Origin of the sequence: Pelagibius marinus, from assembly GCF_014925385.1 — a bacterium.
GTDB lineage: Bacteria > Pseudomonadota > Alphaproteobacteria > Kiloniellales > Kiloniellaceae > Pelagibius > Pelagibius marinus.
On the sequence record NZ_JACSDK010000008.1, the window covers coordinates 113286 to 308693 of the forward strand.

Genomic DNA, 195408 nt, shown 5'->3' on the forward strand with positions numbered 1-195408 from the left:
GCGGACAGCGAGGACGGCGAGCGCAAGCGCGGCCGCCGCCGCCGTTCGCGCCGGCGCAAGGACGAGGACGAGGAGGCCGAGTCTCAGGAGGCGCGCGAGAGCGCGGCCGAAGAGGACGAGGCCGCCGAGGACCGCGAGATCGAGGCCGGCGAGGAGCAGGACGGCGAGCGTCCGCGCAAGCGCAAGCGCCGCGGCAAGCGGGGCGGCCGTCGCCGCTCGCGCCGCCGCGACGACGAGGCCGAGAGCGAGACGCAGGAAGCCGCTGAGGCGGCCGACGCCGAGGCCGACGAGGACGACGAGGCCGTGACCGAGGAAGCAGCCGAAGGCGAGGCCGAGGAAAGTCCCAAGCCGCGCAGCCGGCGCCGGCGCAGCACCCGCAAGGCCGAGGCCGAAGAGTCCGAGGCTCCCGAAGCGGAAGCGGCGGAGGACGGCGAGGCCGTGGCATCCGAGGTGGCCGACGAGGCCGAAGAGGAAGCCAAGCCGAAGTCGCGGCGCCGCGGCACCCGCGGCGGCCGGGGAACGCGGGGCGGCCGCGGCCGTGGCCGCGCAGCCAAGGCGGCGGAAGAAGACGCCGGGGAAGAGTCCGAAGCAGCGGCCGAGGAAAGCGTCGAGGCGGCCGGCGACGAAATCGCTGCCGCCGAGCCGCAGCCCGAGCCGGCGGCCGAGGAAAGCCTGCCCGAGGAAACGGTGGCGGAGGAAGCTGCCGCTGAGGAGCCCGCCGCCGAGGAAGTCGAAGCCGAGGAAGCGGCTGAGGAGCCCGCGCTGGCGGCGGCCAACGTGTCACGGCCGGATATCAGCGCCACCGATCCCAAGGTGGTGATCGAACCGGCGACGCCCGCGAGCTCCGCCACGGCCGAGCAGAGCGGGGGCGACCAGGAGGTCGAGACCCTGGAGCCGCCGCGCAGTGAAAGCGACGACGACGATCAGCCCAAGCGCCGCGGCTGGTGGAACCGCTTCGTGTAAGCCCGCCGCCACAGCCTGAGGCCGAGAAGGAAACGGCCCCTTCCACATCGGAAGGGGCCGTTTTTCGTGAGGCGGAAAAATCGACCTCCTCTAAGGGGCCTCAGGGGTCTCCGCAGGCGCGGCCCGCACCTCCTCCAGCAGCCAGTCACGAAAAGCCGCGACTTTGGGCGCCCCGGCGCCGTCACACGCGCTCAGCAAATAGTAGGAGAACGTGAGCGGCGTGCTGAGACTGGGATCGAAGGGACGCACGAGACGTCCGGCGGCAAGGTCGTCGGCCACCAGCCGGTCGCCGATCAAAGCCACGCCATGGCCGTCGAGCGCGGTCTGCACCGCCATGCTTTCCATGCTGAAGTGCGGTCCGCGGGTTGGGTCGATGTCGTGCAATCCGGCCGCCAGCAGCCACATACGCCAGCTCGCCTCGGCGTCCTTCCAGTCGACGTGCAGCAGGGTGTGGTGGCGCAGGTCGTCGGGCCGGCGCAAGGGATGCGCGCCGCGCAACAGCGCCGGGCTGCAGACCGGTGTGTTGACCTGCCCGAACAGCCGGTCGACCCGCACCCCTTCATAGCCGCCGGGGCCGTAGCGCAATGCCACGTCGGCATCGCCGCGGACCACGTCGACCCGCCGGTCGGTACCGTCGATGCGGATCTCGATCTCCGGGTGCCGGCTGCGAAAACGCTCCAGCCGGGGAACCAGCCACATGGCGCCGAACGAAGGGCTGACACTGATGGTCAGCACCGCGCTCTCGCTGTGGGCATGCATCTGCTCGACCCCTTGGGCCAGCTTGTCGAAGCCCTGGCTGAGCATCGGCAGCGCCGCCTGGCCGGCATCGGTCAGACGCAGCGCCCGGGGCAGGCGACGGAACAGGGGCACCTGAAGCAGCTCCTCAAGCGCCTTCACCTGATGGCTCACCGCCGCCGGCGTGACGTTCAACTCGGCCGCCGCCCTGGTGAAGCTGAGGTGCCGGGCGGCCGATTCGAAAGCCTTGAGGGCATTCAGTGGCGGGAGCGGGCGAGCCATGATCTTCACCTGAGTTTTTCTAAAAGACGGGCCGAGATCTTCTCGAGTGCGCAAGGTCTCTACTATGCGTAGTTTCGCAACAAATCAAGCCACTGCCACCGCGGCGTGGCCGTCTCTATTGATCAAGTAAATCTAGTCCATGGGCGAGACGGCCAGCAGTCGGGCCAGATCCCGAGAGAGGACTTCATGACCCCCGATTGCGAACCTCCCGCTCCCGGTCTGGCCCGAAACATCCGGTCCGACTACGTAACCGGCCACATCCTTCTCATGATCTCCGTGGTGACCTACAGCACCGCAGGCTTGTTCACGAAGGGGGTCGAAGCCGGCGCCTGGGAGGTCATCTTCTGGCGCGGCTTCTTTGCCGGTGCCTTTACGACGGTCTGGACAGTCCACAGAGGGATGTTCCGGCGGAACTTCTTCGCCATGGGTGCCAGCGGAGGGGCGGTTGGGGTGATCGGCGCCTTGGGGACCGCGGCCTTCATCCCGGCGTTCAAGCTCACGACCATCGCCAATGTCTCGCTCATCTATGCGGTCTCTCCCCTCATCGCAGCGCTGCTCGCGTGGCTGGCCATGGGAGAGAGAGTATCGGCGCGGACGATGGCGGGCTGCGTCGGCGCACTCTTGGGTGTCGCGGTCATCGTGTCGGGCTCGCTCGGCCAAATCAGCCTCAACGGCGATCTGCTGGCCCTCTGCATGACCACCGCCATGGCCGCGATCATGGTCATCTATCGGAAGTACCCGGAGACGCCGGGACCAGGACCCGCGGTGCTGCAATCCGTCTTGTTGCTGCCTTTTGCCGCGCTCCTGGGTAGTCCCTTCGATATTGCCCGCTCGGAGGCCCTTCTCCTTGCCGCTTTCGGGCTGATGTTCGCCATTGCCTCTGTCACCCTGGCGGAAGGCGCCAAACCGATTCCCTCCGGCCAGACCGCGCTTTTGAGTTCCTTGGAAACCCCGCTGGCGCCGATTATCGCCTTCTTTCTGTTCAGCGAGATTCCGGACAGCGCCACGTTCATTGGCGGTGCAGTCGTGATTCTGGCGGTGCTTTTCTCGATTAGAAACGAGACTTGAGCGCTAAAGCGCAGGCTTCCCTCTCCGGCGACAGCCTATGGCGTCAGCCCTTGATCCAGCCCTTGAGGCGATCGGCCGCCTCGGCCATGACCGCTTCGCGCCCGGCGAAGGAGAAGGCTCCGAAGCGGCGGCCGGGGAAAGCGTCGAGGCGGCCGTGGTCGAGGAAGCGGCTGAAGAGCCCGCGCCGAAGGGGCCGGAACTGCGGTTCCCTAGTGGGGCTGTATCAGGGTCCGAAGGTATTGTCTTGTCTGGTCATCCCAGCTGCTGGGGTCTTCCCCGTGAGCGACCACCGCGTGAAGTTCCATGAGCTTCCAAACCTCGTCCTCCGTCGCCGCAACGACTTTGCCGGGACAGGTCTCCATGCCTTCACAGTCCTTGCAGGCGTAAGAATAGGCTGTCGTCATTGTTGCCTCCTTGGAAGGCCCCGATGCGGCTCAGAACTCGTGAAAGGTCGGCAGTCCGTCTGCGAGTTTGATCCAGGGTTGCTGATGGGACACATAGACGTGTGCCTCGGGAGAAGCGATTGACGGATCATCCAGCGTCGCGGCGGCAAACCACGCCTCGCCCTGCCAGTTTTGGCCCTCGACCTCGCCTTCGGCAGCGTAGGTCAGGGTCGTTCCGCAATCGCCACAGAAGCCTCTTTTGATACCGGGCGTCTTCTCGCAGAACCTGATTTCTCCCTTCGTGACGGAGAAATCCTCAGCCGGAACCTTCGCCCAGGTGGCGAAGGCGCCGCCGAGCGCCAACTGGCACGAGCGGCAGTGGCAATGCCCGGACCAAGCCGGCGGCCCCGCGATTTCATAGCGCACCGCACCGCAGTAGCAGCCGCCTCCATGCTTTTCGGCTTTCTCGCCCATTCCGCTGGCCTTTCAGTTTTATCATAGTTTTCGTAACGTGATACCATCGAGCCTCGCGCAGGAACTCCCGCTGAAACGCTTCGATTGTTGACCCAAACTCGCATACGTGCGACTCAATAAAGTTCCTATTGTGTAAGAAAAACTTACAAATGGACTGGCTTAAGCTCCCTCCGCTCAACGGCCTCCGCGCGTTTTCGGTTCTCGCGGAAACGGGCAGCTACACCCTGGCGGCCGAGCGCCTCAACGTAACGCACGCCGCGGTCAGCCAGCAGGTCAAGGCCCTCGAGAGCCGCCTGGGCACGGCCCTCGTCGTCCGGACGGGCCGCCGCATTCAATTGACCGATGAGGGGGCGGCTCTCGCACGGGACCTCGAAAACGGCTTCGGAACCATCGCGCGAGGGATCGAGCGCCTGTCGGAAGTTGCGGCGGAACGTCCCGTTCAGGTGACCATGTCACCGGCTTTCGCCGTGGAATGGCTGATGCCGAGGATCATGGAATTTCAATACGAGAACCCCGGCATCACCTTGATGCTCAATCCGACGCCCGAACTGATGGAACTGAAACCGGGCGGCATCGATGTGGCGATCCGCTATCGGGACCGTCGCCGCCCGCAGCCGGATGTCAGGTCCGTCTTGGTTTCGGATATGATCGTCGTCGGAACGCCTTCGCTCGTCGGCAGCCGTGACTTGCGCGATCCCGCGGCCCTGGCCGAGCTGCCATGGTTGCAGGAACTGGGCACCAATGAAGTCGGTGAGTGGTTCACCTATCATGGCATCGTGCCCGAGCGGCCGCTGACCGTGAATCACATGCCAGGAAACCTTATCATGGATGCTGTTCGCCGGGGGGACGGCATCACCTACACGGCGCGCGCATTCTTCAAAGAAGATCTTGAAGCAGGAAAGGTCGTGGAACTGTTTTCGGAACCGGCCTTCGGCATTTACTACGTCGAAACACCCCCTGGGCCGATACGGCCCACCGTCGGATTGTTTCTGGACTGGCTGATGTCCAAAGCGGAGACCGTTCTGGCTTGAGCCCAGGGGGGCAAGCCTTCAGTTGCTGGCTCATGGGCGACCGCCGGGCGCGAGGCCCAGCTTCATCTGAAATGTCGTTGAGCACGGAGCGAAGGGCGATCGCCTGAGGTGGCCTTCTTATTCAGGCGGCGGGCTTCAGCCCTTGATCCAGTCCTTGAGGCGATGCGCCGCTTCGGCCATGACCGCTTCGCGCCCGGCGAAGGAGAAGCGCACGAAGCGGCGGCCGCGGTCGGGATCGAAATCGATGCCCGGGGTCGCCGCCACGCCGATCTCCGCCAGCATGCGCTTGCAGAAGTCCTCGCTGTCGTTGGTCAGGCTCGAGACATCGGCATAGATGTAGAAAGCGCCGTCGGCGGGCGCCAGGCGGTCGAGCCCGGCCTTGGGCAGTTCCTCCAACAGCAGCGTGCGGTTGCGCGCATAGGCGGCGACGTAGCCGTTTAGCTGCGCCTCGCAGTCGAAGGCCGCCTCCCCGGCGATCTGCGACAGGCAGGGCGCCGAGATAAAGAGGTTCTGGCCCAGGCATTCCGCCGGCCGCAGCAGGTCTTCCGGCAGCACCATCCAGCCGAGCCGCCAGCCGGTCATGGAGAAGTACTTGGAGAAGGAGTTGATGACGATGGCCTCGTCGGTCAGCTCCAGCGCGCTGACGCCCGGCTGATCGAAGCAGATGCCGTGGTAGATCTCGTCGGAGACCAGGCGGATGCCCTGCGCGCGGCAGTAGTCGACCAGGGCCTGCATCTCGGCGCGCCCGACCATGGTGCCCGCCGGGTTGGAGGGCGAGGCGACGATCAGGCCGTCGGGCGGGGACGGCAGGCGCTCCAGCAGTTCCGGCGTCGGCTGGAAGCGGTGCTCGGCCTCGGTCGGCAGCAGGACGGGCTCGACGCCCAGGGCGGTCAGGATGTTGCGGTAGGCCGGATAGCCCGGCGCCGCCAGGGCGACGCGGTCGCCGGCGTCGAAGGCGGCGAGGAAGGCCACCTGGAAGCCCGCCGAGGAACCCGTCGTCACCATGATGCGCTCGGGGTCGACCTCACAGCCGTACCAGTCCTTGTAGTGCCGGGCGATCCGGCGGCGCAGGCCGGGCAGTCCCATGGCGTCGGTATAGCCGATCAGGTGCCCGTCCAGCGCCGCGCGGGCGGCGGCCAGCACGCCGTCGGGCGCCGGGGTGCCCGGCTGGCCGACCTCCAGGTGCAGGACATCGCCGCCGGCGGCCTCACGCGCGTTGGCCGCGCGCATCACGTCCATGACGATGAAGGGCGGCACGCGCCCGCGTCCGGCGACCTTCAGGACCATGAGGCTTTCCCGTCTTTTCCTTCCCGCGGCGACCCGGGCTCTACTGGACCCGCACGGCCAGGCCGTGGCCGCGCCGGTCGCTGGCCGCCTGGCAGCTGTCGGTTTCGTTGCGCAGGCCGCCCGGGCACAGCAGGGCGTTGGCCAGGCCGACGCCCGGCTCGACCTGCAGGCTGTGGCCACGCTGACTCAGGGCGTTGACGATCCCGGCGTCCAGGCTCGGCTCGTAGTAGGTGACGTCCGGCGCCCCGACGTTGACGACCCGCGGCGCCGCTACGGCCGCTTCCAGGTCGTCGCGGTCGTTCAGGCTCTCCAGCATGACCCGCGTCAGGGCAGCCGGCGCCGCCAGGCCGCCGCTCGCCGTGCCGGCGAAGTAGAGCGTGCCGTTGAAGGGATTGGAGATGATCGCTGCGGCAAGGTTGTCGGCGCCCAGGGTGGGATCCTTGGGCAGCAGGATGCCGGTGCCCGGGATCATGCGGCCGGCGCCGAAGAGTCCGTTCATGGTGAAGCTGCAGGCCACGGCGGAGCTCCACTGGTCGGCCACCACGAAACCGGCGGTGAAGGGATTGGAAACCGCCGGCAGGGCGTTGGCGGCGCTTGCCTGGGCGGGCGTGTGCTGGCGCGAGGTGTAGCCGGCCATGAGCCGCTCCACGGCGTCCTCCCCGACCAGGCCGCTGCCGTCGGTGCCGCTGCCCAGCCAGCCGCTGCGGGCGGCGAAGGCGCGCTGCCCGGCCTCGGCCAGCAGGTGGACGCGGTCGGCCGGCGAGGCGCTGCCGTAGCTCTCCACCTCGGTCAGCATGGCCACCATCTGGGCGGTCAGCAGACCGGCGCCCCCCCCGGGCGGGGGGGAATAAGGCGCCCGGTCGGCGATGGGGAACCCCCCGGGCGGGGGGGCCCGGGGCAGCGTGTCGCGCAGCTGCTGAACGGTCAGCGGCACGCCGATCCCGTTGGCCGCCTCCACCAGGCGGGTGGCGAAGGCGCCGCTGTAGAGATAGCCCGCCCCCTGGCGGCGCAGGCCGGAGATCACCCCGGCCAGCTCCGAGGGCATGATCTCGTCGCCTTCGCGGGCCAGGGAACCCGAGCGGTTCGAATAGACTCCGCGCAGGTCCGGATTGGCCGAGACGAAGTCGGCGGCCGCGGCGATGTCGCTGGCGAAGGCCCGGCTGACGCCATAGCCGACGCGGCCCAGGCGCTCGGCCGGGCCCAGCAGCAGCGGCCAGCGCTGGGCGCCGTGACGGGCGTGCATCACCGCCATGGCACGCGCGCCGGCGAGCTGCGGGCGCCCGCCGGCGGCAGGGTCCGGCAGGAACTGGAAGACCTGCACGCTCGGCTCGCCTTCCTGGTAGCCGAGGCCGCTGTTGTGGGCGATGCAGACGCCGCCCCCGGCCAGGCCGACGCGCGACGGCAGGGTCACGGTCATGGCAAAATACATGGCCACGGCGGCGTCGGCGGCGGTGCCGCCGTTGCCGATCACGTCGCGCCCGATGGTCACCGCGCGCGGCTCATCGCCCGCGACCAGGCCGGCAAAACCCTCGACCGGCGCCAGAATGCCCGGTTCCCGGGCCCCTTCGCAGGCGCTCAAGACGGTCATGGTTATGCCCAGAAGACCTGCTATCTTGAAGCCTGCCGGGGATACCCTGCGTTGAAAAGCGCGTATCGCGTGTTTAGGTATGGAGATGAAAGGCGAGATAAGACCCTTGCGCAAACCGCCCATTCCTTTGTTCTGCGTTTTGTTACTCTTGCTCGGCCCTCTGCTGCCGCAGCGGGCGGCGGCCGATCAGCTGCAGCTGATTCGTGATGCGGAGATCGAAAATACCATCCGCGTCTATGCCACGCCACTGTTCCAGGCAGCCGGACTGAGCCCCCAGGGCATCAGGCTCTACCTTGTAGACGACCGCGCACTCAATGCTTTTGTTGCCGGCGGCCTCAATCTCTTCATCAATACCGGCCTCCTGATAGAGACCAAGGACCCCGGCGAGGTGATCGGCGTGATCGCCCACGAAACCGGCCACATTGCCGGCGGCCATCTGGCCCGCAGCGGTGCCGCCCTGGAGCAGACCCAGGCCGCCCTGATCGCCACCTACCTGCTGAGCCTGGGGGCGGCCCTGGCCACCGGCGAGAGCGGGCTGGGCGCGGCGGTGCTGAGCGGCGGGCAGGACATTGCCCTGCGGGGCCTGCTGCAATACACGCGGACCCAGGAAAACTCAGCCGACCAGGCGGCGGTCACCCTGCTGCGGGCGACCCAGCAGTCGCCGCGCGGGCTGATGGAGTTCATGGAGAAGCTGAGCGGCCAGGAAGTGCTGCTGACCAGCAACCAGGACCCCTATCTGCGCACCCACCCCCTGACCCAGGACCGTATCGATTTCCTGCACCGGGCGCTGAGCGAATCGCCCTACGCCAACAAGGCGCCGGACCCGGAGCTGGTGCGGATGCACAACCGGATGCGCGCCAAGCTGATCGGCTTCCTCAACCCCCTGAACCAGGTGCTGCGCAGCTACCCGACCAGCGACGCCAGCCTGCCGGCGCGCTATGCCCGGGCCATCGCCTACTACCGGGTGCCCGATATCGACAAGGCGCTGGCCGAAATCAACGCCCTGCTGCTGGAAAAGCCGAACGACCCCTATTTCCGAGAGCTGAAAGGGCAGATGCTGCTGGAGCACGGCCGAGTCGCCGAGGCGGTGCCCGAGTACCAGACCGCCGTCCAGGGCCTGCCAGGCTCGGCGCAGATCCGCCAGGCCCTGGCCAAGGCCCAGATCGCCCTCGATACCCGGGAAATGGACCAGGCGGCGCTGGAGAACCTGGGCATCACCCTGGCCGAGGAGCCCAACAACGCCGCCGCCTGGCGCCTGGCCGCCATTGCGCACGGCCGCCTGGGCGATCAGGCCATGACCGCCCTGGCGCTGGCGGAGGCGGCCCTGGCGCGGGGCAAATACGCCGAAGCGCGCGACCGCGCCGAGCACGCCGCAGGCGCCTTGCCGGAAAACACGGCCCCCTGGATTCGCGCCCATGACGTGAAGAACGAGGCGGAGCGCCGGCTGAAAAAGGACAACTGAGGGGCGCGCCGCCGCCGCCGGAACGCCCGGCAGTGACACGGCTGTGATTTGCCCCCGGGCGGCAATTTCCGCTATCACTCCCTGTCGCAGGACGCGCCTCCGGACGGCAGCGGCCGCCCGACCAGCAAGGACATCGAAATGGCTAGGAAGAACCCATTGAAAATAAAGCATTTCCTCTTCGGCTGTGCAGCGCTGCTGCTGGCCGCGGGAACGGCACTGGCGCCACGGCCGGGCCAGGCCCAGGAGACCCCGCCGGTGCTGGACGCCCAGCAGAAGGAGGCCATCGAGGCCCTGGTGCGCGAATACCTGCTGGAACACCCGGAAGTCCTCGTCGAGTCCCTGCAGAGCTTTGAGCGGCGCCAGCGGGAGGCCGAGGCCCGGCGCCAGCGCGAAGCGCTGATCGCCGAGGCCGAGACCCTGATCAACGACCCCGACGCGCCGGTCATCGGCAACCCGGAGGGCGACATCACCCTGGTCGAGTTCTTCGACTACCGCTGCCCCTACTGCAAGCGCATGACCGGCATCATGGCGGAGCTGATGGAAACGGATCCGAATCTGCGCGTGGTCATGAAGGAATTCCCCATTCTCAGCCAGGAATCCGTCATGGCGGCTAAGGCCGCCCTGGCCGCCGAGCGCCAGGGCAAGTACGAAGCCTTCCACTTCGCCCTGATGGAAGGCGGCGGCGGCTTTACCGAGGACGAGATCATGGCCGTCGCCGGCTCGGTGGGCCTGGACGAGGCCCAGCTGCGCGCCGACATGGAAGACCCCGCGATCGAGGTCGCACTGCGGCGCAACAACGCGACGGCCGAGAAGATCGGCATCACCGGCACGCCGGCCTTCATCGTTGGCGACACCCTGATGCCCGGCGCGTTGAGCCTGGAGCAGCTGCGCGCCGTCATCGCCGAGGCCCGCGCCAAGCAAAGCTGAGGCCCGCGGCACGCCGGCCGGTTCAAACAGCTGCGTTGCCACATCCGGCCCGGCTATGCTAACGCTTGTCGGTCTTGATCAAGGGGAACGCGCAAGTGGCCAAAGCGCCGAAGATTCTTATCCTCAACGGCCCCAATCTGAACATGCTCGGCAAACGCCAACCCGATGTCTACGGCAGGGAGACCCTATCCGACGTCGAGCAAAGCTGCCGCAGCCGTGGGCAGAGCATGGGCCTGGATGTCGATTGCCGCCAATCGAACAGCGAAGGGCAGCTGATCGACTGGATTCATGAGGCGCGCGACAGCCACGACGGGATCATCATCAATCCCGGCGCCTATACGCACACTTCGATCGCGATCATGGACGCCCTGCTGGCGGCCGAGTTGCCGCTGATCGAGGTTCATCTTTCCAATATTCACCGGCGCGAGACCTTTCGGCACCAGTCCTATGTGGCGAAGGTGGCGGACGCCGTGCTTGCCGGCCTGGGTTCGCAGGGATACCTCTTCGCCCTCGACGCCCTGGCGCGGCGCCTGAACGCACAGCAAGAGACGTGATGGCCAAGTTCGAAGTCAACGAGGAGCTGGTCCGCAAGCTGGCGGATCTGCTTCAGGAAACCGGGCTCAATGAGATTGAGTACGAGGTCAACAACCACCGCATCCGGGTCGCCAAGAACGCCGGCGTGACCACTGTGGCCGCCCCGGCTGCCGCAGCGGCGCCCGCGCCCTGCTCACCGGCCGTCCCCGCCGCCCCCGCGGGCGGACCGGAGGCCATCCCCGCCGGCGCGATCACGGCGCCTATGGTCGGCACCGTCTATGTCGCCAGCGAGCCGGGCACACCGCCCTTCGTGAAGGTCGGCGATTCGGTTACCGAGGGCCAGACGCTGCTGATCATCGAGGCCATGAAGGTGATGAACCCGCTGGCCTCGCCGCGTGCCGGCACGATCAAGCAGATCATGATCAGCGACGGCCAGCCCGTGGAGTACGGCGAGCCGCTGCTGGTGATCGAATAGGTCCATTACCCCGCGATGTTCGACAAGATCCTCATCGCCAATCGCGGCGAGATCGCTTTGCGGATCCACCGCGCTTGCCGCGAGATGGGCATCCAGACGGTGGCCGTGCACTCGACGGCCGATGCCGATGCGATGCATGTGCGCCTGGCTGACGAATCGGTCTGCATCGGCCCCGCGCCCAGCAGGGACAGCTACCTCAACATCCCGGCCATTCTTTCCGCGGCCACCATCACCGGCGCCGACGCCATCCATCCCGGCGTCGGTTTCCTGTCGGAGAATGCCGACTTCGCCGCCATGGTCGAAGAGCACGGCATGGTCTTCATCGGCCCCTCGCCCGAGCACATCTCGATGATGGGCGACAAGGTGGTGGCCAAAAAAACCGCCGCCGACCTGGGAATTCCGGTGGTGCCGGGATCCGAGGGCGGCCTCACCTCCGCCGAGGCGGCCCGCCAGACGGCCGACGAGATCGGCTACCCGGTGCTGATCAAGGCGGCGGCCGGCGGCGGCGGGCGCGGCATGAAGGTGGCCCAGAACGCCGGCGAGGTGGAGGACGCCTACCGCCTCGCCCGCTCGGAGGCCAAGGTGGCCTTCGGCAACGACGAAGTCTACATGGAGCGTTACCTCGGCGAGCCGCGCCACATTGAGGTGCAGCTGCTGGCCGACGGCCAGGGCGGCGCGATCCATCTGGGCGAGCGCGACTGCTCCCTGCAGCGGCGGCACCAGAAGCTGCTGGAAGAAGCCCTTTCCCCGGCGCTCAACGCCGCCGAGCGCGAGGCCATCGGCGAGCGCGTCACCACGGCCATGAAGAAGCTGGGCTACCGCAGCGCCGGCACCGTCGAGTTTCTCTACGAGGACGGTGAGTTCTTCTTCATCGAGATGAACACCCGCCTGCAGGTGGAGCACCCGATCTCCGAGGCCATCACCGGCATCGACCTGGTGCGCGAGCAGATCCGCGTCGCCGCCGGCCTGCCGCTGGACCTGGAGCAGAAGGACATCAAATTCTCCGGCCACGCCATCGAGTGCCGGATCAACGCCGAGAACCCGGAAACCTTCATGCCCTCCCCCGGCCTCGTCACCGACTATCACGCGCCGGGCGGCCTGGGGGTGCGCGTCGATTCCGGGCTCTATGCCGGCTACCGCATCCCGCCGACCTACGACAGCCTGATCGCCAAGCTGATCGTCCACGGCCAGACACGCAACGAGTGCCTGATGCGCCTGCGCCGCGCACTGGAGGAGTTCGTCATCGTCGGCGTCGACACCTCGATTCCTCTGCACCAACGGTTGATCGGGGCACAGGACTTCATCAACGGCGACTACGACATCCACTGGCTGGAAAAATTTGTCGCCGGGAAGGCGTAGCGGAATCTAGCCGAAACGGGTTCTTAGCCTATATGATTCGGCGTCATGCAGTTGACGCCCGACCTCCTGCTCCGCGCCTATGCCATTGGGATCTTCCCCATGGCCGAGAGCCGTGTTGACCCGGAGCTGCATTGGATCGACCCGGACATGCGGGGCATCCTGCCGCTCGACGGCCTGCACGTGCCGCGCAAGCTGCGCGCCAAAATCCGCCGCGGCCTCTTTGAGGTGCGCTGCAACTCCGCCTTCGAGGACGTCATCCAGGGCTGCGCCGAGCCGGCGGAGAACCGCCCCGACACCTGGATCAACCCGGTGATCGAAAAGCTGTACAACGACCTCTTCGAGATGGGCTTCGCCCACTCCGTGGAATGCTGGCAGGACGGTGAGCTGGTGGGCGGCCTCTACGGCGTCTCCCTGGGGGCCGCTTTCTTCGGCGAGTCCATGTTCAGCCGCGCCACCGACGCCAGCAAGGTGGCCCTGGTGCAGCTCGTGCTGCGTCTGAAGAAGGGCGGCTTCCAGCTGCTGGACACCCAGTTCACGACGCCGCACCTCAGCCGCTTCGGCGCCGAGGAGATCCCGCGCGAGGACTACCGCCGGCTGCTCACCAAGGCGGTCTCGGCCCAGGCGGAATTCTATTCGGGGGCGGTTTCGGATTCGGAGCTGGAAGCCTTCTTGCAGTCGACCACCCAGACGTCATAGACCGGGTGCTCCACCGCCGAGATGGCGGGGCTGGAGGCGAACATCCAGCCGGTGAAGAGCTCCACCGCCGGCGAGTCCGGGCGGATGTCGACGATCTCCAGGAAAGCGGTGCTCTCCGGCGGCTCCTCCGGCGGCTTCTTGTCACAGGCGCGGGCGATGATCTGCAGGGAGCCGAAGCGCACTGGCTCGTTCAGCGGCGCCTCGAAGGTGGAGATCCGCGCGGTGATCTTGTCGAGGCCCTGCAGCACGGCGATATCGCCGGGGATGGCCTCAGCCGGCGCCGGCCCAATTATCGGCAGGACAGCGGTCAGAAAGGAAAGGGCCAGGGCCCGGGAGACAAACCTCAAGGGTAAAATCCTTAACTCTCTTTGGCCTTCTTGGCGCCCTTGCGGTCGCCGTAGGGGTTCTCCAGCGAGTCGACCAGGGCCAGCAGCACCTCGCGCAGCTGGGCTTCGTCGCAGCCCATCAGAATTCCGTCCTCCAGGGCGTCCTGGGCCATCTCGCGAATTTCCTCCAGATTCTCGTTCAGAATCTTGATCTTTTCGCGGCAGGAAAGCGGCGCGCCGTCGGGCTGCAGCCAGACCGGAATCTCGAACTTCTTGACGGTAGGTGCGGACACGCGAAGGACCTCAGCAGAAATTCACTGCCAAAGATTTAAGGGCTCCCCCTGGACGACGCAACCTTGGCGGTCCAGCGGCCTCCGGCACCGCGGAGGCCGGGGCGGGAATCCGGCCTATTGCGGGGTGTCGCCGTCCGAAGCGCCCTCGGCGGCCACGTCGGCGGCGCTGAAGATAAAGCGGCCCAGCAGATCAACCACGTTGATCGAGCCCTGGGCGTACTGGATCTGGCCGCCGTCGGCGATGAAGTCCTCGGCGCCGCCCGGCTCCAGGGCCACGTAGTTGCCGCCCAGCAGGCCATCGGGAATGATCCGCGCCGAGGTGTCGCTCGGCAGGCGGATGGCGTTGTTGACGCTGATCAGGACCTCGGCGAAGTAGGTGTCGGTATTCAGGCGCTGATCGACGACCGTGCCGATCTTCACCCCGGCCATGCGCACGTCGGTGCCGACGGTCAGACCGGAAGCGTCGTCGAAGGAGACCAGCACCTGATAGCCGTCGCCGGCATTGTCGCCGATGGAAGTGCTGCGGAAGGCGAAGACGACGAAGGCAACGGCCACCAGCAGGACGACCCCGCCCATCACCGTCTCGATCATGTTTCTGCGCATCAATCAGGTCCTAAGCAGGAAGATCAGAGCAAGACGCCGCGGGACTCAGTTGGGAGTCCAGGGTTCGTAGTCGCCGGTGGCGCGGTCGCGCTTGCCGCCCTTCAGGGTATGCCCCGGCGGACGATAGGCCTGGGCCGTGCCCGTCAGGTTCGGCTCGTGGTCCTTCTGCCAGGGCCGGCGCGCCACGCCGCCTTCCGGCGGGACCTCGCTGGTGGTGTGGTGCAGCCAGGCATGCCAGTCGGGGGGCACGCGGCTCGCCTCGACCTCGCCGTTATAGATCACCCAGCGCTGCTCCTTGCGCAGCGAATCCTTGTGCGTACGGCCCCCGCCCTTGGCGCGGTAGTAGCGGTTGCCCTGCTGGTCGCTGCCAACCAGTTCGCCGCGCAACCAAGTGAAGAGCCTTGTGCCGATGGTGGTCCCCATGCCCGAGACGTACCTCTTGACTGAAAAGAATACCTGAACGCCGACTCGCCGGACGGACCCCTTCGCCCCCGGCAGCGGCCAGACTATGGCACCCCAGGGGCGATCAGTCCAGCCTTCGGGAGGTCCGCAAAAAGGCTCCGCCAGGGCCCCGCCGGACGCCCATAACTATTTGAAAATTCTTACTTTTTAACAACCAAAGAACGCTCCGGCACGACGGCCGGCGCTACTTCCGGCACCACCGCCGGCAGACAAGCGGCGACCGCCAGCTTAATATCGCCCACGCCGACCCCGCCTTGGGGGAAGGGCCGCAGGAGGGGAAGACGGAGATGCAGTTCGAGAGCCTGACCCTGAAGGGCCTGCGGGCGCGCCCGGTGGTGCTGAAGCTGGAGCGCCCGATCGTCGCGCGGATCGCCACCATCACCGACTGGCCCCTCATCCTCATCGACCTCGAGACCGAAGAGGGCATCACCGGGCGCAGCTACCTGGAGCCCTACGCGGTCAAGGCGATGCGCTACCTCATCCCGGCCCTGGAGGACTTGGCCGGGCAGTTGAAGGGGCGGCCGCTCGCCCCTTTCGAGCTTTTCGACGCGGCGCGCAAGTCCCTGCATTTCGTGGGCTACGAGGGCCTTTCCATGATCGCCGTTTCCGGCCTCGACATGGCGGTCTGGGACGCCCTGGCCAAGGCCGCGGGCATGCCGCTCTGCGTCTTCCTGGGCGGCAGCGCCGGCCCGGTGCGCGCCTACAACAGCAACGGGCTGTGGCTGCAGGCCCCGGCATCGCTGGGCCCCGAAGCCGTCGAGCTCTGCGCCGAAGGCGGCTTCGACGCCTTGAAGCTGCGCCTCGGCCGCGACCGGCCGCGCGACGACATCGCCGCTATCGAGGCGGTACGGCGGGCCGTCGGTGAAGACGTGAAGCTGATGGTCGACTTCAACCAGGGCCTCGACCTTGCCGATGCGCTGGAGCGCTGTCACCAGATCGACGACCTGGGCCTGGCCTGGATCGAGGAGCCCATCGTCTACGACAATTTCGACGGCTTCGCCCAGCTCGCCGCCGAACTGCGCACGCCGCTGCAGATCGGCGAGAACTTCTACGGCCCGCGCGACCTGCACAAGGCGCTGCAGATGAAGGCCTGCGACCTGGTGATGCCGGACTTCATGCGCATCGGCGGCGTCACCGGCTGGCAGCGCGCGGCGGCCATAGCCGGGGCCGCGGGGATTCCCATGTCGACCCACCTCTATCCGGAAGTCGCCGCCCACGTGATGCGCGTCACCGAGACCGCGCATTGGCTGGAGTGGCAGGACTGGGCCGACCCCATCCTGCAGCGGCCCTTCGCTATCCGCGACGGCCTGTTTCATGTGCCCGGCGACGTGCCCGGTGTCGGACTGGAATGGAACGAGGAAGCCGTGGCCGCCCACGTGGTCGATCTGTGAGGGCGCTTCGAGAATGAACGACCTGCCGACACTGCTCAGCATCGCCGCCGTCTGGGGCATTGCCGCGGCCACGCCGGGGCCGAACTTCTTCGTCACCCTGCGCGGTGTCATGGCCCAGCCGCAAGGCAAATCGCGGGGCCACGGCTTCGCCGCCGTCGGCGGGATCGTAGCCACAGCGTGGATGACGCGCAACTACGAGCGCGCGGCGCACCTCATCGACCGTCTGGCCGGCGGCATCTTTCTGCTGTTCGGCGCCAAGCTGGCCCTCGACCGCTAGATCGAGCGGGCCTCCTTAAGGTAGTCGACCGCCGAGCGGTCGAGCACCGCTACCTGCGCCGCCATGTCGCTGGCGGCCTTGGCCATGAGCTCGGCCGACTCCTGGGTCTGGGAAGCCGCCGAGGTCACGCCTGTGATGTTCTCGGCGATCTCCGAAGCGCCGGCGGAGGCCTGGCCGATGGAGCTGGCGATCTCGCGGGTCGCCGCGCTTTGTTCTTCAGCCGCGACCGCGATGGCGTCGGCGATCTCGCTGACGTTCTCCACCATCTTGGTGACCTGCTCGTTGGCGGCGAAAGTGCGCCGGGTCGTCTCCTGAATGCCCTGCACCTGCTGGGCGATCTGCTCGGTCGCGGAAGCGGTCTGCTGAGAGAGTGCCTTGACTTCGCTGGCCACCACGGCAAAGCCCTTGCCTGCCTCGCCGGCCCGGGCCGCTTCGATGGTCGCGTTCAGCGCCAGCAGGTTTGTCTTCTCCGCAATATCACTGATCAGATTGAGAACCTCACCGATCTGTTCAGCCGTCTCGACCAGTTCCTGCATGCGCTCGCTGGCCGTCTGCGCGTTGCCCTGCGCCTCCTTCGTGATGCTCGCTTGGCGCTCGACCTGCTCTGTGATGTTCTGGATGGCCGCCGACAGCTGATCAGCCGCGCCGGCAACCGTCTGCACGTTTGACGATGCCTCGGTCGCCGCCGCCGCCATCGCCGAGGCACGGTGGTTCGAGTCGGCCGCGCAGCTGTTCAGGGTCTTCGATTGCTCACCCACCGAGGCGACGGTCTGTTCCACGGTTTCGATGGTAGAGGTGATCTCCCTCTCGAATCCGTCGGTCAAGGCGGTGAAGCGTTCCGTCTTCGCGGCCATCTCATCAATGGCCAGGTTGACGCGCTGCGCACTGGCGCGGAAATCCCCGGGCAGGCCACGCAGGATGATCTTACGGAAGTACTTGCCCGCGGCAACGTGCTGCATCGCGGCGCCCGCTTCGCGCACGAAGGCGTCGGTCACATCGACCAGGTGGTTGATGGCATGGCGCAGGTGTTCGGCCTCGGGGCCGCCCTTGCCGCGCGGCACCCGCAGGCTGAAGTCGCCACTGCGGGCGATCGTCTCGGACGCTTGCGCGATGCGCTTCAACGCGCCGCCAACGCGGTGCTGCACCAGGGCCGAAAGCGCCGAAACCAAGAGGGCCAGCGTCTCGACGGCGATCAGCGCGGCCGCGGTGCCGCCGGTAGCCAGTTGCCAGCCAATGACGCCGGCCAGCAGGGCGACAGCCGCAGCGGTCAGCAGGCGCGCGCTAGAGAGAGAAAACAAAGCGTTCATAGGTCGTCCCCTGTGCCTTCAGCGTCTGCTGGAGGAATTCGATCGCCGCGGCCATGCCGTCCTTGAAGCGGTCGCTGCCGCTCTCCAGTTCGCGCAGCTTGCGGTAGACCGGCTCGATCTTGGCAATCTGCTCCGGATCGGGTCGGCGCCGGTTCGAATGGTAGCCGGAGATCTTGCCTTCGGCGTCGAAGCTGGGCGTCACATGGGCGAAGACCCAGTAGTGGTCGCCGTTCTTCGCCTGGTTGATCACATAGGCGAAGATCTCCTCGCCGGCCTCGATCGTGTCCCACAGCAGCTTGAATACGCTGTGCGGCATGTCGGGGTGGCGGATGAGGTTGTGCGGCTGGCCGAGGATCTCTTCCTCGGTATAGCCGGCCACCCTCAGGAAGACATCGTTCGCATAGGTGATCCGCCCTTGCAGGTCGGTCTTGGAAACAATGATCTCTTCGGTGTCGAAATGGCGTTCACGGCCGGTGGGACTGACGCTGGGGCGTGACATCGCTTTCTACTCTTTGGTGTTTGCCCACACATTAAGTGTAAAAAGCTTACCGAATTGAAAACACCCGACACGCGGGGCACTCGTATTCCCTGCACTGAACCGGGCCGTTGCGCGTGATTCTATGTAATTGACGCCCCTGCGCCTACCGCCGGTGTCGCTGGACGTCAAACGTACATATCCAGGGTTGTCATTTAAGTAAGGCGGGCGCGTCAAAATGTCGCCCTCTCTGGAAATCCGGCGGGGAGGAGACACTGCCGCGGACAGCGGCGGACAGGCTCAGGCGCTGTGCAAGGTCACGGCGATGGGCGGCGCCGCCTTCAGGGTCTGGTAGACGACGCAGTAGCGTTCCGTGAGTTTCAGCAGGCTCGCCCGCTCCTCCTCCGAGAGGTCGCCGTCGATGTCGATGTCGAGGCGGATATCGCGAAAGCCCACTGGCGCTTCCTTGTCGACCCCGAGCGTGCCCCGGAAGTCCAGGTCGCCCTCGGCGCGGATGCGCGCGTCGCGTATCGTGAGGCCCAGCGCCGTGGCCACGGCGTTGAGGGTGACGCCGGCGCAGGCCACCAGGGCCTCCAGCAGCATGTCGCCCGAGCAGGCCTGCAAGCCTGAGCCGCCGGTCGCCGGGTGCAGCCCGGCCTCGACCAGCGCGCGGCCGGTCTCGACCGAGCAACTCAGCCCCTCGCCGATGGCGCCCTCCGCCTTCAGGGTCACTACCGCAGCCTCCGGATCCTCCCGGTAGCGCGCCTTGATCGGCGCCTGCATTTCCTTCAGTTGATCAGCATCCATAGCAATTGGCCTTGCAATTCATTCGGCAGTTTGTGGGGCAGCAGAACCGTCTCTCCCAAGTCAGCGGACTGCGGGAACAAAGGATAGTCGGTTTGGACTGCGCGTCGCCGCAAAAGCGACGAGGTCAAGCAATCGTTACCGCTGCGCGCGCTATTCGCCCGGCTGCGACAACCGCAGTTCGCGTTTCATCAGTTAGATGCCACCCCGCGCCCTGAAGAAGGGCGCCGCCAAGGCGGGAGTCCGCAAACACCGGTCACACATCGCAGCGCCTCCCCTTGATTATCGGCGCGCCGCGCGGCGCGGCGCCGCCTCGTTTGTCTGCGAATTATCGACCAGAAGCGGGGAAACACCCAAGGCACAGCGCAGCCGCCAGATGAGCCCGAACTTACTTTTCCCCTTTTATTGCCACCCATCGCCCCAAAGCGAAGGATTATCCTCTTCACCGCCTTGAGGATACGACGAGAGAAGAAGATGCCAGTGAGCACAGCGATCGAGGCCCAGGTGAAGACAGCGGGCGGGAAAGTCACGACCGCCCCGGCACAGAGATCGATTCTCGTACTTGGCCTCACGCAGCGGGTGGGCACGAACTACCTGGCGCGCCTGATCGCCTCGCATCCCGACTGCACCAAGCCGGCGACCATGCATGAGGACTTCCTGGTCAGCGGCCTGCCGCATCTGGAAAGCTATCTGCGCAGCGTCACGTCGGGGTGGAAGGAGAACTGGGGCACCCGCGAGAAGCTGCCCGAACTGCGCCGCCTGCTGGGCACGGCGCTGACCGGCTTCATCGACCACGACACGCAAGACATCACCAAACGGAGTGTCCTGAAGACCCCGAGCGTCGAGGGCCTGGAGTACGCCGCCGCCTTTCTGCAGGACTGCGACGTGGTGGTTCTCACCCGCTTCGGGCCGGACGTCGTGGAGTCCGCCATGAGGAGTTTCGGCTGGAGCTTCGAATCGGCCTGCACACGCTGGGGGCGCGCGGCGCGTTACGTCGCCGAACTCGCGGAGCGGCCACGCCGCGACTTCTTCCTCGTCAGCTACGAGAACCTGGTGCGCGATCCCGAGGCGGAGCTGCGCGAGATCTTCGAGTTCACCGGCCTCGATCCGACCGCTTTCGACTTCGCCGCGCTGAGCGACTTCCCGGTCTACGGCTCCTCTGTCGAACGCGGCGGCGCGGAGAAGGTGCACTGGAACCCGGTCGCCAAGACCAAGGACTTCAACCCGCTGGGCCGCAGCGCCCACTGGCCGGCCGATACCTTCCGGCGCTTCGACTGGCTGACCGGCGGGGTGTCTCGGCGCCTGGGGTACGAGCTGCCCTACAGCTACGAGGACCGGCCGCTTTCCCGCCTGGCGAACAGACTGCGCGATCAGAAAGCGCGGCTGCGCCAGTTCTCCGGGGCGCGGTAAACGGCCGCCCCGGAAGGCGGAGAAGCCGGCGACCACCCGAAAACCAGCCTGGACAGCTCCCGGCCCGCCCCCTATAGAAGCGGCCATGCAAGATTTCTGGCGGGATTCCGGCTATCACCTTCTGGAGCGGCGCGCCCCTGAACTGGGCACGGGCGGGCACCTGAAGGTGACCGACGACTTCCTGCGCGCCTACCTGAACCGCCCGGAGGTGCGCCCGGTCGAGGAGTCCAACGAGGCCGAACGCGCCCTGCACGCCAGCCTGCTGCGCAACCCGCGCGAGGCGGTGAGCGACGAGCGCCTGGCCGCCATGGCCGACCCCGACGCCATCGAGAACTACCAGGTGGTGCTGGGCTTCCGCGAGCGTCTCATGGCCGCCGACAGCCTGGAAGACGCCTACCTGAAGCTGTTCCTGGAACCGGATGGCGTTATGGTGCCGCCGCTGTTCATCGACCAGCTGGCCCACGTCATCGCCCGCGCCATGCTGGAGGGCGAGAGCGACCCCCTGAAGCTGCGCGCCGCCGAGCTGCTGTTCCGCGCCCAGCAGGTGACCATCAACGACGGCGTCCTCATGGCCGCCGACGCGGAGACGGTGGAGATGTACGCCACTTCCGGCGGCTTCGGCAGCCTGGGCCGCCTGGTGGCCGAGGCGCAGACACCGCTGCGCACGGTGGACTTGGACGTGCTGACCGAAGACAACGCCGAGATCTACTGGGCACGCGACAGCCGCTACGACACCGTCCTGAACCTGAACTTCGCCGGCGCCGGGCTGGACGCACTGTGCCGTGTGCTGGAGCGCTGGGTCCGGCACTTTTACGATATCGGCGTCTCCATCCAGCCGGTGCAGAAGATCAGCGACGAGCGCTGGGTCTGGCACATCGGCCTGGACGCCGAGGGGACGGCGATGCTGAACGACCTCTACAACGGCGTGGAAGTGGGCGAGGGCCGCCTGGCGCGCCTGCTCTCCCTCTTCCGCATGGAGTTCGAAGAGCCTTCCCTGCTGCTGCCCAGCGTCGCCGGGCGGCCGATCTACCTGGCCATGGCCATGACCGAACAGAACCAACTGCGCCTCAAGCCACAGAACCTGCTGGTCAACCTGCCGCTCGCCGAACGCGCCTAGAGACTTCTCTCAACCGAGATTGCGCAGCCGTGCGATGCGGTCCTCCATCGCCGGATGGGTGGAGAACAGCGCCCGCGCGCCACGGCCGAAACGCTTCACCGGGTTGGAGATGTAGAGGTGCTGGATGGCGCGGTTGGCGTTCTCATAGCGCACGTCGCTGCCGCCGATCTTTTCCAGGGCGCCGATGAGGCCCAGGGGGTTGCGCGTCAGCTTCACCGAGGTGGCGTCGGCCATGTACTCGCGCTGGCGCGAGATCGCCATCTGCACCAGGCGCGCGGCCAGCGGCGCCAGGATCGCGAAGACCAGCAGCACGACCAGGGCGACGGCCGCGGCGGCGCCCTGCTTGCCCCGCCGCCCGCCGCCGAAGCGCGCGAAACGGAAGCTGCGCAGCGCCGCGTCGCAGACCAGCACGATGAGGCCGACCAGCACGCCGACCGCCGTGGCGTAGAGAATGTCATTGTTGCCGATGTGGGCCATCTCGTGGCCGACCACGCCCTGCAGCTCGCTGCGGCTCAGCTTGTCCATCAGGCCACGGGTGACGGCGATGGCCGCCTTCTCCGGCTTCAGGCCGGTGGCGAAGGCGTTGAGCGCCGAGGTCTCGACGACAAAGACGCGCGGTTTGGGCAGCCCCCCCGCCAGCGCCATTTCCTCGACGATGTTGTGCAGCCGCGGCTCTTCTTCCGGCGTCACCTCGCGCGCCCCGGCCAGGCCCAGGACGATGCGGTCGCCACGGGTCAGGGCGACGATGATGGCCAGGGCGCTGGCCACCGCCATGATGCCGGCGCCGCGCAGGCCACCGCCGCTGACCGCCAGCGGATCGAGGTAGGGACGGCCGTCCGGCGGCGCCAGGAAGTAGGCCTCGAAGACCCAGCCGAGGACATAGCCCAGCGCCAGGCCGACCAGCACCAGGATCAGGCAGAGCCAGAAGGTGTTCCAGCCATTGCGCCGGATGGCGGCGTGGAAGTCGGTCCGTGCCAGTCCTGAAGCTGCGGGGCCGGAGGGCGCAGGGCCGGAAGGGGACGGGCCCCAGGGACCGGATGCCGCCATGACCCTAGCGCAGGTCGACCTTCACCGGCTCGCGCGCTTCCTCCGGCACCTCGAAGTAGACCGACTTGGTGAAGCCGAAGCGGCTGGCGATGAGGTTGGAGGGGAAGGTCTCGACCGCCGTGTTGAGGCCCATCGCCGAGTCGTTGTAGTGCTGGCGGGCGAAGGCGATCTTGTTCTCCGTCGTCGAAAGCTCTTCCTGCAGGCTGGCGACGTTCTGGTTCGAGCGCAGCTCCGGATAGTTCTCCGACAGGGCGAAGAGGCGCCCCAGGGCCTGGGTCAGCACGCCCTCCGCCGCGATGGTCGCCTCGCGGCTCTGCTCGCGCGCCGCCACCGCCTGGTTGCGCGCCTCGACCACCCTGGTCAGGGTTTCCTGCTCGTAGGACATGTAGTCCTTCACCACCTCCACCAGGTTGGGAATGAGGTCGCTGCGCCGGCGCAGCTGCACGTCGATCTGCGACCAGGCAGCCTCGACCTGGTTCTTCAGGGCCACCAGCTTGTTGTACAGCAGCACCCCGATCAGGCCCGCCAGGACCGGCAGGCCGATGATCACGATCAGGATTATGGTAACACCACTCATGCCTTTTCCCCTGGTATAGCGGATCCCCGGCGCAACTATAGCGACTGAGGCATCCCAAGCCCACGACTTCCAGAGGGAACCGCGGGACGTCAGGCCGGTGGGCCGGAAACGGTCGAGCTTTGTCCGCCCCCTGGGTATAGTAAGCGAAGGAAAGGGTGAGAGCCGACCGCTCCTCGGGTCGCGACCTTATCCTCAAGGCAACCCGGGCCGGCGGTCTCAGAGCTCCAGATGCGGCTTCAAAGCGCGCGACAGAATCCAACCTTCATGACCCGGCTTTTCGGGGGGGTCGGACGTAGGCTGCTGCTGGGTGTTCTGGCATTCAGCTCCGCGGTGACACTGATTCTCACCGCGCTGCAGCTCTACCTGGACTACCGGCGGGACGTGGGCACCATCGAGCACAGGCTGGACGAGATCGGCAGCAGCTATCTCGAGGCCATGGGGCAGAGCCTGTGGAACCTGGACAGAAACCAGCTTCACCTCCAGCTGTCCGGCATTCTCCGTCTGCCGGACATCAGCTCAGCCCGCGTCTATGAAACCACCGACAGCCCCAACCCCCTCACGATATCGCTTGGCGATGCGCAGACCGAGGCCCACATCGTACGGGAATATCCGATCGTCTATCAGGTCCGAGGCGCGGATCAGACCATCGGCCACCTGCGCGTCGAGGCCACGCTGACCGGCGTTTACCGTTCGCTTCTGGACCGGGCATTCATCATTCTCGTCAGCCAGGGCGCCAAAACCTTCCTGGTCTCTTTCTTTATCCTTCTGATCTTTCATCGCCTGGTGACCCGGCATCTGGTGGACATGTCCGATTTCCTGACCAACTTCTCCTTCCGGGAGCCCCAGAAAACCCTGACCCTTGAGCGCACGCCCCCAGAACCGCCTGACGAGATCGACCAGGTGGTCGCGGCTTTCAACAACTTGCTCGCCAAGCTGGAGAGTGCCTACAGCCAGCTTTCCGAGGCAAATGCCCGCCTGGAGCTGGACAACGCAGCACTGGGCCGCGCAGAGACCGCCCTGCGCGAGAGCGAGCAGCGGTTCCGCGACTACACCGAGACAGCTTCCGACTGGCTTTGGGAGACCGACGCCGACCACACCTTCACCTATATTTCGGACGAAATCCGCGCCTTTGGTGTGGACCGGGACAAACTGATCGGCGCGCACCGCTGGGACTTCGCGGCCGACCTGATGTCGGAACCCGAGAAGTGGCGCGATCTACGGGCCACCTTGGAGGAGCGAATACCTTTTCGCGGATTTGTCTACAGCCTTCGTCAGAAGGACGGCTCACTGCGCTACACCGAGACCAGCGGTAAACCGCTGTTCGATGATGACGGGCGGTTTCTCGGCTATAGAGGCACCTCCAGAGACGTTACCGCACGCAGTGTCGCCGAAGCGCGCGTGCGGGAGCTGTCACTTGCTGTGGAACAGAGCCCGGCGGGAATCGCGGTGGTCGATGGCAGCGGCAGCCTCATCTACAGCAATCGTGTGTTCCTGCAGATCATCGGCCTTGCCGAAATCGGTAAAGAGACGAACATCACCGCTGTCCTGCCGGGAGACGTCTGGCAGCGCCTCTCGGCGGCGGCGCAGCGCGGCAACATCGGACGAGAGGAAGTCTTCACCAAGCGGCTGTCGCAGGGGGCCTTCTGGGGGCTGGTTTCAGTCGCCGGACTGAAGCCTTTAGCCGGCGAGACCAAGCATCTGATCGTCGCGCTGCAGGACATCACCCGTGAAAAGGCCGAGCAGGAGGAGCGCGAAGCACTGCTGCAGCGCCTTCAGCAAACCGGGAAGATCGAGGCCATCGGCCGCTTGGCCGGAGGCATCGCCCACGACTTCAACAATCTGCTGGGCGCGATGATGGGATTCTCGCAGTTCCTGGTGGAAGACCTGCCGGAAGGCTCCCCATCGCACAGGTATGCCCAGCGCATCGCCGAGATCTGCGAGAAGGGCAAAGACCTCGTCGATCAACTGCTGGCCTTCGCCGGCGCCCGCGATACCGAGCGGCGGGTCCTCGACATCGTTGCCGTGCTTCAGCATTCCCGCAACCTCATCGAGACCTCGCTGCCCTCTTCCTGCAGCCTGGTAATCGAAACCGGCGACGAACCGCTGCCCGTGCTCAGCAATGAGGTGCAGCTTCACCAGGTGCTGCTCAATCTCTGCATCAACGCTCGCGACGCTTTCGGCGAGGAGCCCGGAACGGTCAGCATCGCACTGTCGCGAGTGAGCCCTGACCGCAGCACCTGCACCAAAGTGGAACGAAGGGGCGCAGGCAGGCTGGAAGAGGGCGAAGACTATGCGCTGATGGTCGTCTCCGATACCGGGGCCGGCATGGATGCCAAGACCCAGGCGCAGATCTTCGAGCCCTTCTACACAACGAAAGGGCTTGGCCGGGGAACCGGCCTGGGACTCGCGGTCGTGCACGGCATCGTCACGTCGTATGACGGCGCGATCTACGTGGAAAGCAAACTTGGTGTAGGCACGACATTTCAAATATATCTGCCGCTCGCCTCCGCCCCCCTGGCACCGGCAGTCGAGGTTGCCGCCCCGGATGAGAAGATGTATGGCAACGACCGGATCCTCGTCGTTGATGACGATCGGGATCTGGCCCAGGCATTGACCATCGGCCTGCATCGTTATGGCTACGAAGTGCTGAGCTTGACCAACCCCATTGAAGCCCTGCGGATCTTCAGCGAAGACCCCGGGCGTTGGGACCTCGTGGTCTCCGACCAGGTGATGCCTGGAATGACCGGGCTAAGACTGATCGCGAAACTGAAGGAACTGCGCCCGGACCTCAGAGCCATACTCTATACGGGGTTCGACGAGAAGATCACCGCAGGCACAGCTTCACTTCAGGGCATCGATGCCCTACTCCACAAGCCAGTGACCCCGCAGCAACTCGCCGCACAGGTTCGGCGGGTCCTGGACTCACCGTCGCAGTCCGACCGGTGACCGCTGTGGCGCGTAGCAACCCCGTCAACTATCGCAAGCTTATCGCGCGCCGCATCGGCGATGGCATGTTAGTTTTCGTAAATCTTGACGGCCGCTCTAGGGGTCAGGCATCGATCGATCGCAGCGACCAGAGCGTCGGAATCGACCGGCTTGCTCATGCCGGCAATAGCCCCAAGCACTTGCATGCAGCGAAGATAGCTTTGGTTGTATCCACTCAGGGCAATGACCGACACCTCGGGGCGGCATTCCTTGATCACCGAAATGAGCTGCACACCATCGATTTCCGGCATGAAGATGTCGGTAACCACCACCAGGACCGGATTGTCCCGGATGTAGTCCAAGGCCTCCTGCGATTGCCAGAACGCCCGGCAGGGGATGCCGCGGCGTGTGAGCAGCGTCGTCAGGAAGTCCAGGCTGTCGAGATCATCGTCGATGACGACCACGCTGGCGACGTCTTGGCTATTTATGATGTTCCCGTCCATGCGCTTATATTAGTTAAAGCGCTTTTAAAAACAAAGTTGCCATGCGCATAGGATGGCGTGTCAGAAGGTCATGTCCCAACTTTTCTCCCGCATACTTTCAGTACATATTCTTGGGTAGGTGGCTAATACCTGTGGTCCAGTGTCGTGTGTTGATTTCATCTTTCGCGAGCAGGCGATGCTGGTAGTCATTGCAGACGATCACCCTCTCTACCGCGAAGCGCTCAGTCTGCGCCTGAAGCAGCAGCTGCCCGAGGCTGAAGTCGTCGAAGTCGGCAAGCTTGATGATCTGCTGGCCCTCGCCGGGAGCGAGGGCACTCAGCTCGATCTGATTCTGCTGGACCTGTGCATGCCGGGCATGACCGGCGGAAAAACCGTAGAGCGGGTCGTCCAGGCCTTTCCCGAAGCCGCCATCGTGCTGATTTCCGGCGTCGCCGGGTTCCAGGACGTCAAATACGCGATCGATGCGGGCGCCCGGGGCTTCTTCCCGAAGACCATGTCGTCGCAGCATTTCGCACAGGGAATCGAGATGATCATGGCCGGCGGCACCTTCCTGCCCGCCGATACGCTGCGGCAGTGCGGTCCTGCGGGCGTCCCCGACGGCGAGGGACAGAGCGAGGCGGCAAAGCTGACCGCGGAGCTGACGCCGCGCCAGCAGCAGGTCCTTGCCCATCTGGCCTCGGGGGCGACCAATAAGGAGATCGGCCGGCATCTGGATATCGCGGAGGTGACCGTAAAGCTGCACGTCCGCCAGGTCCTGCGCAAGATCAATGCCCGCAACCGGGCGGAAGCGGTGTCGATCGCCACGCGCGCGGGCCTGATCTGAGCAAGGCGGCCGCTCGAAATCTCGCAGTCGGTTCTCGCCCCCTCCCTGTCGGAGTCCCCGCCGGAGAGGTCCCCGAAGTCCGACCGTCGGCGCGGCCCGGCGTCCCCGGAAATGCTTCCCACACCGGCAGAGGCGCGGAAAGGCGCGGCATACTGCGGCTGCCGGCACGCTGACCCCCAAGCCATGGCGCTTTAACCAGTTCTTAACTCAAAATGTGGTGACCTCAGGCATATGTTGTGCTTTAATGACATCGCGTCACAAGATGCAGCAAATCGCGAGGGTTTGCGGGGGATTCCGGGGGCAGCGGACAGGATCAAGCCAGGGTCCAAGAAGGACGATTTCAGGCTTCTGTCCCACCATCTGTGACGCGCTGCAGGTTTAACAGACAGTAGAGAGATTGGAGAATACCGCATGCGGGTTGCGCGTCGTTTTACGGAAGCTGGCACCGACGTCTACGACAAGATCGAATTTCGCCGGACGTCGAGCGAGATTCGCAATCCCGACGGCTCGCTCGTGTTCCGCGCCGAGGACATCGAGGTGCCCAATTCCTGGTCGCAGGTGGCCTGCGACATCCTGGCCCAGAAGTATTTCCGCAAGCGCGGCCTGCCGCTGAAGTCCAAGCGCGTGCCCGAGGACAACGTGCCGTCCTGGCTGTGGCGCAGCACGCCCGACCACGAGGCCATGTCCGACATCGCCGAGGACGAGCGCTTCATCGGCGAGTCCTCGGCCAAGCAGGTCTTCCACCGCATGGCCGGCACCTGGACCTACTGGGGCTGGAAGGGCGGCTACTTCGACGCCGAGGAGGACGCCCGCGCCTACTACGACGAGATGCGCTACATGCTGGCCCGGCAGATGGCCGCGCCGAACTCGCCGCAGTGGTTCAACACCGGCCTGCACTGGGCCTACGGCATCGACGGCCCCAGCCAGGGCCACCACTACGTCGACTTCTCCACCGGCGAACTGACCCGCGCCGCCAGCGCCTATGAGCACCCGCAGCCGCACGCCTGCTTCATCCAGTCGGTCGGCGACGACCTGGTGAACGAGAACGGCATCATGGACCTCTGGGTCCGCGAGGCGCGGCTCTTCAAGTACGGCTCCGGCACCGGCACCAACTTCTCCGCCCTGCGCGGCGAGGGCGAGTCGCTGTCCGGCGGCGGCCGCTCCTCCGGCCTCATGTCCTTCCTGAAGATCGGCGACCGCGCCGCCGGCGCCATCAAGTCCGGCGGCACCACCCGGCGTGCCGCCAAGATGGTCACCGTCGACCTCGACCATCCGGACATCGAGGACTACATCAACTGGAAGGTCCACGAGGAGCAGAAGGTCGCGGCCCTGGTCACCGGCTCCAAGACCTGCGACAAGCACCTCAACACCATCATGCGCGCCTGCCACGAGTTCAAGACCGTGGAAGACAGCGAGCAGACCGATGCCTTCGACCCGAAGAAGAACTTCGCGCTGAAGGCGGCCATGAAGGCGGCCCGCGCCGCCCTGGTGCCGGAGAACTACATCGCCCGCGTGGTGCAGTTCGCCAAGCAGGGCTACACCTCGATCGACTTCAAGACCTACGACACGGACTGGGATTCGGATGCCTACCTGACGGTCTCCGGGCAGAACTCCAACAACTCCGTGCGCGTGCCCAACAGCTTCATCGAGTCGGTGCTGAACGACGAGGACTGGAGCCTGATCCGGCGCACCGACGGCAAGCTCCACAAGAAGGTCAAGGCGCGCGAGCTGTGGGACCAGATCTCCTACGCCGCCTGGGCCTGTGCCGATCCGGGCATGCAGTACGACACCACCATCAACGAGTGGCACACCTGCCCAGCCTCCGGGCGCATCAACGGCTCCAACCCCTGCTCGGAGTACATGTTCCTCGACGACACGGCCTGTAACCTGGCCTCGTTGAACCTCATGGCCTTCCGCCGCGGCGACGATCCCTTCGACGTCGAGGCCTACGAGCATGCGGTGCGGCTGTGGACCCTGACCCTGGAAATCGCGGTGCTGATGGCGCAGTTCCCCTCGGCGGAGATCGCGCAACGCTCTTACGACTTCCGCACCCTGGGCCTGGGCTACGCCAACCTGGGCGGTCTGCTGATGGCCTCCGGCGTGCCCTACGACTCCGAGGAAGGCCGCACCCTGGCCGCGGCCCTGACCGCGATCATGACCGGCGTCTCCTACGCCACCTCTGCCGAGATGGCCGAGGAACTGGGCCCCTTCCCGCGCTACGCGGACAACGCGGAGCACATGCTGCGCGTCATCCGCAACCACCGCCACGCCGCCTACGGCCACCGCGCCAACTACGAGGAGCTGTCCATCGCGCCGGTGCCGCTGGAGCCGCGCGACTGCCCGGACAAGGCCCTGATCAAGGCGGCCAAGAACGCCTGGGACAAGGCCCTGAAGCTGGGTGAGAAGTACGGCTACCGCAACGCCCAGGCGACGGTCATCGCCCCCACCGGCACCATCGGCCTGGTGATGGACTGCGACACCACCGGCATCGAGCCCGACTTCGCCATCGTGAAGTTCAAGAAGCTGGCCGGCGGCGGCTACTTCAAGATCATCAACCGCACGGTGCCCGAGGCCCTGCGCACGCTCGGCTACGGCGAAGGCGAGATTGAGAACATCATCCGCCATGCGGTGGGCCACGGCACGCTGCTGGATGCGCCGGGCATCAACCACGACCGCCTGAAGGCCAAGGGCTTCACGGAGTCCGCCCTGCAGGCCCTGGAAGCGGGCCTGGCCAGCGCCTTCGACATCAAGTTCGCCTTCAACAAGTGGACGCTGGGCGAGGATTTCTGCATCAAGGCCCTGGGCTTCACCCATGCCCAGCTGGAAGACGTCTCCTTCGACATGCTGAGCGCCCTGGGCTTCACCAAGGAGGAAGTCGACGAGGCCAACAACTACTGCTGCGGCGCCATGACCCTGGAAGGGGCACCGGGCCTGAAGGACGAGCACCTGCCGGTCTTCGACTGCGCCAACCCTTGCGGCCGTCACGGCAAGCGGTACCTGTCTGTGGATAGCCACATCCGCATGATGGCCTCGGCCCAGCCCTTCATCTCCGGGGCGATCTCCAAGACCATCAACATGGCCAACGACGCCACGGTCGAGGACTGCAAGGATGCCTACATGCTGTCCTGGCGCCTGGGCCTCAAGGCCAACGCCCTCTACCGCGACGGCTCCAAGCTGTCGCAGCCGCTGACCTCCAGCGTCCTCGACGCCATCGATGACGAGGATGAAGAGCCCCTGGCCGAAAAGATCGCCGCGGCCAGCCAGCCGGAGCGCGCCCAGATCGTCGCCGAGCGCATCATCGAGCGGGTGGTGGAACGCAGCCGCGAGCGGGACCGCCTGCCGCAGCGGCGCAAGGGCTACACCCAGAAGGCCGTGGTCGGCGGTCACAAGGTCTATCTCCGTACCGGCGAGTACGAAGACGGCAAGGTCGGCGAGATCTTCATCGACATGCACAAGGAAGGCGCCGCCTTCCGCAGCCTGATGAACAACTTCGCCATCGCGATTTCCATCGGCCTGCAATACGGCGTGCCGCTGGAAGAGTACGTGGAGGCCTTCACCTTCACGCGTTTCGAACCCTCGGGCATGGTGGACGGCAACGACACCATCAAGATGGCCACCTCCGTGCTCGATTACATTTTCCGGGAGCTTGCGATCTCCTACCTCGGCCGCAACGACCTGGCCCATGTGGAACCGGCCGACATCATGCCGGACAGCCTGGGCACCGGCGACGGCCAGGGAGACCTGCCCGAGGATGCGGTGGAAACCGTCCGCCGCTACGCCTCAAAGGGCTTCGTGCGCAACCAGCTCCTGGTCGTGAACGGCGGCGCTGCCAACGGAACCACGGGAATGTCGGCCGGGGCGACCCGGACGACCACCGTGACCGCCAGCAGCGTCACCCAAGAGCTCGTCGGCTCCGCAGGCTCCGCCGAAGCCGTTGCCGTCGAGACCGCCGTCGTCCGCGAGGTCGACACGCGCCTGGAACGCGTCCGCGAAGCCCGCATGAAGGGTTACGAGGGCGACTCCTGTGCGGAGTGCGGTAACTTTACGCTGGTGCGCAATGGCACGTGCCTAAAGTGCGCAACCTGCGGCAGCACCAGCGGCTGCTCATGAAGAGTAGCAGGACAGTAACTCACGTAGAGCCTCCTACCTGTATGACTCACGTCTGAGTTCTCCCTGTGAACTTGAAGGGGTGCCCCGCGGCGGCGGCGCACCCCCTTCTTTTTTCTGACTCGGCCTCCGTCCTGCTCAGGCCAAAGGCCAGAAGAGCGGAATGATCAGCGTTGCCACCGACCAAAGGATGGCGTTTAGGGGCAGGCCGATCTTGATGAAATCGGCGAAACGGTAACCGCCCGCACTGTACACGAAGGTGTTGGTCTGGTAGCCGATCGGCGTGGCGAAAGAGGCACTGGCAGCGAACATGACCGCAACGACGAAAGGGCGTGGATCGACACCCAACTGCACGGCAAGGCCCGCGGCGATGGGGGTCAGCAGGATCGCTGCCGCATTGTTGCTCATGATTTCGGTCAGGATTGAGGTGATCAGGTAAACCGCCGAGAGAACCGCCAGCGGTCCCAACATGCCGGCAACGATCGCCAGGCTCTGCACGATGGTCAGGGCGGCGCCTGTCTTCTCCATGGCAAGGCCGATTGCCAACATGCCGAAGATCAGCATGAGAATGTTCCACCGTATGGAAACATAAGCCTCCTCGGCATCGAGACAGCGCAGGGCAACGACCCCTGTAGCGGCTATGAGCGCCAGGGCGGCGATGGGGAGAAACTCGAAGGCCGAGAGGCCCATGACCAGCAAGACTGCCAGAATTGCAATGGGGGCCTTGTCCCGCCTGAGCGGGCGGCCTGTGGGGTGGGTCAGGTTGATCAGTTCCTTGTAGTCGAAGAGCCGCTTCAAGCTGTCCGCCGACCCCTCCAGCAGCAACGTGTCGCCCATGCGCAGCCGCACGTTGTCGAAGTTGCCGCGCAAGCCCTCGCCACGCCGGTGGATGGCAAGAATGTAGGCGCCATAGAGACGCCGTAGATTGAGATCGGCGACTCGGCGGTCGAGAAAGCGCGACTGCGGCCCCACCACGCCTTCCATCACGACAGTCTCCTGCGCGCCAATCGGCTCGATGGCGTGCACTTCCTTGCGCCCGAAGGCGACATCGCCCGCCTCTCGAAGCCCCAGCATGTCCCCGACCTTGCTGCGGACGACCACGCGGTCGCCCGGTTGCAGCCGAGCCTCGGCCATGGCCAGTCCAAGAGACCGGTCGCGGCGGATCAGGTCGACGACGCGCAGGCCCCGCGCCTCCGTAAAACCGGCATCCTTCAAGCGCTTGCCAACTAGGGGGGAATCGAGCGGCACCAGGACATCGGCCATGAAATGCCGATCCTCGGAACGTGGCAGGACATCGGACAGAATCTCGCGATCGGGCAGCAGCCAGCGGCCGACCGACAGCAGATAAAGGATCCCGACAGCACCCATGATGAGACCGGCGGCTGTGATCTCGAACATCCAGAAAGGCGCCATTCCGTGCTCCTGGGCCACGCCGTCGACCAGGAGGTTGGTCGACGTCCCGATAAGCGTCGTGCTGCCGCCAAAGATGCTGGCGAAGGACAAGGGGATCAGGAGCTTGGAGGGTCTGATGCCCATCGCATGCGCCAGGCTGATGACGACCGGCGTCAAAATCACCACTACCGGCGTATTGTTGATGAAGGCAGAGAGGAGCATCACGCTGCCGAGAAGCACGGCCGTCGATAGCAGCGGTGCGCGCCCGCCAGCACGGTCCACGAGGCGGCCGAGGCCGTCGATCACGCCGGTCCGCTCCAGCGCTGCACTGAGAACAAACATCGCGGCAATGGTAAAGGGTGCCGGATTGCTGAACACACTCAGCACGTCGGCGGTAGAGAGAATTCCAGTGACCAGAAGAACGCCGACTGCACAAAGCGCAACGATATCAGGCGGCATTCGTTCGCGCACGAAGCCGAAGAAGACAACGGCCACAAGAACCAAGACAATTGCAATCTGCAAGGTCTGCCAATCGAGGAAAAGCATGGAAGCCGACCTCGCGCATCTCAAATTGCTTCGCCCATGGCTCGCCGCACAGGGTTCTGCGGTGCGTTCAACTGCAACGATCACCCGGCAGGTGGCAGGCATCCCTATTGTAGCACCCGGAGAGTAATTTGGCGTCAGGAGTGTTTTGTGGCGAGCGCAAATTCGGGCAGCCCCAGTTTAGAACGCAGCCTGACGATTCCCGCCCTCCTCGTTCCGCATCACCCGTTGCGGGGGCAGGGTGAAGGTGACTGTGGTGCCCTTGCCGACCTCGCTGACCAGCTTCAGCTTGCCGCCGTGCAGGTCGACCAGTTGCTTGACGATGGAAAGGCCCAGGCCGGTGCCTTCCTGCTGCAGGGTCTGGTCGCTGGCCACCTGTTCGAAAGGGTGCAGGACGCGCTCCAGGTCACCGGCGGGAATGCCGACGCCTGTGTCGGCGACGAAAATGTCGAGGGCTCCCTCCGCCGCCAGCTGGGCGCCGACGATGATACTGCCGCCGGCCGGCGTGTGCCGCACCGCGTTGGACAGCAGGTTGATGAGGATCTGACGCAGGGCCCGGCCGTCGGCCAGGATGACCCGTCCCTCCGCCCCGTTCTCGACGGAGAGGTCCAGGCCGCCGGAAGCGCAATTCTCGCGGAACATGGCGGCGCTCTCCTCCAGCGCATCGGCAACGGGGAACCAGGACTCGTTCAACTTCACCGCCCCGGCCTCGATGCGCGAAAGGTCCAGCAGATCGTTGATCAGCTCCAGCAGGTGGCGCGCCGAGCCGCGGATGTCCTGCAGGTATTCCTCATAGCGCGTTGAGCCGATCTTGCCGAAGGTCTCGGCCAGGATCACTTCGGAGAAGCCGAGGATGGCGTTCAAGGGGGTGCGCAGCTCATGGCTCATATTGGCCAGGAAGGCGGATTTGGAACGGTTGGCCTCCTCCGCGCGCAGCCGTGCTTCGTGCTCATCCCGCTTGGAGCGCTCCATGGCCTCGGCCATGACGTTGAAGGAGGTCTGCAGGTCGCGCACCTCCTCGGGCACCAGGGCGCCTTCGCTGACCGGCGTGCGCGCTTCGGCATTGCCGGCGGCCATGCGCCGGGCCGCATGGGAGACCGCGCGCAGCGGCCGCGTCATGTAGTAGGCCACCAGGACTCCGATGAGCAGGGCGATGACCACGCCGATGGCGACGACGATCATGGCCGAGCGGCTGACCTGCTCGGCCCGGTCACGCAGTTCGTCGATCGGCTGCACCACCATGACGCCCCAACCGATCCCTTTGATCACCGTGAAGGCGGCGACCATCTCGGTCTTCATCAGTGGTGCGTCGAAGATCGCGATGCCCGCCTCGCCCTGCATTATCTTCTGTACCGGTTCGGTGTTGGTCATGGCGCGGTGTTCGCGCTGCCATTGGTCGTTGGGATGCGCCAAGACCTGTCCCGTCTGATCGACGATGATGGCGTGCCCCTCGCGGCCGAATGAGATGCTCTCGGCGAGCCTGACGAAGAAATCGGTGTAGAGCGCCCCCACGACCAGCAGGTCACCCCTCATGGTCGCGATATAGATCGCCGGCGCCCCGTCGGAACCAGAAATCACCGGGCTCATGGCGACTTCGCCAGCTGAGACGAAGGACCGGTAGAACTCATAGTCTTCGGGGCTGAGCACTTCCGGGCAGCGGTTGTCGAAGCTGTCGATGCGCAAAGTGATCCTGCGGTCTGCCGAATCGAAAGCGCAGACATTGCGGAAGTTGAGGTCCTGCAGCAAAGACTCGGCGCCTTCCAGGTGGCCGTGCGCGGTCAGGTTTCCCGAGATGAGCCGGAAGGTGGCTTCCACGTCACGGTGGTACGTCTCAAGGGAAATGCCCAGAGTTTCCGCAATCAGCAGGTGTCGGTCGCGGACGTCTTCCAACTCGTTGGAAATCGACTGGGCGTGAGGCCAGGCCCAGAACAGCACGAGCGGAACCACGGTCACCAGACCGAATATGAGCAACAGAAGGTAACGTAGCTTCATGCCCGCTCCCCCCGGCCCGGGCCACTACCAGTCGTAGCCCCCGGCAGACGTGCAGGGCAGCAGTTGCCCGCGCAGCGCAGGCAACCCCCTTGACCTCTGGGCCGGCCCGATACCCTCACTCAGGGTTCCTCCGTAACGGACAGTATAGAACGGTTTTTCGGGAACTTCTTCCTTTCCTGATGCCTGAATGGCAATTTCCGCCCCTCTTCCCTCCTGGCGCCCATGCCGCAGTGCACAGGAAACTGGGGGCTGTGGCGCCCCGCGGGACGGGGCGGCCGCGGCAACCGGCGCAGAACGGCGAGAAGGCGTCCTCGGCGGGCTTGTGGCCTCTCAGAGGCCGGAGCTATGCTCCCGGCGCTTTCGCACCCAAACCGTATTTTTCAGATGGAGGATCCGCCCTATGGCTGGAGAAGTGGACGCCCGACTCGCCGAACTGGGTATCGATGTGCCGGAGGCCACCGCCCCGGTGGCCAACTATGTCGGCTGCGTACAGACCGGAAACCTGGTTTTCATCTCCGGACAGGTCCCTATCAAGGACGGCAAGTTCCAGTACCAGGGCAAGCTGGGCGAGAGCATGTCGGTGGAGGACGCCCAGGCGGCCGCCCGCCTCTGCGCCATCAACATCATCGCCCAGGCCAAGGCCGCCTGCGGCGGCGACCTGGACCGCGTGACGCGGGTGGTGAAGCTGACCGGCTTCGTCAATTCCACCGGCGACTTCACCGACCAGCCGAAAGTGGTTAACGGCGCCTCCGACCTGATGGTCGAAGTCTTCGGGGACAAGGGCCGCCATTCCCGCGCCGCCGTCTCCGCAGCCTCCCTGCCCGCCGGCGTCGCCGTCGAGGTCGAGGCCGTGGTGGAAATCAGCTAACAGCAACCGGCCGGCGGCCGCGCCCTCTTGACGGGGCAAGCGGCCGCCGGGCCAAATAGAGATCATGCCAGACACAACCAGCAAGCTGCCCGCCGAGGCAGCACAATTCCTCAGCCGCTATCCGGATACCGGCTCTCTCGACGCCATTCTTCCCGACCTTTCCGGAGTCGTCCGCGGCAAGCGCTATCCCATCGCCGAGCTTGGCCAGGTCATGCGCTCCGGCTTCGCCATTCCCGGTTCGGTCTTCCTGCTTGACACCATGGGCGAGAGCCACGACCCCGACGGCAAGGGCTTCTCCGACGGCGACCCGGACTACCAGGCAAAGGTCATTCCGGGCAGCCTGCTGCCGGTGCCCTGGGCGCAGCGCCCCCTGGCGCAGGTCATGGTCACGCTGGTCGACGACGACGGCGAGCCCTACTACTACGAGCCGCGCAACGTACTGCGCCGGACCGTCCAGCGCCTCGACGACCTTGGCCTGAAGCCGGTGGTCGCCTTCGAGCTGGAGTTCTACCTCATCGACCGCGAGCGCCTGCCCGGCGGCGAGCCGCAGCCGCCGATCTCCCCGGCCAGCGGACGCCGCGATGTCCACACCCAGGTCTACGGCATGAAGACCCTGGACGCCTACGACGCCATGCTGGACGATATCACCAAGGCCTGCGAGATCCAGGAGGTGCCGACCGGCGCCGTGACGGCGGAGTACGCCGCCGGCCAGTTCGAGATCAACCTGGAGCACGTCGACGACCCGCTGCAGGCCGCCGACGACTGCGTGCTGTTCAAGCGCATCGTCCAGGGCGTGGCGCAGAAGCACGGCTTCCAGGCCACCTTCATGGCCAAGCCCTACCTGGAACGCGCCGGCAACGGCATGCACATCCACGTCAGCCTGCTGGACAACGACGGGCGCAACGTCTTCGACGGCGGCGAGGCGGTCGCCAGCGACACCCTGCGCCACGCCATCGGCGGCGTGCTGCAGGTCATGCCGGAGTCCATGGCCTTCCTGGCGCCCAACATCAATTCCTACCGCCGCTACCTGCCGGACATCTTCGTGCCGACGCAGCGCTCCTGGGGTTTCGAGAACCGTTCGGTGGCGCTGCGTATTCCCGCCGGCGGCGGCGACGCGCGGCGCATCGAGCACCGCATGGCAGGGGCCGACGCCAACCCCTACCTGACGCTGGCGAGCCTGCTGGCCGGCATCCACAAGGGCATCGTCGAGAAGACCGACCCCGGCACGCCCTGGGAGGGCAATGCCGCCGAGGAGTACGACGAGACGCTGCCCTTCCGGCCGCGCCGCGCCCTTGAATTGCTGACGGACACCTGCGGCTTGGCCGACTACATGGGCGCCGATTATTTGCGTGCCTATGCCGCCTGCAAGGAAAAGGAGCTCGACAGCTTCGAATCGCAGATTTCTCCCCTGGAGTACGCCTGGTTCCTGCAGGCCGATTGAGGCGCCCCCCTTGTCTGGCGCGTGATCGGCGTCATCTCATAGACTAGACTTGAGACGACGATCGGGAACTGCGGAAAGGGCGTGATGCCGGACGGAAGCGACAGCCTGGCGGTCAAGGTGGTGAGCCGCATCGCCGAGGTGCCGGCGGCCGACTGGGACGCCTGCGCCGGCGACAATCCTTTTGTCGGCCACGCTTTCCTGGACGCCCTGGAGCAGAGCGGCTCGGCCACCGCCGACAGCGGCTGGCTGCCGCAGCACCTGGTGCTGGAAAACCCCTCAGGCGGCCTTTTGGGCTGCGTGCCGCTCTACCTCAAGAGCCATTCCTACGGCGAGTACGTCTTCGACTGGAACTGGGCCGACGCCTACGAGCGCGCCGGCGGGCGCTACTATCCGAAACTGCAGTGCTCCGTGCCCTTCACCCCGGCGACGGGTCCGCGCCTGCTGGTCAACCCCGACGCCGACCGTCGGGAGGTGACGACCGGCCTGGTCGCGGCCATGCTGGAGCTGGCGCGGCGCCACCAGGTTTCTTCCCTGCACATCACCTTTCCGCCCAAGGAACAGTTCGACACCCTGGGCGACTACGGCCTGCTGCAGCGCCTGGGCGTGCAGTACCACTGGCGCAACCGCGGCTACGAAACCTTCGACGACTTCCTGGGCGAGCTCGCCTCGCGCAAGCGCAAGGCCATCAGGAAGGAGCGCCGCAAGGTGGCGGAAAGCGGCATCCGCCTCCGGCCCCTCACCGGCGCCGAGATAGAGCCGCGCCACTGGGACGCCTTCTTCGAGTTCTACATGGCCACCGCCGACCGCAAGTGGGGCCAACCCTACCTGACCCGGGAGTTCTTCCACCTGCTAGGCGAGCGCCTGGCCGACAAGGTGGTGCTGGTCATGGCCGATCTCGACGGCGAGCTGGTGGCCGGCGCCCTGAACCTGAAGTCCGGCGATACCCTCTACGGGCGCAACTGGGGTTGCCTGGAGCGCTTCAGGTTCCTGCACTTCGAGGCCTGCTACTACCAGGCCATCGACTACGCCATCGCCCAGGGCCTGGAGTGGGTCGAGGCCGGCGCCCAGGGCGAGCACAAGATCCAGCGCGGCTACCTGCCCACCCCCACCTACAGCGCCCACTGGATCGCCGATCCAAACTTCAGCCACGCCGTCGAGGAGTTCCTGGCGCGCGAGCGCGAGGCGATCCGGCACGAGATCGACTACCTGGGGGAGCACAGCCCCTTCAAGGAAGGTTGCGCCGACTAGGGGGGCAGCATCCGCCTATTCGACAAGGGGCCTACTCGCCAAAGCCGCCGGAATGCAGCTATCATGACGCGACGCATCCGTCAGAATTGCAATTCCTGGCTGGGAGGGGACACATGCGCTGGAAAACCTTGGGTCTTGCCGCCACCGTCGCCGTTTGGGGTGCCCTGCCGCGCCCCGCCGAAGCGATTGACCTGGCGCTGGTCTTGCTGAACGACGTTTCCCAGAGCATGGACGAGGGCGAGTACGCCCTGGTGAAGGACGGCTACCGCAGCGCCTTTGCCGATCCCGACGTCATCGCCGCCCTGATGGGCAACACCGGCGGCGTCGCCGTGGCCTACGTCGAATTCTCCGGCAAGGACGAGGTGAAAAAGGTACTGGACTGGCAGGTGCTGACCGACGCCGCCTCGGCGCGGGCTTTCGGCCAGGCCATCGCCGCCGCGCCGCGCTCCAGTGCCGGCAACACGGCACTCTCCGCCGGCCTCTCCGCCGCGGCGCGGATGCTGCTGGAAAGCGACTTCGGCGCCGCCCGGCAGGTCATCGACATTGCCAGCGACCATCCCAGCGACGGCGGGCGCTGCGGGCCGATCCGCGACGCCGCCGTTGCCGCCGGCATCACCATCAATGCCCTGCCGATCATCGACGAGCAGGTCATCGGCACCATTGACGGCCGCCAGACCTACTCCACCGCCCGCTGGGGCAGCGAGAGCGTCGTCGATTTCTATCGTCGCACCGTGGTCGGCGGCCCCGGCAGCTTCGCGGTCGAGGCACGCACCTACGCCGTCTTCGGCGAAGCGCTGAAACGCAAGCTGCTGCTGGAGTTCATCGCCTCGCCCGGCAAAGACTTGCCCGGCCAGTCGGCTGCACTGCTGCGGGCCACAGCCGCCGGCGACGGCTGACCTCTACGTCAAGAATAGCGCTCCGGCCCCACCCACTGCGCCTCGTTGTAGCGGTCGCCGTGGGCCCAGCCGACGGGCAGGGTTGCCTCGATGCGGGCGACATCGGCATCCGACAGCTCCAGCGAGCCGCCGGCGGCCAGTTCCTCCAGGTGACCGACCGAGCGGGTGCCGGGGATCGCGATGACCGCCGGGCTGACATGCAGCAGCCAGGCGATGCTGAGCGCCGCGGCGCTGGTCCCCAGCTCCGCCGCCAGGGCGCGGAAAGCGTCGGTGATCTTCAGGTTGACCGAGAAGTTTGGCTCCTGGAAGCGCGGGTTGGCCTTCAGGAAGCCGGAGCCGGCCACGCTCTCGGCGGTCGGCGGGGTGTCGGTCAGCAGACCGCGGCCGACGGGCGAGAAGGCAACCAGGCTGGTGCCCAGGGCCTCGCAGGTCTGCACCAGTCCCAGCTCCGGCGAGCGGGTGGAGAGCGAGTACTCCGACTGCACGGCGGTTACCGGATGCACCATGGCGGCGCGGCGCAGCGAGGACGGCGCGATCTCGGAAAAGCCGATGCCGCGCGTCTTGCCCGCCTTGACGAGGCCGGCCAGGGTCTCCGCCACCTCCTCGATGGTGAAACTCGGATCGCGGCGGTGGACGTAGAAGAGGTCGACGCAGTCGACGCCCAGCTTCTTCAGGCTGGCGTCCAGCTCCGCCTCCAGGTGGGCGGCCGAGTTGTCGAAGCTGCGCCGGCCCTCCGCATCGCGCTTGATCGAGGCCTTGGTGGCGATGCGGAACATCCCCTCTTTCGCCTTGCCCTGCTTGGCCAGGAAGCTGCCGATGACCTTCTCCGACAGGCCCATGCCGTAGACGTTGGCCGTGTCGATATGATCGATGCCGTGGTCCAGCGCCGCAGCCAGGACCGCGTGGGAGGCTTCCTCCGTGGTCGGACCGTAGAAATCCGTGAACGACATGGCGCCGACCCCGACGGCCGAAACCTGGGGCCCGCCGGGACCGAGTATCCGCTTCTGCATAACCGCAACCGCCTCCCGAACTCTCGAAAAATGTTCGTTGCGGCAGTTTAGACGGCTGCGCCGCCGGCGCAATCGGGGCAGGCCGGCAAGTGGACTAACTTCAAGACCGCCCGGCGAGACTACGACCGAGACGGCGGTCAACCACGGGGAATCCCGCCACGCCATAGACAGCCTCGCCGCCGATATCTCACAATATGTCCGTTGTGCCCAACGCGGGGATGACCGGCAGTGGTTGTGCGTACTACAGCCAGACAATCGACGGAGAGGCAGCATGACGCGAATCCGATGGATCCTGAGATCGACCTTGGGGGCAACGACCTTGGGAGCCTTGATGGTCCTTATCGCCCTCCACGCTGTCGATGCCGCGGCCGCCGGGCCCCGGCCGCCGGCCGCTACCCAGCTCGCCCAGGCGCCGACACAGATGCAGACGGCCTATGTGCGCGGTGTCCAGAAGGAGCTGCTGGCCCACGGCTACCGTCCGGGACCGGTCGACGGCGTCGCCGGGCGACAGACCCGCGCGGCGGTGCGCGCCTACCAGAGGGACGCCGGACTGCCCGTCGACGGCGTCGCCGACAAGCGCCTGCTCGACCACCTGAAGTTCGCCCAGCCGAAGGTCTACGCCTTCGGCCAGCCGGTCACGGGCCACGTCCTGGACCTGCAGCGCGAATTGGCCAAGCGCAACTACTACCTGGGGCCCCACGACGGCCTGGCCGGGCCGCAGACCTACGACGCCCTCAACCGCTTCCAGGAAGACGCCGGCCTGCCCTACGACGAGCAGATCGACGGCATCCTGGTGCAGAAGGTCCGCGACGCCCCGGCGGAGGTCGAAGCCGACCTCGAAGCCAGTATCTACGACTGGGGGCCGCAGCAGACGATGAAGGTCATCCCGCCAGCCAGACCGGAGCCAAAAGCCGTGCCGGAGACAAAAGAAAAGCCCGGCGCGGAACCCGGGCCGGACTTTTCAGATACCTGATTTTCGTAGCACTCAGTCGGCCAGCGCGGCCTCGCTCTTGCGCTTGCCGCCGCCCTTCGGGCCCTTCTTGGCGCCGCCCTTGCCTTTGCCCTTGGGCGCCGCGCCCTCGGGATAGGTGAAGGTCGGCAGGCCGTCCTCGATGTCGACGCGCACCACGCCGCCCTTGGCCAGCTTGCCGAACAGCAGCTCCTCGGCCAGGGGCTTCTTGATGTTCTCCTGGATCACGCGGGCCAGCGGGCGGGCGCCGAACTGCTTGTCGTAGCCCTTCTGAGCCAGCCACTCACGCGCCGCATCGGAGAGCTCGATGGTGACCTGGCGGTCGGCGAGCTGCGCTTCGAGCTGCATGACGAACTTGTCGACCACGCGGGAGACCACCTCCGCCGAGAGGTGCGTGAAGGGAATGATCGCATCCAGGCGGTTGCGGAACTCCGGCGTGAAGAGCTTGTTGATCGCCTCGGTGTCGTCGCCGGTGCGCACGTCGCGGGCGAAGCCGATGGCGGGCTTGGCCATGTCGGCGGCGCCGGCGTTGGTGGTCATGATCAGGATGACGTTGCGGAAGTCGACCGACTTGCCGTTGTGGTCGGTCATCTTCCCGTAGTCCATGACCTGCAGGAGGATGTTGAAGAGGTCCGGATGGGCCTTTTCGATCTCGTCCAGCAGCAGCACGCAGTGCGGATGCTGGTCGACCGCGTCGGTCAAGAGGCCGCCCTGGTCGAAACCGACGTAGCCCGGCGGCGCGCCGATGAGGCGCGAGACCGAGTGCCGCTCCATGTATTCCGACATGTCGAAGCGGGTGAGCTCCACGCCCAGGGAGTGGGCGAGCTGGCGCGCCACCTCGGTCTTGCCGACGCCGGTGGGGCCGGAGAAGAGGTAGCTGCCGATCGGCTTTTCCGGCTCGCGCAGCCCGGCGCGGGCCAGCTTGATCGCCGCCGAGAGCGCGGTCACCGCCTGGTCCTGGCCGAAGACCATGGTCTTGAGGTCGCGCTCCAGGTTCTGCAGCGCCGCGCGGTCGTCCTTGGAGACGCTCTTCGGGGGGATGCGGGCCATCTTGGCCACCACCGCCTCGACGTCCTTCACGCCGACCGATTTCTTGCGCTTGGATTCCGGCAGCAGCATCTGCGAGGCGCCGACCTCGTCGATCACGTCGATCGCCTTGTCGGGCAGCTTGCGGTCGCCGATGTAACGCGCCGAAAGCTCCACCGCCGTGCGGATCGCCTCGTTGGTGAAGCGGACGTGGTGGTGATCCTCGTAGTAGGGTTTCAGGCCGCGCAGGATCTTCACCGTGTCCTCGATGGAGGGCTCGACGATGTCGATCTTCTGGAAGCGGCGCACCAGCGCGCGGTCCTTCTCGAAGTAGCTGCGGTATTCCTTGTAGGTGGTCGAGCCGATGCAGCGCAGCAGGCCGCTCTGCAGGGCCGGCTTCAGCAGGTTCGAGGCGTCCATGGCCCCGCCCGAGGTGGCGCCGGCGCCGATCACCGTGTGGATCTCGTCGATGAAGAGAATGGCGTTGTCCTGGGCCTCGATCTCCGAGACCACGGCCTTGAGGCGCTCCTCGAAGTCGCCGCGGTAGCGGGTGCCGGCCAGCAGCGCGCCCATGTCGAGGGCGAAGATGGTGGCGTCGTTCAGCACATCCGGGACGCTGCCGTCGACGATGCGCCTGGCCAGGCCCTCGGCGATGGCGGTCTTGCCGACGCCGGGATCACCGACATAGAGCGGATTGTTCTTGGTGCGCCGGCAGAGCACCTGGATGGTGCGGTCGATCTCGTCGGCGCGGCCGATCAGGGGATCGATGCGCCCGTCGCGCGCCTTGCGGTTCAGGTCGACGCAGTAGGCGTCCAGCGCCTCGCGCCCCTTGCGCACCACCTTCTCGGCATCGGCCTCCTCGTCGGCGCCCTCGACGGTGCGGCTTTCCTCGTGGCCCTTGGCCTTGGCGATGCCGTGGGAGATGTAGTTCACCGCGTCGAGGCGCGTCATCTCCTGCTCCTGCAGGTAATAGACGGCGTGGCTCTCGCGCTCGGAGAACATGGCGACCAGCACGTTGGCGCCGGTGACTTCCTCGCGCCCGGAGGACTGCACGTGGATGGCGGCGCGCTGCAACACCCGCTGGAAGCCGGCGGTCGGCTTGGCGTCGCCCAGTTGGGCGGTGATCAGGCTGGCCAGTTCGTTGTCGATGTAATCCAGGATGTCGGCGCGCAGGCGCTCCAGATCGACACTGCAGGCCCTGAGGACCGACATGGCGTCCGGGTCGTCGACCAGCGCCAGGAGCAGATGTTCAAGCGTTGCGTACTCGTGGCGGCGTTCGTTGGCACCCGCCAGGGCACGGTGAAGCGTCTGCTCTAAATTGGCCGATAGCATCCGGGCTCTATTCCTTCTCTAGGGTGCATTGAAGAGGGTGCTGATGCTGCCGGGCATAGTCAATGACCTGTGTGACCTTGGTCTCGGCAACCTCGTAGGTAAAGACCCCGCAGACGCCCACGCCGCGCTGATGGACATGCAGCATGATGCGGGTCGCTTCCTCGCGGTTCTTGCTGAAGAACTGCTCGAGCACATGAACGACGAACTCCATTGGAGTGTAATCATCGTTCAACATCAGAACTTTGTACATCGACGGTTTCTTCGTCTTCGGCTTCGTCTTGACGATGATGCCTGTCGATGTGCCGCCGTCGTTCTGCTTGTCGTCACTCATTGTGCTGCACTAGACCTGATACTTAACCTTTGAACACTGGACCCGGCCCGAACTTCCGGCTTTTGCGGGACCGGCCGGCGGGGCCCCTGCCCCTACAATCATATTGGATGATTTCGCGACGGTAAAAGACCCCGCAGAAACTGCCCGCAAAATTCATCCCTGCCGCAGCCCGCACTCCGCGTCCTACGCCCTTGCCGCTCTCCCTCCCAGGCGGCGGCGGCCTTCGCGCGCCGCTGCCGGAATCGGGCAGAGCCAACAATATCAATAGTATGCCATGACGAAGCGCCGCGCCGAAGGGGCCAGTTGCCCATAGGCATTGTCTCCTAGGGCGCCGGGTCGCAGTCCGGCCGCCGGGACCGCGGCGGCCATGCAAAAAGGGCCCGGCGCGATCGCGCCAGGCCCTTTGCGAGTTCTCGAAGCGGACGGGGACCGCCGCATGGCGGCCCCGTCGCAGCAGCCGGCTCAGGCGGCCAGCGGCTTCATCAGCTTTTCGACGTTCGCGTTCAAACGAGCCTGGATCGGCTCGATGGTCTCGTTCGCCAGGTTCATCGACAGCTCGGTCAGCTTGGCGCTCTCGGTCACGAGAGAATCGAAGCCGCTGCGCGAGAAGTCGGTCTGTAGGTCGATCAGCTCGCGGACCGTCCTGACCTCGAACAGCGCCTTGGCGTTGGCCATGCCGGTGTCGACGCTGAGCTGGGCGAAGCTCATCAGCTCCTTGCTCATGGCCTCGAAACCCTTGGCGAAGACGGTGCTGGACTGGACATAGGCGTCGATGTTGTCCTTGCCCAGGCTGGCGACCTCGTCATAGCCCTCGAACACGCTGCTGGAGGCCTTTTCCACCTGCTCCTGGACCAGGGCGACAGCCTGCTCGTAGCTCTTGCTGGCGGCCTGGGTACCGGCCTTCACCACAGCTTCCATGGTTTCCTTGCTGGCGGAAACGGCGGCCTCGACGGGCTCGAAAGTTTCCTGGAACGGCAGCGCCGGCGCCGCGGCGGCCTTGGTCGTCTTTGCCTTGGCAGCCGGGGTCTTGGCCGGCGCCTTGGCGGTCTTGGTCGTGGTCTTCTTGGTGGCCATCGGAGAAGTCTCCTGGTCTCGTCTGTCTAGTGAATGGGGGTCGGCAAAAACTCAGCTTCCGCATACCGGGGCGGCGCCGCATCCGCCGGCCGCCGGCGTCCCGCGGGCGGAAGCTCATCGCGCTACCTGCTCAAGCTACCTGCGCCATGCTGCACTGCAACATACCACTAAATGTATGAACCCTGGCGCCGAAGTCAAGGGATTTTTGTGCGCTGCAACATATTCGCAACTCGGCGGCAATGCCCCGTTTCTGAGGCTTTGGCGCGGCCGGGCCTCTCCCCCTTGCGGCAGCCGCAAAGCCCTCTTGCTGGCCTTCTGGGGCTCTGCCAGTATCGCTGCGGAGCTCGCCTCCAACCTGTCAGATTCGCGATGGAAACCGCATGACCTATTGCCTGGGTATCAAGATCAACGAAGGACTTGTCTGTCTGGCCGACGGACGCATCACCAGCGGCAATCAGGTTACCAACGCGCAGAAACTGACCATGCACGGCAGCGGCGACGCCCAGTTCGCGGTCATGACGTCGGGCCTGCGCTCCCTGCGCGACAAGACCCTGGCCTACCTCGAGCGCGACATGCGCAAGAACCATCCCACCGGCTTCAACGCCCTGCTCGACGCGGTGACCGCCTACTGCCGCTGCCTGCGCCAGGTGGCCAAGGAAGACCGCGAGCAGCTGGAGGACTCGGACCTCGCCTTCAACCTGCACACCCTGATGGCCGGGGCGTTGCCCGACGACGCCGAACCGAGCATTTTCATGGTCTATCCGGAGGGCAACTGGATCGAGGTCGATCACCGCACGCCCTACCTGTCGATCGGCGCCACCGCCTACGGCAAGCCGATCCTGGACCGGGCGCTGACCTACGACACGGCCATGACCACGGCCTTGAAGCTGGCCTACCTGTCGTTCGACTCCTCGCGCTTCTCCTCCGCCGATGTCGGCTTTCCCATCGACCTGGCCACCTTCAGCCGGACCGAGAAGCGCTGGCGCAAGGCGCACTACGACTACGACGACCTGCGCGAGCAGCGCATCTGGTGGAACGAGCACATCAAGAAGCTGGCCATCGACATGCCAGACGGCCCCTGGGCCAATGAACTGCGGCCGGGCGCCAACACTGCCCACCTGACCGTCGTCTCAGAAGACAAGAGCTGACGGCCCCGAAGCCGCAGGGGGCGCCTACGAGCCCTGCTGGCCGACCAGGCCGTTCTCGCCGACCTTCACGTTGAAAAAGCTGCCGGTCTCGTCCGAAGCGTGGCGGACCCGCGGCACATTGGCCTTGGCCGCGGCGGTGGAAGGCACGGCGACCGGCTGGCGCACCGCCACACCGGTCTCGTCGAGGGAAAAGAGCAACTCGTCGAAGCTCACCGCCTCGTAGCGCGGCGAGGGGAAACGCCAGGCATTGAAGAAAAACTGCCCGTCGCGGCACAGGCTGGAGATCCAGTAGGTCTCCTTGGAGAACAGCTGCAGCCCGCTGGGCGCCGGCCCGAAGGCGCTGCTGGCCTCCAGCGCCGCATCGAGCCGCTCGACCATGTCCAGGCTCAAGGGCGTCACGCTCTTGGTCCAGCGCGCCCAGCCCAGGGGATCGGAGAGGCGCAGCTGGCTGAAACGCAGGCCGCTGGGTCCCTGCACGCGGGTGATCAGCGACGCGCCCTGGGGGCCCTGGTCGATCACCTCGTAGCTGCGGATCTGCTCATTGTAGTCGGCGTTGTAGACCAGCCGGTAACGCCGCCCGCTGCCCTCGACGCAGTTCGCGCGGATGTCGTCGCCGTTCAGGTAGCTGAACCATGTCGCCTTGAGGGTCGCCGGATTGTCGATGTCGCCCTGATAGGCGCAGGCGGTCAGAAGTGCGCTGAATGACAGGACCACGACACCGGCGGCCGGACGAAAAGCACTGGAAATCACGTTTCTTGCTCTCTTTCGATCACTGAGGGGCGCTCCTGTCACGGCGCGGCGAACTTCCGTATCCCACGCCACCGGCGCCCGCAAATTCGGGGACGTGGCGGCGATTATGGTTAGCGGCAGGCTAACGAGCCGGGAGATGCCCCGGTAATGCCCTGAATTGAAGATATTTTAACTACATTGTAATCGCTGCCCCATTAGACTGGACAGAGAATCACGCAATGCCTTAGAATCGATGAGGTTTTCGGGGGATTGCCAAGATTATTTTAGTGAAATCCGGGTAACGTTTCACACTGCGCCGCCGACCGACCAATCGACTGCAAAGCGAGTTCCGATGTTCCGAAAGATCGCGCTGCTGTTCCTCACCCTCTTGACCGTGGCGGGATGGACAACACTGGCGCCCTCTGAGGCGGCGGCGCGTTACGCGTCGATCGTCGTGGATGCCGACACCGGGCAGGTGCTGCACGCGGTGAACGCGGACACGCGCAACTACCCGGCCTCGCTCACCAAGATGATGACCCTCTACATGGTCTTCCAGGCGCTGGAGAACGGCACCCTGAAGCTGGACCAGCGGCTGAAGGTGTCCAAGCGCGCCAGCGGCATGCCGCCTTCCAAGCTGGGGCTGAAGCGCGGCCAGACCATCACCGTCGAGGACGCCATCCTGGCGCTGACCACCAAGTCGGCCAACGACGTCGCCGTGGTGGTGGCCGAGGCGCTGGCCGGCAAGGAAACCACCTTCGCCAAGAAGATGACGGAGACGGCCCGGAAGATCGGCATGAGCCGCACCACCTTCCGCAACGCCTCCGGCCTGCCCAACCGCGGGCAGAAGAGCACCGCGCGCGACATGGTGCGCCTGGCCAAGGCGCTGATGGAAAACTACCCGCAGTACTACCACTACTTCTCGACGCGCAGCTTCACCTACAACGGCCGCACCTACCGCAACCACAACAAGCTGCTGAAGAACTACAAGGGCACCGACGGCATCAAGACCGGCTATACCCGCGCTTCCGGCTTCAACCTGGTCAGCTCGGTCGAGCGCAACGGGCGCCGGGTCATCGCCGTGGTCTTCGGCGGCAAGACCTCGCGCTCGCGCGACCGCCACATGGTCAAGCTGCTCGACCGCGGCTTCACCAAGATGGCTTCCATGGGCGTGAAGACGATCCCCGAGGTGCCGGGGCGCAACCCCTTCCAGAACCCGGCGCCGCCGGTCGTGGTCGCCGCGGCTAAGAAGCAGGACGAGAAGCCGGAGCTGACCCGCAAGCAGCCGGTCAAGCCGGTCGCCGCCAGTTCCCAGATCGCCACCACCGACGCCACCGACATGCCGGCCGAGGCAGGCGAGATGCTGACCAACGACTGGACGGTTCAGGTCGGCGCCTTCAGCCGCTTCCGCTCGGCCCACAGCAGCGCCAAGGCGGCCATGGCCGCCGCGCCGAAGGTGCTGCGCGGCGCCAAGGTCGCGATCGAGCGCATCGATTCGGCCTCCACCGGCACGCTCTACCGCTCACAGCTCACCGGGCTGTATGAACAGCAGGCCCGCAACGCCTGCCAGGAGCTGATGGCCGCGGAGATGAACTGCGTGGTCATTCAGCCGATGGCCCAGGGCTCCAACTAGGCCCCCGAAGCCGCCCTTTTCCCGTAAGTCCCTCCTAAAACGCCGGCCTCAGAACGCCGGCGGCTCCAGGCCGCTGGCCCGCAGCTCTTCGGCCAGGCCGTCGGTCAGCGCCTTGAGGCGGGCGGCGTCGGGCGCCTCGCAGCGCAGCGTCAGCGCGTCCTCGGTGTTGGAGGCGCGCAGCAGCCACCAGCCGCCGCCCTCGCGCACCCGCACGCCGTCGATGTCGACAACCTCTGCCCCCCGGGCGGCGACCCGCGCCTTGACCTCCGCCACCACCGCCTGCTTGCGGGCGTCCGGGCAGGGCACGCGCAGTTCCGGCGTGTTGACGAGCCGCGGCAAGGAATCACGGAAATCCGCCAGGGTCGCCTCCCCCGACTGCAGGATCGACAGCACCCGCACGGCGGCATAGAGCCCGTCGTCATAGCCGTAGAAGCCATCGGCAAAGACGAAGTGGGCAGCCATCTCGCCGGCGAAGGGCGCGCCGAGCTCCTTCATTTTGGCCTTGATGACTGAATGGCCGGTCTTCCACATCAACGGCTGGCCGCCCGCCGCGGCGATGGCCTCGAAGACCGCGTCACTGCACTTCACGTCGCCGACGATGGTGGCGCCGGGGTGGCGCTTCAGCACGTCGCGGGCCAGGAACAGCAGGATCTGGTCGCCCCAGACGATGCGGGCACGGGAGTCGATCAGGCCCAGGCGGTCGCCGTCGCCGTCGAAGGCGATGCCCAGGTCGCAGCCCTCGCGCAGCACCAGTTCCTGAAGCTGCTTCAGGTTCTCCGCCACCGTCGGGTCGGGATGGTGGTTGGGGAAGTCTCCGTCGATGGTCTCGTTCAGCAGGAAGTGCTCGCCCGGCAGGCGCGCCGTCACGGCGGCCATGGCCTCGCCCATGGCGCCGTTGCCCGCGTCCCAGGCCACCTTCAGCCGCCTGTCGCCGGCGACGTCCTCAAGGATGCGCGCCACATAGGCGTCGAAGACCGAGATCTCGCGGACCTCCCCGGCGCCGCTCTCGTAGTCGCCGGCCGCCGCCAGGCGCCCCAGTTCCTGGATGTCCGGGCCGAAGACCGAGGCCTTGTGCAGCACGAACTTGAAGCCGTTGAAGTCAGGCGGATTGTGGGAGCCCGTGATCATCACGCCCCCATCCAATGGAAAACCTTCGAATTCCAGGGCATAGGCGGCGAAGTAGAGCATGGGCGTCGGGCCGCGCCCGATCGCCAGGACCGCCAGCCCGCAGGCCGCCAGCCCGGCGGCCAGCGCCGCGGCCAGATCCGGCGAGGAGTGCCGCCCGTCATAACCGACCGCCAGCCTTTGCGCGCCGCGCCGCCGGGCGAGACTGCCGAAAGCGCGGCCCAGGGCATAGGCGTCGGCCGCGGTGATGGTCTCGCCGACGATGCCGCGCACGTCGTATTCGCGCAGCACCGTCGCATCGAAGCGGTGCGGCGCGGCGGGATCGACCGTCCGCGGATCGAACGGCGCGGTCTTCATCGCTAGGCGCCCGGGCGCTTGAGCGGCCGGCCGACGGAACTGTAGCGGAAACCGGCGGCCGTCATGTCGGCCGGGCTGTAGACGTTGCGCAGGTCCACCATCACGGGCGCCTTCATGGCTTCCTTGACGCGCTCCATGTCCAGGGCGCGGAACTCGTTCCACTCGGTCAGGATGGCGACCACGTCGGCGCCGGTCATGGCCTCGTAGGCGGAGCCGCACCACTGGACGCCGGCCAGCATCGGCTTGGCCTGTTCCATGCCTTCGGGATCGAAAGCCTGAACCTTGGCGCCCGCCGCGATCAGGGCCGGAACGATCTCCAGGCTCGGCGCGTCGCGCATGTCGTCGGTGTTGGGCTTGAAGGTCACGCCCAGGATAGCCACGGTCTTGCCCGCCACCGAGCCGTCGCAGGCCTCGACGATGCGGCTGGCCATGGCCTTCTTGCGCTTGTCGTTGATGTCGGCGACGGTTTCGACGATGCGCACCGGCGCGCCGGCCTTCTGCGCCGTGTGAACCAGCGCCAGGGTATCCTTGGGAAAGCAGGACCCGCCGTAGCCCGGGCCGGGGTGCAGGAACTTGCGGCCGATGCGCCCGTCCAGGCCGATGCCGCGGGCCACGTCATGCACGTCGGCGCCGACCTTCTCGCAGAGATCGGCGATCTCGTTGATGAAGGTGATCTTGGTGGCCAGGAAGGCGTTGCCCGCGTACTTGGTCAGTTCCGCCGTCTCCAAGGTGGTGAAGAGGATAGGCGTCTCGATGAGGTAGAGCACCCGGTAGAGTTCACGCATGACCTCCTGCGCGCGCTCGGTCTCGGCGCCGATGATCACCCGGTCTGGGCGCATGAAGTCGTTGATCGCCGCGCCCTCGCGCAGGAACTCCGGGTTGGAGACCACGTCGAAGTCGGCCTGCGGGTTGGACTCGCGGATGATGCGCTCGACCTCGCGGCCGGTGCCCACCGGGACCGTCGACTTGTTGACCACGACGGTATAGCCCTTCAGCGCCGCGGCCACCTCGCGCACCGCGTCGTAGACGTAAGAGAGGTCGGCCTCGCCGCCGGTGCGCCCGGTCGGCGTGCCCACGGCGATGAAGACCGCCTCGGCCTCGCCCACGGCCTTGGCAAGTTCGGTGGTGAAGCTCAGGCGGCCGGCTTTCCTGTTGTTGGCCACCAGCACGTCGAGCCCTGGCTCGAAGATGGGGATCTCGCCCTTTTCCAGGCGCGCGATCTTGTCGGCGTCCTTGTCGATGCAGACGACCTCGGTACCGAATTCCGAGAAGCAGGCACCCGAGACAAGCCCGACGTAGCCGGTGCCGACCATTGCAATGCGCATAAAGCGTTCTCCAGCAGAACCTCAGCGGTGCCCTTGCGGACCGCCGCCATCTATCTATCAGATCACGGCGCCGTAGCGCCGGATAATGTCGCGGGCCGCCTCGCCCAGGTCCTCGCGCTCCAGGGCGTAGGCAAGGTTGGCTTCCAGGAAGCCGGCCTTGCTGCCGCAGTCGAAGCGCCTGCCCTCGAAGCGCAGGCCGTGGAACGGCACGCTGCCGATGGTGCGCGCCATGGCGTCGGTCAGCTGAATCTCGCCGCCGGCGCCCTTGTCCTGGCGGTCCAGTTCGTCGAAGACCTCGGGCTGCAGGATATAGCGCCCGATGATGGAGAGCGTCGAGGGCGCCTCCGCCGGGTCCGGCTTCTCGACCAGGCCCTTGGCCTTGGCCAGGCGGCCGTCCTCTTCGACCACGTCCAGGATTCCGTAGCGGTTGGTCTGCTCGCGCGGCACATCCTCCACGGCGACCAGGTTGCCGCCGACTTTCTCGTAGGCCTCGACAAGCTGCGCCAGGCAACCTTGCGGGTGCAGGACGAGGTCGTCGGGAAGAATCACGGCGAAGGGCTCGCGCCCCACAAGGTTGCGCGCGCACCACACGGCGTGCCCCAGGCCCAGGGCCTCCGGCTGGCGGGTATAGCTGATCTTGCCGGCGGCGGGCGTCATGGCGGTGGCCAGCTCCATCTCCGCCGTTTTGCCCCGGGCCTCCAGGGTCTTCATCAGCTCGAAGTGATAGTCGAAGTGGTCCTCGAGGGCCGCCTTGCCGCGGCTGGTGACAAAGATGATCTCCTCGATGCCCGCCTGGCGCGCTTCCTCGACGCCGTACTGGATCAACGGCTTGTCGACAACGGGAAGCATCTCCTTGGGAATGGACTTGGTGGCCGGCAGAAAGCGCGTGCCAAGGCCGCCGACGGGCAGGACCGCCTTGCGAATGGAGCCTGTCATCAAACTCAGTACCTCATGGTAACGGAATCAGGGGCGTCGGAATGGCAGGGGCCCGGGTGTATTGCCACAGCGGACCCCCGGGGGACAAGTGACACAAAAGGCCCCGCCTTGCGGCAAAACCGCGGCGGAAAGTTTGCATTTCAACGACGCAGGAGGAGATCCTTGGCCTGATTCAGCTTCGCCGCCAGATAGTTGGAGCCCCCGTGATCGGGATGCAGCTTCTGCATCAGGCGGCGGTGCGCCTCGCGGATCGCCTCGGGATCCGCGCCCTCCTCCAGGTCCAGGATCTCCAGGGCTTCCGCCCGCGTCATCGTGCCGGCGCCCGCCGGTCCGCGACCGCCCGTCTCCTGGCCGCCGCCCTGCGCCCGCCCCTCGCCTGCGTCATGGCGTCCCCCCGCCGCCGCGGCGTCGCGCCAGTCCGGTTGTGTACGGTCGAGGTAGGCCTCCAGCACCGAGGCCGACTGCTCATCGGCGATCTGGTACTCCTGCAGCAGGTCCAGGAGTTCCGGCAGGGAAAGCTGCGACAGCAGCTGGCCGCTGTAGCGTCCGTCCAGCACCTCGCCGTCCATGTCGCCGCTGTCGTGGTCCAGGCGCATGCGCAGAAAGCGGGTACGCACCTCCGACGACTGGCCGGCGCTGGGCCCCTGCGCCGCCTTGAAGCGGTCGAAGAAGCGGCGCAGCCAGAAGGCGATCGGCACCAGCAGCAGGATGAGCCCGAAGCGACCGCTGAGCAGAAGCAGCAGCGCCGCCCCCACGATCACGCCCAGCCCGCCCCATTTCAGGACGCCGGCGACCTTGCGCGGTTCGGCTTCGACGAACCAGCGGCCGAGAAACAGGAGGGCCAGGAGTAGAGCGATGCCGAGAACGAAATACTGCATCGTCGCTTATTTGACCTGGTGGGTGAGTTGCGGTACCAGGCCACCGGTTTTCTTGCTGTAGTCGGCCAGCGCCGGACGCCCGCCGGCGGCGAAGACGGCGACGGCGGAGAGCAGCTCACGCAGCTGCCGGGCGCTGGCGGAATCGAAGTTGCAGAAGGCCCCGCCGCTGAGCCGCGCCACCTGCTGGAAGGCGTTGCGGGAGACCGGGTCGTCGCCCTCGTGGAACATGAAGCAGGGCACACCGAGCAGGCCGAGCTCGCCGGCGAGGTGACCCAGGTGGTCGATGTTCTCCTCCATGGCGTCGCCGACGAAGACCAGCGCCGAGACCTTCTTCTCCCGGGTCTCCTTGATCGCGCGCTTCAGCACCTTGCCGATCTGCGTGCGCCCGGCCAGGCAGAAGACGCCGGTCATGAAACGCAGCAGCTCCCTGGAGTTGGCCACCCAGCGGCTGGCCCGGCACTCGCCGAAGCCGCGGTAGTAGATGAGTTGGACCTCCAGGCCGCCCAGGGCCTCGGTCTCCTTGAACATCTCGGCCTGCAGGTGGGAGGCCCGGTCCCAGGTCGGCTCCCGGCTGGCGGTGGCGTCCATGGCGAAGATCAGCCGCCCGCGCGCGCCGCCCGCCGCACCTGGGGCGGGCGCGGCCGCCACCTTGCGCAGGAAGGCCTCGACCTCCGAGGACGAGGTGTCTTGGGGGAGCTTCGGGTCCTTGGCCATCCGCCCTTTGAGCGCTGTTGTTGATCCTGCCGTCTAACGTAGTGTTTCGCTTCGGCAAATCCAACGCAAGGGGGCGTGGCCACGCGCCGGAAAGTCCCGGAAGCCGGCGGTTCAGGCCGGTTTCACCCAAACGGCGGTGTCGTGGAACACCGCGCCCCCCGCCGGCGGTCCGGGATCGGCGCTGATCAGCAGGTTGATGCCCCGGCCCTCCTCGAAGGCGCTGTTGGGCCAGATGCTCTCCACCACCACCACGTCGGGCTGCAGGCCGTCGAAGAGCTCGGCATGGATCACCAGCGAGCCCCGCTGGTTTCCCAGGCGCACCCTGTCGCCCTCGGTGATGCCCAGGCGCGCCGCGGCTTCGGGATGGAGCAGCAGCGTCGGGCGCTGCTCGCGCTTCAGCGAGCCCGGCGTCTCGGTGAAGGTGGTGTTGAGGAAAGTGCGCGCCGGGGCCGCCACCAGGCGGAAGGGCCGCTCGTCGTCCTGCTGGTCATAGCCGGGATTGTGGCCCGGCAGTTCCGGCATGGCCGCGAAGTCCCTGCCGTAGGACGCCCAGCCGGGCCTGAAGTGGAAACGCTTGTCGGCATGGCCGAAGCCGTCCAGGAAGTGCATCTCCTCGAAGGAGCGGGCGCAGTCGTGCCAATGCGCCTGGTGGACGGTCTCGGCATCCGGCAGGCCAGAGGCTGTCAGGGTCTCGTCGATGATTTCCCAGGTGCTCTTCGTGAAGCCGGGATGTTCGGCGCCCAGGCGTTCGGCCAGGGCGCAGATGACCTCGTGGTTGCTGCGCGTGCCCGGCAGCGGGTCGATCACCGCCTTGGTCACCTGCAAGTAGGTGTGGCCGCTGGCGACATAGATGTCGTCGTGCTCCAGGAAGGTGGTGGCCGGCAGTACGATGTCGGCCATGGCCGCGGTCTCGGTCATGAACTGCTCGTGCACGCAGGTGAAGAGATCCGGCCGGGCGAAGCCTTCGGCAACCTTGGCGCTTTCCGGGCAGACCACCATGGGGTTGGTGTTCTGGATGAACAGCGCCGTCACCGGCGGCCCCTCGCCCAGATCGCGCTTGTCGCCGGTCAGGATCGGCCCCATGCGCGACTGGTCGAGCAGGCGTGTCGACTTGTCACAGACGTCGAGGCCCTGGATCAGCGTTTCGTCCAGGCCGTAGATGTCCGACTGGCCCTGCATGGCGCCACCGCCGGGGTGCCGCCAGGCGCCGGTCACCGTCGGCAGGCAGGCCACGGCGTGCACCGAGGAAGCACCGTTGCGCGCGCGGGAAAAGCCGTAGCCGACGCGGATGTAGCTGCGCTGGGTGCTGCCGTAGAGCCGCGCGAAGGCAAGGATATCCTCTTCCTCGAGGCCGGTGATTTCCGCGGCCCAGGCCGGCGTGCAGTCCGCGAAGTGCGCTTCCAGCTCGCTATCCCAGTCGCTGTATTTCTCCATGTAGGCGCGGTCGGCGTAACCCTCGGCCAGCAACACGCAGATCACCGCGGCGGCCAGCGCCCCGTCGGTGCCGGGCTTCAGGGCCAGGTGCAGATCGGCCTGGGCCGCGGTGCCGGTGCGGTAGGGATCGACCACCACGAGCCTGGCGCCGCGGGCTTTGCGCGCCTTGGCGACGTGGGTCATCACGTTGACCTGGGTCGAGACCGGGTTGCCGCCCCAGACGACCACAAGGTCCGACTCCGCGATCTCCCGCGCGTCGGGGCCCATACGGACGCCGCAGGCGGCCTTCCAGCCGGTCGCCACCAGCTTGGTGCAGATGGTGGAGTACTGGCGCGAGTAGCGCTTGGCGTGGCGCAGGCGCTCGATGCCGTCGCGCTGCACCAGCCCCATGGTTCCGGCGTAGAAGTAGGGCCAGACGGTCTCGCTGCCGTGGCGCTGCTCGGCCTGAAGCAGCGCCTCGGCCACCGCGTCCAGGGCCTGGTCCCAGGAGATCTCCTCGAAGGCCTCACGGCCCAGGCCGCGCTCCCCGACCCGGCGCAGCGGCGCGGTCAGGCGGCCCGGGTGGTGCACGCGCTCCGCATAGCGCGCAACCTTGGCGCAGACCACCCCGTCGGTGTAGTCGTTGCCGCGCGCGCCGCGCACCTTGCCGATCCGGGTTTCGGAAAGCTTTTCCACTTCCAGCGCGCAGACACTGGGACAGTCGTGCGGACAGGTGGAATGGACGAAAACCGGCTGGGCGGCATGATCGAGAGGCATCGGGAAGAGGGTCCGTCAAGCAGGGAGCGGCTGCCCGATCCTACCGCCGCGCCCCGGCCGCTTCAATGCGCCTGCGTCAATCCACCGGATCGGCGGCGCAGTCCCCTCCTGAAAAAAAGGACAGATCGACGATCCGGTAGACCCCGGTATCCAGCACCACCGCGGCGGGCGGCAGGCTCGCCAGCAGGAAGTCGCCGTGCCGGCGGCTGTTCCAAAGACGCGCGATGCGAACGTCGAAGGGCGCGAAATACTCGGGCCGCCCGCCCGCCTCGGCGAAGTAGGTCGGCTCGACGACCAGGAAGTCGACGCCCCAGCGGCAGTGCAGGGCCCGCAACGGCGCCGGCTGCGTCGCCAGGTAAGCGTCGATCAGGGCGTTCATCCTGGCGCGCATTGTCAGGGTATAATCGTCGTAGACAGGGTAGTGCACCTTGCGGACCACGAAAGCCGGTCGTTTCGCCAGATAGGGGATGAGCTCCAGTTCGGCGACCGGCGTGGGCCAGTAGGCAAAGACGCTGTCGGCCGGCCGGGCGGCGGCGAAGGCCATGACCTGCTGGCCCGGCGTGCCCAGATGGTAGCGGTGCCCGGCCTTTTGGGCATTGAAGCTGTCGAAGGGCAGCACCAGCAGCGCCAGTCCGGCGAGAACGGCGGCCTCCGGCCGGCGCAGGACCCGCTCCAGGCGCCCGCAGAGGCACTGCAGGCCGACCACCGTCAGCAGCGGCAGGAAGGTGAACAGCGGATAGAGGACGAAGCGGTAGCTGTGGAAAGGCCGCAGCAGGTAGACCGCCAGTCCCAGCGCCACGCTACAGAGAAAAAAGCCGACGAGGGCGCGACGCGCCTGGCTTCCCCTGGGCAGCGCCAGCAGCCCGTAAGCTGCGACGCCGCCGCACAGCAGCATCACCGCCAGCGCGACCATCACCTCGGCGCCGCGGAACTGCCCCACGGCCTTGCCTGCGACGTAGGTCAGCGGATTGAAGACGCCGTAGAAGTGGCGACCTTCGGGCCCGTTCTCGGGATAGGTCTCCACCTGCTGCATCGGCGCCAGTGGCGCGCCGAAGTCCGCCGAGCCGCCCCCCAGGGCGCCGAAGACCAGCCAGAGCGACAGGGCGCCGGTCGCGGCAAGCAGCAGCAGGCTCACCAGCTTTTCCCGCTTGCCCCGGCTCAGGAAGCCGCGCACGACGAAGACCTGCCACGCCAGCAGCAGGCCCGCCAGCGGGGTCAGCGCCGGGTACAGCAGGCCGGAGAGCAGCGTCACTGCCACCAGGCCCGGCAAAGAGCCGTAGAGCATCGCCACCACCGCCCAAATGAGCAGCGGAAAGCCGAAAGCGTGCGGCACCGCCGAGGTGACCTGGTAGAGGTAGAGTGGCTGCGCGGCAACGAGGCCGACGACGCCCAGGGCGGTGATGCCGTTGCCGAGACGGCGCGCGGCCAGGCCCATGCCCAGCAGGAGCGTCAGCCAGCAGACCACGGAGAAGGCGCGGTGCAGGACCACGAGGTCGCCGCCCGCCCAGAGCCAGAGCCGCGTCACGCCCTCGTAGAGGTAGGGCTGGGGAAAGGCGGCCAGGAAGGACGCCTGGTAGTCGCCGGCGAAGAGCGCCGGATCGCTCCAGGGGTGGAAGCGGAAGAGCGCCCGCATTTCCTCGTGAAAATTGTCGGGATCGACGGCGAACCACAGCTGCGCGGCAACGATGGCGCAGACGTAGGTCGCGAAGGCGATCATGATGGGCCAGCCTCGGCTGACCGCGGCCGGCGCGAAGAGGCGCTCCGAGCTCATGCGCCGGGCTCCGAGGCTCCCTGCGGGGTTTCTTCCGGATCGTCCAGCAGATAGATCTCGAAGCCGCCGGCCGTCTCCAGCAGGCTGTAGCGCTCGTAGAGATCCGCCATCAGACGGCGCACCGGCGGCGTGTTGTAGATGTCATCGGGCCGGTAGAAGACGAGCCGCGGCGGATCCTTCTCCAGCGCGACCTCGACCGCGCGCAGATCGGCCCCGCTCTGCAGGCCGCGCGCCGCATTGAAGAAGCGCAGCGGGTTGCGCCGCTGGGCCAGGAAGTAGAGCTCCGGGCTGGCCGGCAGCGCCAGGATCGGATCCCCGGGCGCGCTGTGCTTGTCGATGAGGGACAGCAGCAGGCTGTAGAGCGCCGTTTCCTCCGCCGCGACGATCAGGTCGGCGCGCGGCAGGCCGGTCGGCGCCACCACGGTCTTGGTCTGGCCGGCGACGATGCCGTCCCAGCCGCGGGTCAGCGGCTGGCCGGCCTGGTAGGTCAGGCCGATCACGGCCAGTGTCAGGCAAAAGGCCGCCGGCACCAGGCTGCGGCGGCGCCCGGCCCGGGTGCTCAGATGCAACAGCGCCACCAGGCTCAGCGCCGCGCTGAAGAAGAGATAGAGCGGCTCCTGCGTATGCACCGAGACCAGGGCGAAGAAGCAGGCGACGATGGGCAGGGCCGCCAGTCCCGCAGCCTCGCCGCGCCACAGCGCGCGCAGCAGCAAGGCGCCGAGCGAAAGCGGCAGCAACGCCAGGGAGAACCAGAAGAAGCCGTTCAGCAGGGCCGCGCCGCCGCCCGCGCCCAGCATCTGCTCGACGCTGCGCAGTACCAGCGCTCCAAAGCCCGGCGTGGCGACCGGCCCGGAGAGCGCCACGGAGATAATGGAGGCCAGGGTGTCCCGCCACCAGTTCTCCAGCGTCCCTTCGACGAAGTGGTAGGCCAGCAGCGGGGCTGCGGCCAGCAGGCCGCCCAGGACCATGCGCCCCAGTTCCCGGCAGAAGCAGCGGTCGCCCAGCCGCGTGGTCATGAAGGTGAAGCCCAGCAGCAGCGCCGGGGCAGTGCCGAACAGCAGTGCCGCGACGATGTCGGTCATGGCGCGCAGGTAGAGCACCAGCCCCACCAGCATCAGCAGCGTCAGACCCCGCGCCAGCCGCGCCGGCGCATGGCCGGGGTGGCGCTGTTCCTGCAGCAACAGGAAGGTGAAGACGCCCATGGCGGCGAAGATGCCGCTGAGCGGCCGGAAGAGGAACAGCAGCACCAGCAGGAAGCCGGTCAGCTCCAGGGTGCCGCGCCGCTCGCCAGGCCGCGCCGAGAGCAGGGCGACGGTGAGGACGCAGAGGAACAGGGCGTACCACTGCGCCGTGGGATTGAGGAACTGCACTAAGGTAAGGCTGCCCATGGCCAGAGCGCCGGCGAAGGCAGGAAAGACGCCGCGTCCGGCCAGCAGCCAGAAGGCCAGGGCGCACTGGATCAGCGTCATTGCCGCCAGGGGATAGCGCAGGCTCAGCAGGTCGATGCCGAAGACCTTGAAGGCCAGGGCATTGGCGAAGCTCACGTAGCCCAGATGCAGGGCCTGCACCGTGCCGTTCAGCGATTCGCCGGCCAGCAGCCGCTCGGCGACGTGGGCGTAGCCGCCCTCGTCCGCCGCCGACCAGAAACGGTCGTGGAAGTGCAGCAGCACCGCGAAGGTGACCAGCATGACCACCGCGAAGACCACGCCCCTGGCCAGGCGCGCCACACCGGCGCCGCCCAGATGGGCGGTGGGGTGGACCAGGGCGGGGGCGGCGTCGACGCGGCTCATGGCGCCACCTGCGCCGGCGGCAGCCGGCGCCCTCCCTTGAGCCACAGCACGCAGCCCGGCAGCACCGCGACCAGCAGCGCCAGCCCGAAGAGCACGGAGATCGCCAGGGCAGGACCGGCGCCGATGCCGACGACACCGAGCATGATGACGCTGGCGCCCTCGCGCACGCCCCAACCGGCGAAGGACAGCGGAATGAAGGTGATGAGAATGATAGCGGGCACCACCGCCAGGGCCTCGCCCCAGGCGAGCTCCAAACCGAGGCCGCGCGCCAGGGCCAGCCCGGTCAGCACCGAGCAGACCTGGGCCGCGGTGGAGAGCAGCAGCAGAGTGAGCGACAGCGGCGGGCTCAGCAGCACCCGGCGGCCATCGGCCGCCAGCACGTCCGTCAGGCCGGTGAGGCGACCCAGGTGGGAGCCCAGCAGCGGCAGCGCTTCCAGGCGCCGGCGCAGGCCGACCGGCAGGCGGTCCAGCAGGCACAGCAGGGTGAGCCCGGCCAGCAGCCCCGGCAGGGCGGCGAGCAGCAGCCAGCGCAGGGCCGGCGGACCCAGGCTGTCGCCCAGCCAGACCACGCCGCCGGCGACCATCATGACCAGGGCCAGCAGGCCGGAGAGCCGCTCCAGCGTCACGCCCGAGAAGGCGTGCTTGAAGGGAACGCCCAGGCGCGTGACCTGCCAGATCCGCACGGCATCGCCGCCGACAGAGGTCGGCAGCACCTGGGTGAAGAAAGTGCCGATGAACATCAACTCGGTGGCGCGGGCCAGCGGCAGCGGCGTGCCCAGGGCCCGCAGGATCAGCCACCAGCGCAGCCCCGAGGCCAGGGTGACGCCCAGCATGCCCGCGACCGCCCCCAGCGCGGCCCAGAGCGGCAGGTCCAGCAGCAGCCCCGCGACCGACCGCAGGTCGACCGCGCGCGCCAGCAGGGCCAGCAGGCCCAGGGAGACCAGCAGCTTCACTGCCAGCGCCCCATAGCGCCCGAGCCGGGGGCCGCCCCCCTGGCGCGCAGCCACGGGGCTCCGGCCCGGCAGCGGCTGGTCAGCCGTTTCCGCCGTCGCAGGCATCTTGCACTCCCACATCAGCATCCTGGAGGCCATGATGCCTTTGAAGGAGTAAAGAAAACCTCAGCCTAAACAAATTATGAAGAATTGCGGAGAAAGCCTCGGAGGTCGGAAACGCGAGGAAACACCTAGGTGAGAAGCTCCAAGCTGCACACGAGGTTATCCCGCGCCGGCCTTTCAAAGCGCGCCGCGAAGTGCTCGGAGAAATAGAGCCTGTCCCGCCGCAGGAAGCCTTCCAGCACCTTTCGGCGCCCGGCACGGTAGGCCTTCTCCTCAACGAAAGCGTATTCCCGGCGGATGGCAGCCTCATAGGCTGCGAAGATCGGGCCAGGCGCCGCCAGGATCGATAGGTCCATATCCAGGAAAAGTGCGGCATCCGCTCGCTGAGTCTCGCTCAAATCGGGCGGCAGCCGGTGCCCCGCCGTCGCTTCGATGAGCCGCCGGGCGAAATCCAGGCTGTCCGGCGGCAACGCCTCCGCACCCTCACGCATCAGCAGCGCTGCGCTCCGGACCTCGTTGTCGTCCTGGCGCGGGTCGTAGACCGCGTCGCGATAGTAGATCGCCGCCTCGACCGCCGCCGGATCGTGGAGGCGGCCGCGCGTTTCGTGGAAGAGCCCGAGCAGCGCCTCGATATGCACCCAGGTGTGATAGTGGCGCTGCGGTTCGGCATAACGCCGCCGCAGATCGCCCATCAGGCGTAACGGAAGAAAATCGCTCATGGCGGCCTTTCGGACTAGCGCGCCTTCATCGCGGCCCAATCCTCGGGTCTGAGGTTCTCCATGAGGGAGAACTGTCCAGCGCCCTTCAGCCATTCGCCGCCGTCGATGGTGACCACCTCGCCGTTGATGTAGGCGGAGCCCTCGGCCAGCAGGAAGGCGGCCAGGTCGGCCAGCTCGCGGTGCTCGCCGACGCGGCCCAGCGGGATCTTGTTCATCCAGGCCCGGTTCATCGCCTCGTTGGGCACCAGGCGCGCCCAGGCGCCCTCGGTCGGGAAGGGCCCCGGCGCGATGGCGTTGAGGCGGATGCCCCGCCCGCCCCACTCCACCGCCAGGGAGCGGGTCATGGCCAGCACCCCCGCCTTGGCCATGGCCGAGGGCACCACGAAGGGCGAGCCGGTCTCGGCATAGGTGGCGACGATGGAGAGCACGTTACCCGGGTGCCCCTCGGCCAGCCAGCGCTTGCCGCAGGCCAGGGTCACATAGGCGGTGCCGTGCATGACAATGGCCAGCACGGCGTCCAGGGCGCGCGGCGAGAGGCTCTCGGTGCGGGCCAGAAAGTTGCCGGCGGCGTTGTTCACCAGGGCGTCCAGCGAGCCCTCGTCCCAGATGCGGTTGACCATGGCCTCGACCTGGGCCGGGTCGCGCAGGTCGCAGGGGATGGCGCGGGTGCGGTTCGGGAAGGCCTCGTCGAACTCCTCGCGGGTTTCCTCCAGAACGCCCTGGCGGCGCCCGCAGATCACCAGGCGCGCGCCCAGTTCCAGCACCCGCCGGCCCATGGCCTTGCCCAGGCCGGTGCCGCCGCCGGTGATAAGGATGCACTTGTCTTGCAGAAGATCGCTCTGGAACATAGGAAGGGGCCTCACGAAACGTAGGTCGACCGCAGTTTAGTACCCTCCCCGGCGCCCTTTGGCTATGGTGCGCCTCAATTCCGGAGCCGGTGATACAAGTATGCTGACCAAAGCGGCAAGTTACGAGGAGTTGGCGGCCCGGTTCCGCTGGCGGATCCCCGAGCACTACAACATCGGCGTCGACGCCTGCGACAAGTGGGCCCAAGACAGCAACGGGGGTGGCGACCGCCTGGCGCTGATCCACCTGCACGACGACGGCCGGGAGACCCGCTACAGCTTCAAGGACCTGAAGCGCCTCTCCAACCGCTGCGCCAACGTGCTGGAAACCCAGGGCGTGGAGGAAGGCGACAGGGTCGCCATCCTGCTGGCCCAGGGTCCGGAGACCGCCATCGCGCATCTCGCGACCTACAAGCTGGGCGCCATCGCGGTGCCGCTCTTCGCCCTCTTCGGCGAGGAAGCGCTGCAGTACCGCCTCGCCAACTCCGGCGCCAAGGTGGTGATCACCGACCAGGCGGGCCTCGCCAAGCTGGAAGCCATCCGCAACGAACTGCCGGCCCTAGAGACCATCATCTCCATCGATGGCCCAGGGGAAGGGGGAGAGGCCCTCGACTGGCACCGCCTGCTGGAACGCGCCTCCGACGGCTTCCTGCCGGTCGACACCCTGGCCAACGATCCCGCCCTCATCATCTATACCTCCGGCACCACCGGGCCGCCCAAGGGCGCGCTGCACGCCCACCGTGTGCTGCTGGGCCACCTGCCCGGCGTGGAGCTGCCGCAGAACTTCCTGCCGCAGCCGGGCGATCTCTTCTGGACCCCGGCGGACTGGGCCTGGATCGGCGGCCTCCTGGACGTGCTGCTGCCGGCCTGGCACCACGGCGTGCCGGTGCTGGCCCACCGCTTCGCCAAGTTCGATCCCGAGAAGGCCTTCAAGCTGCTGGCCGACTTCGGCGTGCGCAATTCCTTCCTGCCGCCCACGGCGCTGAAGATCATGCGCAGCGTGGAAAACCCCGCCGGGCGCTGGAACATGAAGCTGCGCTCCATCGGCAGCGGCGGCGAGACCCTGGGCGCCGAGATGCTGGAATGGTCGAAGGAGGCCTTCGGCGTCACCGTGAACGAGTTCTACGGCCAGACCGAGTGCAACCTGGTGGTCTCCAACTGCGCCGAGATCATGCCGGTCAAACCCGGCTCCATGGGCCGCCCCGTCCCGGGCCACCGCGTCGCGATCATTGACGACGCCGGTAACGAGGTTCCCACGGGCGAGGCCGGCACCATCGCCGTGCAGCGCCCCGACCCGGTGATGTTCCTGGAGTACTGGCAGAACCCGGAGGCCACGGCGGCCAAGTTCCGCGGCGACTGGCTGATGACCGGCGACATGGGCGCCATGGACGAGGACGGCTACCTGCGCTTCGTCGGGCGTGACGACGATGTCATCACCTCCGGCGGCTACCGCATCGGCCCGGGCGAGATCGAAGATTGTCTTCTCAAGCATCCCGCCGTCGCCCTGGCGGCGGCTGTAGGCGTGCCCGACCCGGTGCGCACCGAGCGGGTGAAGGCCTTCATCGTGCTGAAGGAAGGACGCAGCGGCGACGATGCGCTGGTGCGCGAGATCCAGGACTTCGTGAAGACCCGCCTCGCCGCCCACGAGTATCCGCGCGAGGTCGCCTTCGTCGACAGCCTGCCGATGACCGCCACCGGCAAGATCATCCGCAAGGCGCTGCGGGAAGAGTCCGGGCGAGAAACCTCGTCCGGCTAACCAGGAGGGAGTAACTTGCAGCATGCCGGTTTCGCCACCTACGCCTGAACAGAAGCAAGAGCAGGCTTCGCCGCTGCCCACGGCCATGCAACAGGACTGGCATACCTTGGATCAGGCAGCCGCTCTTGCGGCGCTGCAAAGTGCGCCGGGCGGCCTGGCGGAGGACGAAGCCGGCCGGCGCCTGGAGGCCTTCGGTCCTAACCGCCTGCCGCAAAAGCGGCCGCGCGGCGCCGTCATGCGTTTCCTGGTGCATTTCCACAATCTGTTGATCTATGTCCTGATCGCGGCCGGCATGCTGGCGGCGGCAATCGGCCACGGTACCGACGCCCTGGTGATCTTCGCCGTCGTTCTGGTCAATGCCGTGATCGGTTTCGTCCAGGAAGGCCGCGCCGAGAGGGCGCTGGAGGCGATCCGCGCCATGATCGACCCGAATGCCTCGGTCCTGCGTGGCGGCCGCCGGGTGACGGTCCGCGCCGACAGCCTGGTGCCCGGGGACGTCGTGCTGCTGGAGGCGGGCGACCGGGTCCCCGCCGATCTGCGCCTTATCCGGGCGCGCAACCTGCGCATCGACGAAGCAATCCTCACCGGTGAGTCAGTGCCCGTCGACAAGTCGACCGCGGCGGTGGATGCCCAGGCCTCCCTGGGCGACCGCTTCTCCATGGCATTTTCCGGGACATTCGTCACCGCCGGCCAGGGCAGCGGCGTGGCCGTCGCCACCGGGGCAGCCACCGAACTGGGTCGCATCAGCCGCATGATCGGCGCGGTCGAGCGCCTGACGACACCGCTGGTGCGCCAGATGGACCACTTCGCCAAGCAGGTCACCTTCGCAGTGCTCTCGATCTCGGTGCTGGTCTTCGGCTATGCCACCCTCGTACAGGCCTACGCGTTGGACGAGGCCTTCATGGCCGTGGTCGGCCTCGCCGTCGCGGCGATCCCGGAGGGCCTGCCTGCGGTGATGACCATCACCTTGGCCGTCGGCGTGCAGCGCATGGCCAGCCGCAATGCGATCATCCGGCGCCTGCCGGCCGTGGAGACTCTCGGCTCGGTCTCGATCATCTGCTCCGACAAGACCGGCACGCTGACCCGCAACGAGATGACGGCCGGCAAAGTCGTCACCGCGCTGGCCACCTTCGACGTCGAGGGCGCGGGCTACCAGCCGGAAGGCGTCTTCCGTGTCGCCGGCGGGCTCATCGATCCGCCCGCCTATCCGGTGTTGGAGGAGCTGAGCCTGGCCGGGCTGCTGTGCAACGACGCCCAACTGCGCCAGCTCGACGGCACCTGGATCGTCGACGGCGATCCGATGGAGGGAGCCCTGGTGTCGCTGGCGCTGAAGGCCAGGCACGATCCCGGCAGTGCCCGCGCGCGATTTTCGCGGCTGGACGAAATCCCCTTCGACTCCCGCCACCGCTACATGGCGACCCTGCACGCGCGGCAGGGCCGTCCGCCGGTGGCCTACGTCAAGGGCGCGCCGGAGCGCCTGGTGGACATGTGCACCGAAGAAGCCACGCCCGACGGCGACCGGCCGCTCGATGCGGCGCGCTGGCACCGCGAGATCGAGACCCTGGCGGCGGCCGGCCAGCGGGTCATCGCTCTGGCCCGGCACAGCCTTCCCGCGGGCAGCGAAACGATCGCCCCCGGCGACGTCGAAAGCGGCCTCTGTCTGCTCGGACTTGTCGGTCTGATCGATCCGCCGCGCCCGGAAGCCATTGCCGCTGTGGCGGAATGCCGGGCGGCGGGAATCCGGGTGAAGATGATCACCGGCGACCACGCCGCCACTGCCCGGACCATCGCCCTGCAGCTGGGTCTGGACGACGACCCCAAGGCGGTGACCGGCCACGATCTGGACAACGCCGACGGCGACGATTTCCACGCCCACGCCCGCGACGCCACGGTCTTCGCCCGCACCAGTCCGGAGCACAAGCTGCGTCTGGTCGAATCGCTTCAGGCCGACGGCTCGATCATCGCGATGACCGGCGACGGGGTGAATGACGCACCGGCGCTCAAGCGCGCAGACGTCGGCGTCGCCATGGGCGGCAAGGGCACTGAGGCGGCCAAGGAAGCCAGCGAAATGGTTCTGGCCGACGACAACTTCGCCTCCATCGTGGCGGCGGTGCGTGAGGGGCGCACCGTTTACGACAACCTCACGAAGGTGATCGCCTGGACGCTGCCGACCAACGGCGGCGAGGCCTTCACCATCGTCCTGGCGATCCTCCTCGGCCTCGCCCTGCCGGTAACTCCGGTGCAGATCCTCTGGATCAACATGATCACCGCCGTCGCCCTCGGACTCACGCTGGCCTTTGAGCCGACTGAGGCCAATGCCATGCGCCGTCCGGCGCGGCCGGCCGGCCAGCGCCTGCTGTCGGGACGGCTGCTGTGGCGTATCGCCTTCGTCTCGGCGCTTATGGTCGCCGGCACCTTCGGCGTCTACTTATGGGCGACCGGGCGCGGCCTGTCGCCGGAGACGGCACGGACCATGGTCGTGAATGCCCTCGTGGTCATGGAGATCTTTTATCTCTTCAGCGTGCGCTACGTGCACGGCACCTCGCTGACCTGGCGGGGCCTGCTCGGCACGCGTGCCGTGCTGATCGGCGTCGCTACGGTGGTGGTCGCTCAGGTCGCCTTCACCTACCTGCCGCCGATGCAGGCGCTGTTCGGCAGTGAGGCGCTGTCCCTCGACCAGTGCCTGCCGATCTTCGCCGTGGGCGTGGCGCTCTTGCTGATCGTCGAACTGGAAAAGCGCGTGGCGGCCTGGCTCCGGCCCGGACGCAGCGCCTAGCGGTTCGGCCGCGTGGTGAAGGAAGGCCGCCAGGGCGATGACGCGCTGGTGCGCGAGATTCAGGACTACGTGAAGACACGCCTTACCGCCCACGAATACCCGCGCGAGGTCGCCTTCGTCGACAGCCTGCCGATGACCGCCACCGGCAAGATCATCCGCAGGGCCCTGCGGGAGCAAAATGCCGGCGCAACCGCGAAGGCATGATGAAGCGCGGGGTAGCTTGCCAAGCCGTGGCTGCCCCTTCTATAAAGGCCGAGCGCCCGCAGCAGCGGGCAGTTTGGCAATAAGGGCAATCGACAGGTCATGGACCACGCGGAAAAGACCTTCCTGTTTCTAGCCTCCCCTCCTCCCCCTCCGGGCAATTGAACTTTCCGGCAGGGCAGGTTTCACCTGCCGCCGGGATCGTTTGCCGAGGGAGAAGTTTCGGGAGTGCCCACCGCACAGGCTTCCTGTCGCGTGTTGCCTACGCGCCTGACGTAATGCGGCCACGCCCCCCTTTCCCTCATCACCAGTAATACGCAACCGCGCAAGACCGTCTGTGTCGGCATGGCGCCGTTGCAGGGCCGTGTTCGGCCCGCTGCATGGGGTATCTGGCCATGTCCAGTCTCAAGCTTCTTTTCGTTATCGGCGTTGCCGCTTCCCTGCTAATGGTCGGCGTCGGCATGATCGTACCGCTGCTGCCGCAGCGCGTGATGCTTCTCTCCGGATCTCTGCAAAGCGCGGGCTTCATCGCGTCATCCTTCGCCATCTCCTATGTTCTGATTCAGCTTCCCCTCGGAAGGTTCGCCGATCGTTTGGGCGTGAAGCCTTTCCTGTTGCTGGGCTACGGCCTCTGCGCCCTTTCCGGCGTTCTGTTCTTCTACGCCGCTTCACCGAAGGCACTCTACCTCGGCCGCTTCATCCAGGGCTTGGGGGAAGCACCCATCTGGGCCTTGGGACCGGCCCTGCTGTCGCTCGCCTATCCGCAGGCGAAAGGCCGGGTCATCGGCCTCTACAACGCGGCGATCCACACCGGGCTGGCGGCCGGCCCTCTGCTTGGAATCCTGTTGTTCCCAAGGGGCGAAGGACAGCTGCCCTTTCTCGTCTTCGCTGCCTTGTGCGGCCTGGGCGGCGTCACGGTGCTGCTGCTGCCGCGCCGCCCCACACCAAAGGAGCAGATCGTCGGCAAGCCCGCGAGCCTGGGAGAAACCCTCGCCCTGCTAAGGCTGCGCGGCCCGCTGACCGCGCTGTCCGGCATCTTTCTCTACGGCGCCGGCTACGGCATCTTCATCAGCGTGCTACCGGCCTCGCTGGTTCACGCAAAAGGCTTCAGCGCCTCTTCGACAGCCGTCGTTTTCGCCCTGTTCTACGGGGCGATAAGCCTCTCGCAGATCGTCGCCGGACCACTGTCGGACAGGCAAGGGCGGCATCCCTACATGGTGGCCGGCTTGGTTCTGGCGGCAGCCGGCTTCGCCAGCTTCACTCCGCTACCCCAGCCCTGGACCTTCGGCGCCCTGACACTGGCCAGCCTGGGCCTCGGCATCTTCTGCGTCGCCTCCATGGCCTACCTGAACGACTGCGTACCCGCGGCACTGAAAGGCACGATCTCCGGCAGTTACTACCTGTCGTGGGGGCTGGGGTATTTTGTCGGCCCTGTCGCTGTCGGGTACTTGGCGGAAGCGAGCGGCGCCCTGGCCGCCTACGCCCTGCTAGCCGGCGCCTTCGCGCTGCAGGCCCTCGCCTTGCACCGTAGCCGGGAGGCCCCGGCAAAGCCCGGCTAGCGGGCGTGCCTAGCGGTTCGGGCGCGTGGTGAGGATGGCCTGGGCGTCGGCGCGCGGCGACTTGGAGGTGATCAGCACCACCTCGTAGAGGATGCGCCCCGAGCTGGAACGGTAGGTTTCCTCGCGCTGGTCGATGCTGCGGATGTACTCGCGGCGGTCACCGATCTTGTCGAGCGGCAGGCCCTTGCGGCGCACGTATTCAGAAAACACCAGCGAGACCTGGTCGGCGCTGGCCTGCTGCGCGATCACGCTGCAGGTGTCGTCGGCGAAGAGCACCAGGGCGAAGAGGCCGGCGTCGTTCTCCGCCGACCAGACCTCGCCGCGCTTGCCCTCAAGGAAGGCCTGCGCCTGCTGCTGCGGAAACTGCCGCAGCTGCGGCGTGGCCTTGATCCAGTCGCGCAGGTCGCGCGTGTCCTCAACATGTTTCAGGCAGGATTGCACGAAGAGCCCCACCACCTCGCGCGCCTGGTCCGCCGCCCGGACTGGTTGGGCCGTCAGGGCCAGCAGCAGGCCCAGCATTGTTCCCGCTCTCGCGATCGTGATCCGCATGATTGGCTGCCGTCTTCTCCAAGGTTTTGCAAGGCCGCGACCCTAGCAGGTCGGGCCGGCAGGGGCGACCCCCCTCGCCCACCCTTGCCCGCCCTCGCCCCTGGGGGCTGGACCGGCGCCGCGTTGCGCGCTAGTCACTGAACAAAGGAAGCCCGGAACGCTTCCGGCAATCAATCTCGGAGGATCCGCAGGCCGCCATGAGCAAAGTGATCGACTACTACCTGACCCTGATTTCGCCCTGGACCTACCTGGGCAGCCAGCGACTCGCCGAGATCGCCGCGCGCCACGGCGCCGAGGTCCGCGTGACGCCGGTGAACTTCGGCGAAGTCTTCCCGCGCACCGGCGGCCTGCCGCTGGCCAAGCGCGCGCCCGAACGCCAGGCCTACCGCATGATGGAGCTGAAGCGCTGGCGCAAGCACCTGGACATCCCGATCAATCTGGAGCCCAAGTTCTTCCCGGCCAACGACCGCCTGGCCGCCTGCATGGTCCTGGCCGCCGCGGAGACCGGCGGCAAGCCGCTGGAGCTGGCCCAGGCCTTCGGCAAAGCCGTCTGGGAGCAGGAGCGCGACATCGCCGACGAAGACACCTGCAAGGCCATCGCCCAGGAGACCGGCCACGACGCCGAGGCCCTGCTGGCCAAGGCCCAGGAAGAAGCCACGCAGAAACGCTACGACAAGCAGACCGAGGACGCCATCGCCCGCGGCGTCTTCGGCGCGCCGAGCTATGTCTACAAGGACGAGATCTTCTGGGGCCAGGACCGCCTGGACTTCCTCGACCGGGCGCTCAGCGAGGGCTGACGGCTTAACGGCAAGCAGCTTCACGTTGACAGAGTGTCACCCCCACCCTAGCCCTCCCCCATCGAAGGGGGAGGGAATGTTTTTATGAGCTGTGCTCCGCTGCCTTCCCCTCCCCCCTTGTGGGGGAGGGCTAGGGTGGGGGGTAAATCGCAGACCCTTTGGCGGCAAAAAGAAAAAGGGGCCCCGGAGGGCCCCTTTTTGCGAGCTTCCGACCCCCGCGGCCTTTAGGCCACGAGATTGAGGCTTTCCGCCTCCTCCTGAGCCGTTGCATCGTTTTCCAGCGAGGTGATCTTGAGCTGCGCGTCGAGCAGCAGCTTGGTGATCGACTCACCCTTGTCGTTCTTGTAGGTGCTGACCGCGTAGATGGTCAGGCGGGTCTGCAGGTCGACCGCGTCTTCGGCCAGCTGCCTGCGCACCTCGGCCAGGGTCTGCTCCAGCTCGCCGGCGGGGACTTCGGTCTCCTCGCCCTCAGCCGGCGCCGTTTCCTCGCCCTCGGCGGGCAGGGTTTCGACGGCGTCGCCGGCCTCGGCATCAGGCGTCTCGACCGGCTGCGCGGCGCCGTCCAGGATCTTCTGGGCCAGTTCCTGCGGGGTGGCGAGATCGTCGGGATCGATAACCAGCAGCGGCACCTGGCCCCCAGCACTTCCGGCACCTTCGACGCCGGTCGCCTGGATCTGCTGCTCGAAGCTGAGCTTGGCGACGGAGACGGAAACCTCGCCGGTGTCCCGGTTGACCTCGATCTCCAGCGACTGGGCGACCAGCGAGGTGGACTGGCTGACGTTGCCGCCGGAAATGGTGGTCACCTGGCTGAAAGCGGCGAAGGACAGCTCGGCGGTGAAGTTCACCCCGTCCTTCAGGGCGTCGAGCACCGGCTCGACGAAGGCCTTTGTGAAGTTCTCCACGGCGGCGCTGTCGAAGCCGAAGGCCTTCAGCGCCTTGCCGAGGTCATGGCGCAGGGCCTCCAGCGCCTTGCGCAGGAAGCCGCCGGCCTGGCCCAGCGCGGACTTGCCCTCGGTCTCGGCGACGGCGTCGCCGCTGCCCTCCGCGTCCTCGGCGGTGTTCTCCGCCGCCTGGGCCTCCGGCGACAGCCGCAGGCTGTCGCGGCCGTGATGGCCGCGGCCAACGTTCTGATGGTCCACGTGCTGGCGCTGGCCCTGCCCGCGCCCGGCCTGCTCGGCCGCCGCGGCGCCTTCGCCACGATTGAAGATCCCGGGGAAGAAGCCGGGAAGGTCTTGCAGTGAGGGAAGCATGGTGTCCTCCTCCTGAGGCGGCGCGCCGGGGCCCTTACCCGGGGCCGGACCGGAAGGGCTTTCCTGCCCTCCGCTGCGCTCGATGACGCCAAATGGGTGATCCAAATTATCTTGGATTTTATGCAATCGAAGGTGAAGGAATCCTTAGCCCGAGACGGGATTCCTGTGACCTGCCTGGGGCATTCCCGGCCGCCGGGATGCCAGGAATCCCACCCCTTCCGGCAGGTCCCGGCGATAGACAACCCCAGGCTGCCGGAGGACCGCCCGACTCTCGCAAGGCGCCCGAGACCCCGGAAAACCGCGATCACGGAAATTGATCGGCCTTCGCGGGGGCCCTAAGATAGCCGGCACCGCGGCCGCCTGAGCCGCGGACAAGGGGAAAATCCCACCGCCCCGGCAGCTTGGCCGGGGCCAGTTTTTTTGTGTACAGGGATCGGCGATCGGGGGACCAACGAGACCATGAGCCAGGAAGAGACGCGGGCCGGCGGCGCCAGCCCGGGCTTGGGCGCCCTCTATCTCGAGCGGCAGGGCCTGAAACGCTTCGCCGGAGCCAAGGGCGGCCCCGGAACGCCGCGCCGCCGGGCGGCGGCTCCAGGCGCATCACCGGATCGTTGAACCAGGCGGGACCCTGCCCGCCAATCCGATAATCGCTTTCGTCCATCTCGACCGCCCCGCCGAACCACTCTAACCTTGCGGCCCCTATGACCTTCCGGCCCTGGCGGCCCCGGCGACGGCCCGAAAGACAGGCGAGCGAACAGGAAGAAGACAGTGCGAAACCTTCTGAAAACCTACGTCACCGTCGTCGACGAATTTAACCGCGTCATCGGCCGGATCACCATGCTCATGATCTTCGCCATGATGGGCGTGCTGCTGTGGTCCTCCGTCAACAAGGCGCTGACCGGCATCCTCTTCGCCCCTTCGTGGTGGCCGAACGAGATGTCGGAGTTCCTGATGGTCGCCTACTTCCTGCTGGGCGGCGCCTATTCCATGCAGCTCGGCGACCACGTGCGCATGGACCTGCTGTACGGCACCTGGAAGGACAGCACCAAGGCCATGATGGACGTGGTCACCATCTGCTTCCTGATCTTCTACCTCGTCCTGCTGCTCTATGGCGGCATCTCCAGCACCCAGTACGCGCTGCAATACAACGAGGTCAGCCCCTCGCTGTGGCGCCCCAAGATGGCGCCCATCAAGATCATCATGTGCGTGGGCATCTTCCTCATGCTGCTGCAGGCCACCTCCACCCTGATCAAGGACATCGCCCGCATGAAGGGGGAGCATTGGGGCCGGCCCGAAACCCCGAGCAGCGACGCCGTGAACCTGAACGGCAACGGCGACGGTAACGGCAAGGGGGAGCAGCGCGCATGAGCTACGAACTCATTGCCATCCTGATGTTCGCGTCGATGATGCTGATGCTCTTGACGGGACAGCGGGTCTTCGGCGCCATCGGCTTCGTCGCCGTGGTCGCCGCCCTCGCCCTCTGGGGCACCGGCGGCTCGGAGCTGGCCTTCGCCTCCGCCATGAAGCTGATGAAGTGGTATCCGCTGCTGACGCTGCCGCTGTTCATCTACATGGGCTACATGCTCTCGGAGTCCGGCATCGCGAGCGACCTCTACCGCATGTTCCACGTCTGGTTCGGCGGTTTGAGAGGTGGCCTGGCGGTCGGCACCATCGGCCTGATGGTGGCGATCTCCGCCATGAACGGCCTCTCCGTCGCCGGCATGGCGATCGGCGCCTCCATCGCCCTGCCGGAACTGCTGCGCCGCGGCTACGACAAGATCATGGTGACCGGCGTGATCCAGGCCGGCTCGTCACTGGGCATCCTGGTGCCGCCCAGCGTGGTGCTGGTGCTCTACGGCATGATCGCGCGCCAGCCGGTGGGCCAGCTGTGGCTGGCGGGCGTCTTCCCCGGCCTGATGATGGCCGGCCTCTTCATCGTCTACATCGTCATCCGCTGCTGGTTCCAGCCGCAGCTCGGCCCGGTGCTGCCGAAGGAGGACCGCGACCTGCCCTGGCCCGAGAAGCTGGCGTTGCTGCGCTCCGGCCTGCTGCCGCTGTTCATCTTCTTCTCCATGACCGGCCTCTTCCTGCTGGGCTACACCAACCTGACCGAAAGCTCCGCGGTCGGCGCCCTGGCCGCCACCCTGGCCGCGATCTACAAGCGCCGGCTGACCGTGAAGGTGATGGAGGAGACCCTGCGCAAGACGCTGGGCATCACCTGCATGTTCATGTGGATCATCCTCGCCGCGCTCTGCTTCGGCGCCGTCTTCGACGGCCTGGGCGCGGTGAAGGCCATCGAGGGCTTCTTCATCGACCGCCTGGGCCTGACGCCCTGGGAGATCCTCATCATCATGCAGCTCTCCTACCTGCTGATGGGCACCTTCCTGGACGACACCGCCATGCTGGTCATCGTGGCGCCGCTCTACATCCCGCTGGTCAAGCTGCTGGGCTTCGACCTCATCTGGTACGGCGTGCTCTACACCATCACCTGCCAGATCGCCTACATGACGCCGCCCTTCGGCTACAACCTCTTCCTCATGCGCGCCATGGCGCCCAAGGAGGTGACGCTGACCGACATCTACCGCTCGATTATTCCCTTCGTAGCGGTGATGATCTTCGGGCTGATCATCATCATGGCCTTCCCGCAGATCGCCCTCTGGCTGCCGCATATCTACAGGCTGCAGGGGTAGGGGCCGCGGACGGATTGTTAAGCCTGCCCTGAAACCTTGCGTTGTCGCCCCTCCCCGGCTCGCCAGCAGGGCGATACCGGGGAGCGGGAGCCGCTTCCCAATGCCGCCGGCGCAACCCAGCTACCCGGGCCGGCGGCGCTGAGTCCCATTGACCGGCCCCCGGTTTTTTGCCTCACTGCGGCCTTCGTTTTTCCTTTCCCGGCCTCCGGTTCAGGCGGCCGATCACCTACCGAGGTCTACCGCCCATGCCGTCCGACACCGCTCTCGACAATCCCCAGAACCTGAAGGGCAACTGGAACTATCCGACCCAGATGATCTTCGGCCCCGGCCGCATCAAGAACCTGGGCCAGGCCTGCAAGACCCTCGGCATGACGCGGCCCCTGCTGGTCACCGACCCGGGTCTGGCCGGCCTGCCCATGGTGAAGGAGGCCATCGCCGCCAACGAGGCCGAGGGCCTGCCCACCGGCCTGTTCGACGCGGTGAAGCCCAACCCGGTGGGCCACAACGTCGAGGAAGGCGTGAAGGCCTACAAGGACGGCGGCCACGACGGCGTCATCGCCTTCGGCGGCGGCTCCGGCCTGGACTGCGCCAAGGCGGTCGCCCTGATGGTCGGCCAGAGCCGCCCGCTGTGGGACTTCGAGGACAAGGGCGACAACTGGAAGCGCGTCGACCCTGACGGCGTCGCCCCCATCGTCGCCGTGCCGACCACCGCCGGCACCGGCTCGGAGGTCGGCCGCGCCTCGGTCATCGTCGACGAGGCGAGCCACACCAAGAAGATCATCTTCCACCCGAAGATGCTGCCGAGCACCGTGATCTCAGATCCCGAACTGACCGTCGGCCTGCCGCCGAACATCACCGCGGCCACCGGCATGGACGCCCTGGCCCACTGCATCGAGGCCTACTGCGCGCCGGGCTACCACCCGATGGCCGAGGGCATCGCCGTGGAGGGCATCCGCCTGGTGAAGGAATGGCTGCCGGCGGCGGTGCACGACGGCAAGAACCTGGCCGCCCGCGCCCACATGCTGGCCGCCGCCTCCATGGGCGCCACCGCCTTCCAGAAGGGCCTGGGCGCCATCCACTCCCTGAGCCACCCGGTGGGCGCGCTCTACGACACCCATCACGGCCTGACCAACGCCGTCTTCATGCCTTACGTGCTGGCCTTCAACCGCCCGGCCATCGAGGACAAGATGGGCCGCCTGGCCGCCTTCCTGGGCCTCGAGAACGCCTCCTTCACCGGCTTCCAGGACTGGGTGCTGGCGCTGCGCGCGGAGCTGAAGATTCCGGAGAAGCTGGACGGCCTGGGCGTCGGCGACGAGCGCATCGACGAGATCGCCGAGGCCGCCGCCGAGGACCCCACGGCGCCGACCAACCCCGTTCCGGCGGGCGCGGCGGAGATGCGCCGGATGTTCGAGATGGCCCTGGAGGGGCGGCTCTGAGATCCCTTTCGGCACCGCCGATCCCGATTCCGCAGAGCACAAAAAATCTGACGCTTTTGCGCCGGTAATAATCTTACTTCAGACGACGAGAGGGCGCCTGTTCCGATATGGAGCAGGCGCTCTTCGTTTATTGATCCGTCTATTTTATCAAGAGTGTCAGCTTCTTATTGAATACTTAAGCATAAGCGCCAAGGCTTATAGGCAACGAAGAACTTGCTGCGACCGCAAAGCACCGGAACAAGCATCGGGGCAAGCATCGGGAACGGGGCACAACATGAAGAGGTTCTCATGTCTGTTTTCGAGCATTACGAGTTCGACGCCCATGAGCAGGTGGTCTTCTGCCACGACCCCGCCAGCGGCCTGAAAGCCATTATCGCCATTCACAACACCAACCGCGGCCCCGCGCTGGGCGGCTGCCGGATGTGGCCCTACGCCAGCGACGAGGACGCGCTGACCGACGCGCTGCGCCTGTCGCGCGGCATGACCTACAAGTCGGCCCTGGCCGGCCTCGACTACGGCGGCGGCAAGTCGGTCATCATCGGCGATCCCCGCGCCGACAAGTCGGAGGCCCTGTTCCGCGCCATGGGCCGCTTCGTCGACACGCTCGGCGGGCGCTACAGCGTCGCCGAGGACGTCGGCATCTCCGTGCCCGACGTGGAGATCATGGCCGAGGAAACCCGTCACGTCGCCGGCATTGCCGCCGGCGGCGTCGGCGACCCCTCGCCCGCCACCGCCTACGGCGTCTTTATGGGCATCAAGGCCGCGGCCAGGCATCGCCTGGGCGTCGACAGCCTGAGCGGCCTGCGCATCGCCGTGCAGGGCGTCGGCCACGTCGGCTACTATCTCTGCCGCCATCTGGCCGCCGAAGGCGCCGAGTTGCTGGTCGCCGACATCGCGCAGGACTCCCTGGACCGGGTGGTGCGGGAGTTCGGCGCCCAGGTGGTGGCGCCCGAGGCCATCGCCACGGCGGCGGTCGACATCTACGCGCCCTGCGCCCTGGGCGCGACCATCAACGACGAGACCCTGCCGCAACTGCAGGCCAAGATCGTCGCCGGCTCGGCCAACAACCAGCTGGCCGAGGCCCGCCACGGCGAGGCGCTGCGCCGGCGCGGCATCCTCTATGCCCCCGACTACGTGATCAACGCCGGCGGCGTCATCGTCATCAGCCACGAGGGTCCCGACTACAACGAGGCCAAGGCCTTCGCCCACGTGGCGCAGATCCACGACACCCTGCTGGAGATCTTCCGCCGTGCCGACGCCCAGAAGGTCGCGACCTCTGAGGCCGCCGACCGCCTGGCCGAGGAGCGCTTCCGCGGTGCCGCGGCAAAGGCGACCAAAGCGGCTTAAGACCGGCCGAAAGAACACCCCCTCACCTGACCCTTCTCTGGTTGCCAGAAGAGCATGCTATATGTTCGGTTCGCTTCGTGCCCTACATTCTCGCATGTAAAGAGCGGTGCAGCGGTCTAGGATCCGACTCGATTGGCTATCGGGGGGTAATATGAGAATGCGCCGCGCAAGCGCAAAAATCTTTGTCATTCTGGCACTGATGATACAGGTGGTAGTGGGAACTACTGCGGCAGTGCATGCGACTGCAGTCGTGTCTGACCCTGATCGTGTTGTCGAAGTTACAATCGCTGAGAACACCCGCGAGACGTTCCTGCGAGAAATCGAGATTTTCGCCGACGCGCTTGCCTTCTCCGTCAATTTCTCTCCAGCGCCATCGGACCCAGATCAGCCCTTTCCTCTCTTGTGGCGCAATGACTGCATTATTTACGTACAACCGATGCCGTACGATGGTGCTCACCGTTTGATGTATCGTGTTTCATTCTACTCGAGGGGCTTCGAACCCGTGTCGCAGAGGGCCCTGGATCAATTAGTCCAGGAACTTGGTAGCGCAGTCGGAAAGGTAGAAAGAGCAGTGTTTGATATCTCAAGATAGGCCTAAAGATCGGAATGCCGTCTTTAGGTTTCGCCATGAAACTGCGCGCGCCGGACTACCAGGACCTCACGTAAAGAAACCCGTCCTCGGTTTCCGATTCTTCATAGCCCATCACTTGAATGCGCTTGTCTTTGTCGGCGCGCCGGAGAAAACCGTCGAGGAGTTCGGCTTGACCGAACAAAGAGCCGGCTTCCACGAATAACGCCTCCGCGGAGCCTGCGACCTTGATAGCGGCGTCGTGCAGCAGGCTGAGAACGAGAAGAACCTCTCTGTCATCCTCACTGCGCGCGGCAATCAGCAGGGCCGCCAGTCCGGTTTTCAGAGGACCAGGGTCGTGCTTCCTAACCGCGAGCGAGGCCATCCTTTCCGCGAAGAGCTTCAGCCCGCGGGCATGATCGCCCGCTATGCCTTCGGCAACGAGGGCGCGGTCGGCGTCATCACAGGACGGGAGACGGGCAAGAGCTTCGCCGATCGCAGTGTCTAGGTCGGACGGGATGGATTGCCTGGAATAGGCCGAGCCCGCTGCCCGCTCCAGCAAAGCCGACAACGCGGCAAGCATACCTTCGGCAGACGTCAATGCCTTGTCCCCCTCCGAGGCCATGCGAACGAAACCAGGGCCGCCTTGCCCGGCACAGCCCGCACTATAGCAGGCTGAATCCTCTCCCCCGGCCCATCGGCGCCCCTTGTGTCACGCCTTCCGGGCCTGACGTCCCCGGGCGGAAGGGGCTTCCGGAAGTTTCTTGACATTCATTGAGGAATATTTCATTGAATATATCCTCAACTGAATGAGGCGCCCCATGGCCCGCCGGAAATACAGGATGGACAAGCGCGCCGGCGCCGCGGAAGAGACGCGGCGCCGCATCGTCGAAGCCTGTTTCGATCTGCACTGCCAAAAGGGCATCGCCGACACCACCATGACGGAAATCGCCGGGCAGGCGGGGGTCAGCGTCGGGACGGTTTATCACCACTTTCCGCGCTACGAGGACGCCATCACCGCCTGCGGCGCCCATGCCGCCGCCAAGGTGCCCCCGCCCGGCCCCGGCGTCTTCGACGGGCTCGATAGTCTGGAAGACCGGCTCAAGGCACTGGCCGCCGCCGTCTTCGGTTATTTCGGGCGGCTGAAGGTCTTCGACCTGATCCGCGCCGACCGCCACCGCTACGAGGTGGTGCAGGGCTTCGTCGATCAGGAGGCGGCCGGCCGCCTGGCCCTGGCGCGCGCTGCCCTCGCTCCCTTCGGCGCCGGCGACCGCGACATCCACCTGACCGCCGCCCTGCTCGACGTCTCCGTTCACGATGAACTGTGCCGCGCCGGCTTCACCACGGCCGAGGCCGCCCAAGACGTTGCCGCCACCCTATACGCCCGCTTGAAGGAAAGGCTTGCCGCCGCGCCGCGGCGCCGCCCCTGAGAGCCCATCAGAGGAACCACAGCGACATGGAAACCAGGATCGACGAAATCGCCGAGGGCATCTTTCGCCTCTCCACCTACGTGCCGGAGGTGGCGCCGCCCGCCGGCTTCACCTTCTGCCAGTTTCTGATCAAGGCTGAGCAGCCCTTCCTGTTCCACTGCGGGCCGCGGGGAATGTTCCCTGCCGTCAGCAAAGCGCTCGCTGGCATCATCCCCGTGGACAGTTTGCGCTGGATCAGCTTCGGCCATGTCGAGGCCGACGAGTGCGGGGCGATGAACGATTGGCTCGCCGCCGCGCCCCGGGCGCAGGTGGTGCACGGCATGACCGGCTGCATGGTCTCCCTCAACGATCTTGCCGACCGCGCGCCGCGCGCGCTCTCGAACGGCGAGGTTCTGGACCTGGGCGGCAAGCGCATGCGCTACATCGACACGCCGCATGTTCCGCACGGCTGGGACGCCGGCCTGTTCTACGAAGAGACGACGGGAACCCTGTTCTGCGGCGATCTCTTCACCCACGTCGGGGCCGGGCCCGCCGTTACCGAAGACGACATCCTGGAACCGGCAAGGGCGGCCGAGGAGATGTTCCACGCCACGAGCCTCACCGCCGTCACCGCACCGACGATCCGTGAGCTGGCGAAGCTGCAGCCGCGCACCCTCGCCCTGATGCACGGCGCCTCCTTCCGAGGCGACGGCCAGGCGATGCTGAACGGCCTGGCGGACTTTTATGCGGAGAAGCTGCGCGCCGCCTAGCGGGCGAAGCCTCGAAGGCCGATAACCCGAAGAGTTGCGGGGCGGTCCCGCGTACATCAGCGCCCGTCCCCTCTCTTCCCCGCCCCCTGCGAAGTCAGTTCCAACAGCTCCACGACGAATCCCCAAGGTGAATTGCCCGGGGCGACAATGCGCGCGCCGCGTGCTACCCTCAAACCACGAATATCCGGGCAAACATACAATTGTAGTGCTTCACCGCCCTCTGGGGCTGCGTCGGGGCACCTTGGAAAGGGTACGGCACGACATCGGGTCGGCCGCGCCTAGAACGAAGCAGGTAGCTCAGAACGCAAGGGGGATTGCGTTATGGGAAAGCACCACTCCGGGGGACACTTTCACTTCTTTCACTGGCCGAAATTTACGATCGACCTCAATGACGCGGGAATCCGCGCCTGGGAGAAGGCCTCCTGGCGCTTCTTCGAGCCGGGGGATCCCTATTTCGAGGCGGCCGCCGAGCTGATCTACGACCCGCCGGGCCACGACCTCGATCCCGCGGCCGCGGACTACATCTACTTCGCGCCCCCCTACCGGGCGGAAATCGACGGCTGGAGCGAGGACGGCGGCACGCCGGTCAACGGCTTCATCGTCGGCGGCCACGGCAAGGACACCATCAACGGCGGCGACGGCGAAGACACTCTGCTGGGCGGCAACGGACGCGACGAGTTGAACGGCGGCGAGGGCGACGACCTGCTCATCGGCGGCCTGGGCAAGGACAAGCTGCACGGCGGCGAAGGCAACGACACCCTGGACGGCGGCCTGGGCAAGGACCTGCTGGACGGCGGCGACGGCGAGGACACGGCGCTCTACCTCGGCAACTTCGAGGACTACAAGATCGACTGCGCGGGCGACGGCTTCGTCGTCTCCAAGGCCGGCCATCATCCGTTCCTGCACAACAGCGACTATCTGGTCGACGTCGAGAAGATCGAGTTCCAGGGTGACGGAACCACCGTCTGGCTGGTGGCCGAGGGGCAGTCCATCCAGGCCGCCGTCGATGCCGCCCAGGAAGGCGACACCATCTTCATCGGCTGCGGCATCTTCGCGGAGTCCGTGAGCGTCGACAAGGCGCTGCACTTCATCGGCGCCGGGCCCGGCGAAACCATCATCGCGCCGCCGGGCGGCTCGGGCTTCGACCTTGTCGGGGACCTGGGCAGCGGCGCCACGGTTTCCTTCGACGGTCTGAGCATCCTCGGTGCGGCGGACTACGGGATCGAGGTCAACGGCACGACCCTCGGCACCCTGGAAATTCACGACACGCACTTCGAGGGCAACGGACGCAACGGTCTCGGTATTGTCAACGGCCTCAACCTCGGCGCCGTGGTTGTCGCCGGGTCGAGTTTCACGGAGAACGGCTTCCCCCACGCCTCCAGCGGCGACGGCGACCTGCTGTTCTACCAGTTCAACGGCGACGCCACCTTGAGCGAGCTGACCATCGACGGCGGCAGCCGGCCGATCGACGGCGGCAGCCACGACGCCGGCCACGCCGCGGAGAACGCCATCCAGTTCCGCAGCGACAGCGGTTCCCTGGGCAACGTCACCATCGAGGACGTCCAGATCAGCGGCGCCTACGAGAAGGTCGGCATTGCCTTCTACAACTACGACGACGTCGACGGTCTTTACATGGAGGACGTCGACGTCACCGCCGACAGCGGCTGGAACCTGTCGCTCAACTTCGACGGCATCGCCGGCGATATCGACATCTCCGGCTTCCCGGGCCTGAGCTACAGCCAGGTGGCCGCACTGCAGGGCGACCTCGCCGAGGCCAACCTCTTCATCGGCGGTAACGGCAGCGACGCCCTGAACGGCAAGGACGGTGACGACGCCCTGCAGGGCAACGGCGGCAACGACACCCTGAACGGCGGCGACGGCAGCGACACCGGCATCTACTCCGGCACCCTCGCCGACTACGACGTCACCTTCGGCGTCGGCGTCATCACCGTGGACGGGCCCGACGGCATCGACCAGCTCATCGGCGTCGAGAAGCTGCAGTTCCTGGGCGACGGCGTCTGCGTGTGGCTGGTCGCCGCCGGCCAATCGATCCAGGACGCGGTCGACGCGGCGGCGCCGGGCGACACCGTGCTGGTCGGCCCCGGCACCTACAACGAGAACGTGACCATCGACAAGGCGATCACCCTGCTGTCGGCCGAGGGGCGCGGCAGCACCGTCATCCAGGGCAGCGAAGCCCCCGGCAGCCTGGGCACCGTCATGGTGACCGGCAACACCGACGGCGTCGAGATCGGCGCCGCCGATCATGGGTTCACCCTCATCGGCTACGACGTCGCCAATCCGGGCCTGGAGCATGCCGCACTCTACTTCCAGGGCCCCCATGCCAACGCCAGGATCGTCGGCAACGACATCCAGGCCGACGGCGAAGCGGGCATGCTGACGGAATACGGTTTCGCCATCAGCGGCTTCGAGATCATCGGCAACATCTTTTCCGGCCAGACCTTCGTCGGCACGGAGGTGGCCAACGCCGACTTCTCGCAGCAGTTCACCGTGCACAACGTGCCGCGGGCGCTGCTCTACATCAGCGGCAGCGGCAAGAGCGACATCACCTTCCAGGACAACGAGGTCACCGGCACCGCCGGCGCCGAGAAAGAAATCAGCGGCGATCCCTTCGGCAATATCCTGGTGACCATCGACGCGGAGAATTCCAGCATCACCGGAAACACCTTCTCCGGCTTCACCTACAACGCGGCCCTGCGGGTACGCGACACGGGCACCGATATCGAAAACAACACCTTCGACAATTCCGGCGGCGGCAACACCACCGGCGTCGTCATGACCGTGGACGACGGCAGCTATACGGGCAACGAGTTCATCGGCGGGGCCGATCCCGACATCTTTGTCGGCACCCCCGGCGACGACAGCCTGTCGGGCGGCGGCAACGACGATATCCTGGTCGGGATGGGCGGCGCCGACACCCTGGTCGGCGGCGCCGGCAACGACACCTTCGTCTACACCAGCACGGCCGATGCCGGCGACCTGATCGACGGCTTCGATGCCGCGGCCGCGGACTTGGTCGACCTGGATCTGCTGCTCGACGAACTGGGCATCGCCACGGCCGACCGCAGCGCGCGCGTCGACGTCGACCAGGTCGGCAGCGACGGAACGGTTGCCGTGGACACCACCGGCGACGCCTCCTTCGACCTGCTGGTCGTCACGCTGGAGGACGTCACCGGGACGCTCGACCTGGGCGACGTGAACTTGGGAAGCCTGTAGCGCCGTAGAGGGATAAGGGCGGCCCGGCGGCCGATCGCCCCTGTGCATACCCGGTTGCGCGGCGCCGGCGATCCGGGGAAACTGCCGGCATGACAGAGACAGCTCAGAGCTTCGGTCGGTTGAACGACCACGCCGAGTGGCGCTATCTGCTGCGGGAGTTTGAGCTGGCCTACCGGCACGGGCAGGCCGGTGGCAGCAGCAAGATCCGCGCGCATATGAAGGAAGTCCGGCTGCGCCTTGCCGCCGCCATCAAGAGCAACTCGTCCGTCCTCGAGTGCGTCGGGCAACGCCTGCCGGTCTGCGCTCACCTGCACCGGGCGCTCGACAACGGCATGGAAGGGGCCATGCGCAGCCTGGTGCGCACCATCGAGGTGGTCGCCGACCGGCTGGACTGGCGCTACGGCTACGACCGCCTGCCCAAGGGCCTGGAAAAGAAGTACGGTTTCGCCGAGTTCCTCGGGCCGCAGGGACCCGTCGTCTGTAACGACCTGACCCTCGGCGTCGTGCTTTTCGCGCCGCAATGTACCTATCCGGCGCACAAGCACGATGGCATCACGGAATCGTATATCTGCCTGAGTGGTGCGGCCTCGGAGAACGACAGCGGTGTCTACACGCCGCGATCGATGATCCTCAACCTGCCGGGGCATACACACCGGATCACAACCTCAGATCACGAGCCGGTCCTGCTCGCCTATGCCTGGGCCGGATCGGCCGACTCGCTCGCCCGGCCGGAGATGAACTTCAAGCGCAAATGACGTCCGGCCGCAAACGGCAAGCAGTTCTTGGCCAACCTCGCCAAGGTGGTTCATTTGTCGCTGATCTTCCTCTAGTCTTGACGGTCGACCAGGAGGGGAGGTCCGCTTCCCGCCGCTGCCTCTCTGTGCCGACGCACGACGGGGACCTGCGGCGGGGTTCTTCTTTTCACAATCCTGGCGACACAGGACAAGACCACTCTTACGTCAGAAAGGGAGACTCATGGCAAGGTGGATGAAATCTCTGGCAGCCGCGGCCGGCATCGCCGCGCTGGCCAGCTCGGTCGCCGTCTCGGGCGCCTCGGCCGACGCGATCAGCGACATCAAGGGGCGCGGCAAGCTGATCGTCGGCGTGAAGGCCGACTATGCGCCCTACGGCTTCCTCGACAGCAGCGGCAAGATCGTCGGCATCGAGCCGGAACTGGCTCAGGACGTGGCCGACGTGCTGGACGCCGACCTGGAGCTGGTGCCGGTGGTCTCCTCCAACCGCATGCAGTTTCTCGAGCAGGGCAAGATCGACCTGATGATCGCCACCATGACCGACCGCAACGACCGGCGCGAGGTGGTGCAGATCGTCGACCCGAACTACTATTCCTCGGGCACCAACATCCTCACCAAGGGCAACTTCGCCAAGTGGGAAGACCTGAAGGGCGCGCCGGTCTGCGGCATTCAGGGCGCTTTCTACAACCGCAAGACCTCCGAGGAATTCGGCGCCGAGATCGTCGCCTTCAAGGGCACGGCCGAAGCGCTGACGGCGCTGAAGCAGAACCGCTGCGTCGCCTTCGTCTACGACGACAGCTTCATCGTCTCGCGCCTGGGCGATCCCGACTGGGAAGGCTGGAAGATGCCGCTGCCGACCATCGACGACGCCCCCTGGGGCCTGGCCGTGAAGAAGGGCGAGGACGCCTTCGCCATGCTGATGTCCGGCATGATCGTGAAGTGGCACGTTTCCGGGCGCATCCTGGAGCTGGAGAGCAAGTACGGCCTGGAGCAGACCCCCTTCGCCAAGAAGATGCACCAGGCCTTCCTGGACTTTAACCCCTCGATCGAGCGGTAGTTTTTATTCCCTCTCCCCTGCGTGGGAGAGGGTTGCGGAGCGTTGGTGAGGTCCGCGAGACCGAACCTACGCGCAGCTGGGTGAGGGGGCCGTCGGCAGAGATATCCCCCTCACCCAGCTCCGGCTAGGCTCGGCAACAGCCTCGCCGAGCCTGCGCAACCCTCTCCCGCCGGGGGAGAGGGAAACACTTTTCGGGGGCGGCAAAGTGGAAGCGGTCTACGAATGGGCCCGCGTGCTCTATCAGGACACCGGGATCAACCTCACCTTCATCTACGATTCCTACGACCGGAACCGCCTGATCGACGGCTTCCTGATGACCGTCTGGCTGTCGGTCATCTGCCTGGGGCTGTCGGTGGCGATCGGCGTCGTCGGCGCCTGGGCGCAGGGCGCGCGCTCGGCGATCCTGCGGCGCTGCGTGGCCGGCTACATCGAGTTCTTCCGCAACACCCCGCCGCTGGTGCAGCTCTATTTCTTCTACTTCGCCCTCGGCTCGATCATGCCGACGACAACGAACCGCTTCGGCCTGCCGGAGCCGCTGCTCGACAACTTCGCCTGGGCGGTGATCTCTCTCTCGTTCTTCGCCGGCGCCTTCAACGTGGAGATCTTCCGCTCCGGCATCGAGGCGGTGCCGGAGTCGACCAAGGAGGCGGCGGAGGCGCTGGGCTACACCCGCCTGCAGACCTACCTGGAGATCGTGCTGCCGCTGGCCTTCCGGGTCTGCCTGCCGTCGCTGAACAACAACCTGGTCAACCTGGTGAAGACCACCACCCTGGCCTACGCCATCGCCGTGCCGGAAATGCTCTACCAGGCCAACCAGATCTGGTCGGACTCGGTGAACGTGCCGGAGATGATGACCTTCCTGCTCATCGCCTATGTCTTCCTGGTGGGCGTGCTGGTCTGGGGCATGCACCGCTGGGAGCGCTCCATGCGGCTGCCGGGTTTTGGGTCATGAGGGTTCGGGTCATGAAGCGCGCACCCGTATTCCATGGAGAAACCGACCTGCCGGTGCTGCTGCCCGCCGCCCGGCGCCTCGCCCGCCGCGCGGAGCGCGAACGCCTGGCGGGCGGCCCGCTGCCGCGCCTCAAGGCGCGTCACGGCCTCTGGCTGCTGGCCATCCTGCTGCTCTCCGCCGGCGTCGCGCAGGCCCAGGCGGACGCACAGGTGAAGGAGAGTGTCATCACCGCCATCTTCAAGTGGATGCCGGTGCTGCTGCAGGGCTTCATCTTCAACATCGCCATCTCCTTCCTGGCCATGGTCATCGGCACCGCGGTCGGCGCGGTGCTGGGCCTGATGCAGATCTCGCTGCTGCCGCCGGTGCGTTTCGGCTCCTGGTTCGTCACCCAGTTCTTCCGCAACGCGCCCTGGCTGGTGCTGCTTTTCTTCTGCATGTTCCTGCTGCCCTTCGAGTTCGACCTGGGCTTCGCCACCATCCCCTTCCCCGACTGGGTGAAGGCGACCATCGGGCTCGCCCTGCCGGTCATGGCCAACGTCTCGGAGATCGTGCGCGGCGCCGTGCAGTCGCTGCCCTCGGGCCAGTGGGAGGCGGCGGAGTCGCTGGCCTTCTCACGCCGCCAGACGCTGTGGGAGATCATCCTGCCGCAGTGCGTGAAGCGCATGCTGCCCCCCTGGATGAACCTCTACGCCATCCTCACCATGGCGACGGTGCTGGCCTCCATCGTCGGCGTCTCGGAGATGATGACCCAGACGGGCCGGGCGCTGGCCGCCGAGAACCGGCCGGAGCTGCTCATCCCCTTCTACAGCTTCGTCCTGATCTGCTTCTTCGCCTACTGCTACCCCATCGCCGTCTGGACCCGCCGCCTGGAGCGGCGCTACCAGGTGAAGCTGTGATGGGGCGTTTGCCACATGGTTCGAGACGCCCCTGCGGGGCTCCTCACCATGAGGTCAGAGTGTTGCCTCACCCTGAGGAGCGGTCTGCAGGGCCGCGTCTCGAAGGGTGCCTGCGTGATGAATTGAGAGAGCCGTCATGACCTCCCCCGACCCGACCTGGACCCCCGATCAGCCGATCATCCAATGCCGCGACGTGCACAAGTCCTTCGGCCAGCTGGAGGTGCTGAAGGGCATTTCCATGGACCTGATGAAGGGCGACGTGGTCTGCGTCATCGGGCCCTCGGGCTCCGGCAAGTCGACCTTCATCCGCTGCATCAACGCGCTGACGCCCATGGACAGCGGCTCCATCAAGGTCGAGGGCCAGGAGGTCAACGACCCCAGGCTCGACAAGCTGGCGCTGCGCCGCAAGGTCGGCATGGTGTTCCAGCAGTACAACCTCTTCCCGCACAAGACGGCGCTGGAAAACGTGATGATGGCGCCGATCAAGGTGCTGAAGGAGGACAAACGCCAGGTCGAGGAGCGCGCCCGCGCCCTCATCAGGAAGGTGCGCCTGGAGGGCAAGGAGGACTCATATCCCGGCGAGCTCTCCGGCGGCCAGCAGCAGCGCGTCGCCATCGCCCGGTCCCTCGCCATGCGCCCCGACGTCATGCTGTTCGACGAGGTGACCGCGGCCCTGGACCCGGAGACGGTGAAGGAGGTGCTGGTCACCATCCGCCAGCTTGCCGAGGAAGGCATGACCTGTATCCTGGTCACCCACGAAATGGGCTTCGCCCGCGAGGTCGCCGGCCACATCTACTTCACCGACCGCGGCGTTATCGTCGAGCACGGCCCGCCCGCGACCTTCTTCACCGAGGCAAAAGACCCGCGGACGAAGGAGTTTTTGAGTCAGATTTTGTGAGATTCTCCCCTTCGACAGCACGGAAACACGCACGCCAGCAGAGCATGCTTAGCTTGAGAGTCTCGACTTAAAATCAAACTCCTATGGGCAACGCACTCCCGCGCTTGCCCAAGGAGCCCATCCCTCTTCTGCCAAGCTAAGTTTGATCCGCTTCTTCGGAACTGCCGCCGCCATCAGATCGCCGCACCGTACCAAGGACATAGCCAGCGACCCCACTCAATAGGGCAACGGCTCCATCGGATAGTTTGCCAAGAATGGCCAAATAGGTGGTGGCAACGATGATGATCAGAATCGTCGAAAGCTTGAGGAGTTCTATCCTTTGGAGAACGTCGCGGAGAGTTCTGCCATACTCGTTAGGAATTCTAGAGAATACGTACATGAGAACTACAGATATACAGATGATTATAACGACGAACACTAATGTGACGCCCGCCGCCCAGAAGAATTCCTCATCTATATCCATTTGGCCCTCCCTTTGTAAATTAGTTATGGGCTTTCCTGGGAAACCTCGCCCTGCGTACTGATAGTTCTGTCGCGGAGGCCGCCTTCCGCTTATCCGTCGAAGGCGCTTTAACCCAACACCTATGCCTCAAACGGCGCTCGCTCCTGCATCCGCCAACGTCGCACCATTGCGTCTATGTAATCTTCGCCCGCTACGTCTTCCGTCCAAAGTTTAACAAAGGGAACATCTGCGCTTTGCGGTCGCCGCTCAACTGGTATGGCATTGAAGCGCAAACGAACGGGCACAACAGTTCCTTCACCAACGATCAAAGCTTCTTGAGTTCGGAGTGTAGGTAGAATCTCAACCAAGCTACTAACAGAGTCTGGCAATGCACGTTGGACGAATTTTTGATCCTGTTGGTTGCTCATGCGCAAAGCCACAAGCGTATTACATTGGGAAAGGATTGACTCTGCCAGTTCCGACGGCCTTTGCGACACCAAGCCAAGTCCAACGCCATATTTGCGTCCTTCTTTTGCAATTCGTGAAAGCGCCTGTTTGGTTGGCTGGAATGCCGCATCATCTCGTCGAGGGGCGTAGCGGTGTGCCTCCTCGCAAACGAAAAGTATTGGAACTTGAACAGGACGCGGCCCCCAAACCGCAAAGTCGAATACCATTCGACAAAGCACCGATACAACGACGTCCACTACGTCCGATGGCACTCCCGAGATATCAATTACCGAGAGCGGCTTTGACGCCACAGGGATTCGAAGATAGTTGCTTACAATGTTGGCGAGGCTATCCGATACGTCGTCATCCGGTCTGATCATGAACGAGAATCGGCTATCTGCCTGCAATGCTCTAATCTTGTTCTCGATCTTCAGGTACGGGTCTTGCTTTGCCGTTTGTGGGGGCTTGCTCTTCTCAACATGCTTAAGGAGGTCCCCTAGACGGTAGGGAACTGGCGTATCCACGGTGATACTATCTTTCGGTATGCCATCAGCACCGAACTGGCGACGCGCATCGAGAATAGCATCTCTGAGGATATTCGTTTGGCTCGTCGCAACAAATTCTGTTTTTCCGATAAAGAGTTCTATGCTCTCCTCGAAATTTAGGAGCCAATGAGGCAGGTTGAGGGAGGTCGGATCGATAACCTCCGCCTCATCTGGAAATGCCACACTATACTCGTTATGAGGATCGAGTAGAATGATATGCGCATTCGGCGCTGCGGCTAAAATAGACCGAAGGAGCACAACCACCGAACAGGACTTGCCCGATCCTGTGGTGCCCAAGACAGCGAAGTGTTTTCCGAGCATTTCGTCGGAGAGCAAATAGACGGGCAAGGACGATGCTTGAGAGAGAGAACCGACTCGTATGCTAGGCCTAGATGGCTGATGGTAAATTCTGGAAAGCTCATCCACACTTGCCACGTAAATACCCTGCCCAGGCAATGGATATGTAACTACTCCTCTTTGAAATTCAAAGTCGGCCTCCTTCAGCCCTGTTCGTAAAGCTTCCCCGAACAGTTCAACTTCAAGCCACTTCGCATCTGATGTGGTGCCGAGCGATTCGAAACCACCTTCCGTTGTTGGCGCTTCATGCATCCGTAGCGCTGTCACGACTCCAAATACAAGTTTGTCCCCGGCTTCAATTTTCACAATCGACCCCACCTGACCAACCGTATAACGGCGACTTCTATAGGTTCGATATAGATCTTCAACTGATGCCTCTAGCTCCCCGAGGACCCGTGCGCCAGACACCTCCACTACCCGTCCAATCTTGAGGATCTGCTCGCTCATCCATCCTCTCCCGCAATGAAATCCACAAGATTTTCGAAACGCCAAAGTGCAGCGGAAAGAATCTTTTCCGAGTCCTCAGAGTCAACAGCCTGTCCTATGAATGTGCCCTCTTCATTGTCACCAACAAAGGCGTTGAAGCGTGATTGACATTGCTCTGCCAGATGCTTGAGGCGAGCATCTTGCATATCCCTGTCTGCATCTGGACCAACAAATGCAATAACTGTGAGGTTGGTGTTGCGGGTGTTTACCGCATCCGTGATAGCCTCATTGATATGTTCATCGTTGAAGCTATAACCGAGGACAACTAGGCAGTTGTTTGCGCTTTGCATCCGCATTCGGTCGCGGAAACGACCCATTAGTGTCTCGTAGACACCAAATTGTGTTTGGAGATACTTCTGCTCCGACGGGTAAACAACGATCGGTTCATTTACCGAGTCGCGATGAAAGCTGCGCCTAACGTTTTGCGCATCATCGCGAGTCCAGTTAATTGAACCGTGAAGCTTGTAGATGCGGAACCCGACATCTCCGGATCGGGACTCGTCGAACGTCGCACTGTCGAACCATGCTCGATTTGTACCTCGAAAGCCGTCTATGTAGGGGATGCGGAGCTCGTCAAGATTCGCTTCCAACACCGTGTCATAGTTCAGGCTGAAAATATCGCGAGGCGTACTCTCTCGATGATTCCGAATGCGTCGAAGAAACCGGCGATGGTATGAATTTGGTTGCCAATCATCGACAATCTCGTTGACAATTTTCTCCTTAATTGCCGCCAACCACTTATCTATCTGATCGATAGATACACTGTGCACATCTCCATTGGTGATCGTACTTAGTATATTTCGGTAACGCTGAAGATACGTGATGAGGTCCTCAATCGTCGCTGGACGGCCATTCGTTTGCTTTAGATTGCTAAACTGTAATTGGAGTTCAGAGTCCGCTTCTTCCATCACCTGCGTTGTAAGTGCGCCGATCAGGGGCTTGTTTGCGCAGGCACTGCAACCAGCTCCAATTAGAAAGCATGTTTCAGCGCCAGTGAGCCACTGCAGCACTTGCTCCCGCACGTCCACTGACATTTCTAAACCTCGATAGTTGAGTTGCCATACGAATGATACTCCTATAAGTAGCTCAGATCGAGATTCATTTGCTGATAAGCACTTAACGCAGCAGGTTCACCAAGTTGAGCAGTTCCGTATGAGACTTCCAGCAAGAAACCACCCCATGATCACCGCCATCGTCCAGTTCAAGCTGCCGTCCGGGATCAAGCGCGAAGACGTCATCGCCGCCTTCAACACCAGCGTCGAGCAGTTGCGCGGCTACCCCGGGCTGATCCGCAAGTACTACCTCTATGACGAGGCGGCCGGCACGGCCGGCGGCGCCTATCTCTGGGAGAACCGGGCGGCGGCCGAGGCCCTCTACAGCGATGCCTGGCTTGAGATGATCGCCGAACGCTACGGCGGCAAACCCCAGATCACCTGGTTCGAGACGCCCGTGGTGCTGGACAACGCCAGCGGCGAGGTCCTCTCCGAGGCCGCCGAGTAGGCGAACTCCGCCGGTCCTTACCGCCTGCAACTTCGTCGCGAACTTGCGCGTTTCACGGGTGGGGCGGAGGCGTTTTCGCGCGTACCGTTCTTTCGCGAACTTCTTTGGGATGAGGACGCTCGGAAGAGTTGTCAAACAGGATACGTTCGCCTACTTGCAGCGCGTCCGCGGGCCGAATTCAAGCCAAGTTCACGCCGGATCCTGGCCAAGTTCACCGGGGCTTAACGCCTGACATGCCAGATTGCCGGATGCCGAGGGGCGTGATGCCGGACTGCGCGGAAGCGCACAGGCCGCGACACAGCCGCTTCCCGCATCATCTCGTCTCCTTGGCACAGCGAAGACGCCGAAAGCATGCCCACCAGGATCACCCCTTCCACAGCGCCGAACCCAGACGGCCAGGCAGCACAGAGCGAGACCACCCCCGCCGGGAGCGGTGAAGCGGCGCGCCCGACGCTGCGCGGCCTGCTGTGGCCACTGGGCGTGCTGACCGCCGGGCTGGTCGCCATCATTGTCGTGCTGCTGCTGTTCGCCGCGCGCGAGCAGAACGGGCTGGCGCTCCAATCCTCGCTGCACCTGGCCGAGAGCGCCCTGGGCGACCAGATCAACGAACTGAAGAGCACCGCGCGCGACTACGCCACCTGGGACGAGACGGTCGAGGAGGTGGTGCAGTCGCTCGACGAGACCTGGGCCGACGACAACATCGGCACCTGGGCCTACGAGGGCCTGCAGATGAGCGGCACCCTGGTGCTGGACGGCGGCGGCCGGGTCCTCTACGGCATGATCGGGGGCGAGCGCCTGGGCGAGGAGATCCTGACCCGCATCACCGAGGGCCTGCTGCCCCTGGCCGCAGCCGCACGCAAGGCCGACCCGGGCGAGCTGGGCGTCGCGCTGGCGGGCAATGTCCGCTTTGACGGCGGCCTCGCCATCGCCGCCGCCGCGCCCATCGTCTTCGAGGGCGGCAGCCCGGCGCACGACGCCGGCGGCGCGGCCAGCGTGCTGATCTTCTTCCGCCTCCTGGATCGGGACCTGCTGACGCGCCTGGAGGACGGCTTCCTGCTGCCCGGCCTGCACCTGGCCGAACAGGCGGCGGTGAGCGGCGCCAGCCTGGCGCTGCCCGGCTATGACGGGACCGTCCTGGGCCACCTCGCCTGGACGGCGGAGCAACCGGGCTTCGTCATGTTGCAGCCGCTGCTGCTGCCCGGCGCCCTGGCCGGCCTGCTCGGCCTGCTGTTGCTGTGGATCGTGGTGCGCCGCATCGCGCGCGCCCTGCAGGAACTGGAAGACAGCCACACGGCCCTGCACCAGCAGGCGGTGGAGCTCTCCGCGGCGCGCGACCGCGCCCTGCAGCAGACCCGCACCGAGACCGAGCTGCGCCGCAACGCCGTGGCGGCGAGCCGCGCCAAGTCGGACTTCCTGGCGCTGGTCAGCCACGAGCTGCGTACGCCACTGAACGCCATTCTCGGCTTCTCCGAGACCATCGCCACCCAGGCTTTCGGGCGCGACGCCGGCGAGCGCTACCGCGAGTACGCCGAGGACATCCACGAGAGCGGCAGCCACCTGCTGTCGATCATCAACGACATCCTGGACCTGACCAAAGTCGAGGCCGGGCGCTACGAGCTGCACGACGAAGACATCGATCTCGACGCGCTGCTGCGCCGCTGCCTCGCCCTGCTGCGCGAACGGGCGGGCACCAAGGGGCTGCTGCTCGCCTACCGGGGCAGCGGTATCGCCCTGCGCGCCGACGCGCGCGCGCTGAAGCAGATCGTCATCAACCTGCTGTCCAACGCCATCAAGTTCACCGGCAACGGTGGGCGCATCGAACTGCGGGCCGCGGCGGATGCCAGCGGCATCACCATCACCGTGGCCGACAACGGCATCGGCATGAATAAGGATCAGCTGACACGCGCGATGCAGGCCTTCGGCCAGGTCGACTCGGCGCTGACACGCGCGTCCGAGGGCACGGGACTGGGCCTCAACGTGACCAAGGCGCTGACCGAGCTGCACGGCGGCCGCCTGGAGATCCGCTCGGCCCCCGGCAAGGGCACCGCGGTCACCGTGCGGCTGCCGGCCACGCGCCTGCTGAGCGCCCCGCCGTCGGCCATTCCCGCTCAGTCGGCCTGACGCGGCGCCCCCGCGGGGCCCGGCTCTAACTCTTTTCCTCTTTCGCGGCGGCGAGGCCCAGCAGAAGCTTCGTCAGCAAACGGTTCAGGTCCTTCTGCTCGGCCCGGGTGAGGCAGGCGAGCACCTGGCGCTCGTTGTCCACGTGCAGCCCGACCAGCTTCTCGACCAGCGCCAGGCCTTTCTTGGTCAGGCCGACCAGCGTGCCACGGCGGTCCTCCGGGTTGGGGCGGCGCTCCACCAGGCCGGCCTTCTCCAGCCGGTCGAGCCGCGCGGTCATGCCGCCCGAGGACATCATCAGGCTTTCATAGAGCGCCGTCGGCGTCAGGCGGTAGGGCTTGCCGGCACGCCTCAGCGTGGCGATGACGTCGAACTCTCCCACCTGCAGGCCGTGGGCGGCAAAGAGCGGCGCCAGCCGGTCGCGGGAAATCAGCGTCGCCGCGCCGCCCAGGCGGCCGATCACCTCCATGGGCAGCAGGTCCAGGTCCGGCCGCTCCCGTTCCCACTGCGCCACGATCTTATCGACCCAGTCCATCTCTTCTCCTATTTATCTTGACATCAAGATACTTGATAACAAGATAGTTGCTGTCGAGCCAACATCAACCTGCCGTCCCGCCGCGCCGGGAGCAAGCCCCGCCTGCCCCTCGCCAAGCCGGGGAAGACCGGCGGCCCCCGTGGAGCCAAGTGGAGCCCTGTCATGACCCTTCTCGCCGCCGTCCTGCCAAAGAGAAATTTCCTGCCCCTGCTGCTGTTGGTCACCGTCGGCGCCATGCTGGGCGTCACCGCCGTCATTGCCAAGGCGGCGGCGCTGGCGGGCTGGCCGCCGGTCGCGCTGCTGGCCTGGGCGCTGCTGGGCGGCGGACTGCTGCAATTTGGCTTTTCCCTGGCGGCGGGCCGGCGGCCCGGAACCAGCGCGCCCTACCTGCGCTATTACCTCGGCTCCGGCCTGCTGCAGGCCCTGCCCAACGCCCTGGCCTTCGCCGCGGCCCAGCATGTCGGCGCCGGCATCGTGGCCCTCTGCTTCGCCTTCCCTTTGATCTTCACCTATGGCCTCGCGCTCTGCTTTCGCCTGGAGCGCCTGCAGGGCCAGCGTCTGGCCGGCGTGCTGCTGGGCCTCGCCGGCGGCCTGGTCATCGCGGCGGGCAGCGGCGGGACCGGGTTCAGCCCCTCGCCCTGGATGCCCTCTCCCTGGATGATGGCGGCCCTGGCCGCCCCGGTCATCATCGCCGTCGGCAACCTCTACCGCAGCCTCTATTGGCCGCCGGGAGCGACGGCGCTGGAGCTGTCGCCCGGCATGCTGCTGACGGCGGGGGGCAGCCTGCTGCTCGGCCTGCTGGCAACGGGCGCCCCCCTGGCGCCGGTGTCCTGGAACTTCGCCACCAGCGCCCTGCTTCTGGGACAGACGGCGATCTTCACCCTGCTCTTCGTGCTCTATTTCGTGCTGCAGAAGCTCGCCGGGCCGGTCTACCTGAGCCAGATCGGCTCGGTCGGCGCCCTGGTCGGCCTGGGTCTGGCCACCGCCCTGCTGGACGAGCCGCTGTCGCCCCGGACGGCCTTAGCGGGTCTGCTGGTCGCGGGAGGCATTCTCCTGGTCAACCGCCACGTCGGCAGGCGCGGAGGGTGACTGCGGAGGCTGCGGCCAGGCCAAGGTGGCGTCGACATGCCGGCGTGTGCAGGCGATCTTCGGATAGCGACCGTCACCCAACTGAGGTGCCAGGGCGCTGGATGCGAGGTAGGCCTGGGACTGCAGACCGCAGAGGCTATAGCCGGTTGCTTTCGGCGCGAGCAGAACATGCAGCGCTGTATCAGCCTGACAGTCTGCCGGCGCAACCGTGGTTGAACAGATGAATACAATCGCGGAGACCATATGCATTTCGCCCTCCCGCCCGTATATGGAAGGGGAAACCGGTAAGAAAGGCCCCGGCGTTGCACTGCGGTTCCTGCTGCACTTCGGCAGTCATGCGGCCCCAACCCCTTCGTGCAATATACGATTGCCTGGCGGCCGACGTGAGCCCGGCCGACGGCTGTTAGGACCCCAAGCGAAACCCTAGCAGCATAGATTCCTGCCGCACAGTGGGTTTCGGGCTTGCGCGAATTCGCTCCGGATGCGCTGCCTGAAGGTAGTATAGTTGCGGTCCAGCGGGGCGGGCGGCAGGCCGCCTTCCCGTGGCATCATGCCGCCTGCGAAGCGCTTGCCGGGCCGGGGGCTGTGCCTTTAGACTCCTGCCAATTCAATTGCTTGCGGCGACCTCAACCAGATAATCGAATCATGACCTTCGATCTTTCCTCGATCCTGGCCGAACGCCAGGGCGAGAAGTATGCCCTGAACGAGAAGTACCTGAACGCGCAGCTGGTGCGCGTGCTGAAGACGCTCGGCTACGACGTCAACTTCGCGCGCGGCCAGGGCCCGCACCTCTATGACGTGGCGGGGCGGCGCTACCTCGACCTCTTGAGCGGCTTCGGCGTCTTCGCCCTGGGGCGCAACCATCCCGCCGTGGCCGCCGCCCTGCGCCAGGTGCTGGAGGCGCAACTGCCGGGGCTGGTACAGCTCGACGTCTCGCTGCTTGCCGGCATCCTGGCGGAGAAGCTGCTGGCCCGCCTGCCGGGCATGGAACGCATCTTCTTCTGCAATTCCGGCGCCGAGGCGGTGGAGGCAGCCATCAAGTTCGCCCGCATGGCCACCGGCAGGCCGCGCATCCTCTATTGCGACCAGGCCTTTCACGGGCTGACCTACGGCGCTCTGTCGCTGAACGGCACCGAGGTTTTCCGCAAGGGCTTCGGCCCCCTGCTGCCGGAATGCGTAAAGATTCCATTCAACGACCTGACGGCGCTGGAAGCGGCGCTGAAGGCCGGTGCCAAGGAAAGTGAGGTCGCTGCCTTCATCGTCGAACCGATCCAGGGCAAGGGCGTCTACATGCCCGACGACAACTACCTGGCCGAGGCAGCGCGTCTTTGCCGCAAGTACGGCGCCCTCTTCGTGGCCGACGAGATCCAGACCGGCCTCGGCCGCACCGGGCGGTTCCTGGCTTGCGAGCATTATGGTGTGGAGCCCGACATGGTGCTGCTGGCCAAGGCGCTGTCCGGCGGCTTTGTGCCTGTCGGCGCCGTGGCGATGAAGCACTGGATCTTCGCCAAACTGTTCGACCGCATGGACCGCGCCCTGGTGCACGGCTCCACCTTCGGCAAGAACGACATGGCCATGGCCGCCGGCATCGCCACCCTGGAGGTGATGGAGGAGGAGAAGCTGGTCGAGAAGGCGGACAGCCGGGGCAGTGCGCTTATGGCCGACCTGCAGAAGCTGGTCGCCCAGCATGAGCTGCTGAAAGAGGTGCGCGGCAGGGGCATGATGATCGGCCTGGAATTCGGCGCACCGAAGAGCCTGAAGCTGAAGGCGGCCTGGCACCTGCTCGACAGCGCCAAGCGCGGCCTGTTCTGCCAGATGGTGCTGATCCCGCTCTTGCGCGACCACCAGATCCTCTGCCAGGTTTCCGGCGACGACAGCTACATCATCAAGCTGCTGCCGTCCCTGACCATCGATGAGGCCGACCGGCAGTGGATCGTCTCGGCCTTCGACCAGGTGATCGGCGACTGCCACCAGATCGGCGGCGCCGTCTGGGACCTCGGCCGCTCGCTGGCCAAGCACGGCCTCAAGGCCAAGGCCGGGTAGCACGCTTCCCGCCTTGCCCTTCGAGACGGGCTTTCAGCCCTCCCAAGGGTGAGGCTCTCCTCCAACCTCACGCCGAAGAGGACCGCAGGTCCGTCTCGAAGCATGAGCGCTCCCTACTCCGGCGTTTCGGAAATGCGGTGGACTACCCCTGCGGCGCGCATCTCCTCGACGCTGGGGAACCACAGCCCTTCGTGTGGCGTCACGAAGACCTGCTCGCGGAAGCCCGGCGCGATGCCCTGGGCCTCGTAGAAGGCCAGGTCCTTCCGCATCTCTTCTTCCTCGTCGACCAGATAGACCGGGTAGTCGGCGTCCATCCAATGCTGATGGAAGCCCAGCCGCCCCTCGGGGCCCAGCACGCGAACCTTGCCGGCGATAAAGGCGGTGGTGCAGGCCGAGCTGCACTGGCGGAAGACATAGGTATCGAGGCCGTGGCGCAGGATCAGCTTGGCGAAGCCGCGGCCTTCGTAGACGTGGCCGCCGGGACTGTCGAGAACGATGCCGCGGATATCCGTCTGCGCCTGCAGCAGCTCCGTCAGCTTCTTGGTCACGCCCAGCTCAAAGGTGCCGGTGAAGCGCAACAGCGTCGGATTCTCCGGATCCGGCCCCAGGTGGTAGCGAGCGGCACGGTCACGTTCCCAGGCCAGGTACTCCGGCTCGCCCTCCGGCTCCTGGAACAGCAGCAGGAAAGCGCCAACGGCGCTGGTGAGCGTCATGGCCACCGCCCCGGCGATACCTAGATAAGTGACCAGGGTCAGGCCGCTGGCGCCGAAGTTGCTCTGATAGGCGTCGCAGGCGCGCACCACGCCGACGATCTGCCAGACGAAGACCGCGACGTGAAAGACCAGGAAAAAGGCGACGGTGACGGTCGCCACCACCGCCGGATCCTCCAGGAACGGCGGCCGGGTGAAGCGGTCGAGCAGCAGGATCACCCCGCGCAACAGCACCAGGTTGATCCAGAAGGACCACGCCAGCGACTGCCGCCCCTGCCAGTGGGCGGCCAGATAGCCGGCGAGGAAACCGGGCTGCTTGGGCCTGGAAGTCACGGTTTTGCCTGCTTGGGCGGCCCCTGCCGGGGCGCTCCTTCGTGCATCGCTCTCTCCCTAGCTGATTTGTCCTCGAACAAGCTGAAGTGCGTCTAAGTTGCAGAAGATTCCAACACCTGCGGTAACAGTCGGGTTCAACATACTACCTCAGGTCGGATTGCCACCAGTTCGCCAAAGATTTGCCACGGCCGATATGCAAAATTAATTCATAGGGTGCTACAGCGGTGCCGCATGACAAAGCCCGGTTCTTTCATGTTGCCGCCGAACGCCGCCCCGAAGATCAAGGCGCTGTTCGACTATTGGCAGAAAATTCACCCCGAAGCCGGGCTTCCGGGGCGGCAGCATTTCGACCCCATGGATATTCCCCAGCTGCTGCCGAACATCTGGATGATCGATGTCAGGCAGGATCCCCTGTGCTTTCGCTTCCGCCTCGTCGGCACGGAGATCGTGAAATTCACCGGGCGCGACGCCACCGGCCTCTGCCTGAGCGAGGTCTACCCGCAGTACAAGTCGACGGAGGCCTACCGGATCCACTGCAACTGCGCGCAGGTGGGCGAGCCGGCCTACCGCAAGAGCGGCGTGCTCTCCAATCCCGGACGTAGTCATATCGAGGCCGAACGGATCTACCTGCCGCTGGCCAAGAACGGCGAACAGGTCGACATCCTGCTGGTCATGACCCTCTACACGGGCGAGCCGCTGCCGCGTCAGTAGCGCGCAATCCCTCAGTGGAAATCCCTGGACCTCTTAGTGGAAGTCTCGCGACTTGGGCATGGGGTTCACGTCGCGCGGATGACGGCGCCCCGGACCTGAAGAGGGGGCGGGGCGGTGGTCGCGGGTCGGGCGCTTCACCTCGTCGGCGCGCGCCTGAGCGCTTTCCAGCGCCGGGCCCGGCTTCAGATCGCCGAGACGCTCGGTCATGTCCTCCAGTTCCTCGGCCACCACGTGGATCACCAGCCCCTCGCGCTGCAGCTTGCCGCGCACGGCCAGCAGGCTGGCCTTCATGACAATGGCGCGGTGCCGTTCGAAGACGTCAGGCCAGACGATGACGTTGGCGACGCCGGTCTCGTCCTCCAGGGTGGCGAAGATCACGCCGTGGGCGCTGCCCGGACGCTGGCGCACCAACACCAGCCCGGCGACCCGGACCATAGCGCCGGGCTTCAGCTCCGACAGCCGCATGGCCTCGACGATGCCCGCGGCCGTCAGGCTGTCGCGCAGGAAGGCCAGGGGGTGCGCCTTCAGGGAAAGGCGCAGCGCCATGTAGTCGTCGACCACGTGCTCGCTGAGGGCCATCGGCGGCAGCGAGACTTCGGGCTCGGCGCCGCGGTCCTCGATACCGGCAGCCGCGAAGAGCGGCAGGGGCGCGCTCTTCTTGCGCTCGCCCGGCAGGCGCTTCACCGCCCAGAGCGCCTCGCGCCGCGCCAGACCCTGGGAACGGTAGGCGTCGGCCCGGGCCAGGGCCTCCAGCGCCAGAGGCTTCAGCCCGGCGCGGCGCCACAGCGACAGCGGGTCCGGATAGCCGCCCTCCTGCTCACTGGGCCGCGCGGCGACCAGGGCGCGGGCGTCCTCCTCGGCCAGGCCCTTCACCTGTCTGAGGCCGAGGCGCAACGCATAGCCCTGCCCGCCTGACGCGGGTTCCCCCGAGGCTGGTTCAAGCGTGCAGTCCCAGTCGCTGGCGTTCACGTCGGGGGCGCGGATCTCGACGCCATGCTCGCGGGCGTCGCGGATAAGCTGCGCCGGAGCGTAGAAGCCCATGGGCTGGCTGTTCAGCAGAGATGCGGCGAAGACCGCCGGGTAGTAATGCTTCATCCAGGCGGAGACGTAGACCAGAAGAGCGAAGCTGGCGGCGTGGCTCTCCGGAAAACCGTAGGTGCCGAAGCCCTCGATCTGCTTGAAGCAGCGCTCGGCGAAATCCTCGTCATAGCCGCGCGCGGCCATGCCCTGGACGAACTTGTCGCGAAAGGCGTGGATGTTGCCGAGGCGCTTGAAGGTCGCCATGGCGCGGCGCAGGCGGTCGGCCTCGGCCGGCGTGAAGCCGGCGGCGACGATGGCGATCTGCATGGCCTGCTCCTGGAACAGCGGCACGCCGAGGGTCTTCTGCAGCACCCGGCGCAGGTCCTCCGAGGGATAGTCCACCGGCTCCTTGCCGTCGCGCCGTCGCAGGTAGGGGTGCACCATGTCGCCCTGGATCGGCCCCGGGCGCACGATGGCCACCTCGATGACCAGGTCGTAGAACTTGCGCGGCTTCAGGCGCGGCAGCATGGACATCTGGGCGCGGCTTTCCACCTGGAAGACACCGATGGAATCGGCGCGGCTCAGCATTTCATAGACCGCCGGGTCTTCGGCCGGCACCGAGGCGAGCGCGAAGTCCTTGCCGTAGTGGTCACGCAGCAGCGCGAAGCCCTTGCGCAGGCAGGTCAGCATGCCGAGCGCCAGGATATCGACCTTCAGGATGCCCAGGGCGTCGAGGTCGTCCTTGTCCCACTCGATGACCGTGCGGTCCTCCATGGCCGCGTTCTCGATGGGCACCACCTCGCAGAGCGGGTTCCGGGTCATGACGAAGCCGCCGACGTGCTGGGAGAGGTGGCGCGGGAAGCCGATCAGCATATGGGTCAGCGCCAGGGCCTGGCCCAGGCGGCGGTCCCGCGGGTCAAGGCCCAGCTCGCGCACCGAGTTCTCCTCCACCCCCTCCTGGCTCCAGCCCCAGATGGCGCCGGCCAGGGCGGCGATGGTATCGGCGGAGAGCCCCATGACCTTGCCGACCTCGCGCATGGCGCCGCGCGAGCGGTAGCAGATGACGGTCGCGGTCAGCGCCGTGCGCTCGCGTCCGTACTTGCGATAGATGTACTGCATGACCTCTTCACGGCGCTCGTGCTCGAAGTCCACGTCGATGTCCGGCGGCTCGTTGCGCTCGGCGGAGACGAAGCGCTCGAACAGCAGGTCCATGCGCGCCGGATCGACCTCGGTGATGCCGAGACAGAAGCAGACCGCCGAGTTGGCGGCCGAGCCGCGGCCCTGGCAGAGGATACCCTGAGAGCGGGCGAAGCGCACCACGTCCTCGACGGTGAGGAAGTAGGGCGCGTAGTCGAGCTGGCCGATGAGCGCCAGCTCGTGGCGCACCGCCTGCCTGACGGTCTCCGGCACACCATCTGGATAGCGCCGCGCGGCGCCGCGCCAGGTGAGGTGTTCCAATTCCTCTTGCGGCGTGCGGCCCTCGCTCGTCAGCTCCTCCGGGTAATCGTGGCGCAGTTCCTCCAGGGAGAAGCGGCAGCGCCGTGCGATCTCACAGGTATTGGCCAGCGCCTGCGGGATGGCGCGAAAGAGATGCGCCATGTCCTCCGGCTTCTTCAGATAGCGCTCGGCGTTGGCCTGCAGGCGGTAGCCCGCCGTGTCGATGGTGCAGTGCTCGCGGATGCAGGTGACCACGTCCAGCAGCGGCTTGCGCTCGGCGCTATGCAGGCGCACGTCGTTGCAGGCCACGAGCCCGACACCGCTTTCCTCCGCCAGCCGCGCCAGGGCCGCCAGGCGCCGCTGGTCGTCGCCCCGGTAGAGCGCGCGGGCGCCGAGGAAGACCTCGCCGGGAAAAGCTTGGGACAGGCTGCGCAAGCCGGATGCGAACGCGCCGTCCGGCAAAATCACGAAGACCTGGCCGTCGCCGTGGTCGATCACCTCTTCCAGAGTGAAGTCGCACTCGCCCTTCGCCGCGCGGCGCTTGCCCAGGGTGAGAAGGCGGCAGAGCCGCGCGTAGGCGGCGCGGTCTTTGGGAAAGCAGAGAATGTCAGGGCCATCGGAAGGCACCAGGCGCGCGCCGACCAGCAGGGCAATGCCGACCTCCTTCGCCGCCACATGCGCGCGCACCACCCCGGCCAGCGAATTGCGGTCGGCGATGGCCACCGCCGGCAGCCCCAGCGCCGCCGCCCCCATCACCAGCTCCTCCGGATGCGACCCGGACCGCAGGAAGGAATAGTTGCTGGTGACTTCCAGCGGGACGTAGGTGGGGGTGGGAGTCATGGTGATGCCTTCTCCCCACATTCCTGTTCCCTCCCCCCTTGCTCGACTTCCCCCTCCCCCCTTGTGGGGGAGGGTTGGGGTGGGGGGTATGGCGCAGCCCGCCAAGGCCAATAGCGCAGAGTCACCCCCTCCCCATCCCTCCCCCATCGAGGGGGAGGGGGTTTAATTTCGTTGAACATCCGATGCCTCCCGACGTGCAGCAGCTGCCGCGCGGATAGCCTCCAGCAGGCCCTCCAGGTTTCCGAAGACCTCGTCGTTCCAGAACCTGAGAACACGAAAACCCCGATCCTCGAGCCACCGGGTCCGCATTGCATCCTCCGCTTCAGATTCCGCGTGCTGCCCGCCATCAAGCTCAACGACAACGCGCGCCTCATAGCAGGCAAAATCGACGATGAAGCGGCCCAACGGCACTTGGCGGCGAAAGCGCAAGCCGTCGAGCTGCCGCCGGCGCAGGGCCGACCAGAGGCGCTGTTCCGCCTCCGTCATATTGCCGCGTAGTTGTCGTGCGTTCTTCAGTGCCATGGATCGAATTCAGTTCTGAAGGAGCGGAGAGTCACCCCCTCCCCAACCCTCCCCCCATCAAGGGGGAGGGGGTTCTCAAGGGATCAGCGAATGACAGAGTCTTTTCCCTCTACACATCTCCTCCCGCTTTTGGTTTCCCCTCCCCCCTTGTGGGGGAGGGTTAGGGTGGGGGTATGGCGCCTAGCGCATCACCCCTCACCCGAACAGGCCGTGCAGGAACCAGCGGCCGTCGGCGCGGTAGAGCCAGTAGCGGCGGCCGTCTTCGTCCTCGACGCGGAAGTAGTCACGCGGCGGGGCGTCGCCCTCTTCCGGATCGCTCCGCCACCACTCGCCGAGCAGGCGCTCCGGGCCCTCGGCGCGCACCACCTGGTGCAGCACCCGGCGCCAGCGGAACTGCGCCGGCGGGTAGTCGGGCAGCAGGGAGACCGCCTCCACCGGCTCCGGGCGCGCCAGCAGGCGCAGCGGCCTGAGCTTCGGATGCGGCGTCTTCTGCCAGTCGTCGTTTGCTTTTCCCGAAGCGGCCTCCCCAGCGGCCGGTTGAAGCGCAAAGGCACGCTCCGGAAGATGGCTTTCGCGCAGGCGCGGGGCGCGCACGGCCTCCAGCCCCAGACGGCTGCCCAGGCGATCGACCAGTTCGGGCAGGCTCTGCGCGCCATCTGCGCCGCTCACCAATTTCTCCTCCACCCGGCGCAGCTCACCCTGTTGCGCGGCCAGCGGCGCGGTCAAGGTCGCGCCCAGGGTCATGACCTCGATACCGAAGCCGGGGTCGATCTGCGGCAGCTTCTCGGTGAAGAGGCGGCGCAGGTGCCTGGCGTCGCGGCTCGGCCGGCTGGCGCCGAGGGAGAGGCGCTGCAGGCTGCCGTCGCTGCGGTAAGCCGTCAGTTCCAGTTGTCTTGCGCCGCGCCCGGCCCGCGCCAGCTCGCGGCAGAGATGGTCGAGCAGCAGGCCCGTCGCACGGGCGATGTCCTCGGGGTCGCTCAAGGGCTCGGCGAAGATCTGGCGGGTGAGATGGGCTGCCGGCGGCTGGCGCGGCGACAGCGCCTCGCCCTCCGCGCCCACGGCCTGTCCCAGGCGGCGCACCGCCTGCGCGCCGAAGCGCGGCGTCATCACCGCCGGCGTGAGGTTGTAGAGGTCCTCGACGCGGCGCAAGCCCAGACGGTCCATCAGCTCCACCGTGGCGGGCGGCAGGCGCAGGGCCGCCAGCGGCAGGGGCGCGAGGGCGGCGCGCTGACGCCCGGGCAGCACCACGACGCAGGGGTGCCCGGCGGAGGTGGAAAAGCGCGCCATGGCCCAGGCGGCCCCGATGGTGTCGGCCAGCGCCGCGCGGGCGCTGTAGCCGAAGCCGGCGAGGCGCGCCTGCAGGTCCTCCAAGAGGGCGTGCTCACCACCGAAGAGGTGGCCGCAGCCGGAGACGTCGAGCAGCACCCCGGCGGCACCGCCCGGCCCCTTGCCTTCTCCTTCCTCCGTCGAATCGGGCGCGCTCCAGGGCGTGTAGCGCGCGCACCAGGCGGCGAGCGCGGCGAGGGCGCGGGCGTCGACCGCCGGGTCGTGGGGAACGGTGATAAGGCCGGGCAGCAGGGCGCGCGCCTCGGCCAGCGGCAGGCCGGGCTCGAGCCCCGCGGCCTCCGCTTCCGCGTTCACCGCGGCCAGGCTCAGACGCTGGCCGTCATCGCTTACCAAAGCGAGCGGCTGCCGTGCCTCAGCCCGTTCCGTCTCAGCCGGCTTGCCGGAGGGCGACGATCTCCGCGTCCCGCGCGGGCGAGCGTCCTGCCGGCTGCTCTGCCGGCTGTTCTGGGCCCTCGCCCGGAACCAGCGGTCGGTCGCGAAGCGCGGGAGCCAGAGCGAAACCACACGCCGCATCGTCCCACTCCACATGCCAGGACCCCGGCGCCGCCCCGCGGCAGCGCAGGAGGTCGAGCCGCCAGCGCGGGCGGCCGATGAATGTCGCGTCTTCTTCGTCCTGCGAGGCCGCGGCCGTCACGCGCCAGCGGCTGAGCGCGGCGCTGGCCGCGCGGCCCTGGCACAGCGGGCGGAAGCGGCGGTGCAGGGCGAAGGCGGTGACGCCGCCCGTCGCGGTCAGGCTCGACTCGGCGGCCAACTGCAGGCGCCGCCCGGCGAGGCGGTCGAGGCCTTCGACCTCCCCCACCACGGCGGCGAGGCGGCGGCAGCGCAGCCCCTCCTCCATCGCCCAGAGCACCTCGGCGTCGCTTTTCGCGCGCACCAGCAGGAAGCGCCCGGGGTCGAGCCCCTGGCCCACCAGCGCCGGCGGGTAGAGGTCGCCCTGGCGCGAGACCCAGAGGATCTGCCCAGACTTGGGGCAGGCCTTTTCCAGGCGCGCCAGGAGCGCCAGGCAGAAGCCGAGGGTGACGCCGTCGTCCCACTCCGCGCGTTCGCCCTCGATCTCGTGCAGCGCGCCGAGCGGCAGCCCGCCGCCGGGCAGCGCCGCGTCGAGGGCCGCAAGCCCCAGGGGCGCGACGGGGCGCCTGCGCCCGGCCAGCGCCCCCTGCTCGAGGCGCCTTACCTGATCGCGCAGGGCCGCAAGGCCAAGAACTTTCCTGTCCTGTTCTACAGAGACCGCAGCGGGGGACTCGGAAAAGCCCGCCGCGCCGCCGCGCGGCCCCGGCCGCCCGCTCCCGGCGGCCCCGGAAACCCGGCCTTTTCCTTGCTCTTGCGCGCGCAGAAGCAGCGACATCGCCTGCCCTTCAACCCAGGGATTACCATCGTGTATGTTCTCTTTTTGTTCTAATAAATCCTAGCCGAAGAGTCAAGGTTGGGGGTGGGCGCGCCGGACAGAGACCGGCCCCGGAAAGGGCCCCGCAGTCATTCTTCTTTAAGGCGAAAATCAATAGACTGAGCGAAGGCGTAGCGAGAGGCGGCCCGGGGCCCCTCAACACCGTGGAATCCTACCGAGGACACATCGTGACCGCTTCCGAACCTGATTGGACACCTTCAGGATCCGTCGCTACCGCCCGCTTTCTCGAGCAGATCGATGATCCGCGGCTGAGCGCGGTCTATCGCTATTGGGACGCTCTGCGCAGCGCGCGCTTTGCGCCGTCCTACGCCGAGGTCGATCCCATCGACATCCCGAAGCTGCTCCCCATCCTGCTCGTCACCCAGGTGGAGAAGACCGCCGGCGGCCGGCGCTACCGCTACCGGCTGTGCGGCGCGGAGGTGGAGGAGAACTTCGGCGGCCCCATGCGCGGGCGCTACATCGACACCCTGATGCAGGGCCGCTACCTCACCTACATCGAGGATCTCTACAGCCGCGTCGTCGACGGCAAGAGCCCGATCTATTCGGTCAGCGCCTACGCCGGACGCGCGCTGCAGACGAAACGCCTGATGCTGCCGCTGAGCAGCGACGCCGACAGCGTCGACGTCGTCCTCTCGGCGCAGGTCTTCTTCCAGCCGGTCGGCCTGCCGCAGACCATCCTGGCCGTGCAGGAAGACTTCGAGCCCCGGAGCTAGAGGCGGCGCCGGCGGCGCGGCTGAACGCGCCCCTGGCCTTCCCTCTCCCCCGCCCCTAAAATCGCCTGGCCGCGAACGATCTTTGCGGAACCGTCGACGAGGGGAAGCATTCATGTCCGAGATGCTGAATGACGGGCGCTGCCCCCTGCGGCCGGCGGCCCTGGGGTTTTCCGCGCCGCCGCAGGGCGCGGCGACAGCCCGCCGCAAGACCTCCTGAGGACCCCGCCCCCCGTGATCTCCCTTTGGATTCCCATCACCGTCTTCGCTGCCTTCATGCAGAACCTGCGCTCTGCCCTGCAGAAGCATCTGAAGGGGCGGCTGTCGACGGGCGGGGCGAGCTACGTGCGCTTCTTCTACGCCTGGCCCTTCGCGCTGCTCTATGCGGCGGGCGTGCAGCAGGTCGGCGGTTTCGAGCTGCCGCAGGTGAGCGGCCTCTTCCTGCTATACTGCCTCTTGGGCGGCGTCAGCCAGATCGCCTTCACCTTCCTGCTGGTCTACCTCTTCTCCTTCCGCAACTTCGCGGTCGGCACGACCTACTCCAAGACCGAGGTGATCCAGGTGGCCTTCCTGGGCCTCATCCTGCTGGGCGACACCATCAGCCTGGTCGGCGTCTTCGCCATCGCCGCCGGCATGGTGGGGATCGTCGCGCTGTCGGTGGCCCACCAGGACCTGACCTGGAGGACGCTGGCGACCAGCCTCTTCGAGCGCACGACGATGATCGGCCTGCTGTGCGGCGCCTGCCTGGGCGCCTCGGTGGTGTTCTTCCGCGGCGCCTCGCTCAGCCTGGATTATGAGGCACTGGGTGGGGGCGCGGTGGTGATGCGCGCCGCCTTCACCCTGGCGGTCGCGCTGACCATGCAGACGGTGATCATGGGCGCCTACCTGCTGCTGCGCGAGCCCGGCCAGATGAGCGCGATCTTCCGCCATTGGCGCCCCGCGCTGATGGTCGGCGTCTCCGGCTTCCTCGCCTCGGTCGGCTGGTTCACCGCCTTCACGCTGGAGAACGCCGCCTACGTGCGTGCCGTCGGCCAGATCGAGCTGGTCTTCACCTTCATCGCCTCGGTGGTCTTCTTCAAGGAGAAGACGTCGCGCCTGGAGCTTCTGGGCGTGGCCCTGATCCTGGCGGCGATCCTGCTGCTGATCCTCGGCGGTTAGGCGGCGGCTAAGCCCGCTGCGCCGTCTCCTGGGGCTGGACCTCGTAGGTGATGGGGCTCGCCAGTTCGCGGAAGTGGAACAGGCGGAACGCCCGCTCGCCGTTGTAATCCAGGATCCGCAGGTCGTCCTCCTGGTGCAGGTCGCGCTTGACGGCCCCGAAGTGCGCGCCGTAGCGCTCCTGCGCCAGCGGAATGGAAATCTCGTAGGCCAGGAACTTGTCGATCCCCTTGGTCCGGAGCTTCTCCAGCAGGTCATCGTCCGTGGCGGAGCCGTAGGACGTCAGGATGACCAGGGGACCGCTCCCCGTGAACAGCATGAAGCATTTCATCGCAGGGCCTCCCTCGGCTAGCTGAACCACTAATATGGGGCCGGATCTCCGTTGCGTCGAGCGCGACTCCCATCGCGAAGTCGCGGGTCACTCTTCAACCTCCGATGATGCGGCGCCCCCGGCCGGACCTTGAAGCCGCCGGAGAGCGGCGGCCTTTGTGGACTCTGATATACATCCCGCAGCGCCAGACCTAGAATTCAGGGATATCTTCCCCGGCCCGGACGCGGGACACGCAGGATGGGTGAACCAAGAACGCAGCGGCGCCTCGCGGCGGTCCTCGCCGCCGACATCGCCGGCTACTCGCGGCTCATGGCGGCCGACGAAGCCGGAACGCTCGCGGCCATGGGCACCGTCTGGGCCGAGCAGTTCAATCCCGCCGTCGCCGCCCACCACGGCCGGATCGTCAAGATGATGGGAGACGGCGCGCTGGTCGAATTCGCCAGCGCGGTCGAAGCGGTGACCTGCGCCCTTGCCGTTCAACAGGCCATGGCGTCTTTCAAGCAGTCGAACCCGGACCAGGCACCGCTGGAATTCCGCATCGGCGTGAACCTCGGTGACATCGTCATCGACGGCGACGACATTTTCGGCGACGGCGTCAACCTGGCGGCGCGCCTGGAGGGACAGGCACCGACCGGCGGCGTTCTGATTTCCGATTCGATTCATGCCCAGGTCAGGGGCAAGGTCGGCGTCAGCTTCGACGACGCCGGCACCTTGACCCTCAAGAACATCGAGACGCCGGTCCGGGCCTGGCGCTGGACCGGCAACGGCGGCCCCGCGAAGGCGCAACCGCCATCCGGCGCGCGCGACCTCCCCTCCATAGCGGTCCTGCCCTTCACCATCATGTCCGGCGATCCGGAGCAGGAGTACTTCGCCGACGGGCTGGTGGAGGACATCATCACGACGCTCTCCAAGCTGACCGGGCTGCGGGTGATCGCGCGCAACTCGACCTTCGTCTACAAGGGCCAGGCCGTCGACATTCGCGCGGTGGCCAACCAGCTTGGTGTGCAATACGTCCTCGAGGGCAGCGTGCGCCGGGCCGGCGACCGCATCCGCATTACGGCACAGCTGATCGACGCCGGCGGCGCGCATGTCTGGGCTGAGCGCTACGACCGGTCCATGGACGACATCTTCGCCGTCCAGGACGAGATCACCCTGGTCCTGGCGACCGAGATGCAGGTCAAGCTGACAGAGGGTGAACAGGCACGGCTGCGCTACACGACGACCGGCAACGTGGAAGCCTGGAGTTTCTGGGTGCAAGGTCTCCACCACTATCGCCAGTCGGTCACCAAAGAGAGTCTGGGAGCCGCGCTCTCTTGCTGGACCAAGGCGCTGGCGCTCGACCCCGCTTCGTCCTCTCTTAACGCGATGATCAGCCTGGTGCACTACGCCGATGCCCGCTTTGGTTGGTGGGAGGATCGGGAAACGGCGCATCAGAAGGCCATGAGCTATGCCGAGCGCGCACTGGACCTCGACCCCGAGAATCCGGACGCCAACGTGACGGCGGGCCTCGCCCTGCTGCAGGCCGGACGCCACGAAGAGGCTGCGGCGAAAGCACGGCGGGCGGCTCAATTCGCACCGGGCTCGGCCGACGCGGCCAGCTTCGGCTGCTTCATTCTCGCTTTTGCGGGCTTCCCCGATGAGGCGGTCACCCACGGCGAGCGCGCATTGAAGCTGAGCCCGAACTATCCCGCCTCCTATCGGGGGCACCTCGGCAACGCCTATCGGCTCGCCGGAAGAACCGAGGAAGCCATCGCCGCCTTCAAGGCCTACCACGCGAGAGTCCCGGGCTTCGGCCTGGTCGACCTCGTACTCGTCTATCAGCAGTCCGGCCGGCCGGAAGAGGCGGCGCGCACCGCCGAGCAACTCCTCGCCCTTCGCAAGGACTTCTCGATCTCCACCTGGGCAAGCACGCAGTACCGGGCGGACAAGCAGGGGCTTCAGGCCGACATCGAGGCCCTGGCCGCCGCGGGACTTCCCAGAGACTGACGACTCCCCTGGCCACCTCCCGGCCCGGATCGTAAGATCGCGCGGCAAAGCGCGGCCGGAAAGGAACCGCGCGAACGTCTCGGGGAGGAACCGCGTTTCATGTACGACGGCTTGCGCGACGAGCGGCGCTGGGTGCTGCCGGAAGCCTTGCGGTTCCAGGCCGCGGCTCGGGGGGACCAGCCCTTCCTGACCGCCGTCACCGACGGCACGACCCTCACCTACGGTGAGGCGGCGGCCGAGGCCGACAAGGTCGCGGGCTTCTTCGCCGGGCTGGGGGTGAAGCCGGGCGAGCCGGTGGCGGTGCTGCTGCCCAACGGCCTGGATTTCGTGCGAGTCTGGCTGGGGCTGATGCGCCTGGGCGCCGTGGTCGTCGCCCTCAACAACGAGCTGAAGGGCGCCTTCCTGGCGCACCAACTCGCCGACACCGGCTGCCGCGTCACGGTGCTGGACGCGGAGCGGCTGGCGCGCATCGCGGAGATCGCCGAACGCCTGCCGGCCTTGGAAACGCTGGTGGTCGCCGGAAAAGCACAAGACGCCCCCGCGCCCTTCCGCGGCGTGGCGCTGTCGGACTGGCGGGAGGCCCGGCCCTGGACGGGGCCGCTGCCCGCCGCCGCCGACACCGCCTGCATCATGTACACCTCCGGCACCACCGGCCCGGCCAAGGGGGTGCTCATGCCGCATGCCCACTGCTTTCTCTTCGGGCTGGGCACCATCGACAACTTCGCGCTGACGCCGGAGGACCGCTTCTACATCTGCCTGCCGCTGTTCCACGCCAACGGTCTCTTCATGCAGCTGGGCGCGACGCTCATCGCCGGGGCCGGCGCCGTCCTGCGCGAACGCTTCAGCGCCTCCTCCTGGATCGCCGACATCCGCCGCTTCGAGGCCACGGCATCCAACCTGCTGGGCGCGGTCACCGCCTTCATCCTGGCGCAGCCCCCGGCCGAGGACGACCGCGACCACCGGCTGCGCGTGGTCGGCGCCGCGCCCGACGCGCCGGCCCACGACAAGGCGCTGCGCGAACGCTTCGGCATCGCCGACGTGGTGCCGCTCTACGGCATGACCGAGGTGAACATCCCGCTCTACGGCGAGCTGGGCCGTCCGCGCCCGGGCACCTGCGGCAAGGTCTACGCGCGCTACTTCGACGTGGAAGTGCGCGACCCCGAGACCGACCAGGCGCTGCCGCCGGGCCGCGTCGGCGAGATCATGGTGCGCCCCAAGGCGGCCTTCGGCTTCACCACCGGCTACCACGGCATGCCCGACAAGACCGTCGAGGCCTGGCGGAACCTCTGGTTCCACACCGGCGACGCGGCGGTGATGGAGGACGACGGCTACATCGTCTTCGTCGACCGCATGAAGGACTGCATCCGCCGGCGCGGCGAGAACATCTCCTCCTTCGAGGTGGAAGCCGCTATCGAGCGCCTGGCGGGCGTGACGGAGGCCGCGGCCTACGCCGTGCCCGCCGACATCGAGGGCGGCGAGGACGAGATCATGCTGGCCGTGGTGCCGGCGCCCGGCGACGGGGTGACGGCGGCAGAGGTCGCCGCCCAGGCGGAGATGGAGCTGCCGCGCTACGCCCAGCCGCGCTTCATCGAGATCCTGCCGGAGCTGCCCAAGACGCCCACCGGCAAGGTGCAGAAGGCGAAGCTGCGCGACCGCGGCGTGGCGGAGACAACCTGGGATCGAGATCGGAGCTGAACGCGGTGCCCCGAATTCCACGCAAGGCCGATTGGCACAGGCAAAAAGCACCCAGTGCTGGCAGATGGAAACAAAGGATACGCAAAGGCGCTTCCGGCGAAATGCTGCTGAAACCACCGTGCCCTAGATAGTATGATGTGTCGTCGAAGAAGGACGTCTTTCGGCGCCATGGAGGCCGAAAAGTGACGGTGGGCGCTCGCCCCCGTAGATTTCAAGTGGATTGAAAGACCGGCGGCGCCGAACACAGCCGGACGAGGATCGATCGGTGGAACAAGCCGCGAGCAAAGACGACCTAACCCCGCGCGACGACCGCGAACCCGCCTACCGCTGGGTCATCGCCTTCACGGCGGCGGCCATGCTGGCCATCGTCATGGGCCAGCTGGTGAACGGCCTTTCGGTCTTCTTCATCCCTCTGGAGGAAGCCTTCGGCTGGGCGCGCGGTGCCATCGCCTTCATCAATACCGTCGGCCTGGTCGGGCTGGCCATCGGCGGCATCGTCATGGGCCGCATCGCCGACCGAGCGGATATCCGCAAGATCTGCCTCTTCAGCGTGGTCGTGACGAGTCTCTGCGTGGTGGCGGCATCCTGGGCCGAGGCGCTGTGGCAGTTCTACCTGCTGTTCTTCCTGGCCGGGGCCTTCGGCGGCGGTGCGCTCTTCGCGCCCCTGATCGCGCTGGTCGGCAACTGGTTCCGCAAGGGGGCGGGCCTGGCCATCGGCATCGCCGCAGCGGGCCAGGGAATGGGACAAGGTGGCGTCCCCTTCGGCACCGCCTTCCTGATTGACGAGTTGGGGTGGCGCGGCGCCTTCATGGCCCAGGGCCTCATCACGCTGGCCCTGCTGGTGCCGCTCGCCCTGCTGATGCGCGCGCCGCCGCAGCGCGGCGCCCAAGCCGCCGCCGGCCGGGAGGACAGCCCGCCCCTGCCTCTCAATGTGGTCGTGCCGGCGATGAGCCTCGCGGTCTTGATGTGCTGCACCTGCATGGCCGTGCCGCTGATGCATCTGGTGCCGTTGATCCAGGGCCAGGGGATCTCGGCGCCGGAAGCCGGCGGCGTGCTCTTCACCATGATGATCGCGGCCATCGTCGGCCGCGTCGCCTTCGGACAGCTGGCCGACATGATCGGCGCGATCCCCGCCTATATGACGGCCTCCCTGTGGCAGACGGTCCTGGTCTTCGTCTTCACGCGGATCACCGACCTGGACCTGCTCTACATCTTCGCGCCGATCTACGGCTTCGGCTACGCCGGCGTGATGACCGGTGTGCTGGTCACCACGCGCGCCCTGACGCCCGCCACGCGGCGGGCCGGGGCGACCGGTATCATCCTGGCGTTCGGCTGGCTGGGCCACGGCCTGGGCGGTTACCAGGGCGGGCTGTTCTACGACCTGACCGGCGGCTACGACGTGAGCTTCGCCAACGCCGCGCTGGCCGGGGTCTTCAACCTGGTCATCGTCGGCTCGCTGTTCCTCACCATCCGGCGCCGGCAGGCGGTCGCCGCCTGATCAGATAACCTTCAATCAGATGTCCTTCACCAGGCGCAGGGCGTCGTGGATGGCCGCGTGGGTGTTGCGCGCCGCGACGGCATCGCCGATACGGAACAGCTGGAATCCGCTTTGCGGGTTCTTTGCCACCGCCTGGGGTCGCCCCGCGACCAACGCCTCGTAGTCGACCTCACCCAGGTTGGAAGACCGCGGCTTCAGCTCGAAGTAGACATCGTCCAGCGGCCGGGTGCCGTGGTTCACGACCACCTGGTCGACACGGCGTTCGCGGGTGACGTCGCCATAGTCGCTGCCGATCTCGGCCACCAGTTCGTTGCCGTCCCGCCGTACCGCATCGAGTCGCCAGGTCACCGTGAAGGTCACCTCCCTCTTCTGAAGCTCGCGCATCGAAGGGGTCAGCGACATGGCCATGACCTCGGAAGCAAAAGTCCGGTCTCGGGTCATGACCTCGACTTTCGCTCCGGTGGCGGCGATCGCCTCCGCCGCCTGCAGCGCGGCGTAGTCGCCGGCATCGTCGTAAATCAGCACGTCCGTCCCAGGCGGCACGTCGCCCGAAAGGATATCCCAGGCCGAGACGACCAGGTCGTTGCCCGTCCGCAGGATTTCGGTATGGGGCAGCCCGCCGGTGGCGATGATGACCACCTCCGGCTGCTCGGCCAGCACCATCTCCGCATCGGCGAAGCTGTTGAAGCGGAAGGTCACCCCCAGGCGCGAGCACTCGGCGAAGCGCCAGTCGATGATCGAAATCATCTCGCGGCGGCGCTGCGTCTGCGCGGTGAGGCGGATCTGGCCGCCCGGATCGCTCGCGGCCTCGTGCACGATCACCTCGTGACCGCGCTCGCCCGCGACGCGCGCGGCCTCCATGCCCGCCGGCCCGGCCCCGACGACGACGATGCGACGCCGCGTCCCGGCTTTGGGGATACTGTGCGGCAACGACAGCTCGCGACCGGTGGCCGGATTGTGGATGCAATAGGCCGCACCACCCTGGTAGATGCGGTCGAGACAGTAGTTGGCGCCGACGCAGGGGCGGATGCGCTCTTCCTCGCCGGCAACAATCTTCGCGACGATATGGGGGTCGGTCATATGGGCCCGCGTCATCCCGACCATGTCGAGCTTGCCGCTGGAGATCGCAAAACGTGCCGTCGCGACATCGGGTATCTTGGCGGCGTGGAAGGTGGGGAACTGCGTGGCCGCGCGGATCTCTCCGGCGAATTCCAGGTGCGGCGCAGAGCGCATCCCCTGCACCGGGATCACGTCGGTCAGCCCTGCATCCGTATCGATGTGGCCCTTCACGACGTTCAGGAAATCGACCATGCCGCAGTCCTTCAGGCGGTGTGATATCTCCAGCCCGTCCTCCTTGGTCAGGCCGCCGGGCAGGTCCTCGTCGCCTGTGTAGCGGACGCCGACGATGAACGCCTCGCCGACCCGCTTTCGGATTGCGCTCAGCACTTCGAAGGTAAAGCGCAGGCGGTTGTCGAGACTGCCGCCGTAGGGCGCGTCGAGGCCATTCGTCAGCGGCGACCAGAACTGATCCACCAGATGCCCATAGGCCTCGATCTCGATACCGTCGAGACCTGCCACCTTCATCCGATCAGCGGCGGTGGCGTAGTCTTCGATGATGCGAGCGATGTCCCAGTCCTCGACCATCTTCGGGAACGCCTTGTGCGCAGGCTCGCGCTCGTGCCCGGCGGAGACCACCGGCAGCCAGTCGGCCTTATCCCAGCGGGTGCGGCGGCCGAGATGGGTGAGCTGGATCATGACCGCGCAGCCATGGTCGTGACATTCGTCCGTCAGCTCGCGCATCCAGCCCACGACCTCGTCCTTCCAGGCGAGGATATTGTTGAAGGCCGGCGGGCTGTCGCGCGCGACAGAGGCCGATCCGGCCGTCATCGTCAGGGCCACCCCCGCCTTGGCGCGCTCGGCATGGTAGGCGCGGTAACGCTTCTTCGGCATCCCGTCCTCGGGATAGGCCGGCTCGTGCGAGGTGATCATGATCCTGTTGCGCAGGGTCAAGTGCTTCAATCGGTAGGGCTGGAGAAGAGGATCGTTGGACATGGCTGATCTCGTTTCCCGAATTTTCCCTTCTACACCCCCGACCACCGCAAGGCCGCAGTCCTCTAGCCGCCCTGCCCCGACAGCGGGAACCTGCGCCGGAAGGCCGCCTCCCCTTTCGGCGAGAAGCGGACGATGCGGGTACCCTCGACGCGGCGGGCCCAGCCGAGATCCTCGAACCTGCCCAAGAGCGCGCGACCAAGACTGCCGGCGAGGTGGGAGCGGCGCTCGCTCCAGTCCAGGCACTCGCGGCACAGCGGGCTGCGCCGGGTGGCCAGGTCCGCCAGGTCGAGGTCGAAGCGCTGCATGAAGCTGCGACCCGCCTCGCTGAGGTCCAGGCCCGCCTCGCCCAGGGTCAGAAACCCGCGGGCGACGAGGCTGTCGTAGAGGCGAATCCCCAGATCGCCGGCCAGGTGGTTATAGCAGACCCGCGCCTTGCGCAGCTCCGGATCCCGGGGACCGGTGCGGCTGCGCAGGTGGCCGGCCCCGGCGGCGAGCCCCATCAGCGCCTCCAGCACCGCGGCGACTTCGCTGCCGGCGAGGGTGAAGTACTTGTGCCGCCCCTGCTTGCGCTGCCGCAGCAGGCCGCCCTGGTCCAGCTTGGCCAGGTGCGCGCTGGCGGTCTGCAGGGTGACGCCCGCCTCCGCCGCCAGCTCGCTGGCGGTCAGCGCCTTGCCGCTCATCAGCGCGGTCAGCATGTTGGCGCGGGCGGGATCGCCGATCAGCGCGGCGAGGCGCGCGATGTCGGGACCTTCTTTCATGAGTCGATGCCTCCCATAGTTCGATGCTAAACGAAGCATGAACGACCGACAAGACGCTAGGATCACGGCTGCAAACAATCCTGACAACCTGCTGCAAGCGTTCGAGGGCCATCCATGCTGACCTGCGTCATCCGCTACCACATCGACCCGACCAAGAAGGAACACTTCACCCACTACGCCCGGAACTGGGGACAGGCCATTCCGCGCTGCGGGGCCGGCCTTGTCGGCTATTTCGCCCCGCACGAGGGTTCCACCACCCTGGCCTACGGCATCTACAACGTTAAGAGCCTGGCCGACTACGAAGCCTACCGCGCGCGCCTGGCCGCCGACCCGCTGGGGCAGGAGAACTACGCCTTCGCGCAGAGGGAAAAGTTCCTGCTGCGCGAGGACCGCACCTTCGTGAAGCTGGTCTCGGCGCCCCACGGCGGCGGAGAGGGCGGATGATCGCCGTCATCTTCGAAGTGGAACCGGCCGAGGGCCGCAAACAGGATTACCTGGACCTGGCCGCCGAGTTGCGCCCGCTGCTGGAAGAGGTCGACGGCTTCATCTCGGTAGAGCGCTTCCAGAGCCTCAGCGATCCGGAGAAGGTTCTCTCCCTCTCCTTCTTCCGCGACGAGGCCGCAGTCCGGCAATGGCGCCGGCTCAGCGCCCACCGCAACGCCCAGGCGCAAGGCCGGTTGGGCGTCTTTGCGGACTACCGCCTGCGCGTCGCCGAGGTGATCCGTGACTACGGCCTGACAGAGCGGGCAGAGGCGCCCGCCGACAGCCGGCGGGCCCACGCCGAATAGGGCGCTGCGGCTTCAGCCCGGGAAATGCGCCCGGGTGCGGTTGGCGAAGGCGACCAGCGACAGCATGACCGGCACCTCGACCAGCACGCCGACCACCGTGGTCAGGGCGGCACCGGAGTTGAGCCCGAAGAGGCTGATGGCGACGGCGACCGCCAGCTCGAAGAAGTTCGAGGTGCCGATCAGGGCGCAGGGCGCGGCAACGTTGAAAGGCACGCGCCAGAGGTAGGCCGCACCGTAGGCGACAATGAAGATGCCGTAGGACTGCACCAGCAACGGCAGGGCGATGAGGGCGATGAGCAGCGGCCGCTCCAGGATCACATGGCCCTGGAAGCCGAAGAGCAGCACCACCGTGGCCAGCAGCGCCACCACCGAGAAAGGTTTCACCTTCCGGGTGAAAAGCGTCACCGCAGCCTCCCCGTTCCTGCCGTTCCGCGCCGCCCTCGAGAGATGGCGGCGGGTCAGGATGCCGGCGATGAGCGGGATGACCACGTAGAGCCCGACGGAGAGCAGTAGCGTCTGCCAGGGTACGTCGATGTCGGTGACGCCCAGCAGGAAGGCGACGATGGGCGCGAAGGCGAAGACCATGATGACGTCGTTCAGCGACACCTGCACCAGGGTGTAGGTGGCGTCGCCGCGGGTCAGCTGCGACCAGACGAAGACCATGGCCGTGCAGGGCGCCGCGCCGAGCAGGATGAGGCCGGCGATATACTGCTGCGCGTCGGCGGGGGCGATGAGATCGGCGAAGAAAACCTCGAAGAACAACAAGCCCAGCGCCACCATGGTGAAGGGCTTCACCAGCCAGTTGACGACGATGGTAATCACCAGGCCTTTGGGCCGCTCGCCGATGTGACGCAGGCTGGCGAAGTCCACGTTCACCATCATGGGGTAGACCATGCCCCAGATGAGGACGGCTACCACCAGGTTCACCGAGGCGTATTCCAGCCCGGCGAGAAAGCGGAACACAGCCGGCAGGGTGTTGCCCAGGCCGATGCCCGCGGTGATGCAGAGCGCGACCCAGAGCGAGAGCCATTTTTCGAAAAATCCGATGCCGCCGGCGGCCCTTTCAGCTACCGTAAGTGTTTCACTTTTCATAGAATCCCCGTCTTTCACAGCCCTCCGGCGACGCCAGGGGCGACGCCGCGCGACTATGCCGCAAATCGGCTCAAGGCAACAGTGGCCGGATGACGCAGGCGGCCCGCCGGGCGGCGCGCGCAACCCAGGCGCTAGGCAAGGCTTCCTCGTTTGTGCGATAACAACGCCTGCAAGGTTTTCCGGGGCGGTAGTGCAGGCCGTCCGGTGGGGCCGGTCTGCATCGTCTTGGGGAAACAGCGGCTTGGGGCGCTATGGTCAGCATTGAGCTTGTCGAGAGCGAAGCCCAACCGCCGGAGAGCGCGGTGGCGCTGCTCGCTGCATGGCAGCGGTTCAACGCTGACGGCAAAGGCCCGACGCGGGAGGACTTCACCCCTTTTGTCCTCAAGCCCTGGCTCGGCAACATCGACGTCTACGTGGTGGAGGACGGCGGCCCCGACCGCGCGATGAACTTTCGTATGCGCCTGAACGGCACGGAGGTCGTGGCCCTGACCGGCGAGGACTGGACCAGCAAGACCGCCCGCGACATCGACCGCAGCCTTGGCGTCAACCTGCATGAGGAGTTGCTGTCCGTCTATCGCTCGAAGCGGCCGCTGGCCCACCACATCCGCATCTTCCAGAAAGACTACGTCACCGCCTATCGCCTGCTGCTGCCGATCTTCTCGGAAGAGCGCGACGGGACGGTAGTGCAGATCTTCCTGGCGATCTTCGACGAAGGTTAGCGGCGCTCGACCGCCGCGCAAAAAATGGGGCGTACCGGTTACCCGGCACGCCCCCAAAAACCGGACCGCAGCCAGGAGAGCCTTTGGCTCCGGCCTCGGCCTCAAAAGGCGTTCAGGCCTCTTCCTCCTCGACTTCACCGGCCGGGCAGCAGCGGTACTCCTGCGACTTCTCCAGCAGGGCGATCTGCTTGGCCAGCAGGTCGTTCTCGAGCTTCTTGCGCTCCAGTTCCAGCTTAATCTCCTGCTCCCGCGCCGGCTCGCAGACGATGCACTCGTCCAGGCAGCCCTTCACCAGGATCGCCGGAGTCGGCAGGCAGGACTTGAGTTCGAAGGACAGCTCGGCGGCCAGCTTCGGGTTCACATTGCCGCCCACTTTGTCAATCAGGCCGGCAGCGACCAGGTCCTTGTCGACAGCCTGCAGCGCCCGCTGACGCGCGGCCTCGGGGATCGGCTGGGCGCTGGCGAAGCGCTGCGCCGCCAGCGTACGGCTGGCGAGCTGCACGCCCTGCAACTGCCCGCCAACGTCGCCGCCACCGGTCGAGACGGCGCCCGCACGGTCGGCAACGAAGCTGGCGCGGCTGACGGATTCCACCGCGACACGCCGGGTATCGGTAGCCAGCACCGCTTGCGGAATCACCGAGACCTCGCCCGTGAAGCGCGGCGGCTGCAGCGTCACCTTGCTGTCGCCGGCGGGATCGATGACGCGCCGGGTAATCGCCAGGATCTTGAAGCGAACAATCTGCGTCTTGTTGATCTGGTAGGCGAAGTACGTCACCGCGTGACAGCGGTTGGGATTTGAAACCGTTCGCGTCGCCGCCTCGAATGTGCTTTCCGACTCGCCTTCGGCATGCGTGCGGGTCTGCACCTCGCCCACTGTTACCGAACTGGAGGTGCGGGTCGCTTCCACCGAGCGTTCATGGGACCCCTCAGCGTGGCTTTTCAGCTCACGCAGGAAATCGAAGGTCGAGGAGGCGCTGTAGTTCCCGCTGAGCTCGGCCGAGGCGCCAGCGAAGACGGTCTCCAAGGCGCCCGACGTGCTCCCTTCGGTGTGGAAGGAACCCTTGCTGGAGCGGTCGGAGTCGATGTCGTCACGGATGGAGAGGTCCGACATGAAGCGGTCCATCGAGCTCATGTAGTAGGATTCTTCCGACGTCTGCTCGTGGCGATAGCTGACTTGCGACTCGCTGTCGAAGGTAAAGCGGTTCTTACGGCTGGATGTGAACAGCCGTACCGTCTCACCCGGCAGCAGCGTGGTCGAATAGACCAGGTCGCCCAAGGACAGCGGCCCCGGGCAACGCTCGAAGAGCACGCTGATTTTGATTTCGACGGGAATGTCGCCGATGCGATTGATCAGGCGATAGTCCCAAGTCAGGCGATTGCAGCAAGGCTCCTCCGTCAACTCCGGACAGCAGGGTACGGCACTGGCTTTCATCGCCTTCTCCTGATTGGCAGCCATGATAGATTCCTCCGTTCGGCCACAGGCCCCCGACCGGCCCGCGGCAAGGGCGGGCTGTTCCGGCCTCCTACGAGGCACGGCGGGGACAAGCGGTGTCTGGTTGCTCAAGCGGCAAACCCGAGCGGCCGGAGGCAAAGGGGCAGAGGTCTTCAGAAACAGCGGCGGACGAACAACTTTCAATTCCGAACCGAAGGTGCCGCGTCTCTGAACCGCCGTATCGGCGGCGACTTCAACCGGGCATCCGAAAGCGACGATGCGCTTCCCGTTCCTTGGCCACAAACCTTCCCAGGTTCGTCACGAACTGCCGGGCCTTCTCGCCACGGCAGAAGGATGGGGTATCACGCGCCGTGAAGCATCGCTGTGACATTGCGCACCGCTCTCCCTCTGCGCGCCGTCAGCGACTCCTCTGCGCCGCCGCCTACTTCTTTATGGACCGGCTAGTTCGCTATATGCGCGAGATAGTGAGCCAGGACCACAAGGTCCGCGTCACCGAGCGACGCCACCACCTCGACCATGGCGGCGCGATCACCGAGCCGCCGTTCGGCCTTGTAGTCGTGCAGGGTCCTCGGATGACGGTCGTCGCGCTAGTGGCGCAGCGACGGCACCTGCTTCCCGCTCAGCAGCTCGGCGCCTCAACCACCGAGCAGCGCCTTGCGGCGCTCCAGGCTCTCGGCCGGCCAGCAGGCCTCGCGGTCGTAGTATTCCGGAAAGGCGAGCGCGCCTTTGGGCAGCTCGAACCAGGGCTGCTTGGAAGCGGTAAAGATGTGGATGTCCGGCGGCAGGCGGTCGGGGTCGTCCAGGGTGCCGACCCGGACGAAGCGGACCTTGTCGCCGGCCCCGGCATAGTTGCTCCACAGCGCCACGTGGCAGGAGGGGCAGCGGGCGATCTTCTGGCCCTTGCCGCTTTCGCTGGGCGTCAGCACCACCTCCGGCGTACCCTGCAGCAGCTCTACCCGTTCGGCCTCGATCATGGCGTTCAGCACGAAGGCCGAGCCGGTCTCGCGCTGGCACCAGCGGCAGTGGCAGCAGTGCACGTACATCGGCCCGGTCATCAGGCGATAGCGCAGTTGCCCGCAGGCGCAGCCGCCTTCCAAGGGATAGCCCCCGGTCTCGCTCATTCCTCTTCCTCCCCGGTCAGCCTCGCTCCGCAAGCGAGCCACTCTACCGACTCAGCATGCCGCCGGCGGCGATGCGAGGCAACCACCGCCGGCAAGGCTGGAAGACGGCAGATCAGTTCGGCACCTGGACGGGAACCACCACCTGGCGGGTGTTGGCCCCCGAGGTCACCTGCAGCGCCTGGATGTAGGTGCCGTCGTCCCAGTTGCCGGAGACCGGGCGCAGGGCGAAGCGATAGACGCCGTCGGGAAACTCGGCGAAGCAGGCCGGGCAGACGCCGCTCTGCACGAAGACGAGGCTGATGCCCCCCGGGTTTTGCAGGGCGGTAAAGGAGAAGTCGCCCTCGGCCAGGCCCGTGATGGGCAGCCCATTGGCGGTGCGCGCATAGACGAAGACCACGACGATGGAATCGTTGCCGACCGCCGCCGCCCCGCTGGACCCGGTGCCGCCGCAGAGCACGTGTCCCGCGATGTCGCAGGCATCGACGTCGATCACCACGTCGAGGTTCTGGTTGGGCACGATGATCGTTTCGGCATTGGCGATGCTGGTGATCGCCAGGGCGGTGATGAAGAAGAGAAGGCTGTAGTAGATGATGCGAAGGCGTTGCATTGGGCTCTCCCGCATTGATTGCTCCCCGGACCGAGCCTGCCCGCGGCCGGCGCCGGACCCTATGCGGAATCCCACAAATCCAAGGTCTCCCCCCTTATTTGCCGGCCGGACAACCCTTTTGCGCCGCCGGTGGACGGCGCCGCCCGCCCTGCGATATGGTCCAGCGGTTGAACCGGCCGCTTCCGGCCCCAAAATATGGGGCCGGTTCCGCAGCTTCCGCGGAACCGTGTCTTGGAGTAGTTCTGCGATGTCGCCCGAATGGATCACCCGCTTTCCCGAGCTGGGCAAGCTGACGGCGGCCGAGCAGAAGCTGGTCGCCGAGCGGGCGCAGGTCGTCTCCCTGCCCGCCCGGACCACGGTCTTCGCGCCCGGCCTGCCGGCCGAGAACTTCCTGCTGGTGCTGGACGGCACAGTGCGGGTGCAGCAGGTCTCCTCCGGCGGCCGCGAGATCGTGCTGTACCGGGTGACCGGCGGCGAGAGCTGCATCATGACCACCGCCTGCCTGCTGTCGCAGGACACCTATAACGCCGAGGGCATCACCGAGACCCCGGTCCAGGCCGTCGCGGTGCCCAAGGCGGCTTTCGATGAACTGATGGCCCGCTCCGCCGAGTTCCGGCGCTTCGTCTTCTCCGACTACTCCAGCCGCATCACCGACCTGCTGCACGTGGTCGAGGAAGTCGCCTTCGAACGCATCGACAAGCGCCTGGCCCAGAAGCTGCTGGAGCGCGCCGACGAGAGCGGGCACCTGAACGCCACCCATCAGGACCTGGCGGTCGAGCTGGGCACGGCCCGGGAGGTCGTCAGCCGCCACCTGAAGGAATTCCAGCGCCGCGGCTGGCTGGAGCTGACCCGCGGCCAGATCGCCCTGGCGGACCGCGCCGGCCTGGAAAGCCTGGCCGGCGGCGCCTGAGCCGCCCCCCGGAAAGTCCCGGAAATCCGCCACTTTCCGGCGATTGATCTTCCTCAAGGCAATTTCACGCCCATTCGTGACTAAATCACATATCAGCGGTAGCGGGATCGTTAGTCTGCGGCGCAGAGCATCGCAATGCCGGCCCTCCCCAGCTTGAAGGAGACGACCCCCATGAACCGCAACGTTGGAACCCTTGACCGCATTCTGCGCGTCATCGTCGGCGTCATTCTGATCGCCCTGGTGTTCGTCGGCCCGAAGACCGCCTGGGGCTGGATCGGGGTGATCCCTCTTGTCACGGCCTTCATCGGCTTCTGCCCCGCCTACCGTCTGCTGGGCATCTGCACGAGCGCCAACAAGAGCAAGCAGGCCTAAGGGCCCACCGGGAAGACTTTGAGAGGAACGCCATGAACCCCGACGTGAAGACCTTCTTCGACGAAGCGACCTTTACCGCAACCCACGTGGTCTGGGACCCCGCGACCAAGGCTGCGGCCATCATCGACTCGGTCAAGGACTACGACCCCAAGTCGGGCCGCAGCCGGACGGATTCCGCCGACGCGGTTATTGATTTCGTAAAGGCCCAGGGCCTGACGGTGGAATGGATCCTGGAGACCCATGTCCACGCCGACCACCTGACCGCGGCGCCCTACCTGAAGCAAAAGCTGGGCGGGAAGATCGGCATCGGCGCGCGCATCAACACGGTGCAGGGCGTCTTCAAGAAGGTTTTCAACGCCGAGGACGACTTCGCCACCGACGGCCGGCAGTTCGACAAGCTCTTCGAAGACGGAGAGACCTTCAGCATCGGCAAGCTGGAAGCCAAGGTGATGCACACGCCGGGCCATACGCCAGCCTGCTCGACCTATATCGTCGGCGACGCCGCCTTCGTCGGCGACACCCTCTTCATGCCGGATTTCGGCACCGCGCGCTGCGACTTCCCGGGCGGCGACGCGCGCCAGCTCTTCAAGTCGATCCAGAAGATCCTGGCGCTGCCGCCCGAAACGCGCCTCTTCCTCTGCCATGACTACAAGGCGCCGGGCCGCGACGAATACGTCTGGCAGACCAGCGTGGCCGATGAAAAGGCGAAGAACATCCACGTCCACGAAGGCGTCACCGAGGACGACTTTGTGCAGATGCGCACCGAGCGCGACGAGACCCTGGACATGCCCGTGCTGATCCTGCCGTCGGTGCAGGTCAACATGCGCGCCGGTGACCTGCCGCCGGCCGAGGGCAACGGCGTGCGCTATCTGAAGATCCCCCTCGACGCCCTCTAGGGGCCGACGGCGGACCGCAAGAGCCGAAGAACACAACATCCAAAAGGGTAACTGCCCGAAGGGGCCTCAGGAGGACTCCATGGAACTAAAGAAAGTCGACAAGACCTTTGCCGTGTCACCGCAGATCACGCCGGCCGACGTGGCCGAGCTGGCCCGGCAGGGCTACAAGTCCATCATCTGCAACCGGCCGGACGGCGAAGGCAACGACCAGCCGCTGTTCCATGAAATCGAGGAGGCGGCGGTCAAGGCCGGGATGCAGGTGCACTACCAGCCGGTGGTGAGCGGCAAGGTGACGGACGAGGACGCGGAGACCTTCGCCGACACCTTCGAGGCCGCCCCCAAGCCGGTCTTCGCCTATTGCCGCAGCGGCACGCGTTCCATCACCCTGTGGTCGCTGAGCCGCGCCGGCAAAATGCCGCTGGCCGACATCCTGGTGGCCGCCAAGAACGCCGGCTACGACATGTCCGGCGTAGTGCGGCGCATCGCCAACCAGGGCAAGACACCGACGGATGCCATCGACGGCAAGTTCGAAATCGTCATCGTCGGCGCCGGTTCCGCCGGCATTGCCGTGGCCTCCTCGCTGCTGGCGCGCGCGCCCGACCTCAACATTGCCATCATCGACCCCGCCGACATCCACTACTACCAGCCCGGCTGGACCCTGGTGGGCGGCGGCGTCTTCCAGGCCGACGAGACGGTGCGCACCCTTTCCTCGGTGCTGCCCAAGGAAGTGCATTGGATCAAAGCCGCCGTCGCCGCCTTCGAGCCGGAACGCAACGTGGTGCTGCTGGAAGGTTGCCGCGCCATTCAGTACGACCGCTTGATCGTCTGCCCGGGTCTGAAGCTGGACTGGCACAAGGTTGACGGCCTGGTCGACACCCTGGGCAAGAACGGCGTCACTTCCAACTACCGCTTCGACCTGGCGCCCTATACCTGGGAGCTGGTGAAGAACCTCAAGGCCGGCACCGCCCTCTTCACCCAGCCGCCGATGCCGATCAAGTGCGCCGGCGCACCGCAGAAGGCCCTCTACCTCTCGGCCGACCACTGGTTCCGCACGGGCGTGCTCGACCACATCGACATCGCCTTCTACAACGCCGGCGGCGTGCTGTTCGGTGTCAAGGACTACGTCCCGGCGCTGATGGAGTACATCGAGAAGTACGAGGCCGAACTGAAGTTCAACCACAACCTCGTGGCAGTGGACGGCCCGGCCAAGATCGCCTGGTTCGACCAGACCGACGCCGACGGCAACGTGACGCGCGTCGAGCGGCGCTTCGACATGATGCACGTCTGCCCGCCGCAGTGCGCGCCGGACTTCATCCGCGTCAGCCCGCTGGCCGACCAGGCCGGCTGGGTCGACGTCGATCAGAACACCCTGCGCCACAAGACCTACGAGAATGTCTGGAGCCTGGGCGACGTGATGAACGCGCCCAACGCCAAGACCGCCGCCGCGGCGCGCAAGCAGGCGCCGGTGGTGGCCCAGAACGTACTGGCCGACATGGGCCGCAACGTCGCCATCGGCCACTACGACGGCTACGGCTCCTGCCCGCTGACGGTGGAGCGCGGCAAGATCGTGCTGGCCGAGTTCGGCTATGGCGGCAAGCTGCTGCCCAGTTTCCCGACCTGGCTGCTGAACGGCAAGCGCCCGAGCCGCCTGGCCTGGCTGCTGAAGGAGAAGATCCTGCCGCCGATCTACTGGAAGGCCATGCTGCGCGGCAAGGAATGGCTCGCCAAACCGGAAGCGGTGAAACCCGAGGTCGTCAATTGAAGCAAGCCGGCAACGGCCTGACAGGACCGTGGATATGATCGAACGCCTGTTGCCGGGCATCGCCTGGGTGCGGAACTACGACCGCACCGCCCTGCAGGGGGATGCCCTGGCGGCGCTGATCGTCACCATCATGCTGATCCCACAGAGTCTGGCCTATGCCCTGCTCGCTGGGTTGCCGCCGGAGGTGGGGCTCTACGCCTCCATGCTGCCGCTGGTCGGCTACGCCCTCTTCGGGACCTCCTCGGCGCTGGCCGTAGGGCCGGTCGCCGTGGTCTCGCTGATGACCGCCGCGGCGGTGGGCAACTACGCCGGCGTCGGCACGCCGGAATACCTGGGCGCGGCTATTGCGCTGGCCCTGCTCTCCGGCCTCTTCCTGGTGCTGATGGGCCTGCTGCGCCTCGGCTTTCTCGCCAGCTTCCTCAGCCACCCGGTGATCTCCGGCTTCATCACCGCCTCGGGCATCCTCATCGCCACCAGCCAGCTGAAGCACATCCTGGGCGTCGACGCCGGCGGCCACACCCTGGTGGAGCTGGTCCGTTCCCTGGCCGGGCAGATCGATGCGGTGAACGGCCCGACCCTGGCGATCGGGGCCGGCGCCACGGTCTTCCTGTTCTGGGTGCGCAAGTCGCTGAAGCCCCTGCTGATCAAGCTGGGCCTCGGCCCGCGGCTGGCCGACAGCCTGGCCAAGGCCGGGCCGGTGGCCGCCGTCATCGCCACCATCCTGCTGGTCGACTCCCTTTCCCTCGACCAGGCGGGCGTCAGGGTCGTGGGCGAGATCCCGCAGGGCCTGCCGCCCGTCACCCTGCCGCCTTTCGACCTGGCGCTGTGGCGCGACCTGCTGCCCTCGGCGGTTCTGATCTCGGTGATCGGCTTCGTCGAGTCGGTCTCGGTGGCGCAGACCCTGGCCGCCAAGCGGCGCGAGCGCATCAACGCCAACCGCGAGCTGGTCGGCCTCGGCGCCGCCAACCTGGCGGCCAGCATCAGCGGCGGCTTCCCGGTGACCGGCGGCTTCTCCCGCTCCGTGGTGAACTTCGACGCCGGCGCGCGCACGCCGATCGCCGGGGTCATGACGGCGGTCGGCATCGGCCTCACCGCCCTGCTGCTCACCCCCCTCTTCCAGCAACTGCCCAAGGCGACCCTGGCCGCGACCATCGTGGTCGCCGTGCTGTCGCTGGTCGACCTCGGCGCCCTGAAGCGCACCTGGGACTACTCCAAGGCCGATTTCGCGGCCATGGCGGCGACCATCCTGCTGGTGCTGGGCGTCGGCGTGGAAGCCGGCGTCGTCGCCGGGGTCCTGCTGTCGGTGGTGCTCTTCCTGGTGCGCTCCAGCCGGCCGCACATGGCGGTGGTCGGCCAGGTGCCGGGCACCCAGCATTTCCGCAACGTGAAGCGCCATCAGGTGACGACCAGCCCGGCGGTGCTCAGCGTGCGCGTCGACGAGAGCCTCTACTTCGCCAACTCCCGCTGGCTGGAAGACAAGCTCTATGACATGGCGGTAGCCGACCGGGCGCTGAAGCACGTGGTACTGATCTGCGCGGCGGTGAACGACGTCGACGCCAGCGCCCTGGAAAGCCTGGAGGCCCTGAATGAGCGGCTGAAGGACGCCGGGGTCAGCTTCCACCTCTCCGAGGTCAAGGGCCCGGTGATGGACAAGCTGAAGCGCTCCCACTTCCTCGACCTCATGACCGGCAAGGTCTTCCTCAGCCAGTACGACGCCCTGGCCGAGCTCGATCCCATCACCACGGCCGAGGCCCTGGGCGCCAGCCGCCCGCCCCGCTCCGCCGCGACGGTGTAAGCGCTCTCACTCGCCCTTGTAGAGCGGCTCCGGCTGGGCGAAGAAGCCGCCCAGGATGTGGTAGACCAGCATATAGTTCTTCTGCTGGAAGGACGCATGGGAGATGCCCGACATCACCGCGAAGGTCTTGTCCGGGTTGGGCAGCTTCTCGAAGAACCTGGTCAGGTCCTCGAAGCCCGCGATGCCATCGTACTGGCCGCGCATGATGATCGTCGGCACGGGGATCTTCTCCGGGTCGACCAGCGGCAGCTTCGAGCACATGTCGATGTAGGTGCCGTTGGGCATGGAGTCGTCCAGGGCGCAGATCGCCTTGGCGAAGGCGTCCACCACCTTGTCCTCGGCGCAGCCCGGGTGGTCGCGGTTGAAGATCGACTGCACGAAGGCGTAGTCCATCGGCCGTCGGTTCGTTCCCAGGAACTGCGGCAGCTTCTTGCGCCGGTCCTCCAGGGTGGGGCTGCCCTCTCCGGTCCACACGAAGGCATCGAGGGCCAGCCGCTTCACCCGCTCGGGGTGGCGCTGGGTGAAGAGCGCCGCGCGCAGGGCGCCGGAGGAAATGCCGTAGACCAGCAGCGGGCCTCCGCCGCGCGTCTTCTCGATGTAGTCCGTGGCCGCGGCCAGGTCGTCGGCGCCGTTGGAGATGTCGCAGGTGATGTCGCGCGTCTTGGTGGAGCGGCCGTAGCCCTCCATGTCGACACACCAGGTGTCGTAGCCCTGCACCGCGAAGTAGTTCATGGCGGAACTGAAGGGCCGCCCCTCCACCTGCAGGTCGAAAGTCGGCGTCGAGGCCATGGAGGAGCCGTGCACGAAGAGCACGGTGCCCTTCTTGCCCTGCGGCTTGCCGACGTACTTCTCCCAGAGGAAAAGATCGACGTCCTCCCCCTTCCTGGTCCAGTGTTCTTCGCCGACGACATCCTTTTCCGCGGCCAGTGCGTTCATTGCCAACCTTTCTTCCTGATTTGCCAGCCGGGTCTTATCGACCCGTCATTTCCAAGATGTCGAAACCGCAGTTGCGGTCGATGAGATAGATGAGCCCATGCTCGTCCACGTCGACGTCGTTGGACTGCGGGCTGGGTTCCTTGGCGCGCGGCTCCGGAATGAAGTGGGCCGTCTCCCGGGGCGCGAAGGGATCGGAGACATCGATCACGCGCAGGCCGCCGGCGAACCAGGTGGCGTAGACCAGCGGCTCGTCCAGCTTCTCGCGGAACTGGTGCGCGCCGAAGCGGCCCGGCGACCGTGCCCAGGGCGAGTCCAGCTCGCTGACGTCGAAGGCCGAGAGGGCCGTGATGTTGTCGAAGTCGGTGACGTCGAAGACCCAGAGGAAGGCGTGCAGGCGGCCGGCCACGTGGTCGTGCTCCTCGTCCACCGCCACGGCGATGCGCCGCCCGGCAACAGTCCCGGCCACCGGCAGGATGGTGTGGGTCGGTTCCGGAAAGGGCGGATGGTAGTCGTGGCTGGCCACGGTTCTCGGCCTGGTGATGTCGCTGACGTCGAGCACCCGGAAGCCGGCGTGCCAGACCGAGGCCCACATCTCGTCACCGACCCTCAGGGCATGGTGCAGGCGGTTCTTGTAACCCTGCCATGTCGGTTTCTCGCCCGCGGCGATATGCTGGCCCGGCATGTGCCAGCGCGACACCTCCTGCGGGTCGGCCGGGTCCTTGAGGTCGTAGATGACCAGGATGTTGCCCAGGTAGCCCTCCATCTCCGTGGAGATGTAGGCGTAGTCGGCGTCCATGTCGAAGCGGTGGGAGCCGAAGCCGAAGGTGCGCCGGTGCACCAGCTCGCGCGGCCTGGCCTTGTCGGAGATGTCCCAGACCTTGAAGCCGCCCTCGTCGTAGCCGCGCGCCCGTGCCGCGTCGAGCTCGGCCACTTGTGCGGGCTCTACGCCGAGCTGCGCGGCGACCTCCGCGTCTTCCGGCGGGCGCCCCAGCTCCGCGGTCAAAACCGCGCGCAGCTCCGGCAGGCGCTGGCCCTTGCGCAGAAAATGGCGCCGGTTCTGCTCCACGTTGGTAACCATGAGGTCGCCGGCCACGCGAACCTTGTGGGTGTGAGAGAAATTGTCGGCCAGCATGATCTGCGCGGTGACCCGTGGGTTCTTCGGGTCGCGCACGTCGACGATGCTGGTACCGAAGGGTGGCTTCATGTGGCCGATGTAGGCAAAGCCGTCCTGCACCACCACCTGGCCGCCGCCCGGCAGGTCCAGGTGGCCGACCCGTTTCAGGTTGCGGGCCAGCGCTTTCTTCGCGGCCGCCATGTCAGCCCTCGCCCTCCGCGAAGACGCTCTTGCGGCGGCGCTGCCGGTGCTTCATGAAGGCCGGCAGAATCAAGGAAGCGACCAGCGCCACCCAGAGGATGTTGCCCAGCGGCGAGGAAAACAGCGTCAGGAAATCGCCGTCGGATTTCTGCAGGGCCACCAGCATGTACTGCTCCAGCAGGGGGCCCAGGATGACGCCGATCAGGATGGCGGCCACGTGATAGCCGGTCTTGCGGGCGATGTAGCCGAGGATGCCGAAGGCGAAGGCCAGGTACATGTCGAACATGTACTCGCGCGGCACGAAGGAACCGATCAGCGTAAAGCCGATGATCAGGGGCGACATGAAGGTCGTCGATACCAGCGTCACCCGCGACATGTAGCGCGACAGCGGCAGGATGGTGAAGGCCATCAGCAGGTAGGTGGTGAACATGGCCATGAAGATGCCGTAGCCGAGCTCCGGCCGTTCCATAAAGAGGCGCGGGCCGGTGTTGACGCCCTGGTACTGCATGACCACCAGCATGATGGCCGCCGTGGCGCCGCCGGGAATGCCGAGCACCAGCAGCGGGATCAGCGTGCCGGCGGTGACGCCGTTGTTGGCGGACTCGGGCGCGATGAGTCCCTCGGGATGGCCGGTGCCGTAAAGCTCCGGCGTCTTGGAGAAGGCACGCGACTGCTGGTAGGCGACGAAAGCGGCGATGGCCGCGCCGGCGCCCGGCGTGACCCCGATAACGAGGCCGATGAGGCTGGTCCAGGCGACATGCCACCAGCGTTTCAGGGTAATGCGCACGCCCTCGAGGGTCTGGTGCCAGGTGCCGGTCTGCAGGCGGTCGCGGCTATGCTCGGAGAGGATCGACTCGCCCTCGATCACCATGAAGGCCTCGGAGATGGCGAAGAGGCCGACCAGCGCCGGAATCAGCGGCACCCCGTCGTAGAGCTCCAGGAAACCCATGGTGCCGCGCGGCGTGGCGTAGACGTGGTCGGCGCCGATCGAGCCGATCATCAGCCCGAAGAAGCCCGCGATCAGTCCCTTCAGCGTATCCTTGGAGGCGATGGTGGCGATCAGCGAGATGCCGAAGAGCATCACCACCACCATCTCCACCGAGTGCATGTAGAAGCCGACGCGCGCCAGCAACGGCATGGAGAGCAGCGCGATGACCGTAGTCAGCAGGCCGCCCAGGGTGGAGGAAGTGAAGGAGATGGAGAGCGCCATCTGGCCCTGCCCCTTCTTCACCATGGGATAGCCGTCCAGCGGCGTCGCCGCCGCGCCGGCTGTGCCGGGAATGTTCACCAGGATGGCCGGGATGCCCGCCCCCATGCGCGAGGCACAGTAGAGCGCGACCATGAAGACCAGACCGACCTCAACGTCCATCACCAGGGTGAAGGGGAGCAGGATGATGATGGTATTGGCGGCGCTGAAGCCGGGGATAGCGCCGACGATGAAGCCGAGGAAGATCGAGGGGATGATCACCCACCACAGCGAAAGACTGTGCAGGAAGAGGTCGGTGAAGAAGGCGAAGCTGGTTTCCATGCCTGCGCCCGCCCCCTCAGCTCAAGGCCTGGACGAGGTACTCGACCGGCCCCTTGGGAAAACGCTTCTGGAACAGGATCACGAAGACCACCAGGGCGACGGCGGCCATGATCGTGGCCGAGACCAGGCAGAGGATGGGGCGGCGGCCGCCGCCCAGCAGCAGCATGGAAGCGGCCATGAAGACAAAGGTGGTCAGCGTGAAGCCCAGCCACTGAATGACGATCAGATAGCCGAGGCTCAAGGCGATGAAGCCGAGCCGCTTGGGCAGGATGTGGTAGGGCTCGATCAGGTTCGACATGCCGAGGGAGGCCTCACCGCGCCACAGGGCGCGCGCCGCGACGGCGAAGAAGATCAGCACCAGCAGAATCAGCACGCTGCCGACCATGAAGGCATTCAACTGCGCCGACCAGGGTGAGTCGACGACGGTCGCGATGTAGTAGAGGGTGAATCCCAAAGCCAGTACGGGAATGATCAGCTCACCCCCGAGCTGGCGCTTCTCGTCGCTGTCCTGCGTCGACGCCATAGTGATACTGTCCCGTTACTCGCCCGCTGCCGGGCCGGACCGGCCGCGGCAGCCGGCAAAAGCAAAGAAGAAGAGAGCGCGAGGGCCGAAGGTCTGCGCCTCCGGCCCCCGCCGAACCGAAGTCCGGAACACGCTTTAGCTGCCGGTCAGGTACGACTTGTACTTGGCGCCCAGCTCCAGCATGGCCTGCTTGAACTTGGCGCATTCCTCGACGCCGCCGTAGTTCACGTACTCCCAGTGGCCCTTGGCCTTGAGCACGGAGGCCTTGTATTCGGGGTCGTCGAAAACCTTCCGGAAGGTCGACTGCAGCATCTCGAAGCGGTCGGGGTGCTTGTCGACCGCCGCCTTATGGATGCCGAAGGCGCGCGAGGAGAGCATCGGCGGCAGGTTGGTGCCGTAGACCTCATTCATGGTCGGTGCGTTGTCCAGCGCCTCGCCCAGCACGTTCTTGTCATTGAAGACCAGCAGGGTCTTCACCGCATCGCCGGCCGCGGCGACGGTGCCGGAGGTCAGCACGGAGAAGTCGACCTCTCCGGTGACGGCCCCGGCGACGGTCTTCTTGCCGCCAGAAAGCGGAATCAGCGTGACCTCGATACCGGTGTGCTCGGCCAGTGCCAGCATGCCGATGGAGGCCGGGTGCGCGAGACGGCTGGTGCCGACGTTCAGCTTGCGCTTCTTGCCCTCGGCGATGATGTCGTCGAGTGTCTGCAGCTTGCTCTCAGAACCGATGAAGAGGCAGCCCGGATCGGTATCGACGCGGCCCCAATAGATGTAGTCGTCGATGTTGAAGCTCGGCTCCTTGACCACCCAGTTCAGCACCTCCGGGCCCATGTTGCCGAAGATCAGGCTGTAGGCGTCGGGCTCGTACTTGCCCATGTAGACCTCGTAGCCGACGCGGCCCGAGGCGCCCGGGTAGAAGCCCGGCTCGAAGTTCGTATCGAGGTATTTTTTCCAGATCGCGGTGAAGGCGCGCAGATTGCGATCGGCGCCGCCGCCTTCGCGAGTCGGAACGATGACGTCGATGTTGCGCTCCGGATAGCCGGCCGCGAAGGCACGCGAAGCCAGGCTGCCGCTGCTACCCAGGACTGCGGCCGCCGCGCCGGCCTTCAGCAGGGAGCGCCGCGAAAGGCTTGAGATAAAAGAGTTCCGTTGTGAGTTGGACATTGTTGCTTGCCTCCTCCCAAGGCGTGTTTTGGCCGGTGCGTGCGGCCCTGTTTGGCGGTGATCCCGCCGTTATTGGTTAAAGCTTCGACGATCTTGAAAAATAAGTCAAATGTGGCGTTGCGGCGGCATTTTATGCACCAATTGGTCAACCAATATTTGCGAATTGGCTTTACCAATCGCCTGCCCGGGCAAGGCCGGCGGAGGGCCGCGCAGAGAGACTATGGAAGCTTGGAGGCGCGCGCGGGGATCAGAAAATCGCGAGCAGGGTCACGCCTTCGTAGAGCAACCGCAGCGCCAGGATCGACAGCAGCACCGCCAACACCCGGTGGAAGGTCTGGTCGTTCATCTTCACCAGCACGTGCTTTCCGATCACCGTGCCGAGGAAGCCGCTCAGCACCATGGCGATGACCAGCCCCGCATAGGGCCCGTAGTTGAAGCCGAGCAGGCCGAAGGCGAAGACCTTGATGGCGTGCTGGGCCACCATGCAGGTGGAGTGGGTGGCGACGTGCTCCAGCCGGCCGAGGCGCAGGGACTTCACCATGGCCGAGACGAAGCTGCCGGTGGCGCCGAAGAACATGGTGAGGAAGCTGGAGAAGACGCCGGTGACGATCACCTTGAAGCGTCCGGGCGTGGTGACCACCGGCCCCCAGACCGCATAGAGGATGAAGCAGGCCAGCCCGATGTTGAGGATAGCGGGCGGCAGCTGCACGGCGGTCAGCCCGCCGACGGCCGCGCCGATCAGGCTGCCGAGGCAGAAGGGCGCCAGGATCTTCCACTCGACGCCCCGGATCATGATCGCGGCGCGCCCGGCATTGGAGCCGATCTGCACCACGCCGTGAATGGGGATCAGCGCGTGGGCCGGCATGAGCACCGCCATAACGGCAATCAGCACGATGCCGCCGCCGATCCCCGCCGCCGCGGTGAGGAAAGAGGTCGCCGCGCTGAGCGCGATCAGGGCCGCCGACGCCGTCAGTCCGACGTCGGCGGGCACCAGCCATTCAATCATCGTCGCCCGGATCCAAAAGGAACACTCTCCGGCCCCTTATAGCAGCCGGCGGCGTTTTGCCCATAGGCTCCGGGCGGCAAGCGAGAAGGGGTTCAGGCGGCCGCGCGGATCGCCAGGCGCGTCTCCAGCAGGGCCAGGCAGGCTTTGGCCGCCTCTTCGCCTTTCACCTTGAAATGCTCGTGGAAGAAGCGCCGGTGCTCTTCGGACTCATGGAAGTTGTGCGGCGTCAGCACGGCGGAGAGCACGGGCACGTCGCTGTCCATCTGCACCTGCATCAGGGCGCCGACGACGGTGTCGGCGACGAAGTCGTGGCGGTAGATGCCGCCGTTCACCACGAAGGCGGCGGCGACGATAGCCGCGTAGCGGCCGCTGCGCGCCAGGTCGCGGGCCAGCAGCGGGATTTCGAAGGCGCCGGGCGCTTCGAAGACCTCGAGGCCGTAGGCCGCAGCGCCGTCTTCGGCGGCGGCGCGGGCCAGCTCCCGCTTCAGGCCGAGCTGGCACTGGTCGACGATGTCGCCGTGCCAGCGCGCCTTCACCAGCGCAATGCGCGGCGAGCGCAGGGTTTCATCTGAAATCCGGGGGTGGCTCTGATTCATGCTGTGCTCCTTCTTTTCGCACGAGAGACAAGAACCAGGGCGATGGAAACAGCGGTGCGCCCGCGCAAAGTCGCGCGGAGACACCGCTCTTCCGCTCTCTTCCATCCGGACTGTGACCGTCGGCTTCGGCTTCTCACCGAATCTGCTGACCCCTTCCCAAGGATCGACAGAGCCTTGGAAAAAGCGCTCGCGGGCTCGGACGCCGAAGCATCCATACCGCCGGTGGGGACTTCCACCCCGCCCTGAGAACGTGACCGCACCGGAGGTGCGGCCGGCGTCATCTAGGCCCAGCCCCCGGCAAAAGGCAATGCGGAAAAAGCAACGGATGCATTTCCCGCACCAGCGACTAGACTGCGCCGCCATGAGCCCGGAAAGCCCCACGCCCGAAGCGCCGGAGATCCTGCCGCCCGACGACGCCGCCTTTGCCCGCGCCGCCGCGCTGCTGCGCGCCGGCGAGCTGGTGGCCTTCCCGACGGAGACCGTCTACGGCCTGGGCGCCGACGCCACCTCCGACGCTGCCGTCGCCGGCATCTTCGCGGCCAAGGACCGCCCGCAGTTCAATCCCCTCATCGTCCACTTCACCAGCGCCGAGGCCGCCGAGGCCGAGGTGGTCTTCGACGACCGCGCCCGCGCGGTGGCCGCCGCCTTGTGGCCCGGCCCCCTGACCCTGGTGCTGCCGCGACGCCCGGAAAGCCGCCTCTCCCTGCTGTGCAGCGCCGGGCTCGACACCCAGGCGGTGCGGGTGCCGGCCCATCCCCTCGCCCAGCGTCTGCTGGCCGAGTGCGGCCTGCCGCTGGCCGCGCCCAGCGCCAACGCCTCCGGGCGTATCAGCCCCACCGAGGCGGCCCACGTCGCCGCCTCCCTGGGTGCGCGGGTGCCGCTCATCCTGGACGGCGGGCCCTGCGCCGTGGGCCTGGAGTCCACGGTGCTCGACCTATCGGGCCCGGAAGCGACCATCCTGCGCCCCGGCGCCGTGACGACGCAAGACCTGACCCCGATAGCCGGAGAGGTGCGTGAAACGCTGGACGCCGCGGAATCCCTGGAGTTAAAGGCGCCGGGCATGCTCACCAGCCACTACGCGCCGGGGCATCCGGTACGGCTCGACGCTACAGATGTTGTCGGGGACGAGGCCCTGCTGGCTTTCGGGCCGGAGGTGCCCGCGGGCGCAGTCGAGACCCTGAACCTCAGTCCTTCGGGCGACCTGACCGAGGCGGCGGCGCACCTCTTCGCCTACCTGCACCGCCTGGACAGCGCCGACGTCCGCGACATCGCCGTCATGCCCATCCCCGATTCCGGTCTGGGATCAGCCATCAACGACCGCCTGCGCCGGGCGGCGGCGCCGCGGAGCCAGGACCAGGACTGAGCACGCGGCGGACTCGCCACGACGCCCCGTGATCTCTAAATTCCCTCCCATGGATGCCCGCGCCCCCAAGCCCCCCGACCTGGATGCCCTGAAGCAGCGGCTCGTCGACGCGCTCGGCGCCAAGGCCGTGATCGACGACGCCGACGGCATGGCGCCCTTTCTGGAAGAGCAGCGCGGACGATACGAAGGCGCCGCGCCCTTCGTGGTGCGCCCGGCGACGACCGAGGAGGTCGCCACCACGGTGACCCTCTGCCGCGAAGCCGGCGTGCCTATCGTCCCCCAGGGCGGCAACACCGGCCTGGTCGCCGGCGGCATCCCCTTCGCCGAGGACGGCGCGGTGCTGCTGAGCCTCGGACGCATGAACCGTATCCGCAAGGTCGACGCCACCGACTATTCCATTACCGTCGAGGCCGGCTGCATCCTGAGCCAGGTGCAGGAAGCGGCGGCGGAGGCCAAGCGCCTCTTCCCCCTGAGTCTCGGCGCCGAGGGCTCCTGCCAGATCGGCGGCAACCTCTCCACCAACGCCGGCGGTGTACACGTGCTGCGCTACGGCAACGCCCGCGACCTGGTGCTGGGGCTGGAGGTGGTGCTGCCGGACGGACGCATCTGGGACGGTCTGCGCGCCCTGCGCAAGGACAACACCGGCTACGCGCTGAAGCACCTCTTCGTCGGCGCGGAAGGCACGCTGGGTATCATCACCGCCGCCTGCCTGAAGCTCTTCCCCCGCCCGGCGGAAACCGAGGTGGCCTTCGTCGCCGTGCACGATCCCGCCGCCGCGGTGGAGCTGCTGGGCCGCGCCCGCGCCGCCACCGGCGACCGGGTGAACGCCTTCGAGCTGATCCCGCGCATCGGCCTGGACTTCGCGCTGAAGCACGTCGAGGGCATCGAGGACCCGCTGACCGAAGCGAGCGAGTGGTACGTGCTGATCGAGCTGGCCTCGGGGCGCGCCGACGGCAGCCTGCGCGAAAGCCTGGAGGAATTCCTCGCCGCCGCCATCGAAGACGGCCTGGTCAGCGATGCGGCGCTGGCCGCCAACGAGCGCCAGGCCACGGCCTTCTGGGCCATCCGCGAGGGCATCGTCGAGGCGCAGAAGTTCGAAGGCGGCTCCATCAAGCACGACGTCTCCGTGGCGGTCTCCAAGACACCGGAGTTCATCGCCCGCGCGACGGCACTGGTGAAGGAGATGGTGCCCGGCGTCCGCCCGGTGCCCTTCGGCCACGTCGGCGACGGCAACATCCACTTCAACCTCTCGCAGCCCGAAGACGCCGAGCGCGAAGCCTACCTCGCCCGCTGGAAAGAGGTGAACGAGGCGGTGCACGAGCTGGTGGTGGAAATGGGCGGCTCGATCTCCGCCGAGCACGGCATCGGCTACCTGAAGCGGGAGGAGAACGCGCGCTTCAAGTCGGAGGTCGAAATGGACCTCATGCGCGCCGTCAAGCAGGCGCTCGACCCCGAGGGCCTGATGAATCCGGGCAAGGTAATCAAGCCTTAGCGGCCCGGCGCCGGCTTTGCCCCACTCCTTGCCGTCGTCGCCAGCACGATGCCGGTGACGATGGCGGCGATGCCGACGGCGTGGAAACCCTCCAGCCGCTCGCCCAGAAAGACGAAAGCGAGCAGCGCGGCGAAGACCGGGATGAGGTGCATGAAGAGGCCGCCCTTGTTGGGGCCCAGCACCTCGATGCCGCGGTTGAAGCAGAAGAAAGCCAGCAGCGAGGCAAAGAACACCACGTAAACGATGGTGAGCAGCGAGTCCTGCGTTAGCGGCATGGGCCGCACAAAGGCGTGTTCCCAGAGATAGACCGGCAGCAGCATGGCGATCGCCAGGGCCATGGTGGCCGCCAGCAGCGACTGCGGATGCAGCGTGGCGGGCCGGCGCTTCACCAGGACCGTGTACATCGACCAGAAGAAGACGGCGGCCAGCATGATGAAGTCGCCCTTGTTAACGGTCAGGCTGCGCAGATGCGCGAGGTCGCCGCGCAGGATCACCACCGTGACGCCGGCCAGGGAGACGGCGATGGCCAGCAGGATGCGCGGCGTGATCGGCTCGCGGTAGAGCGCCCAGGAGAGCAGCGGCACGAGCACCGGGCAGATGGCGACCAGCAGGGCCGCGTTGGTTGCCGTGGTGTAGTTCACCGAGAGATAGAGCGAGGTGTGGAAGGCCGCCATGCCGAAGAAGGCGAACGCCGCCAGATTCTTCCAATGGCGGCGGATCTCCGGCAGGTCGCGCCTGACCCTCGGCCAGGCGAAGGGCAGCAGAATGGCCAGCGCCAGCACCCAGCGCCAGAAGCTGAGGCCCACCGGCGGCACCTCGGCATGCACCGCGCGGCCGATGAAGATATTGCCGCCCCAGCAGGCCGAGGAGATCGTCAGCAGCAGGGCGGCGACCAGCGGCGAAGCGCCCCCGGCCGTTGGACGGTTCTGCGGTGAGGAAACCTGATCGGAAGACAAAGCGGCGGGTCAGTAGAGATCGGTTTTTTTGGCGTCGAGCTTCTTGCCGGCGAGCGCGCGCTCGGCCTTCTTCTGCTCGGCTTCGGTCTTCTTCCGCGCGCCCTTGGTGCGGCCGAACTTGGTGCGGTTCGCCGCGGCTTGCGCTTCTTTTTCGGCGCGGGCCCGGCGCTTCTTCGCCTGCCGCAGATTGATGATCTCGCTCATGGGGCGATGTTAGGGCAAGTCTTCCGACCTGTCAGCAGCCACGCTACTTGCGCTGAAGCATCGCCTGGCGCTGTTCCTGGCTCGGCATCTTGGGGAAGGACGGCAGGTCCGGGTCCACCGGATCCCACTTCGGCGCCCGGCTGGCGTAGACCGAGGCGCCCGGGGTTACGGCGTCGGGGTCGTCGAGGCTGGAGGCGCGCAGGAAAACGAGTTCTCCCCCGGCCGCATTCGTCGAATAGAGCGCCGAGCCGCAGGTCGGGCAGAAGTGCCGCCGCACCACATTGCCGCTGTCGGCCGGGTGGTCGTAGTGCCGCACCTCGCCGCTGAGGGAAAACGCCGCCGCCGGCACCACCACATGGGTGCAGTGGCCGGTGCCGCTCGATTTCCGGCAGTCGATGCAATAGCAGTGCGCCGCCACAAGGGGTTTGCTGGCGGCCTCGTAGCGCACCGCCCCACAGAGGCAGCCGCCGGCGAGAGAAACCTGCTGATCGCCGGCCATTTCCTTTACCCCTCCTGGCTGGTCATCGCCTGGCGTTCGGCCTCCGTCGGCATCTCGGCGAAGGACGGCAGCGACGGGTCCACCGGATCCCACCGCGGGGCGCGGCTTGCGTAGACCACAGCACTGGGCGTAACCGCATCCAGGTCATCCAGGCTGGAAGCGCGCACGAAGGAAAACCCGGGCATGCCGCTGTTGGTGGAGAAGACCGCGGAGCCGCAGGTCGGGCAGAACCGCCGGCTGACCATATTGCCGCTGTCCGCCGGCCGGTCATAGGCGCTCAGCGCGCCGGTCATGGCAAAGCTTTCTTCCGGCACCATGACATGAGTGCCATGGGCGGTGCCGCTGGTTCGCCGGCAATCCTCGCAATAGCAGTGGCCGGTCAGGATCGGTTCGGCCGTGATCTCGTAGTGCACGGCGCCGCAGAGGCAGCCCCCGGTCAGCGGTTTCGCAGGCGTTTCGGTCATATCGCGCTCCCCTTGTGCGTTGCCTCCGGGAGGCGCCGCCGTCCCGGAACAGAGGAAGGGTATAGGGTCATTGACTAGTGACTTGCAAGTGACAATTTACTAGCCAAAGATGACAGACTGCGGGATTGATGGAATACAAGAGGCTATGGCCCGGACCTCAAGACGCGAGTCGCGCTCGAACTGCCCGATCGCCGCGACACTCGACACGCTGGGCGACCGCTGGAGCCTGATCATCGTGCGCGACATGATGATCGGCAAGAAGCGCTTCGCGGAGTTCCTCGACTCGCCGGAAGCCATCACCACCTCGGTGCTGAGCGACCGCTTGGCGGGCCTGGAGGCCGCCGGCCTGGTGGAGCGCAAGCCCTACCAGAAGCGCCCGCCGCGCTACGAGTACCTGCTGACCGAGAAGGGACAGGCCCTGCTGCCGGTACTGCAGGAGATCTGCCGCTGGGCCAACAAGACGGTGCCCGGCACCTGGACGCCGCCCGACTCCTTCATGAAACGAAAGATCTGACGGCGGGCCTCACCGCGCCTACTGCGCCGCTGACTTGCGGCCGGCACGCGTCTTCTCGATCAACTTGTAGGCAACATAGTACTTGTAGATGTTGCGGACGTAGATGACCGGTTCACGGCTGACCGCCTTGCCGATGGCGATCTCTACATTGTTGAACCAGACATTCGGATCGAGGTCCATCTTCGCCGCCCGGCGCCGTGCCTTGTTCATGTTGCCTGGACCGGCATTGTACGCGGCGAAGGAGAAAAGCGTCTGGTCCAGGGGCGAGATCGCCGGGTCGTCGAAGTAGGTGTCACGCAGGAATCGCAGGTATCTCACGCCGGCATGCACGTTGTTGTCGGTCTTCGTGATGTCCGGGATATTGACGTTGGGGTCCTTCGCCGTCTGCGGCATGACCTGCATGATGCCGATGGCTCCTACCTTGCTGCGCTTGCTCTGGTCCAGCTTCGACTCCTGATACCCCTGTGCGGTGATCATCAGCCAATCGAAATCATACTGGGCCGCATACTTGCGAATGATGTCGAGCGTCTGCTCATATCGCCCCAGCGCGTCTTCCGCACGGACGTTCTCGATCCACTTGGGGTTCTTCACATAGCGCTTGATCAGAACGTTTCCGAGCATGGTGCCCTTGCGGATCGTCTGAATGAACTTGTTCGTCGCCGCAAGCAGCCCGGGATTTTCTTTGCGCACCGCCCAGCCGATCTCCCCGCCCTCGTTGAGCGCCAGGTTCTCATGCACCTTGATCTTGTCGAACACCTGCTGCCAGACGGCCGCCTTGTGACTGTCGACGACAATGGCCGGCAGCAGGCCGCTATTGGCCATCTCCAGCAGGTCATAGTCTTCGAGATACTCATCCATCTCCTCAACGGGAATGCGCGCCTTGCCCGCCGCCTCGCGCTCTGCGTTGAGAGCGCCCAGATGCTCGAAATAACTGCTCGACCGCCGCAGGTGCAGCTTCATGTCGACAAGGTCGTCGAAACTGGAGACTTCCGTGGCCGCAGGGCCGGTCACCACCAACTCGCGCACGCCCGTATTGGTCGGGTCGGTAAAGGCGACTTTCCCGCTGCGTTCCGCTGTGATCGTCAGATTGGCTGCGGCAATGTCCGCCCTTCCCTCGATGACCGCAGGCAGAAGGGCGTCACGGGCCATAGGCAGCAGCACAACGTTGATGTGCCGACCCTTCTTCGGGTACGCCTTCGCCAGGAACTTCTCGAGTTCCCGCGCGACCTCAACCGCCAGGCCGCGCCGGTCGATGCCATCGGCGCTGAAATAGAGGGGATTGTTGGCCGTCGCAACGCGGACAAAGCCGCGCTCGAGAATGCCGTCCAGGTCACCGGTCCACGACCGCTGTGCAAGCTCGAGAAGATGGTCCTCTTCAGCCGCGTCAAGCCCGGGCCCAGCGGCCGGCCCCGTTTCGGCAGAAACCGTTACCGGCTGCCAGACGGCAAAATTCAACAGAAGAAGAAGTAGAAGCGGAAAGAGACGCATCACCTTGCCCCCAGAGCGCGCGGCTGCAGCCCGCCACAAGGCGCCAGTATAGCAGGCTTCCGCTCACGGCTACAGTTGCCGCGCCCGGCGCCCTAGGGTTCGGGGGCAGTGCGAAGCCGCCAAGATTCCGACATGACGCTTTCTCGAAGGGCGGAAAAGCCGACAGGATTGGGCGCTCAGCCGGCACCGGCCGCCGCGTCACGCCGCAGCTCGGCGTTCTCGGCGCGCAAACGCTCCAACTCCGCGCGCAGCGGCGCCAGGGCGGGCTCCAGTTCCTCCAGGGTGAAGCGCTGCGGCAGGTGCTGCGGACAGTTCCAGTCCAGCGCCGCCACGGTGATGACGATGGCCCGCTCCGGCTTGGCGCGGTAGCTGCGGTCGTGCAGCCCGGCGATCAGTTCGGGATCTTCCTCGATGTCGACGATGCGCGCCTCGCCCCAGACCTTCAGGCGCCGCCGGTTGGGATAGTCGACCAGGATCAGCGAGACCCGGCCGTCGGCGCGCAGGTTACCGACGCTCATGTACTGGCGATTGCCGCGAAAGTCGGCATAAGCCAGCGTCTTTTCGTCCAGCACCTTGAGGAAACCTTCGGGCCCGCCGCGAAACTGCACGTAGGGCCAGCCGTTCTCGCCCACGGTCGCCTGGAAGAAGCCGTCGCGCCGCGCGATGAAGTCCGCCTCCGCCGGGCCGATCGCGTCGGCCGGCGCCGCCTCGGGGCTGAGAAACCTGGCGTAGTTCCCGGCGGTGCCCTGGCGCTCCTGCTCGGCCAGCACGGCGGGGGTGAAGGTGATCTCGGCGAAGGCGCGGGCCATGACGGTCTCCGTTCGGGGCTGCAAGGGAGGCTATTCTGCTCCCCTTAAAGATGGCATCCCGCTACGCCTGAAAGAATAGCAAGTGCAAAGAACTCACTATTCCATATAATGAAACAATGGACCGCTTCCGCGAACTCACCACCTTCGTCGCCGTGGCCGAAACCGGCGCCTTCAACGCCGCCGCGCGGCGTCTCAAGATGTCGCCGCCGGCGGTGACCCGCCTGGTCACGGCGCTGGAGGGCCGCCTGGGCGTGCAGCTCTTCACCCGCACCACGCGGCAGGTGGCGCTGACCGAAGCCGGGGCGCGGCTGCGCGAGGACGCGGTCAGGATCCTGGCCGAGCTGGAGGAGGCGGAGACAGCGGCGCTGGGCACCACCACGGCGCCCAGCGGACATCTGCGCCTTACCGCGCCGGTGCTCTTCGGCCAGCACATCCTGGCGCCCGTCCTGCGCGACTACCTGGACGCCTATCCGGCGGTGACCGCCGAAGCGCTGTTCATCGACCGCAACGTCAACCTGCTGGACGAAGGCCTGGACGTGGCCCTGCGCATCGGCGAGCTGCCCGACTCCTCCCTCTCCGCGCGCCGGGTCGGCACCCTGCGGCGCGTCGTGGTGGCGTCGCCGGGCTACCTGGAGCGTCACGCCGCCCCGGAGACACCGGAGGCCCTGCGCGACCACCGCCTGATCTTTTCCACCAGCGTCAGCGAGGTGCCGAGCTGGACCTTCACCAAGGCCGGCAAGCGGCGCGCGCTGCGCGTCGCCCCCCGGCTCAGCGTGAACGGTCTGCAGACGGTGATCGACGCCGCGCTGGCGGGCTGGGGCATCACCCGCGTGCTGTCCTACCAGGTCGCCGATGCCCTGGCGGAGGGCCGCCTTGTCGAACTGCTGGGCAACTTCGAGGACGAGGAAATCCCGATCCACCTGCTGCATGCCGAGGGGCGGCGCGCCGCCGCCAAGACCCGCAGCTTCATCGACTTTGCCGCCGAACGCCTGCGCGGCGACGCCGATCGCCTGCTGGCGCGCGCCTGACCTATTTCCCCAATGGCAGGGTGAAGAGCCGCCCGCAACCGGTCAGCGCTGCCTGGTTGCCGGCCAGGCGCAGCATGTGCCAGGCCAGCGCCTGGTTGCTGGTGATCACCGGCTTGCCGAGATGCGCCTCGGCCGCCTCGATGATGCCGGCGGCGCGCAGGTTGGTGCAGGCGGCGAAGACGCCGTCGCAGTCGGCCGCCTCCCCCACCGCGACGATGGCGTCCAGGATGCTCTCCGCGGTCATGCGCGCGACGATGCCTTCCACCGCCACCTCGAAGGAGCCGAAGGCGGCCGTCTCGAAGCCGGCCGCCGCCAGGTTGTCGCGCATGGCCTCCGAAACCTCCGCCACGTAGGGCGTGGCGGAGCCGAGGGGGGGCACGCCCAGCGCCGTGAGCGCCGCCTTGGCGGCGGTGAGCGGATTGCTGACCGCCACGCCGGGCCGGTCGCGCCGGACGATCTCCGCCACCCGTTCCTCGCCGATGATGGTGGCGCCCGAGGTGCAGGCATAGGCGATGACATCGAAGGGCGCTTCCTGCGGCAGCAGGGCCACTGCCGCCGGCAATGCCGCCTCCATCTCCGCCAGGCTCTCCGCCGTCACCTCGTGGCCGCTCGGCACCCGGGTATAGTGCAGACGCAGGCCGCCGGCGCCCAGCGGCGCGGAGAGCAGCCGGGGGAACTCGCCCTCGATGACCTCATCGGTCTGCAGGACGACGAGGCCGAAGCGGACATCGGCATCTTCCGGCTCAGTGACGAACGGCAAACGCAAGCGGCACCCCTTCCCCGAGAGTTCAGATAACCGGCAACTCCGGCGGCGCACGGCGGGTCAGCAGCTCGGGCCCCTCCTCGCGCACCACGATGTTCTCCTCATGCACCATGACCTTGCCTTCGGCGAATGTCATGCCCGGCTCAAGCGTCAGCACCATGCCGGGCTCCAGGACCGTCCGGTCCCAGGGCGTGTTCGACGGCCACTCGGTGAGCTGCATGCCCAGGCCGTGGCCCAGGCGCCCGACGTCGTTGCCCTTTGCGCCGCCGCCTTCCAGCACGCCCTGCATGGCGGCGAAAAGCTCGGCGCAGGTGACGCCGGGCCGCGCCGCCTGCAGCCCCGCCTCGGTGGCGCGCCAGACCACGTCGTAGGCGCGGCGCGCGGACTCGTCGGCCCGGCCGATGGCGAAGTTGCGGTCGAAGTCGCAGAAGTAGCCGTCGAAGAGGCAGCCGGTGTCGAGGATCAGCACGTCGCCCTCGCGCAAAGTTCGGCCCGAGGGCGGCGAGATGATGTCGCCGTAGCCGCCCTGCCCGGCGCCGCCGACTAGGTAGGAGACGTCGTCGACGCCGCGCTTCAGGCATTCGATCTTGAAGCTGCGGAAGACCTCGATGTCGCTCTGCCCGGCGGCGAAAAGCTGCGGCGCCGCCTCGAAAGCGCCGGAGACCACATCGCATACGTAGGCGATCTTCGCGATCTCGCGTTCCGACTTCACCATCCGCAGGTTACGCAGGATCGCCGTCGCGTCCTCGAAGACCATGCCCGGCAGGCTCCAGGTCAGGCGCTCGAAGTCAGCGAGCGGCATGCGCAGCTGGGTCTCCTTGCCCTTGGCGAGGCCGATGCGGCCGGTCTTGCCGGCAAGCTCGGTCAGCGCCTGCGCCAAAAGAGAACCTCCGTCGTCGTCGGGCTGCGGCGAGGACCAGGTGCGGATGTCGTCGATCCAGCTGCGCGCCATGCAGTCGGCGCCGATGGTGGGGATCACCGCCACCGGCTTGCCCTTGGCGGGGACCACCAGGAACCAGGGCCGCGTCGGGCTCTGCCAGAACTGGGTCAGAAAGCCGGAAAAGTAGCGCACCTCCGGCTCGGTCGTAAGCAGCAGGGCATCCAGCCCGGCCTCCGCCATGGCCGCCTGCGCCTTTTCGGTGCGTTGGGCGAACTCCGCCTCCGGAAAGCCGCGCGGCGGCGCCCCGGCGGCGGCGTCCATTGCGCCCGCCCCGGTCAAGCGGCCTCGATGAGGCTGCGGTAGATTTCGGGGTCGGTGGCGCCTTCGCTGCCCAGCAGCAGCACGCAGCTGTTTTCGTCCAGCCCGATGCGGGCGCGCAGTTCGGGATCTTCGCAGACGGCGATCAGCGCCACCACGCCGGAGACGGAGCACTCGCCGGCTTCGATCTGCCCGCCGCCGGCCGCGCCCTCGGCCATCATGCGCATGGCCGGGGCCACGGCGGCGTCTGAGATGGAGAGGTAGTCCGAGACGCCGCGCGCCAGCACCTCCCAGGCCAGCAGCGAGACCTCGCCGCAGGAAAGGCCGGCCATGATGGTCTCCTCGGTGACCTCCACGGTGCGGGGGCCGCCGGCCTTGGCACTGGCCAGAAGGCAGGCGGCGTGCTCGGGCTCGACGATGACGAAGCGCGGGCGGCGCTCACCCAGCTTCATCCACATCTGGGCGCAGACGGCCGCGGCCATCCCGCCGACACCGGCCTGCACGAAGACGTGGGTCGGCGGCGTGTCGCAGGCGTCCAGGATCTCCGCGGCCATGAGGGAATAGCCCGCCATGACCTGTTGCGGCATGTCGCTGTAGCCCTCGTAGGAGGTGTCGGAGACGACGAACCAGCCATTGGCGGCGGCCTCCTCGGCGCAGAAATGCACCGAGTAGTCGTAGTCGCCGTCGACGCGCACAACCTCGGCGCCCAGGTCTTCCATGGCCTGCTTGCGGCCCTCGCTGACCTCCTTGTGGATGTAGATGCGGCAGCGGCAGCCGGCCAGGCGCGCGCCCCAGGCGACGGAGCGGCCGTGGTTGCCGTCGGTCGCCGTGCAGACCGTCACCGCCTTGGCCTGCTCGGCGTAGCGGCCCTCGCGGATATCCTCCAGGCTGACATCCCGGCCCAGTTCCTCGGCCAGCTTACCGGCCAGCAGGTGCAGCACCGCGTAGGCGCCGCCCAGCGCCTTGAAGCTGCCGAGGCCGAAGCGCGAGCTCTCGTCCTTGTAGAGCACGGCGCCCAGGCCGAGGTCCGCGGCCAGGCGGTCGAGCGAGCGCAGCGGCGTCGCCGCGTAGCCGGGCCAGCCGCGGATCGCCTGCTGGGCCCTGGCCGTCACCTCCGGCGAGAGCACGGCATTCAGCTCCGGCGGATAGGGCCCGGTCTCGGCACTCCGTGCCGCCTGCGCGCTGATTGTCGGGGAGGTGGTGAAATAGTCCTTCAGCATGGCCGGGTCCTCTGGTTCTTCCGTTCCGCCGCGCGAACTCCCGGGCGGAGAGGCCGGCATGCTATCGCCTTCAGGGGCCCGAGAAAACCTCCATGGGCCGTCGCAAGCTGTCCGGCAAAGGCTCTGGGCGGCGACACCTGCATTGCCTTCCGGCGGCGCCTGCTCCATCTTCCCGGTAGGGAGTATTTGCAAGGAAAGTCCGGGAGATAAGAAGACATGACCTATGCGGCGCCGATCCACGAGATGCGCTTCGTGCTGGACGCCATCGCGGACCTGCCGGCGATCGCCGGGCTGCCGGGCTACGAGGAGGCGACGCCGGACCTGGTCAGCGCCATCCTGGAGGAGGCCGGTAAGCTGGCAGGCGAGGTCATCGCGCCGCTGAACCACCCGGGCGACCGCGAAGGCTCGGTCTTCGAGAACGGCGTGGTGCGCACCCCCGACGGCTTCCAGGAGGCCTACCGCCAGTTCGTCGAGGGCGGCTGGAACGCCCTGCCCTTCGACACGGACTTCGGCGGCCAGGGCCTGCCCTGGTGCCTCGCCACCGCGGTGCAGGAGATGTGGCAGGCCGCCAACCTCTCCTTCGGGCTCTGCCCGCTCCTGACCGCCGGCGCGGTGGAACTGCTGCAGGCGCACGGCAACGACCGGCAGAAGACCGACTACCTGGCCAAGATGATCTCCGGTGAGTGGACCGGGACCATGAACCTGACCGAGCCGCAGGCCGGCTCCGACGTCGGCGCGCTGAAAACCAAGGCGGTGCCCAACGGCGACCACTACCTGATCACCGGCCAGAAGATCTTCATCACCTGGGGCGAGCACGACTGCGCCGACAACATCGTGCACATGGTTCTGGCCCGCCTGCCCGACGCACCGGAGGGCACCCGGGGCATCAGCCTCTTCCTGGTGCCCAAGTTCGTCGTGAACGAGGACGGCACGCTGGGCCCGCACAACGACCTGCGCTGCGTCTCGCTCGAGCATAAATTGGGCATCAACGCCTCGCCGACCGCCGTCATGTCCTACGGCGATTCCGGCGGCGCCGTCGGCTACCTGGTGGGCGCGGAGAACCAGGGCATGGCCTGCATGTTCACCATGATGAACAACGCCCGCCTGGCCGTCGGCCTGCAGGGCGTCGCGATCGCCGAGCGCGCCTACCAGCAGGCCCGCGCCTACGCCTTCGAGCGCGTGCAGAGCAAGGCCATCGACGGCGGCAAGGAGTCCGTGAAGATCATCCGCCATCCCGACGTGCGCCGCATGCTGGCGACCATGAAGGCGCGGACCGAGGCGGCGCGCGCCCTGGCCTACCTCGCCGCCGCCGCCCTGGACCGCGCCAAGCGCGAACCCGACGACGCCGAACGCGCGGCGGCACAGGCGCGCCTCGACCTCTTGATCCCGCTCACCAAGGCCTGGTGCACCGACATGGGCTGCGAGGTCGCCTCCCTGGGCGTGCAGGTTCACGGCGGCATGGGCTTCATCGAGGAGACCGGTGCCGCCCAGCACTTCCGCGACGCCCGCATCCTGCCGATCTACGAAGGCACCAACGGCATCCAGGCGCTCGACCTGCTGGGCCGCAAGCTGCTGCGCGACAAGGGCGCGGCCATGACCCAGCTGATCCTGGAACTGCGCGCCGGCCTGCCCGAGGACGAGGGCCTGCGCGCGCCGCTTGCCGCGGCCATCGCGACGCTGGACGAAACGACGGCCTGGCTGCTGGACAAGGGCGCGCAGGACATCAAGCGGGGCGCGGCCGCGGCCACCCCGTACCAGAGCCTCACAGCCTCGGTGCTCGGCGCCTGGCTGCTGGCACGCAGCGCCGTGGAAGCGGCCAAGGGTGACGACAAAGCCTTCGCCGCCGCCAAGCTGAAGACCGCGCGCTTCTACGCGGACAACCTGCTGGGCGAAGTGGCGGGGCTTTCCGAGGCCGTCACCCGCGGCGCCGAGTCGACGCTGGCCTTCGAAGACAACGACTTCTGAGCATGGCTGACGAAAGCCTCGGCCCCTGTCCGGTCTGCGGGCGGGAGATGATCGAGGGGCCCAGCGTCGACCGGCATCACTGGGTACCGAAGAGCGCGGGCGGGCGCGCGACCGACGACATTCACGTGGTCTGCCACCGTATGATCCACCGCGTCTTCGACGAGCGGGAACTGGCGACCGGCTATGCCGATCCGGAAGCGGTGCGCGCCCATCCGGAGATCGAAGCTTTCGTGAAGTGGGTGCGGCGCAAGCCGGCGGACTACATCGACTGGCCGAAGAGCCCGCGCAAGCGGCGCGGCCGCTAGCCCCCTCACCCTCCCGCTTCGCGGGTCCCTCCCTCTCCCCACCGTGGAGAGGGTTGCGGAGCGTTCGCGAACGCTTGCGTGAGCCTACGCGCAGCTGGGTGAGGGGGATCGCCGAATCCGGCCAAAAAAATCGCCCGACGCCGGGAATGATCGGCGCCGGGCGGATTTGCAGAGTGACGGCTTCTCGTCCGGGAGTGAGACCGGACGAACCCGCCTTGGCCTGACTGGGCAAGGCCATGTCCGCCGCCATGGAGGCCAAAGTGGTGGGGACCACCTCCGTCAGTTGCGGCGAACAAGGTGATCCTAGGCAGGGGCGCCCTCCCCTGCCTTGACCCAAGTCAATTGTTGGAAGAAATCGCCGGAGCCGAAGCGGGGCCATCTTCGGGTTGATCTTGGCCGCAAGCCCCAGCATCCTGCGCCGGCAGTTTTAAAGGCTGCGGAAGGCAAGAAGCGGCCGGCCCGGCCGCGGACAATAATTAGAACGAATAAAAAGAACCCGGGGAGACGGCATGAGCGCCGAACGCACGATTCTCGCTATCGATCAAGGCACCACCAGCAGCCGCGCCATCCTGTTCTCCAGCGACGGGCGGCGCCTGGGCCAGGCCCAGAAGGAGCTGCCGCAGCACTTCCCCCGGTCCGGCTGGGTCGAGCACGACGCCGAGGACATCTGGCGCGATACGGTCGCGGTCATGGGCGGCGCCCTGGCCGACGCCGGCAAGAGCGCCGAGGACGTCGCCGCCATCGGCATCACCAACCAGCGCGAAACCACGGTGATCTGGGACCGGGCCACCGGCGAGCCCATCCACAAGGCCATCGTCTGGCAGGACCGCCGCACGGCGGAGTTCTGCCAGGAGCTGCGCGCCCAGGGCGCCGAGGAGGTGGTGCGCCAGCGCACGGGCCTGCTGCTCGACCCCTACTTCTCCGGCACCAAGATCGCCTGGCTGCTGGACAACGTGCCGGGCGCGCGCGAGCGGGCCGAGCGCGGCGAGCTGGCCTTCGGCACCATCGACTGCTTCCTGCTGTGGCGGCTGACCGGCGGCAGGGTGCACGCCACCGACGCCACAAACGCGGCGCGCACCCTGATCTTCGACATCAGCAAGCAGGTCTGGGACCCGGAGCTGCTGGCGCTGCTGCGCATCCCCGAGAGCCTGCTGCCGGAAGTGAAGGACAGCGATGCCGACTTCGGCGCCACCGATCCCGAGATCCTGGGCCGCGCCATCCCCATCGGCGGCATCGCCGGCGACCAGCAGGCCGCCACCGTCGGCCAGGCCTGCTTCGAGACCGGCATGATGAAGTCGACTTACGGCACCGGCTGCTTCGCCCTCTTCAATACCGGCGACAAGCTGGTGCACTCCGAGCACCGCCTGCTCTCCACCATCGCCTACCGCCTGGGCGGCAAGACCACCTACGCCCTGGAGGGCAGCATCTTCGTCGCCGGCGCCGCGGTGCAGTGGCTGCGCGACGGCCTGGGCGTCATTGCCGCGGCGCCGGAGACCGAGGGCCTGGCCAAGCAGGCTGACGCCGGCCAGCGCGTCTACCTGGTGCCGGCCTTCACCGGCCTGGGCGCGCCCTACTGGGACGCCGAGGCGCGCGGCGCCGTCTTCGGCCTGACCCGCGCCACCGGCCCGGCGGAAATCGCCCGCGCCGCGCTGGAGGCCGTCTGCTACCAGACCCGCGACCTGCTTGAGGCCATGCGCGCCGACGGCGCCAGCGGCTTGGAGGCCCTGCGCGTCGACGGCGGCATGGTGGCCAACGACTGGATGCTGCAGATGCTGGCCGACATCCTGGGCGTGGCGGTGGAGCGCCCGGTGGTGGCCGAGACCACGGCCCTGGGCGCCGCCTACCTGGCCGGCCTCAACCAGGGCATCTTCGCCGACCTGGACGCCGTGGCCGCCCAGTGGCAGCGCGACGCACATTTCGAGCCGCAGATGGCGGTCGCCGAACGCGACGACCGCTATGCCGGCTGGCAGGACGCGGTGAAGCGGGTGCGGACCTCCGGCTAGGGACCGGCGGCTAGGGCCGGCTAGAGAAGGGTCGCCTCGGCCAGGACATAGATCCCGAAGCCGGCAATGGCCGCGGCGGAGACGTGGTTGATCCAGACCACGAGGCCGCTGTCGAGCCGGCGGCTGAGCCGCCTGGTGCCGGCGCTGAGCAGCGTCCACCACAGCCCGGAGCCGAAGAAGACCCCGACCACCAGGGCGACGATCTGCCAGGTCCGCCCGGCCTCGCCGACGATGCGGAAACTGGCAAAGAAACCCAGAAAAGCCAGGATGGTGATGGGGTTGGTGATCACCAGCAGGAAGGTCGTCACGATGGCGCCGTGGGGCCGCAGCGGCGGCGCCGGGGCGTCGCCGTGCTTGAACCAGGTCCACAGCGCCAGCACGAGCAGGAAGATGCCTCCGCCCAGACGCAGCTCCCGCTCGATGCCGAGCAGGAACTCGGTGACCCCGGCCAGGCCGGCGGCTGCCATGGCGCCCAGCAGGGCATCCCCCAGGGCCGCGCCGAGACCGGAGACCAGGCCGGCCCGGACTCCGTGGTTCAAGGTGCGCTGGATGCAGAGGATACCGACCGGACCGACTGGCATCGCCATGGCGAGGCCGATGGCCATGCCTTTCAGAAAGATAATCAAACAATCAACAGCGAGCACGAGCAGGGCATCCGAAGGCAAACCTGGAACGGGCGGCGGCGCGCCCGGCTTAGCGCCCTTTTATGACATGACGGTGAAGTGATTGCCGCAAAAGATCTGCCGTCCCGCAGCCGCGCGAAAGGCCGCAAAGGCTGGATTCCTCTAACCCCCTGGCACTAGGATTGGGGAAGAGCCGTTCCGGCTGACTATTTTGGGAGACGCCGTTGGTTGAGCGGACCATGGAGAGTATCAAGATCCCTATTGCGGAGATCTACGTCCCTGCGAAGCGCAAGAGCACCTTGAAGCCCGAGCAGGTCGACGCCCTCGCGGAGAGCATCATGGAGGAAGGGCTGAAAATGCCGATCTCCGTACGCAAGGGCAACGGGCGCTATGTCCTGCAGGAAGGCCTGCACCGCCTGGAGGCCTGCCGCGCCCTGGGCGAAGAGACCATCGACAGCATCATCGTCCGCGCCCGCCAGCACTAGGCCCGGCCAGCAGGATCACTTCATCACCGGGTAGACCAGCCACTCCTGCGTGCCGACCAGCACCGCCTCGTCAGCCGGCTGCAGCTTGTTCACGCGCATGATGGCGTGCAGCGACTCCACATATTCGTGGCCACGCTCGGAGTAGGAGGTCAAGCTCTCCGCCAGCTCCCAACCGGACAGATCCTCCTGCTTGACGCGCATGGCAGCGCGACGCTCACGCAAGTCCTTATAGGCGTCGTTGCTGTTGATGTTCAGCAGATAGGCCTCCACCGACTCCAAAGGCGTGTCGAAAGCGGCAATGCGGTAATCGCCCAGGCCCTCGCGCTGCTCCTTCGGCTTGATCCCCTTGCCACCCCAGGTCCATTGCCCGAAGAGCGCATTGCCCTCGGCCGCGAAGCGCGACGTGCCCCAGCCGCTTTCCTCCGCACCCTGGGCCAGGACCAGAGATACCGGCACGGCGTCGACCCGCTCTAGAAGCTTGGCCAGAGCCACATCGTCGAGGTCGCCGTCGACTTTGTAGCGTTGCGCCAGTTCCCGCAGCCAGGCGGCAGCATCGCTATCGATCTCGTTTGTCTCAATCAGCATCCGCAAGCGCTCGCGGTCTTCGAGAATCTTTTCGTTGGCCCGCAGCACCAGAGGCCCTAGCGCCCGGAAGAAAATACGCTTCTTGTGGATCACCTCGATGTTCTGGCTGCTGACCCGCCAGTTCTTGCCGACGGCCATGAGGTAGACCCGCGGAACGTCGCGGATGCCCTGTTCCCAGGCCTGCGGCGTGTAGTTCAGCTTTTCGAAGAAGGCGAGAAGTTCCTCGGGGCTGCTGACCTCGACACGCTCCTGCGCTGCGGCCGGCGCAGCGAGGCAGAGGGCCAGCGCAAAGACCGCCCCCAGCGCCAACCCGGCCCGGTGCCGGGTGAAAAGCGCGGCAAAGATAGGGCCTTTAGCGCTATCAGATGGTCTTTGCTCAACAGACATGCCCGCTCTCCCTCGTCGCGAGTTCCCCGAACGGCTACCACCTGAAGTTAGTCTAGGCGAAGTCCGGCCTTTAGCGAACGGGAATCGGCGCCGACGGCGCCGGACAAGGGATTGCGAGGGTCTTGGCGGGGTTCACGCGACGCGGTCGACCGGCTCCTTGCCGGCGAAGATGGCGTCCAGGTTGTCGAGGGCGCGAAAGCCCATGCCGTCGCGGGTCTCCAGCGTGGCGCTGCCGATATGCGGCAGGCCGAAGACGTTGTCGAGCTTGCGGTACTCGGGGTGGATGTCCGTCGGCTCGCCGTTGAAGACGTCGAGGCCGGCCGCGGCGACGTGGCCGGACTTCAGCGCCGCGATCAGTGCCTCGTCGTCGATCACGGCGCCCCGCGCGGTGTTGACGACGATGGCGCCCTTGGGCAGCAGAGCGATGCGCTCGGCATTCAGCAGGCCGGTCGTCTCCGGCGTTGCCGGGCAGTGCAGCGACAGCACGTCGCAGTGGGGCAGCAGCTCTTCGATGGTGGCGTGGTAGCTGGCGCCCAGCGCGGCCTCCGTCCCGGCATCCAGTCGGCTGCGCTTGGTGTAGTGCACCGCCATGTCGAAGCCGCGGGCGCGCTTGGCGGTGACCTGGCCGACACGGCCCATGCCGATGACGCCGAAGCGCTTGCCGGTGACCTGGGTGCCAACCATGAACTTGGGGCTCCAGTCCTTCCAGCCGGCCTCGCGCACCAGGGCGACGCCCTCCGTCGCCCGCCGCGCCGCACCGAGCATGCAGAGGATCGCGATCTCCGCGGTGGCGTCGCTCAGCACGTCGGGGGTGTTGGTGACGATGATCCCGCGCCGCTTCGCCGCTTCGGTGTCGACGTGGTCGTAGCCGACCGAGAAGTTGGCGATGGCCTTCACCCGGTCCGACAGCCGCCCGATCACCTCGGCGGTCAGCTTCTCGGAATGGCAGGGCAGGATGGCGTCGGCCCCGGCCGAGATCTCGACCAGCTCGTCGGCCGTATAGAGCCTGTCGTCGGGATTGAGGATGGCCTCGTAGTCCCGCACCAGCCGCGCCTCCACGGCCTCCGGCAGCTTGCGCGTCGCGAAGACGACCGGCTTGTCACCCATGATTTCCTCCCCCAGCAGAGTGTCGGTTTGTTTGGCGCATGAAAGCAGGCCGCCCGGCAAATGACAAACCGGCCCGGCCAATGTTTTCCGAGGGCAGCGGCTAGAGCAGACCCCACTGGCCGATGGCGATGCCGTAGACGATGGAGCCGCCGACCATCAGGGTGATGGCGCCGACCGCCGCCTGCAGGCCGCGGTTGGCCCAGGTGAAGAGCCGCGCGGTGTAGCTGAGCGGCACCGCCATGACGGCCGAGAGGATGGCCATGCCGAGGATCGAGCCGAGGCCGAACAGCAGGATATAGGCCAGCGCCAAGGGCACCGATTCGACCGAGCCGAGCGCCAGCAGCACCAGGGCGGCGGAGCCGGCCAGGCCGTGCACCATGCCGACCGCCAGGCTGCGCAGCGGCAGGCCCTTGGGGTGGGCGTGCTCATGGCGCTGCGGATCGTGCTTTTCTTCGCGCACGTGCTTGTGGGCGTGCAGGTGCATGACGCCGTCGGCGTGGCGGTGGAGGTGGAAGTGAACGCGCTCCCGCCACAGGCGGTGCAGCAGGGTGGCGCCGAGGACCAGCAGCATGACGCCGACCACGAACTCCAGGCCCTGGGCCCAGCTCTCCGGGATGGCTTCGCCCAGGTAGACCACCAGGCCGCCCAGCAGCAGCAGGGTCACCGTGTGGCCCAGCCCCCAGACGGCGCCGTGACGCACCGCCGTGCGCAGTTTGCGGGTGTCGGCGGCGATGCTGGCCACGGCGGCCACGTGGTCGGCCTCGAAAGCATGTTGCAGGCCGATGAGGAAGCCGAGGAAAAGCGCAGAAATCATCGTTGTCGGTCCTTCACCAAAACACAGCTGTCCGGGCGGCCCGGGTCACGTGGAGGGGCCGCAATCGTCGATCTCTGCCAAGGGGATAACGCCCGTGATGTCCGCAGGTTCTGGCGCGCGGTTGGCCATAGTATTGGCCAAGCCGGGCGAACTGCCAAGCCAGAAGGCGACACCTACTGCAGCACGGCCGCCAGGCCGGCGATTTCCCCGGCGGCGAAACCCAGCAGAACCGGCAGCGGCAGGGCGCAGGCCAGGCGCCGCAGGGTCGCCGCGCGGCCGGTGATGGAGAGCTCCCAGACCAGGGTCCGGTTCAGGTTGTAGAGGCTCCAGGCGGTGACGAAGGCCACGATCTGCGGGGTGCCGCCGCCGACCTCCAGGGCCGCGCCGCCCACCGCGAAGGCCAGCATGGGCCCGCCGGGCGTCGCCGCGCCCAGGGCGCTGGCGATCAGCAGGCCCAGAACGCCGGTGTCGCCGCCGACCACCGCCGCCACGGCCTCGGGCGGCACCAGGGCGGCGATGAAGCCGGCGCCCAGCACCGCGCAGAAGATGCGCGGGGCGACCAGGCGGGCCTGCACCAAGGCCAATTGCAGCGAGCGGTGGAAGCTGCCGTCGTGGCGCTGCCAGGCACTGCGCCCCAGGACCAGGACCGCACCGTAGAGCAGCAGGCTGGCGATGACGATGTTCACTCGCCGCCTCCCCGTTCGCTTTGGGCATTCTTGGCCTCTTTCCCGGCAGCGGCCGCAGCCGCAAAGATCAGCCGGGCAGCCAAGCCCAGCAGCAGCGGCACCGCGAGGCTGAGCCCGTAGCGCAGGAAAACGAAGTCGTGGCCGAAGAACGACATCTCCCACACCAGGGTGCGGTTGAGGTTGAGCAGCGCCCAGCCGGTGAGGAAGGCCGTGGTGGTGCCGATGTCCGCCCCGGCGCCGCGCAGCGCCACGGTCAGGGGGAAGGCCATCATCGGCCCGCCGGGCAGCAGCGCCCCGGCGAGGCCCGCGAGCACCAGGCCGCGCAGGCCGGAGCGCGCGCCCATCCAGCGCGCCACCTTGTCCTGCGGCAGCAGCACCGTCAGCAGCCCGGCCAGCAGCACGCCGCCGATGACTTTCGGCGCGATGGACAGCAGCAGCGTCAGGTCGCCGCCGAGAACCGAAAAGAAGATCTCCGGCCCCTTGACGACATAGCAGGCCGTCCCGGCCACCACCGCGACCAGGGCGACAATCAGCAGGCCGACGTCACCCTTCGGGCGACGCGCCGTGGTGAGCAGATCCGGCACGCTTTCGCTCCAGCAGGCTTTCCACGCCGGAGAAGGCGAAGAAGGAAGGCCCCGAGCCTACCACCAGGCTCTCCGCTGGCACCAGTGACGCCGCCGCTACACTGTCATGACTCCGTTGCAGGCCGGCGCGGCGGGCGAAGGTCAGCGCGCCTCGGCGAGCAATGTCATGATGTGGTCGTAGAGCCGATCGTCCTGTTCGGCGGCCTTGGTAATGGCGTTGTACTGACGCAGGGTGAGGCCCTGGGCCTCGATCTCGCCGATCATCTCGTCGGTCGCCTGGCGGGTCAGGCTCTCGATCTCCTCGGCCGTCTCGGCCTGGGTGAGCCTCGGCTGCCAGGCATTGTCCACCGCCTGGACCTTCAGAACCGCAGTTGCATAGGCCTGCAGCGTCTCCGCGCTGAAGCCGCCGACCTCGGCCGCCTTTTCGGCTTGGGCGATCTGCGCAGGCCCAAGCGGCTGGGCCCGCGCGGCCTGGCCCGGCAGCAGCCCGGCCGCCAGGGCGAACGGCAGGGCCACAACCGCAAGGCCCCGGGCCAAGGAGAGACGTGAGGAATAGCGGCGGGCAAGGGGGAGGAACCTCGGCATGCTGGACCCTTTCTTTGCCTGGGAGGGCGGGACGGCGGAAGCCGGCGGCTGCCGCGCAGATACCCCATCGACCGGCCTTGTCCCCGGCTATTCCGCGGCCCCGATCCGACGCGCCGCAAATGACACATCCTGTGATTGTCACAGAGGAGCGGTTGCCAGCCCTCCCGCTCTGTGGTCCGATCTAATCAAAACAATAATTCACCCGACAGTAGCAGCCGATGGGAGAGCTTAGATGGGTTTCCGCCTGCCAGCCGCCGCGCTTTGCGCCCTCGCCTTCGTCCTGATCTGGCCGCTCGCGCCCTCGGATGCCAAGGCGGCGACCCTGGAGCGGGTCGCCGAGAACGGCGTCATCAAACTCGGCTTTCGCGAAGATGCCGCGCCCTTCTCCTACCTGACGAAGGACAACAAGGTGGCCGGTTATTCCGTCGCCCTCTGCGAGGCTGTGGCCGGCGCCGTGCGCAACCACCTGAAGCGCGACGACATCAAGGTGGAGCTGGTGCCGGTCACGGCGGAAAGCCGCTTCATCGACCTGGAGGCGGGCCGCGTCGATCTGCTGTGCGGCGCCGACACGGTGACCCTGGAGCGACGCCAGCGGGTCGACTTCAGCCTGCTGACCTTCGTCACCGGCTCCAGCGTGCTCTACCGCAAGGACGGCCCCGCCGACTTCGTCGCTTTGGCCGGCCAGAAGGTCGGGGTGCGCGGCGGCACCACCACGGAGGCGGGCCTGAAACGGGCGCTGAGCGATGCCGGCATCGCCGCCCAGGTGGTGGCGCTCGACAGCCACGAGGCAGGCCGCAGCGCCCTGGAGGCCAAAGAGATCTCCGCCTACTTCGCCGACCGCGCCATCCTCATCATGCTCGCCGCCGGCGCCGAGAAACCGCAGGACCTGGCGCTGTCGCAGCGCTTCTTCTCCTACGAACCCTATGCCCTGGCCCTGCAGCGCGGCGACAGCGACTTCCGCCTGCTGGTCGACACGACCCTGGTGCGGCTTTACCGCTCCCAGGCTGTGGGCAAGATCTATCAGGGAACCTTCGGCAACGTGCCGATGAGCGATCTGCTGCGCGCGGTCTTCATCGTGCAGGCGCTGCCGGAATAACTCTTAGCGCGTGATGAAGAGGTCGCCCGCCGCGCGGCGTTCCTCCCAGCCGCGGCGGACCAGTTCCGGGTCGTCGTGCTCTTCCTCGGGATAGCCGAGACAGAGGTAGGCGACGAGGCGCCAGCTTTCCAGCACCTCCAGGTCGCGGCACAGAGCCTCGGCGTCGAGGATCGACACCCAGCCGAGGCCGATACCGGCGGCGCGGGCCGCCAGCCACAGGGTATGCACCGCGCAGACGGTCGAGTACTGCAGGGTCTCCGGCATGGTGCGGCGGCCCAGGCCGTGGCCCTGCTCGGGCGCGCTCTCGCAGAAGACGGCGAGCTGTTCCGGCGCGTCATCCAGGCCGGAGAGCTTGAGGCGCGCATAGAGCGCCGCGCGGGATCCGGAATAGTCGGCCAGCGCCTCGGCGTTGGCGGCCTCGAAGTTGGCCCGCACCAGCGCGCGCCGCTCGGGGCTGGCCACACGCACGAAGCGCCAGGGCTGGCTGAGGCCGACGCTGGGGGCCAGCTCGGCAAGGCCCAGCAGGCGTTCCAGCATGCCCGGCGGCAGCGCGTCGCGGTGAAAGCGGCGCACGTCGCGCCGCCACACCAGCAGCGCCTCCAACTCGGCCTGGAAGGCCGGCCCGAAGACCGGTGCGCCCTCCTGCGGCGGATTTTCCCCTCTCGGCGATTCGGCAGTCATGGGCGGCACTATCGTGCCGCGGCACCGCCGGCTGCAAGCACGGGTTTGCCCCTGCAGGGCCCGGGTGAACAGAGGGTCTGGAAAAACAACCAATTGTGAAGAGACACAGGCGCTTGAGGGGCTTATCCTCTAAACGAATCGATAAGGTCTCGGCTCCCTTGCGGCCGGCGACCGGTGATGGCGTCGCGCCAAGGAGCGGCCGGGCCACCCCCAGGAGCCCAGGGCGAAAGCCCGAAGAGGTTCCGACCGGTGACACGTGAGGGAAAGCTATGGATACCATTCGCAACCCCATTGAGTGGGGCATGGACAAGCTGCGGGAAGCCGGCACCGCCATGGAGACGGCCGGCGGCTCCATCCACGGAGTCAACAGCCTGGCCCCCGTGCACCCCGCCGTGCGGCGCATCGCGCTTGCCGATCTGCGCGACGCCCTCAAGAAAGGCGTCGACGACTTCGCGGCTTACCGCACCGACGTCATCTTCCTCTGCATCATCTACCCGGTGATCAGCGTGGTGCTGATCCAGACCGTCTTCCACCAGGGCATGCTGCCGCTGTTGTTCCCGCTGGCCGCCGGCTTCGCGCTGGTCGGTCCTATCGCCGCCATCGGACTTTACGAGATGAGCCGGCGGCGCGAGCGCGGCCTTGAGGCAAGCTGGGTCAGCGCCTTCGCCATGATACGCGCGCCCTCCTTCGGGCCGGTCCTGGTGCTGTCCGTGATCCTGGTGCTGCTGTTCCTGCTGTGGCTGAGCGCCGCGCAGGTGATCTATATGGTGACCCTGGGACCGGAGCCGCCGGTCTCGCTGACCGCCTTCGCCTCCGACGTGCTGACCACCGAGGCCGGCTGGACCATGATCGTCCTCGGCATGGGCGTCGGCGGCATCTTCGCCGTCGTGGTGCTGACCATCAGCGTGGTGTCCTTCCCGCTGCTGATCGACCGCCCGGTGGGTGTCGCCATCGCCGTCGGCACCTCGCTGCGCGCCGTCGCCGCCAACCCCGGCCCGATGGCCGCCTGGGGCGTGATCGTGGCGGTCGGCCTGTTCATCGGCTCGATCCCCGCCTTCCTGGGGCTGGTCATCGTGCTGCCGGTGCTGGGCCACGCGACCTGGCACATCTACCGCAAGGTCGTGGCGGATTGAGGGAGAGCGCCTAGACGGCGAGCTTTGAGCCGCGGCCGTTCCGTCGCAGCAACTCGAGGCCCGCGGCGGTGACGCAGACCTGCGGATCCTTTGAGCCATCCTGCTTGCGTTCGACAAGGCCCCTGTCGACCGCGTCTTCCCACACCGGCAGGCGCGGGCAGGAGGTGCGCCAGGCCTCCATCACTTCCGAATAGGGCCGCGGCTGTGCGGCGATCCATTCCACGAGGTCGAGGATCAGGGGTTCGTGTTCTTCAGCCATATCGGAACTCCCGGAACGAAGCGGCGAAGGAGTCTAGCACCGCGGGCGGCGGAGAACCATGTCGCCAAGCCTCCCTAAATCGGGGCTTCCGCCAAGTCAGGCGAAAAGACGGTGAGGAACTCGATCGACAGCGGGAAGATGATCCAGGAGAGGATGAAGAACACACAGAAGGCGGCGAAAGAGCGCCCGCGCCCGACCTCCGCCAGGGCCCGGAAAGCGCCCCAGACCACGATCATCCAGGCGAGGTCCAACAGGACATAGATCACGAAGGCGGCGAGGATCGACAGGCTCTGCGCCAGAAAACCCGGGTTATCCAGAAAGAACGCATCCTGCGCGGCCAGATCTTCCGGAGGGATCGCCTCCAGTTCCTCCAGCAAGGCCATTGTTTCGGGAAGGGGATGCAGGATCATGAGAACGGCGAAGGCCAGAAAGACCTGCAGCACGGCGCCGATGCTGATGAAGTAGAGAAAAGCGAGCAGGACCCGGCGCAGCGGCGGACGGGCGCCGACGACCAGCCAGCTCAGCTGCAGGGCCGCGAGCGTCAGGCCGAAGAACAGCACCGCGTAGGCGGCGATGAAGGCGATGAGGCGCCCCAGTTCCTGGTCCGCCGGCAGAATGAGGATGCCGACCGCGTTGACCACCATGGCCACGATCACAAAGAAGGAAAAGGCGCGCGCGAGGTTTTCGGAATTGTAGACCGAGGCGCTGCCCAGGAAGGTCTTGGGGCCGCTGGCGAAGTCGATGAAGTCCTCCAGGAACTGGCGCGACCTCGCCATGAGGAACGCTCTGGCGTCCTTCACAAGTGCTTCCATTTCCCGCCCCTCTCGATGCTTCCCCCGGCCGCCCTTTTGGGGCACCTCCCACCGACAAGGCCTAAGGTCATGAGAATAGACACATCCGCCAGGGCGGCAAAACGCACCGAAGGTTGCAGGCCGAGCCTCTCCTCCCCGGCGTCCTGGCCTCGTGGGTGCCTGTCGGTGGGATAGCGGCGGCAGGAATTATTGGCGGTTTCCTGCCGCTTTGCGCCAATTTATGTGCAATGCAACATAACTTCCCTTGACTTCGGTCCTAGAAAAGCGCATTTAGCTCCCAACGATCTCCCGCGATCGCGCGAAAGGCTGCCTTCTGGCGTTTGGGCCTCTCATCGCGGGAACCATCTCCCAAGAAAATTTCCGTTTGCTCCAGGTGCGCGTGGATGACGGCAACGCGCTCCCCGGCGTTTTTGCCTGCCTGAACCGCAGCGCGCCCGGCGCAGAAGGACTCTATTCGTGAATACCGTTACCGATACCAATACCGATACTTCCAATAACACCCCGGCCTTTGCCGACCTCGGCCTGGCCGGGCCCCTGCTGCGCGCCCTGACCGCCGCGGGCTACACCACCCCGACGCCGATCCAGGCGCAGTCCATCCCGATGCTGCTGAAGGGCCACGACATGCTGGGCCTGGCACAGACCGGCACCGGCAAGACCGCCGCCTTCGCATTGCCGATCCTGCATCACCTGGCCGCCGAGAAGGCGCATGTGGCACCGAAATCGGTGCGCGCCCTGATCCTGGCGCCGACCCGCGAGCTGGCCGTGCAGATCGGCGACTCGTTCAAGACCTATGGCCGCGACCTGCGCCTGCGCCACGCCGTCATCCTGGGCGGCGTCTCCCAGGGCCCGCAGGTGCGCTCCCTGTCGCGCGGCGTCGACATCCTGATCGCCACGCCGGGCCGCCTCATGGACCTGCTGAACCAGCGCCATCTGCGCCTCGACAAGGTGAGCCATCTGGTGCTCGACGAGGCCGACCGCATGCTGGACATGGGCTTCATCCGCGACGTGCGCAAGATCGTCGCCGCCCTGCCGAAGCAGCGCCAGTCGCTGCTGTTCTCCGCCACCATGCCCGGCGAGGTGGCCAAGCTGGCCGCCGAACTGCTGCACAATCCCGAGCGCGTCGAGGTGACGCCGCAGAAGGTCGCCGTCGAGCGCATCGCCCAGTCGGTGCACCATGTCATGACGCCGGACAAGCGCCCGCTGCTGGAGAGCCTGCTGCAGGATCCGGCGCTGGCCCGCGTCATCGTCTTCACCCGCACCAAGCACCGCGCCAACCGCGTGGCCGAGCAGTTGGATAAGGCCGGCATCTCCGCCGACGCCATCCACGGCAACAAGTCGCAGAACGCCCGTCAGAAAGCCCTGGACGCCTTCCGCAAGGGCAAGGCAAGGGTGCTGGTCGCCACCGACATCGCCGCACGCGGCATCGACGTCTCGGGCGTCACCCACGTCATCAACTACGAACTGCCCAACGAGCCGGAGAGCTACGTCCACCGCATCGGCCGCACCGCGCGCGCCGGGGCCGAGGGCGCGGCGATCTCCTTCTGCGACTCCAGCGAGCGCGCCTATCTGCGCGACATCGAGCGCCTGATCAAGCAGCGCATGGAAGTCGTGGGCGAGGCGCCGGCCAACGACGACTACGCCCGCGAGCGTCCCGGCAGGAAGCAAGGCTCCCGCAACCAGGGCCCCCGCAAGCAGAGCCGCGGAAGCCGCCCTGGCCGTAAGCCGGCCGGCGCGAAGTCCGAAGGGCAGGCGCAGGGCGAGAAGAAGATTGCCAAGAAGCGCAGCTACAAGGGCCTCGCTTCCGGCGGTGCCGCCAAGAAGAACGGCGAAGCCAACGGCAACTCCAAGGGGGGCCAGCGGCCCTTCAAGGGCCAGCGCCGGGGCAAGCCCGGCGGCGGCAACAGCGGCGGCCAGGGGCGTTCCCACGCCGCCTGATCCCGCCTCCCCAAGACCAGGAAATTCCGAAGGCCCCTTCTTTCAGGGGCCTTCGTCGTTTTCGCCCCCGATTTTCTCCGGCGCGCTTAACCATGCTCCGCCAGGGCCCGCGCGGCTTTGCCGACAACGCCGCACGCCGACGGCCCAGAGCGTTTGCGCAGGCCGGATTCCCCGATAAAATCGATCCTACGACCCGGGCAGCGGGGCCAACCCGCCGGACAAGCCCGGGCGTGACAGGGACGACAGTTTTCGGGGAAAACCAAGGGCCATGCCTGCATCTCGCCTCTTCGCCGCGGCGGCCTTCAGCGCCGTGCTTCTGCCTGCGGCAGCGCAGGCGGCGGCGCCGGCACCCTGCAGCGAAGGCGGCCGCTCGCTCGCCCTGGGCCACTACGACCACGCCATCGCCAGCCTGAGCGACTGCCTGGCACGGGAGGACCTCGCCCCGGAGCAGCGCATCGCCGCCCTGTCGGACCGAGGCGACGCCTACATCGAGAGCGATGCCTACGAGGCGGCCGCCGACGACTACGCCCGCGCGCTGGAGATCGGCGGCGCGGACGTCGAGCTGCGGCTGGCGCTCGGCCGCGCGCAGTTCTATGGCGCTGAGGCCGAAACCGCCCTCGACGCCTTCGACCGGGTCGTCGCGCTGGATCCGGAGAACGCGGAGGCGCACTACTTCCGCGGCCTGGCACTGCGCGAAACCGGGGATCTGCGCGGCGCGGTCCTGGCCCTGTCGCAGTCCATCGCGATCGATGCGGACTCGCCCAACGCCTTCTACTACCGGGCCGGCACCTTCGCCGAGCTGGGCCGCCTCGACGCCGCCGTCGCCGACTACGACAAGGCCATCGAGCTCAATCCCTTCGACGGCTGGGCCTTCATCGGCCGCGGCGACATCTTCATGGACCAGGACCTCTACGAGCGCGCGGTCACGGACTTCGAACAGATGGTCCTGATCGAGCCGCAGAGCGTCGTCGGCTTCAGCCGGCGCGCCGGCGCGCTTATCGAACTGCGGCGCTTCGACGAAGCCCTCCACGACATTAAGAAGACCATGGAGCTCGACCCTGCGAGGGCCGAGCCCTTCATCCAACGCGGCATGGTCTTCATGGACCAGGGCGACTTCGAGAGCGCCGACGCGGATTTCCAGGAAGCCATCCGCCGCGAGCCGAAGAACGCCTGGGCCTACAACAACCGCGGCAACAACCTGTTCCACCAGGGCCGCTACAAGGATGCCGTTCCGGTTTTCGACGTCGCCCTGGCCATCGATCCCGACTACGGCATCGCCTACTACAACCGCGGCCTCGCCCATGCCCGGCTGGGTGACTACAAGACCGCGCTGGGCGACTTCGACGCCGCGGTCCTACGCCTGCCAGGCGACGCGCCGGCGCTCTACATGCGCGGCCGGGCGCACTACTTCACCGGCGCTCCGGCGGCGGCGGAGGCGGACTTCACCCGCGCCCTCACCCTGGCGCCGCGCTATGCTGAGGCCTACGTCGCGCGCGGCCTGCTACGCCACGACCGGCGGGACGTGACGGCCGCTCTCGCGGACTACGAGCAGGCCCTGACCCTCCAACCGGGCATGGCCTGGGCCCTCAATCACAAGGGCCGCGCCCTGATCGACCTGGGGCGCTACCGCGAAGCCGTCGCATCGCTCGACGCCGCCGCGGCCGCGGCGCCCGACTACGACGTGGCGCTCTATCACCTGGGCAATGCCTACTTCCTGCTGGGCGATTACGAGCGGGCGCTGGACAGCTACACCGCCGCCGTCACCCTGGACCCGCGCGACAAGGATTTCCTGCTGCAGCGCGGGCGCACATTGGCCGCCCTGACGCGCTACGAGGCGGCGCTCAAAGATCTCGACGCCGTCATCGACCTCGACCCGGACGACATCGATGCCTTCGTCTACCGTGGCCAGATCCACAGCGACCAGGACCACTTCACCCGCGCGCTGGCCGACTTCGACTACGCGGTGATGCTGGCGCCGAAGAGTCCCTGGGCGCTGAACAACCGCGGCCTCGCCTATGCCGACAGCGGTGACTACGCCGCGGCGATCGTCGACTACTCCGCCGCCATCGAGCGCGACAAGAGCTACTACGCCGCCTACCACAACCGCGGCCTGGCCTATCACGAGGTCCGCGCGCTCGCCGAGGCACTGGAAGATTTCAACCAGGCCGCCAAGCTGCAGCCGCAGGACGCCGAGGTGCTCTTCGCGCGCGCCGACGTACACTACGATCTGGGCGCCTACCAGGAAGCCATCGACGACTACAGCGCCGGCCTGCGCCTGCTGCCCGGCGACATCTGGGCGCATTGGTCGCGCGGCCTGTCCTTCGCCCAGCTCAGCCAGGCCTCCTCGGCGCGCCAGGACCTCGACAGGGCCCTGGAACTGAGCAGCGAGGAGGACCGCCGCCAGCTGCTGCGAGATACCTGCAGCGAACTCCTAAGCCAGGGCAGCATGGCCCTCTCCCTCAGCTACTGCAGCCAGCAGGCGACGCAGTAGGTCGCATCCAGCCAGTCTAAAAACGGCAGAAATCGGTGTAATCCGATTGATTCCGCGCTTTCTTCATTCGGCCCTCGGTTAAGCTAAATGAAACCAAAAATTGTTTTCATCCACCCTGGCTCTACCAGAAACGCCAGGGAAGCGATTCATGTCCAGGTCGCCACTTATCGCCGGGGTCTTCATTTGTGCCCTGGGCCTCGCCGCAGCCCTCTTCGCCCCGCTGGAGCTAGTCGGCGGGTTCTTCTACGCGCGTGACGATCGGCCGCTGGTACTGCCCAGCAGCGAGTTGCCGCGCAAGGAAGCCGTGATCGCCTTGCTGCGGGAACGGCGCTACGACGAGCTGGAAAAGACCTACCGCCTGACCTTGGCGGCAGACCAGCAGAGCGCCACCGATACGCTTGACCGCTTCGACGCTTTCGCCTACGCGGACCCGCAACTGGAGGATTTCCTCGACGGCTGGATTGCCGAGCAGCAGTCGTCGGCGCTGCCCTTGCTTGCCCGCGGCGCCTACTTCCTGCACCTCGCCTACGTGGTGCGCGGCGAGGGCTTCCGCTCCGAGACCAGCCGCGGCCAGTTCGAGGAGATGCGGAAGTACATGGACCTGGCCGGCGGAGACTTTCAGCGCGCCATGGAGATCGGGCCGCCGTCGGTCGCCGCCTTCCAGGGCATGATCGATATCGCCATCACCACCGGAAAGCGGCGAGACGCCGCCGTCATGCTGGAGCGGGCGCTGGCCGCGACGGACAACCCCTTGCCGCTCCACATCACTTTCATGCGCGCGCTGGAGCCAAACTGGGGTGGTTCCCGCGGCGCGAGCTCGGACTACTGGCACCAGCTGCGCCTTGGCGGCACGCTGCGGCGCTCGGACGAGTTCCTCGACTTCTTCGGCATCCTCCTCAAAGCCGAGGAAGCCTGCGGCAGAAACGACTGCGAAAGCGCCGTGGCCTACTACGAGGATGCATTGGATGTGCTGCCGAACCGCAAAGGAATGTATGGGCACGCGCGCGCCTTGGCCGGGCTGAAGCGGCACGAAGAAGCGCTGGACGTGCTTGAGGCGGGCCTGCAACGCGACCCGGACCAGGCGGCCCACTATGAACTCAAGGCGGCTATCCTTGCTGCCATGGGGCGGCGGGAACAGGCGGCAACCACCATGCGCGACGCTCTGAAGCTCGATCCCTACAACCCTCAAAGATTGATGATCAGTGACAAAATCTTGAGTGAACTGGTGAGAGCCAAGGAAGAGAGCGGCGATACTGCAGCCGCCGAGCGCTACCGGCAGCAGGAGTATCGCGACGTGGAGCGGGCGACAATCTACGGTGCCTCGCGCGCTGACGTTCAACTGGCCTGGGCGCGAGCGATCCTGGGCAACGGAGGTTCACGCGAACGCGCCTACGCGGTCTTTGAACAAGCGATTAAACTGGCGCCAGATGACCCGGAATACGTCCTCGGCTACGCCAATGCTCTGAATGCCGTGAAGGAGTGTCGCGCGCTGAAGGTCTACCAACAGTTCGACAGGACCTGCCGCAGGACCGGGACATGCCACAAATACCACAGCGTTGAACTCTTCACTGGCGAACTGAAAGCACGTTGCGACAAGTCCGATGCGGCACGGCGTAAGCGCATGACACCCGATATCCTGGCGGCGATGGAAAGTTGCAGAGAAGACTACGAGAGCACCAGTGCGAGCGCTGCCCTGGCGCAATGCACACAGAAGGCGGAAGCCGGCGACGCTGCAGCGGCCTTCGACCTGGGTGTGATCTACTCAAGAGGCTTCGGGGTCGATTTCGACGAAAGTACCGGGCTGCGCTGGCTGGAGACCGCCGCCGGACGCGGCCACCGGTTGGCCAAGTTTCTCCTGGGCCACGGCATCTACGAAGGAGTCGGCACCGAGGCGGACCCGGTCCGGGGGCGACGCCTGATTCATGAGGCTGCCGACGCGGGCGAGATCAACGCCATGTTCGAACTCGGCATGATCTACCACCTCGGCAAACACGATGACCAGGATATGCAGGAGTCGCGGCGCTGGTTCGTTCGGGCGGCCGACCATGGAAGCGAACACGCGCAGCAGGCGCTCAAGCGATTCTTCGGCGAGGACCACGTCAGCCGCTAGGCCCGCTGTGGTCCCACCGCGGGCGTCGCCAGCGGCCCGGCGAGCTGCTCCAGCACGCGCGGGTCGCGATAGTACAGCAGATGCGTCTGGCCGGTGATCCGCTGGGGCCAGGGCGCCTCGAAGTTCAGGTTGCGGCTCATCCCCTCCCCAAAACTCTCGCGGTGGCCGGTGACGGCGCCGCAGAGCCAGTCACTGGGTGAGAAGAAGTCGATCCAGGTGGCGAGGCGCTGCGGCTTCAACATCTCGCGCCGCTCCCCCTCCAGCCAGGCCGAACGGTAGCGCAGCACGGTGATGGGCGAGCCCATGGAGACCAGCGACAGGCGCCTCAGGTCCGCTTCGTGGGGCCAGTCGGCCAGGATGTCCGTGGCGATCACCGTGCCGAAGCTGTGCGCCACCACCACCACTTCGTCGTAGCCGGCCGCCAGCACCGCCTCCAGCGTGCCGTGGACGCGCTTGCGCACCCGGTCGCGCAGGCCGACGCCGCTGTCGTCCACGCGGTTCTCGAAGTAGTCCTTGATGAAGCGGGCCAACAGCACCAGGGCGTCGACCTGCAGCATGGCCAGCAGGAAGGGCAGGACCGCCCACCAGACGTTGGCGGCGAGCCAGCCGGTCGTGCGCCCGAAGAGCGCCACCAGATCGCTGACCAGCGGCAGGCCCTTCAGCTCCTCGGGCACCACGCCGCCCGGGGCCACCGCCTGGCCGACCAGGACCGCCAGCATGACGTACCAGGCGATCAGCGTCAGCCCGCCCATGATGAGGCCGATGGCGATCATGGAGGATCCGCCGCGCAGGGAGCTGACCACCGCGCGCCAGGAGCCCAGGCTGAACACCCAGTAACCGACCAGCTCCAGCCCTTTCATCAGCTTCGACCAGGGCGGCAGCTCGGCCTGCTCCGGGATCATGTCCGCCCAGTAGGCCTCGAAGACGTCGAGGCTGGCGAAGGGCGGCGCTTCGGCTTCGCCCCCCTGCCCCGCCGCTACGCCGCGCAACGGCTCCAGAAGCAGGCGCTGACCGGTCTCGCCGCCCGCGCTGACTTCCTCGCCGCGCCGCAGCGGGTGCTGCTCCACGGTTTCCAGGTTGGCGATGAGGATGTCGCGGCGGCGAAACCGCTCCTCGCGCATCATGCCGGGAATCAAGATGAGGGCCCGGCGTCGTTCTGTCGCCGGCCTCACGGTCGTGCTGCTGTCGCTCATGCTCTCCCCCGGTCGTTTCAAGCGGCAAGGACAGGGGACAGCATACAACAGGCCCGCCACGGAGCCGAAGCCTTAGCGGCGGCGGTCTGCCGCCCTGGGCCTCAGGCGGAGCGCTTGACCGCGCCCTTGGTCTCGGTGATCAGGCGGTAGCTTTCCGGCTCCCGGTGCAGGGCGAAATTGAAGATGTTGTCCTGGATCTCGCGGCAGCGGTCCAGGTCGCAGTCGGCGATCACGACCTCGTCCTCCAGGGTCGCGCACTGGGCGACAATCTCGCCGGTCGGCGCGATGATGCAGCTGCCGCCGATCAGGTCGCAGCCTTCCTCCTTGCCCGCCTTGGCCACGCCGACGACCCAGGTGCCGTTCTGGTAGGCGCCGGCCTGCATGACCAGGTGGTTATGGAAGTCCTGCAGGTGGTCGTGCTCGGGCGCCGGGGGATAGTGGACCGGGGTGTTGTAGCCCAGGCTCACCAGCTCCACGCCCTGCAGGCCCATGACCCGGAAGGTCTCCGGCCAGCGCCGGTCGTTGCAGATGCACATGCCCATGCGCCCGCCGAAGGCCTCGAAGACCGGGAAGCCCAGGTCGCCGGGCTCGAAGTAGCGCTTCTCCAGGTGCTGGAAGGGCCGCCAGGGCTCGTTCTCGCGGTGGCCGGGCAGATGCACCTTGCGGTACTTGCCGGCGATCCGTCCCTTGGCGTCCACCAGGATCGAGGTGTTGAAGTGATGGCCGTCCGGCGTCAGCTCGGCATAGCCGAGGTTGAAGCCGATCTCCAGCTCGGCCGCCAGGTCGAAGAGCGGGCGCACCGCGGCGTTGGGCATCTCCCGCTCGAAAAAGACATCGACCTCCGCCTGCTCCTCGAAGTACCAGCGCGGAAAGAAAGTGGTCAGCGCCAGCTCCGGAAAGATCACCAGACCCGCGCCCTTGGCCTTGGCCTCGCGCAGCATGGCGGAAAGGCGCGCCACGGCGGACTGGCGCGGTTCGTCGCGGGCGATGGGGCCCAGCTGGGCGGCGGCTACGGTGAGGATACGGGACATCTTCTTTCGGCTTGGTGGTCTGTTAATGCGATGCGGCGGAGAGCATGACCTGCAGCAGGACGTTGGCCCCGGCGGCGATCTCCGCCGGCGCGGTGTATTCCCTGACATTGTGGCTGATGCCGTCCTTTGAAGGGACGAAGATCATGGCGGTGGGACAGTTGGGCGCGAACATCTGGGCGTCGTGGCCGGCGCCCGAGGGCATGCGCTTCACCGAGCAGCCCAGGCCGGCGGCGGTCTCCGCCACCAGGTCGATCATTTCCGGGTCGAAGTCGACGGGCTCGAAGCGCGCCAGGGGCCGGGCGGTGATCTCGACACCCTCGGCCTGCGCCAGTTCGCGCAGCTTTTCGGCCATCATCCCCTCGGCCTGCTGCAGCTTGGCCTCGTCGGTGTTGCGCAGGTCGACCGTCACCTTGGCGCGCCGCGCGATGACGTTCACAAGATTGGGCTCCAGCTCGATGACGCCCACGGTGGCGACCTGGTCGCCGCCCATGTCGCGGGCGATCTGCCGCGCCGTGGTGGCGATGGCCGCGGCGACATAGCCCGCGTCGTGGCGCAGGCGCATGGGGGTCGTGCCGGCGTGGTTGGAGGTGCCGGCGATGGTGTATTCGGTCCAGGAGATGCCCTGCACGCCGGTGACGGCGCCGATCTCGACGCCCTCCTCTTCCAGCACCGGGCCCTGCTCCACGTGCAGCTCGAAGAAGGCCTTTGCGCGGAAGCCGCCGACCGGCGCCTCGCCGGCATAGCCGATCTGCGCCAGGTCGTCGCCCACCATGGTGCCGTCGATGCCCCGGGTCGCGAGGCAGTCGTCCAGGGAGAGCGCGCCCTGGTGCACGCCGCTGCCCATCATGTCGGGGGCGAAGCGCGCGCCTTCCTCGTTGGTGAAGAAGCCGACAGCCAGCGGATGGCGGGTCGTCACCCCAGCGTCGTTCAGGGACTCGACGACCTCCAGCCCGGCGAGGACGCCCAGGTTGCCGTCGTAGAGCCCGCCGGTGGCCACGGTATCGATGTGGGAGCCGGTCATGACCGGCGGTCCGTCGGTCTCGCCCGGGCGCAGGCCGACCACGTTGCCGATGCGGTCGACGGTGACCTGCAGACCCAGCTCGCGCATCCAGCCGACGACGAGGTCGCGGCCGGCCTTGTCCTCGCCGGTGAGCGCCAGGCGGCAGACACCGCCGCCCTCCAGGGCGCCGACCTGCCCCAGGCGCTGAATGCGGTCCATCAGGCGGTCGAGGTCGATGCGCAGATTGCTCATAACGTCTCTTGTTCGCTTGCCCGCGGTGGCGGGACCGGACGCCGCGGCGCCCGGCCCCTCCCCGTGTCAGGGCGATGCGCCTTACATGGAGGCCTTGTCGATGGCTTCCATCATGGCGTTCAGCATGTCGACGCCTTCGGCCCCGAGGTTCTCCTCGATCAGCTTGCGCACGGCAGGCTGGGCGGCGGCGGCGAACTTCTTCTGCTCGGCCGGCGTCACCACGTTGACTTCCATCTTCTGGGCCAGCTTGGGCAGGCCGCGCTCGGAAGCCTCGATGACGCGGGAGACGCCGCGGCCGGCTTCGGTCGCGACCTCGGAGGCCCACATCACGATTTCCTGGTGCTCGGGGCTCAGGCTGTTGAAGAAGTCCTCGTTCATGGTCCAGATGTAGGGGGTGATCACGTGATTGGTGATCGAGAGGTACTTCTGGACCTCGTCGAACTTGGCGAAGGCGATGATCGGAATGGGATTCATCTGGCCGTGCGCCACGCCGGTCTGCAGCGAGGTGTAGACCTCGGCCCAGGGCAGCGGGGTCGCCTGGGCGCCTAGGGAGTCGACCATGGCCTTGTGGGTCGGCAGGGTCATGGTGCGGATCTTCAGGCCCTTCATGTCCTCCACCGTCTCGATGGGATGCTCGGAGTTGGAGAAGGCGAAGAATCCACCGGAGTCGATCATGCCCAGCACCTTCAGGCCGGTCTTGGCCTCCAGGTCGCCGGTGAACTTCTTGCCGAAGTCGCTGCGCTGGTCGATGACGCGGCTGGCCACGGCGATGTTCGGGAAGGCGAAGGGAATGTCGAAGACGCCGACCAGCGGGTAGTGCTGGGCGATACCGCCGGCCGAGGAGATGGTCGACTCGACGATGCCGTCGCGCACCTGCTGGATGACCTCGTTGTCCTTGCCCAGCTGGCCGTTGGGATAGAGCTTCACCTCGATGTCGCCGCCGCTGGCCGATTCCACCAGCGACTTGAAGATGGCGGTCATGGCGCCGGAGTGGCTCTCGAAGGGATCGGCCGGGTTCAAGTGGCCGACTCGGATGGTCACCTCGGCGGCCAGCGCAGGACCGGCGAAGCTGGCGGCGACCAGGGCCGCCGCGGCCGTTGTCGTCAGTTTCTTCATAACTGTCATTTTTTGCCTCCTAGTTCAGTTTCTTGGGGGTTCCGGCCCCCTGGTTGACAGCGATAGCGGATACCTACAGGCCGAGCAGGCGCGGCACGGCCAGGGTCATGTCCTCCCAATAGGCGACCACGAAGAGCACCAGCACCTCGGCGACCAGGAAGGGCCACAGCGAGCGGGTGATGTTCTCGATCTTCTCCTTGGTCACCGAAGCCAGCACGAAGAGGCAGGCGCCCACCGGCGGCGTCATGAGGGAGATGTTCAGAGCCAGGATGATCATGATCCCGGCATGGACCGGATCCATGCCGATCTTCAGGGTCAGCGGCGCCAGCACCGGCGCCAGGATGATCAGCGTCGCGTTGATGTCCATGAAGAGACCGATGAACAGCAGCAGCGCGATGATCAATCCGATGATCACCCGCGGGTCGTCGGACAGCAGGAAGAAGCTCTCGGCGACCGCCTGGGGGATCTGGTTGAAGGTCATCCACCAGCCGAGGATCGAAGCCGAGGCGATGATGAGAAAGATCACCCCGGTGATGCGCACGGTGCGCACGCACATCTCGTAGAGGTCCTGGAAGGTCAGACGGCGGTAGACCAACCCGCCGACCACCAGGGCGTAGAACACGGCGATGGAAGCGGCCTCGGTCGGCGTGGCGATGCCGCCCAGGATGGAGCCGAGGATGAAGATCGGCAGCACCAGGGCCAGCAGTGACTTGCGGAAGGCGAAGACGATCTCGTGCAGCTTCGGCCCGCCCTCGGCCTTGGGCAGGTTGAGGCGCTTGCCCAGCAGCCCGATCACCCCCATGCAGATGGCGCAGATAAGCAGGCCCGGCACGATGCCGGCGGCGAAAAGCCCGGCGATGGAAACCCCCATGATGGAGCCGTAGATGACCATCAGGGTCGAGGGCGGGATGGTCGGGCCGATGATCGAGCCGGCCGCCGTCACCGCGCAGGCGAAGGGCTTGGTGTAGCCCTGCTTCACCATGGCCGGCACCAGGGTGTTGCCGAAGGCCGCCGCGTCGGCGGTGGCCGCGCCGGTGATCCCGGCGAACATCACCGAGGCCACCATGTTGGAGTGCGCCATGCCGCCGCGCATCCAGCCGACCAGCGCCGCGGCGAACTGCACCAGGCTGGTGGTGATGCCGGAGCGGTTCATGATCTCCCCGGCCAGGATGAAAAAGGGCATGGCCAGGAAGGGAAAGAGGTCGAGGCCGGCGAACATGCGGTCCGGCGCCATCATCAGGAAGCGCCCGCCGCCCATGTCGAAGATGCCGACCATGCCGGCGATGCCCAGGGCGAAGCCGACCGGCATGCCGAGGACGAGAAGACCGAAGAAAGCGACGGCGACCCAGATCATCGTGTCAAAGCTCCACCCGCTCGGCGGCGGTGATGCCGTCCTCGGAAAAGAAGTCGTGGATGGCGACCAGCATCAGCTGGACGCAGGCAAGGCCGGCGGCGAGCGGCACGCCGATGAAGGGGTAGGCCTTGGGCAGGCCGCCGATCATGGTGTAGCGGCTGAAGCCGCGCTCGACGAAGTCGAGGCCGTAGACGGCGATGACCGCGAAGAAGCCGAAGGCGATGATGTCGAAGGCGACGGCCAGCCACTTGCGCAGCCCCGGCGGGAACTGGTCGAAGACCACCAGCATGCCGATGTGCTCGCGGTGGCTGATGCCGCTGGAGACGGCCAGCAGGGCCGCCCAGATCATCAGGTAGCGGGCCAGTTCCTCGGTGAAGGTCCAGCTGACCGGCAGGATGTAGCGCACCAGGACGCCGAGCCAGACATCGAGGATGAGCAGCACCAGCAGCAGCACGCAGAAGCGCTCCACCAGCCAGTTCAGCCGGCGGCTCGCTCGTATGGCTTTTCGATCGAGATCCCGCAATGTTGTCGCCTCACCCAGAGTTCTTGTGCCCCGGGGTTTCCTGCCCTGCCTCTACTCTGAAATTCATTTTTTGGAATGTCAAGGAACCTGAAACTTGAGTTTCAACCCCCGGACGCCTAACCTGGGGACAATTCACCGGAGCCACAGGACCCGGACCCGAGAAAATGGCCGGCAAGAAAACCCGCCGCAGCCCGCCGAACGGCGCTGCCGCCGCGCGCAACGGCAAGCAGGCCGCCGTGCCCGACAGCCCCCACGGCGCCTCCGTCGAGAGCCGCATCCAGGCGAGCTATGGTGAACTGCCCGAGAGCGAGCGCCGCATCGCCGACCTGATCCTGGAATTTCCCGGCGAGATGGCCGCCTACTCCGCCACCGAGCTGGCCGAGCTCTCGGGCGGCTCCAAGGCCGCGGTGACACGGCTGGTGCAGCGCATCGGCTTTGCCAACTACGACGAAGCGCGCCGCGCCGCCCGCGATGCCCAGAGCTGGGGCTCGCCGCTCTACCTGATGCAGCGCGAAACGAAGAAATCCGGCTTCAGCGCGCGGGTGCGTGAGCACATCGAACAGGACCTGCAGAACATTTCCTTCACCCTGGAGGGGCTGCGCGCCGATGCCTTCAACGAGATGGTGGCGGCGATCTGCAAGGCGCGCCGCGTTTTCCTGCTCGGCTACCGCAACAGCCACTACCTGGCCGGCTACGCGCGCTGGCAGATCATCCAGGGGCGCGGCGACGTCTACCTGCTTCCCGCCGCCGGCGAGACCATCGCCGAGGAGATCGCCGACTTCTCCGCCGAGGACCTGCTGATCGTCATCGGCTTCCGCCGCCGCCTGCCCCAGGTGCCCCAGGCCATGGCCGCCGCCGCCGCCGCGGGCACGCGCATCCTCTACATCACCGACCGCGCCGCCAAGCCGTCACCCCACGCCACCTGGACCATCCCCTGCGGCGTGCGCGGCATGGACTTCTTCGACCGCTACGCCGCGGCCATGTCGCTGCTGCACTTCCTCTGCGTAGCGGTGATGGAGAAGCTCGGCGCCGGCGGCCGCGGCCGCCTGCAGCACATCGAAAAGCTGCACGAAGACCTGCACGACTTCGATTGAGGACGTGGTGCTGCCGCTCAGGTGATCGACTGATAGGCGTACCAGTGGTCGTTGATGCGGCAATAGACATCGGCATAGCCTCTTTCCCGCGCAGTCTCCAGCCAGCCGAGCGCTCGCTCGTCGCAACTATCGAATACCTCGACGCCTTTCTCGACGACCTCCCCACGGACGAAATGCTCGAAGTAGACCAAGCCAACAACGCCGCCGCTGACCGCCAGACCGTAGGTTTCAATAATCACCTTGATCACGTCCGAGCCGTCTCTGAACAGAGTGGTGAGTATAACGATTTCGACAGGGACCGAACGCCGCAGCTTCTCCAGAAACGCGGTGTTTTCCGGCCTCGTGGCGGCCTCGTCGAATTCCGGAATGCGTCGCACCTCAGTGAATGAGCCGGGATAGTGTTTCCGGATGCCTTCGAAGACTTGCTGGTTCTCCCCGTAAAGCCGGGCAGCATCGAGGATGTCGCGCTGTTGAGAAAACAGACTCCACCCCCCGACAAGCGTCAGACATGCCGTGAGAATGACACCCCCGCCGACGCGTCTGAACCATTCCGCTCGCCGCATGACGGCTCCTTCGCAGCAGTTCGTAACCCTGCTTGCATATGGGTACCAGGTGTCGATTTTGAGGCAGGCGGAAAGGCTCGTTGCCGGTTTTTCGCCTCAATCAGCGAGGAAACGGCCGGGGCGGTGGTCCGTCATCGCGCCTGCCTCGTAGGTCGTCTCGCCGTTGACCAGCACCATGTCGATGCCGGCGGCGGGTTCCTCGGGATCGTCGTAGGTCGCGCGGTCCAGCACCGTCGCCGGGTCGAAGAGCACCAGGTCGGCGTGATAGCCCGGCTTCACCAGGCCGCGGTCTTTCAGGCCCAGCACCCCGGCGGTCTGCCCGGTCATCTTGGCGACCGCCTGCTCCAAAGAAAGATCGCCGCGCTCGCGCACGTAGTGGCCGAGCACCCGCGGGAAGGTGCCCCAGAGGCGCGGGTGCGGGCGCTTGTCGTGGGGCAGGCCGTCGGAGCCGACGAGGCTGGGCGGAAAGGTGAGGATGCGCCGCAGGTCGGCTTCGTCCATCTGGTGATAGATGCCGCCGCCGGGGCGCAGACGCTCCATGGCCGTGGCCTGGTCGCAACCCCACGCGGCGGCGATCTCCGCCACGTCGCGGCCCGCCATTTCCGGGTGACTGTCGGACCAAGACACCGTGACCTTGCTCGACTGCCTGGCGAAGGAGGCCAGCAGCACGGTGGAACTGGCGGTATAGGGATAGAGGTCGAGGTCGATGCTCAAGGTCTCGCGCGCCTCGGCGATCATCGCCAGGGTCGTCGCCGAGAGCCCGAAGTTGCCCTCCCCGCAGCACTTGTGGTGGGAGATCAGGGTGCGCACGCCGCTTTGCCGCGCGATGGAAATCGTCTCCGCCACCGAGGCGACCACGCCGTTGGCCTCGTCGCGCATGTGCGTGGTGAAGAGCCGCCCGGCGGCTGCCACGTCGCGCGCCAGGGCGACAACCTCCGAGGTCGGGGCGTAGCGCGAGGGCGGATAGGCAAGGCCGGTGGAAAGCCCCAGCGCCCCGGCCTCCAGCGCCTCGGCCAGGTCGGCGCGCATGGCGGCGATCTCAGACTCGCTTGCCGGGCGCTCCAGCTCGTCCATGGTCCGCGCGCGCAGGGTCATGTGGCCGACCAGGGCGGCGACGTTCACCGGCCCCGGCGCCTCTTCCACCCGGGCGCGGTAGTCGGCGAAGCGTGGAAAGGCGAAATCCCCCGGCTTGCCCAACAGGTTGATCGGCGGAATGACTTCCCCGTTTCCACGAACCGGGCTGGGCGCCAGGCTGACGCCGCAGTTGCCGACCACCACGGTGGTCACGCCCTGGCTCACCTTGGGGAGGCTCAGCTTTGCATCCAGGGCCGCGCGGTCGTCATGGGTGTGCACGTCGATGAAGCCCGGCGCCAGAACCCGCCCGGCGCCCTCGATCACCTCGTCGGCCTCGCCTTCGAGGGCCGGCTCGACGGCGGCGATGCGGTCCCCGGCCAGCGCGACGTCGGCGGTAAAACCCGCCGCGCCGCTGCCGTCGATGACGTTCACGTTCCTGAACAGCCTATCCCAGTGCGCGATGGTCCTTTACTCCCTCGATGCGGTCGGCCCGGAGGGAGATGATAGCCTTTTCGTGCGCGTCCGGGGAAAGGGGTATCCCTTTCTCCGCGTTAACGGATTTCTGCCAAAATTCTGCCATGGTCGGGGGGCAGATTGGGCGGGCCGCAAACATTATTGCTCCTACCACCCCGCGGGCCCCCAGGGCCGGCGCAGAACCGTTTTTTTCAGGAAGCCCTCAGCATGGGAAAGATCTTCGCCATCATCGGAGGCCTGCTGGTGACCGTGATCGTCGCGGGCATCGCCTTCACGATCCACGAGACCGGGGTGCGCGACGCCAAGAAGCACCCGGCGGTCTTCGACTTCGCGGCCAAGGACGTCGACACGGTCACCATCGAGGGGCCCGACGCCACGCAGCTCACCCTGCGGCGCAGCGGCGGCGGCTGGACCCTGACCGACCTGGACGACTTCCCGGCCGAGGCGCGCAAGGTGGACGACATGCTGGCCCGCCTGCTGCAGGTCGAGCGGCACCTGCCGGTCGCCTCGGACCCCCAGGCCCTGATCGGCTTCAAGCTGGCCGACGACGACTTCGAGCGCCGCCTCACCCTGTCCGGCGGCGGCAAAACCCTGGCGACGGTCTACATCGGCACGCCGGAGGGCCCGCGCCAGGTGCACCTGCGCCTGGCCGGCGAGGACACCGGCTATTCGGTGCACTTCGGCCTCTACGACGCCTCGGTCGACAACGACGACTGGTTCGACCGCGGCTTCCTGCAGGTCGCCAAGCAGGACATCGCCGCCATCCAGGTGAACGGCCTGCGCCTGGCGTCCGATGCCGCCGCGGCGGAGGGCTGGCGGCTCGACCCGGCCCCCGTCGACGGCGACGAGGCTCCGGCGCTGGACGCGAAGGCTGCCGACCGCCTGGCCGGCCTGCTCGCCGAGCTGCGCGTCGAGTCCTTCCGCGCCGACGAGGCCCAGCCGGACTACGCCCTCGACACGCCGCAGCTGACCCTCACCATGACCCGCCGGGACGGCAAGGCGGTCACCTATCTGCTGGGCCGCGGCGACCTGCAGAAGGACTTCTCCCTCAAGGTCTCGACCCGCCCGGAGCATTTCCGCCTCTCGGTCTACGCGGCCACCAAGCTCCTCCACGCCGCCGCCCGCGACGCCCTGCTGCCGCCTGCCGGCGACCATCACGCCGCCGCCAGGGTCACCGACAAGGCCGCGGTCAGCAGCCACAACTGATCTCCTCTTTCCTCGCTACGTGACTGTCGGGGTGTTGTCAGTTGCAATCCCCCGGCGATGGCCCGAGGCTGGCCGGCCCCAAGACTGCGGGGGCGGTCATCAGGAGAGGGAGAGCGGCGGTGGCGAAGGGCAGGATCTACAGCGGTATCGGCGGCTGGACTTTCGAGCCGTGGCGCGGCGTCTTCTACCCCAAGGGGCTGGTGCAGCGCCGCGAGCTGGAGTACGCCAGCCGCGCCCTCACCTCCATCGAGATCAACGGCACCTACTACTCCAGCTTCAAGGAGCCGAGCTGGATGAAGTGGCACGCCGAGACGCCGGAGGGTTTCGTCTTCTCGGTCAAGGCCTCGCGCTACTGCACCAACCGCAAGCAGCTTGCCGCCGCCGCGGAGTCCATCCAGCGCTTCCTCGGCCAGGGCCTGCACCTGCTGGGCGCGCGCCTCGGGCCGATCAATTGGCAGTTCATGGAGACCAAAAAGTTCGACGCCGAGGACATGGCCGACTTCTTCAAGCTGCTGCCCAAGGACATCGAGGGCCTGCCGCTGCGCCACGCCCTGGAGGTGCGCCACCCGAGCTTCCAGGACAAAGCCTTCTACGACCTGGCCCGCAAGCACAACGCCGCCATCGTCTATGCCGACCACGAGCGCTTCCCGCGCATCGACGAGCCGACCGCCGACTTCACCTACGCCCGCTTGATGCAGTCACGTGAGGAAGAGGAGGCCGGCTACGGCGCCAAGGACCTCGACGCCTGGGTGAAGCAGGCGAAGACCTGGGCCAAGAAGGGCGACGTCTACGCCTACTTCATCTCCGGCGCCAAGGTGAAGAACCCGGCGGCGGCCACGGCGTTCATCGAGCGGCTGGGCGGCAAGTAAGTCTCAGGAAAGAATGGTGCCCAGGGGCGGAACGCATAAATTGTGCCAAATCAATAGTTTATATATCTGCGGGGTTTGAAAACGCGTACAGCACATCAATATCTTAGCCTAGCCTGTGTTGTACCAGCCCCCCCCCGCGCGACGGGTGCCGTCTCGACCTTCGAGACGGCCTGCTGGGCACCAAGGGTCAATGCGGCCAGGGCAGCCGCCGACTGACAGAATTTCATGGCATGCACTCCCCCGCGATGATTTTCTCAACCGGAGCACATCCCAGAGTCGCCGTAAACGCATCTCATCACGTAAAAGGTCGCCACCGCACACCTTGATCCGGCGATCGGGTTAACCATATCTTTGATAGGGATTATCCAAGTAGGAAATCAAACGGATGAAGTATTCTCGTGAATGGCCCGGCTTCTGCCGGACTTGTGGAAAGTGGGGTTGCGCTGGCGCACTCGCTGGCAGTCTGGTGGCGGCTGGTTGGGCGTACGCGACGTGCAAGGGCGGCCGATGCGATGCGGGCGAGCTTGGCCGCATCCCGATGCCTCAGTTCACGGTGACGAGTACCAGTTCGGCTGCCCCCTCTGACTCGGTAACGATCCACAACAACGTGACCGACGAGGAGGTGGAATTCGTCGTGCTGAACGCGAAGACTTACCAGCACTACGACCTCGAGGCATTAGCTTCCGCCACGATGACGCCGCGCATCATCCGCAGCACTTAGAGGACACCAACGCCGCAGCAGTGATCCATGACGATCACTGCGTCGTCGTCCTGCATCTCACGCCTGCCGCCTGCATTGTTATCCGGAGGCCGGTTGTCCACTTTGGCTCACTTCGACCGGCTGCGCCGCTCGTGAAAGACGCAGTAGGCTGAGTGCTCATCCTTGGTCTCCATGGGGCACCGCCGTACGTGCTGGTCGCGTTTGACATCTATACCTCGTTTCCGCTTCCACCACCTCACTTTTGCGCCGTGCCTCAGCTTCGTGGACCTCAGCGGCTTCAAGTGCGGACTCCACTTCGCTTACCGTCAGCTGAAGATCCTGAGCCGCAAGCTGGATCGCGCCGAGTCGCTCAGACGCACTAGCGCCTGTCTCCATCAAGCCCTTCCAAGTCTTAGCCATCCGCAACGATCCCACCCCTGGAAGGCCTGCGGCCTGGTGATGCCGGCTGTGCAGGGGCGTCCTCGATCTCGCTGCGCTCGTGCGGGGCCGCCGGGAACCCCGCTCCGCCGATCGCCGCTTCCCGCCGCGCAGGGCGCGGCTCCTGACAGGCTCCCTTTTCCTGAATCGCTAAGCTCTATCGATGGCGCGCGGCCGCTGGGGGAGGCCGCGCCGGTCTTTCGGTGCTGAATGGAAAGCGAGATTCCGACCCCCCTTCCCTCGCGAGGACAATCAGCCGGGCCGTGTCCTCGCCTGCGGCCGCGGGCCGCACCACCCTGGCAGTTTCCCCCTGCCCCTTTCCCTCCGCAGTTCGCCACGAGGCAGGGGTTGATGCGCGGCATCACCCCCCCCTTCGGGGATTGCACGGCAACGGAGGACAGCGATATGGCAGTCAGAGCCAGTTGAGCACCCTGCCAGTGGCCCCTACGCCTTCCTCTAGCGGGAAGAACGGGCCTAGCCGCAGGCATTGGGTTGTCCTCTCAGGGGCCAAGTTCGCGGGCAATCCCTTCTCCTTCAAGTGCCGAATCTGGTCCTGACCCAGCCGCACTGAAACCCTTCTGGCAGGTATTCTTCCGCCGCCCTACGGGCTTTGCATCGCGAAGCAACAAAACCGGCCGCCAGGGTGCTCCCTACGTCCGCTCCACCGGGTTCAATACGTCTGCGCCAGGCCCTCTCCGATCGGCATCGAAGGGATAGGCCCTTCGAACCAATGAGAGAGGACAACCTAATGCCAGCTATCAGGTACGTCACCCGCACAGACGAAGACTTCAAGGGTAACCTCAAAACTCTGAGCATTAAGGCGCCGATCGAGATCGCGTGCAACGCCAACAAGACGGCCGACAAGCAGCCCGATTACCTGATCTTCGTGGAGGGCGTTGAAGTCGGTGCCGCCTGGAACCGGGTCTCAAACACAAGCGGCAACGAGTACGTCTCGCTTCAACTCGCCACCCCGGAGTTCGGCCCGCGCAAGCTCTACGCCAACCTCGGCGTCGCCGCCGGCCAGGACGATCCGGACACCTTTGCGATCATCTGGAACCCGACGGACTAACCACCGCGGGGCCGCCCTTCGGGGCGGCCCCCACTTTCTTGCAGGCATACTGTCATGTACTGCGAATTTGGGTAGCGCTACTAACCAGCGGCCTGAATCAGGGGACTGAGTCACGGTCTTTCGCGCAGCGCGGTTGCGGAACAAGCTGACGCTGTTACTTCGCAATAGCTACTGGCATCATGTTGATTAATTGTGGATGAATTTTGGCAGCTTTCATCCTATGGTAGTTCGGCTAGACTGAGGCGGAGCGTTCTCTCAATGGGGGTCGATTGGGTCGAGTATTCCCGATCGGGAGAAAGCGACAATGATCAATTCATTTTCAGCTAGCAAGCTTGCAAGGGTAATCCACAGAGCACTTTTTGTGTCGCCCCGAGTGTTTCCGACGCTTGCGATACTTTTTTATTTCTGCGGCTGGCAATATGTGGGCGAGTATTTCTCTCAATTTGGGATTAGGTCATCTGATTTCGATCTAGATGAATACACATTCTTTCTATACACATTTAATGTCTTAATCGCTGTTCCGAGCTTGATCCCGTCACAACTGGCTTTGGTGGCAAGCGCCGTTGGAGTGCTGATTGTGGGGCTTTCCAGTCCATTGTGGATTAGTCTCCTGCCGCCAAAACTCCCGCGCCTGCTGCTGATCCGGTTGTTGGTGTGGACGGGGTTGATAGTTGTTCTCGTTCTGATCGGCCAAGCGGTGGGACGTAAGCACGCGAGCGCCGTGCTGGCTGGTGAAGCACGCCAGGTCAACGTCTTCTTCACTAAGGATGCCACAGCGCACTTCGTCGAAAACTTGAAGGAGGGTGGAGCTAATCAACGCTTTGAAGCGATACGAAGAGCATCAGAGTTAGGTGGACTAGCATTGATTTGGCGGAGTGATACCGAGTCTATTTTTTTGCAGTACGAAACGCAGGGAGATCTTCTTGGTGAACCGCGGGAGATTTTCCGTGTCAATAACAGACACATTTTTATGACTGTGAGCCGGCCCGAGAACTAAGGACTCAGACCATGGCATATGTTCGACGCATATCATGCTCGCTGCTCAGTCTCCTGGCTCTCGTGGGGACTTTGGCGCAGGAAGCAATAGCCGGAGACTGGGAGTTTGTAACAGATCAATATGGTCGAGCGCTGGGGCTTACTTGGGTGGGGCCGGCAAAGAAACAATCCGGCCAGCTAGCGCGTCATTTAGCTGAAGGTACTCTATTGTTTGTTCCGTGTGCGAAAGGTGATGTCCTCTATGGCGAGAATTTTATGCGGAGAGCGGATAACAACTGCCGCGGTGATTTCGCCTATTGGCCCGGGGATCTGATTGAGCTACTAGCCCCTGATCCAGGGCGCCGTATCACACTGCTAGGTCCACCTAGCGCCTGCGCTATCTGTACTGAGCAGGCTTTTGCTGAATTCGATCTGCCTGATCACGTAATCATCGATCAGGGCGCGATGGAAGGAGTGGTCCTCGCAGAGTGGAAAGGAATTACACTAGCCGATGAAGACCGGGTTGAGGTAGCAACAGCAAGTCAAACATTAGAGAATGTGCGCGCAGAAGGTTTCGTACAGTGCGGCGTCTCTGCCCAAGTTCCTGGGTTTTCGTTTACCGACGATGCTGGCAACTGGCAGGGCTTCGATCCGGCCGTCTGCCAGGCGGTAGCTGCGGCCGTGTTTGGTGATGCTTCCAAGGTGAAATACACCGCGGCTACCGGCAAAACTCGTTTCACGGCGCTGGCTTCCGGCGAAGTCGACATACTTGTGCGCGACACCACCTGGACCCTGAGCCGTGATGCCGAACTCGGCTTTAACTTCGTCGGTGTCAACTACTACGACGGCCAGGGCTTCATGGTCCCGAAGGCGCTTGGCGTGACCAGCGCAAGGCAGCTCGACGGCGCCTCGGTCTGCATCCAGACCGGCACCACGACTGAGCTGAACCTTGCGGAATACTTCCGGCTCAACAACATGAACTACGAGCCGGTGCCAATCGAGACCCACGAAGAAGCGCGCACCAACTACCTGGCTGGCCGCTGCGACGTCTACACCACGGACGCCTCCGACCTCGCGGCTTCCCGTGCGGCGTTCGACGATCCCGGTGCCCATATCATCTTGCCAGAGATCATTTCGAAGGAGCCGCTAGGCCCGCTCGTGCGTGAAGGCGACGATCCTTGGAGCGACATCGTTCGCTGGACGCTGAATGCAATGATCACTGCCGAGGAATACGGCGTGACCTCCGCGAACGTCGACGACATGGTTGCCAACAGCGACAATCCGGAAGTCCGGCGCCTATTGGGCGCCGAAGGCAACATAGGTGAGGCGCTAGGCCTCAACAGTACATGGGCCTACAACATTATCAAGCAGGTCGGCAACTATGGCGAGGTGTTCGATAGGTATATCGGAGCAAACTCGCCGATCGGACTGCAGCGCGGTATCAATGCGCAGTACAAGGATGGTGGCCTCATCTACTCACCGCCAATTCGGTAGTGATCACCTGCGCCACCCTGGCCCGAGCTGCCGAAAACGGTGCCGATGCCTCTGACCTCAACCACGTCCGGATCGAGGACGCAGACATCGCCGCGCTACGCTGCGAACTCAAGGCAGCACCGCAGACTGCCAGTTTCCTAGTCTGGCTCTGCAGCCGCGTCAAGCGAGAGCGCCCGACTGACCCAGCCTCGCTTCTGGTCAATAGTAGCTGGTGGCAACCGCAGCTAACTCCCCTCTGTTCTCGCACCGAAATCGGCTGCCTCTACGCGCTCAGCCTATAGCCCTCGTGGAGTTGTGCAGTCGTATAGGGTTGAGTTCCGTTTTCCTGCCTGATGATGGCATGCATCATGCGGACTGCGAGGTCCGCATTGGCTTCAAAGTCGATTGGTTCGTTGACGTCGATGTTTAGGTAGTTTGCTACGGCCTCGGCATACGTCTGCGTCAGATTGTTGTCGCTTGGCGGCGCCCAGCGGCTGATCATCTGGAGTGTCGTGCGAAGATTGTGCAGTCGCTGATAGTTACGCAGCACTCGCGCTAAAGCACGGAGGCCCCATTTTGGCTCGCTGAACACACAGAAAGTTGTTTCACGTTTCTGAACTATGTTCATATCATCTTCGTCGGCCAGACCCTTCCATTGAATTCCGTCGGCGCGCTTTATATTCCCCGGATTGTTGTTCCTAATTCCCCTCGGCATGCCAGGGGCCATATCGGCATTCTGGAAGCCATTATTGCCGGGCTCACTTGGCGCTCGCTCATCGGCCGCTGCGGGCTCCAACACGACATGCGCTTTCCCTGTTGTTTGGGTATCCCAAAATCGCGGAACCACCTTTCCAAAGGCATCATTCTCGAAAGCAACCCCTGCCTCAGCGTCAGATGGCTCGCGCGGGTAACGGGCCCAATGGACCATCTCATGCAGGACTTTAGCTATCAGGAATTGCTGGGCGTCTGCTTGCGAGTAAGCATCTTCGAACTTGGTGGCTACGAGGGAGTTTATTTCGATCAGATTGGGGTTGGTGTAGCGGAAGATTCCATCAAATCCGCCCAATTCCTTAAACCATAGGGATGGAAGTGATTGTCCGGGTTGTAGTGCGATTCTCGCTTTTGCCTCGCCCATCCAGCTGTGCACCAGAAAGGCATTCCACACTTTCTCATGGGACAACGGAAGACGAGGAAGTCCCTCTTCAATAAATTCACAAGTTTTTGGAAACTTTGACTTCCAGAGCTTTGCAATGTTGACCATAGCGGGCTCTCCCTTAGTGCAGCGCGGCACCCCATTCCTCCAGGAAAGGCAAAGCAAATCGACTACACCTAAAGCGCAACACTATAGCGTAGCTCTCCCTCAGAGATAGTAGTATTCTATTATAAAGGGAGTTAGTCCGTACGGAGGGGGGGATGCAGATTGTAGTACGACGCCGGACAAAGGCATTTCTTTTGGCTGGTCTTCTCACGACGGCGACGTCGTGCTCTTTTTGGGCTCCGACCGGTTCAGATATCACACCAGACAGTGTCGCCGAGAGCCTAACCGAGGGTGATTTGAAAGCTCAGTACTCGCTCGGCGAGGGCGCAGCATACGCGCATGAGTTGAGAGAGGCGTACCAAAGCAAGATCGACGAGCAGTTCCTACTTCGGAACCTTGCGGATCTTGCCTTCATCCCGATAGCTGGCCTTGCGACATTCTATGGAATATCTAGCGCTCACACTGATGTCGTACTGGGATTGGCCATAGCTGGCACCAGCACGTATCTCGCAGGACAGCGATTTGCGAATTCAACAGATCAATTGATCTATGCAAGTGGCATCTTGTCAATCAACTGCGTGCTAAGCAGCTTTGAAGGCCAAAGATATGCCTATCAATATCGTGACATTTTGATCGAATTGGTTGGCGGTCCGGCCATAGTGGACGGTGAGCCGGAGATCGTAGAAAGCAAGATACTTAACCAAATTGCTGAGCTTAAGGAAGCAATAGCAGGTCTTCCTGGAGAAAAACCTCAGTTGGTTTTGGACGCCGAAGCCCTAATTGAGACAGCGGAAACAGTCCGTAGTACTACGGGCAGGCAAGCGATCGGGCAGATTGATTCCGCCGGGGATCAGCTTGTCTTGGCTGTAAGCAACGTTAAGGCGCAAGTTGCCCAAGCCCTGATCAACAATGCGCTTGACGCAGGGCGATTTCGTGATGCGGTCCAGGCAGCATTCCGAAGTTCTATTCCCACAGTTCCGAAAGCAGCCGATCAACCCGCAGCGGCTGCTGCGCCTGGTGTTAAGCATGCTCTCAACGCCAGTCAAATCGAAAGTATCCAAATGAAGATGGCCGCATTGGAAGCGAGCATTCGCACAGTGCGAGAGATTGCGGAGTTTGTTAGCGCTCCCCCATCTGCAGAGTCACTAAAGAGGTGCGCGGTGGATGTTGATGCCCAAGGTCTGACCCTCGCAGTGAGCAGATCGGGTCCAATCGTAGTTTCACTTGAGGGAGGCGGCACCTCGCTTACAAAGGATGTGGTCGTTAGCTTCACGATTTCAGGGGGTCGCCAACCATACAAGGCAGCATGGTCCGGCATCCTCCCTGCGGATCTCCTTGAGGCGCCAGAGATTACAACCGGTGGCGTCCTTACTGCCCGACTGAAAACAGGACTTCCACAGGGCGCATATGAGTTAGAGATTTTGGACTCGTCACAGCGAACGTCCCCAATTGTCGTAAAGGTGCAAGTTGGCGCTCGCCCATCTACTGCGGAAACCGTGACGCCGGAGGCTGAGGCCCAGCCGGACAGAACTGAAGTGCGGAAAGTCCAGGAATTTCTCCGATCAACTGAATTCGGAGCGAACGTCACGGTAAAGGGGGAGATCGATGAGGCGACCTTCAACGCGATCAAGGAATATCTTGAAAAGGAGGAGGGAATCGTACCTGACGCAATTGCGTCAATGCCGGAGACGGAGCTCGCTCTCAAAATGATGGAGATAGTCAAAGAGCGAGTTAGTCAAGTTCAGCAGTTTATTTTGGATAGTGGCATATCCTCCGCCGACGACGATGAAAACGCCAATACTCCGGAAAAGCCGTTAGTTGTCGATGGGGATCTTGGAAAGATCACCAGAGCAGCAATTAGTAAGTACCTATCCGAAGAGGTCGGTTTGAGCGCGGCTGAAGTAGCTCAAATGGATGACGCGGAAAAGTTCGCTCGCATCCTGGAACTCGCGAAGGGAATGCCTCTGCCGCTCGGTCCGGCAGCGCCTCCCGCTCCGGCGGGAGACCCTAACTCTTCGGGCGGATGAGGATCGCAAGCAACAAGGAGAGGACGATGCGTCGGGCTTTACCTTTGGTCTGCTTGGGAGCCTTCCTATCCACTCCATTTATAGGATTTGCCGTTGGTAGCGGTCCGGCAGGAAGCAATGACGTATTGACGGATACGACGAGAGGAGTTTCGTGGATTGCTTCGATACTTGTTTTTCTTGGACTGGGGTTCTCTGTTGGTTTCTTAATGGAGAATAAGCTGCTGGGGCTAGCAATCGACTGGCGTAATCGCTACAGCCTCTCCCGGTTTCAGGTTCTGCTTTGGACGCTGTTAGCTATCCCTACCATTTATTGCGCCCTAATGCTTAATGCGCTGCGAGGTTGGAGTCTCGACGAGGCTGCGCACGTGGAGTTGTCTATTGACTGGACGCTGGTTGCATTGATGGGGATAAGCGTTGGAACCGTCCTTGCTGCTCCGCTTGCATTGAGCGTGAAGGCCGCTGCGGAGCCGACGCCCGCTCAGATTGACAACGCTGTCTACCGGGCATCCGTCCGAGAAAATGCTCCGCAAGGAGCCATCATGGCAACGGGCCAAGTGCTAACTCGCGATTCAGCCGAACGGGCGCTCTTGTCTGACCTCTTTAGGGGTGAGGAGACAGGAAATGCGGGAACGATCGATATCGCGAGAGTGCAGATGCTCGTGCTGACCTTGGTGGTGTGGTTGGTGTATTTCGTGCTGGTTGCTGCGGAGTTCTTTCACAGCACGGACGTCACAGGCATGCTCGCCGGCCTCCCTACCTTCAGTTCCTCGCTCCTGACACTTGTTCTTGTATCACACGGAGGGTATATCGCCGGTAAGGTAGTGCCAGGCGGAGATGCGCCGCGCGAGGGTACAAGTCGGGATCTGGCTCGAATCAACAAGGTCGAGATGAGTGCTCTGGCACTAGCAACAGAGATTGACGACTATATTCGTATAAAGGTGCGTCGCGAGGACATGCAGGCGTTGCCCCAACGGCTCGCTGAGCAGGTACGGCAGGTGGCCCTAGATTCACGAGCGCTCAATGACAAGATCGCTAGCGGGGTATCGGTTGGGGAGGCGCTCGCCCGCCTTGAGGGTCGGATTGACGCATTTGGAGCAGCATTCAGGAGTAGTCAGGCTCATATGGTTGCGAATGGCCAAGATATGCCGTCACCAGAGTTGATACTCGCCGTCAAGCAAGGTTTGCTAAAGGAGGGGTTTCTCCAGACGGCCGATCTCGTACCAAAATGGAGAACGGTAGATGAAGCGGCACTGGGAAGGTTCTTGGTTGAGCAGGGAGTGCCCAAAGAGGTAATTGGCGGAAGCTTGGTCGATCGCTTAGAAGCCGTCGAGGTGCTCATAAAGTAGAGCCAGCAACATCTGGCATACCCCAAGCGTTCTCAGTTCAATATTTGCAGATTGGAGGCTTCATGGACGTGAGCCAGAGTCATCATAGTTTGCGCTCGCGTCAGCGATTGGAAAGGGTCGGCTTATTCTGACAACACCCGGGCCCCTCTAGTGCGCGTGCAGGGGTTCTTGGAGAGACATGAAAAACGACCGCCCTCGGGCCTTGGTCAAGAGGCCGCGGTTCGTCGTTGAGAGGAAAGCCGGGTATGGCGAATTCGACCGATCAAATCGACCGCGCCGGTATGCACGCTGTTGCGCAGATCTTCACGAGACTGAAGTGGATTTTCCGTGAACAACCGACGAGCGACTACGGGATCGACGCTCAAGCCGAGAAGCTAAATCCGGATGGGCAAGCTGGTGGCAAGCTGATCGCATTGCAGATCAAGACCGGGGCATCATACTTTCGTAAGCGCGGTGATGAGTACGTCTTTTATGGTGAGGCGCGCCACCGGGAATATTGGACGAACCACTCTCTTCCGGTCTTTCTGATCCTCCACAATCCCGACACCGGGGTTACGCTTTGGCAGCGGATCGAGCGACATCTGATTGAGGATGGGAAGGATGGTCGTTGGGCAATTGGGATTCCTACCGACCAGACTTTAGACGAGAACCACGAGCGCTACATAGCGGCCGGTGTGGCATCCGATCTCCCCAGCTTGCGGCGCGCCCGCTTGGCGCTGGACCTGCCACTCATTATGCAGTTCGCGGGGCATTCCCGGTGCTATCTCCGAATAGAAGACTGGGTGAACAAGACCCTGAATTTTCGGGGTGCGGAGGTCGTGTTCAGCGATGACCCCGACGACGAAGCCGACCTGAGTATTGACGCTTGGATGCCCGCGTACACCATAGAGTACTATATGGCCGTTTTCTTTCCGTGGCTCGACTGGAGCTTGCACGAGTACATTGGCGAGGAAGAAGGATCTAACGAGGTCGCCGTTCACATTCTCGAAGTTGAACTGTCAGCAGTAGGTAAAGCAACCCTTCTGCTTGAGGATTTTTATAGATCGGAACTGCCTCCATTCACGCCGGCACTCGACGAGTCGTTTCACGAGGTCGAATGGGAAGCAGTGGACGCGGACGACATAGATTTCTAATGATTAGGTGACCGGAACTCCCCGGCTTTAAGGAAGTCATCTGCACTCATAGTGCGCCGGCATATCGCTTCCTTCCAGATGACGGCTACCCACCTCCCACCACTACCGTTTTAATCACTCGGCCAAAGTGTACGGTCACACCAGATAGGGTGCGGCCGCGGTCGCGGCCGCGCGGTTGTCTGTCTTCAAGGGGAAGGGAGATTCCGACCCCCCTTCCCTCGCAAGGACAATCAGCCGGGCCCCCGTGTCCTCGCCTGCGGCTGCGGGCCGCACCAACCCGGCAGATTCCCCTTGCCCCCTTCCCCTCCGCTGTTCGCCACGAGGCAGGGGTTGATGCGCGGCATCACCCCCCTTCGGGGATTGAACAACATCGGAGGACAGCGACATGGGGAAACTCACGAAGAACCAGACCCGCCGGCACGAGCAAGCCTGCGCCCTGCTGGAGAAAGACGAGCTAACCTTTGATGAGAAATGGTTCGTTCTGGAGAACTGGCACGAGGGCGCCAGCCATCTGAACACCGCCGCCGGGGCCTTCTTTACCCCCGTGGACCTCGCCTGCGACTTCAAGCTTGAGATTTGTGGCTCGAAGGTCATCGACCTCTGCGCCGGGATCGGCGTCTTGAGCTTCATGCACTACCACCGCCAGGCCCACGACCGGCGGCCCGAGATAACCTGCATCGACATCAACCCGGCCTATGTCGAGGTCGGCAAGAAGGTCCTCCCCGAGGCAACCTGGATCTGCGGCGACATCTTCGAGGTCTGCCGCACCCTGGGGGGCTTCGATGTGGCCATCGCCAATCCGCCCTTTGGGCGCGGCATCAAGGCACCGGCGGCGCCCCGTTACCGTGGCCCTGAGTTCGAATTCAAGATTATCGACCTGGCCTCCGACCTGGCGACCTTCGGCGCCTTCATCGTTCCCCAGAAGTCAGCGGGCTTCGTCTACTCCGGTGCTCCCTGCTACGAGCGCCGGGAGAGTGAGGAATACCGCCGCTTTGCCCGCCAAACAGGCGTTCACCTGGAGGCTGGTTGCGGCATCGACACGACGGTCCACCAGGACGGCTGGCGCGACGTCTCCCCCCGCTGCGAAGTTGTCTGCTGCGAGTTCCCCGACCGCGCGCCCGAGCAGGTCGCATCGTCAACGAACTTCCCCGCCCCGGGCGCCGAGCAAATGAGCCTCCTTTGAGGCTCACCCGGCACGACATCAACAGCAATGAAGCCTTGGCCGGATGCGGCTTAGGCCTCATTGCTGTTGGCTGCGTGGGCCCCCAATCACCGATACCGACGCTCACTCGCGGTGCCCGCTTGCTTTCAATTGCAATCAACCAAGCCTGCTAATCGGGGCAAACCGGACTAACGCGGCCGGCACGCTCACTTCTGCGAAGTGCCAGAAACGGCGCTTTGCATTCTAACTATTCAGCATGTGGCGGGCTACGTTAAGGTCGTTGTGAGCACACTGCGCAATTTACCTAGAACCGTTCGGTGCATTTTTCTTCTTTGGGTGTACTATCGTCTCAGGGTCTTTTGGTTCAACCCTCGCTGAGAGCGTGATCTCATGGCGATCGCATTTGATCCCCAGAAGGGGACATTCAGCCCAGACTATTCGGGTCTTTTTAGGCTAGCTAACGAACTTGGATTCATTCCAGACCCTCGGGAGCGTTTTCGGCGGACATTTAGTTTCATCCGCTCAAACAGGGGGTTCCTAGCTCAAGTTGGAGCGACTTACTACAAGAACCGAAATGTGGATCTGCTCGGCGGTGTTATTCCGCTCCTGGTAACTCCGAATTGGCTGATGGATCAGTTACAGCCTATAGAAGTTGAGCAAAACTATATGGAGATGGGTGAGTCAATTGATATTCCCATGACCTTTACTCCGAAAAAGTTGCCTATAAAAGGAACGTATCTTGAAAACATTGTTGAAGTTATCTATGAGGGAAATATTGACAAATCACCTTATAGAAATGCTCTTTGTTACCGATTAACGAGAACCTTTAAAGAGAATGGCGTTCAAAGATTTGAGTTCAGTACTTGTAAGTATTTTGACTACATCAATAGTTGCGAATATCTGATGTATGACTTTGCGCGCTCCCTGCTCCAAAAAACGAAAAAGGGCAATCGCGCGATGGGCACCCCAAACATTGAGGAACGGCATCTTCAGTTCGAGCGACCAGTAGACCCCTTTGACCTCTTGAACCGCAGCATGGTGCCTGGCACTAACACTCTCCTCGTTTTTCTAGATATCGATGATCCGATCATGTGGTTGCATTCTCGCGAGAATGCTTCCGCTATCGCCGAGGCTGTGAATACGGTTCACGTTGTGCCTGCAGGAACCTTCCAACCAGTCCACGTGGAAGATAGCTTTCACGAGCAAGATTTCTCTTTCTTTGCCAATGTCATGCGGGAGTTCGGCGAGGAACTATATGGCGACGAAGAAGTCATCGACCCATATCGCGTTAAACACAACATTTTCGAAAGAGACTCAATTCGACCGTATTTTCGGCTATGTTCGCGCGGGCTTGGGAAGTTGTTTTACGCAGGTATGGGATTGGATTGCCTAACGCTGAAGCCCGAAATTCTTACAATCATGGTGTTCGTAAGAAAGGATTTCGAGGACATATTCGGCCCGGTTGCATTCGATGCGCACAATGATGAAGGTGTTCCATTCTCCGTCCCTTTTACGAAAGACATGATCCATCAGCGCTTCAGTGACCCTAAAACGTTGCCGGCTGGAGCGGGTTGTTTGTACCAGGCTTACCAGCACTTCGACGAGATCCAGGCCGCTGTGCCATTGCAGGGAAAGACTTAGGTGATTTCCATCTTGAGCACCAAGGTTATGGGCCAGCTGAAAATAGCGGTGTTACGTTCGGTCTTGCGTCACTCGTCTCTAACAACTCATCCCGAAGCCGCCGGCAAAGGCGGGACACAATGAACTCCGGCGAACTTAGGCCTGTCTTCGATGATCTCGGAGACCTGCTGATAGGACTGGGCAAGCGTGTCCGCCATCAGCTTCTTGGTCCCCGAGACATTGAGACCGATAGCCTAGTCGTCGGGCATCAAGCAGGCGATACGATCTATGCACTAGACCGGGAGGTGGAAAGAACAATTATTGCTGTTGTTGAGAATTGGCCAGATGCAATTCGCCCAGTTCTCATCGTCGCTGAGGGACTTGGAAGTGATGGTCAATTCATGTCAGGCGATCCCAATCAGCCGTTGCGTTACCGACTACTCATCGATCCGATTGATGGCACTCGGAACCTTATGTATGACAAGCGGTCTGCTTGGTTCCTGGCCGCCATAGCTCCTGACAACGGTGAAGACACTTTTCTCTCGGCTAGCGTAGCATCAGTGATTGTTGAGTTGCCGCCCTCTAAGCAACTATGGGCAGACGATTTCCTATTCGTAAAGGGTCGTCCCATCGTCTGTAACAGAACTCGAATCGACACTGAGCAGTCATCTGAGCTGGTCGTTCGACCGAGTAGGGCAGCGGATCTACTCAATGGATTCGGCCAAGTTGCGAACTTCTTTCCCGGAACTAAGGTGCTGGCAGCTGAGCTTATGGAAATGATCGTGCAATCGACGCTTGGCCAAGGTCAGACTGGGCAAGCAACAGTGTTCGACGATCAATATATTTCTACCGGCGGACAGTTCGTTGAGCTAATGCTTGGCCACGACAGGTTTTGTTGTGACCTGCGACCGCTCTTCTACGACATCTTGGAGAGGCGGAATGGCACCAAAATCCCTCGGGGTCTTGAGTGCCATCCTTACGACATCGCCGGATTTCCGGTCGCGGAGAGCGCCGGCGTAATCCTCACGGATGGGTTTGGCCGACAACTCGATGCACCTTTTGACACAACTCATCCAGTTCACTGGTGCGGATACGCCAACGAGGAACTGCGAGTGCTTATCGAGCCTGTGATCCAAGAGTGGCTGCGCCGAAACCTCGGTGACTAAGTGTGAGAAGCGTCGCCTTAGGTTCTTGGCCGTGTGGAAACTCCCTCCGCGAGGCCACGTAGGCGCGGGCGGATCAAGAATTTGCCGCTCGGCGCATCAACTCGCCAATTCGGTCTCCACCGAGGCTGTAAGGAGCTCAGTTGGGCCCGTTAGCGGGATCTGACAGGGTGGCCGCGGTTGGATGCGCCCGGATAGGGCCGATCAGGCCCTCATTGCCGCCATCAGCGGGCCCGAATCCAGGATGTTGATGGCCCGGGTGAGATTGTAGGCGAGCACGTGCAGCGACATCTCTGTGGCGACGTTGGGTAGCCTCTTCATCAGGAAGTGCGTCGCCCCCATGCGGGCCTTGATGGTGCCGAACGGGTGCTCGACCGTCTCCCGGCGCTGGCGCATGGCCTGTGGGTTCTCGTCCAGCCGCCGCTGGACGGCCTCCAGAACATGCTCGTTCTCCCAGCGGGTGATGCGTCGTTGAACACCTGTGGTGCAGCGATGCTTGATCGCGCAAGCTCGGCAGGCGGTGGTCCAGTAGCGCCGCAGCGTCAGTCCTTTTTCCTGGTTCGTGAAGTAGTACCTGAGGCGCTCTCCGGCCGGGCAGATGTAGACATCTTCATCCGCCAGGTAGCGAAAGTCGGCTTTGACGAAATGACCCTTGGCTTTGCTGCCGGATGTCATCGGCTTCGGCAGGGTGACCGTGATGCCGGCCTTCTCGCAGGCCAGGATCTCCTCGCCGCTGAAGTAGCCGCGGTCGGCCACGACATCCAGCTTGTCGACTTCGAGCCTGGCCATTGCCTTACGGGCCATCGCAAAGAGCTGGGATCGATCATTGCCGACGTTCGTGACCTCATGGGCCACGATCAGATGATGCTCTGTGTCAACGGCTGCTTGCACGTTATAGCCCACCGTGCCGCTACCACGCCCGGATGTCGCCATCGAACGGGCATCGGGGTCGGTCAATGAGATCTGCTGGTCCGGTCTTTCCCGCCTCGCGGCGTCAAGCGCTTCCAGGCGCCCCATCTCTTCCTTGAGTTTCGCGATTTTCTCCTTCAGACGCGTGGTCCTCATTGTCTGGGCAAGGGACGGCTCCTGCCGGTCGCTGCTGTCGAGCTGGTGCAGATAGCGCGCGACGCTCTCCTCGATCTGCGCCATCCGTCGCTTCATCTTGGCTGCCGTGAAGTTGCGGTCCCGGTTGTTCACCGCTTTGAACTTGCTGCCGTCGATCGCCACGCTCGCCTCGGCCAAGAGGCCGAGCCGGCGGCAGAGTTCGACGAACCGAGCACAGACCTGGCGGATGGCCGGATCGTTGTCCTTGCGGAAGTCGGCGATCGTCTTGTGGTCGGGAGCCAGCCGACCGGTCAGCCACATGACCTCCAAGTTGCGCCCGGCCTCGCGCTCGAGCCGGCGGCTCGACTGCACCCGGTTCAGATAGCCATAGACGTAGAGCTTCAGCAGGACCGCCGGATGATAAGAGGGCCGGCCCGTCTCCTTGGGTTCGATCCTGCTGAACCCCAGTTCGCCCAGATCCAGCTCATCGACAAATACGTCGATCACCCGGGCTGGATTCTCCTCATCGACCCAGTCCTCCAGACAGTCCGGAAATAACGTCGACTGGCTGCGATCCAACCCTTCAACAAAGCGCCGCATCCGATCCTCCCCCCGATGCATGCGAGAGAATCGTACCACGCACCGCGTTCTTACACAGCCAGGATCAAAAGCTGAACTTTACATGGCTCCTATCGAAGTCGGTTAGGAGCACCAGAGGCGACATTCGCTGCAGCATGGTTCCTTCTCGCCCCGAGGACTCAAGCCCAATGTCTGAAGGTAGGCACTGGACCCTCGCGGCCGATAAGAGGCGGGAGAGCTGAAGGCCGTCGCAAGGCTGCCGGGCCGCGAGCCGCGGGACCTTCAAGGCCGGGAAGGAAATGGTGCGCCGGGTAGCGATGCCACCCTCCTCAGGAACCTGATGCTCGGTACCGTTCCTGGCTTCTCTGCTGGTTGACCGGACCAAACGGCCTCTCTCTGGCCTGATCTGGCCGAAGGACGGCTGCGCCTC

General features: G+C 65.9%; 172 protein-coding genes, 1 pseudogene and 1 riboswitch (1 of these 174 cut by a window edge). Of the genes and pseudogenes, 85 read left to right on the forward strand and 88 right to left on the reverse strand.

Going from position 1 to position 195408, the window contains the following annotated elements; all coding sequences use genetic code 11:
• Positions 1–963, forward strand: the final stretch of a protein-coding gene (locus H7X47_RS09100; RefSeq protein ID WP_193368347.1) for an Rne/Rng family ribonuclease. 1920 nt of this gene lie to the left of the window's left edge; the window shows 963 of its 2883 coding nt (coding positions 1921–2883); the start codon falls outside the window, past its left edge; the stop codon is at positions 961–963.
• Between the two features lie 90 nt (positions 964–1053).
• On the opposite strand, the gene H7X47_RS09105 is transcribed toward H7X47_RS09100, so the two are convergent.
• A complete protein-coding gene (locus tag H7X47_RS09105; RefSeq protein WP_193368510.1) occupies positions 1054–1980 on the reverse strand; it encodes a transcriptional regulator GcvA in 927 nt (308 codons plus the stop codon).
• 186 nt (positions 1981–2166) lie between these two features.
• On the opposite strand from H7X47_RS09105, the gene H7X47_RS09110 reads away from it, so the two are divergent.
• Positions 2167–3048, forward strand: coding sequence for a DMT family transporter (locus tag H7X47_RS09110; protein WP_193368348.1), 882 nt, complete (start codon positions 2167–2169; stop codon positions 3046–3048).
• 209 nt (positions 3049–3257) lie between these two features.
• Here H7X47_RS09110 and H7X47_RS26520 read toward each other — a convergent pair whose 3' ends face one another.
• Together H7X47_RS26520 and H7X47_RS09120 are read right to left on the reverse strand one after the other, a co-directional pair.
• Positions 3258–3452 carry a DUF1059 domain-containing protein gene (locus H7X47_RS26520; RefSeq protein WP_193368349.1) on the reverse strand — a complete coding sequence of 65 codons (195 nt, stop codon included), beginning with the start codon at positions 3450–3452 and terminating at the stop codon, positions 3258–3260.
• 30 nt (positions 3453–3482) lie between these two features.
• A complete protein-coding gene (locus H7X47_RS09120; RefSeq protein WP_193368350.1) occupies positions 3483–3905 on the reverse strand; it encodes a GFA family protein in 423 nt (140 codons plus the stop codon).
• A gap of 149 nt (positions 3906–4054) precedes the next feature.
• Here H7X47_RS09120 and H7X47_RS09125 point away from each other — a divergent pair, with 149 nt between their 5' ends.
• Positions 4055–4936: a LysR family transcriptional regulator gene (locus tag H7X47_RS09125; RefSeq protein ID WP_193368351.1), complete on the forward strand. Its 882-nt coding sequence runs from the start codon at positions 4055–4057 to the stop codon at positions 4934–4936.
• 135 nt (positions 4937–5071) lie between these two features.
• On the opposite strand, the gene H7X47_RS09130 is transcribed toward H7X47_RS09125, so the two are convergent.
• Positions 5072–6223 (reverse strand): pyridoxal phosphate-dependent aminotransferase, encoded by a 1152-nt coding sequence (locus H7X47_RS09130; RefSeq protein WP_193368352.1) that lies wholly within the window; start codon positions 6221–6223, stop codon positions 5072–5074.
• A gap of 40 nt (positions 6224–6263) precedes the next feature.
• Positions 6264–7811, reverse strand: a complete 1548-nt coding sequence (locus H7X47_RS09135; RefSeq protein ID WP_193368353.1) for a gamma-glutamyltransferase — start codon at positions 7809–7811, stop codon at positions 6264–6266.
• Positions 7812–7959: 148 nt separating this feature from the next.
• On the opposite strand from H7X47_RS09135, the gene H7X47_RS09140 reads away from it, so the two are divergent.
• From H7X47_RS09140 to aat, 6 genes are all read left to right on the forward strand, one after another.
• A complete protein-coding gene (locus H7X47_RS09140) occupies positions 7960–9273 on the forward strand; it encodes a M48 family metalloprotease (RefSeq protein WP_227010333.1) in 1314 nt (437 codons plus the stop codon).
• 138 nt (positions 9274–9411) lie between these two features.
• A complete protein-coding gene (locus tag H7X47_RS09145) occupies positions 9412–10200 on the forward strand; it encodes a DsbA family protein (RefSeq protein WP_193368355.1) in 789 nt (262 codons plus the stop codon).
• A 95-nt stretch (positions 10201–10295) separates the two neighbouring features.
• Positions 10296–10754: a type II 3-dehydroquinate dehydratase gene (gene aroQ / locus H7X47_RS09150; RefSeq protein WP_193368356.1), complete on the forward strand. Its 459-nt coding sequence runs from the start codon at positions 10296–10298 to the stop codon at positions 10752–10754.
• On the forward strand, positions 10754–11209 hold the full coding sequence (gene accB / locus H7X47_RS09155) for an acetyl-CoA carboxylase biotin carboxyl carrier protein (RefSeq protein WP_193368357.1): 456 nt from the start codon (positions 10754–10756) through the stop codon (positions 11207–11209). Before aroQ ends, accB begins: the two co-directional genes overlap by 1 nt.
• A 15-nt stretch (positions 11210–11224) precedes the next feature.
• Positions 11225–12568, forward strand: coding sequence for an acetyl-CoA carboxylase biotin carboxylase subunit (accC, locus tag H7X47_RS09160; RefSeq protein ID WP_193368358.1), 1344 nt, complete (start codon positions 11225–11227; stop codon positions 12566–12568).
• Positions 12569–12613: 45 nt separating this feature from the next.
• On the forward strand, positions 12614–13264 hold the full coding sequence (gene aat / locus H7X47_RS09165) for a leucyl/phenylalanyl-tRNA--protein transferase (protein WP_193368359.1): 651 nt from the start codon (positions 12614–12616) through the stop codon (positions 13262–13264).
• Here aat and H7X47_RS09170 read toward each other — a convergent pair.
• The 4 genes from H7X47_RS09170 to H7X47_RS09185 all read right to left on the reverse strand — a co-directional run bounded on the left by H7X47_RS09170 (position 13198) and on the right by H7X47_RS09185 (position 14909).
• Positions 13198–13611 (reverse strand): DUF2155 domain-containing protein, encoded by a 414-nt coding sequence (locus tag H7X47_RS09170; RefSeq protein ID WP_227010334.1) that lies wholly within the window; start codon positions 13609–13611, stop codon positions 13198–13200. The two genes, aat and H7X47_RS09170, sit on opposite strands and share 67 nt — an antisense overlap.
• A gap of 11 nt (positions 13612–13622) precedes the next feature.
• Positions 13623–13883 carry a hypothetical protein gene (locus H7X47_RS09175; RefSeq protein WP_193368360.1) on the reverse strand — a complete coding sequence of 87 codons (261 nt, stop codon included), beginning with the start codon at positions 13881–13883 and terminating at the stop codon, positions 13623–13625.
• Between the two features lie 114 nt (positions 13884–13997).
• Positions 13998–14486 carry an outer membrane lipid asymmetry maintenance protein MlaD gene (gene mlaD / locus H7X47_RS09180; RefSeq protein ID WP_193368361.1) on the reverse strand — a complete coding sequence of 163 codons (489 nt, stop codon included), beginning with the start codon at positions 14484–14486 and terminating at the stop codon, positions 13998–14000.
• Positions 14487–14531: 45 nt separating this feature from the next.
• Positions 14532–14909, reverse strand: a complete 378-nt coding sequence (locus H7X47_RS09185) for an NADH:ubiquinone oxidoreductase subunit NDUFA12 (protein ID WP_193368362.1) — start codon at positions 14907–14909, stop codon at positions 14532–14534.
• Between the two features lie 326 nt (positions 14910–15235).
• On the opposite strand from H7X47_RS09185, the gene H7X47_RS09190 reads away from it, so the two are divergent.
• The gene (locus tag H7X47_RS09190; RefSeq protein WP_193368363.1) at positions 15236–16339 is read left to right on the forward strand and encodes an enolase C-terminal domain-like protein; all 1104 of its coding nucleotides are present in this window, start codon (positions 15236–15238) and stop codon (positions 16337–16339) included.
• Between the two features lie 13 nt (positions 16340–16352).
• Positions 16353–16616 (forward strand): LysE family translocator, encoded by a 264-nt coding sequence (locus H7X47_RS09195; RefSeq protein ID WP_193368364.1) that lies wholly within the window; start codon positions 16353–16355, stop codon positions 16614–16616.
• On the opposite strand, the gene H7X47_RS09200 is transcribed toward H7X47_RS09195, so the two are convergent.
• From H7X47_RS09200 to H7X47_RS09210, 3 genes are all read right to left on the reverse strand, one after another.
• Entirely contained in the window at positions 16613–17923 is a 1311-nt protein-coding gene (locus tag H7X47_RS09200) for a methyl-accepting chemotaxis protein (protein WP_193368365.1), read from the reverse strand. The genes H7X47_RS09195 and H7X47_RS09200 overlap by 4 nt on opposite strands.
• Entirely contained in the window at positions 17898–18422 is a 525-nt protein-coding gene (locus tag H7X47_RS09205; protein ID WP_193368366.1) for a PAS domain-containing protein, read from the reverse strand. The genes H7X47_RS09200 and H7X47_RS09205 overlap by 26 nt, the downstream gene beginning before the upstream one ends.
• A 276-nt stretch (positions 18423–18698) precedes the next feature.
• A complete protein-coding gene (locus H7X47_RS09210; RefSeq protein ID WP_193368367.1) occupies positions 18699–19205 on the reverse strand; it encodes an OsmC family protein in 507 nt (168 codons plus the stop codon).
• Between the two features lie 471 nt (positions 19206–19676).
• On the opposite strand from H7X47_RS09210, the gene H7X47_RS09215 reads away from it, so the two are divergent.
• Positions 19677–20612 (forward strand): sulfotransferase family protein, encoded by a 936-nt coding sequence (locus H7X47_RS09215; protein ID WP_193368368.1) that lies wholly within the window; start codon positions 19677–19679, stop codon positions 20610–20612.
• Positions 20613–20697: 85 nt separating this feature from the next.
• On the forward strand, positions 20698–21729 hold the full coding sequence (locus H7X47_RS09220; RefSeq protein ID WP_193368369.1) for a DUF6352 family protein: 1032 nt from the start codon (positions 20698–20700) through the stop codon (positions 21727–21729).
• Between the two features lie 9 nt (positions 21730–21738).
• On the opposite strand, the gene H7X47_RS09225 is transcribed toward H7X47_RS09220, so the two are convergent.
• Together H7X47_RS09225 and H7X47_RS09230 are read right to left on the reverse strand one after the other, a co-directional pair.
• Positions 21739–22776, reverse strand: a complete 1038-nt coding sequence (locus H7X47_RS09225; RefSeq protein ID WP_227010335.1) for a M48 family metallopeptidase — start codon at positions 22774–22776, stop codon at positions 21739–21741.
• Between the two features lie 4 nt (positions 22777–22780).
• Complete coding sequence (locus H7X47_RS09230) at positions 22781–23353, reverse strand: LemA family protein (protein WP_193368370.1); 573 nt, start codon at positions 23351–23353, stop codon at positions 22781–22783.
• A gap of 264 nt (positions 23354–23617) precedes the next feature.
• Here H7X47_RS09230 and H7X47_RS09235 point away from each other — a divergent pair, with 264 nt between their 5' ends.
• Entirely contained in the window at positions 23618–26299 is a 2682-nt protein-coding gene (locus H7X47_RS09235) for a PAS domain S-box protein (RefSeq protein ID WP_193368371.1), read from the forward strand.
• A 68-nt stretch (positions 26300–26367) separates the two neighbouring features.
• Here H7X47_RS09235 and H7X47_RS09240 read toward each other — a convergent pair whose 3' ends face one another.
• The gene (locus H7X47_RS09240; protein WP_193368372.1) at positions 26368–26781 is read right to left on the reverse strand and encodes a response regulator; all 414 of its coding nucleotides are present in this window, start codon (positions 26779–26781) and stop codon (positions 26368–26370) included.
• Positions 26782–26956: 175 nt separating this feature from the next.
• Here H7X47_RS09240 and H7X47_RS09245 point away from each other — a divergent pair, with 175 nt between their 5' ends.
• Both H7X47_RS09245 and H7X47_RS09250 read left to right on the forward strand, forming a co-directional pair.
• Positions 26957–27604, forward strand: a complete 648-nt coding sequence (locus tag H7X47_RS09245; RefSeq protein WP_193368373.1) for a LuxR C-terminal-related transcriptional regulator — start codon at positions 26957–26959, stop codon at positions 27602–27604.
• Positions 27605–28015: 411 nt separating this feature from the next.
• Positions 28016–31714 carry a vitamin B12-dependent ribonucleotide reductase gene (locus H7X47_RS09250; RefSeq protein WP_193368374.1) on the forward strand — a complete coding sequence of 1233 codons (3699 nt, stop codon included), beginning with the start codon at positions 28016–28018 and terminating at the stop codon, positions 31712–31714.
• Positions 31715–31849: 135 nt separating this feature from the next.
• On the opposite strand, the gene H7X47_RS09255 is transcribed toward H7X47_RS09250, so the two are convergent.
• Together H7X47_RS09255 and H7X47_RS09260 are read right to left on the reverse strand one after the other, a co-directional pair.
• A complete protein-coding gene (locus tag H7X47_RS09255) occupies positions 31850–33649 on the reverse strand; it encodes an SLC13 family permease (RefSeq protein WP_193368375.1) in 1800 nt (599 codons plus the stop codon).
• 177 nt (positions 33650–33826) lie between these two features.
• Positions 33827–35638: a sensor histidine kinase gene (locus H7X47_RS09260; RefSeq protein ID WP_193368376.1), complete on the reverse strand. Its 1812-nt coding sequence runs from the start codon at positions 35636–35638 to the stop codon at positions 33827–33829.
• 400 nt (positions 35639–36038) lie between these two features.
• Here H7X47_RS09260 and H7X47_RS09265 point away from each other — a divergent pair, with 400 nt between their 5' ends.
• The 4 genes from H7X47_RS09265 to H7X47_RS09280 all read left to right on the forward strand — a co-directional run bounded on the left by H7X47_RS09265 (position 36039) and on the right by H7X47_RS09280 (position 40091).
• Positions 36039–36506 carry a RidA family protein gene (locus H7X47_RS09265; protein WP_193368377.1) on the forward strand — a complete coding sequence of 156 codons (468 nt, stop codon included), beginning with the start codon at positions 36039–36041 and terminating at the stop codon, positions 36504–36506.
• A gap of 64 nt (positions 36507–36570) precedes the next feature.
• A complete protein-coding gene (locus H7X47_RS09270; protein WP_193368378.1) occupies positions 36571–37947 on the forward strand; it encodes a glutamine synthetase family protein in 1377 nt (458 codons plus the stop codon).
• Positions 37948–38031: 84 nt separating this feature from the next.
• Positions 38032–39195: a GNAT family N-acetyltransferase gene (locus H7X47_RS09275; protein WP_193368379.1), complete on the forward strand. Its 1164-nt coding sequence runs from the start codon at positions 38032–38034 to the stop codon at positions 39193–39195.
• 113 nt (positions 39196–39308) lie between these two features.
• A complete protein-coding gene (locus tag H7X47_RS09280) occupies positions 39309–40091 on the forward strand; it encodes a DUF1194 domain-containing protein (protein ID WP_193368380.1) in 783 nt (260 codons plus the stop codon).
• A gap of 8 nt (positions 40092–40099) precedes the next feature.
• Here H7X47_RS09280 and H7X47_RS09285 read toward each other — a convergent pair whose 3' ends face one another.
• On the reverse strand, positions 40100–41101 hold the full coding sequence (locus tag H7X47_RS09285; protein ID WP_193368381.1) for an aldo/keto reductase: 1002 nt from the start codon (positions 41099–41101) through the stop codon (positions 40100–40102).
• 331 nt (positions 41102–41432) lie between these two features.
• Between H7X47_RS09285 and H7X47_RS09290 the strand changes: the two genes are divergently transcribed.
• Positions 41433–42074 carry a peptidoglycan-binding domain-containing protein gene (locus tag H7X47_RS09290; protein WP_193368382.1) on the forward strand — a complete coding sequence of 214 codons (642 nt, stop codon included), beginning with the start codon at positions 41433–41435 and terminating at the stop codon, positions 42072–42074.
• Between the two features lie 12 nt (positions 42075–42086).
• On the opposite strand, the gene clpA is transcribed toward H7X47_RS09290, so the two are convergent.
• The 3 genes from clpA to H7X47_RS09305 all read right to left on the reverse strand — a co-directional run bounded on the left by clpA (position 42087) and on the right by H7X47_RS09305 (position 45834).
• Complete coding sequence (gene clpA / locus H7X47_RS09295) at positions 42087–44429, reverse strand: ATP-dependent Clp protease ATP-binding subunit ClpA (RefSeq protein WP_193368383.1); 2343 nt, start codon at positions 44427–44429, stop codon at positions 42087–42089.
• 7 nt (positions 44430–44436) lie between these two features.
• Entirely contained in the window at positions 44437–44760 is a 324-nt protein-coding gene (clpS, locus tag H7X47_RS09300; RefSeq protein WP_193368384.1) for an ATP-dependent Clp protease adapter ClpS, read from the reverse strand.
• Positions 44761–45222: 462 nt separating this feature from the next.
• Positions 45223–45834 carry a phasin family protein gene (locus tag H7X47_RS09305; RefSeq protein ID WP_193368385.1) on the reverse strand — a complete coding sequence of 204 codons (612 nt, stop codon included), beginning with the start codon at positions 45832–45834 and terminating at the stop codon, positions 45223–45225.
• A gap of 380 nt (positions 45835–46214) precedes the next feature.
• Between H7X47_RS09305 and H7X47_RS09310 the strand changes: the two genes are divergently transcribed.
• Positions 46215–46982, forward strand: coding sequence for a proteasome-type protease (locus H7X47_RS09310; RefSeq protein ID WP_193368386.1), 768 nt, complete (start codon positions 46215–46217; stop codon positions 46980–46982).
• A gap of 24 nt (positions 46983–47006) precedes the next feature.
• On the opposite strand, the gene H7X47_RS09315 is transcribed toward H7X47_RS09310, so the two are convergent.
• Positions 47007–47732 (reverse strand): hypothetical protein, encoded by a 726-nt coding sequence (locus tag H7X47_RS09315; protein ID WP_193368387.1) that lies wholly within the window; start codon positions 47730–47732, stop codon positions 47007–47009.
• Positions 47733–48063: 331 nt separating this feature from the next.
• Here H7X47_RS09315 and H7X47_RS09320 point away from each other — a divergent pair, with 331 nt between their 5' ends.
• Positions 48064–49341, forward strand: coding sequence for a D-alanyl-D-alanine carboxypeptidase family protein (locus H7X47_RS09320; RefSeq protein WP_193368388.1), 1278 nt, complete (start codon positions 48064–48066; stop codon positions 49339–49341).
• Positions 49342–49389: 48 nt separating this feature from the next.
• Here the strand turns inward: H7X47_RS09320 and pgmG are convergent, their stop codons facing one another.
• From pgmG to H7X47_RS09375, 11 genes are all read right to left on the reverse strand, one after another.
• Positions 49390–50823, reverse strand: coding sequence for a phosphoglucomutase/phosphomannomutase PgmG (pgmG, locus tag H7X47_RS09325; RefSeq protein WP_193368389.1), 1434 nt, complete (start codon positions 50821–50823; stop codon positions 49390–49392).
• Between the two features lie 2 nt (positions 50824–50825).
• Positions 50826–52148, reverse strand: coding sequence for a UDP-glucose dehydrogenase family protein (locus tag H7X47_RS09330; RefSeq protein WP_193368390.1), 1323 nt, complete (start codon positions 52146–52148; stop codon positions 50826–50828).
• Between the two features lie 57 nt (positions 52149–52205).
• A complete protein-coding gene (gene galU / locus H7X47_RS09335; protein WP_193368391.1) occupies positions 52206–53084 on the reverse strand; it encodes a UTP--glucose-1-phosphate uridylyltransferase GalU in 879 nt (292 codons plus the stop codon).
• Between the two features lie 140 nt (positions 53085–53224).
• Entirely contained in the window at positions 53225–53962 is a 738-nt protein-coding gene (locus H7X47_RS09340) for a J domain-containing protein (RefSeq protein WP_193368392.1), read from the reverse strand.
• Positions 53963–53968: 6 nt separating this feature from the next.
• Complete coding sequence (locus H7X47_RS09345) at positions 53969–54676, reverse strand: VWA domain-containing protein (RefSeq protein ID WP_193368393.1); 708 nt, start codon at positions 54674–54676, stop codon at positions 53969–53971.
• Between the two features lie 111 nt (positions 54677–54787).
• Positions 54788–56866, reverse strand: a complete 2079-nt coding sequence (locus H7X47_RS09350) for a molybdopterin-containing oxidoreductase family protein (protein WP_193368394.1) — start codon at positions 56864–56866, stop codon at positions 54788–54790.
• Between the two features lie 76 nt (positions 56867–56942).
• Positions 56943–58637, reverse strand: a complete 1695-nt coding sequence (locus tag H7X47_RS09355; RefSeq protein ID WP_193368395.1) for a hypothetical protein — start codon at positions 58635–58637, stop codon at positions 56943–56945.
• Entirely contained in the window at positions 58634–60427 is a 1794-nt protein-coding gene (locus tag H7X47_RS09360) for a hypothetical protein (RefSeq protein ID WP_193368396.1), read from the reverse strand. The genes H7X47_RS09355 and H7X47_RS09360 overlap by 4 nt, the downstream gene beginning before the upstream one ends.
• A complete protein-coding gene (locus H7X47_RS09365) occupies positions 60424–61485 on the reverse strand; it encodes a lysylphosphatidylglycerol synthase transmembrane domain-containing protein (RefSeq protein ID WP_193368397.1) in 1062 nt (353 codons plus the stop codon). Before H7X47_RS09365 ends, H7X47_RS09360 begins: the two co-directional genes overlap by 4 nt.
• A 125-nt stretch (positions 61486–61610) precedes the next feature.
• Positions 61611–62201 carry an HD domain-containing protein gene (locus H7X47_RS09370; protein WP_227010336.1) on the reverse strand — a complete coding sequence of 197 codons (591 nt, stop codon included), beginning with the start codon at positions 62199–62201 and terminating at the stop codon, positions 61611–61613.
• Between the two features lie 14 nt (positions 62202–62215).
• A complete protein-coding gene (locus H7X47_RS09375; RefSeq protein WP_193368398.1) occupies positions 62216–63049 on the reverse strand; it encodes an SDR family oxidoreductase in 834 nt (277 codons plus the stop codon).
• Positions 63050–63149: 100 nt separating this feature from the next.
• Between H7X47_RS09375 and H7X47_RS09380 the strand changes: the two genes are divergently transcribed.
• The 4 genes and pseudogenes from H7X47_RS09380 (at position 63150) to H7X47_RS09395 (ending at position 69338) form a co-directional block, all read left to right on the forward strand.
• Complete coding sequence (locus tag H7X47_RS09380) at positions 63150–64802, forward strand: acyl-CoA synthetase (RefSeq protein WP_193368399.1); 1653 nt, start codon at positions 63150–63152, stop codon at positions 64800–64802.
• A 22-nt stretch (positions 64803–64824) separates the two neighbouring features.
• Positions 64825–67578, forward strand: coding sequence for a cation-transporting P-type ATPase (locus H7X47_RS09385; RefSeq protein ID WP_319633569.1), 2754 nt, complete (start codon positions 64825–64827; stop codon positions 67576–67578).
• Between the two features lie 12 nt (positions 67579–67590).
• Positions 67591–67782: pseudogene (locus H7X47_RS09390) on the forward strand (AMP-binding enzyme); the annotation flags it as partial.
• A gap of 392 nt (positions 67783–68174) precedes the next feature.
• Positions 68175–69338 (forward strand): MFS transporter, encoded by a 1164-nt coding sequence (locus tag H7X47_RS09395; protein ID WP_193368400.1) that lies wholly within the window; start codon positions 68175–68177, stop codon positions 69336–69338.
• Between the two features lie 9 nt (positions 69339–69347).
• Here the strand turns inward: H7X47_RS09395 and H7X47_RS09400 are convergent, their stop codons facing one another.
• Positions 69348–69887, reverse strand: coding sequence for an NMCC_0638 family (lipo)protein (locus tag H7X47_RS09400; protein ID WP_193368401.1), 540 nt, complete (start codon positions 69885–69887; stop codon positions 69348–69350).
• 197 nt (positions 69888–70084) lie between these two features.
• On the opposite strand from H7X47_RS09400, the gene H7X47_RS09405 reads away from it, so the two are divergent.
• Entirely contained in the window at positions 70085–70684 is a 600-nt protein-coding gene (locus tag H7X47_RS09405; RefSeq protein WP_193368402.1) for a 2-hydroxychromene-2-carboxylate isomerase, read from the forward strand.
• Between the two features lie 224 nt (positions 70685–70908).
• Here H7X47_RS09405 and H7X47_RS09410 read toward each other — a convergent pair whose 3' ends face one another.
• Entirely contained in the window at positions 70909–71934 is a 1026-nt protein-coding gene (locus H7X47_RS09410) for a hypothetical protein (RefSeq protein ID WP_193368403.1), read from the reverse strand.
• A gap of 768 nt (positions 71935–72702) precedes the next feature.
• Between H7X47_RS09410 and H7X47_RS09415 the strand changes: the two genes are divergently transcribed.
• The 5 genes from H7X47_RS09415 to H7X47_RS09435 all read left to right on the forward strand — a co-directional run bounded on the left by H7X47_RS09415 (position 72703) and on the right by H7X47_RS09435 (position 77999).
• A complete protein-coding gene (locus H7X47_RS09415; RefSeq protein WP_319633570.1) occupies positions 72703–73302 on the forward strand; it encodes a TRAP transporter small permease subunit in 600 nt (199 codons plus the stop codon).
• Positions 73299–74624: a TRAP transporter large permease gene (locus H7X47_RS09420; protein ID WP_193368404.1), complete on the forward strand. Its 1326-nt coding sequence runs from the start codon at positions 73299–73301 to the stop codon at positions 74622–74624. Before H7X47_RS09415 ends, H7X47_RS09420 begins: the two co-directional genes overlap by 4 nt.
• A 245-nt stretch (positions 74625–74869) precedes the next feature.
• Complete coding sequence (locus tag H7X47_RS09425) at positions 74870–76060, forward strand: iron-containing alcohol dehydrogenase (protein ID WP_193368405.1); 1191 nt, start codon at positions 74870–74872, stop codon at positions 76058–76060.
• Between the two features lie 288 nt (positions 76061–76348).
• On the forward strand, positions 76349–77407 hold the full coding sequence (locus H7X47_RS09430; protein ID WP_193368406.1) for a Glu/Leu/Phe/Val dehydrogenase dimerization domain-containing protein: 1059 nt from the start codon (positions 76349–76351) through the stop codon (positions 77405–77407).
• Between the two features lie 157 nt (positions 77408–77564).
• Positions 77565–77999: a hypothetical protein gene (locus H7X47_RS09435; protein ID WP_193368407.1), complete on the forward strand. Its 435-nt coding sequence runs from the start codon at positions 77565–77567 to the stop codon at positions 77997–77999.
• 55 nt (positions 78000–78054) lie between these two features.
• On the opposite strand, the gene H7X47_RS09440 is transcribed toward H7X47_RS09435, so the two are convergent.
• Positions 78055–78576: a hypothetical protein gene (locus H7X47_RS09440; protein WP_193368408.1), complete on the reverse strand. Its 522-nt coding sequence runs from the start codon at positions 78574–78576 to the stop codon at positions 78055–78057.
• A 220-nt stretch (positions 78577–78796) separates the two neighbouring features.
• On the opposite strand from H7X47_RS09440, the gene H7X47_RS09445 reads away from it, so the two are divergent.
• The 8 genes from H7X47_RS09445 (at position 78797) to H7X47_RS09480 (ending at position 87943) form a co-directional block, all read left to right on the forward strand.
• The gene (locus H7X47_RS09445) at positions 78797–79405 is read left to right on the forward strand and encodes a TetR/AcrR family transcriptional regulator (RefSeq protein WP_193368409.1); all 609 of its coding nucleotides are present in this window, start codon (positions 78797–78799) and stop codon (positions 79403–79405) included.
• A gap of 26 nt (positions 79406–79431) precedes the next feature.
• A complete protein-coding gene (locus H7X47_RS09450) occupies positions 79432–80154 on the forward strand; it encodes an oxygen-binding di-iron domain-containing protein (RefSeq protein WP_193368410.1) in 723 nt (240 codons plus the stop codon).
• A gap of 321 nt (positions 80155–80475) precedes the next feature.
• Positions 80476–83388, forward strand: a complete 2913-nt coding sequence (locus tag H7X47_RS26300; protein ID WP_193368411.1) for a hypothetical protein — start codon at positions 80476–80478, stop codon at positions 83386–83388.
• An 89-nt stretch (positions 83389–83477) separates the two neighbouring features.
• Entirely contained in the window at positions 83478–84143 is a 666-nt protein-coding gene (locus tag H7X47_RS09460) for a dimethylsulfonioproprionate lyase family protein (protein ID WP_193368412.1), read from the forward strand.
• Positions 84144–84375: 232 nt separating this feature from the next.
• Positions 84376–85197, forward strand: coding sequence for a transporter substrate-binding domain-containing protein (locus H7X47_RS09465; RefSeq protein WP_193368413.1), 822 nt, complete (start codon positions 84376–84378; stop codon positions 85195–85197).
• Positions 85198–85402: 205 nt separating this feature from the next.
• On the forward strand, positions 85403–86149 hold the full coding sequence (locus H7X47_RS09470) for an amino acid ABC transporter permease (RefSeq protein ID WP_193368414.1): 747 nt from the start codon (positions 85403–85405) through the stop codon (positions 86147–86149).
• 11 nt (positions 86150–86160) lie between these two features.
• Complete coding sequence (locus tag H7X47_RS09475) at positions 86161–87045, forward strand: amino acid ABC transporter permease (RefSeq protein WP_193368415.1); 885 nt, start codon at positions 86161–86163, stop codon at positions 87043–87045.
• A gap of 136 nt (positions 87046–87181) precedes the next feature.
• Positions 87182–87943, forward strand: a complete 762-nt coding sequence (locus H7X47_RS09480; RefSeq protein WP_227010337.1) for an amino acid ABC transporter ATP-binding protein — start codon at positions 87182–87184, stop codon at positions 87941–87943.
• Positions 87944–88079: 136 nt separating this feature from the next.
• On the opposite strand, the gene H7X47_RS09485 is transcribed toward H7X47_RS09480, so the two are convergent.
• The 3 genes from H7X47_RS09485 to H7X47_RS09495 all read right to left on the reverse strand — a co-directional run bounded on the left by H7X47_RS09485 (position 88080) and on the right by H7X47_RS09495 (position 91254).
• On the reverse strand, positions 88080–88406 hold the full coding sequence (locus H7X47_RS09485) for a hypothetical protein (protein WP_193368416.1): 327 nt from the start codon (positions 88404–88406) through the stop codon (positions 88080–88082).
• Positions 88407–88525: 119 nt separating this feature from the next.
• Positions 88526–90181, reverse strand: coding sequence for an ATP-binding protein (locus tag H7X47_RS09490; protein WP_193368417.1), 1656 nt, complete (start codon positions 90179–90181; stop codon positions 88526–88528).
• Positions 90178–91254, reverse strand: coding sequence for an SIR2 family protein (locus H7X47_RS09495; protein ID WP_193368418.1), 1077 nt, complete (start codon positions 91252–91254; stop codon positions 90178–90180). Before H7X47_RS09495 ends, H7X47_RS09490 begins: the two co-directional genes overlap by 4 nt.
• A 145-nt stretch (positions 91255–91399) precedes the next feature.
• Between H7X47_RS09495 and H7X47_RS09500 the strand changes: the two genes are divergently transcribed.
• Together H7X47_RS09500 and H7X47_RS09505 are read left to right on the forward strand one after the other, a co-directional pair.
• Positions 91400–91720, forward strand: a complete 321-nt coding sequence (locus H7X47_RS09500; protein WP_193368419.1) for a YdhR family protein — start codon at positions 91400–91402, stop codon at positions 91718–91720.
• 351 nt (positions 91721–92071) lie between these two features.
• Positions 92072–93841, forward strand: a complete 1770-nt coding sequence (locus tag H7X47_RS09505) for a sensor histidine kinase (protein WP_193368420.1) — start codon at positions 92072–92074, stop codon at positions 93839–93841.
• 25 nt (positions 93842–93866) lie between these two features.
• Here the strand turns inward: H7X47_RS09505 and H7X47_RS09510 are convergent, their stop codons facing one another.
• Complete coding sequence (locus tag H7X47_RS09510; RefSeq protein WP_193368421.1) at positions 93867–94373, reverse strand: MarR family winged helix-turn-helix transcriptional regulator; 507 nt, start codon at positions 94371–94373, stop codon at positions 93867–93869.
• Between the two features lie 162 nt (positions 94374–94535).
• On the opposite strand from H7X47_RS09510, the gene H7X47_RS09515 reads away from it, so the two are divergent.
• Positions 94536–95462 carry an EamA family transporter gene (locus H7X47_RS09515; protein ID WP_193368422.1) on the forward strand — a complete coding sequence of 309 codons (927 nt, stop codon included), beginning with the start codon at positions 94536–94538 and terminating at the stop codon, positions 95460–95462.
• Between the two features lie 645 nt (positions 95463–96107).
• Positions 96108–97505 carry an aspartate aminotransferase family protein gene (locus tag H7X47_RS09520; RefSeq protein ID WP_193368423.1) on the forward strand — a complete coding sequence of 466 codons (1398 nt, stop codon included), beginning with the start codon at positions 96108–96110 and terminating at the stop codon, positions 97503–97505.
• A gap of 113 nt (positions 97506–97618) precedes the next feature.
• Here the strand turns inward: H7X47_RS09520 and H7X47_RS09525 are convergent, their stop codons facing one another.
• Positions 97619–98548: a COG3904 family protein gene (locus H7X47_RS09525; protein ID WP_193368424.1), complete on the reverse strand. Its 930-nt coding sequence runs from the start codon at positions 98546–98548 to the stop codon at positions 97619–97621.
• Positions 98549–98800: 252 nt separating this feature from the next.
• On the opposite strand from H7X47_RS09525, the gene H7X47_RS09530 reads away from it, so the two are divergent.
• Entirely contained in the window at positions 98801–99259 is a 459-nt protein-coding gene (locus H7X47_RS09530) for a PAS domain-containing protein (protein ID WP_193368425.1), read from the forward strand.
• Between the two features lie 33 nt (positions 99260–99292).
• Here the strand turns inward: H7X47_RS09530 and H7X47_RS09535 are convergent, their stop codons facing one another.
• From H7X47_RS09535 to H7X47_RS09550, 4 genes are all read right to left on the reverse strand, one after another.
• Complete coding sequence (locus H7X47_RS09535; RefSeq protein ID WP_193368426.1) at positions 99293–102556, reverse strand: error-prone DNA polymerase; 3264 nt, start codon at positions 102554–102556, stop codon at positions 99293–99295.
• Positions 102557–102718: 162 nt separating this feature from the next.
• A complete protein-coding gene (locus H7X47_RS09540; RefSeq protein WP_193368427.1) occupies positions 102719–103078 on the reverse strand; it encodes an endonuclease domain-containing protein in 360 nt (119 codons plus the stop codon).
• Positions 103079–103273: 195 nt separating this feature from the next.
• Entirely contained in the window at positions 103274–104758 is a 1485-nt protein-coding gene (locus tag H7X47_RS09545; RefSeq protein WP_193368428.1) for a Y-family DNA polymerase, read from the reverse strand.
• Positions 104759–104792: 34 nt separating this feature from the next.
• Positions 104793–105770 carry an ImuA family protein gene (locus H7X47_RS09550; protein ID WP_193368429.1) on the reverse strand — a complete coding sequence of 326 codons (978 nt, stop codon included), beginning with the start codon at positions 105768–105770 and terminating at the stop codon, positions 104793–104795.
• Between the two features lie 227 nt (positions 105771–105997).
• Between H7X47_RS09550 and H7X47_RS09555 the strand changes: the two genes are divergently transcribed.
• A complete protein-coding gene (locus H7X47_RS09555) occupies positions 105998–106543 on the forward strand; it encodes a PAS domain-containing protein (protein ID WP_193368430.1) in 546 nt (181 codons plus the stop codon).
• A gap of 231 nt (positions 106544–106774) precedes the next feature.
• Entirely contained in the window at positions 106775–107698 is a 924-nt protein-coding gene (locus H7X47_RS09560; RefSeq protein ID WP_319633571.1) for an EamA family transporter, read from the forward strand.
• Between the two features lie 7 nt (positions 107699–107705).
• Here the strand turns inward: H7X47_RS09560 and H7X47_RS09565 are convergent, their stop codons facing one another.
• A complete protein-coding gene (locus H7X47_RS09565) occupies positions 107706–108026 on the reverse strand; it encodes a cytosolic protein (RefSeq protein ID WP_193368431.1) in 321 nt (106 codons plus the stop codon).
• A gap of 237 nt (positions 108027–108263) precedes the next feature.
• On the opposite strand from H7X47_RS09565, the gene H7X47_RS09570 reads away from it, so the two are divergent.
• The 3 genes from H7X47_RS09570 to H7X47_RS09580 all read left to right on the forward strand — a co-directional run bounded on the left by H7X47_RS09570 (position 108264) and on the right by H7X47_RS09580 (position 113205).
• Complete coding sequence (locus H7X47_RS09570) at positions 108264–110012, forward strand: adenylate/guanylate cyclase domain-containing protein (protein WP_193368432.1); 1749 nt, start codon at positions 108264–108266, stop codon at positions 110010–110012.
• 99 nt (positions 110013–110111) lie between these two features.
• The gene (locus H7X47_RS09575; protein ID WP_193368433.1) at positions 110112–111707 is read left to right on the forward strand and encodes an AMP-binding protein; all 1596 of its coding nucleotides are present in this window, start codon (positions 110112–110114) and stop codon (positions 111705–111707) included.
• Positions 111708–111972: 265 nt separating this feature from the next.
• Positions 111973–113205 carry an MFS transporter gene (locus H7X47_RS09580; protein ID WP_319633572.1) on the forward strand — a complete coding sequence of 411 codons (1233 nt, stop codon included), beginning with the start codon at positions 111973–111975 and terminating at the stop codon, positions 113203–113205.
• 15 nt (positions 113206–113220) lie between these two features.
• Here H7X47_RS09580 and H7X47_RS09585 read toward each other — a convergent pair whose 3' ends face one another.
• Complete coding sequence (locus tag H7X47_RS09585) at positions 113221–115257, reverse strand: NADH:flavin oxidoreductase (RefSeq protein ID WP_193368434.1); 2037 nt, start codon at positions 115255–115257, stop codon at positions 113221–113223.
• Positions 115258–115319: 62 nt separating this feature from the next.
• Positions 115320–116015: an ArsR/SmtB family transcription factor gene (locus H7X47_RS09590; protein ID WP_193368435.1), complete on the reverse strand. Its 696-nt coding sequence runs from the start codon at positions 116013–116015 to the stop codon at positions 115320–115322.
• Positions 116016–116129: 114 nt separating this feature from the next.
• Here H7X47_RS09590 and H7X47_RS09595 point away from each other — a divergent pair, with 114 nt between their 5' ends.
• Positions 116130–116459: an NIPSNAP family protein gene (locus tag H7X47_RS09595; protein WP_193368436.1), complete on the forward strand. Its 330-nt coding sequence runs from the start codon at positions 116130–116132 to the stop codon at positions 116457–116459.
• A complete protein-coding gene (locus tag H7X47_RS09600; RefSeq protein WP_193368437.1) occupies positions 116456–116803 on the forward strand; it encodes an antibiotic biosynthesis monooxygenase family protein in 348 nt (115 codons plus the stop codon). The genes H7X47_RS09595 and H7X47_RS09600 overlap by 4 nt, the downstream gene beginning before the upstream one ends.
• A gap of 12 nt (positions 116804–116815) precedes the next feature.
• Here the strand turns inward: H7X47_RS09600 and arsB are convergent, their stop codons facing one another.
• Positions 116816–117895 carry an ACR3 family arsenite efflux transporter gene (arsB, locus tag H7X47_RS09605; protein ID WP_193368438.1) on the reverse strand — a complete coding sequence of 360 codons (1080 nt, stop codon included), beginning with the start codon at positions 117893–117895 and terminating at the stop codon, positions 116816–116818.
• A 251-nt stretch (positions 117896–118146) separates the two neighbouring features.
• Between arsB and H7X47_RS09610 the strand changes: the two genes are divergently transcribed.
• Positions 118147–118614, forward strand: coding sequence for a PAS domain-containing protein (locus H7X47_RS09610; protein WP_193368439.1), 468 nt, complete (start codon positions 118147–118149; stop codon positions 118612–118614).
• 112 nt (positions 118615–118726) lie between these two features.
• Here the strand turns inward: H7X47_RS09610 and H7X47_RS09615 are convergent, their stop codons facing one another.
• The 3 genes from H7X47_RS09615 to H7X47_RS09625 all read right to left on the reverse strand — a co-directional run bounded on the left by H7X47_RS09615 (position 118727) and on the right by H7X47_RS09625 (position 121795).
• The gene (locus H7X47_RS09615) at positions 118727–120070 is read right to left on the reverse strand and encodes a hypothetical protein (protein WP_193368440.1); all 1344 of its coding nucleotides are present in this window, start codon (positions 120068–120070) and stop codon (positions 118727–118729) included.
• Positions 120071–120702: 632 nt separating this feature from the next.
• Positions 120703–121188, reverse strand: coding sequence for a GFA family protein (locus tag H7X47_RS09620; protein ID WP_193368441.1), 486 nt, complete (start codon positions 121186–121188; stop codon positions 120703–120705).
• Between the two features lie 112 nt (positions 121189–121300).
• Complete coding sequence (locus tag H7X47_RS09625; protein ID WP_193368442.1) at positions 121301–121795, reverse strand: hypothetical protein; 495 nt, start codon at positions 121793–121795, stop codon at positions 121301–121303.
• Positions 121796–122042: 247 nt separating this feature from the next.
• Between H7X47_RS09625 and H7X47_RS09630 the strand changes: the two genes are divergently transcribed.
• From H7X47_RS09630 to H7X47_RS09650, 5 genes are all read left to right on the forward strand, one after another.
• On the forward strand, positions 122043–122705 hold the full coding sequence (locus H7X47_RS09630; protein WP_193368443.1) for a Crp/Fnr family transcriptional regulator: 663 nt from the start codon (positions 122043–122045) through the stop codon (positions 122703–122705).
• Positions 122706–122876: 171 nt separating this feature from the next.
• Positions 122877–123077, forward strand: a complete 201-nt coding sequence (locus tag H7X47_RS09635) for a YgaP family membrane protein (protein WP_193368444.1) — start codon at positions 122877–122879, stop codon at positions 123075–123077.
• 32 nt (positions 123078–123109) lie between these two features.
• Positions 123110–123973: an MBL fold metallo-hydrolase gene (locus tag H7X47_RS09640; protein ID WP_193368445.1), complete on the forward strand. Its 864-nt coding sequence runs from the start codon at positions 123110–123112 to the stop codon at positions 123971–123973.
• 79 nt (positions 123974–124052) lie between these two features.
• Entirely contained in the window at positions 124053–125735 is a 1683-nt protein-coding gene (locus tag H7X47_RS09645; RefSeq protein WP_193368446.1) for a bifunctional protein tyrosine phosphatase family protein/NAD(P)/FAD-dependent oxidoreductase, read from the forward strand.
• A 34-nt stretch (positions 125736–125769) separates the two neighbouring features.
• Positions 125770–127530 carry a SulP family inorganic anion transporter gene (locus H7X47_RS09650; protein WP_193368447.1) on the forward strand — a complete coding sequence of 587 codons (1761 nt, stop codon included), beginning with the start codon at positions 125770–125772 and terminating at the stop codon, positions 127528–127530.
• A 6-nt stretch (positions 127531–127536) separates the two neighbouring features.
• On the opposite strand, the gene H7X47_RS09655 is transcribed toward H7X47_RS09650, so the two are convergent.
• From H7X47_RS09655 to H7X47_RS09685, 7 genes are all read right to left on the reverse strand, one after another.
• The gene (locus H7X47_RS09655; RefSeq protein ID WP_193368448.1) at positions 127537–128466 is read right to left on the reverse strand and encodes an alpha/beta hydrolase; all 930 of its coding nucleotides are present in this window, start codon (positions 128464–128466) and stop codon (positions 127537–127539) included.
• A gap of 34 nt (positions 128467–128500) precedes the next feature.
• Positions 128501–129781 (reverse strand): LVIVD repeat-containing protein, encoded by a 1281-nt coding sequence (locus H7X47_RS09660; protein WP_193368449.1) that lies wholly within the window; start codon positions 129779–129781, stop codon positions 128501–128503.
• 1 nt (position 129782) lies between these two features.
• On the reverse strand, positions 129783–131309 hold the full coding sequence (locus H7X47_RS09665) for a tripartite tricarboxylate transporter permease (RefSeq protein WP_193368450.1): 1527 nt from the start codon (positions 131307–131309) through the stop codon (positions 129783–129785).
• A 16-nt stretch (positions 131310–131325) separates the two neighbouring features.
• Positions 131326–131832, reverse strand: coding sequence for a hypothetical protein (locus H7X47_RS09670; protein ID WP_193368451.1), 507 nt, complete (start codon positions 131830–131832; stop codon positions 131326–131328).
• A gap of 135 nt (positions 131833–131967) precedes the next feature.
• Complete coding sequence (locus H7X47_RS09675; RefSeq protein ID WP_193368452.1) at positions 131968–132996, reverse strand: Bug family tripartite tricarboxylate transporter substrate binding protein; 1029 nt, start codon at positions 132994–132996, stop codon at positions 131968–131970.
• A 247-nt stretch (positions 132997–133243) separates the two neighbouring features.
• Positions 133244–134002 carry a sulfite exporter TauE/SafE family protein gene (locus H7X47_RS09680; protein WP_227010338.1) on the reverse strand — a complete coding sequence of 253 codons (759 nt, stop codon included), beginning with the start codon at positions 134000–134002 and terminating at the stop codon, positions 133244–133246.
• A 92-nt stretch (positions 134003–134094) separates the two neighbouring features.
• Complete coding sequence (locus H7X47_RS09685; RefSeq protein WP_193368453.1) at positions 134095–134598, reverse strand: 6,7-dimethyl-8-ribityllumazine synthase; 504 nt, start codon at positions 134596–134598, stop codon at positions 134095–134097.
• 89 nt (positions 134599–134687) lie between these two features.
• Positions 134688–134852: riboswitch (FMN riboswitch) on the reverse strand.
• A 107-nt stretch (positions 134853–134959) separates the two neighbouring features.
• On the opposite strand from H7X47_RS09685, the gene H7X47_RS09690 reads away from it, so the two are divergent.
• Both H7X47_RS09690 and H7X47_RS09695 read left to right on the forward strand, forming a co-directional pair.
• The gene (locus H7X47_RS09690; RefSeq protein ID WP_193368520.1) at positions 134960–135961 is read left to right on the forward strand and encodes an L-threonylcarbamoyladenylate synthase; all 1002 of its coding nucleotides are present in this window, start codon (positions 134960–134962) and stop codon (positions 135959–135961) included.
• Positions 135962–136010: 49 nt separating this feature from the next.
• Entirely contained in the window at positions 136011–137453 is a 1443-nt protein-coding gene (locus H7X47_RS09695) for an FAD-binding oxidoreductase (RefSeq protein WP_193368454.1), read from the forward strand.
• Here the strand turns inward: H7X47_RS09695 and H7X47_RS09700 are convergent.
• From H7X47_RS09700 to H7X47_RS09715, 4 genes are read right to left on the reverse strand one after another with little or no spacing between them, the layout of a single operon-like run.
• Positions 137450–138409, reverse strand: a complete 960-nt coding sequence (locus H7X47_RS09700; RefSeq protein ID WP_193368455.1) for a DMT family transporter — start codon at positions 138407–138409, stop codon at positions 137450–137452. The two genes, H7X47_RS09695 and H7X47_RS09700, sit on opposite strands and share 4 nt — an antisense overlap.
• Positions 138410–138418: 9 nt before the next feature.
• Positions 138419–138613: a DUF4169 family protein gene (locus tag H7X47_RS09705; RefSeq protein ID WP_193368456.1), complete on the reverse strand. Its 195-nt coding sequence runs from the start codon at positions 138611–138613 to the stop codon at positions 138419–138421.
• A 43-nt stretch (positions 138614–138656) separates the two neighbouring features.
• Positions 138657–139112, reverse strand: a complete 456-nt coding sequence (locus H7X47_RS09710) for a GFA family protein (protein ID WP_193368457.1) — start codon at positions 139110–139112, stop codon at positions 138657–138659.
• A gap of 5 nt (positions 139113–139117) precedes the next feature.
• Complete coding sequence (locus H7X47_RS09715; protein WP_193368458.1) at positions 139118–139576, reverse strand: GFA family protein; 459 nt, start codon at positions 139574–139576, stop codon at positions 139118–139120.
• A gap of 145 nt (positions 139577–139721) precedes the next feature.
• On the opposite strand from H7X47_RS09715, the gene H7X47_RS09720 reads away from it, so the two are divergent.
• Positions 139722–140090: a winged helix-turn-helix transcriptional regulator gene (locus H7X47_RS09720; protein WP_193368459.1), complete on the forward strand. Its 369-nt coding sequence runs from the start codon at positions 139722–139724 to the stop codon at positions 140088–140090.
• Between the two features lie 18 nt (positions 140091–140108).
• Here the strand turns inward: H7X47_RS09720 and H7X47_RS09725 are convergent, their stop codons facing one another.
• Together H7X47_RS09725 and H7X47_RS09730 are read right to left on the reverse strand one after the other, a co-directional pair.
• Entirely contained in the window at positions 140109–141578 is a 1470-nt protein-coding gene (locus tag H7X47_RS09725; RefSeq protein WP_193368460.1) for an MltF family protein, read from the reverse strand.
• A 176-nt stretch (positions 141579–141754) separates the two neighbouring features.
• Complete coding sequence (locus tag H7X47_RS09730) at positions 141755–142411, reverse strand: pyridoxamine 5'-phosphate oxidase family protein (protein WP_227010340.1); 657 nt, start codon at positions 142409–142411, stop codon at positions 141755–141757.
• 92 nt (positions 142412–142503) lie between these two features.
• Here H7X47_RS09730 and H7X47_RS09735 point away from each other — a divergent pair, with 92 nt between their 5' ends.
• Positions 142504–143415: a LysR family transcriptional regulator gene (locus H7X47_RS09735; protein ID WP_193368461.1), complete on the forward strand. Its 912-nt coding sequence runs from the start codon at positions 142504–142506 to the stop codon at positions 143413–143415.
• Position 143416: 1 nt separating this feature from the next.
• Here the strand turns inward: H7X47_RS09735 and H7X47_RS09740 are convergent, their stop codons facing one another.
• The 3 genes from H7X47_RS09740 to H7X47_RS09750 are packed head-to-tail and all read right to left on the reverse strand — an operon-like array spanning position 143417 to position 146596.
• Positions 143417–144181 (reverse strand): maleate cis-trans isomerase family protein, encoded by a 765-nt coding sequence (locus H7X47_RS09740; protein WP_193368462.1) that lies wholly within the window; start codon positions 144179–144181, stop codon positions 143417–143419.
• Between the two features lie 22 nt (positions 144182–144203).
• The gene (locus tag H7X47_RS09745; RefSeq protein ID WP_193368463.1) at positions 144204–145379 is read right to left on the reverse strand and encodes a M24 family metallopeptidase; all 1176 of its coding nucleotides are present in this window, start codon (positions 145377–145379) and stop codon (positions 144204–144206) included.
• 14 nt (positions 145380–145393) lie between these two features.
• Positions 145394–146596 (reverse strand): diaminopropionate ammonia-lyase, encoded by a 1203-nt coding sequence (locus H7X47_RS09750; protein WP_193368464.1) that lies wholly within the window; start codon positions 146594–146596, stop codon positions 145394–145396.
• A gap of 216 nt (positions 146597–146812) precedes the next feature.
• Here H7X47_RS09750 and H7X47_RS09755 point away from each other — a divergent pair, with 216 nt between their 5' ends.
• From H7X47_RS09755 to glpK, 3 genes are all read left to right on the forward strand, one after another.
• Positions 146813–148561, forward strand: a complete 1749-nt coding sequence (locus H7X47_RS09755) for an acyl-CoA dehydrogenase (RefSeq protein ID WP_193368465.1) — start codon at positions 146813–146815, stop codon at positions 148559–148561.
• Between the two features lie 2 nt (positions 148562–148563).
• Entirely contained in the window at positions 148564–148866 is a 303-nt protein-coding gene (locus tag H7X47_RS09760; protein WP_227010341.1) for an HNH endonuclease family protein, read from the forward strand.
• 509 nt (positions 148867–149375) lie between these two features.
• A complete protein-coding gene (glpK, locus tag H7X47_RS09765; RefSeq protein ID WP_193368466.1) occupies positions 149376–150869 on the forward strand; it encodes a glycerol kinase GlpK in 1494 nt (497 codons plus the stop codon).
• Between the two features lie 20 nt (positions 150870–150889).
• Here the strand turns inward: glpK and H7X47_RS09770 are convergent, their stop codons facing one another.
• A complete protein-coding gene (locus tag H7X47_RS09770) occupies positions 150890–151474 on the reverse strand; it encodes a LysE family translocator (RefSeq protein WP_193368467.1) in 585 nt (194 codons plus the stop codon).
• Between the two features lie 257 nt (positions 151475–151731).
• Between H7X47_RS09770 and H7X47_RS09775 the strand changes: the two genes are divergently transcribed.
• Complete coding sequence (locus H7X47_RS09775) at positions 151732–151977, forward strand: ParB N-terminal domain-containing protein (protein WP_193368468.1); 246 nt, start codon at positions 151732–151734, stop codon at positions 151975–151977.
• A 15-nt stretch (positions 151978–151992) separates the two neighbouring features.
• Here H7X47_RS09775 and H7X47_RS09780 read toward each other — a convergent pair whose 3' ends face one another.
• The 6 genes from H7X47_RS09780 to H7X47_RS09805 form a co-directional block, all read right to left on the reverse strand.
• Positions 151993–152949, reverse strand: a complete 957-nt coding sequence (locus H7X47_RS09780; protein ID WP_193368469.1) for a glucosaminidase domain-containing protein — start codon at positions 152947–152949, stop codon at positions 151993–151995.
• A 132-nt stretch (positions 152950–153081) separates the two neighbouring features.
• The gene (locus tag H7X47_RS09785) at positions 153082–154056 is read right to left on the reverse strand and encodes a 2-hydroxyacid dehydrogenase (protein ID WP_193368470.1); all 975 of its coding nucleotides are present in this window, start codon (positions 154054–154056) and stop codon (positions 153082–153084) included.
• 100 nt (positions 154057–154156) lie between these two features.
• Positions 154157–154870: a HoxN/HupN/NixA family nickel/cobalt transporter gene (locus H7X47_RS09790; protein ID WP_193368471.1), complete on the reverse strand. Its 714-nt coding sequence runs from the start codon at positions 154868–154870 to the stop codon at positions 154157–154159.
• Positions 154871–155043: 173 nt separating this feature from the next.
• Positions 155044–155556 carry a hypothetical protein gene (locus H7X47_RS09795; RefSeq protein WP_193368472.1) on the reverse strand — a complete coding sequence of 171 codons (513 nt, stop codon included), beginning with the start codon at positions 155554–155556 and terminating at the stop codon, positions 155044–155046.
• Positions 155553–156140: a permease gene (locus tag H7X47_RS09800; protein ID WP_193368473.1), complete on the reverse strand. Its 588-nt coding sequence runs from the start codon at positions 156138–156140 to the stop codon at positions 155553–155555. Before H7X47_RS09800 ends, H7X47_RS09795 begins: the two co-directional genes overlap by 4 nt.
• A 141-nt stretch (positions 156141–156281) precedes the next feature.
• Entirely contained in the window at positions 156282–156725 is a 444-nt protein-coding gene (locus tag H7X47_RS09805; protein WP_193368474.1) for a DUF4168 domain-containing protein, read from the reverse strand.
• 232 nt (positions 156726–156957) lie between these two features.
• Between H7X47_RS09805 and H7X47_RS09810 the strand changes: the two genes are divergently transcribed.
• Complete coding sequence (locus tag H7X47_RS09810) at positions 156958–157821, forward strand: amino acid ABC transporter substrate-binding protein (protein ID WP_193368475.1); 864 nt, start codon at positions 156958–156960, stop codon at positions 157819–157821.
• Between the two features lie 3 nt (positions 157822–157824).
• Here H7X47_RS09810 and bluB read toward each other — a convergent pair whose 3' ends face one another.
• A complete protein-coding gene (gene bluB, locus H7X47_RS09815; RefSeq protein ID WP_193368476.1) occupies positions 157825–158502 on the reverse strand; it encodes a 5,6-dimethylbenzimidazole synthase in 678 nt (225 codons plus the stop codon).
• A 269-nt stretch (positions 158503–158771) separates the two neighbouring features.
• On the opposite strand from bluB, the gene H7X47_RS09820 reads away from it, so the two are divergent.
• Positions 158772–159635, forward strand: a complete 864-nt coding sequence (locus H7X47_RS09820; protein ID WP_193368477.1) for a DUF2189 domain-containing protein — start codon at positions 158772–158774, stop codon at positions 159633–159635.
• Between the two features lie 10 nt (positions 159636–159645).
• On the opposite strand, the gene H7X47_RS09825 is transcribed toward H7X47_RS09820, so the two are convergent.
• The gene (locus H7X47_RS09825; protein WP_193368478.1) at positions 159646–159894 is read right to left on the reverse strand and encodes a hypothetical protein; all 249 of its coding nucleotides are present in this window, start codon (positions 159892–159894) and stop codon (positions 159646–159648) included.
• A gap of 74 nt (positions 159895–159968) precedes the next feature.
• The gene (locus H7X47_RS09830; RefSeq protein ID WP_193368479.1) at positions 159969–160706 is read right to left on the reverse strand and encodes a hypothetical protein; all 738 of its coding nucleotides are present in this window, start codon (positions 160704–160706) and stop codon (positions 159969–159971) included.
• A gap of 456 nt (positions 160707–161162) precedes the next feature.
• On the opposite strand from H7X47_RS09830, the gene H7X47_RS09835 reads away from it, so the two are divergent.
• From H7X47_RS09835 to H7X47_RS09845, 3 genes are all read left to right on the forward strand, one after another.
• Positions 161163–162641, forward strand: a complete 1479-nt coding sequence (locus tag H7X47_RS09835; RefSeq protein ID WP_193368480.1) for a DEAD/DEAH box helicase — start codon at positions 161163–161165, stop codon at positions 162639–162641.
• 268 nt (positions 162642–162909) lie between these two features.
• The gene (locus H7X47_RS09840) at positions 162910–165132 is read left to right on the forward strand and encodes a tetratricopeptide repeat protein (protein WP_193368481.1); all 2223 of its coding nucleotides are present in this window, start codon (positions 162910–162912) and stop codon (positions 165130–165132) included.
• Positions 165133–165280: 148 nt separating this feature from the next.
• Complete coding sequence (locus tag H7X47_RS09845; protein WP_193368482.1) at positions 165281–167242, forward strand: DUF4034 domain-containing protein; 1962 nt, start codon at positions 165281–165283, stop codon at positions 167240–167242.
• Here H7X47_RS09845 and H7X47_RS09850 read toward each other — a convergent pair.
• From H7X47_RS09850 to H7X47_RS09875, 6 genes are all read right to left on the reverse strand, one after another.
• A complete protein-coding gene (locus H7X47_RS09850; protein ID WP_193368483.1) occupies positions 167239–168435 on the reverse strand; it encodes a hypothetical protein in 1197 nt (398 codons plus the stop codon). The two genes, H7X47_RS09845 and H7X47_RS09850, sit on opposite strands and share 4 nt — an antisense overlap.
• A gap of 101 nt (positions 168436–168536) precedes the next feature.
• Complete coding sequence (locus tag H7X47_RS09855) at positions 168537–169466, reverse strand: N-carbamoyl-D-amino-acid hydrolase (RefSeq protein ID WP_193368484.1); 930 nt, start codon at positions 169464–169466, stop codon at positions 168537–168539.
• Positions 169467–169488: 22 nt separating this feature from the next.
• A complete protein-coding gene (locus H7X47_RS09860; protein WP_193368485.1) occupies positions 169489–170718 on the reverse strand; it encodes a Zn-dependent hydrolase in 1230 nt (409 codons plus the stop codon).
• An 81-nt stretch (positions 170719–170799) separates the two neighbouring features.
• Positions 170800–171843: a TRAP transporter substrate-binding protein gene (locus tag H7X47_RS09865; protein ID WP_227010342.1), complete on the reverse strand. Its 1044-nt coding sequence runs from the start codon at positions 171841–171843 to the stop codon at positions 170800–170802.
• Between the two features lie 64 nt (positions 171844–171907).
• Positions 171908–173188 carry a TRAP transporter large permease gene (locus H7X47_RS09870; protein ID WP_193368486.1) on the reverse strand — a complete coding sequence of 427 codons (1281 nt, stop codon included), beginning with the start codon at positions 173186–173188 and terminating at the stop codon, positions 171908–171910.
• Positions 173189–173192: 4 nt separating this feature from the next.
• Complete coding sequence (locus tag H7X47_RS09875) at positions 173193–173711, reverse strand: TRAP transporter small permease (RefSeq protein ID WP_227010343.1); 519 nt, start codon at positions 173709–173711, stop codon at positions 173193–173195.
• A gap of 164 nt (positions 173712–173875) precedes the next feature.
• On the opposite strand from H7X47_RS09875, the gene H7X47_RS09880 reads away from it, so the two are divergent.
• A complete protein-coding gene (locus H7X47_RS09880; protein WP_193368487.1) occupies positions 173876–174805 on the forward strand; it encodes a MurR/RpiR family transcriptional regulator in 930 nt (309 codons plus the stop codon).
• Positions 174806–174822: 17 nt separating this feature from the next.
• Here the strand turns inward: H7X47_RS09880 and H7X47_RS09885 are convergent, their stop codons facing one another.
• A complete protein-coding gene (locus H7X47_RS09885; protein ID WP_193368488.1) occupies positions 174823–175368 on the reverse strand; it encodes a hypothetical protein in 546 nt (181 codons plus the stop codon).
• 96 nt (positions 175369–175464) lie between these two features.
• Complete coding sequence (locus H7X47_RS09890; protein WP_319633573.1) at positions 175465–176874, reverse strand: N-acyl-D-amino-acid deacylase family protein; 1410 nt, start codon at positions 176872–176874, stop codon at positions 175465–175467.
• Between the two features lie 249 nt (positions 176875–177123).
• Here H7X47_RS09890 and H7X47_RS09895 point away from each other — a divergent pair, with 249 nt between their 5' ends.
• The 6 genes from H7X47_RS09895 (at position 177124) to H7X47_RS09920 (ending at position 183667) form a co-directional block, all read left to right on the forward strand.
• Complete coding sequence (locus tag H7X47_RS09895; RefSeq protein ID WP_193368489.1) at positions 177124–178122, forward strand: DUF4340 domain-containing protein; 999 nt, start codon at positions 177124–177126, stop codon at positions 178120–178122.
• Between the two features lie 119 nt (positions 178123–178241).
• The gene (locus H7X47_RS09900) at positions 178242–178991 is read left to right on the forward strand and encodes a DUF72 domain-containing protein (RefSeq protein ID WP_193368490.1); all 750 of its coding nucleotides are present in this window, start codon (positions 178242–178244) and stop codon (positions 178989–178991) included.
• A 385-nt stretch (positions 178992–179376) separates the two neighbouring features.
• Positions 179377–179712 carry a hypothetical protein gene (locus H7X47_RS09905; protein ID WP_193368491.1) on the forward strand — a complete coding sequence of 112 codons (336 nt, stop codon included), beginning with the start codon at positions 179377–179379 and terminating at the stop codon, positions 179710–179712.
• Between the two features lie 1165 nt (positions 179713–180877).
• Positions 180878–181198 (forward strand): DUF736 domain-containing protein, encoded by a 321-nt coding sequence (locus H7X47_RS09910; protein WP_193368492.1) that lies wholly within the window; start codon positions 180878–180880, stop codon positions 181196–181198.
• A 304-nt stretch (positions 181199–181502) separates the two neighbouring features.
• On the forward strand, positions 181503–182195 hold the full coding sequence (locus H7X47_RS09915) for a hypothetical protein (RefSeq protein ID WP_193368493.1): 693 nt from the start codon (positions 181503–181505) through the stop codon (positions 182193–182195).
• 11 nt (positions 182196–182206) lie between these two features.
• Entirely contained in the window at positions 182207–183667 is a 1461-nt protein-coding gene (locus H7X47_RS09920) for an amino acid ABC transporter substrate-binding protein (RefSeq protein WP_319633574.1), read from the forward strand.
• 262 nt (positions 183668–183929) lie between these two features.
• Here H7X47_RS09920 and H7X47_RS09925 read toward each other — a convergent pair whose 3' ends face one another.
• Positions 183930–184907, reverse strand: a complete 978-nt coding sequence (locus H7X47_RS09925) for a hypothetical protein (protein ID WP_193368494.1) — start codon at positions 184905–184907, stop codon at positions 183930–183932.
• A gap of 152 nt (positions 184908–185059) precedes the next feature.
• Between H7X47_RS09925 and H7X47_RS09930 the strand changes: the two genes are divergently transcribed.
• The 6 genes from H7X47_RS09930 (at position 185060) to H7X47_RS09955 (ending at position 193358) form a co-directional block, all read left to right on the forward strand.
• Complete coding sequence (locus H7X47_RS09930; RefSeq protein WP_193368495.1) at positions 185060–186931, forward strand: hypothetical protein; 1872 nt, start codon at positions 185060–185062, stop codon at positions 186929–186931.
• 125 nt (positions 186932–187056) lie between these two features.
• Positions 187057–188277 (forward strand): hypothetical protein, encoded by a 1221-nt coding sequence (locus H7X47_RS09935; RefSeq protein ID WP_193368496.1) that lies wholly within the window; start codon positions 187057–187059, stop codon positions 188275–188277.
• Between the two features lie 245 nt (positions 188278–188522).
• Positions 188523–189410 (forward strand): DUF4365 domain-containing protein, encoded by an 888-nt coding sequence (locus H7X47_RS09940; RefSeq protein ID WP_193368497.1) that lies wholly within the window; start codon positions 188523–188525, stop codon positions 189408–189410.
• A gap of 385 nt (positions 189411–189795) precedes the next feature.
• The gene (locus H7X47_RS09945) at positions 189796–190593 is read left to right on the forward strand and encodes a methyltransferase (protein ID WP_193368498.1); all 798 of its coding nucleotides are present in this window, start codon (positions 189796–189798) and stop codon (positions 190591–190593) included.
• Between the two features lie 369 nt (positions 190594–190962).
• Positions 190963–192213 carry a hypothetical protein gene (locus H7X47_RS09950; protein WP_193368499.1) on the forward strand — a complete coding sequence of 417 codons (1251 nt, stop codon included), beginning with the start codon at positions 190963–190965 and terminating at the stop codon, positions 192211–192213.
• 119 nt (positions 192214–192332) lie between these two features.
• Positions 192333–193358, forward strand: a complete 1026-nt coding sequence (locus H7X47_RS09955; RefSeq protein WP_193368500.1) for an inositol monophosphatase — start codon at positions 192333–192335, stop codon at positions 193356–193358.
• 201 nt (positions 193359–193559) lie between these two features.
• On the opposite strand, the gene H7X47_RS09960 is transcribed toward H7X47_RS09955, so the two are convergent.
• Positions 193560–194999 (reverse strand): IS1182 family transposase, encoded by a 1440-nt coding sequence (locus tag H7X47_RS09960; protein ID WP_193368501.1) that lies wholly within the window; start codon positions 194997–194999, stop codon positions 193560–193562.
• Positions 195000–195408: the final 409 nt, after the last annotated feature.

Coding starts and splice junctions, on each gene's coding strand:
- H7X47_RS09105 (WP_193368510.1), bottom strand. CDS start 1,980: ATGGCTCGCCCGCTCCCGCCACTGAATGCCCTCAAGGCTTTCGAATCG.
- H7X47_RS09110 (WP_193368348.1), top strand. CDS start 2,167: ATGACCCCCGATTGCGAACCTCCCGCTCCCGGTCTGGCCCGAAACATC.
- H7X47_RS26520 (WP_193368349.1), bottom strand. CDS start 3,452: ATGACGACAGCCTATTCTTACGCCTGCAAGGACTGTGAAGGCATGGAG.
- H7X47_RS09120 (WP_193368350.1), bottom strand. CDS start 3,905: ATGGGCGAGAAAGCCGAAAAGCATGGAGGCGGCTGCTACTGCGGTGCG.
- H7X47_RS09125 (WP_193368351.1), top strand. CDS start 4,055: ATGGACTGGCTTAAGCTCCCTCCGCTCAACGGCCTCCGCGCGTTTTCG.
- H7X47_RS09130 (WP_193368352.1), bottom strand. CDS start 6,223: ATGGTCCTGAAGGTCGCCGGACGCGGGCGCGTGCCGCCCTTCATCGTC.
- H7X47_RS09135 (WP_193368353.1), bottom strand. CDS start 7,811: ATGACCGTCTTGAGCGCCTGCGAAGGGGCCCGGGAACCGGGCATTCTG.
- H7X47_RS09145 (WP_193368355.1), top strand. CDS start 9,412: ATGGCTAGGAAGAACCCATTGAAAATAAAGCATTTCCTCTTCGGCTGT.
- accB (WP_193368357.1), top strand. CDS start 10,754: ATGGCCAAGTTCGAAGTCAACGAGGAGCTGGTCCGCAAGCTGGCGGAT.
- accC (WP_193368358.1), top strand. CDS start 11,225: ATGTTCGACAAGATCCTCATCGCCAATCGCGGCGAGATCGCTTTGCGG.
- aat (WP_193368359.1), top strand. CDS start 12,614: ATGCAGTTGACGCCCGACCTCCTGCTCCGCGCCTATGCCATTGGGATC.
- mlaD (WP_193368361.1), bottom strand. CDS start 14,486: ATGCGCAGAAACATGATCGAGACGGTGATGGGCGGGGTCGTCCTGCTG.
- H7X47_RS09185 (WP_193368362.1), bottom strand. CDS start 14,909: ATGGGGACCACCATCGGCACAAGGCTCTTCACTTGGTTGCGCGGCGAA.
- H7X47_RS09190 (WP_193368363.1), top strand. CDS start 15,236: ATGCAGTTCGAGAGCCTGACCCTGAAGGGCCTGCGGGCGCGCCCGGTG.
- H7X47_RS09195 (WP_193368364.1), top strand. CDS start 16,353: ATGAACGACCTGCCGACACTGCTCAGCATCGCCGCCGTCTGGGGCATT.
- H7X47_RS09200 (WP_193368365.1), bottom strand. CDS start 17,923: ATGAACGCTTTGTTTTCTCTCTCTAGCGCGCGCCTGCTGACCGCTGCG.
- H7X47_RS09205 (WP_193368366.1), bottom strand. CDS start 18,422: ATGTCACGCCCCAGCGTCAGTCCCACCGGCCGTGAACGCCATTTCGAC.
- H7X47_RS09210 (WP_193368367.1), bottom strand. CDS start 19,205: ATGGATGCTGATCAACTGAAGGAAATGCAGGCGCCGATCAAGGCGCGC.
- H7X47_RS09215 (WP_193368368.1), top strand. CDS start 19,677: ATGCCAGTGAGCACAGCGATCGAGGCCCAGGTGAAGACAGCGGGCGGG.
- H7X47_RS09220 (WP_193368369.1), top strand. CDS start 20,698: ATGCAAGATTTCTGGCGGGATTCCGGCTATCACCTTCTGGAGCGGCGC.
- H7X47_RS09225 (WP_227010335.1), bottom strand. CDS start 22,776: ATGGCGGCATCCGGTCCCTGGGGCCCGTCCCCTTCCGGCCCTGCGCCC.
- H7X47_RS09230 (WP_193368370.1), bottom strand. CDS start 23,353: ATGAGTGGTGTTACCATAATCCTGATCGTGATCATCGGCCTGCCGGTC.
- H7X47_RS09235 (WP_193368371.1), top strand. CDS start 23,618: ATGACCCGGCTTTTCGGGGGGGTCGGACGTAGGCTGCTGCTGGGTGTT.
- H7X47_RS09240 (WP_193368372.1), bottom strand. CDS start 26,781: ATGGACGGGAACATCATAAATAGCCAAGACGTCGCCAGCGTGGTCGTC.
- H7X47_RS09245 (WP_193368373.1), top strand. CDS start 26,957: ATGCTGGTAGTCATTGCAGACGATCACCCTCTCTACCGCGAAGCGCTC.
- H7X47_RS09250 (WP_193368374.1), top strand. CDS start 28,016: ATGCGGGTTGCGCGTCGTTTTACGGAAGCTGGCACCGACGTCTACGAC.
- H7X47_RS09255 (WP_193368375.1), bottom strand. CDS start 33,649: ATGCTTTTCCTCGATTGGCAGACCTTGCAGATTGCAATTGTCTTGGTT.
- H7X47_RS09260 (WP_193368376.1), bottom strand. CDS start 35,638: ATGAAGCTACGTTACCTTCTGTTGCTCATATTCGGTCTGGTGACCGTG.
- H7X47_RS09265 (WP_193368377.1), top strand. CDS start 36,039: ATGGCTGGAGAAGTGGACGCCCGACTCGCCGAACTGGGTATCGATGTG.
- H7X47_RS09270 (WP_193368378.1), top strand. CDS start 36,571: ATGCCAGACACAACCAGCAAGCTGCCCGCCGAGGCAGCACAATTCCTC.
- H7X47_RS09275 (WP_193368379.1), top strand. CDS start 38,032: ATGCCGGACGGAAGCGACAGCCTGGCGGTCAAGGTGGTGAGCCGCATC.
- H7X47_RS09280 (WP_193368380.1), top strand. CDS start 39,309: ATGCGCTGGAAAACCTTGGGTCTTGCCGCCACCGTCGCCGTTTGGGGT.
- H7X47_RS09285 (WP_193368381.1), bottom strand. CDS start 41,101: ATGCAGAAGCGGATACTCGGTCCCGGCGGGCCCCAGGTTTCGGCCGTC.
- H7X47_RS09290 (WP_193368382.1), top strand. CDS start 41,433: ATGGTCCTTATCGCCCTCCACGCTGTCGATGCCGCGGCCGCCGGGCCC.
- clpA (WP_193368383.1), bottom strand. CDS start 44,429: ATGCTATCGGCCAATTTAGAGCAGACGCTTCACCGTGCCCTGGCGGGT.
- clpS (WP_193368384.1), bottom strand. CDS start 44,760: ATGAGTGACGACAAGCAGAACGACGGCGGCACATCGACAGGCATCATC.
- H7X47_RS09305 (WP_193368385.1), bottom strand. CDS start 45,834: ATGGCCACCAAGAAGACCACGACCAAGACCGCCAAGGCGCCGGCCAAG.
- H7X47_RS09310 (WP_193368386.1), top strand. CDS start 46,215: ATGACCTATTGCCTGGGTATCAAGATCAACGAAGGACTTGTCTGTCTG.
- H7X47_RS09320 (WP_193368388.1), top strand. CDS start 48,064: ATGTTCCGAAAGATCGCGCTGCTGTTCCTCACCCTCTTGACCGTGGCG.
- pgmG (WP_193368389.1), bottom strand. CDS start 50,823: ATGAAGACCGCGCCGTTCGATCCGCGGACGGTCGATCCCGCCGCGCCG.
- H7X47_RS09330 (WP_193368390.1), bottom strand. CDS start 52,148: ATGCGCATTGCAATGGTCGGCACCGGCTACGTCGGGCTTGTCTCGGGT.
- galU (WP_193368391.1), bottom strand. CDS start 53,084: ATGACAGGCTCCATTCGCAAGGCGGTCCTGCCCGTCGGCGGCCTTGGC.
- H7X47_RS09340 (WP_193368392.1), bottom strand. CDS start 53,962: ATGCAGTATTTCGTTCTCGGCATCGCTCTACTCCTGGCCCTCCTGTTT.
- H7X47_RS09345 (WP_193368393.1), bottom strand. CDS start 54,676: ATGGCCAAGGACCCGAAGCTCCCCCAAGACACCTCGTCCTCGGAGGTC.
- H7X47_RS09350 (WP_193368394.1), bottom strand. CDS start 56,866: ATGCCTCTCGATCATGCCGCCCAGCCGGTTTTCGTCCATTCCACCTGT.
- H7X47_RS09355 (WP_193368395.1), bottom strand. CDS start 58,637: ATGAGCTCGGAGCGCCTCTTCGCGCCGGCCGCGGTCAGCCGAGGCTGG.
- H7X47_RS09360 (WP_193368396.1), bottom strand. CDS start 60,427: ATGAGCCGCGTCGACGCCGCCCCCGCCCTGGTCCACCCCACCGCCCAT.
- H7X47_RS09365 (WP_193368397.1), bottom strand. CDS start 61,485: ATGCCTGCGACGGCGGAAACGGCTGACCAGCCGCTGCCGGGCCGGAGC.
- H7X47_RS09370 (WP_227010336.1), bottom strand. CDS start 62,201: ATGAGCGATTTTCTTCCGTTACGCCTGATGGGCGATCTGCGGCGGCGT.
- H7X47_RS09375 (WP_193368398.1), bottom strand. CDS start 63,049: ATGTTCCAGAGCGATCTTCTGCAAGACAAGTGCATCCTTATCACCGGC.
- H7X47_RS09380 (WP_193368399.1), top strand. CDS start 63,150: ATGCTGACCAAAGCGGCAAGTTACGAGGAGTTGGCGGCCCGGTTCCGC.
- H7X47_RS09385 (WP_319633569.1), top strand. CDS start 64,825: ATGCCGGTTTCGCCACCTACGCCTGAACAGAAGCAAGAGCAGGCTTCG.
- H7X47_RS09395 (WP_193368400.1), top strand. CDS start 68,175: ATGTCCAGTCTCAAGCTTCTTTTCGTTATCGGCGTTGCCGCTTCCCTG.
- H7X47_RS09400 (WP_193368401.1), bottom strand. CDS start 69,887: ATGCGGATCACGATCGCGAGAGCGGGAACAATGCTGGGCCTGCTGCTG.
- H7X47_RS09405 (WP_193368402.1), top strand. CDS start 70,085: ATGAGCAAAGTGATCGACTACTACCTGACCCTGATTTCGCCCTGGACC.
- H7X47_RS09410 (WP_193368403.1), bottom strand. CDS start 71,934: ATGCTTCCCTCACTGCAAGACCTTCCCGGCTTCTTCCCCGGGATCTTC.
- H7X47_RS09420 (WP_193368404.1), top strand. CDS start 73,299: ATGAGCTACGAACTCATTGCCATCCTGATGTTCGCGTCGATGATGCTG.
- H7X47_RS09425 (WP_193368405.1), top strand. CDS start 74,870: ATGCCGTCCGACACCGCTCTCGACAATCCCCAGAACCTGAAGGGCAAC.
- H7X47_RS09430 (WP_193368406.1), top strand. CDS start 76,349: ATGTCTGTTTTCGAGCATTACGAGTTCGACGCCCATGAGCAGGTGGTC.
- H7X47_RS09435 (WP_193368407.1), top strand. CDS start 77,565: ATGCGCCGCGCAAGCGCAAAAATCTTTGTCATTCTGGCACTGATGATA.
- H7X47_RS09445 (WP_193368409.1), top strand. CDS start 78,797: ATGGCCCGCCGGAAATACAGGATGGACAAGCGCGCCGGCGCCGCGGAA.
- H7X47_RS09450 (WP_193368410.1), top strand. CDS start 79,432: ATGGAAACCAGGATCGACGAAATCGCCGAGGGCATCTTTCGCCTCTCC.
- H7X47_RS26300 (WP_193368411.1), top strand. CDS start 80,476: ATGGGAAAGCACCACTCCGGGGGACACTTTCACTTCTTTCACTGGCCG.
- H7X47_RS09460 (WP_193368412.1), top strand. CDS start 83,478: ATGACAGAGACAGCTCAGAGCTTCGGTCGGTTGAACGACCACGCCGAG.
- H7X47_RS09465 (WP_193368413.1), top strand. CDS start 84,376: ATGAAATCTCTGGCAGCCGCGGCCGGCATCGCCGCGCTGGCCAGCTCG.
- H7X47_RS09475 (WP_193368415.1), top strand. CDS start 86,161: ATGAAGCGCGCACCCGTATTCCATGGAGAAACCGACCTGCCGGTGCTG.
- H7X47_RS09480 (WP_227010337.1), top strand. CDS start 87,182: ATGACCTCCCCCGACCCGACCTGGACCCCCGATCAGCCGATCATCCAA.
- H7X47_RS09485 (WP_193368416.1), bottom strand. CDS start 88,406: ATGGATATAGATGAGGAATTCTTCTGGGCGGCGGGCGTCACATTAGTG.
- H7X47_RS09490 (WP_193368417.1), bottom strand. CDS start 90,181: ATGAGCGAGCAGATCCTCAAGATTGGACGGGTAGTGGAGGTGTCTGGC.
- H7X47_RS09495 (WP_193368418.1), bottom strand. CDS start 91,254: ATGTCAGTGGACGTGCGGGAGCAAGTGCTGCAGTGGCTCACTGGCGCT.
- H7X47_RS09500 (WP_193368419.1), top strand. CDS start 91,400: ATGATCACCGCCATCGTCCAGTTCAAGCTGCCGTCCGGGATCAAGCGC.
- H7X47_RS09505 (WP_193368420.1), top strand. CDS start 92,072: ATGCCCACCAGGATCACCCCTTCCACAGCGCCGAACCCAGACGGCCAG.
- H7X47_RS09510 (WP_193368421.1), bottom strand. CDS start 94,373: ATGGACTGGGTCGATAAGATCGTGGCGCAGTGGGAACGGGAGCGGCCG.
- H7X47_RS09515 (WP_193368422.1), top strand. CDS start 94,536: ATGACCCTTCTCGCCGCCGTCCTGCCAAAGAGAAATTTCCTGCCCCTG.
- H7X47_RS09520 (WP_193368423.1), top strand. CDS start 96,108: ATGACCTTCGATCTTTCCTCGATCCTGGCCGAACGCCAGGGCGAGAAG.
- H7X47_RS09530 (WP_193368425.1), top strand. CDS start 98,801: ATGTTGCCGCCGAACGCCGCCCCGAAGATCAAGGCGCTGTTCGACTAT.
- H7X47_RS09535 (WP_193368426.1), bottom strand. CDS start 102,556: ATGACTCCCACCCCCACCTACGTCCCGCTGGAAGTCACCAGCAACTAT.
- H7X47_RS09540 (WP_193368427.1), bottom strand. CDS start 103,078: ATGGCACTGAAGAACGCACGACAACTACGCGGCAATATGACGGAGGCG.
- H7X47_RS09550 (WP_193368429.1), bottom strand. CDS start 105,770: ATGTCGCTGCTTCTGCGCGCGCAAGAGCAAGGAAAAGGCCGGGTTTCC.
- H7X47_RS09565 (WP_193368431.1), bottom strand. CDS start 108,026: ATGAAATGCTTCATGCTGTTCACGGGGAGCGGTCCCCTGGTCATCCTG.
- H7X47_RS09570 (WP_193368432.1), top strand. CDS start 108,264: ATGGGTGAACCAAGAACGCAGCGGCGCCTCGCGGCGGTCCTCGCCGCC.
- H7X47_RS09575 (WP_193368433.1), top strand. CDS start 110,112: ATGTACGACGGCTTGCGCGACGAGCGGCGCTGGGTGCTGCCGGAAGCC.
- H7X47_RS09585 (WP_193368434.1), bottom strand. CDS start 115,257: ATGTCCAACGATCCTCTTCTCCAGCCCTACCGATTGAAGCACTTGACC.
- H7X47_RS09590 (WP_193368435.1), bottom strand. CDS start 116,015: ATGAAAGAAGGTCCCGACATCGCGCGCCTCGCCGCGCTGATCGGCGAT.
- H7X47_RS09595 (WP_193368436.1), top strand. CDS start 116,130: ATGCTGACCTGCGTCATCCGCTACCACATCGACCCGACCAAGAAGGAA.
- H7X47_RS09600 (WP_193368437.1), top strand. CDS start 116,456: ATGATCGCCGTCATCTTCGAAGTGGAACCGGCCGAGGGCCGCAAACAG.
- arsB (WP_193368438.1), bottom strand. CDS start 117,895: ATGAAAAGTGAAACACTTACGGTAGCTGAAAGGGCCGCCGGCGGCATC.
- H7X47_RS09610 (WP_193368439.1), top strand. CDS start 118,147: ATGGTCAGCATTGAGCTTGTCGAGAGCGAAGCCCAACCGCCGGAGAGC.
- H7X47_RS09615 (WP_193368440.1), bottom strand. CDS start 120,070: ATGGCTGCCAATCAGGAGAAGGCGATGAAAGCCAGTGCCGTACCCTGC.
- H7X47_RS09620 (WP_193368441.1), bottom strand. CDS start 121,188: ATGAGCGAGACCGGGGGCTATCCCTTGGAAGGCGGCTGCGCCTGCGGG.
- H7X47_RS09625 (WP_193368442.1), bottom strand. CDS start 121,795: ATGCAACGCCTTCGCATCATCTACTACAGCCTTCTCTTCTTCATCACC.
- H7X47_RS09630 (WP_193368443.1), top strand. CDS start 122,043: ATGTCGCCCGAATGGATCACCCGCTTTCCCGAGCTGGGCAAGCTGACG.
- H7X47_RS09635 (WP_193368444.1), top strand. CDS start 122,877: ATGAACCGCAACGTTGGAACCCTTGACCGCATTCTGCGCGTCATCGTC.
- H7X47_RS09640 (WP_193368445.1), top strand. CDS start 123,110: ATGAACCCCGACGTGAAGACCTTCTTCGACGAAGCGACCTTTACCGCA.
- H7X47_RS09645 (WP_193368446.1), top strand. CDS start 124,053: ATGGAACTAAAGAAAGTCGACAAGACCTTTGCCGTGTCACCGCAGATC.
- H7X47_RS09650 (WP_193368447.1), top strand. CDS start 125,770: ATGATCGAACGCCTGTTGCCGGGCATCGCCTGGGTGCGGAACTACGAC.
- H7X47_RS09655 (WP_193368448.1), bottom strand. CDS start 128,466: ATGAACGCACTGGCCGCGGAAAAGGATGTCGTCGGCGAAGAACACTGG.
- H7X47_RS09660 (WP_193368449.1), bottom strand. CDS start 129,781: ATGGCGGCCGCGAAGAAAGCGCTGGCCCGCAACCTGAAACGGGTCGGC.
- H7X47_RS09665 (WP_193368450.1), bottom strand. CDS start 131,309: ATGGAAACCAGCTTCGCCTTCTTCACCGACCTCTTCCTGCACAGTCTT.
- H7X47_RS09670 (WP_193368451.1), bottom strand. CDS start 131,832: ATGGCGTCGACGCAGGACAGCGACGAGAAGCGCCAGCTCGGGGGTGAG.
- H7X47_RS09675 (WP_193368452.1), bottom strand. CDS start 132,996: ATGTCCAACTCACAACGGAACTCTTTTATCTCAAGCCTTTCGCGGCGC.
- H7X47_RS09680 (WP_227010338.1), bottom strand. CDS start 134,002: ATGATTGAATGGCTGGTGCCCGCCGACGTCGGACTGACGGCGTCGGCG.
- H7X47_RS09685 (WP_193368453.1), bottom strand. CDS start 134,598: ATGAATCAGAGCCACCCCCGGATTTCAGATGAAACCCTGCGCTCGCCG.
- H7X47_RS09690 (WP_193368520.1), top strand. CDS start 134,960: ATGAGCCCGGAAAGCCCCACGCCCGAAGCGCCGGAGATCCTGCCGCCC.
- H7X47_RS09695 (WP_193368454.1), top strand. CDS start 136,011: ATGGATGCCCGCGCCCCCAAGCCCCCCGACCTGGATGCCCTGAAGCAG.
- H7X47_RS09705 (WP_193368456.1), bottom strand. CDS start 138,613: ATGAGCGAGATCATCAATCTGCGGCAGGCGAAGAAGCGCCGGGCCCGC.
- H7X47_RS09710 (WP_193368457.1), bottom strand. CDS start 139,112: ATGGCCGGCGATCAGCAGGTTTCTCTCGCCGGCGGCTGCCTCTGTGGG.
- H7X47_RS09715 (WP_193368458.1), bottom strand. CDS start 139,576: ATGACCGAAACGCCTGCGAAACCGCTGACCGGGGGCTGCCTCTGCGGC.
- H7X47_RS09720 (WP_193368459.1), top strand. CDS start 139,722: ATGGCCCGGACCTCAAGACGCGAGTCGCGCTCGAACTGCCCGATCGCC.
- H7X47_RS09725 (WP_193368460.1), bottom strand. CDS start 141,578: ATGCGTCTCTTTCCGCTTCTACTTCTTCTTCTGTTGAATTTTGCCGTC.
- H7X47_RS09735 (WP_193368461.1), top strand. CDS start 142,504: ATGGACCGCTTCCGCGAACTCACCACCTTCGTCGCCGTGGCCGAAACC.
- H7X47_RS09745 (WP_193368463.1), bottom strand. CDS start 145,379: ATGGACGCCGCCGCCGGGGCGCCGCCGCGCGGCTTTCCGGAGGCGGAG.
- H7X47_RS09750 (WP_193368464.1), bottom strand. CDS start 146,596: ATGCTGAAGGACTATTTCACCACCTCCCCGACAATCAGCGCGCAGGCG.
- H7X47_RS09755 (WP_193368465.1), top strand. CDS start 146,813: ATGACCTATGCGGCGCCGATCCACGAGATGCGCTTCGTGCTGGACGCC.
- H7X47_RS09760 (WP_227010341.1), top strand. CDS start 148,564: ATGGCTGACGAAAGCCTCGGCCCCTGTCCGGTCTGCGGGCGGGAGATG.
- glpK (WP_193368466.1), top strand. CDS start 149,376: ATGAGCGCCGAACGCACGATTCTCGCTATCGATCAAGGCACCACCAGC.
- H7X47_RS09770 (WP_193368467.1), bottom strand. CDS start 151,474: ATGGCCATCGGCCTCGCCATGGCGATGCCAGTCGGTCCGGTCGGTATC.
- H7X47_RS09775 (WP_193368468.1), top strand. CDS start 151,732: ATGGAGAGTATCAAGATCCCTATTGCGGAGATCTACGTCCCTGCGAAG.
- H7X47_RS09780 (WP_193368469.1), bottom strand. CDS start 152,949: ATGTCTGTTGAGCAAAGACCATCTGATAGCGCTAAAGGCCCTATCTTT.
- H7X47_RS09785 (WP_193368470.1), bottom strand. CDS start 154,056: ATGGGTGACAAGCCGGTCGTCTTCGCGACGCGCAAGCTGCCGGAGGCC.
- H7X47_RS09790 (WP_193368471.1), bottom strand. CDS start 154,870: ATGATTTCTGCGCTTTTCCTCGGCTTCCTCATCGGCCTGCAACATGCT.
- H7X47_RS09805 (WP_193368474.1), bottom strand. CDS start 156,725: ATGCCGAGGTTCCTCCCCCTTGCCCGCCGCTATTCCTCACGTCTCTCC.
- H7X47_RS09810 (WP_193368475.1), top strand. CDS start 156,958: ATGGGTTTCCGCCTGCCAGCCGCCGCGCTTTGCGCCCTCGCCTTCGTC.
- bluB (WP_193368476.1), bottom strand. CDS start 158,502: ATGACTGCCGAATCGCCGAGAGGGGAAAATCCGCCGCAGGAGGGCGCA.
- H7X47_RS09820 (WP_193368477.1), top strand. CDS start 158,772: ATGGATACCATTCGCAACCCCATTGAGTGGGGCATGGACAAGCTGCGG.
- H7X47_RS09825 (WP_193368478.1), bottom strand. CDS start 159,894: ATGGCTGAAGAACACGAACCCCTGATCCTCGACCTCGTGGAATGGATC.
- H7X47_RS09830 (WP_193368479.1), bottom strand. CDS start 160,706: ATGGAAGCACTTGTGAAGGACGCCAGAGCGTTCCTCATGGCGAGGTCG.
- H7X47_RS09840 (WP_193368481.1), top strand. CDS start 162,910: ATGCCTGCATCTCGCCTCTTCGCCGCGGCGGCCTTCAGCGCCGTGCTT.
- H7X47_RS09845 (WP_193368482.1), top strand. CDS start 165,281: ATGTCCAGGTCGCCACTTATCGCCGGGGTCTTCATTTGTGCCCTGGGC.
- H7X47_RS09850 (WP_193368483.1), bottom strand. CDS start 168,435: ATGAGCGACAGCAGCACGACCGTGAGGCCGGCGACAGAACGACGCCGG.
- H7X47_RS09855 (WP_193368484.1), bottom strand. CDS start 169,466: ATGTCCCGTATCCTCACCGTAGCCGCCGCCCAGCTGGGCCCCATCGCC.
- H7X47_RS09860 (WP_193368485.1), bottom strand. CDS start 170,718: ATGAGCAATCTGCGCATCGACCTCGACCGCCTGATGGACCGCATTCAG.
- H7X47_RS09865 (WP_227010342.1), bottom strand. CDS start 171,843: ATGACAGTTATGAAGAAACTGACGACAACGGCCGCGGCGGCCCTGGTC.
- H7X47_RS09870 (WP_193368486.1), bottom strand. CDS start 173,188: ATGATCTGGGTCGCCGTCGCTTTCTTCGGTCTTCTCGTCCTCGGCATG.
- H7X47_RS09880 (WP_193368487.1), top strand. CDS start 173,876: ATGGCCGGCAAGAAAACCCGCCGCAGCCCGCCGAACGGCGCTGCCGCC.
- H7X47_RS09885 (WP_193368488.1), bottom strand. CDS start 175,368: ATGCGGCGAGCGGAATGGTTCAGACGCGTCGGCGGGGGTGTCATTCTC.
- H7X47_RS09895 (WP_193368489.1), top strand. CDS start 177,124: ATGGGAAAGATCTTCGCCATCATCGGAGGCCTGCTGGTGACCGTGATC.
- H7X47_RS09905 (WP_193368491.1), top strand. CDS start 179,377: ATGAAGTATTCTCGTGAATGGCCCGGCTTCTGCCGGACTTGTGGAAAG.
- H7X47_RS09910 (WP_193368492.1), top strand. CDS start 180,878: ATGCCAGCTATCAGGTACGTCACCCGCACAGACGAAGACTTCAAGGGT.
- H7X47_RS09915 (WP_193368493.1), top strand. CDS start 181,503: ATGATCAATTCATTTTCAGCTAGCAAGCTTGCAAGGGTAATCCACAGA.
- H7X47_RS09920 (WP_319633574.1), top strand. CDS start 182,207: ATGGCATATGTTCGACGCATATCATGCTCGCTGCTCAGTCTCCTGGCT.
- H7X47_RS09925 (WP_193368494.1), bottom strand. CDS start 184,907: ATGGTCAACATTGCAAAGCTCTGGAAGTCAAAGTTTCCAAAAACTTGT.
- H7X47_RS09930 (WP_193368495.1), top strand. CDS start 185,060: ATGCAGATTGTAGTACGACGCCGGACAAAGGCATTTCTTTTGGCTGGT.
- H7X47_RS09940 (WP_193368497.1), top strand. CDS start 188,523: ATGGCGAATTCGACCGATCAAATCGACCGCGCCGGTATGCACGCTGTT.
- H7X47_RS09945 (WP_193368498.1), top strand. CDS start 189,796: ATGGGGAAACTCACGAAGAACCAGACCCGCCGGCACGAGCAAGCCTGC.
- H7X47_RS09950 (WP_193368499.1), top strand. CDS start 190,963: ATGGCGATCGCATTTGATCCCCAGAAGGGGACATTCAGCCCAGACTAT.
- H7X47_RS09955 (WP_193368500.1), top strand. CDS start 192,333: ATGAACTCCGGCGAACTTAGGCCTGTCTTCGATGATCTCGGAGACCTG.
- H7X47_RS09960 (WP_193368501.1), bottom strand. CDS start 194,999: ATGCGGCGCTTTGTTGAAGGGTTGGATCGCAGCCAGTCGACGTTATTT.